The organism is Methylobacillus draconifructus, assembly GCF_045984355.1.
Classification (GTDB): Bacteria; Pseudomonadota; Gammaproteobacteria; order Burkholderiales; family Methylophilaceae; genus Methylobacillus; species Methylobacillus flagellatus_A.
This window is the reverse complement of sequence record NZ_JBJQII010000001.1, coordinates 112601-341847: the sequence shown is the minus strand read 5'-3', so window position 1 is coordinate 341847 and position 229247 is coordinate 112601. Positions and strand designations below refer to the sequence as shown.

Sequence of the window (229247 nt, the reverse complement as noted above, 5' to 3'; positions counted from 1 at the left end):
AGGACGCCAAGCTGGTCAGCGGCGTTGATCTGCGCCGCTACCTGTCGGTACGGATGTTGACCGAGCCGGAGTCCAGCGGCGATGTGCACCCGAGCAAGGTGACCGTCAGAGCCAACGAGACGGACCGCAACCTGCTCAATAATAGCGAAACCGAAACCACGACCGTCCGCAACGATATTCCCGTCAATAACCTGTCCGTTTCAGGCCGGGTATATGTAGATGTCAACGACGACGGCTTGCTGGGCGCGGGCGAGGTTGGGATCGGCGGCGTCACCATTACCCTCACGGGCACATCCTCTGATGGCACGCCTGTCAGCCGCACCATCCAGACAGCACCGGATGGAAGCTATACCTTCGCAGGCTTGCCGCCTTCGAATGACGCCGGGTACACGATTGTGCAAACGCAACCTGCCGGCTACACCGACGGCAAGGATCAGGTTGGCAGCCTGGGCACGCAGTCAGGTATCTCGCCAGGCATAGTTTTGCCCGCGGGCACTGACAGTTTCACGGTGGTACTGACCAACCAATCCGGTACTGGGTACAACTTTGGCGAAGTGCCTGCCGGCACGCTGGGCAGCATCAGCGGCCATGTTTGGCTGGATGGCAATCACGACCGCGTATTCAATAGTGTTAGCCCAGATGCCACTGACCGTCCGCAGGCCAACTGGGATGTGGAGCTATGGCGCGATGGCGTACGCGTTGCCACAGCCAGGACGGATACCAATGGAGCCTACAGCTTTACCAACCTGCCGCTGGGCTCCGGCTATCAGGTCCGCTTCCTGAATCCCAATGGGCAGCTGGCGGGTCATGCGCGTCCCAACGAGCAAGGATTGTCGTATGTCAATGGACAGGTCAGCCCGGCGAATCCGGCTGGCGCCAGTAACCTGGATGGCGGGTTGAGCAACATTACCCTGACTGCCGGTACCCCTAATATCACCCAGCACAGTTTGCCTATCGATCCTGCCGGGGTGGTATACGATGCCGTCACTCGCCTGCCAGTGGCTGGCGCCGTTGTCACGATCCGCGGCCCTGCAGGATTTACGCCTGCCAGCGATCTGGTCGGAGGCAATGTCTCTCAGACAACAGGCGTGGATGGTATTTACCAGTTCCTGCTCAATGCCAGTGCGCCTGCCGGTGTATATACCCTGGAAATCACCAGCTATCCTGCGAATTACATACCGCAGCCATCCAGCATGATCCCGGTATGCAATGCGACGCTCAATGTTGCTAGTGTGTTGGCTGGTGGTGCCGACCCCGCCATGATGCAACAGAACGATGCTGCCCCTGCAGTCGGGGTCGGGCCTCATGACCCTGCAGCTTGTTCTACCAGTTCGAGTGATGGTTCGTTTAACAATGGCAGCGGGGCGCTGGCTGCTGCGATGACCCGTTACTATTTCAACTTCACTATCGGGCCTGAATCGGCCGATGTGATCAATAACCATATCCCGCTGGACCCTGTCATGGGCGGCATCATCCGCATCGTCAAGACGACACCTCTGGTGAATGTCGTACGCGGTGACCTGGTGCCCTACACCGTGACGGCGACCAGCTCGGTGGCGATCAACAACATTACCATTACCGACCGCTTGCCGCCCGGCTTCAAGTACCGCACCGGTTCCGCATCAGTGAACGGTGTGCGTATCGAACCAGAGGTGAATGGCCGCGATCTGGCTTGGGCGAACCAAACATTCAGTGCCGGCGAAACCAAAACCTTCAAGTTGATCCTGGTTGTGGGTACTGGTGTGGGAGAAGGGGAATATACCAACCAGGCCTGGGCGGAGAACGCCTTGGTCAGCACGCTGGTTTCCAACATCGGCTCCGCCACGGTCAAGGTCACGCCAGACCCTACCTTCGATTGCTCCGACATCATCGGCAAGGTCTTCGACGACAAGAACGCCAACGGCTACCAGGACCAGGGCGAGCCGGGCATCCCCAATGCGCGTGTGGTCACTGCGCGTGGCCTGCTGGTCACGACTGATGCCGAGGGCCGCTTCCACGTTACCTGCGCGGACATTCCCAACATGGACCGCGGCGCCAACTTCGTCATGAAGCTGGACGAGCGCACCCTGCCTTCCGGCTACCGCGTGACAACCGAGAATCCGCGCGATGTGCGTGTCACGCGAGGCAAGATGGTGAAGCTGAACTTCGGTGCGACCGTGCACCGCGTGGTTCGCCTCGACCTGAATGACCAGGCGTTCGTGCCCGATGGCATCGACCTGCAACCGCAATGGCAGGAGGCATTTGCCGACATGGTTAAGCAACTGGACGGCCGGCCTTCGGTATTGAGGGTTGCCTACGATCCGGGCGGCGGAGGGGAGAAGCTCGCCAAGAAACGCCTGGATGGCGTTGCCAAGGCTGCGCGCAAGCTCTGGAAAGAGACGCATACCAACAATAAGGATGAGGCAGCCTTCCCGCTGATCATCGAGACAGCAGTGGAGGTGCAGCCATGATGAAGAAGCGAGCGATTGCTATCGCCATCAGCGTGATGATGAGCGGGGCCAATGCGGAATCATTGCTGATCAGCGACCGGGGCTATGCGGCAGCTATGTTGCCGACGCGCGATATGCCCGTGCCTGATTTCGGGCAGGAAACCGGCAAGCGCATCGACCATGGCCGCGTGGATTTCCATGGCATGCCTTCCCCTGCGGAGCGGCAGGGTCCGACCAGCTATCCGCTGCCTTCCGGCATCAACAGCAGTGCGCTGGAGCGCATGCGGGCCGCAGCGGCCAATGTGCCGCAGGCTGAGCCGCAAGTGCTGACAAGGCTGGTGGAAAACAGCGGCGCGGCGCAGTTCGAGTCCGGCAAGGCCGATTTGACCGCCAGCTCGGTTGCCGAACTGGAGGAGCTGGCTGCTCAATTGCAGGGTAAGAAGAATGTGCGCATCGACATTGCCGGACATACCGACAACCAACGCCTGTCGCCCAACGCCAAGAAGATTTTCCGCGACAATCAGGGCTTGTCCGAGGCACGCTCGCTTTCCGTGGCGGCATTCCTCAAACAGAAGCTCGGGTTGGATGACGGCCAGTTCAGCATCAGCGGCTATGGCGAGAGCCAGCCTGTCGCGAGCAACGACACGCCTGAAGGTATGGCGCAGAACCGCCGCGTGATCATCCGCGTCTGGTTCGACGAGCAGGAGATCATCCCGGCGGAACCGGTGGCCGTGGCGCCGCCTGTGCGCAGCGCTTGCGAAGCCACGTCCGTGGCGAGGGCGGGAGCGCCTTTCCGTATCAGCATCGACGGCGAACCGGTCAATCTGGATGACGGCCCGCTGGAAGCGGATAGGCAGCGCTGCACCGACGTGGCGCTGGAAAAGGCCGATATCCAGGTGCGCTACGATAATCTTTCCACCCTGCCGCAGATGAACGTCTGGCAGACAACCAATGGCGTGGTGCGCGGCGAAGAGGCCGAGTTCCGCGCCTGGGCCAACTACCTGCCGTGGATCAAGAAGGCGGAGATCCGCCTGTTCAAGCCCGGCCAGCAGCCGCAAGAGAACCCATTGGCCGTGCTGCCGGTGGATTGGAACGGCGTGACCAAGTGGCAGGCCAAGGTCGATGACGCCGACCAGGTGATGTTCCTGCTGCGCGTGTACGACGAACAAGGGCGCTTCGATGAAACCGTGATGAAGCCGCTGGAGATACTCTCGCATGCCACGCCACGTCTAGTGAACGACCTGCAGCCGGGCAAGGAGGAATTGATCGGCTACGGCGAGAACAGCCTGAGCCTGCGCAATATCCCGGTCAAGGGCGGCACAGTGACCGTCAATGGCCGTTATATCCAGCCGGGCCAGCGTATCGAGACCCTGGGGCTCAACGTGCCCGTGGATGCCAATGGCCGCTTTGCCATCAAGCAGATCATGCCGCCCGGGCCGAACAGCGTGGAGGTCAAGCTGGTGGAGCCGGATGGCGAGTTCACCAGCTTCCGCCGCAACCTCAATATTGCCGACGACGACTGGTTCTATATCGCGATCGGCGACATCACCGCGGGCAAGAACAATGTCCGCGGCCCGGCGCAATTGGTGACCGGCGATAACCAGCATTACGACGGTTCCAGCCATATCGACGGTCGCGGCGCCTTCTACGTCAAGGGCAAGGTGAAGGGTGAGTATTTGCTGACTGCCTCCGCGGATACGCGCGAACAGCCGTTGGAGCACCTGTTCTCCAATTTTTCTTCCAAGGACCCGCGTTACCTGCTGCGCAACATCAACCCCGACCTGTATTACCCGGTCTATGGCGACGACAGCACGACGGTGGACGATGCGCCTACCCAGGGCAAGTTCTACGTCAAGCTGGCGCGCGGCGACTCCCATGTGATGTGGGGCAACTTCAAGACCAGCTGGAGCGGCACCGAGCTGCTGCAATATTCGCGCGGCCTGTATGGCGCGAACGCCAAGTACCGTTCCGAGAGCACCACCAAGTACGGCGAGAAGGCGACGACGGTAGACGCGTTTGCGGCCGACCCGGGCACCCTGGGCGCGCGCGACGAGTTCCGCGGCACCGGCGGTTCGCTGTACTACCTGCGGCATCAGGCCCTCACCATGGGTTCAGAGCGCATCTGGGTGGAAGTGCGCGACCGCGATTCCGGCCTGGTGATCGAGCGCAAGCTGCTGGCGCCTGCGCAGGATTATGAAATCAACTACCTGCAAGGGCGGGTGGTGCTGCGCGAGGCGCTGACCTCGACCGGCGCCGCCTCGACCCTGATCAGCACCGCCTCGATCAACGGCAACGAAATCTATCTGGTGGCTAACTACGAGTATGTGCCGGGCCTGACCAGGGTGGATAATTTCTCCACCGGCGGGCGCGTCTCGCATTGGGTGAACGACTACCTGCAGATCGGCATCACCGGCTTCAAGCAAGGCCAGGGAATGCTGGAGCAGAAGCTCAACGGCCTGGACGCCACCATCCGCTATACGCCTGGCACCTTCATCAAGCTGGAGGCTGCCCATTCCGAAGGCGCGGGCGATGGCGCGCAGACCTCCCTGGACGGCGGTTTCGCATTCAACAGCCTCACGACCAGCGGCGAGCCGGCCAAGGCCTACCGTATCGAAGGCTCAGTCGACCTGGCGGACGTGACCGACAAGGCCAGGGGTAAAGTGACCGCTTACGTGCAGAACCGCGAACGCGGCTTCTCGGGCCCGGGCCAGATCACCACTACCGGCGAAGCGGTCGACCAGCACGGCTTCAAGGCCAATGTGCAGGTGGCCGACAACACCTTCGTCGATGCCAAGGGCGATATCAGGCGCGCGGACACCATAGACACCCAGGCGGTGGAAGTCGGCGTGCGGCAGAGGCTGGACTCCGAATGGCAGGCCGGCGTGGCCGTGCGGCAGGACGACAGGAACGTGCATGTCACCAACGCCAGCAGCCTGCTGTCGCGCAACGGCAACCGTACCGACGTGCAGGTGCGCATGGATTACACGCCAGACGACCATGAAGCCGAGGTGCAGGAAGGCGAGCCTCTGCCCAAGAAGGACTGGAGCGCTTATGGCTACCTCCAGGGCACGGTGGCGCGCGACGGCGAGCGCGAGGACAACAACCGCGCCGGCATGGGGATGAGCTGGCGCGTGAACGACCGCCTCAAGCTCATCGCGGAAGGCTCGCAAGGCAACCTGGGCCCCGGCGTGAAGATCGGTGCGGATTACCGCCTGTCTGACCGCAGCAACGCCTATACCAACTACCTGGTCGAGAACGAGCGCCCGGACAACGCTTGGCGTGGCCGCCAGGGCAGCTGGGTAACGGGAACGTCATACCGCGTCACCGACGAGATGCGCGTGTTCGGCGAGACGCGCACTGTGGACGGTTCCGGGGTGCAAAGCCTGGTCAACGCCTTCGGCCTGGATTATGCCGCCAACGATTTCTGGAACTATGGCGTCAAGGGCGAAGTGGGCAAGGTGTCGCATCCGTTGTCCGGCGACCTCAAGCGCAAGGCGGTGAGCTTCTCCATCGCCTACAAGCGCGACAACACCAAATACAGCGGCAATATCGAATACCGCGACGAGAGCAGCAACACCACGGGCGACCGCGACACCTGGCTGATCCGCAATACCTTCGGCCACCAGGCCACGCCGGAGTGGCGCCTGCTCGGCAAGCTCAACTGGTCGGTCTCCAACAACAGCCAGGGCGCATTCTACGATGGCGACTACCATGAGATCGTGACGGGGGCTGCTTACAGGCCGATCGACAACGACCGCTGGAACACCTTGTTCAAGTACACCAACTTCTACAACCTGCCGTCGCCCGGCCAGTTGTCGCCTTCCGGCTTCACTGCGGATTACGCGCAGCGCAGCCAGGTGCTGTCCATCGACACCATCTACGACGTCAAGCCGTGGCTGTCGCTGGGCGCCAAGTACGCTTTCCGCATCGGCGAGCTGAAGGACAGCAAGGTGGACGGCCAATGGTTCTCCAGCCGGGCCGACCTGATGATCGTGCGCGCCGACTGGCACTTCGTGAAGGAATGGGATGCGGTGCTCGAGCTGCGCAACCTGCGTGCAACCGAGGCCAAGGACTCGCGCGCCGGCGCATTGGTCGCGATCTACCGGCATATGGCGGAAGGCGTCAAGGCAGGCGTAGGCTACAACTTCACCAACTACTCGGACGACCTGACCAACCTCTCGTACCGCAGCCGCGGCTTCTTCATCAACGTCATCGGCACGATGTAAGGGCTGACCAGGGCGGCAGGTGAGGTTGGAGCTAGAGTATCTGGAGCAGCTGCATGCCAGCCGCGCGACATTGTCCGGCGCCATGCGGCTGCTCGAATACCAGGAGATGGTGCAGGCTGTTCTGGCCGAGATGTCCGCACGCAGGACGACCGGCATTGTGCTCGACCTGCGCGAGGTGGCGTTCAGCCTGAGCTTTGCGGAAACTTCCGGCTTGCCGGACCTCAACCTGAAGCTCGGTGTGCCCCTGCATTACCGCGTGGCCCTGGTTTACCTGGATTACTCCGCCAAGGCGGCGGGTGTCCGGCTGTACGAGGTCATCGCCGGCAACCGCGGGTTCTATGCCCAGAAGCTGTTCACCCGATATGCCGCCGCCATGCAATGGCTGGCGCCGTCCCTGGAAAGGGATGTGCGCTCAGGCACGCTGGATGGCGATCTGGCTGTGCATGGTCCTGCCCGCCAACATCCTGTCGTGGGTGACGAGGAGAATTGCCGTTTCATTGGTGGCTGCCATCTCCAGCAATAAATCCATGGTCTCCTGCTGGCTGATGGGGTCCAGGCGTGAAGTCGGTTCGTCGGCAAAGATCAGCGCGGGCGAGAGCAACAATATGCGCGCCAACGCCAGCCGCTGCAGCTCCCCACCGGAAACCTGGCTCGGCAGGCGGCGCAGCAGTGCTTCATCCAGCTTGAGCCTTGCCAGTAATCGAGGAAGCGTGGCCGGGTCGAGTTTGTGCAGGCGGATGATGTCGTCAAATGCCTGCTTGAGCGTCAAGCGCGGCGCGAATGCCGAAACCGGGTCCTGGTAAAGTTTTTGCAGCTTGAGTTTATTGAGCTCTGGTGCAATCGTGATGCTGCCCTGGTCCGGCGACACCAGGCCCAACAGCATATTGCCCAGCGTGGTCTTGCCCGCGCCGCTCGGGCCGCTGATGGCGATGCGTTCGCCCGCGTGGATTTCCAGGTCAACGCCGCTGAATAACGTATGTGCGCCGTAGCGCTTGCCCAGTCCGCGGGCTTGCAGAATGGTCTTGCCTGTTCCTTGGCCTGGGGTTGCTGGGGGCCAGTGTTCGGGGTCGGCGGCGAGCAGGGCGCGGGTGTATTCATGCTGCGGGTTTTCCAGTACCTGCTGTGCAGGGCCTTGTTCCAGCACATTGCTGTCGCGCATCACCATGATGTCGCCGCCGAGCACCTGGGCCACGTGCATGTCATGCGTGATGGTGAGCACGCTGCCGCCTTGCATCAATACGGTTTGCAATACGGTGAGCAGGTTGTCGCGCGCATCGGCGTCCAGGCCCTTGGTGGGCTCGTCCACGATCACCACCTGCGCGCCGCCTGCGCGCGTGGCGGCAAATGCGACGCGTTGCGCCATGCCGCCGGAGAGCATGAAGGGATATTTCCCGTCCGCGGCGGCGACGCCAAGCTGGTCCAGGTCTGCGCTGGCTTGCGTTTTAGCTTGCGCCATGCCCATATGTGCGTGGCTGACGTAGCGGTAAGACTCGGCCACCTGCTTGCCCGCGCGCATGCTGGGGTTGAGCGCCAGCCAAGGCTCCTGCGGCAGCATCGCCAGGGTGTGGCCCCACCACGGGCGGCGGCCTGCAGCGTCTTCCGCACTTGAAACCGCATTGCCCAGGCGGATTTCCCCGCTAGCCCTGAGGCCGGGAGCCAGCGAGCCCATGATGGCCTGCACCAGCAGCGATTTGCCCGAACCGCTGCCGCCGATGATGGACAAGGCGATGCCGGGCTTCAAGGTGAAGCTGCACGGCTGCACCAGCCAGTTGCCTTTGCTGTCCTTGACGGCCAGGTCCTGGACTTTCAATTCCGGCGCGCTCATGGCATCTCCTTGCGCCCGCTCAGCAATGCCAGCGCGAGCATGATCAGGCCCAGCGTGACGACCGGGCTGGCGATCAGCCAGGGGGCTTCTTCGTAGTAAGGGAACAGTTCTATCATCATGACCCCAAGTTCCGGCGTGGGCGGGCGCAGGCCGACGCCGACAAAGCCCAGCGCGGCGAGCGCGAGAATCGCGGTGGAAATGCCGAACAGCATCAGCGTGCCGACGACGGGCGCGAGTTCTGGCAGCAAATGCCGCCGCAACAGGTAGAGCTTGCCGAAGCCCAGCATGCGCGCGGATTCGACCGGCGCGCTGACCAGCGTGGCCTTGATGCTGGCGCGGCTGACGCGGAAATATTCCACCCACAACGCAAACGACAAGCCGATGTAAAGCGACCAGAACTCGCCCTGGGCGAAGGCGGAAAACAGCAGCACGACCAGCAGCACCGGCAGGGTCATGACCGCATCGGCAATGCTGGTGAGCACGGCTTCGAGTGCGCCGCCGCGCCAGGCGGCAAGCAAGCCCAGGCTGATGCCGATGGCGGCGGCGGAAAGCACGGAAAGCAAGGCAAGGCTGAACGAGAGCTGCAAGGCGTGCACCAGGCGGGCCAGCATGCTGCGGCCGAGGTGGTCGGTGCCCAGCGGCTGTTCCAGGCTGGGGGAGCGCAACACCCGGTCAAGGTCCTGCGAAACTGGGTCTGTGGCCAAGGCAGGGCCGAACAGCGCGGCCAATACGATCAGCGCCAGCAGGATCGCGCCGCTGCGGCGGGCGAACGTCAAGCTTTGCCACCAGCCGCTCATGCGTCAGCCCTCCTGGTGACCAGGTAACGCTGGCGCGGGTCGGCCACCAGGCAGGCGATGTCCACCAGCGTATTGCACAGCACGAACAACAGGCCCATGACGATCGCCGTGCCCTGGATCATGGGGATGTCGCGGCCGAATACCGCGTGGGCGAGCGCATGGCCGATGCCGGGCCAGGCGAACAGGCTCTCGATGATGATCACGCCTTCCATGAGGAACACCAGTTGCACGCCCAGATAGGCGATCACCGGCACTGCGGCATTGCGCACGCCGTGGCGCAGCAGCGCCAGCAAGTCGCTCAGGCCCTTGGTGCGCGCGAAATTGAAATAGGCCGATCTACGCACTTCCACCATCGCATCGCGCGCCACGCGCGATGAAACGGCGGCAAGGCCCAGAGCTAGAGTAAGCGCGGGCAGCAGCAATCCGCCGTGCTCGTGGCTGGCGTTGGCTGCGTTGGTAATGCCAAGCTTGCTCGATAGCAACAGGATCAGCAGGATGCCGAGCAGGAATGGCGGAAAGGCGCGCAGGATGATGGAGAGCGCGAGAGATACCCGGTCCAGCCAGCCGTGTGGGTTGAGCCCTGCGACCAGGCCGACGGGCAATGCAATCGCGATGGATAGAGCGAGCGCGCTGAGGGCGAGCTGCAGGGTATGGCCGAATTGCTCGCGGATTTCATCGATGACGGGCGCGCTGGTGAGGTAGGAGTCGCCGAGGTCGAATTGCAGCAGTTGCTGCCACCAGAGCAGCAGGCCTTGCAGCAACGGCCGGTCCAGTTCCAGCTCGGCCCGCACTGCGTCGGCCGCGGCGGCGGTGACCATATCGTAGCCGTAGCGCCCTGCGGCTATGCGAAACGCCAGGTCGCCCGAGAGGCTGTGCATGAGGAAGAAAGATACGGTGCTGACCAGCAGCGCGACGATCACGGCTTGCAGGCAGCGGCGGAACAACAGACGGCTGATGATGTTGAGCATGATTTATTGGGCTGACCAGACCATATCGCTGATGTAATAGGATTGCTCCAGGGGGTCGACCTTGACTCCCTGCAGTTGCGGGTGCACTGCCACAGGCAGGCGGTACCAGGTGACGGGAATCACCGGCAGTTCCTGTTGCAGCGCCAGCATGATGTCGTGGCGGTAGCGCGCCTGGGCGGCCGGTTCTGTCTCGCTGGCGATTTTCTCGAGCAGGGCGGGCACTTCGCCGTTCTGCCAGTTCATGGCGCCCCAGTCCCCGCCGCCGTGCTTGAAATCCTGGTTCAAGGTGACGAACGGGTCCGGCACCAGAGCAAAGTTGCGCGGTACCAGTCCCATCTCCAGCTTGCCGGTGCGATGCCCGAGCGGGATTTCGCTGGAGTTCGTGACAATAACCTTGACCTCGATGCCGAGTTTGCGGAACTGATCTTGCAGCGCGGTGGCGATGATGGGCAACTCAGGCCGGTCCGGGAGCGTGGTCAGCGCCAGGGAGAAGCGCTCCCCGTTCCGGTGCAGGATGCCGTCCGTGCCGGGTCGCCAGCCCTGGGCTGCAAGCAGTTTTTTTGCCTGCGCCAGGTCGGAATGCAGCCGGGGGAATTCTGGCCCGGCCTGGTGCCATTGCGTAATGCTGGGCGGCAGGAGCTGGTCCGCCGCGAGTTCGGGCGTGCGCAGGATGCCCTTGGCAATGCCGGCGCGGTTGATGGCCAGGCTCAATGCCTGGCGCGTTTCCACGTTGTTGAGGAAGCGGTGGCCGCTATTGAGCTTGAGCGTGACGGTGCGGGCGAGGTCGGCCTCTTTCATCACCACCTTGGGATTGTGGCGCAAGCGTTGCGTACTGGCCGGGTCGAAGCCGAACACCAGGTCCGCCTGGTGCGATTCCGCAATCAGGGCGCGCGTTTCGGGGCGGCTGACCGACAGGTAATGGATGTGCCGGATGGCGGGCTGCCTGCCTCGCCAGTGGGGAGACAATGCAAGCTCGAACTGCTGCGGCAGGGTCTGCCTCACGAGCTGGTAAGGACCGCTGCCCAGCATGCGGCGCACCTGGCCTTTTTCGTTATAGGCGGCCGGGGCGAGGATGATGGCGCTGCTGTGCGCCAGCAGCATGGGCAGCATGGCATAAGGCTGGGAAAGCGCAATATTGACCTCCCTCGGCGCAGCCGCGCTGATGCTGGCGATGGGCGCCATGGCGAGCACGCCGGGCTGGCCGAGCGCGCGTTGCAGGTTCATGGCGACGCTTTCGGCCGTGACCGGGCTGCCGTCGTGGAAACGCGCGTCGGGCCGCAGGAAGAAGCGCCACTGCAAGCCGTCTGGCGAAACCTCCCAGCGCTCGGCGAGGCCAGGCGCTGCCTTGCCTTCGAGGTCGGTGCCCACCAGGGCCTCCGCCACTTGCATGCGCAGGAAAAGATAGCCCGAGCGCGAAGGCTCAAGCGTGCTGACTTCCCACGGGCCGACGATACTGAGGCTGCTCTTTGCCGTATTGCTGGCGGCTATTGTGGGTGTTCCCACCAGTAGGGATAGGCTTAACATCGCTGCGAAGGACAGCAATTGCCTGTGTATTGAATACAAGGGCATCTGTATGTTTTTATTTAAATCTGGTTTTCAGCGTCTAAAATCCAGCGTCCAGGCTCTAGAATCTGGCTTGAAGTCCTAATGTCACCATACGCGGCGTGCCTGGCATGACCCAGGTGCTGTTATAGGAGCTGGCGTAATATTCGCGGTCAAACAGGTTGGCGACGTCAAATGAGAGTCGCAGCTTTTCGTCGATCTGCCAATACGTCATTAAGCGTACCGTGACATAGGAAGGCAGTTCAAAAACGTCTTCAGCCCCGTCAGCACGCTTGCCGACGTAGCTGAATCCCCCGCCGAGGCCGAGCTTGCCGCCATTGGCCAGAGGCTGTTCATGCATCAGCAAGGCGTTTGCCGAGTGCTTGGGAATGTTGGAAAGCCGCGCCCCGGCCTTGATGACGCCGTCCGGCAAAATGACGGCAATCGGCGTGGTTTCCAAATCTTTGCCCAGGTAGGCATCCACATACGCATAACTGGCAATCAGACGCATGCGGGAGGTAATTTGCCCGCTCAGGTCCAGTTCCAGGCCGCGGCTGCGTACCTCGCCTGCCGCGATGCTGAATGACGGGTCTGCCGGGTTGGCAGTCAATACATTCTGTTTCGTGATATCAAACAGCGCAATGTTGCCTCCTACGCGCTGTTCCGGGGATTGGTACTTCAGGCCGACTTCAACAGCGCGGCTGCGCTCAGGGTCGAATCCTTTGCCTGCCGCGTCTATCCCGAATTGCCCGCCGCCAGCAGGGCCGGCATTGGGCCTGAATGAACGGCTGAACGAGGTGTAGAGGGAAATTTCCGGGCTGGCAACGTAAGTGAGGCCGATGCGCGGGGACGCTACAAAATGATCTTGTTTCGTTTGCGTGCCGTTAAGCAGGTTGTCGAATTGCTGGCGGTAAGAGTCAAATCGCAATCCTCCCATGAGCTTCCATTTTGCCGTGAGGCTGAGTTGGTCTTGTAGAAACAGCGCAATGTCGGTTTGTTTTTCCTTGAAATCGGAAACCGGATTGGCGGCAGGGAGCGCTTGCCCGTAAACAGGATGATAGATGTTGATCGGGCTGGCTCCGTTGTTGCCAACCTGGGTCTGGTGGTCATGGAAGCTGTAAGCCTCGATGCCGACCAGAAAGTCATGACCGATGCCGCCGGTATGGAACTTGCCATTCAGCTCTGCCTGCAGCATCAGGTCATCAGAGTCGAAACTGCGATCCCGCAGGCGACGGTTGATACTGCCGTTAGGATTAACGAAATTAATGCCCGCGCGAGGCTCTACTGTTTCACCGCCGGACTTGTTTTGCTTATAAGCCAGGCCTATCCTGCCACGCCATTGGTCGGAAAACTCATGTTCGAGAGAGAGCTGGTGCGTATAGGCCTCCATGGTCATGTCCCCGGTATCGGGCTCACCCAGAAAGCGGCTGTGCTTGACGTTGTGAAGGCGGTTGCCGTCCCGGTCGCGCAAGGCGATGCCGCGGTCCAGCGGAGTGCGGTGCTTGAGGTATTCCAGTTCGTAGTTGAGGGTGGTCGCCGGGCCGACCAGCCAGGTGAAGGACGGCGCGACCAGCAAGCGCTCGCTATCGACGTAATCCCTGAAGCTGCCTTTATCCTCGGCGGCCACGATCATGCGGTAGGCAAGGTTTTCGGCCACCGGGCCGGTGGAGTCGATCGAGGTACGGTAAGTGTCGTAGCTGCCTGCATAGAATTCCGCCGTGTTGCTGGCTTTGAACTGCGGTTTCTTGGTGACCACGTTGAGCGTGCCGCCTGGTTCGCTGTTGCCGTAAAGCGCGGCGGCCGGTCCCTTGAGGAACTCTACGCGCTCGGTATTGGCGGTATCGCGCGGCGGGTTGAAGCCGCGGTTGCCGGAGAAGCCGTTGCGCAGCATTGCGGGGCCGGTGTTTTCATGGCCGGCGAAACCGCGGATGGCGAAGTTGTCCCATAGCCCGCCAAAATTGTTCTGGCGGCTGACGCCGCTCACGAGATCGAAGGTATCGTCCAGCCTGGTCGCATGCATGTCGTCCAGCGCCTGGCGCGAGATGATCTTCACGGATTGCGAGGTTTCCTGCAGCGGCGTATCGGTACGGGTGGAGCCGCCGGCATCTTTCTGGTAATACTCGTTGGCCTTGTTCCTGGTGCTGGCTGCTTTGACCGTGATTTCCTCCAGCTGGGCAGGGCTTTCCGCGGTGTCGGCGTAGCTGTTGCAGGCAATGGCAAGCAAGGCAGGCAGCAGGTGCCTGGCGTGGATTTGATTCGTCATGGTCTCAGGGTCTGGGTTGCAGGATTGCAATCCGTGAGGAAAGCACAATGTGCGCCATTATAATTGGGTGCAACATGGTTGCGCAACGATGTTGCAGTATTGTGAAAGTGTCATGAATGAAAGAGGCTGCCTAAGACGTGTTAAGGGCGGGCTGTTATCTGAATTTCCCGGTAATGTATCTGACTTACCGTGAATGCATTGAAAGAGCGATGTAAAGCCCCATATCTTAGCCAACTCGCATTCGGGTATAATTTCATTTTTACGGGGATTGTTGCGATGCCTATTTACGATTATCAATGCACCAGTTGCGGCCACAAGGCCGAACTCATGCGCAAGGTCAGCGAAGCCGGCACTACGGCATGTCCGGCATGCGCAAAGGAAACCTTCGAAAAACAGGTATCCGCGCCGAGTTTCCAGCTGAGCGGCACGGGATGGTATGCGACCGATTTCAAGGGCAGCAGCCCTGCGAAAAAATCCGAAGAGCCAGCGCCCGCCGCCTGTGGCGCAGGCTGTGCCTGCCATTGACGCAAAATAGTTTGCGTTTACATTAGAGCTGCCATGAAAAGTTACTTTATTACCGGCCTGCTAGTGCTGGTGCCGCTGTGCATTACCATCTGGGTGCTGAGCACCTTGATCGGCCTGATGGACCAGAGCCTGCTGTTGCTGCCGGAGTCCTGGCGTCCCGAGGCGCAATTCGGCCGTGCCATCCCCGGCATCGGCGCCATTCTTACCCTGCTGATCGTGTTCGTCACCGGCCTGATCGCCACCAATTTCTTCGGCCGCCGCATCATCCAGTTCTGGGAAGCCTTGCTGGCCCGTGTGCCGGTGGTCAAGTCCATCTACTACAGCGTCAAGCAGGTGTCCGACACCCTGTTTTCCGATTCGGGCCAGGCGTTCCGCAAGGCATTGCTGGTGCAATACCCGCGCCAGGGAAGCTGGACTATCGGCTTTCTCACCGGGCAGCCCGGCGGCGACGTGGCGAACTACCTGCAAGGCGAGTATGTGAGCGTTTACGTGCCGACGACGCCCAACCCGACTTCCGGCTTCTTCCTCATGATGCCCAGGGCGGACGTGGTGGAGCTCGACATGAGCGTGGACGAAGCGCTGAAATACATTATTTCCATGGGGGTGGTGGCGCCAGCCGGCAAAGCCAAGCCTTGACTTTCAACCTTTAAGTTATAGCCTACAAGAAAACCGTTATGCGTACTCATTACTGCGGTCACCTGAACCGTGAACACATTGGCCAGACCGTCACCCTCTGTGGCTGGGCACACCGCCGCCGCGACCATGGCGGCGTGATCTTCATCGATTTGCGCGACCGCGAAGGCATGGCGCAAATCGTCATTGATCCGGATACGCCGGAGGCTTTCAAGCTGGCTGAGAGCGTGCGTAATGAGTTCGTGCTCAAGGTGGTGTGCAAGGTGCGTGCCCGTCCCGAAGGCACCGTCAACCTCAATATCCCGACCGGCGAAGTCGAGATGCTGGCGAGCGAGATCGAGATTCTCAATCCGTCGCTGACGCCGCCGTTCATGCTCGACGACGACAACCTGTCCGAGATGGTGCGCCTGGAGCATCGATACATCGACCTGCGCCGCCCCGCGATGCAGAAGAACCTGATGCTGCGCTACCGCGTCGCCAAGGTGCTGCGCGACCAGCTCGACAGCCAGGGCTTCATCGAGGTCGAGACGCCGATGCTGACCCGCTCCACGCCGGAAGGCGCGCGCGACTACCTCGTGCCTTCGCGCGTGCACCACGGCCAGTTCTTTGCCTTACCGCAATCGCCGCAACTGTTCAAGCAATTGCTCATGGTGTCCGGCTTCGACCGCTACTTCCAGATCACCAAGTGCTTCCGCGACGAAGATTTGCGTGCAGACCGCCAGCCGGAATTCACCCAGGTGGATATCGAGACCTCCTTCCTCAATGAAGAAGAGATCATGTCCATCGTCGAAGGCATGATCCGCACCATGTTCAAACAGGTGCAGGATATCGACCTGCCCAACCCGTTCCCGCGCATGCCGTTCTCCGAAGCGATGAACCGCTACGGCTCCGACAAGCCGGACATGCGCGTGACGCTGGAAATCACCGAGCTGACCGACGTCATGAAGGACGTCGACTTCAAGGTGTTCGCCGGCGCGGCCAATTCCACAGGCGGCCGCGTGGCGGCCATCCGCGTGCCTAACGGTGCCGCATTGTCCCGCAGCGAGATCGACGCCTACACCGAATTCGTCAAGATATACGGCGCCAAGGGCCTGGCTTACATCAAGATCAACGACGCGAGCAAGCTGAACGAGGAAGGCCTGCAAAGCCCCATCGTCAAGAACATCCACGAAACCGCGCTCAAGGCCATCATCGAGCGCACCGGCGCGCAAAGCGGCGACATCGTCTTCTTCGGCGCAGACAAGGCCAAGATCGTCAACGAGGCGCTGGGCGCGTTGCGCACCAAAGTCGGCCACGAAAAAGGCCACGTCGACGGCCGCGCCTGGGCGCCGTTGTGGGTGGTGGATTTCCCCATGTTCGAGCACGACGAGGAAAACGACCGCTGGGTCGCGTTGCACCATCCGTTCACCAGCCCCAAGGACGGCCACGAGGACCTGCTGACCAGCAACCCCGGTGCGGCCTTGTCCAAGGCTTACGACATGGTGCTGAACGGCTGGGAAGTCGGCGGCGGTTCAGTGCGTATCCACAAGCAGGAAGTGCAGTCCAAGGTGTTCGACGCGCTCAAGATCAGCAAGGAAGAAGCCCAGGAGAAATTCGGCTTCCTGCTCGACGCGTTGCAATACGGCGCGCCACCGCACGGCGGCCTTGCCTTCGGCCTCGACCGCCTGGTGACCTTGATGGCGGGCGCGGAATCCATCCGCGACGTGATCGCCTTCCCCAAGACCCAGCGCGCGCAGTGCCTGATGACCAAGGCGCCGAACGAGGTGGATGAAAAACAACTGCGCGAGCTGCATATTCGCGTGCGCCAGCAGAACCCTGCTGCTTAAAATGAAATCGCTTGTGCTGGCGGCGTTGCGCTTTCTTGCCGTACTTAACGTACTGTCTGCGAAAGCGCGCCTTGCCAGCCCGGCGCGAGTTTCATTTTCAGGGGATAGCTTGAATGAATAGATGTTTTGTCATGCAACCTTTTGATGGAGGTATCTTTGATAAAAGATATGAAGATACTTTTTCGAAGGCCATTATTGATGCTGGATTAGAACCCTATCGGGTTGATCAGGATCCTAAGGTTAGTATTCCGATTCAAGATATTGAGAATGGAATAAGAGACTCTAAAATATGCTTTGCTGAGATAACCCAAGATAATCCAAATGTTTGGTTTGAATTAGGGTATGCAATTTCAGCCGGAAAAGAGGTGGTAATGGTTTGTTCTGCTGAAAGGAAAATAAAATTTCCTTTCGATGTTCAACATCGTTCTATTATTAAATATGATACCGACTCAGCGAGTGATTATGAGAAATTAAAAGAGCGAATCACATCAAGGCTAAAAGCGCTTATTCAGAAAGATAAGACTCTCCCTCAAATATCAGAATTGACAAATTTAAATACCATTGAAGGCTTGGAGCAACATGAGATTGTGTTTCTAGCGGCAATGGCAGAGAACTTAGATCACCCTGAAGATCATGTCACTGCATATCAAATAAAAAATGATATGGAGAAGAGTGGTTTTACAAAAATAGCTGCAAATTTGGCCTTAAAAAGCTTAATGAAGAAAAACTTGGTTTCTAGTAATAATTACCAAGAATGGAATAGTGAGCCGTATATCGGATTCTCTTTTACGGAAGATGGCTGGAATTGGGTGATAAGTAATCAAAGTCAATTTTTGTTAAAAAAACCGATTACTAAGCCAGATTTTTCTGACTTTGAAGACGATATTCCATTCTAAATAGGGATTATGTCTATTAAATCCCTGATCCGTACCATCCCCGACTCTCCCAAGCCTGGCGTCCAGTTCCGCGACATCACCACGCTGCTCAAGGATGCCGACGGCTTGCGGCAGGTGGTGGATGCATTGGTTGAACGCTATGCGGGTGCCAAGGTCGATAAGGTGGTGGGCATCGAGTCGCGCGGCTTCATTGTCGGCGCGGCGGTGGCATACGAGCTCGGTGTCGGCTTTGTGCCGGTGCGTAAGAAGGGCAAGCTGCCGGGCGACGTGCTAGGCCATGATTATGCCTTGGAGTACGGCACCGACCGCGTGGAAATCCACAGCGATGCCATCGGGCCGAATGAAAATGTATTATTGCTGGATGACCTGATTGCCACCGGCGGCACTGCTGAAGCGGCGGCGGTGCTGATCGAGAAGCTCGGCGGCCATGTGCTGGAATGTGCGTTCATCATCGGCCTGCCCGACCTAGGCGGCGAACGGAAATTGCGCGCATTGGGTTACAAGACATTTAGCTTGTGCGAGTTCGAGGGCGGTTAGTGAATAGCCAGCCACCGGTATACAAGACGCCGGTTTCAGCCCTGGTGCTGGTGCATACCAGGGATTTGCAGGTGCTCATCATGGAGCGTGCGGACAAGGCCGGGTTCTGGCAATCCGTGACCGGCAGCCTGGAAAGGCTGCCGAACGGCGAGCTGGAGCGGCCGGTCGATGCCGCAGTCCGCGAGGTGAGGGAAGAGACCGGCCTCGATGCGGCGAATTACAAGCTGCTGGACTGGCACTGCGCCCACGTGTACGAAATCTACCCGCACTGGCGCTTCCGCTATGCGCCCGGCGTGACGGAAAATACCGAACATATATTCGGGTTGGAATTACCTGAGCCTGTCGCTGTCCAACTCGCTCCCCGCGAACATGTGGCTTACGAGTGGGTGGACTGGCGCGAGGCGGCAAAACGTGTATTCTCATGGACAAATGTCGAGGCCTTGCGCAAGCTGGGTGAACGTAACAACTTAACATTGTGAATTAGCAGCCATGCAAGCAACTCTAGAGACAACAGAAAGACCAGCGGTGATCGCCGAGCCGATCAAGTTCGAGCGTTTCCAGGCGACGCAGGAGGCCGAGCTGCAGGCGCGCATCATCGCCGCCAAGAAAAAGCTCGGCAACCGGTTGGTGATTCTCGGGCACCACTACCAGCAGGAAAGCGTCTACCGCCATGCGGATTACACCGGCGATTCGCTCAAGCTGTCGCGCTTCGCTGGCGAGACGGACGCCGAGTACATCGTGTTCCTCGGCGTGCACTTCATGGCCGAAGTAGCGGACATCCTGTCGCGCCCCGAGCAGATTTCCATATTGCCCGACCTTTCCGCCGGCTGCTCCATGGCGGATATGGCCAACCTGGCCAAGGTCGAGCGTTCGCGCCGCGAGCTGTCCAAGGTGCTGGATTTCGACGCCGCCATCACGCCGATCACCTATATCAATTCCGCGGCCGACCTCAAGGCGTTCTGCGGCGAGCACGGCGGCATCGTCTGCACCTCGACCAACGCCACCAAGATCATCGAGTGGGGCTTCAGGCAGCGCGAGAAAGTATTGTTCTTCCCCGACCAGAACCTGGGCCGCTGGTCCGGCTACAAGATGGGCATCCCGCTGGAGCAGATGCCGGTGTGGGACCCAGACCTGCCCATGGGCGGCCTGACGGAAGAGCAGATCAAGAACGCCAAGATCCTGCTGTGGAAGGGCCATTGCGCCGTGCACCAAATGTTCCGCGAGCAGAACATCACGCGCTTTCGCGCCGAGCATCCCGACGGCATCGTGATCTCGCACCCGGAATCGCCGTTCGAGGTGTGCCTCAATTCCGATTACGTCGGCTCCACCGAGTACATCCTGAAAACCGTCAGCGAAGCGCCTGCCGGCACGCGCTGGCTGGTGGGCACCGAGCTCAACCTGGTGAACCGCCTGGCCGAGCAGATGAAGCCGCAGGGCAAGATCGTGCAGTTCATGTCGCACGTGATCTGCGAGTGCTCCACCATGGCGCGCATCGACCCGCAACACCTGGCGTGGACGCTGGAAAACCTCGCGGAAGGCAACGTGGTCAACCGCATCAAGGTGCCGGAGCACGAGGCCGAGCTGGCCCGCCTGACCCTGCAACGCATGCTGGACGCATCCTGATGAAAGGTTGAGGTTGCAGAGCATTATCCGGATTGCCACCTTCAACATCCACAAGGGCGTGACCAGTTTCAACGCCCGTTTTGCGCTGCACGAGCAACGCGAACTGATCCGCAAGCTGCAGGCGGACATCGTCTTCCTGCAGGAAGTGCGCGACCAGCATATCAAGCACAGCCGCCGCTTCAGCGCCTGGCCGCTGGACGGGCAGGTGGAGTTTTTGGCCGATGCGGTCTGGAGCGACTACGCCTACGGCAAGAACTCGGTCTATCCCGCCGGGCATCACGGCAACGCCCTGCTGTCGAAATACCCCATCGTCAAGTACGAGAATACCGATATCTCCGCGCACCACAGCGAGCAGCGCGGCTTGCTGCATTGCGAGATCGCGGTGCCGGGCTGGCATCAGCCGCTGCACTGCATCTGCGTGCATCTGGGCCTGTTCGCGGGTTGGCGCCGCAAGCAGATTGGCATCCTGCGCGACCGCATTGCCGAAATGGTGCCGGAAGACGCGCCGCTGGTGATTGCCGGCGATTTCAACGACTGGAGCATGAGCGCGGGCCGCGAGCTGGTGCACGGCCTGCACCTGCATGAAGTGTTCGAGCATCACGGCGGCGGCAAGCCCGCGCGCAGCTTCCCGTCCTTCCTGCCCTTGTTCAGGCTGGACCGCATCTATGTGCGCGGCTTCCATGTGCGGCACGTCGAGGTCCATGCCGGGCCGCAGTTCGTGAAGGTGTCCGACCATGCGGCGCTGACGGCCGTGCTGTCGAGGATATGATGCGCTGGGAGTCCGGCAACCGCATCGCCTTGCTCAGGAACGGCACCGAGTTCTTCCCCGCACTGGCGGCTTCCATCGAGGCCGCGCAGCACGAAATCTACATCCAGACCTATATCTACGAGCTGGACGCCACCGGCGCCATGATCGGTGAAAAGCTCAAGGCGGCCGCTGCGCGCGGCGTGGTGGTCAACCTCTTGCTGGACGGCTTCGGCTGCCGCAAGCTGCCGCCGGAATATGTGCTCGAGATGGAAGCCTTCGGCATCAAGGTCATGTTCTACCGCCCGAAGATTTCGGCCTGGTCGTTCAAGCGTAGCCGCTTGCGGCGCCTGCACCGCAAGGTGTCGGTGTTCGACGGCCAGCACGCCTACGTCGGCGGCATCAACATCATCGACGACATGAACGTGCCGAGCAATCTCGACGCGCCACGCGTCGATTACGCCGTCCGCGTCGAGGGGCCATTGGTGCTAGGCATCCATGCCAGCGTGCGCAAGCTCTGGCGGCGCCTGGCCTGGATGCACTTGCGGGAAGTCGCGGCCTATCCCAGCCTGCCGGCGCCGGCGTTCATCACCAACGGCATGCGTGCGGCCTTCGTCGTGCGAGACAACGTTTTGCACCGTCGCGACATCGAGCGGGCCTATCTCAAGGCCATCGGCAAGGCGCGAGTGGACGTCATCATCGCCAGCGCCTATTTCGTTCCGGGCAAGAAATTCCGCCAGGCGCTGATCGAGGCCGCCAGGCGCGGCGTGCGCGTGCGCTTGCTGTTGCAGGGGCGCATGGAATACTGGCTCATGTTCGCCACGCACGAGGTCTACGGCTTGCTGCTGCGCCATGGCATCGAGATCTACGAATACCGCGCGAGCTTCATGCACAGCAAAGTGGCAGTGATTGACAGCCGCTGGGCTACCGTGGGCTCATCCAATCTTGACCCGTTCAGCCTGATGCTTGCACGCGAGGCCAATATCATGGTGCAGGACAAAAGCTTCAATGCCGAACTCAAGGCCGACCTGGAAAAGGCGATTGCGGAAAAGTCCGTCAAGGTACGCCCTGAAGACTGGTCGCGACGGCACGTGTTCAAGCGCATGTTCTCATGGTGGGTGTATATCGTCGTGCGGCTCATGATCGGTTTGGTTGGCCCGAAGGAGAAACATTGATGTTGCCGGTGCCTGACGTACTGAACGTCGCCAGCGTCGCCAACGTGATCCAGCTGGCGGTGGCGCCCGCTTTCCTGCTCACCGGGAGCGGCGCCATGCTTGGCGTGATGGCGGGACGCCTGGCCCGCGTGGTGGACCGCTTCCGTGAGTTGCACGAATCCGGCGGCTGGAGCCATGAGCAGAAATCGCTGGAAATGAACATGCTGCTCAAGCGCTCGCGCTGGATACACCGCGCCATTATCCTGACCTCCCTGGCGGCATTGCTCGTCTGCGTGGTGATCGCCACCTTGTTCGCCGCGGTGGAAGTGGGCTGGAACCCCTCGCGCATCGTTTCCCTGCTGTTCATCTGCGCCATGGGCTCGTTGGTGGCGGGTCTGCTCTGCTTCTTGCGCGAGATCGCGCTTTCCACCGACATCATAGAAGAGTTCCGCGGCTAGCCGGGGTCATGACGCCGGATTTTGCGAGGCGGTTTTTAACTCGCCGCAAGTTTGCGATAAAATGCGCAATGGCGCCGGTGTAGCTCAGTCGGTAGAGCAGCTCATTCGTAATGAGAAGGTCGGGGGTTCGATTCCTCTCACCGGCACCAAAACTTCCCCAATATGCTGATTTTATTAATTAAGTCAGCATGCAGCTCCCCTTTTATACTTACATTAAGCGTTTTTAGCCATCTCCTATTTTAAAGAGTCTCCTCATTTAAGAGGGCTAAAGCTGAGAAGAGCCTGACCGATATAAATTGATGAGTATCAGTCAATTTTTCCATCAGACTCAATAATCAGGATAAGAACATGAGGCCAAGAACACGAATTCTAGCGATAACATTTGCGGCGAGCTTCCCATTTACCGTATTTGCTGACGAACCTGGCTTTTTTGCTGGTCTTGATGTGAGTGGAGGAACCGCCCATGGGCGCTCAAGCACCAAAGACGGCGGAGGTAATCCCTTTACCAATACGCCCGGGGCTGGAGGAAAGGTTGATCATGTGAAGTTCAAGGACACCACCGGAATTGGTGGGCATATAGGCTATCGGTTTACCGACTCGCCGTTATCTGCTTTTATCAGCTACCAGCATATACGTGGCAAGCTCGGTTGGGATGCCAGTTACTCATTGTTTCCCGGTGCGGTGTCCAGCTTTGATGCGACAGCGACTAGCAATATTCTGCTGGGTAACATTGCATACGACTGGCGACTCACCGAGCTTACTTCGGTCAGAGCTTCAGTGGGACTGGGCGTAGCTTATAACGCTTTGTCCAACATTACAGAAACCGATAAGCAAACAGGACAATTTGGCAGCAAAGTATCCAACCATAGAGAGGCCAACCCAGCAGCCCAGTTTACAGCCGGACTTAGACACAAGGTATCCCCTAACATCGTTCTGGGAGTAGATGCATTGGTTTCCTATACTGGTGGATTCGAAACAGGCGATACCCGTAGCGGCAATTTAGGTGTTACAAGGATTAATGCTTACAAGATAGATGATGTCTGGCGAGCCAATGTCGGAGCATCGCTTACATTCAGCTTCTAAGCCGCCAAGAACAAAGACTCGTTCTCAGCTCTGGGCCATGACAATTGGAAGTTGTCCATCCAGTTCCCAGCTTCATCCTCTCGGCCGCATCACATTAATTTAAAGGGCTCCTTGGAGAAGCCTTTTTATGACGAGCTTAATATCAATCAACCACTTTGCCTATGCGGGGATGCGGCCCACTTTTTCTTCCCTTGCCCATACGCGATGGGCAAGCAAGGCATCCGCGAAACGGTCCTGTATTGCACTGAAGTCCTTGGCCTGCAACAGGCCTTCGTCCTCGTCCAGATTGAGCGCTTCCGTCAAGCTGGCACCATTCCCTGTCAGCACTATCGGCTTCAAGTGCTTGAATGCCTCGAGGATGTAGTGCATCGCTTCGCCGTTGTTCAACAATGCCGAGCTGTCTCGAATATCCGGCACCACTACCGCGTCATATAGGATCGAAGGCTCTCCCTTGATCGACCCATCCACCTCGATGTATTTGCCGTCGCTGGTTTTGATTGGCGCAGAAGATGGTCCGAGAAATTGCAGCGTGATGTTGTGCTTTTTCGTCCAGTCGGCGATTGGCTGGACCGCTTTGCCCGAAACGCCGTCGAATACCAGGGCGGCGATTTTCTTGCCTTGCAGGTCGTCGGGCGTCCGTTTCGATTGGCTCAGCGCCGGGGATTGCTTCAATTTAAACTCAGGCACTTTAATGCTCGGCCCTTTAGGCGGAGGAATGCCCAGCTTCTGGGCAACGGTGCCTGCCAGGTCCAGGTCGATATTGGACAGGATCTCGTTGATGACTCTCTCCCGGATATATTTCCTCTTCACCTTGCCGAGCTCGAAGCTGTAAGCCTCTGCAACGTGCTGTTGCTCGGGGGCGCTCAAGCTCTTGTAAAAAAGCCTGGGTTGGGAGAAATGGTCTTTGAACGACTCCGACCTTTCCCTGACCTTATGCGCATCCACGCGCTCGTAATAGCTTTCGAAACCTCCATCCTTCGCCGCCGGCGGCGTCTCTTGCGGCCATCCTCCGTCGATCGAGTTTGGCTCGTAGGAGGCCTGGCCCTTGTGGATGGTCGTCCTGTGCAATGCGTCGCGCTGGTTGTTGTGGAAAGGGCATACCGGCTTGTTGATGGGGATTTCATGGAAGTTGGGACCGCCCAGCCTGCTCAGTTGCGTATCGGTATAAGAGAAAACCCGGCCTTGCAGCAGCGGATCGTTGCTGAAATCCAAGCCCGGAACGATATGGGCGGGACAAAAGGCCACTTGCTCTGTTTCAGCGAAGAAGTTATCCGGATTGCGGTTCAATACCAGCTTGCCCAATGGCGTAATCGGCACCAGCTCCTCGGGGATGATCTTGGTGGGGTCGAGGATGTCGAAGTCGAAGCTGTGCTCGTCTTTCTCATCGACGATCTGCACGCCGAATTCCCACTCAGGGTAATTGCCGAGCTCGATGGCTTCGTTCAAGTCGCGACGATGGAAGTCCGGGTCCTTGCCCGAAATCTTTTGCGCTTCGTCCCATACCAGCGACAGCACGCCTTGCTTCGGGGTCCAGATGAACTTGACGAACTTTGAGACTCCTTCAGCATTGATGAGCCTGAAGGTATGAACGCCGAACCCCTGTATGGTGCGAAAGCTTTTAGGGATGCCACGGTCCGACATTGCCCAGATCACCGCATGCGCCGATTCCGGCTGCAATGAGACGAAATCCCAGAAGGTGTCGTGGGCGGTGGCGCCGGTCGGGATTTCATTATGCGGTTCGGGTTTGACCGCATGGACGAAGTCGGGAAACTTGATGGCATCCTGGATGAAGAAGACCGGAATATTGTTTCCCACCAGGTCGAAGTTGCCTTCGTCGGTATAAAACTTCAGGGCGAAGCCGCGTACGTCCCGCACCGTGTCGGCAGAGCCCCTGGGACCCTGAACCGTGGAAAACCGCACGAAAACGGGGGTCTGCTTGCCCTTTTCGCTCAGGAATCCCGCCTTGGTCAGTGCGGAGTGGTCGGCATAGGATTCGAAATACCCATGGGCGCCGACCCCGCGCGCATGGACGATTCTTTCGGGGATGCGCTCATGGTCGAAATGGGTGATCTTTTCCCTGAGGATGAAGTCCTCGAGCAATGAAGGCCCGCGTGCGCCGGCCTTCAGGGAATTCTTGTTGTCCGCGATCTTGACGCCCTGGTTTGTCCTCAAGGCCTCGCCGCTCGCATCCGACTTGTATTGCTCAAGATCGCGCGTCTTGGCATTGGTGTTTTTCTTGTCTGGCGCTGTCGCGCCCGCTAGCTGGCTTTTCTCTTTCTCCGCAGTCTTCATGACTATACCCTTGTTTTGTGTAGTGGCATTACCTGCACTGTAGGGTCATATATCCAGGAGCGATGTAGGGAGATGGGAAAATGTTGTGTAGGAAAATGTAAGGAGAAGCTTGAGCAGCGATGGCAATGTGCCGTGGTTCAAGGACATCGTCCTTGTATGCAAACTTGCATGAAAAACAGGATTTCCTGCCGGTGTTTAGCCGCGTCCTTCAGGGTATCGAGCCGAGGGTGCAGCGGTGGCGCTACTGCTGGTTAAGTTGCTCCACCTGCTCTGCATATTCCTCGGTGGGCATGGGGTAGCCATATAGATACCCTTGCGCGGTCATGCAGCCTTCCGCGCGGACGAGGTCGAGCTGTTCGGTGGTTTCAACGCCTTCCGCCACCGTGACCACGTTCAGCCGCTTGCCCAGGTCGGCGATGGCCTTGACCACCGCGGCACAGTCGGAGCGGGTGACGGCGTCTCTCACAAACGAGCCGTCGATCTTGATCTTGTCGAAGGGAAAAACCCGCAGGTGGGCGAGGGACGAGTAGCCGGTGCCGAAATCGTCCAGGGCGATCCGCACGTCCGTGCTGCGCAATTGGCGCAGCTCCTCTATGCCTGTCTCGGCATGGTTGAGCAGCGCGGTTTCGGTGATCTCGAGTTCGAGGCGGCTGGGAGACAGGCCGGATGCGGCCAGGGCTGATTGCACCATGTCTGCCAGGATGCCCTTGCCGATCAGGTTGGCTGAAATATTGACGGCAACGCCGACCTGTTCTTCCCAGCGGGACTCATCATTGCATGCACGATGGATCACGAAATGGCTCAGCCGGCCGATCAGGCCGATCTGCTCTGCGACCGGGATGAACTCTTCCGGCGGAATCCAGCCACGCTGCGGGTGATACCAGCGCACCAGGGCTTCGCGGGTGGTGACCTGCCCGGTCTCGATGTCGATGATGGGCTGGTAGAACACGAACAGGTTCTCGTCATGTTCCAGCGCCATGCGCAGGCTCAACTCCAGGTAGTTATGTTCCTGGATGCGCTGTTCCATGTCCACGGAAAACATCTTGAACGTGCATTTGCCGGCTGCCTTGGCGGCGTAGAGCGCGATGTCCGCCCGCGCCAGCAACAGTTCCGCCGTGGCGCCGTGCTGTGGCGCCAGGGCAATGCCGATGGAGGCGCCGATGTTGACGTTGATATCTTCCCCGAGGTGGAACGGGGCCGTGATGATGTCGATGAGGGAAGCCGCCAGCGCCTCGGCCTGCCGGGGGGCGTTGTGCTCCATCAGCACGGCGAACTCGTCGCCGCCGAGCCGGCCGATGGTCTTGCAGCCGCCATGGCTGGCGGTGTACCTGCGGAACCGGTCGGCTACCTGCTTGAGCAGGGTGTCGCCGACAAGGTGCCCCCTGGAGTCATTGACCAGCTTGAATCCGTCCAGGTCGATGAACAATATGCCCACGCGGCTGTCCGGCGCCTGCAGGCTGTCCATCAGCTGTTCATAAAACCTGCCGCGGTTGGAAAACTTGGTGAGGGGGTCGTAATGGGCCAGTTGCAGGATCTGCTTCTCGGCCTCGACCTCCTTGGTGATGATCGCCCATGTCACCATGGGGGCGACATAGCGGCCCTCGTTGTCACGTACGGCGGATATGTGCACTTCCACGATTTCCGGGCCCAGCCGGATGCGGGAGGTATGCGGCAGGTTGGCAGGGTCGGCAAGCAGGCGCCGCCGGTATTGCGGAAACTTGTGGAAGGCTTCGATCGGGGCGCCGAGCAGGTTTTCCGCCTTGACCGGCAGCAGGTGCTCGATGCCCTTGATCAGGTCGATGGAAGTGGCGTTGGCGTAATCGATCCTGAAGGTATCGAGATCGATGGTCATGGCGGCGACTGGCATGTCGTCCAGCATGTGCAATAGTTTTTCCTGCTCGCGCAATTGCCGGCGCAGCTCGGCCTTGGCTGTGGTCATGCGGGCGAAGTCGCGGCTCTGGATCAGGATGATGATGACCGCGGCCACCAGCACGAGCAAAATATTGACCGCCATGGCCTTGAGCGCCAGCACATTGATGACGGCGAGGAAGCTGGTAAAGAAAACCGTCATGATGCCCGCCACGATCAACACGGCCGATGGCAGGTGGATCAGGCAGAATATGGTGCTGATCAGGGAAATGGCGAGGAAGAAGATCACCTGGCTTTGCGAGTAGGTGTCGCCATGGGTAAACAGGATCATGGCCCATGTCAGGAAGGCGAGGGTCATGATGGCAGCCACCCGGTTGGTGCGCCTAATTTCACGCAGGGTCTTTTCATGCGTGAGCGCCAGGTTGCGGTTGCGCCACCAGACCATGGTCCTGGCGATGCAAATGGCGCTGAGGAAGGCTGCAATGTAAAGCGTCATGCCGGTCGGGGCCGCGCCGATGAAGCTGATGGCGAGCACCCAGCTGTTGGCAACCAGGATTGAATAGGGCAAGGGAATGAAGTGCGATAGCTCCGTGTATTTGGCGTAAAGCAGTTCTGGGTTGTCTTCCGGGATGGCAATGAGCTGTTTTATGCGCGCAAGGGCATTTTTTACCATGGATGTTCTCCCTGGATTTGACAATTGTCTTGGGGGCGGGGCCGTTCTGGGTTTTTATGAGTCACAAGACTTTATCGTTCCTATGTGAGTGGCGCCTGATGCGTGCTCCATGCTGGTTCCATGATTGAATCCCGCGGCTGTTTCGCTGGCGCCCGAGTGCGCGTTCAAATGAAACGGACTACGCTTGCAGCGGTTATGGTGCTGCGCTGTCGCTGACCGGTATAGGAAGATCGTTTATTGATCGGCTAATCATCTTTATTTTTGCAAGGAAGGTTTGCATGCCGTTGCGTGCAAATGCGCAATGAACTGCCTGGGCGTCCTGCCCGATGCCGCTGGAATGTGGGCCGTTTGGCGGCCATGGCGGCGCAGGGATGATGCGTACCGGGGATTGCGTTGCTTGTGTCTTTCGCGCAAATGACGGGACAATATGCCACTGAGCGGCTAGCAAGCTAGGCGGACGATTGTTTATACTTAGGGTTTGAGCGCAATCGGCGCATAAACTGGATCTAGGGTTTTCATTATGTCAGTTCGTCTCGCCGGGGTTCCCGGAAAGTTTTCCCTGCTGCTGTTGCTTGGCAGCCTGTTGTCCGCGTGCGGCGGGTTCAGCGTCTGGCCGTTTGGCGGCGACGATGCCGATGTGCGCTCGCGCGGCCCTGCCGGCTCGACGGAATACCTCTGCGACAAGGGGCGCAAGTTCTACGTCAAGCTTGAGAACGCGGGCAAGGCGGCATGGCTGGTATTGCCTGACCGCGAAGTCCTGCTCAACAAGACCGAGGCCGGGCTTTACAGCAACGGCATCACCACGCTGGCGCTGGAGGGCGAGGCTGCCAAGCTCGATGACGGCTACAAGCACGAGTACAATAATTGCCAGGCCAATCTGCCTGCCAAGAAGTAGCGATGCACGACCGTGCAAGCCGCTCCTGGAGCGGCTTTTTTATTTTGCCTCTTTCAAATCGCAGCATTGCGCATCAATGCCCCCATTCGCAACCGGGGCATAATGGCAAAATTAAGCAACAATGTGGCAGTTTTGATTAAGCACAGCCTTAAATATCTCTGGAATAATTGTTGACTAAATCAGTCTGTCAAATGGATTCGTTATGGTAGTCGCGGCATGTTAGGCATAGTGAAAGTTGCGCTTAGGCGCCCTTATACCTTTGTGGTGATGGCGATCTTGATCCTGATCGCCGGCATTTTGTCGGCATTGCGCATGCCGACGGATATCTTCCCGGAAATCCGCATTCCAGTGATTGCGGTCGCCTGGCAGTATGCCGGCATATCGCCGGACCAGATGACCGGGCGCATCCTGACGACATTCCAGCGTTCGCTGACGACGACGGTCAACGACATCGAGCATATCGAGGCCAATTCCTATGCGGGCCTGGGCATCGTCAAGATTTTCTTCCACCCGGGCGTCAATATCGCCACCGCCAACGCGCAGGTGACGGCGATTTCGCAGACCATGCTGCGCCAGCTGCCGCCGGGCACCACGCCGCCGCTGATCCTCAACTACAACGCTTCCACCGTGCCCATCCTGCAGCTGGCGCTGGCCGGGCAGGGCCTGACCGAGCAGAACCTCGGCGACCTCGGCATGAACGCGGTGCGCACGCGCCTGGTCTCGGTGCCGGGCGCGGCGATTCCCTATCCTTTCGGAGGCAAAACCCGCCAGGTGCAGATCGACCTGGACCCGGACGCCATGCAGGCGCGCGGGCTTTCCGGGCAGGACGTTGCCAACGCGCTGGCCGCGCAGAACCTGATCCTGCCTGCCGGTACGCAGAAAATCGGCAGTTTCGAGTACACGATCCAGCTCAATAACGCGCCTTCCGAACTGGAGGAGCTGGGCAACCTGCCGATCAAGGTGGTCAACGGCGCGACGGTGTATATCCGCGACGTGGCGCAGGTGCGCGACGGCAACCCGCCGCAGACCAACCTAGTGCATGTGGACGGGGCGCGTTCCGTACTGATGTCGGTATTGAAGAATGGCGCCACCTCCACGCTGGCGATCGTGGACGGCATCAAGAGCAAGCTGGAGGAAATCAAGCCTACCCTGCCGGATGAGCTGGTAGTGCGCCCGATCAACGACCAGTCGATTTTCGTCAGCGCCGCGATCAAGGGCGTGGTGCTGGAAGGCTGCATCGCCGCCGCCCTGACCAGCATCATGATCCTGCTGTTCCTCGGCAGCTGGCGCTCCACGGTCATCATCGCCATTTCCATCCCCTTGTCCATCCTGGGCGCGATCGCCAGCCTGGCATTGATAGGGGAAACGCTCAATATCATGACGCTGGGTGGCCTGGCGCTCGCGGTCGGCATCCTGGTGGACGACGCCACGGTGACGATCGAGAACATCAACTGGCACCTGGAGCAGGGCAAGCCGGTCGAGCCGGCGATCCTGGACGGCGCGCGGCAGATCGTGACGCCGGCGTTCGTGTCGTTGCTGTGTATCTGCATCGTATTCGTGCCGATGTTCTTCCTCGAGGGCGTGTCGCGCTTCCTGTTCGTGCCGATGGCGGAAGCCGTGATGTTCGCGATGATCAGCTCCTTCATCCTGTCGCGCACGCTGGTGCCGACCATGGCCAAGTACTTGCTCAAGCCGCATGCGCCGCATACCGACCTGCACGGCAGCGATCATGCCTTGCCGCCGTCGCGCAACCCGCTGGTACGCTTCCAGCGCGGGTTCGAGGCGCGCTTCGAGCGCTTCCGCGAGGGGTATCGCGGCGTGCTGCTGTTGATGCTGGCAAACCGCAAGAAGTTTATTGTCGGCTTCATGGCCTTCGTCATGTTGAGCTTTGCCTTGGTCCCGTTCCTCGGGCGCAATTTCTTCCCCGAGGTGGACGGCGGGCAGATCCTCATGCACGTGCGGGCGCCGGTCGGCACCAGGCTGGAGGACACGGCGGCCAAGTTTGCCAATATCCAGTCCGAGATCCGCAAAATCATCCCTGCGCATGAGATTGAAACCATCGTCGACAATATCGGCCTGCCGATCAGTTCCATCAACCTGACCTACAACAATACCGGTTTGATGGGCGTGCAGGACGGCGACATCCAGATCGCGCTGACCAGGGAGCATCAGCCTACAGCCATGTACGTCAAGCGCTTGCGCGAGGAGCTGCCGCGCCTGTTCCCGGACGCGACCTTCACCTTCCCGCCCGCGGACATCGTGAGCCAGATCCTCAACTTCGGCTCCCCGGCGCCGATCGACCTGCAGATCCGCGGTAGCAACCTGCAGGCCAATTTCGATTACGCCAACCAGCTGGTCGCGGAAATCCGCAAAGTGCCTGGCATTGCCGACGTGCGCGTGCAGCAGTCGCGCCGCAACCCGGTATTGAATGTCGATATCGACCGTTCGCGGGCGCAGGAAGTGGGCCTGACCACACGCGACGTGACGAACAATATGGTCGTCACCTTGGCCGGCAGCAGCCAGGTAGCGCCCACCTACTGGCTCAACCCGGCCAACGGCGTGTCCTACCCGATCGTGATGCAGACGCCGCAATACCGCATGGATAGCTTCTCGGCATTGGAAAACCTGCCGATCAACGGCAGTGCGCCCACTACGACGCCGCAAATCCTCGGCGGCCTGGCCAGCTTCTCGCGCAGCAATTCCAACGCCCTGGTCAGCCAGTACGACATCCAGCTCATGGTGCAGATCAACGCCACCACCCAGGGACGCGACCTGGGCGCGGTGGCAAAGGATATCCGCCGCATTATCGACGCGCATGCCGACAGCGTGCCCAAGGGCTCCAGCGTCGCCCTGCTCGGCCAGGTCGAGACCATGGAGCATGCGTTCTCGGGCCTGTTGTTCGGGCTGGTGGGCGCGATAGTGCTGATCTACCTGCTGATCGTGGTGAATTTCCAGTCCTGGAGTGACTCCTTCGTGATCGTCAGCGCCTTGCCTGCCGCGATTGCGGGGATTGTCTGGATGCTGTTCGCGAGCTTCACGCCGCTATCGGTGCCGGCCCTCACGGGCGCCATCATGTGCATGGGCGTGGCGACGGCGAACAGTGTGCTGGTGATCAGCTTTGCGCGTGAGCGCCTTGCCGAGCTAGGCAACGCCACCCAGGCTGCGATCGAGGCAGGTTTCGTGCGTTTCCGCCCGGTATTGATGACGGCGCTGGCGATGATGATCGGCATGGCGCCGATGGCGCTGGGCCTGGGCGAGGGTGGCGAGCAGAATGCGCCGCTGGGCCGCGCCGTGATCGGCGGCTTGTTGTTCGCCACCGTCACCACCCTGATTTTCGTGCCGGTGGTGTTCAGCGTGGTGCATCGCAACTACCGCAAGCCTGTCGTAGAGAATTCGAGTTATGGAGAAGTCAATGTCATCTGATCTTAGGTCTACTGACCTTAGTGCGCCGCGTCGTACCGTACGCCGAGGCGGCCTGATCGTGGCCCTGGTGGCTGCTGGAATCGTGGTGTACGGTTTGTCGATTCGCGCCAAGGAAAGCGAGGCGCTCAAGGAGTGGACGGACGACCAGGCGGTCCCGTCGGTGACCCTGGTCAGCCCCCAGCAGGACAGCAGCGCACGCACGCTGGAGCTGCCCGCGCGGCTGGAAGCGTTTGCGCGCGCGCCCATCTATGCGCGCGCCAGCGGCTACCTCAAGCAATGGCATGCCGACATCGGCAGCGAGGTCAAGGCGGGACAGGTGCTGGGCGAAATTGAAACCCCGGACCTCGACCAGCAGTTGCTGCAGGCCAAGGCCGACGTCGCGACAGCCAAGGTGAATGCCGAACTGGCCGGCACGACGGCCAAGCGCTGGCAATCCATGCTGAACACCGATGCCGTCTCCAAGCAGGAAGTCGACGAGCGGATCGGCGATTACGCTGCCAAGCAGGCTATCCTGCAGGCCGCGCAGGCGAATCTTGACCGCATACAGGCCACCAAGGGCTTCACCAAGCTGGTGGCGCCGTTCGCAGGCGTCGTCACCGCGCGCTCCACCGATATCGGCGCCCTCATCAACGCAGGCGAGTCCGGCCAGCCGCTCTTCGTCGTGTCGGATACGCGCAAGCTGCGCCTGTATGTCAACGTGCCGCAGAGCTACGTGCCTGCAATCGGCAAGGGCGCCACGGCGAAAGTGACCATTCCCGGCCGGCCTGGCGTGGAGTACTCCGCCAAGCTGGTGGCGTCGGCGCAGGCCGTGGATGCGGCCTCCGGCACCACCTTGTTCCAGTTCCTGGTGCCGAATGAAGACGGCGAATTACTGCCTGGCGGCTTTGCACGCGCCAGTATCGAGCTGCCTGCCAGCGCCGCGACCTTGAGCATCCCTGCCAGCGCATTGATCGTGCGCCAGGACGGCGTGCGCGTCGCCACGCTGGACGAGCATGACAAGGTCGTGCTCAAGACGGTGACGATTGCGCGCGACCTTGGGAAAACCCTGGAAATCGGTTCAGGGATAGAGGCAGGCGACAGGCTGGTGGATAGCCCGCCTGACGATATCGCCGACGGCCTGCAGGTGCGGGCGCCTGCCGACGCCGGGGCAGGGGCCGCCAAGTCATGAGCATCAGGCAACACGTTCTGGCCTACGGCGTGATGGCAGCGCTGGCTGGGTGCTCTTTCGCGCCCGAGCTCAAGCTGCCGGAAGTGCCGGTGGCCCAGTCTTACAAGGAAGTGCAGCCCTGGGTGCCGGCGCAGCCTGCCGACCAATTGCCGCGCGGCGCCTGGTGGAAGCTCTATGGCGATGCCGAGCTCGATGCGCTGCAGGAAAAGCTGGTCGCGCACAGCCCGGACCTGTCGGCCGCATTGGCGCGCTACCAGCAGGCGCTGGCATATAGCGAGCAAGCCCGCGCCGGCTTGTTCCCCAGCCTCTCGGCCAACGGCCAGGCCGGGCGCAACCGCGTTTCCGAGCACCGCCCGCTGGTGCCGCCGAACGCCGTGATCCCGCCGACCTACTCGAATTACAGCATAGGCTTGCAGGCCAATTACGAGCTGGATCTGTGGGGCCGCGTGCGCGACACGGTCAAGGCCGGGGTTGCCGAGGCTGCCGCGATGGAGGCCGACCTGGAGTCGGTACGCTTGAGCCTGCAGGCGCAGCTTGCCGAGAATTTCATCGTGCTGCGCGGCCTGGACCAGCAACTGCATATCCTGGAAGAAACCGTGCAGGCCAACGACAAGGCCTTATCCATCACCAGGACGCGGCACGATGCCGGCATAGTGCCCGGGCTTGACGTGAGCCGCGCCCAGACCCAGCTGGAAACGACGCGCTCGCAGCTCGAGCAGGTCAAGGCGCAGCGCGCGGTGGTGGAGCACGCGATTGCCGCCTTGGTCGGCGAGTCGCCTTCCAGCTTCGCGATTGCCAGCAGGCAGGACGCCATCGCCTTGCCGCACATCCCGCTCGGCATGCCGTCCACCTTGCTGCAGCGCAGGCCCGACATTGCGGCGGCGCAAAGGCGCGTGGCCGCGGCCAATGCCAGCATCGGCGTGGCGAAGACCGCCTACTTCCCCGCATTGAGCCTGAGCGCGGCTTTCGGCTATCAAAGCGTGTCTACGGGCAATTGGCTCACTGCGCCCAGCAACTTCTGGTCCATCGGGCCGGGCATGCTGTTCCAGCTATTCGACGGCGGACGCCGCAAGGCCCAGGTGGCCCAGGCCGAAGCGGTGCTGGATGAATCCGGGGCACGCTACCGCGGCGTAGTGCTGGAGGCGTTCCAGCAGGTGGAGGACAACCTGGCGCGCCTCAACCATTTCCAGACTGCGGCAGATGCGGAACGGGCCGCCGCCGAGGCGGCGCAGAAATCCATGGAATTTGCGATGAACCGCTATCGCGAAGGCGCCGCCAATTACCTGGAAGTGACTGCGGCCCAGACCCAGGCGCTGGACACCCAGCGCGCCCTGCTGACGCTCAACGTCAGCCAGTTGCGCGCCAGCGTGGACTTGATCCGGGCCTTGGGCGGGGGCTGGCAACAGCCGCCTGATGTGGCGGATGCAGGCACGGCAAGCGTGAACTGATCCCTTATTTTGACGCGGGATTTTCCTGCGACCAGCGCGTCAGGTAGTTGCTGGGCGACTCTCCCATCGAGCGCGAGAACATGCTGGTAAAGCCGGCAGTGCTTTCGTAGCCCAGGGCCAGGGCGATGTTGGTGACGCTGGCCCCTTCGATCAGCATTTCGACGGCGCGTATCAGGCAAAGCTGCTGCCGCCAGGCGGAAAATGTCATGCCGGTTTCCTTTTGGAACAGGCGGGCGAGCGTCCGCGTGCTGGCGCCCGCAACCTGGGCCCACTCTTCGATATTGCGGTCGTCGCCCGGGTTCTGGTGTAGCCGTTCCGTCACGCGTCGCAGGCGGGGGTCTCGCCCCTCGGGCAGGAATAGCGGCGCCTGCTGGGCGGTGCTGATCTGGTCGACCAGGACTTGCATCAGCCTGTGCTCGCTTCCGTGCAGCGTATATTGGTTGTTGATCGCCACCGCCTGGGAGACCAGTTCGCGCAACAGTGGCGTCAGTTTAATCACGCAGCAGCGCCTGGGCAGTTCCTCCAGCAGTTCCGGCGCAATCAATACCGTCTGCATTTCCGATGCCTGGGTATAGGTGACGCTGTGTATGGCCGCGCTGGGTATCCAGCAGGCGCGGCCCGGCGGCGTGATCCAGGAGCCGTCGCGCGTCTCCACGCGCATGCTGCCCGACGTGACGAACATCAATTGCCCGCGCCGGTGCGCGTGGGCTTCCACCCGCCAGCTCTTGGAATAGCTGCCCACCCTGGCGACGACGGGAAGCGGCGAGAGGTCGGGGTCCGGGCCAGTGCCGTTGAGGTCGGTAAAGACCGGATAAACTTTGATCTCTGTCATTTGACACGTATGCGGCTAGGTGCTGCCAAGGCGGTCACTGCGATGTGGCGGCTTGGCACTCGGGCGCGGATTGGCTGGTTGTTCCGGCCCAGTCCGCGGCCTGCTGCAGCGCTTCGGTGCTGGCAAGGTTCAGCGCCGCCACGCCGCCGCGCGCATCCGCGCTTTGCGCTGCATGCTGGGCAGAAACCAGCGTGGAAGCCAGCAGCTTGCGCGAGCGCCTATCCACCAGCCCAAGCTGCAGTTGCACTACGCCCTGGCTGCTGTCTGCAGCATCGAATACCTGGTCGAAGCCCACGATCTGCAGCTTCAGGCTGCATGCCGTATTGGCCGGCGAGGCATTGGCGACTTTCTGGCGCAAGAGGTCTATCGGCAGGGTGGACCAGCGGCTTTCCGCATAGGCGAAAACCTGGGATGGATTCTTGTAGTTGAGGCGGTAGCGGATGTTGCCGTGCTGGATGGCGTCGCTGGCGCTGAGCTGCTCCAGCGACAGGCTGAAATTCACCCGGTTGTCCGCGGTTTGCAGGCCGAAATCGTAAAAGTCCAGCTGCTTGGTTTCAGGCTTGATCGAACTGACGCAGGCACTCAGGCTGAACGTTGCCAGGAACAGCATCACAAGGGACGGGATGGTTTGCATGGGATACCTCATTGTGCAGGTTTGAAGCCGGATTCACCAGGGCCCGGGCGAATTTCCGGTTTGCCGAAAATCAGGCTTTGCGGGTTTTCTTCCAGCATATCCAACAGGCGGCTGATACGGCGCGCGTCGTCGTTGGCGTTGGCTGTCAGTTCATTGAGCCGCGGCAGGGTTTCGTTATTGAGCGTGTCGCCGATCAGGCCCGCGCTGTTGCGGATGTCGCCTGTCATGCCGCGCACGTCCTGGACCGTGGCGGTCAGCTCGTTGAGCAATGGCGTGGTGGCCTGCGTGGCTTTCTGCAGGTTGTTCAGGGTTTGCGTGAGCTGCTGCTGGTTTTGCTCGGACATGAACTTGCTGGCCTTGCCGAACGCCTCGTTGGCGGTGGTCAGCGTCGGCCCCAGCTTGGATGAAGCCTCTTCCAGGTTGGACAGCGTCTGATTCAGGCTCTGCACGTCTATGCTCTGCATCACCGCGTTCGCATGTTCTATGGTGGCGACGCCGTGGTTGACGAAGGATTCCACCTTGTCCACCAGCCGAGGTACGCGTTCGGAAATGCGGTCTATCAGTGAAGGGCGCATGGTGATCAGCGAACCGGGGGCCAGCTGGTCACCATTGTCGTTCGGGTCGTTGAGGTCGATGTAGGCGAGGCCGGTCACGCCCTGGGCGCGCAGCTCGGCGTAGGCGTCCTTGGTGAGGTGCAGCTTTTCATCGACGCGGATGGTGATCTCGATCGAGGATTGCGAGTCCGGGTCCAGCGCAATGTTGGATACCTTGCCCACGTTGACGCCGCGGAATTTGACCGAGGCCTCCTGGCTGAGGCCGGTAACGGGCTGTTTCGAGATAATCTTGTATTCGGTAAGCGCCTGGCGCGTGCCACTCATCCACCAGAAGGCGAATGCGAGGATAGCGACCAGGATCAGGGTGACAATGCCAACAGCAAGGGCGTGAGCGCGGTTTTCCATAAATTATCCAATTCTTTCCAATCGGACACGAACGCCCTGGAAAAAGTTTTGCACAAAGGGATGGTCGATATTGCCAAGTTCGCGCAGGCCGCAATTGGCGACGATGCGCTTGTCGGCGAGGACGGCGACCTTGTCGGTCAGCGATACCAGGGTGTCCAGGTCGTGGGTGACGAAAATGACGGTCAGGCCCAGGGCGTGCTTGATGCTCTTGATCAGTTCCACGAATTTCTCGCTGCGGTCCGGGTCCAGCCCTGCGGTCGGTTCGTCCAGCAGCAACAGTTCCGGTTCCAATGCCAGCGCGCGCGCCAAGGCCACGCGCTTGATCATGCCGCCGGAGAGCTGGGATGGCAGCCTGGAGCCCGTGTCCGGTTCCATTTCCACCAGCGAAAGCTTGTGCAATACGAGCTGGTGGATGGTGGCTTCGTCGAACTGCTTGAGCTCGCGCAATGGAAAGGCGATGTTGTCGAACACGCTCAAGGCGGAAAACAGGGCACCCTGCTGGAACAGCATGCCCAGGCGGTTCATCAGGCGCTGCTGCGGCACGCGGTCCATTTCGTGCAGGTTCTTGCCAAAGAGCAGCACCTCGCCCTTGGTCGGGCGCGTCAGGCCCACGATGTGCCGGAGCAGGGTGGTCTTGCCGCTGCCTGAGCCGCCCACCAGGGAGACGATTTCGCCTGCGTTGATGGTCAGGTCGAGGTCCTGGTGCACGACATTGCTGCCGAATACGGTCCAGACCTTCTTGATTTCGCAGATCGGGCGTGTCTTTTTTTGTTCTGCCATGGATGCTTATACCCCGATACCGCTGGTCAGGATGGCAAACGCGGCATCGATGAGGATGACGCAGGTGATCGCGGTGACGACCGAGCTTGTGGTACTGCGGCTGAGGCTTTCGGTATTCGGCTTGATGCGCAGGCCGAAGTGGCAGGCCATCACGGCTACAATGAAGCCGAACATGACGCCCTTGACCAGGCTCAGGGTGATGTTGACCGGCTGCACCACGGCGGCTAGGTAGTCGAAAAAGAAGCGGAACCCGAGGCCTAGCTCCATGTTGGCGGAGAGCGCGCCGCCAAACAGCGCCCAGCATGAAGTCCATATCACCAGGAACGGCGCGATGACAGTGAGCCCTAACACTTTGGGCAGCACCACGCGCAGGATGCGCGAAATGCCCATGGTGGCAAGCGCGTCGATTTCCTCCGTAACGCGCATGACGCCGATCTGCGCCGCCATGGCGGAACCCGAGCGCCCCGCGATCAATACCGCCATGAGGATGGGGCCGAGCTCGCGGATGACGGCCAGCCCAAGGATATTGACGATGAAGATATCTGCGCCGAAGGTGCGCAGCTGGGTCGCCATGAGATAGCTCATGGCAATCCCGATCATGAAGCCCAGCAGCGCGGTGACGGGCAAGGCGGTGACACCACTCTTGTAGATGTTGGCGCTGAACTCGCGCCAGGGGAAATCCTGCGGGCGGCGCAACAGGTAGCCCAGCTCGAGTACCAGCAGTCCGATGAGCTTGACGAAGTCGACGACATGGCTGGTGATGAAAATGGTCAGCTTGCCGAAGCCGGCGACCAGTTTCAGCCAGTCGAAGCGCGGCGGTTTTTCAACGGCTTTGGCCTCGATGGAAGCCAGCGTGTCGAACAGCGCGGCTTGCTCGTCAGTGAGCGCTACCTTATCTTCCAGCTTGCCGTGCCAGCCGTTCCACAGCACGGCCGCGCCGGCGGTATCCAGTTGCTCCACCTGGGTCAGGTCCCATTGCGCCTTGGCGTCGGAAAAATACGGTTTGAGCGCTCGGCGTAACTGGGCGAAATCATTCTCCAGGGCGCGCAAGGACCATTGTCCATTGAGGACAATGCGCTTTTCGCCTTGGGCATCCTGCTCTACCTGAAAACTTGCTGCCGCCATGAGCTTCCTTCGGTGATAGGGCGCCAGTCATGCCCGGCTGGCGCCGCAGGACTGGCATTGCACCGGCAGCCGAAACTGCCGATGCGCTCTTTATAACATGGGAGATGGCAGATTAGAGATTAGACCCTGCCATTTATATTTTGCCGTCCAGGCCCATCTGGAAATACTTGTGCACGATCTTCTCCTGGTTCTCCAGCAGCCAGTCGATATCCGGCTTGTTGCTCATCGCCTTGTGGATGGCGTTGGCGGTCGCCTTGCGGTGGATGTCGAACAGGATCTTGTGGTCCAGGTTGTCTTGTTCGACCACGATCGGATTGAGCCAGACAGAGACGATGATGCCGAGGTCGTTGGCCTTTTCCTTGGGGATGTCGCCGTTGCGCACGGCATCCAGCACGCCGTTGGCGATCGCGGCCTGCACGGTGCCCATGAGGATGTTGGTATAGCGCTCGTTCTTGACGGTGACCTTGCTCACCATGATGGTGGCGGGGCGCACCATGATGTCGGTATTGAGGATGGCTAGCACGCGCGAGTGGCCCTTGACCTGGTCGCCGAGCAGCGTGCCGAAGGCCGTGCCCATGGGGCCGTCCATTTCCCCGATGATCACTTCAGGCTCGGCTGCCGTGCCCGGAGGGCCTCCCGCTACCAGGGCTTCGCCGACGCGCATGAAAATCTTGTCACTCATTGTTTCTCCTTGCTGATGGATTGGATAACGAAAATAATGGATGAGCTACTTTTAACCGAAATCCGGCGTAATTGCAAAAATGCCGGCCGACCACTCAATGACAACAGCGGCAGGCTATAATTTCCCGGCTTACCATTTTTAAAGGCAAAACTCATGAAAAGTTATCGTAAAGAGCTATGGTTCAATGCGCCTTCGCGCGTGGCGTTCATCAACATCACGCACGAAGTGGAAGCCTGTTTGCGCGAAAGCGGCGTAAGGGAGGGGCTGGTGTTGGTCAACGCCATGCACATCACGGCCAGCGTCTTTATCAACGATGACGAGTCCGGCCTGCACCATGACTACCGCGAATGGCTCGAGCGCCTGGCGCCGCATGAGCCCATCCGCAACTACCGCCACAACGATACCGGCGAGGACAATGCCGACGCGCACATGAAGCGCCAGGTGATGGGGCGCGAGGTAGTTGTCGCAGTGACCGACGGGCAATTGGATTTCGGGCCTTGGGAGCAGATTTTCTACGGCGAGTTCGATGGCCGCCGCAACAAGCGCGTGCTGGTGAAAGTCATTGGCGAATAGGCGGTGAAGCAACGCGTACTGCTGATTGTGGCCCACCCCATGCTGGAGGGCTCGCGGGTGAACCGGGCCTTGCTGGATGCCGCCCAGGGCTGCGAGGGAGTGCAGGTGCATGACCTCTACGCCCGCTACCCGGAGCAGATGATCGATGTGCCGCACGAGCAGGCATTGGTCGATGCGCACGACATCCTGGTGTTCCAGCACCCCATGCACTGGTATTCGTGCCCGGCCTTGCTCAAGAACTGGTTCGACTCCGTGCTGAGTTACGGTTGGGCGTATGGCGACAATGCCACCAAGCTGACAGGAAAGGCCTGGGTGCAGGCGGTTTCCACCGGCGGCTCGGAAAGCGTCTACCAGCGGCGCGGCTACAATTGCTTTTCCGTCGCCGAGCTGTTGCGGCCGTTCGAGCAGACGGCGAGGTTATGCAACATGCGCTACCTGCAGCCTTTCCTCACCCAGGCTGCAGACACCTTGAGCGACGAAGCCCTGCGTGAGCAGGCAGCTAGTTATGCGGCATGGCTGGACCAACTGGCCGAGGGCAAATGGCCGCCGCAGGTCGACAGCCTGCAGGCGGAGGAGGCGCAATATCTGGCGCCCGCCAGCACGGAAGAGGCATCCTGATGGCGGAAGCGCATATCCCTTCCCTATTGCTGGAAAGCGCCATCTACCTTGGCGCCGCCGTGCTGGCCGTGCCAATTTTCCGGCGGATCGGGCTTGGCTCGGTGCTGGGCTATCTGTTTGCCGGCATCGTCATCGGGCCGTGGGGGCTGGGCCTGGTGGCGGATACCGACACCGTCATGCATTTCTCCGAGTTCGGCGTGGTCATGATGCTGTTCCTGATCGGGCTGGAGATCGAGCCCGACAAACTGATGTCGTTGCGGCTGCCCATCTTCGGCATGGGCGGCTTGCAGGTGGCGCTGACCGCGGCGCTGGTCTATGGCGTCGGCGTTGCCGTCGGCCTGGATTGGCGCTTGTCGCTGGTGGTCGGCATGGGCGTGGCGATGTCCTCGACGGCGATCGCCATGCAGATACTGGCGGAGCAGGGCGCGTTGAACCGCCCGTCGGGCCGTTCTGCGTTCTCGGTGCTGCTGTTCCAGGACCTGGCGGTGATCCCCATCATGATCCTGCTGCTGGTGATTGCGCCGGGAGCGCATACCGCCCACGGCGTGCACATGGACTGGCTGGCCATCCTCAAGGCGGTGTCGCTGGTGGTGTTGCTCGTGCTCGGCGGGCAATACCTGTTGCGGCCGGTATTGCGCTACATCGCCAACACCGGCCTGCGCGAGATATTCATTGCGTTCGCGCTGTTCCTTATCATCGGCGTCTCCATCCTCATGACCTTGGTCGGCCTGTCCATGGCGCTGGGCGCTTTCATCGCGGGCGTGCTGCTCGCGGATTCCGAATACCGGCAGGAGCTCGAGCTCGACATCGAGCCGTTCAAGGGCTTGCTGCTGGGGCTGTTCTTTATTTCGGTGGGGATGTCGGTCAACCTCGACCTGGTATTGCAGCAGCCGGGATTGATCGTCGGGCTGGCGCTGGCGTTCGTCCTGTTCAAGCTGGTGTTCCTGTTCGGCCTTGCAAAGGCTTTCCGCCTCGATAACGCCGGCGGGCTCATGTTTGCGGTGACTTTGTCGCAGGTGGGCGAGTTTGCGTTTGTCATTTTCAGCGCCGCGCTCGATGCCAAGGTGATCAGCTACGAGCATAGCGCGCTGCTCAATTCGGTCGTCGCATTGTCGATGGTGACCACGCCCCTGCTGTTGCTGGGCTTTCACGGCGTTTACCGCCGCAGGCTGCGGCAGCGACGCAAGAGCGGGCGGCACGACGAGTTCGAGGAGGCGCGCCCCGTGATCGTGGCCGGCTTCGGGCGCGTGGGGCAGATCATCACCCGCCTGCTGACGAGCGTGGGCGTCGTGCCTACCGTGATCGAGCATGACCCCAACCAGATCGAGCTCATGCGCAGCTTCGGCTACCATGCCTATTACGGCGACATCACGCGGCCGGATGTGCTGCGCGCGGCGGGCATTGCGCGTGCCAGGCTATTGATCCTGGCGATAGACGACGCTGAGGAGGCATTGGAGACGGCGCGCTACGTGCGCGAGCATTATCCGGATGTGAAAATTCTTGCACGGGCTCGCAACCGCACCTATGTGTTCGACTACATGGATATGGGCATAGACTGCGTGCGCGAGACATTCCTCAGCGCGGTGCATCTGGGAGAGAAGGCGCTGCGTGAAATGGGCTACTCCCCGTTCCATGCCTACAGCACCGCGTGGAAGTTCAGGCAGAACGACGAGAAAATGATGCATGACCTGCATCCCATCCATACCGATATGCAGAAAGTGGTGTCATACAGCGTGCGCACGCGGCAGGATTTGCAGCGCACCCTGTCGCGCGAGATGGAGGAAACGGTTGCCGGCCTCAATCACAATGCCTGGGAAGGGCGTCCCGAGACTGAGACGCCCAAGAGTCAGGAATAAGGTTTTTCCAGCCAGTCAAAGGCGCTGGCAGCCTAGCTCTGGATATAGCTTTCCAGTTGTTTGATCAGGAATTCCTGGTAGGCGATGGTTTCCTTCACCAGGTCGCCGATCGAGAGCAGACCGACCAGCTTGTCGTCCTCCAATACCGGCAGGTGGCGGATGCGCTTTCCCGACATCAGGTTCATGCAGTGCTCCACCGTGTCTTCAGGGCTGACGGTGATCAATTGCACCGACATGATGTCGCCTACGGTGGTGGTCTTGGAGGTCTTGCCCTTGATGACCACTTCGCGCGCGTAGTCGCGCTCGGAAAAGATACCCACCATTTTGTCGCGCTGCAACACCACCAAGGCGCCGATATGGTGCTCGGCCATGAGCAGCAAGGCGTCATAGACCAGGCTCTCCGGCGCGACGGAATAGATGGTGCTGCCTTTGGTTTCCAGAACTTGCCTCACGGTTTTCATGTTGGCTCCTCCTTCGTTTTCTTATTGGCGTAAGCTCAATATACACCTTAATGGCAATAAGGTTAAACGCCCGCACAACCGCCTATCTGTAAGGCAATAATCCTATCGTCATGCCAAATCTAGAAAGGGCATGAATAGGGTGGTTGACATAATTAGCTAGCTAATTATAATTCGACTAACTATGTTGCAGCTCAGAGATCTTCCAAGCAAGGCAGTCCTAGACAAGTTTTCCGCACGCTATCCGGAAGCGGATGTCAGCGCGGTCTCGTCCTTCCTGCACTTGCTGCGCGTCGCAAGCGATCTTTCGCTTGCGCTGGATGCATGCCTGAGCCAACATGGCCTGCTGCAGGGGCGCTGGTGGGTGCTGATCCTGCTCATGCGGGAGGAGCACGGCATTTCATTGCCTTCCGTGCTGGCGGAGAAGGCCGGCGTCAGCCGCGCCACGATGACGGGCCTGATCGACGGCCTAGAGCGCGATGGCCTCGTGGAGCGCATATTTGACAAGGATGACCGCAGGCGGGTGTCGATCCGCCTGACTGCCGCGGGGCAGGAAAAGCTCGACCAGGTAATGCCGGACTATTACACGCGCTTGCGTCAGTGCATGGCAGGGGTGAGCGAAGAGGAGCGGGATTTATTTAACGGCATCCTGGTCAAGCTCAATGCAGGCATCACGGCTTTTGATGCATCCGGCAACCGCCACCCGAGCACATGACGGCAATCGTTGAAGCAAAGTCTATATTCAATATCAATTAACAAGAGGAGCAATATCATGAAGATCAGCAAGGTCGTTGTCGCTATCGTGTTACTGGCTTTGGTGGCTGTCGCCGCTGTCGCCGTCTACAAATGCAATGCCAAGCCGAACGAGGACGAGGCCAAGGCCATCGTCAGCAAGCTCAACAGCGCATGGGATGCCGCGTTTGCCGAGGCTTCCGCCGGTACGCTCGCATCCTATTACGATGCTAATGGCAGCTTGCTGCCTGCCGGTGGCGAGCAAGTGACCGGCAGCAAGGCGATTGCTGATTTCTGGTCCGGGCTGTTTGCTAAGGGTTTTGCCGATCACCAGATCACCACCGTGGAAACCGGCATCGTCGGCAACACCATCTACCAGCGCGGCAAGTGGAGCGCAGTGCTTAAGAGCGCGGACAGCGAACCGCAGCAATTCAGCGGCAACCTGCATATTCTCTACAAGAAGCAGGATGACGGCAGCTGGAAGATCCTGACCCATACCTGGAATTAATTTCTCACCACTACAAGGAACCAAGATGTCGAATTCAGATTTCAAGGCCACCGCCCAGCAACTCAACCAGGCCTGGGATGCCGCCTTCAATGCCAAGGACCACGCACTGGTCGCCTCTTTCTACGACGATGCCGCCACGGTCCTGCCCGCCGGCGCATCCCAGATCAGCGGCAAGGAAGCGCTGCTGGGCTTCTGGAAGACCTCGATCGCGCAAGGCATCATTGACCACAAGCTGGAGTTGATCGATGCGCAATCCGACGGCAACCTTGCCTTCCAGCGCGGCCATTGGAGCGCTGCTGCGATTGACGCGCAAGGCAATCGCCAGAGCTTCAACGGCAATGTGCACCTGTTGTACAAGAAGCAGGCCGACGGCAACTGGAAGCTGTTGAGCCATATCTGGAATTAGAGCCGCTAACGAAACTCTTCTGGCGTTTTGGTCCTGCCTTGCCGTAGCACACGTATTGCCTGCGGCAGGGCGGCTGGCCAGTAACGCTTCGCTGAGTTTTGTCAGCTGCTCTTCCAATCTGTTAACTAAGGCCCTGGGCCAGGAATCGACATGAAAGCGGGAACTTCGACCACGTTGCGCGCCTTTGCAGCCTTGCTGCTGCTGGCGATGCTCTGGGGTTACAACTGGGTGGTGATGAAGCATGCGCTGGATTATGCTGGCGCGTTCCAGTTCGGCGCGATGCGGACGTTTTACGGCGCTGTCTGCCTGTTTGCGTTGCTGGTGCTGATGCGCAAGCCGCTCAAGCCGCGCGAAGTGCCGACGTTGATCTGGCTCGGCGTGCTGCAGACCTGCGGCTTTACCGGCCTCATCATCTGGGCCCTGGTCGAGGGCGGCGCTGGCAAGACCGCTGTGCTGACCTATACCATGCCGTTCTGGGTGATGGTGCTGGCCTGGCCGCTGCTGGGCGAGAAAATCCGCGGCATCCAATGGCTGGCGGCATTGTTCTCCGTGATGGGCCTCTTGTTCATCCTTGATCCGCTGCACCTGGGCTCTGACCTGTTCAGCATGTCGCTGGCGATATTGGGCGGCGTGTTCTGGGCGGTTTCCGTGATCGTCGCCAAGAAGCTGCACCAGCGCGTTCCCGATCTCGACCTCATGTCGCTGACCGCATGGCAAATGCTGTTCGGCTCGCTGCCGCTGGTGGCCGTCGCCTTCATCGTGCCCGCGCCGCCAATAGACTGGAGCGTCAATTTCATCGGCGCCGTCTTGTTCAACGCCGTGTTATGCAACGCATTGGCCTGGCTGCTCTGGCTCTATGCCCTGCAGCACCTGCCCGCAGGCATCGCCAGCATGACCTCACTGCTCGCCCCCGTAATCGGTGTGCTTGCGGCATGGCTGCAGCTTGGCGAACAGCCGAGCCAGGGGGAAGTCATCGGCATGGCGCTGATCGGGGTTTCCTTGCTGATCATTTCATTGCACAGCATGAAGCGGCATGAAGAAGTCGACCCGGCAATGGGTCAGGACTGACCGGCATATCAAGCGGACAGCACGGATGTCATTTCGACGGGATGCATCCGTTTTGATGCCGATCCAACATAGCAATCGCTATTCACGCACGCATATTTTCGCTTAGCCCTATATGGTAAAATTCGCGAGGTTTTTTGCACAATTCGCAATCAAAGGATTTTACAAATGGCAGGGCATTCCAAATGGGCCAACATCCAGCACCGCAAAGGTCGCCAGGATGCCAAACGTGGCAAGATATTCACCAAGCTGATCAAGGAAATCACCGTCTCTGCCCGCATGGGCGGTGGCGATATCAATTTCAATCCGCGCCTGCGCGCCGCCGTGGCGGAAGCCAAGGAGCAGAACATGCCCGCGGACAATATCACCCGCGCGATCAAGCGCGGTACGGGCGAGCTTGAGGGCGTCAATTACGAGGAAATCCGCTACGAAGGCTACGGCATCAACGGCGCCGCCATCATCATCGACTGCCTGACCGACAACAAGCAGCGCGCCGTGGCCGATGTGCGTCATGCGCTGAGCAAGAACGGCGGCAACCTGGGGACGGACGGTTCCGTTTCCTTCATGTTCAAGCACTGCGGCGTACTGGTGTTCGAACCGGGCACCAGCGAAGATCAAGTCATGGAAGCGGCACTGGAAGCCGGCGCGGAAGATGTCATTACCGACGAGGACGGCAGTATCGAAGTGATCACCGCGCCGGGCGATTTCACTGCGGTGAAGGAAGCGCTGGAGGCGGCGGGCCTGAAGCCGGTATTGGCGGAAGTGACCATGAAACCGGACAACGAAACCGTGTTCAGCGGCGACGAGGGAGCCAAGATGCAGAAACTGCTGGACGCGCTGGAAGACCTCGATGACGTGCAGGAAGTCTATACCACCGCAGTGATCGAGGAGTAATGACCGTACGCATCCTCGGCATCGATCCCGGCCTGCGCTTGACAGGCTTCGGCGTGATCGAGAAGGCGGGCGAGAAGCTCGCCTACGTGGCGAGCGGCACCATCAAGACCACGACCGGCAAGGGCAGCGAAATCGAGGATTTACCGACGCGCCTCAAGATCATCCTGGACGGCCTGGCGGAAGTGATTGCGACCTACCAGCCGCAGCAATCGGCGATCGAAAAGGTATTCGTGAACGTCAACCCGCAATCCACCTTGTTGCTCGGGCAAGCCAGGGGTGCGGCAATCAGCGCCCTGGTGCTGAACCACCTCACGGTGGCGGAATACACCGCCTTGCAAGTCAAGCAGTCGGTAGTGGGGAACGGCCACGCGGCCAAGGACCAGGTGCAGGAAATGGTGAAGCGCCTGCTCAACCTGCCCGCGGTCCCGAGGCCGGATTCGGCAGATGCGCTGGCTTGCGCGATTTGCCACGCGCATGGCGGGCAGGGCTTGGGTAAACTGGCAACGGCAGGATTCAGGGTAAAGGGCGGCAGGTTGATATGATTGCAAGATTGAGCGGTATCCTCGTCGAGAAAACGCCACCCCAGGTGGTGATCGACTGCAACGGCGTGGGCTATGAGTGCGAAGTGCCCATGAGCACTTTCTACAACCTGCCTGCCACCGGCGAAAAGGTGGTGCTACTTACCCAGTTCATCGTGCGCGAAGACGCACAATTGCTGTACGGCTTCGGCAGCGACCAGGAGCGCGCCACCTTCCGCCAATTGCTGAAAGTGAACGGCATAGGCGCAAAGTCAGCGCTCGCTATCCTGAGCGGGCTGTCGGTGGACGACCTGGCCCAGGCAGTAGCCTTGCAGGAAACTGGTTTGCTGACCAAGGTGCCTGGCATAGGCAAGAAAACCGCCGAGCGCCTCCTGCTCGAACTCAAGGACAAGTTCTCCATCGACGGCGGCACGGCGTTGGCCGGCGGCAGCCAAGCCAAGTCGGCCAGCGGCGACGTGCTCAATGCCTTGCTGGCGCTGGGTTACAACGAGCGCGAGGCCCTGGCTGCGGTCAAGCAGCTTCCTGCCGACATTGCGGTCGCCGAAGGCATCAAGCTCTCGCTCAAGTCGCTCTCTAAAACATAAAGCTAAAATACCTCAGCAGCTTTTAGGGCGAGCGTAGCGAAGCCAAGTGCGGGTTTGACGTTGGATTCCCCGTCTGGCTGCGCCGAGTAGCGCAAATCTGTCTGGATCAAGAGCTTGCGTCTGTCTGAGCGTAGCGAGTTCAGCAAGCGCCCAGACAGATTGAGCAACGCAGGGGACCGGGAGCTTGCTCCCGGCGCAGACTCCGGGGTCGCCTTTTGTTTGGTTCCTTTATTTTGGCGAAGCAAAATAAAGGGACTCGCTGACAAGCGAAAGGCAACGGGCCAATGGTCTGCAACAGTGGTCAAGACCATTCTTCCTTCAACATCCCAATCCCATCAAGCTCAACGATTTTCCGTCTTCATCAATACTACGATTGGCGGGAGGATGGGTTTCGCCCCTGACGGGCGAGTCACTTTCCTTTGCTTCGCCAAAGGAAAGGCGACCCGATTGTCTGCGACCCGGAACGTTGTTCCGGGCAACCTGCGTTGCTCGCTTTTAATGGGGACTGGCTGAACTCGCTGCGCTCAGACAGACGCCAGTCCTGTTTTCATTAAAAGCTGCGCTACTCGGCGCAGCCAGACGGGGAATTCAAGGTCGACCCCACACTTGGCATCGCTGCGCTCGCCCTTGTTTGGTGAGTGTGAGTTTTGTGGTTTAGTAGGAAAAAATGCCTGGCGATAATTGCCAGGCATTCAAGTTGCTCATCGGGAGAAAGCCGTTGATTCGTTATCAGGCTTTGCTATACCTGTTTACTGGTTTCTCCAAACCTAGGTGCTCCCGCAAAGTACGTCCCTGGTATTGTGTACGGAAAATGCCACGCCGCTGCAGTTCTGGCACCACCAGTTCCGTGAAGTCGCGCAGTCCACCCGGCAGCCAGGGCGCCATGACGTTGAAGCCGTCAGCACCTCCTTGCTCGAACCATTCCTGGATATTGTCGGCGACCGTTTCCGGGGTGCCGACGACGGTCAGGTGGCCGCGCCCACCTGCAATGCGCAGGTAGAGCTGCCGGATGGTCAGGTTTTCTCCCTGGGCGAGTTCGGTGAGCAGTTTCTGTCGGCTTTGCTGGCCGTTGTCGGTCAGCGGCAATGCCGGAAGCGGGCCATCCACCGGGTAGCCGGACAGGTCGAAATTACCGATCATGCGTCCGAGTAATGCCAGGCCGGATTCGGGGTCCACTAGTTCCTGCAGTTTGTTGAACTTGGCTTCGGCTTCGGCCTGCGTCCTGCCCACGATACTGAAGATGCCAGGCATGATCTTGAGGCTGTCGGGCTGCCTGCCGTATTTTGCCATACGCCCTTTCAGGTCTTGATAGAAAGCCTGGGCCGAATCCAGCGTGGGGTGGGCCGTAAACACCACTTCCGCCGTTTCCGCCGCCAGCTCCCTTCCTGTCTCGGAGCCGCCCGCCTGCACGATGACAGGCCTGCCTTGGGGGCTGGGCGGCACATTCAACGGGCCGGCGACATCGAAGTGCGGGCCGTGATGGTCAAGGGCATGCAGCTTGCTGCGGTCGAACCAGACGCCTTTCTCCTTGTCGTTGAGGAACGCGTCCTCTTCCCAGCTATCCCAAAGCCCGGTGACCACCTCATAGAACTCCCGTGCCCTGGCGTAGCGCTCGGCATGGGAAACATGCTGCGGCAGGCCGAAGTTGGCCGACTCCGATGCATTGTCCGAGGTGACCAGGTTCCAGCCGCTGCGCCCGCGAGAAATCTGGTCGAGCGAGGCGAATTTCCTGGCGATATGGTAGGGCTCGTTATACGTCGTGGTGGCAGTGCCGATCAGGCCGATGCAGCTGGTCACCGCTGCCAGCGCGCTCAGCAATGTCAGCGGCTCCAGTCCTGCAGGGCCTGCCGCGGCGGTCACGGCATCGGCAAAGAACACCGCATCGAAATGCGCTGCCTCCGCCAGGAGTGCCGCTTCCTTGTAGACGGCAAACGGGTCGTCATCCAGCACATTGTCCGGGTAGCGCCATCCTGCGACATGGTGACCGTTGCGGATGAGGAACGCGCCCAGGCTGAGTTGACGGGGTTGGCTCATGATTAGAAGTCCTTTCTGACCTGGACGCCGAAATAGCGGGCATCGTCGCGGGGGACGTAGCGCAGCGTATAAGTGGAGTTGGCATTGCTGACCAGGTTGCTCGCATAGGAACGGTCCAGCAGGTTGCGGCCTACCAGCGCGAAGCGCCATCCGTCCTGGGTGGACAGGGCCACGCTGGCGTTCCAGATGCCGTAGGCTTCCTGGATCGTATCCTTGGTCTGGGTGAGGCTGTATTGCTGCTTGCTTTGCCAGGTATAGTCTGTGCCAATATCGATCACGTAGCCGCCATTCAACGGAATCGCATAGTTGGCACGGGCGACCGATTTGAACTCAGGGGAGAACGGCAACGGTTTTCCATTCACTGCGCAAGAGGCCGCGGCATTGGCAGGGCAATTGAATTGGTCGATTCTTGCATCGACGTAGGCCAGGGAGCCTGCAAGCGTCAGCCTGGAAGTCGGCTTGGCGGTAGCGTCGAACTCGATGCCGCGGGTGGAGACATCGCCGGCGTTGACCAGCCGCGTCACCACGGTGCCGCTGACGACGTCAAAGAAATTCGCCTGGTAGTTCTTGTATTTGGTGTAGAACGCCGCTACGTTGAAAATCAGGCGATTGTCCAGATAAGCTGATTTGAGACCCAGCTCAAAGGAGTTGGATGTCTCCGGGTCGAGCGGCAACGTATCGCCATTGGCCTGGTTCATGTTGAAGAATACGTTGTAGGCAGGCCCCTTGTATCCACGCGAATATGTGAAGTAGGTGGTGATATCGCTGCTCAGGTCGTACTGCAGTCCCAGGCGCCCTGAATATGCATTCTCCGAAGTGTCGCCTTTGCGTAGCGGCTGGCTGACTTGCACCCCGGGCCCTGTGACAGGAGAGTTGCGGACGTGGTCGAATGACAGCTCGTCGTGCGTCCAGCGCAGGCCGGCAATCCCGCGGAAATCCGAGGTGAAGTTCAGCGTGCTTTCGCCGAACAGGGCCACGCTGTCGCTGTCGATGCTGTAATCGGCGCGGCCGATGAAATTGGTGCCGGCGTTGTTAGTACCGCTACGCTGGTACGTTTCATCGGTCTCGCCCTTTAGGTAGTAAATACCTGCCACATATTCCAGGAAACGGTCCTTGGGGGAGGCGATGCGGATTTCCTGCGAGAACTGCTTTGAATCTACAGTGCCCCGGTCGCGAGTGGCAGGATAGTCCCCGGTAATCCTGAGCGGATCGTAGTTGTTACCGATTTGCGACGTGGACGTGTTTTGCGTGTTGTCCCAGGTCCGGAATGCGGTGATGGACGTCAATGTGTAATCGTTGAAGCGCCAGTCTACCTGTGCGGAAACCCCTTGGTTGGTATCGGTGACTTCGCTCTTGCCATCGGTATACACCCTGCGGTTGCCTTTGCTTACATTGACGGGGCTGATGCCTTGGTTGAATGCGGCGTTGCTGGAGCTGTAAGGCACGCCGCTGGCGCCTGGGACGCTGTTGGTGCCATGCGTGTAGTCGGCGATAAGGGTGATGTCGAGGTCCTCGTTCGGCGTCAGCAGGAACTTGGCGCGGGCGCCCTCGCGTTCATAGCCGTTGAGATTGCCGCCAATCACGTTTTTCACATTGCCGTCGTAGTCGGCCCATAGGCCGTTGATGGAGGCATAGAGCAGGTCAGGCACCAGCGTGCCGGAGAGTCCGAAGCGGATGCGCTTTTCCCCGCCTTCATAGTAGGAGGCATCGACATAGGCATGTGGGTCGGCGCTGGGTTCGCGCGTCACCACGTTGATCACGCCTGCCGAGGCGTTCTTGCCGAACAGCGTGCCCTGCGGGCCGCGCAAGACCTCGATACGCTCCACGTCCAGCAGGTCCAGCGTGGCCTGGCCCGGACGGGCATAGACCACGCCGTCGATCACGGTGGAGACGGTAGGCTCGATGCCGGGCGACGTGGAAATGGTGCCCACGCCGCGGATCAGGATGGAGGAGTCCTTGTTGCCGCCCTGCTGGCGGAAGGTCAGGCTGGGCACCTCGTTGGCGATGGTCTGGATGCTGTTGAGGTTGGATTGCTCCAGTTTGCGGCCGTCCAGCACGGATACGGCGACGGGAATGGATTGCAGGCTGGCTTCGCGCCGGGTAGCGGTAACGGTGACCGTGCCGAGCGCAGGCTGCGCCTCCTGATCGCCCGAGGTTTGCTTGCTTTCGGCTTCGGCGGTTTCTTCGGCGGCAAATGCCGCTGGGATGCCGCCGGACAGCAGTGCGGAAGCGAGCGCCAGGCTGATGCCCCGGCGCCGGAACTGTTGCAATTGAGTGTGGTGTGGTTTCATGCAGATTCCCCTAATTTAGTCGTAAAAATGATGTAGTCAGCCTGATACCCGTTGTCGGGAAACCAGGGGAATGGAAAGAAATGCCTCATCCCTTGATGCCTCCTGTGGTGAGCCCGCTGATGACGCGTTCCTGGAACAGGATGATGAGGATGGCGAGCGGCACGATGGCGACCACCAGTGCGGCTGAGATCACCGGCCATGGAAAGGTGAACTCCCCTTGGTAGAGCAGGATGCCGACCGGCAGGGTGCGGCTGCCCGGCGCGGCATTCAGCGCCAGCGCCAGCAGGAACTCGTCCCAGGCATTGACGAAAGCCAGGATGCCGGCCGTGAACACGCCGGGGGCGGACAATGGCAGCACGATGCGGTAGAGCGCCTGCAGCCTGGTGCAACCGTCCAGCATCGCCGCGTTCTCGATGTCCTTGGGCACCTGCTGGAAAAAGCTCGCGAGCACGAGCGTGCATACCGGCAGGCTTTGCACGGCGTAAGGCAGCACCAGTGCGCCGTAGGTGTTGATCAAGCCCAGCCCGCGCATGATCTCGAACAGGGGCACCAGCAATGTCGCCGGCGGGAACATGGCGATCGCGACCAGTACCGTGAGGATCAGGCCGCGGCGGCGCAGGCGCAGCCGGGTGAGCGCGTAGGCGGCCCCGGTGGCCGCGAACAAGGTCAGCAGGGTGGAAAGCAAGGCCACCGCGAAGCTGTTGCCCAGGAACAGCAGCAAGGGCTGGTCGCTGAACGCATGCACGTAATTGCCCAGGGTGGGGTGCTGCGGCCACCAGGTGATCGGGGTTTGCGCCAGCTCGGCATCGCGCTTGAACGAGGTCAGCAATATCCACAGGGCGGGGAAGAAACCGTTTGCCAATAGCACGGCGGCAGCGATCCAGCGCAAGGGGAGCTTCAGCATTACAGCGCCCCCTTGTAGAGCTTGCGCAGATAGACCGAGCTGACGGCCATGGACAACAGGAACAGCAGCACCGCGAGGGCGGATCCGTAGCCGACATCCATGTATTCGATGGCCGTGGTATTAATCAGGATGGACAAGGTCTCCGTATAGCGCGCCGGGCCGCCCTGCGTCATCGCATAGGGAATGTCGAAGGATTGCAAGGCGCTGATGGTGCGGAAGATCAGTGCGACCATCATGGCCGGCATCAGCAGCGGCAGGGTGACGTGACGGAACGACTGCCAACGGCTGGCGCCTTCCATCGCCGCGGCTTCGTACAGGCTGCGCGGGATGGTCTGCAGGCCTGCGAGCAGAATCAGCGCGACGAAGGAAGAGGTTTTCCAGATGGTGGCGACGCAGATCGCAAGAAAGCCCCATTGCGGTATCAGCAGGAAGGAGACCGGGGCCAGGCCTGCACGTCGCAACAGGTCGTTGACCACGCCGTATTCCGTATTGAAGAACCACGCGAAAATCATGCCGGAAAATGCAAGCGGCAAGGCCCAAGGCAGCAGCAATGCCAGGCGCACGGGCCAGCGCCATTTCCATTCGCGGTTGGCGAGCAGCGCCAGCCCGAGCCCGACGAGCAGCGCGCCGGGAACAGTGACCACGCACAAGGCAATCGTAAAGCGCACGGCGCGCCAGACATCCGGGTCGCGCAAAGCGTCGACATAATTGGCGATGCCCACGAAAACCGGGCCGCTCTCGCTGAACAGGCTGATGGAATAGAGGCTGTCGTGGATGACTTTCGCTACCGGGTAGACCACGATCAGGGCGAGCAGTAGCGCCGCAGGCAGCAACAGCCAGAATGCTAGCGATGACTCACTGACGTCTCTAGGCTGGTCTCGCCGCTGGTTGAAAAATGCGCGCAGGCTCAACGTAATATCCTTTCCAGGCGGCGGCTGATGTCTTCCAGGCCTTCCTCGGCCGTCAATGATCCGGCCAATACGGCCGAGGTCGAGATGCGCAGCACGTCCGACACCTGCGCATAGCGCGCGGTCAATGGGCGAGGCTTGGCACCCAGCAACGCCGGCTTGGCATCCTTGAGCCAGGGGATCACGGCCTGGACCTCCGCATCGTCGTAGAGCGAAAGGTAAGGCGGCAGCAATGCGCCTTGCAGGGTAATGAAGCGCACGCTTTCGGGCGACGCCAGGAAGCGCAGGAAGTCGGCCGTCTGCGCCTTGTTGCGCGAATAATTGGAGAGCGCCCACTGCCATCCCCCCAGGCAGGTTGCATGCTCGCCGCCTTGCACCGCCGGCATGCGGATGATGCCGACCCTGCCTTTGACGCGCGAGTCAGCATCGTTCTGGAACACGCCCCAGGCAAAGCCCCAATTGATGGCGAAGATCGCATTGCCGGCCTTGAACGTGTTCACGGTGTCGCCGGTCTTGACCTCGGCCACGTGACGGCGGATCACGTTCTTGTCGATCAGGCCTTGCCATAATCGCAGGCTGCGCAATGCCGCGGGTTTGTCCAATGCCAGTTTGCCGTTGCTGTCGAGAATGTCCTTGCCCTGGCTCCAGTAAGGCAGCAGGAAGCTGCATACCGTGCCTTCGATCGGCGCTCCCTGGATGGAAAGCCCTTGCAGCGCAGGATTGTTCTCTTGCTTCAGGATGGTCTGCGCGGCTTTTTCTAACTCCTGCCAGGTTTGCGGTGGCGCAATGCCGTATTGCGCCAGCAGATCCTTGCGGTAATACATGAACATGGCGTCGGTCACTGCGGGCAGGGTGTAGAGCCTGCCCTTGATCAGGTTAGTCTGGCGGTAGATGGGCAAGCCGTCGGTGAGCAGCGTTTGCTTTTCCTTGCCGAAATACGGGTCTAGCGGGGCGATCCAGCCAGCGGTGGCGAATTGGTATGGATTGACGATATCCAGCATCAAGGCGTCAAAGCTGGGGTCGTGCGCATTGAGCAGGACGGAAAGGTATTTGCGCTGCAGCTCCGAGGTGGCCGCGCCGCTGCCGATTTCGATGCGGATGCCAGGATGGCTAGCTTCATAACGGTCGGCAAGCGTACGGAACAGGTCTGGGCGTTGCGCCGCGCCGCCGATGAAGACGCGCAGCACCGTTTCCGCCTGCGCAGAAGCGGAGAAGGATACGAGCAGGATGAAGGCAATGAGCCGAAGTGTGCGCGGGAGGCTCATGCCGCTGGCTCCATGTTGCCGGTTTGGCGAGTGGCAATGCGCGTGCCTTGTTCGCCGTCGAACCAGTGCAGGTTGGCATGCGCTACATGGATTTGCAGTTGCTGTGCGGGGGATACCGTCTGGTGGCCGGGCAGGCGCGCCTGCACCGTGTATTGCCCGAGGTTCGCGGTTAATTGTTCCAGCCGCAGCGTCGCAATGGTCTCCGCGCCCAGCGGCTCGATCAATTCAACGGCGGCGTTGAGGCGCAGCGCCGCCTGGCCGTTGAGGGCGGCATCATCGATATGGAGGTGCTCAGGGCGGATGCCCAGGGTGATCTGCTGTTCCGGCTCGATCTCCAGGTGATTGACGGGCACCGATTGCCCGGCAATAAAGGCGGATCGATAATCGGCAGACCATTGTAGCGGCAGGTCTAGCAGGTTCATTGGCGGGGAGCCCATGAAGCCGGCCACGAAGGTGGTGGCGGGAGACTGGTAGATTTCTGCCGGCGTACCCAATTGCTCGATGCGGCCGTGATTGATCACCGCGATGCGGTCGGCCAGCGTCATGGCTTCCACCTGGTCATGCGTGACGTAGATCATGGTCTTGCCGATGCGCTGGTGCAGGCGCTTGATCTCCATGCGCATTTCCGTGCGCAGTTTGGCATCCAGGTTGGAGAGCGGCTCGTCGAACAGGAACAGCTGGGCGTCGCGTACGAGCGCGCGGCCGATCGCCACGCGTTGGCGCTGGCCGCCTGAAAGCGCGGCGGGCTTGCGCTGCAACAGGGGAGTCAGCTGCAAAAGATCCGCTGCGGCGTGCACTTTCTGCTGGATTTCCTGCTTGGGAGTGCCTCGGATGATGAGGCCAAACGCCAGGTTGTCGTAAACTGTCTTGTGCGGATAGAGCGCATAGTCCTGGAACACCAGCGCCATGTTGCGTTCACGCGGCGGCAGGCGGTTGATGCTGCGGCCATCCAGGATCACTTGCCCTTCGTCGGCTTCTTCCAAGCCTGCCAGGATGCGCAGCAATGTCGACTTGCCGCAACCGGAAGGGCCGACCAGCACAATGAATTCCCCTGAGGCGATGTCCAGGTCGATCTCCTGGAGGATGCGCGTATGGGCGAACTGCTTGCCCAGGCGTTGCAGGCTAAGCTTTGCCATGGATACTTGCCTGCATGAAAGCCGACTTCGATATATCCAGGCGAGGCTTTTCCTGAATAAAATACAAATGTTTTGAAAATTTTGAAAACACTGATAATCTCAATGATGTTACCGGTAACATTCGAATGTTCGGGCAAGTGTTTGTATGTTGTCAAAGAATTAAAATGAAAATCAATATTTATAAAAGTTATAAATGGGCGGTTGCCGATGTCGGGTAAGCGCAAGGGACTGGGCAGGGCCACCGTGCATGACGTGGCGAAACTGGCTGGCGTTTCATCGATTACCGTGTCGCGGTATTTCAAGCAGCCGGAAATCGTGTCCGAAGTGTTGCGGGGCCGCATCGCCAAGGCGGTGGCGGCGTTGGACTACCTGCCCAACCATGCCGCGGGCGGCCTGGCCTCGACCCGGGGCCGCATTGTGGCCATGGTGATTCCCAATATTTCGGGGCCCATCTTTGCCAACACCATCCAGAGCTTCAGCGATGAGTTGAACCGGCATGGATACCAGCTGTTGCTGGCGTCGAGCTATTTCTCCATGGAAAAGGAGGAAAGCGCGGTGCGTGCCTTCCTCGGTTGGTCGCCGGCGGCGCTGGTGCTGACCAGCCAGTATCATTCCGAGGGAACCGAGAGGCTGATCGCCAAGGCCGCCATGCCGGTGGTGGAAACCTGGGACTACGTGCCGGAGCGCAAGCCGGTGCAGGTGGGGTTTTCGCATGTGGAGGTTGGCCGGCAATCGGTGGAGTATTTGCATGGCAAGGGGTACAAGCGCATTGCCTATGTGCAGAACAGCCTGATAGGCGACTTGAGCGCGCTTGACCGCCGTGATGGCTACATTGCGCGCATGAACGCATATGGCCTGGAGCCCTGGGTGTTCGTTCCCACCCAGGCCGACCCGTTCGAGGCGGGCCGGCAGGCGGTCAATTCCCTGCTATTGCGCCAGCAGCCTGCCGAAGCCATTGTGTTCGCCAACGACAACCTGGCTGCGGGCGGCATGTTGGCTGGCCTGCGGGCCGGCAAGCGCTTTCCCGAGGATTGCGCCATTTTCGGCTTCGGCAATTATGCTTTTTCCGAAATGCTGCTGCCCAGCCTGACCACCATACGCCCGCCCGCGAGGGAGATCGGCGAGGTTGCCGCCTTGCGCGTATTGCAGGCATTGGGAGAAACGCCGGCGGATGGCCCGGTGCAGCACCTCAACCTGCTGGACTGTGAATTGATTGCGCGCGAGAGCGCTTAACAATGAGTTGTGAATTGAAGGAGCAGTGAATGACTTACCAAGCCGATGAACATCGTTATGAGCAGATGCAGTACCGCCGTTGCGGCAAGAGCGGGCTCAAGCTGCCGTTGCTGTCGCTGGGCTTGTGGCACAACTTCGGCGATAACACCAATATTGCCGTGCAGCGCGACATGCTGCGCACCGCGTTCGACCTCGGCATCACCCATTTCGACCTCGCCAATAACTACGGCCCGCCGTACGGCAGCGCGGAAGCCAATTTCGGCCAGTTGTTCCGGCAGGATTTCCGGCCTTACCGCGACGAGCTGATCATTTCCACCAAGGCGGGATGGGATATGTGGCCGGGTCCCTACGGGCAGGGCGGCGGTTCGCGCAAATATCTGCTTGCGAGCCTGGACCAGAGCCTGCAGCGCATGGGGCTGGACTATGTGGATATCTTCTATTCGCACCGCTTCGACGCGGAAACGCCGCTGGAGGAGACCATGGGCGCCCTCGCCAGCGCCGTGCAGCAGGGCAAGGCCCTCTATGTCGGCATTTCCTCCTACTCTCCCGCAAAGACGCTGGAAGCTTCCAGGCTGTTGCGCGAGTGGAATATCCCCTGCCTGATCCACCAACCCTCCTACAATCTGCTCAACCGCTGGATAGAACGCGGCCTGCTCGACACCTTGCAGCAGGAGGGCATGGGTTGCATCACCTTTACCGCGCTGGCCCAGGGGCTGCTCTCGGACAAATACCTCAACGGCATTCCGCAGGAGGCGCGCATCAACCGCCCGGGCGGCAACTCCATCCCTCCTAGCCACTTGAGCGAGGAAAACCTCAAGCGCATTCACGGCCTCAACCGGATTGCATTGCAGCGCGGACAAACGCTCGCGCAAATGGCGTTGGCCTGGGTGCTGCGCGACGAGCGCGTGACCTCCACCTTGATCGGGGCGAGCAACAGCCAGCAGATCCGCGAGAACGTCGCCGCCTTACAGAACCTTGCCTTCACTCCGGAAGAGCTGGCTGCGATAGACGTCCTCGCCCAGGAGGGAGGCATCGACCTCTGGGCAGGTTCGTCTAGCGACTGGAAATAGCTAGTCGCGGAAGGTTTTTACGTTTTTTGACTGGCAAGGTAGAGAACAATCACAGGCTTTTCTGTATCATGCGCATATGCCGCTGCGCGCAGAAGCTGCGCAGCGTAGCCAAGCAGAATCCGACCTGATGATAGAAACCGACCGTTTAATCGCCCCATCCACCCAAGGCACGCAGGAAGAAGCGCTGGAGCGTGCCCTGCGTCCCAAGGCATTGGATGAATACGTAGGCCAGGAAAAGGCGCGCGGCCAGCTGGAAATCTTCATCAACGCCGCGCGCGGGCGTTCCGAGGCGCTGGACCACGTGCTGTTGTTTGGGCCGCCGGGCCTGGGCAAGACCACGCTGGCGCACATCATCGCCAAGGAGATGGGCGTCAACCTGCGCCAGACTTCGGGTCCGGTGCTGGAGCGCGCGGGCGACCTTGCGGCGCTGCTCACCAATCTCGAACCCAACGATGTCCTGTTCATCGACGAAATCCACCGGCTTTCCCCGGTCGTGGAGGAAATACTCTATCCGGCCATGGAGGATTACCGGCTGGACATCATGATCGGCGAAGGGCCTGCCGCGCGTTCGGTGCGCCTCGACCTGCCGCCTTTCACCCTGGTGGGGGCGACCACCAGGGCCGGCATGCTGACCAACCCTTTGCGCGACCGCTTCGGCATCGTCTCGCGCCTGGAGTTCTACACTGCGGAGGAGCTGGCCCGCATCGTCCACCGTTCCGCCGGATTGCTGGAGGTTTCCATGCAGCAGGAAGGCGCGCTGGAAATCGCTCGCCGCTCGCGCGGCACGCCGCGTATCGCCAACCGCCTGTTGCGCCGGGTGCGCGACTATGCCCAGGTGAGGTCCGACGGCGTCGTCAGCGCCGATATTGCCGATGCCGCCCTGAAAATGCTCGACGTGGACAAGCTCGGCTTCGATGTCATGGACCGCAAGCTGCTGCTGGCCGTGCTGGAGAAATTCGACGGCGGCCCGGTCGGGCTGGATAACCTCGCAGCCGCGATCGGCGAGGAGCGCGACACCATCGAGGACGTGCTCGAGCCTTACCTGATCCAGCAAGGCTACCTCATGCGCACCCCGCGCGGCCGCATCGCCACGCAGCAGGCTTACCAGCATTTCGGGCTCGCCACGCCCGGCAAGATCGGCACCGGAGAACTCTGGCAGCAATGAGCGCAAGTACGGAGTTCCGCTGGCCGGTAAGGGTTTACTACGAAGATACCGATAGCGGCGGCGTGGTTTATCACGCCAATTACCTCAAGTTCATGGAGCGTGCGCGCACCGAGTTCCTGCGCAGCCTGGGTTTCGGCCAGTCGGAACTAAGGGATGATCTCGGGGTCTTGTTCGTGGTGCGCAGCCTTGCGCTACAATACCGCCGTCCCGCGCGCTTTGATGACGCGCTGGAAGTGGTGACGCGGCTCGAGGAGCTTGGGCGCAGCCTCATGAAATTCGAGCAGAAGATATACCGCGGCGAGCAATTGCTGACAGAGGCCACCGTGGATATCGTCTGCATCGATGCGGAACAGTTCAGGCCGGCCATCATCCCGCCTGCCGTGCGAAACCTGGTCAACCCTATATGATCAACCTTATGTGATCAACCCAATGGAGCTTGAATGAATCCTACTGAAGACATGTCGTTTATATCGCTGATCAGCGGCGCCAGCGTGCCGGTGCAGATCGTGATGGCATTGCTGCTGCTCACATCGCTGATCTCCTGGTGGTATATCTTCATCAAATTTTTCTCCATCCGCAGCGCAGACAACGAAGCCGAGGAGTTCGAGCGCGTATTCTGGAAGGGCGGCGATCTCAACCAGCTTTATGAAAGCGTGACGTCGGGGCGCCGCAACACGCAAGGCCTTGCCAGCATTTTCGAGGCCGGCTTCAAGGAATATGCGCGCCTTAAGCGCCAGCCCAGCCTGGACGTCGGCGACGTGACCGAAGGCGCGCGCCGCGCCATGCGCGCCGCCTACAACCGCGAGATGGACGAGCTGGATTCCCACCTGCCTTTCCTCGCCTCGGTCGGCTCGGTGAGTCCTTACATCGGCTTGTTCGGCACCGTGTGGGGCATCATGAACGCATTCCGCGGCCTGGCCAACATGGCCCAGGCCACCCTTTCCCACGTCGCGCCCGGGATTGCCGAAGCGTTGGTCGCTACCGCGATCGGCCTGTTTGCCGCGATTCCCGCCGTGATCGCCTACAACCGCTTTACCGCCTCGGTCGACAGGCTGGCCGTGCGTTACGAAAGCTTTATCGAAGAATTCACCAATATCCTGCAACGCAAAGCATAAGGAGGCCGTGATGAGCCGTCGCAAATCCCGCCGCCTGATGAACCAGATCAACGTCGTGCCCTACATCGACGTTACGCTGGTGCTGCTGGTGATCTTCATGGTCACGGCGCCCATGACCAACCCCGGCATCGTCGAATTGCCGCAGGTCGGGCAGGCGCTCAAGCAGGCGGCCGCGCCTATCGTCATCACCGTCAAGGCGGATGGCCGCGCCGAGATCGAAAGCAAGGTCATGGAACGCGACCAGTTGCTGTTCGAGGTCAAGACCCAGGTCGAGAAGACGCCGGACCGCGCCATCGTGATTGCCGCCGACAAGAACGTGCAATACGACAAGGTGGTGACGCTGATGGACAGCCTCAAGCAGTACAAGGTCGGCCTTTTGCTTAAACCAGCCAATTGATGCATGAGAAAACGTCGAGCCAATCCTTATAAAGCGCGTGCCGCGGCACTTTCGCTGTTCGTGCATTTGCTGTTGCTGGCGCTGCTGCTGGTGTCGTTCGAGTGGAAGACGCAGCAGCCGGTGATGGTGGCCCAGGTCGAGCTCTGGGAGAACCTGCCCGCCGACAAGCCGGTGGCGAAACCGCCGCAGCCGCAGCCTGTTCCCGAGCCGCCAAAACCCGAGCCTAAGCCGGAACCGCAGCCCGAACCCAAGCCAGAGCCAAAACCGGAACCCGCGCCTGAGCCGGAACCGCAGGCAGACATCCAGGTGAAGAAGGAGCCGGAAAAGCCCAAGCCGCCGAAGCCGGAAAAAAAGCCCGAGCCGAAGAAGCCCGAAAAGAAACCTGAACCCAAGAAGCCCGAGCCTAAAAAACCGGAGCCCAAGAAAGAGGACAAGGTCAAGCTGGATGAATTGAAGAAGCTGCAGCAGGAACTGCTGGAAGAAAGCTCGCAGCCCGCGCCGGCGCAAAAACAAGGGCCGACGCAATCGGGCGCCAATGTGGCCAACCAGGGCGAAATCGACAAGTACCTGGGCCAGATCCGCGACAAGATCAGGCGCAACGTGAATCGCCAGCTATGCGGCACAGGCAAGCCGGAGCTCGAGGTCGGTATCAGCCTGATGCCCACCGGCGAGGTGATAGGCGTGCCGCGCATATTGAAGAGCAGCGGCCTGCCTGCGTGCGACGAAGCGATCGAAAGAGCGATCCTGCAGGCGCAACCTTTGCCGGTGCCGGCGCAACCCGACCTGTTTTCGCGCTTCCGCGACCTCAGGCTCAAGTTCCGCCCCAACGAGGATTATTAGCAGCTGATTATCGGTTTGATCGGTAGGCAACAAGCCCCATAGCAAGTCTGTGGGCGAATTTGGTAGAATGTCCGCTGATCAATCGGGGAACTTTGCATTATTTTACTGCCCTAAACCCACATGAATAAATTACGCTTATTTCTCAGCCTCTTAGTTTCCTTCCTGCCATTCGGTGTGACGTCCGGTGCGCATGCCGCCCTGACCGTCGAAATTGTCGGTGGCGCCGCCCAGCAAATCCCGATTGCGGTCGTACCCTTCGCCCAGCAGGGAACGATCCCCGGCCAGCAGGACACGATAGCTAACGTGATCGGCGCCGATTTGCGCCGCAGCGGCCTGTTCCGGGTGCTGGAAACCCGCGGCGTTGCCAACCAGCCCAGCGAACTCAGCCAGGTCAATTACCAGGATTGGGCTTCTATCCAGGCGCAGGCATTGACCATAGGCAATATCGAGACGCTGCCCGGCAACCGCCTTAAAGTGTCTTTCCGCCTGCTGGACGTATACAAGCAGAACCAGCTGGTGGGCATGGAATACAACATCACCCCGGCCCAGTTGCGCCTGACTGCGCACAAGATCGCCGACGTGATCTACCAGAAGCTGACGGGCGAGCAGGGCGTCTTCGCCACCCGCATCGCTTATGTCAGCAAGTCCGGCGGCCGCTATGCATTGCAAGTGGCGGATTCCGACGGATACAACCCGCAGACCGTCGTTTCTTCCGCAGAGCCGATCATTTCGCCCGTCTGGTCTCCTGACGGTACCAAGCTGGCGTATGTATCGTTTGAAAAGAAGAAGCCCATCGTCTATGTGCAATCCTTGGTTTCCGGTCAGCGCACCGTATTGGCGAATTTCAAGGGCAATAACAGTGCGCCTTCATGGTCGCCTGACGGCAAACGGTTGGCGATCGTGCTGACGCATGCAGCTAATTCCCAGATCTACTCCATCAATGCCGATGGCACCGGTTTGCAACAGTTGACGCGCACTACCGCGATCGATACCGAGCCGACATGGTCGCCGGATGGCCGCTATATCTATTTCACCTCCGATCGCGGCGGTAGCCCGCAAATCTACCGCATGGCCTCCAGCGGGGGCGATGCCAGCCGCATGACGTTCGAGGGCGGCTATGTGGTGAGTCCGCGCCTGTCGGCAGATGGCAAGTCTCTTGCTTACATCCGCCGTGACGGCGGCCAGTTCAAGGTCGCCTTGCAGGATCTGCAGAGCGGACAAGTGCAAGTATTGAGCGACGGGCCCAAGGATGAATCGCCCAGCTTCGCGCCGAATGGCCGTATGCTGCTGCACGCCACACGTATCGGCGGTCGCGGCGCGTTGGCGGCCGTGTCCGCCGATGGCCGGGTCAAGCAGCGCCTGAGCGAGAGCGGCGGCGATGTGCGCGAGCCCGCCTGGGGCCCGATCATCAGCCAGTAGGGAATTGAAATAACAAGCAAGTTATTGTAAAAACGGCCGTTATGCTTAGTTGGCGCCGGGTGTTTTTGTAACAACAGGCAAGTTTGTAGTGTGGTAACAGTTGATGGTGTGTCTTACATAATTTAAAGGAGAGAACAAAGTGAACAAGAATATCGTGATCAGTGTATTGCTTGCAGCCATGTTGGCAGCTTGCTCGAGCAAGGCAGTGAAAGAAACTCCACAGGCGGCCGTCGAGGACAAGAGCCCAGTCGCCACTCAAAGCAGCAGTGGCACCACTAGCGATTCTGCTACGAGTGGCGTATCCGACTCCTCCTTGGCAAGCAACCCGCTGAAGGACCCTAACAACATCCTGTCCAAGCGCAACGTGTACTTCGATTTCGACAGCGATGCGATCAAGGCAGAGTTCCGCCCATTGATCGAGGCGCATGCGCAATACCTGAGCTCGCACGGTGATGCCAAGGTGTTCCTGCAAGGCAACACCGATGATCGCGGCACGCGCGAATACAACTTGTCCCTGGGTCAGCGCCGTGCCGTCGCTGTCAAGAAGGTGTTGAACCTGCTTGGCGTGCAAGACGCGCAGATCGAGACAGTAAGCTTCGGCAAGGAAAAGGCGAATGCCGGTTGCGCGGATGAAACTTGCTGGCAGCAAGACCGCCGTGTAGAGCTTCTGTATCAAGGCGAGTAATTCATGATGCAGCGTTTACTGGTTCTGGTTGTAGTCGGTTTTCTCTCGCTGCCTCACTTGGTGCAGGCTGCGCTTTTCGGCGATGATGAGGCAAGGAAAAAGATCGCTGATCTGCAACAGCAGGTTCAGGCCCAGAACCAGGAAACGCAAGCCGCGTTAGCGGAGTTGAAAAAGAGCCAGCAGGCCCTGGAAACCAAAAGCCAGGGCATGTTGGACCTGATGGGCCAGATAGACAGGCTCAACCAGGAAATCAGCCGCCTCAAGGGCGAGCTCGAAGTCGTCAACCACAATATTGAAAATACACAGCAGCGTCAGCGCGATTTGTACGCTGACACTGACGGCCGCTTGCGCAAACTGGAAGAAGGCGGCGTCCCTGCCACCGCTCAGAACGGCGGTGACGAGGGCAACGCACAAGCCGCTGCCAATGGCGATAGCCCCGAAGCGCGCGACCTGGAGGCAGCCAAGGCTTTCGCAGCCTCGGGCAAGTTCAAGGAAGCCTTCGATGCTTATGGCAAGTTCCTGCAAAGCTACCCAGGCTCCCCTTTGACTCCCGACGCATTGCTCGGCTTGGGCAGCGCGCAGTTCTCGCTGAAGAACTACAAGGCCTCCATCAATACCCAGCAAAAGCTGATTTCCCAGCACGCGAACAGCGACAAGGTGCCGGATGCGATGTTCAGCATTGCCAATAGCCAAATCCAGCTCTCGGACGTGGAAGGCGCCAAGAAGACACTGCGTGGATTGCTGGAGAAATTCCCTAACCACGAGCTGGCCCCGAGCGCCAAGCGCCGCCTCAACGTGCTGGACTCGATCAAGTCCAGATAGTTTTCCGTGTTGCGCATCCATGAGATATTCCACTCCCTGCAAGGGGAGTCGTCGCGCGTAGGCCTGCCTACCGTTTTCGTGCGCCTGACGGGCTGCCCGATGCGCTGCGTCTATTGCGATACCGAGTATGCGTTCAAGGGCGGCAGCAATATGTCGCTTGACGAGATCGTGGCGCAGGTCGGCAGTTATGGTGCCAAGTATGTCTGCGTTACAGGCGGCGAGCCGCTCGCGCAAAAGAAGGAGTGTCTCAAGCTGCTCGAGCGCTTGTGCGACGACGGCTACGAGGTTTCGCTGGAGACTGGCGGCGCCATTGCCACCGATGGCGTGGACGAACGCGTCGCCGTGATCCTGGATATCAAGACGCCCGGGTCGGGCGAACTGGCCAAGAACAAATGGGAAAACCTGCAGCGGCTCAAGCCGAATGACGAGATCAAGTTCGTGCTCTGCAGCCGCGAGGATTATGACTGGGCCAAGCAGTTGCTCGCAGAGCACGCCCTCAATGAAAAATGCCAGGTGATATTCTCGCCTGTGTTCAGCCAGGTTACGCCTACCGATCTGGCCGACTGGGTGCTTGCCGACAAGTTGCCTGTGCGCATGCAGGTGCAGCTGCACAAGATCCTCTGGGGCGAGACGCCCGGCAAATAGGCATTCATGGCCGCATCCATGCGGCTGTCATCAAGGAATCAATATATGAGCAAGAGAGCCGTAGTGCTGTTGTCGGGCGGTCTGGATTCCGCCACGGTGCTCGCCATCGCACGCAGCCAGGGCTATGAGGCCTATTGTCTGAGCCTGGACTATCAGCAGCGACATCGCGCGGAGCTGGATGCCGCCGACCACGTCACCGAGGCGCTAGGCGCTGCCTTGCACCGCACCGTGAAGCTGGATTTGTCTGTATTTGGCGGTTCTGCGCTCACGGACGCCTCGATCGCTGTGCCGGAAGCGCCGAGCGAAGGCATTCCCGTGACCTATGTGCCGGCACGCAATACCATCATGCTGTCCTTGGCGCTGGCATGGGCCGAGGTGCTGGACGCGCGCGATATCTTCATCGGCGTGAACGCCCTGGATTATTCCGGTTATCCCGACTGCCGCGGCGAATATGTCCATGCCTTCCAGTCCATGGCCAACCTCGCGACCAAGAGCGCCGTCGAGGGGAGGACGATCACCATCCACGCGCCCTTGATCGATATGACCAAGGCCGAGATCGTCACTCAGGGCGCCGCGCTCGGCGTCGACTACAGCTTGACCGTTTCCTGCTACCAGGCGGATGCCGAAGGCAGAGCCTGCGGCGTATGCGATTCCTGCCGGTTACGGCGCCAGGGCTTTGTCGCAGCGGGCCTGGCCGATCCCACCCGTTATGCGCCGACAGCAAATACTGCATGATTGACTTGCCAAGACTATAAAAAATAACGTAAAATCCGCGCCTTTCAGTCTAATCCAAAGAGAACAAGATTATGGTGATTATTCGTCTCGCCCGCGGTGGCGCGAAGAAAGCTCCTTTTTACAGCGTCGTTGTCGCTGATTCCCGTAACCGTCGTGATGGCCGCTTCATCGAGCGCGTTGGTTTCTACAACCCGCTCGCCAAGGAAGGCCAAGAAGGCCTGCGCCTGAACAGCGAGCGTATCGCTCACTGGCGTAGCAACGGTGCTCAGTTGTCTGACAGCGTCGCTCGCCTGGTTAAGCAAGCTCAAAAGTCTGCTTAATTTGAAGGGCCGCTGTGAAAGCGGTTGCTGCAAGTTGTGAGTGAATTAGTCATTATGGGGCGCATCGTCGCCCCTTATGGCGTTTATGGTTGGGTGAAAGTCCAGCCGGATACCGAGTACATCGACAGCCTGTTTGATTATGACCGCTGGATGCTGGGGCGCGGCGATCCGAAGTACCCCGAACAGTGGCGGCCGTATGAGGTCGAAAAGGCAAAAGTGCATAGCGACCTGCTGCTGGTCAAGCTGAAAGGCGTAGACGACCGCGACCAGGCGTTCGCCTGCAAGGGCATGCATGTCGCGGTGCGCCGGGACGAATTGCCTGAGCCCGAAGAGGACGAGTATTACTGGTCCGACCTGATCGGCCTGCAAGTACGCAACCAGCAAGGCATAGACTTCGGCCAGGTGGCGGATGTATTTGCCACGGGAGCCAACGATGTGCTGGTGGTGAAAGGCGACCGTGAGCGTTTGTTGCCTTTTATCGGCCAGGTCGTACTTGAAGTGGATATCGACGCCAAGACTATCTTGGTGGATTGGGATGCGGAATTTTGAGCGAGGTCGGCCATACGCAGGAAAGGCGCGCCACGCAGTTTGACGTGGTGACCCTGTTCCCGGAAATGTTCGATGCCTTGACCAGGTTCGGCATCAGCTCCCGGGCCCAGGAACGCGGTATTTATGAACTGGCATTGTGGAACCCTAGGGATTTCACGACCGACAATTACCGCACCATAGACGATAGGCCATACGGCGGCGGTCCAGGCATGGTGATGCTGGCCGAGCCGTTGGAAAAGGCGATTGCGGCAGCGAAAATCCGCCAGCAATCGCGCGGTGTGGAGAATCCCAAGGTGATTCACCTGTCGCCGCAGGGCGTACCGCTCAAGCATGAGCACGTGATGCAGTTGAAGGATGCGCCAGGCCTGATATTGCTGGCGAGCCGCTATGAAGGTGTGGACGAGCGTTTGCTGTCCACGCTGGTGGATGAAGAATATTCGATCGGCGACTATGTGTTGTCTGGCGGTGAAATCCCCGCCATGGCGATACTGGACGCGATCATCAGGCAGTTGCCCGGTAGCCTGGGCGACGCCGGTTCGGCAGAGGAAGATTCCTTTGCCGATGGGTTGCTGGATTGCCCGCATTACACCCGCCCAGAGGAGTATGCGGGGCAGAAGGTGCCGGAAGTGCTGTTGTCCGGCAACCATGCCAAGATCAAGCGCTGGCGGCTGAAGCAATCGCTGGCGCGAACCCGGGCAAGACGCCCGGATTTATTGGCCGCAAGGCCGTTGACGAAAGAGGAATCTCGGCTGCTCATGGAAATAGAGCAGGAACAAGATTCCCATAACTAAAAGGAAGCAAAAAATGGCTGATATCATCAAGCAACTGGAACAGGAAGAAATTGCCCGCCTTGGCAAGACCATTCCTTCTTTCGCGCCAGGCGACACCGTTGTCGTTGGTGTTAACGTGGTTGAAGGTACACGTAAGCGTGTACAGGCATACGAAGGCGTCGTGATCGCAATCCGCAACCGCGGCCTGAACTCCTCCTTCATCGTGCGCAAGATTTCCTCCGGTGAAGGCGTGGAACGTACTTTCCAAACCTACTCCCCGCTGATCGCCAGCATCGAAGTCAAGCGCCGTGGCGACGTACGCCGCAGCAAGCTGTACTACTTGCGCGAGCGCTCCGGCAAGTCCGCACGTATCAAGGAAAAGCTGCAACTGCGCGCTCCCAAGGAAACAACCAGCGCAGAATAAGCGTTTGCTTGTTGGCAGTGCAAGAAAGCCCCGGCCTCCGGGGCTTTTTCATTTTTTACTGATCCTGTTTTTGCTGATCTTGCTGCATCGCGTTTTTTTATCGCGCTGTTTTCCTCTATCATCGCCATATGGAACCGAACCAAACGCCTTCCTTCGATGCCGTTGTCACAGCGCCGTTCGGCGCGATAGGGATCAATGTCTCGAACGACTACGTGACGGGCATGCGCCTGCTCTCCAAGCAGTTGCCGGCGTTTTGCAGCGCCAATCCTTTTGTCCAGCATGTCGCGCGGCAAGTCGGGCAATACCTGCAAGATGCTGCCGCGCCGCTCGATTTCCCTTATGTGCTCCAGGGCACCTTGTTCCAGAAGCGGATATGGCAGGTCATGTCCGCGATCCCGCTCGGCGAGGTATGGACGTATGGCGAGCTGGCGGAGCGGGTGAGGTCCGGCCCGCGGGCAGTTGCCAATGTCTGCGGCGCCAATCACCTGACCTTGGTGATTCCCTGCCACCGCATCGTCGCCAAGGGCGGCCTGGGCGGGTTCATGCAGGGCGATGCCAAGGGTCTGGAAATCAAGCGCTGGTTGTTGCAGCACGAGCGGGCCGATGGATACCGTTGACGCGCTGCTAGACAATTTTATCGACCATTTGTGGCTAGAGGACGGCCTGGCAAATAATACCTTGTCCAGCTACCGCCAGGACCTGGCCGCATTTGCCGCCTGGCTGCAACAGGCCAGGCACAGGACCATGCTGGAAGCCGGCCCCGAGGATATCCAGGGATTCATTGCGTTCCGCTTTCCGCAAAGCAAGCCGCGCAGTATTAGCCGCCTGGTCGCCAGCCTGCGCCGCTTCTACCGTTTTGCCTTGCGCGAGTCCCATATCGATGTTGATCCCAGCATCCACATCGAGTCGCCGAAACTGCCGCGCTCGTTGCCCAAGAGCTTGAGCGAGGACGACGTGGAGCGGTTGATCGATGCGCCTGACCACAATACCAACCTCGGGTTGCGCGACCGCGCCATGCTGGAAACGCTTTATGCGACAGGGCTGCGGGTTTCCGAGCTCGTCGGTATGCACGTCACCGAGCTGAGCCTGACGGATGGCGTGGTGCGCATCACCGGCAAGGGCAGCAAAACGCGGTTGGTGCCGCTGGGCGAACAAGCAGTGGAGTGGCTGGCGCGCTACCTGCAGCAAAGTCGGCCGTCTATCCTGCAGCAACGCCTGAGCGACCACCTGTTCGTGACCCAGCGTGGCGAAGGCATGACGCGCCAGGCCTTCTGGTACATTATCAAGCGTTACGCCTCAATCGCTGGCATCCAGGTTGCTCTGTCGCCGCACGTACTGCGCCATGCCTTCGCCACCCATCTCCTCAACCACGGCGCAGACCTGCGCGTGGTGCAGATGCTGCTCGGCCATGCCGACATTTCTACTACGCAAATCTATACTCATGTCGCGCGCGAGCGCTTGAAGCAGCTGCACCAGACGCATCATCCGCGCGGCTGAGACGTGGTGGTCAGGCGATCATCTCGAAGCGCTCGATTGCTCGGAACACAAAGCTAGGCTGCACGCCAAAACTTTGATGGAAACAGTTGCTGAAATGCGCCGAGTCGGTGAACCCGTTATTGAGCGCCACGTGGGTCATATTGTCCGCCTGATGGAACTGCCCGGCCGCTGTCAGCAATCTTTTCCAGCGCCTGAAGCGCCTGTAAGGATTGCCGGTTTCCGCCTTGAATAAATGCAGGAACCTGGACGGAGAGAGATCGACCGCGGCGGCAAGGTATTCATTGGGAAAATTCCGGTCGGGCTCATTGCGCATGATCTCGATCGCGGCCTGTATGCGCGGGTCGATTGCGTGTCTGCTGGATGCTTCACCTAATAAGTGGTTCAGCCGGGCGTCCACTTCGCCCTTGGTTGGATCGTCCTCGTAGATGCTGCGGAAGCAATCGACCAGCCCTGCGTCGTGGAAAGTGGTGGCGGAATGCGTGCGATAGGGAAAGCGTTGCCGCAGCAACTGAAATTCCGGGCTGTCCATCTCCACGAACATTTTGCCGTGTATGCCGTTGCCGAAATCAATCTCATGGTTGACGCCGGGAGGAATGATGGCACAACTGCATGCTAAGGGGTCTTCGCGATTGATCCTGATCTGGAACGGCTTGTAGATGCCGACATGGATCGCGGCAGCGCCATACAGGTGCTGGCCGAGCGGAGGGGACGGGCCGAAATACAGCACTTTTCCTGGCCAGAGAAATATTCTCAGGTGGGTCGGGTAGGCAGTCAACATAGCTGATTTTTACAAGAACCGATAGGTTGGAATCCCTAGAATATCAAGTTCATAAGCAATAGTTCAATGATCGTTAATACCAGGACGAGGTGGGGCAATGAATTCAGGAGAATTTAAACGCGGTTTCGAGTCGATTTTGCAACAATCTCCAGCAGGTGTGGTGCAGGATTTCCATTTTCTTGATTTGTCGTCCCGGGATGTGCCTTGGATCGACAGCGGAATCGACGTGCAGCCAGGCGAGCGTTTCAGTAGTTTTGCCATTGGCAGGACAACGTTGAGCGGAACCCCGATATGGATCGGCCCGCATTACCAACTATGGTTCCGGATAGGTGAGGATGGCAAAGTCTTTCGCGGTACGCGCGACACGCATTCCTGGCAGGCTACGCATGCAGGCAGGCTTTATCTAGCAAGCTATTTTCCCGGTGAATGGGCGGACGCAAGCGGTAAGCTGGCCACGCCGAAGGAAGCCTATGGCCTGGTAGAGGGAGGCTTCAGTCTGTTGTTGCTGCGCTGGCAGGCGGAACCTCGGCAGGGCTTGGAGCATCTGTTGCAACTGGGGGATGTCAACGGGTTGTTGCAGCAGGAAGCAGACCGTCTTGCCAATGGAGTGGATATCCCCGAAGGATGGCAATATCTTTGGTTCATCGGGCCGGCGGAGATATATCGCAAGCATGCACATGAGCATGGCGAAAGCATGTGCTGCAATACGCATAATGACGTCGGCCTGCTGCAACAGGATGTGGATGTGCCGCTAGTGCCCGATGCTGAGTTGAAATGGTCCTGGAAAGTTGACCTTTTGCCGTCCAGCGTCGCCGAAGATACATTGCCTACACACGATTACATGAGCATCGCTGTCGAGTTTGATAACGGGCAGGACATCACTTACTACTGGAGCGCCGGCCTGCCGGTCGGCACTGGCTATCGCTGCCCAATACCAAGCTGGACGGCGCGCGAGACCCATGTCGTGGTCCGCTCGGGAGAGCAGGACCTGGGCAAGTGGCTGAATGAACAGCGCAACCTGTACGAGGATTATGCCAGGTACATAGGCGGCGCAATGCCGGGGCGGATTGTGCGCGTATGGCTGATTGCCTTGAGTTTATTCCAGCACCGGGAAGGAAAGTGTGAGTACAAGGATATTGAACTGCTGGCCGAAGGCAGCGTTGTTGCGGTCAAGTAATGTTATTGGGCACGGCTCCGTTCTATCACCACTCCCAACGCTTTCAGCCCCGGCAATATGCCCGGTTTGGCGACGCGTAGCTTGACCCAGGGCGCGCCGAATTCCTGCATGATGAGCTGGCAGATATGTTCCGCCAGGGCCTCGACCAGTTTGAACGAGCGTTCTGCCAGTGTTTCGCGGATGCGCGAGACGACCACGCCGTAATCGATGGTATCGCCGATGTTGTCGGTCTGGCAGGAGCTGCTGTCGGGCATGGCGATTTCAATGTCGAGGATGATGGTTTGCGCCGTGAGGCGTTCCCAATCGGGCACGCCGAGATGGGTTTGCACCTTGACTTCGCTGAGAAAAATGATGTCCATATGAGCGGGATCCTGCGTTAGGGCTTGTGGGCTGATAGAATACGGCAACTCAATTTTAATCCAATCCTCATGAATAACGCAGTTTTCGTCATCGCCGCCTATCTTCTCGGCTCAATTTCTTTCGGCATCCTCGTCAGCAAGGCCTTTGGCCTGCCTGATCCGCGTACCGTCGGTTCCGGTAATCCCGGCGCGACCAACGTGTTGCGCAGCGGCAAGAAGCTGGCTGCATTACTGACATTGCTGGGGGATGCGGCCAAGGGCTGGCTGCCGGTTTGGCTGGCGCAATACTATGCGCTGCCGGTAGAAGTGGTGTGCTGGATTGCGGTGGCGGTATTCCTGGGCCACTTGTACCCGGTGTTCTACCGCTTCAAGGGCGGCAAGGGCGTGGCGACCGCATTGGGTGTATTGCTGGCATTCTCCCCCTTGTTGGCAGGGCTGGCCTTACTGAGCTGGATCGCGGTGTTCGCGCTGACGCGTTTTTCATCATTGGCCGCATTGACTGCCGCAGCCTTGGCGCCTGGTTTCGCCTGGCTGCTGCTGCCTCATGTCGGCTACATCATTGTCGTGTTTGTGCTGTCGTTATTGCTGATCTGGCGCCACCGCAGCAATATCCGCAAATTGCTGGACGGCAGTGAAGCCGGGTTCGGCAAGAAGCCCTGACCGCGCTTTGAGCGTTTTCTACGGCCTGGTCAGTTCCGCCAGGTCCCAGCGCGGCCTCACGGTGAAGCCGTGGTTGCCTTGCTTGGCGTGCCGCATGCGCATGGCGCCGGCAAATGCGATCATGGCGCCATTGTCGGTGCAGAACTCCAGCCTAGGGTAATGCACTTGATATTGCCTGCGTTTCGCCGCCATATTGAGGCGCTCGCGCAGCCGGGCGTTCGCGCCAACCCCGCCAGAGACAATCAATTGATTCAACCCGGTTTTGCGCAAGGCTGCCATACATTTCTTGGTGAGCACTTCCGTGACGGCTTCCTGAAACTCGTGGGCAATATTGGCGCGAGCTGTCTCGTCCAATGCGTCGCCGTATTGGTTGACCAGCGTGAGCACGGCGGTCTTGAGGCCGCTGAAGCTGAAATTAAGGTCTCCGCTGTTCAGCATCGGGCGCGGTAATTGACAGGCGCCGGGCTGCCCCTGGCTTGCCAGCCTTGAAACCGCCGGGCCGCCGGGGTAGCTAAGGCCGAGCAGCTTGGCGGTTTTGTCGAACGCTTCCCCTGCGGCATCGTCCAGGGTGTCGCCCAGCAGCTCATAGTCGCCGATCGCGGAAACGCGCATGAGCTGGGTATGCCCGCCCGATACCAGCAAGGCGATGAACGGGAATGCCGGCGGGTCGGGCTCGAGCAACGGGGCGAGCAAATGGCCTTCGAGGTGGTGGACGCCGATGGTCGGAAGGTCGAGACTGAACGCGAGAGATTCGGCAATGCTGGTGCCGACCAGCAGTGCGCCCGAGAGCCCTGGGCCCTGGGTGTAGGCGATGCCGTCCAGGTCGCCCAGTGATTTTTCTGCTTGATCCAATACATGCTGGGTCAAGGGCAATGCCCGGCGGATATGATCGCGAGAGGCTAATTCCGGCACCACGCCGCCGTATGCGGCATGCATGTCGATCTGGGAATGCAATGCATGGGCGAGCAGGCCTTGTTCCGTGTCGTACAGGGCCAGGCCGGTTTCATCGCAGGAAGATTCAATGCCGAGAATTAACATAAGTTTGCGGATAATGTTGATAAAACAATAATGAGGCGCTAGAATAGCAAACTTTTTCACCCTTTCTCAAAGGTAAAGTGATTTAAATGTCTAGCGTACGTGTAAAAGAGAACGAGCCGTTTGACGTGGCTCTGCGCCGTTTCAAGCGCATGATTGAAAAGACTGGCCTTCTGACCGACTTGCGCGCTCGCGAGTACTACGAAAAGCCAACATGGGAGCGTAAGCGTAAGGCTGCTGCTGCTGTTAAGCGTCACTACCGCCGTATCCGCAGCCAGACTCTGCCTACCAAGCTGTACTAAGCTCAGGGTAGTATTGCTGTGACAATCAAGGCGCAACTCGCCGAAGATATGAAAGCCGCGATGCGTGCAAAGGATAGCGCACGTCTCGGGGCTATTCGCCTTTTGCAGGCGGCGATCAAGCAGCGCGAGGTGGATGAGCGCATTGAGCTGGACGACAGCCAGGTGATCGAGGCGATCGAGAAGATGCTGAAGCAGCGCCGCGATTCGATCACCCAGTACGAAGCCGCCAACCGGAATGACCTGGCGGACGTGGAAAAGTTTGAAGTGACTGTGCTGAAAACCTATCTGCCTGCCGCATTGTCCGAAGATGAAGTGAATGCCATCCTCGACAGCGTGATTGCGGAAACCGGCGCGGCCAGTATCAAGGATATGAGCAAGGTGATGGCTGCCATCAAGCCCAAGGTGGTCGGTCGTGCCGACATGGGCAAAATTTCAGGATTGATTAAGTCCAAGCTTGCTGCATGAACCTGACTGCTCGGTAATGTTGGAAAAGGAGCTTCGGGCTCCTTTTTTGTTTTTGGTTTCAGTTTGGGGTTCGGCTATTATTTTCACTCATGATTCCTGATTCCTTCATTCAAGACTTGCTCAATCGCGTCGACATCGTCGATGTGATCGACCGCAGCGTTCCCTTGAAGAAGGCCGGGGCCAATTACTCCGCCTGTTGCCCATTTCATAACGAAAAATCCCCATCTTTTACCGTCAGCCCGACCAAGCAGTTCTATCACTGTTTTGGTTGTGGCGCGCATGGCTCCGCCATCGGCTTTGTCATGGAGTACCAAGGGATCAGCTTTGTCGAGGCGGTGCATGAGCTGGCCAAATCGGTCGGCATGATCGTGCCGCAGGAGTCGCGGCCTGAGGATGCCGTGAGGGCGAAGGTGATCCCGGGCTTGCAGGAGGTGATGCAGCAAGCAGCGGATTACTACAAGGCGGAACTGAAGAAATCGCCGCGTGCCATCGAGTATCTCAAGGGGCGCGGCTTGAGCGGCCAGGTGGCTGCCCGCTTCCAAATCGGTTACGCGCCAGCCGGGTGGCAGAACCTGGAGGCCGTGTTTGCGGACTATCGGCATGAGGTGCTGCAAACCGCTGGGCTGGTGATTGAAAACGAGCAGGGCCGCCGCTATGATCGGTTCCGCGACCGCATCATGTTCCCGATCCATGACCAGAAAGGCCAGGTCATCGGTTTTGGCGGCCGGGTGCTGGAAAGTGCGGATGCCGGGGCGAAATACTTGAATTCGCCGGAAACGCCCTTATTTCAGAAGGGTCAGGAGCTTTATGGCCTTTTCCTCGCACGCCGGGCTATCCGCGAAGCGGGCAGGGCATTGGTGGTGGAAGGCTACATGGATGTCGTGGCGCTGGCGCAATACGGAATCGATTATGCAGTGGCTGCGCTGGGTACGGCCACGACGCCTACGCATATCATCAAGCTCATGCGCCAGACGGATGACATCGTGTTTTGCTTTGATGGAGATAACGCGGGCCGGAGCGCGGCCTGGCGTGCGGCAATGAATGCATTGCCCGCGCTCAAGGACGGATTGCGGCTCAGTTTTCTATTCTTGCCTGCCGAGCATGACCCGGATAGCTATGTGCGGGAATTTGGCAAAGAGGCGTTTGAGGCGCTGATGACGCAGGCCTTGCCGTTGTCGCAGTACCTGGTTCAGGAGCTGAGCGCAAATAACCGCTTGCAGTCGCAGGAGGATAAAGTGCAGTTCCTCAACGAGGCGGAGCCTATCCTGAAGCAGATCCAGGCGCCGAGGCTGGCATTGCTGTTGCGCAAGCGTATAGCGGAGTTGGCGGATATTTCCGGCGATGAAATGCGCCGCATGATCAAGCTGCCGGAAACTAATCGCCCGCAGGCACGGTCTGCTCCCAAACAGGCCCGGGTGACGATGTCTTTGCAGCGCAGGTTCGCATTGATGGCCATCATGCAGCCGCATTTGGTGCAGGAACAGGATTTGGCCTGGCTGATAGGTACTGCCGGTGAAGACGACATGGTGCGCCAGGTCATCAAGCTGGCACTGGCAAATCCCGCTGCTAAACCGGCGGCGATGCTGCATGGGCTTGAGCCGTTGATTGACGCACGCTTGCTGCCTGATTTGCAGCGCGAGCTGCATTTGCTCGACGAGAGCGTGGACTTGGCGTTGGAATTTGACGGCGTGCGCAGGCAATTGAAGGAAATATGCCTGCAGCGCCAGACAAGCTCTGCAGTGGATAGGCTCAAGGAAAAAAGCCTGAGCCAGCTTACAGAAGAGGAACGCGAGCTGTTGAAATCCATCGGCACTCGCTGAATTGGCAGCGGCAGGCTGTATAAAACTGCTAAAAATTGTAGGTGCTTTTAAGGTATAATCTAGGGTTTTTCGTACTCAACCGCAGTTCGATGGGGTCAAGCATGGCTAAAGAGCAACAGAACGACAATCTAAACGACAAGGCTGATATCACGCTGAATGACGCGGATATACGTCGCACGCGGTTGAAGTCTCTTATCGTCTTGGGTAAGGAGCGTGGGTACCTGACTTACGCTGAAATTAACGACCACCTGCCTGACGACGTCCAGGATTCCGAGCAGATCGACGGCATCATCGGCATGATCAACGACATGGGCATCCAGGTATACGAAGAGGCGCCTGATGCCGAAGCGCTGCTGATGTCCGATGCTCCCGCGCCGGTGGCTGACGAAGACGCGGTTGAGGAGGCGGAGCAAGCCCTTTCCACTGTGGATTCCGAATTCGGCCGCACCACTGACCCAGTGCGTATGTACATGCGTGAAATGGGCACGGTCGACCTGTTGACCCGTGAGGGCGAAATTGAGATTGCCAAGCGCATTGAAGACGGCCTCAAGCACATGGTGCAGGCTATTGCCGCCTGTCCCAGCACCATTACCGAACTATTGGCCATGGTGGACCAGGTCGAGAAGGGCGAACTCGGGGTCGACGATCTCGTTGACGGCTTGATCGACGCCGACGATGGCCTTGGTGCGGAGATCGCGGCGGAGGAAGCTGCTGACACTGAGGAAGTGGCTGAAGAGGATAGTGACGAGGATGAAGAAGATGATGACGGCGCCAAGGCTGCTGCCATTTCGGCCGAAGCCCTTGCCAAATTGCGCGAGGAAGTGCTGGCGCGTTTTGCCGTTATCCGTGGCGCTCACGAAAAAATGACAGTTATCCTGGCGGGCAAAGGTTCCCAGGACAAAGAATATCTCAAGCTGCAAGCCACGATTATTGAAGAATTGATGGCATTCCGTTTCTCTGCCAAGCAGGTGGAAGCATTATGCGACCGTGTGCGCGGCATGGTGGATGAAATCCGCGGGCACGAACGCAAAATCATGGACTTCTGTGTTGAAAAGGCCGGTATGCCAAGGCCGCATTTCATCAAGAGCTTTCCCGGCAATGAGGGTAACCTCGAATGGTTGAGCGCAGAGCTTGCAGTCAACAAGCCTTATGTAGAACGTTTAGAACGCTTCAGGCACTCGATCGATGACCAGCAGCAGCAATTGCTGGATATTCAGGACCGCGTTGGCATCCCGATCAAAGAGCTCAAGGAAATCAACAAGCAGATGTCCACGGGCGAGGCTCGTGCGCGCCGCGCCAAGCGTGAAATGATCGAGGCTAACCTGCGTCTCGTGATCTCCATCGCCAAGAAATACACCAATCGCGGCCTGCAATTCCTCGACCTTATCCAGGAAGGCAACATCGGCCTGATGAAGGCGGTGGACAAATTCGAATACCGTCGCGGCTATAAGTTCTCGACTTACGCCACATGGTGGATCCGCCAGGCGATCACACGTTCGATCGCGGACCAGGCGCGCACCATCCGTATCCCTGTGCACATGATCGAAACCATCAACAAGATGAACCGTATCAGCCGCCAAATCCTGCAAGAAACCGGATTGGAGCCAGATCCAGCGACACTTGCGGAAAAGATGGAGATGCCGGAAGACAAAATCCGTAAAATCCTCAAGATTTCCAAGGAGCCTATCTCCATGGAAACCCCGATCGGCGACGACGACGATTCCCATTTGGGTGACTTCATCGAGGATGTAGCGACGCTTGCTCCCGTGGACGCTGCTGTATACGCAAGCTTGCGCGATGCTACCAAGGAAGTGCTAGAATCGCTGACTGCAAGGGAAGCCAAGGTGCTGCGCATGCGCTTTGGTATCGAAATGAATACCGACCACACGCTGGAAGAAGTCGGTAAGCAATTCGATGTCACGCGTGAGCGTATCCGTCAAATCGAGGCCAAGGCGCTACGCAAACTGCGCCACCCAACCCGCTCCGAACGTCTGCGCAGTTTCCTCGAAACTGGCAACGACTAAGCGGCTACAGTTTCAGGGCCTCTAGCTCATGCATGGTTAGAGCAGCGGACTCATAATCCGTTGGTGCCCGGTTCGACTCCGGGGAGGCCCACCATAGAATCAAGGGGTTACGTTAATTCGTAACCCCTTTTCTGTTTCTAGTGTCAACACTATGTCAACTCCGCCAGAGGGTTGAAGGTTTTGGCTTCCTGCAGGTGTTCCGGTGCGAGGTGTGCATACTTCATGGTCATGGTGATCGAGCTATGGCCGAGGATGCGTTGCAAGGTGAGGATGTTGCCGCCGTTCATCATGAAGTGGCTGGCGAAGGTGTGGCGTAGGACATGGGTGAGTTGGCCTTGTGGTAGCTCGATGTCCAGGGATGCAATACAGCGCCGGAAGTCTTCATAGCAATCCTTGAATAGGCGCATGCCGAAGCCTTTGATAATACGGTTTGCGATTTCATCGGCTAGGTTTTGTGTGATGGGTATGGTTCGGTTTTTACCGGACTTTGTTTTTGTGAAGTGGATTTGGTTATTCTTGACCTGACCGGTACGCAGTTGTTCGGCTTCGCTCCAACGGGCGCCAGTGCTTAAACAGATTTTGGCGACTAGGTAGGTGTTGGTTTGCCTGGACTGGAGAGCGCCCAGGAGGATTTTGATTTGCTCGTGGTTGAGATAGGAGAGTTCACGCTCTTCAAGCTTGAATTGCCGGAGGTCCCGCAACGGGTTCTCTTTTGTCCATTCGCCTACGCGGCGTAATTCGTTGAATACTGCTCGCAGGTAGGCATGTTCCCGGTTCATGTTGTTTGCTGTCAGGCCGCTTTCAATGCGCTTGGTGCGGTAGCTGGCAAACATGGCTGCATTGAATGTGTCAGCCGTCGGGTTGTGCATGGCTTTTGCCATGGCTAATAGGCGTTGATGGGTGTCTTTGCCTGATCTTAGCTGGCTGCCGTGATGTTTGTACCAAAGGTCCACTAAGTCGGTCAGGCGGCGATTATCCCGCTTTTGTGGTTGCCATGCTGGCGTTTGAATGACCTGGGTTTTGACCCAGGCTTCCCAGGCCAAAGCTTCAGCTTTGGTGGACAAGGTCTTGCGGAAGCGCTTCGCGCCCCGGCCGCCGGGCTGGATGTCGACGAGCCAGCCGGAAGGGGTTTTCTTGATGGTCATGATTGCGGCATTCCCGAAGATCGCGAGAACCACATGAGGAAATAAGCATCAAGGCCGCTCCTTAAACGGCTTCCTTCCCACTGCGTGGGCCCCTTCCATTTACCGCGCCGCTTCGCGGTTTCAGCCTTGACCCTTATTTCCCCATGTGTTGCTGGTCGGCCATGCCGTATGGCACGGGCAAGTGTGCCAAAAACGGGCACACCAACCCATACCAACGGCAGACCTAAACGCGAAAGGATGAAATGATGAGTTATCACAGACTTGGACATAATGCAGCGGAAAACATTGAAATTATTAAAGCATTCATTGAAGCCATGAAGGACGTGAAAATGGATGGAGCACAACGGAAAATGATGCGGGAAGCTCAATTTGCAATCAGATACCTGGAAAGCTATACCGCGAAAGATGAGGTACAGCACAAATTTCATGAAGAAGGAGTTCAAGGCCAACGTCAAGACAAGCAAGCCGGTGCAGTTTGAGTTAGTCTTGCTGCAACGGATTGCTGCCTCGGGTGATTTTTTGACAGGTAATTTAAACAAGGTAAGATAGCCTCATGGAATACAGGTTAAGCGACCATGCGTTGAAGCGGATGGTGAAGCGCGGCGTGAAGGAGGAGTGGGTTAGGGAGACGTTGGCTAACCCTGATACGACGCGAAATGATGCAGATGACATTACGTTGGTTCATGCGGTCAAGGCTATTGCTGATCGAGGATTTAAGCAGTTGCGTGTCATCTATAACGAAACCACTGAGCCAGTGACGGTTGTCACGGTATTTTTTGAATAGGTGATGAATATGAAAATTGAGTTTGATCCGATTGCAGATGCTTTGTATATCGCGCTGAGCGAGAACGATGTGGATCGCACCGAGGAAATCCGCCCCGGCGTGATCCTCGACTATGACGCCCTGGGCAACATCGTCGGTTTTGAGATGTTGTCGGTCAGCAAGCAAAGCGGGAAGCTGAAACACGCTGCCTGATGACGAAGCCCCGCAAGGGGCTTTTTTATTGCCTATGTATTGGGAAAGGCCCATTGGCTTTCCTGCATGCGCTGGCGTTGAATCACGCTAGGCTGGATCGGCTCTTGTTCAGCCGGTTGCGATTGCACAGCCTGCACCGGCTGTTGCGCCTGCCTATCCTGTTCTGACGCCTCACGATCCAGCATGCGCTGCCTGGCTTCTTCACTACGCTGGCGCTCTGCCGTGATGCGATCCCGTTCCGCCTGCTGGCTCAACTCATTGGCTGACTGCCCTGGGTTGAAGTCGACGAACATGCCGCCCTGGATGATCTGCTTGCACAAGTATTCCGGGGTAGCGACGGGCGTTCCCTGTTGGCTATAGCACTTGCACTGACCGCGGAAATCGACGCAGGCAGCCGGCACCGGCACGGTGATTGGTTCGGTGAGCTTGTCATAGACAGGCGCGGTATACGGCAATCCTGGCACCCGTTCCTGCCGTGCCTCTAGCCAAGTCGGTTCCTCTTTGACGTATTGCGGCCTGGCTGGCGCATAGGGCTGGGCTGCCGGGTTGATGACCTTCTCCGTCTGTTGCTCCAGGTTTTCCGGCGTATGGTGATCGGTGAAGCCGTTGATGGTCTTGATGGCATACCAGGCCACACCGATGAACAGGATCGGCATCAAGACCACCAGTACCAGCCGGGCCGGGATGCGTTTCTTTACGGTATGCAGGTCGGCCGACTTGTACCAGCCGAACACCTCTTTGGGGTAAACGAAGTGTTTTTCGATGGAGCCTTTCAGGCTCTTGACGTTCTCACGGACGGATTGAAACTCATGGATGGTGGATTTCTGGAAACCGTAGAAGCGCACGACATGGAAGTGACGGCCAACAAGCCTGCGCACGTTGCCGTCCAGCAGCATGGGGTGCTGGGTAATCAAGAACAGGTCATGGCCGGAATGCCGGTGCACTTCAAGTTGGCTGACGTATTTAGGCACCGCAGCGCCATTGGCCCGTGGCCTGAATGTCGTTTGGCATTCGTCAATCACGATGATCGCGCCCTGGGGACACTCCGTCCAATCCTCGCCTTTCTCCATCTTTTGCCAGTCGAGGGTGAGTTCAGGAATGCCGTTGTAAAACACCGGCCGCATTTCCTTGTCGGCCAGTTCCTTGACGGTCTTGAGCGTGAACAGGCTTTTGCCCGAGCCTGGCAGGCCAGTAATGAGCGTAATCATTTGGTAATCCCGAACTTGGTCATGAGGCCGCTAGTCACGCCCTGGATCACCAGGCGCGCACTATAGGCGCTGGCGAGTACGTTGAGCGCCTTGTCGATCTTGAGCGTGCCGAGCATGCCCATCATTTCCGGGGACACCGCGCTAAAGCTGGTATAGGTGTGCTGCATGATGTAATTGATCAGCACGTCCACCCCTTGATAAGTGATGAAGCCAAAGCCAAGCGCAATGAGCAGTTTGACCAGGCCGTGCATGATGGATTGGCCGAAGCCGCCAATTAGTGCAGCGACGATCCAGGAAGCGATACCAAGGAGAGCAGGCATATCAGATTAACCCCACGATACGAAGTGCAGCGAGATAGGCCGCTGCCAACAGGAAATAGCCGATCATTTCAAGATAAGGACAGATCTTGCTGAACGGCACCGAGACCGAATGACCACCAATGGAGAACTGGACATCCGAGATACACGAAGCCCCGAAGGAATACGGGCCGGAGTCCGACACCAGGGAGCCGACATTGATAGTGCGATTGCCGTCGCCCTCACGGTTCAGGTAAGCCGTGACGTCTTCGTCAGATTCACCATGCAGCAGGCGCTGGCCTTGCGTGGCGGCATTTTCGAATTGCTGCATGCCCTCGATGTCATCGCAACGATCCTGGTGAATCTTGCGGGCCATGGCGCAATTGGCCGCGTCGCCGTCACACTCCCAGGAGCCGCAGCCGCCGCTCCAGGAGCCTTTTTCATTTTCTTTGTCGGCTTCCTTGCAGAGCTGGGCATTCGGGTTTTTCTGGCAATAGGATTCTTGCGGCTCACTCGTGCTTGTGGTGCTGCCATCCGGGTTGGTGGTGGTTTCCGTTACAGTCGGCTGCGAACCTGCCCCGCTGCCGGGAGTGATGGTGATCACTGGGCTGGGGGTGACGGTCGTCGTCGGTTCAGGATTGGGGTTGTCCGGTGTTGGCGCTGGCGTTTCGGTCTTGACGGTAGGCTTGGGCGCAACATCGACGGGCTTGCCGCCTGGGGTGCCGGGCTTGAGGCACATGACGGTGGTGGTGCCGTTGGTGGTATAGCTGCCCCAGGTCATGCCTTTCTTGGCGCATTCGCATTCCGGGCATGGGTCTGGCGTTTCGGCAGGGTCTGGTGCATCTTCGGCGCCGTCCGGCTGTTCGTCCTCGGGCGCATCACAAGGGACGCCGGTATTGTCTTCTACGTCCGTCCACCAGGTCTTTTTCCCGTTGCTGATGACGATGCCCCAGGCATCGCCCAGGCCGTAATAGCAGCCATTAAAGCAAGCCAAGGTGCCGCGATTGGTTAAGGCTTGTTCAGTGCCGCATACGCCGTTGCAGCCTGGGGTGCATTTGGGAGGCTCAGCACATGAGCCGTCCGGCCGTCTGACTTGCGGAGGCGTACAGGCCTCTACAGTACAAAAATGCTGATTTAGTGTAGCTTCAAAAAACTGGCCATTGGCTGGGCAGGAGTAATACCTTGTCGTCGCATAGGTTGTGGTGAAATTTTGGGAATTTCTGTAAGCACATAATGCCCGGTTCGGCTCCTGATTTTGAAGGCCGATATAGGCATAGTCCTTTTGGGACACATTAGGGTTGGCATTCAATTGGGGTATAACTAAAGGCGAAAGGGCTTCACATGCCAAAGCCGCAGAGTTATACCAATCGCTGGTATGACCCGGAGCTGAAAAGCGCCATTTATAGGTAGCTTCGATTTGCTCGGTAGCAGCATGGGCCAATACAGACCCCAGCAACAACATAGCCAATATCAAGCGTTGAACAATATCCATAGCGCCCCCAAGATTCCCAACATCACCAGCCAGCCTTCCATTGCCGCCCCCTTAAACGAAAAAGGCCATGAGGGCTTTACGCTCATGGCCGATTGGTTACATCGCTTTAGTTACCGCGAATACTGTTGTAAGCCTTCTTGGTGCCCCATACCAACAGCATGGCGACACCAACCGCAGCTACCGCAGTGACGGCATCGGCAAACAAGGTGGTGATTTCCGATACGTCGATGGCAGCGGAAGCACCTTGCGAGGCCAGGGCCAATGGGCTGGCGACAATGGCACCCTTCACAACACGAGTGCCGTACTTGCGAGTTTGATTAATCAGTTTCATTTGATTCCCTTTCTTTCAACATATGAATGACCGCACGGAATGCGGCCGCTGTCGCCCAAAGCAGCCCAATGGATAGGCTGATCTGAACACCTTCTGCAGCGGTGAGATGCATCACACCGTTCTGCAATTCGGTAGGACTCACCACGAGCTGCATGCAGGTGGTGTAGTCGCTTGGTTGGGGTTCCAGCACTTGGTATTGGCCGGAACCGATGTCAATGAGGCATTTCATGCAAAGCCCAATACGAGCATGCCGCCCAGGCAGAGGCCGATCGCTAGTGCGGCCAAGTTGAGCATCAGGCGTTTCATTGGGCTGCCTCCTGTTCTGTTTCAGCGACGATTTCCCAGGCAGAAAACACTGCATAGTCGTCGTCCAGGTTGAGACGTGCCGTATCCACCGCTTCATGCGGGCAATAGAGTCGCCCGGCTTTCTCGGCAAGGTTGGTGTAGCCCAATTCCTCGGTGAGAAAAGCACCAGTGCTACGGCACTGAATAACGTAGAAGCGGCGGAACTCGGTCATGATGGTTAAGCCGCTGTCTTGAGTTCGGATTTGCCCACCAGTTTGAAGCCCTGGCAGACGATGCCCTTGGTAGTCATTTCCAGGTCGAGTTCAGCCTCGACTGGGTAGGGAAGCTGCTTCAATTTCTCGAAATTGGTGGAGGTACCGAACGTGATAGTTTGTGCGTTGAAGCCGACCTCAGAGCCTGCCGAGGTGGAGACGGGCATCACAACGTGGATTTTTGTGAAATCGTGCTTGGTGCCTTCCACCACGTCATTGAAGAAACGAGCGCCCAGAACTGTGACTTTGCTTTTAAATTGCATGGTTAATTCCCTTCATAAACGACAGACATAACGAGGGGCATATGATCCAGCGGGGAGTGGTGCAGGCTGGAATCGACATGCCGGAAAGATGGAGGGAGTACGCCCCTGGGGAGCTTGCCCTCTCGTTTGATTAACTCAAGGACACGTTCAGCCGTCCCCTCGACGTTAAGCATCAGGTTGATAGCGGCACCGCACTGGCGTTTCAGCCATTTCTTGGTGCGCTCATAGGAGATTTCGACGGTTTTTTTTACAGTCAGGATTCGTTCCGCAACGTCAGAGAAACTGGCGAATACGGGATAAGCCGCTGCAAAGTACTCGTGTGGGAATTTAAGCACGTCAAACGGTATAACTCGGTCGACAGATTTGAATTCGACTTCAAGCCGCATCCATGGCGAATCTGCATCACCAAGCTGTTTGCCCTTCTCATAGCCTCGGAAAAACTTCCCATTCGAGCGGTTGCCAACGTAGACGGTGCGCCCCTTACCATTAGGACGTTTCCAGTTGCCACGCATCTCGATATCAGGATTACGCCCTCCACAGTTGAATTCTCCATTGTCGTATCTCTCTACCAGGGAATCAGGCGTAAAGAGCTTTCCCGCAATGTCGTCATAGGCAAGGTCGATACGCGTGATCTTTGGGTTGGTTGCAGACTTGAGGAAGTCGAATGTGCGTCTTTCCCACGCACCCCGAGCCGCTGCACAGCCTTCACCAGAGAGCGAGATCAGCACGGTATTGCGTTGCCCGCCATAGCACACCAGGCCGTAGTTCTCGCCCAGGACATAGGAGGTATGGTAGAAATTGGCTCCCTTGTCCCGCTTGGCGGTAATGCCGAATCCAAACAGGGATTCACAGACCATGGAAACGGACATGATGACTTCCTGATCTGTCACAGCACCTTCAAGCACCTGGAAGGTGTCTTCATGTACCGTGAAATTCAGCCAGTCGATAAAACATACCTTCGAGGAATAGTGTTTCCGGGGTAACACTTCCTTGATTTTTCCACCCTCAAGAACGAGATTTATAGACTTTCCCCCCGTATTACCTAGGGGGGAGGCCAGCACGGCTGCGCCGCCGTCGGCTCCGCTCGCCGGGAACGCAGCCGCGATGGCCGCATCCATGGCATTCACACTGTCTTTCAAGCCGGCATTGATTCTCTTGAAGTCGTCCGGCGTCAGGCGTGCACGTGCAAGCACATGCGCATCAGCGTGGAGGATTGGACGTTTCTTGATCGAGGCCATTAACGGATGAGCTCCAGTAAGGGGTTGAAACTGCAATGAAATTTCCCTTTGTAGGAAAATGCGAGTATGGTGGGAAGTTCTCCAGCTATTGACTCATAGCACTCAGGGGTAACTTCTTGTTCGCGTTTAATCGCGTGTCCATCAACTATCCGAGCCAATCTCTTTGGAATTTCCATCCCCCCCAGGAAAGGAATAGTTATGCGCGCAGCTTTTGTCCTTATGATCAACGGCAAATACGTAGGCTCAAATGGAAGGGGCGGGCTTGAGCTGGTCGATTCCATTGATGAGGCCGAAAGACTCACTTCATATGCCGAGGCATTCATCGTGGCGAGCCATTGGTTTCTAGACGATTGGCAGATCATTGAAGTCGCTCCCAAGCATCCGCCTGATTCCGGTTCTGGATTCGGCCCTTCTGGACTTGCTTCATAGCGAAAACTCTTGCTCCAGCGCGTGTTTGTTCAGCAGCGCTAGGTTCACAAGGCGGTATTTGCCAATCTCGACAACAGGCAGATAACCGCGATTAATCCAGCCTGTGACGGTGTCTTCTGTCACGCCTACCAGCTCGGCAAATTTCTTGCGGGACATCACCGGCACGGATGGCATTTGACTTGTATCTACTGGACTGTCCATAATCCCCTATATCTTTCATTGCATGGCATTGAATGTTTCTATAAGACTATATTCGTATAAGAATATAGTGGTTGATCGAACTATATTCGTGTAAAGATACAGATGTCAATATCTCAGGGTAAGAAAATTCGGCTAATCAGAGAAAGCCTGGATATGGGGAGAGCTGAGTTTTCAGATGTCACAGGCATTCCGAAGCAGACTTTGATCGGCTACGAAATGGAAAGAACAAAGCCTGGTGGTGAAGCTTTGGCAGCAGTAGCTAAAGTTTGGCCTGAATATGCCGCTTATCTACTAACAGACGAAACAAACGTAAAACAGAAAAATCCAGAGCTAGAAGCTTTGGCCCGGGAATTGGAAGATCAGAAAAAGGCGAGTTAATCGCTCGAGAAGTAAAAACAAAATGGTTTAGTAAGTGATGTAACTAGGGAGGAGCATCATGAAGTTAGATCAGGAAGACAAAGAATTCTTCCAGCGTAGAACACGCAAAGAAACCCCGCATGGCCTTTTGGCGTTCATCCTTGCCTCGATAGTCGTATCAGGCAGCTTGTACGTGCTGTATCAAAACAAGCACAGCAAGCCAACAGTGCAAGAAGAATCCCCAATATCCCAGGCCGATCAGTCAAGCAGCGCCTGGGAGCAACCGCCGCAGCCAACATATAAAGAGCAACTAGCTTATCAAGCTAAGCCAGAGCCTGCATATGTGCCTCATCCTACCAAGCCGACCGTGTACAAGTGTAAACATCCAGACGGCAGCATCATGTACAGCGAATCATCTTGCAGCGATGGAGCCACGACACAAATCGTAAGCGTTCAAGAAAACGTCATCGACTCTAGCGCATTGCGTAACAAGGCCAACCAAATGCGAGCCATAGCCGTGCGAGGTGATACAGAAGTACTGAGAGTTAGCGATATTCGCTACATGTCCGAAGTGGATGTCTGGAAAAGAATTAAAGAACTAGAAATGGACCTGCAATCCATCACGGCCAGCCCAGAAAAAATGAGTGCAGCCCGCACAGAAATCAATGTCCTCAAAAACAGAAAAGTGCGAGAACTCAGCTACGACGATGAAAATGAACGTAGCGGATTAAGACGCTTGCTGAATAGTCAAGATAGTACTACCCGGCACGAAGCATTGAACAAGTTGAATTATTTGTTTAGAAACTATTGATAGTTAATCAAGAAAAAAGGTTGAGAGGAAAATGGGACAAGCAAAAAGAAGAGAAAAAGAAATCTTAATTTTGAAGCAGAGAAATACAGTTTGGTTAGACTCATTAAAAGATGAGGAAAGAAAAATTACTGAAGTAGTCTTGAATGCGCACAAAAAGATTATTGAAGGTATGGGAATGGTAGGTGGATGTTATTACATGACAGGATTTTTATATCTATACTTAAAAAGAGAACTTGGAATATATACAAACCCTGTAGTGGGATATGTTAACGATGGAGAATCAGAATTAATGATTTCTCATGCATGGCTAGAGTATGAAGGGAAAATTATTGATATCACCATTACAAGAACTGAAGTGCCAGAGATACAAATAGAAGGTAGCTTGTTGATATTGGATCATGAATGGAAAAAAGGTAAAGGAAAATACTCATACCATTACGATAAAACAGACTTTGCAAAACAAGCGGACAGTGACTTGGCACAAAGTGAATTTGGTAGGAAAGCTTTGAGAGTTAAAGAGGATGAGCATTTAAGAATGCATGAAATGATGTCTAATGATGACGAGATTGAGAAGTATTTGAATAGTGCGCCACACCCACAAAGTTATATTTCATTTTCTAAGGTGCTGAGTTGATAAAGTGCTAGTTTTCTCTAATAAAGATAATAACGCATATAAAAATATATTAATGAATTGTTAAGAAAAGAACTAAAGGGGAAGTGTAATGGTTAAAGAAAGTAATGGGAGGTGGTGGGAGTTTTACGCGGTTAGATATGCAATGGGGTCAGTGATAGGTGCCTTTATTGTTTATCTTCTTTGTTTGTCTAATCAAACTGCATTGGGATCGATATTATTTGGTTTGGAAAATAAAATTGATGCAGAAAAATTAATTCTTCTAGGAATTTATGGTTTGGCATTTTGTTATATTGCTAGTGCACCAATATTAGTTTTTCATGCTACAAGACTTTTTATTTTTGATCGTAGAAGTAAAAAAAAATGTAGAGAGCGTTTGTTGATATTTGCTATTTCATTAATATTTCCCAGTTGGATATTATGTTCGAATTATGCTAACGGTATGATTCTAGGTAATAGTGGCTATTATGCACTTATAGGATTTATTATCTCCTGGATAATTGTGTGGCAGATTTTTTTGATAAGTAAAGCAGTTGTGAACCGAAAGAGAGTTTTTGAATTTTATAAAGCACTGGCGATTAAAAGAGCTCAAGAAAATACAGACATAATAGATTCTTATAAGCACCTTAGAGAACATGGGAATGCATTTGGTATTGTTGTATTTGAAATCGCATTAGGACTGATTTTATACATATACGCAGATGCATCCATAAGTAAGGTTGGCGTGGAAGAGGAAGTATATAAACTGGAAAGCATTGTAAGATATATAACCGTTATTCTTGTATGGATTGCTCCCGCTTCACTTGTATGGGCACTTGCAACCTCTATTGAAAGAATATTTTCTGGTTTTGAATTAAGAAAATGAAAGAAATAGATATGTATCTTTTATTAAGATACATGCTGTTAACTTAAATTTAGTACTGTAAATAACTCTCTTCGAATTTCAGATCTCCCAATTCCTGATGCTTGATACCTATTATCTTTCTTTGCAATTGTAGAACAAGGGGAAAGAAATTTTACTAGGGATTCAATATTGTAATTATCCGCATTTATTGGCAATGTAGCCGTAATCTTTTTTAATAAATCAAAAGCAGCTTGAATGCCTACCGTTTTTAGTAAGTATGAATCTGAATGAGCTTTATCTAAAACGACAATCCTATAAGCTGTGAAGAAATTAAAAATAACATCGTATATTGCCCTATCATTGTTTTGTATGAAGTAACTTCTTAAAGGAAGATCTTGTATTTCTTGTAATGAAGAGCGATCAGATTTTGTATGTTCAATTGATTTGATTTTGTATCTATCTTCTTTGGGTTTCTTAGAAATTAAACTAAGAATTCCATCTATCACAGTTGCCATGGAAACTTTTATTGGGCTTGAGCTTCCATCGGACGGGAATAAATCCGTAGAGTGAGCTGCCAGAGAAATGCATTTATATAATGGAGAACTCGGTTCAGTATTCAAAATGCGAGCAAAATATACAGCTAAGGTTTCGGGTGGCCAATAGTTTGACTCTTTTGGGTTGGCTGAGAATCCAAAAAGCTCATAAGCCAAACTTCTATCAACTTTCTTTTGGTTGAAATTAATTGTTGCAAAGACATAAGCTTGGAATGGTGGAGGGAGCTCAAGAAAGACCACACATAAGAGCTCCATTTCTCTCCTTGGTGAATCTTCTGCTAATTTTGTAAATGCATGCAGTCGATGCTGCCCATCGATGATTGAAGCTGTACGTCCATGAAGTGGAATTATAATTTCAGGTCCGCATGGAGTATCTTCATACATCCATAATCTAGCATCTGGAGGGGTGTTATTTTCTCTTGTTATGATATTGCCATCTTCATCATAATTTGCAGCAAGAATTATAGAGTTAGGAAAAGTTGCATCAGTAGCTAAAATGAATTGTGCTAACTCCTCTAGGCGAGATGAACTTTCTTTTCTCTGTGAGCCTGTAATGTCATAACCTTTATCTGAATCGGAGTTTTCATTAGATAGTTTGGCTTTGACCTCGCTGCGCTGGGAGTATGTTATGCGATTTAAAGTTTCGGCATCTAATGAAAAAACAAAAAAACTGCCCAAAGGTTGATTGATTCTTAATGCAGGTCTACGAATATGATTTTTAGTATTCATTTAACTAAGTCCCCCTCCAGCTATCAAGTTCGATGAGGAGGTTAGCCCTTGACCCGCAATATTAGATTGATCTAAATTTTCTTCATCTCCTCCTGTGCTATCTCGTATGCTCATAGAAAAATCCACAAACTTTTCTTTATGCATAATATCAACAACCCACACCAATAACGCTAAAAATAATGCATAAAAACTTAAAAGCCAAGATAAAGCATCGTTGTTACATATCATTGGAACAAATGCAAAAGCATAAGCAATAGCACAAAAAAACAAAATGCAACTTCTTAATGGGTTCGTGAACTTGTCTTCAATTATTTTTTGATTAGATTCTTGATTGCGGCTTTTACCCGCTTTAGGCCTTAATACTATATCTGCAATAATAGGGGCGAGTACCGCAAAGACATAAGTAGATAAAGCATCAGTATTTAATTCTGATGAAGATGACGCCATGGGAATCCAAATGCCAGCACCACCTCCAACAAACATCACTGTTAAGAAATAAAATGTTGAAGTGGGATCTTTAATCATCAATGAGATTGATCTCATAAATGACTTATCCAGCTCATCCCAGGCGTTTTGAGGTTTATTCACTTTCATCATCACCCCTATCAAAAAGATTTTATTTTTACTGCTTTATTTTCTTTTAGTGTCATGCACACTCCAGCAGGAAGTGTGGAAAAACTGACCTTTCCCCTGAACATGTTTTGCAGTACTTGAGTGCTTGAAGCATTGGTCTTGAAGCAGATCGGTAGGCCAATGTTTTCTAGGTAGTCATCACCTGCACCGTCGTAGTCATCTGGGCTTTGTGAGGCAAGTGTTACCACTAGACCTTTTGATCTGTGCAACCTGATGTTGTCGGAGAGAGCCAAGTGCCTGGATGCGAGGATGTGACGTGCTTCATCAATTGCCAGTACCATTCTTAGCGCTCTGTGATTTTGTGCGTCTACTGGTGCTTCAGGTAGGCGCTTCATGTAGGTGTTGAGTGCGTCTAGTAGCAGATATACGGCTAGATTTTTGGTTGTCTCATGCGCGTGTGCAAAGGTGATGATCCAGCTTTGTGAGAAGAATTGCTGTGGTGAATATTCTGGTTCAAAGATTGAGCGTTCTGTTAGGTCGTTAATCGTTGAGATGACGCTATCAGTGCGAATGTCGTTTTCTTCGTAATAGTCTTTGAGAGCATCTTTAACATCAAATAATGTAATTTCTTTTTGACGAGAGAATAGTGGCTTGAGCGCCTCACGTATGGCATCAAGTTGCTTTGCTCCTGCCTTGCTTTGCATTGCTTTTGCAAATGAATCTCTGAATCCCATAACTTGATCAGATGCTCTGGTTTCTGATTCATCAGATCCGAAGAACATATCTAACGGAATAGGCTGTTCAGGTACTCTAAGCACGCGAGCATTTAATGCATTGATCAGTTCTGGTTTGTCAGCAAGATCACCTTTGCCCAGGTCAAGAAGGATGACAGGGGCGCCAGCTTGGTGATGAATTTGTTTTAGCGATTCAAGCATGGTGCGAGTTTTGCCGGAGCCTGCTTGTCCCATGATGGCAATGTGAGGGGAGTACCCAGAACCGTTGACTGTCCAGCGGAAGGTTTCACCAGAGTCTAGCTCGGGGCCTAGTTCAATATGGATAGGCTTGGGATTCAGATTTTCTGCATCCCAGGTTGTTGGCTCGTTAAAGTTATCAAGCGTGCTGGATGCGGTGTCTGGAAGATTGGCTCTTCTTTTCACAAGGATCTCCATGAATTTCATGTAGTCCTCATCAGCCTCTTGCCAGTCATTGATGAGCAGCATCATGCCACGGTGCCAGTGCCGTTTCACGATATTTTGTAAGGCAGCAAGGGTAAATTCTTCTTTTGGATTGGCTTTTTTGGCATGGGACAGTAATAGACCAACCCATAGAGGTAATTCCTCTATACCAAATAATAGTTCACCTTTGATGGTCTTGCCTTGGGAGTCAATGTTCTCATTTGGGTAGCTTGGGTCTGATAGTGATCGCCCTAGTGCCAAGCGAGCAACACGATACCGCGCGGAGAGTCCTAAGCTTGATCTGAGTTGTTCTGTAAATTTATCTGCTTGTCCTGAGGTTTGGAAGTTGGCAAGCAATACCGATTCAAGTGAAATATTACTCATTCGGCAATCCCTTGAAATACTGACCTTCAATAGCTGTCGTTTTACTTACGCCATTTCCAATGTCTTGATGTTGTAATAGATATGTTTTTGAAACGGCACTCTTGATGGTATTGTAAGTTTCAAGATCAATTTCTTTGTCCTGGGAAAGCAGGATAACTTGTCTGGATCTGTCAGAAACCCAATAGCTCAGAATGTTAGTGCGGTGTGTGCTGTCAAGACGCCCTAATGGAGTATCTACGATTAATGGTGCATCTAAGCCAGAGATTTTTGCGAGGCCAGCTAATAGTGCCGTGGCAAATACCTGGTTTTCACCCGCAGATTTGTCGAAAGAGATTTCATCGCCTTCAATGCTGAGGATTTTGGCTGCTCCGGTTTCATCAATCTCAATTTTTGATACCTGGGATTTATGAGCCAGTTTTTTATATACCTCAGTCATCGCTTCTGCGAGATGCTTGATCTTCAATGTATATAGTTGCGGAATGAGATCTCGCATAAGATCTATCACTCTTTGAGCTTTGGCGACACCCGATTTGACTGGGTTAGCTTGCACAAATTTTTCGTGCTCGCGTTGATATACTGCACGGTCATTGTTAATGGTGGCAGATAGGCCAGAGAGCTGACGTTCAAGATCACCTAATGATTTTTGCTTCAGATCCAGGCTCGCATTGACTGATGCTAGTTCAGTATTGAGTTTTGTAAGCGAACCATCGCGATCTAAGCCTTCAATTCTGGTGTATCGATTTCTAATGTCTCGAATTTTTTTGGTCAGCTCTTCACGTCTCAGCATTAACCCCAAAATCTCTTGAGAGCCAAGGTGTATTTTTTGCAGGCTATGCAATGTATTTTGCTTGCGCTCACTGCTCATATAATCATGCACCATTGTTTCGGCACAATCAGCTGGAGGAGGGTAGAACAAGCTTTCCCAAGCGGTTTCTAGTCTTAAGCGAATTGCCGTCTCTTGTTCCGTTGTAAGCTCAGGGGAAAATTCAGGTTTTTCAGATTTGAAGAAGTTGGCAGTAAACTTTTCTTTCTCTGGCTCAAGGCTAGATTTTCTGGAATTCCATTGCTGGAGGTTGATTTCTGATCGGAGAGTTTCAGAAAATCCTTTTATCAGGTCTTGATCTACAAAGTGGAATGGCAATTTAGTCGCAAGTATTTTCTCAAGCTGCTCAAATACTTCTTTGAGCTCTTGTTCATGCACGGCCTGCTGAGACACTAAATCACGTGCATTCGCAATGTCACCACCACCACCGCCAATAGAAACGACTCTATTCATTAAGTCGGCACGGTTAATCTTGAGATCTTCAACCTCAATGTCTAATGCATTTTTGCGTGATTCTAGTTCAACAAATTCTTCTTCATGTTTTGTTAATGTCTCAAGTAGTTCGCGATGCTTTTGCTCATCAACTGCGCTAACACCTTGTGAGCGGTTGGCTTGATATTGTTGAAGCCTCTTTTCGAGTTTTCTTAATAGCACTACACCTAGCAGACCTTCGATACCTTGCTTGATTTGTTCAACGCGGTTTTGATCTGCAAGCTTCTTAACTTCTTCACCATCAAAGAAAAAGAAAGGGGCAATATGGGCAGGAATAAATTGTTGATCTAATAGTTCTTCAATTCGGTCAGAGCTAACGACTTTATCTTTAATGCCGTTTCTGATGCTATAAATCAAGATCTCTTCATCAGTCCAATCGCCTGAGCGAGAGAAATACCAGCGACGGGTGATCTGGAAGCCTTCGTTCTCGGAGATATTGATTTGGATTGTGACTGTCATGCTGTCACGTTGAGCACGAATAGCATGTCCATGCAGAGCGCGCTCGAGGAAGCTTCGATAGCCTACATCGTCTTTTAGGCCAGCACGACCAAGGTGGCTAATGGCATCTTTTCCATATAAGCCAAGATAGACGGCTTCTAAGATAGATGTTTTGCCATAACCATTCATGCCACCGATTAGGACAATGTTTTGCCCGTTAGCGGGAAGGGGAAATTCAAAAACCTGGTGTTGGTAGCTTTTGAAGTTAATGAGTTCTAGTTTGGAAATCCACATAGTCAATCAATTCTGCCGAGCACTTCAGTAATGGAGTCATATACACCCCATGCTTTTTCTTGGTTTTGTCGTTCTCGTTGAATCGCGACTAGTTCTGCAAATACCTCACTAGGCACTTCGTATTGAATACATAATTTTTCGAGTAAGGCTTTAGCTTCCTCATCTGCCCAAAGTGGCAGGTCTCCCAAGTAGGTCTCGGTCATTTGTTCCCCCCAGTTTTCGATTCAGGTCTTCAGCCCAGATGGTTTGGATTAAATCTATTTCATCTTGGCGGATTAAGAGATCTCCGTATTGTTCTTGCGTACGAAGTAGCTCTTCCAAAATCATTCTTCTTGCTTGTATGGTAAATGGTCCTGGCACATGTTGTATCTGATTGCCGCGTGTGTCAAAACGAATTTCACCGTTTCTTCTTTCAAGAGATCTATATTCTGGCTTATTTCTAATTTCCCTTAACCAGTCTCTGAATTGGATTAGGCATTCATACTGGGATTTTCCAGCATCAACAAAACCTTGAAGGCTTTTATCTTTTTCAACAACGGTGCATGTCCAGCATCCAAAGCGACTTGATGCGGTGCCACATCCAGGAGCTTCTTCTTTGCTTAGAACAACAGGGCATTCTCCACCTTCAGCATCTCTATATAGTTGAATGAGTCCTTGGTGTGTACCACCCCAGGGTGGGTCGAAGCGCCCTAAAACCTCCCATACATCATCTATCGTCATATCAACGATAGGGCGATAGATGTAGGCCCCAGACAATTCTTGGTGAGGGGTGAGGTTAGAGTTTTCTTCGTTTTTAAACTTGTTGATGGAGTTTCTGCGACTGTTGCTTTCATCAAGTCTGACTCCCAAGATCACAACGGCAGCGCCATGTTGGGAGACATTGTCTAGAATATATTTGCTTGTTGGCTGGATTTTGAGCCGATCTGTACACCAACGCATTGTTTGATTAGGGCTGGGATAGCCTTTGCCAATCAAAAGAACCCAAAACGACTTGTCAATCTCTGGTTGAGTGGTTGCTACAGTCATTGGAAGGCCGAAGTTGATCGCAGCTTCGTTGATTTCCTTTTGAACTTTAGCGAGATGGGCAAGGACGAGAGGACTTTCTACCAGCGTATCGTTAGACACTATGTGAACGTGCCTAGTGCGCTTAGAGGGTGCTATTGAAAGAAGTGCTTCAAATACCGCCTGGGCAACCAAGGTGGAATCTTTGCCACCTGAGAATCCAATGATCCATGGGTAGCTTTGTGCATCTGAAAGGTATTCCTCTCGGACGTTCTGAACAATATCACCCCATAAGGCGGAGGTGGGGTCGGAGATGGATAGCGACTCGTACATGGCTCTATTCTACAAGATGCATACCATGCTGGGTAGGATAAGCTGCCGCGGGGCTATAGATGGTCGACATGCTGTCAACCGCAATAGCTTAGCATGGATGAGTAAAGAGCTGCGTAGCTGGAAAGACTTAATAAAATGATGGGCTTATGTGTCTAATGGGGACTGAATGTAAAAACTCATAATCCGTTGGTGCCCGGCAAGATGGCTGATTGGCGAGTGCAGCAGCTCACTTCCTAAGTTTGATAATTTGATTGATATCTATCTTTATAGTTAGCACACTGAATACAAAAGGAAGTGTATTCAGTGTGCTTTTATTTTGTTGGAGGTTTTATTTGGCCCCAATGGCTGCCAAGCCTGCGGCGGCCGCTTGCTCATCTTGTTGAGAGGTGGCGCCGCTTACTCCGATGGCGCCTACGATTTTCCCATCAAGGATAATTGGCAAGCCGCCTTGTAGCGGCAAAACATTTGGCAGGTTGAGCAGGGCGACCCGGCCACCGGCTACTACGTCGTCCAGCGCTTTGGTAGGACGTTTGAAATTGTTAGCAGTACGGGCTTTGCCGATGGCGGTTTCCACACTGGAAATCTGGGTGCCATCGATCTTTTCCAGATAAGACAAGCTGCCGCTGCTATCTACCACTGCGACTACTACTGCTAAGTTATTTTTCTTTGCATCTGCAATCGCCGCTGTAGCGGCTTTTTTGGCCTGATCACTCGTGATGGGAGCGCCGTAACCGATGATATCAGCCGCCAAGCCGAAGCTAGAATAGGAAGCAAAGATTGCAGCAACGATAGTCGAATGGAAAATATGAGTCATTATTGAGGTCCTTTTTATGAAAAACACCTAGACCTGCAATTGATATGCCAAGTGGAGAGAGTGTTTTAATTGGCTGTTTTTAAAGTTTTTTTATATGGAAGCGTTTGAGTAGATGTTCAGTAAGAATCACTTATTAATGGGAAACCAACAGAATGTTAGTTTTAAAACATTATCTTGGGGTGCTGTTTCTGCGTAGATTTTAAGTCTTATTAAACAAAAATAATTTATCCGCCGATTCGTTTACTGCTACCACGGCAGGGTGAGTTGCCCGCTTGGGGACGGAGATTGCATAGAAATGCTGGGTAAATTCGTCGGTGTCGGCAATTTTGATGACGTCATACTCCTGTTCAATTTCATGCGCGATGACGGATGAGACGGTAAAGAAACCCGCTCCAGCAGTGCCGAAGGCTTTCATCAGTGCACTATCATCAAACTCCCCGACAATGTTGGGGGTAATATGTTGCTCGTTCAGCCAACGCATGATTTGCCCTTGTAATAGGCTATCCTCTCCCATGACCAGCATGGGCGCGCGATGCAGGCGTTCCGGGAACTGGCCTGGATATTTCATGGCAAGTTCTGCGGTGGCAAAAAAAGAGGTGCCGCTTTCCCCGAGCTTACGGCTAATGCCGGTGATGTTGACTTCGCTCGGCATGGGACGGTCTGCCAGCACGATGTCCAGTTTATGAATCGCCAGTTGTGCGAGAAGCGTTTCGAAGTTGTCCTCCCGACACACGATGCGAATCGGGTCTTCTAATTCCATGGCCGCCGAAAGTAGGTGATAGGCAATGGATTTGGGGACGAATTCTGCAATACCTACGTTGAAAACCCTAGGACGTTTTTTGGGTTGATGATGCAGGGTTTCTTCCAGCATGCTGCCTATTTCGAAAATGCGTTCGGCGTAAGGCAGTGCAAGACGTCCTGCATCCGTGAGTTCCAGGCCGCGCCCGGCCCGCTTGAACAATGTGACGTTCAGGTCGGCTTCAAGTAGCGAAATTTGCCCACTGAGGGTTTGTGGAGTCACACCTAATTGCTCACTGGCCTTGACCAGGCTGCCAGCTTTGGCGACAGCCCAGAAATAACTGAGTTGCTTATAGTTCATGATGTCTCCTTGGTGGCAAACCTCGACACTTCGAAATTCCCGAACAATTAATTAGGGAATAGTATGTTTTTCTTGTGATCTTCGTCTAGTAGGATGTGCACCATGGCAAGACAAAATATTAATTCACTATTTGGAGACGATGATGAATAAGACTGTTGTGATAGCGAGTGTGGCGCTTGCGGCTTCCTGGGCTTCTTTTGCCCAGGCAGAGGAACATAATGCAGCGCTGTTCGATCAGCAGGTGTTGGCCGCGGCAACGATTAATCCCAGCCGCCTGGCTACTGATGCGCGTGTGGCGGAGTCCGAAGCGGTGATTACGCATAAGGAGGTGGTGCAGTCGCGTAATAATCGTCCTCACTTCAGGCATCACTTCAATCTGAACCGTATCGATACGAGCGGGGTGAGTGCAGATCGCAATGCCGGGAAGAAGTTTGTCTATGTGACGCATCCTAAGCATCACTTCAAGGTTAAGCGGTATGTCGGTGTGAACTAAGCCTTACATTACGCAACATCGCACCCTTCCCAGGCATTTGCAGATGCCTGGGAATTACCCCTAGAGCTAGGCTTCCGGGGGTGTTTTTGTAATTTTTGATTGTTTGTGAATGGCCGAGTATTTGCGCGCATTGTCGCCTATGTGTTCTTCACCGCGCTGGCGCGCAATTTCAATCTGCCTTTGTCTCTCTTCAATGCTGGCGCGTTTCTCAGCTGACAGTTTGTCATAGCAACGAGGGCAGGAAATGCCTTTCACATATTTCGGCGATGCCATATCTGCGGCAGAGATGGGATGGCGACATGCAAAGCATTGGTCATAATCTCCTACCTCTAAGCCGTGTCTCACTGCCACCCGCTGGTCAAATACAAAGCATTCCCCTTCCCACAGGCTTTGTTCCTTTGGAACAGTTTCCAGGTACTTCAGAATGCCGCCTTGCAAGTGGTAGACCTCTTCAAATCCCTGTTCCAACATATATGAACTGGCTTTCTCGCAGCGAATGCCCCCAGTGCAGAACATGGCGACTTTCTTGTTTTTTGCCGGATCAAGGTTGTTGCGGACATAATCGGGAAACTGGCGGAAAGTCGTGGTAGCCGGGTCGATAGCGCCTTTGAACGTGCCAATTTCGTATTCATAATCATTGCGCGTGTCGACCACAATGACATCCGGGTCGGAAATCAGAGCATTCCAGTCCTCCGGTTTGACGTAAGTTCCTACTTTCTTGTTGGGGTCGATGCCCGGCACCCCCAAGGTCACTATTTCCTTTTTCAACCGCACTTTCATGCGATAGAACGGCATTTCGTCAGTGAAGGACTCTTTATGGTCGATATCCGCGAATCGCGGATCCTGGCGCAGGTAAGCCAGTAGGACGTCAATGGCTTCACGGCTGCCAGCCACTGTGCCGTTAATGCCTTCTTCCGCCAACAGCAAGGTACCCTTGATGCCCTGGGCGTTACACAAGGCCAGCAGGCCCGGTTGAATCTCCTGATAGTCAGGCAAGCTGACAAACTTATATAAAGCAGCAACGACAATATGATGCACGACAAATTTCTCACGAAAATACAACAAAACAATGGGTTAAAAGGCATCCTGCAGTTGAGCATAAATGCACTAACACGCGCTATTTTAATTAAATTTCCATAGATTTCATACGGTTATTATGTTGCGAATTCACAACATAATACAAATTTTACTTGAATTGAGAATGTTTATTATTTATATTCCATCTCTGTGAATTTATGTAAAACGTTGTAAAGGGAAAATTGTGCAATATAAAAAATATGATCCGGCATTCAAACCAATTTTTGCTGCCATGGCGCTGACCTTCACTGGTTCGGCGGGTGCAGCTGAAGAGGGAGGGGCTCTGCCCGAGTTGAGCGTTTCAGCGAAGAAACAAGCTACATATAAGGCAGATCGCGCTTCTTCTCCAAAATTTACGGAACCTCTGCTTGATACGCCAAAATCTGTCACGGTGATTAATGAGGAGTTGATCCAGGCGCGAGGGTTGATGTCATTGACTGAAGTATTGCGTACCACTCCTGGTGTAAGTCTTGGGGCCGGGGAGGGCGGAACACCTGTGGGTGACCGTCCCTTTATCCGTGGTTATGAAGCAAGTACTGATATGCAGGTTGATGGTATTCGCCAAGTGGGTCGTTTTTCGCATGAGATTTTCAATCTTGAGTCCGTCGAAATCATCAAAGGGCCGGGCTCAATGCAGAATGGACGGGGCTCTACGGGTGGCGTCGTCAACATGGTTACCAAAAAGCCAAAAGCAGAAAACTTTACCAGCGCAGGGGGCACCTGGGGTACTGATCAGACCAAGCGTTTGACGGTTGACACCAACTGGGTGCTGGGTGATGAAGCTGCTTTGCGCATTAATTTAATGCACCATGATGCCAATGTGGCTGGGCGCCAATCGGTAGAGCTGGAGCGTAAAGGGATCGCTGCGGCCCTGGCGCTCGGACTGAATACGGCGACACGCGCCAATGTCAGCTTTTATCATTTTGAATCTGATGACACGCCTGACCTTGGTATTCCATTCAGTGCTGGTGGCGCCTTGAGAACACCTCCTCGTGTTGATCGTGATAATTTCTACGGTTTGAAGAATCGAGATTTCAGAGAGCAAAATGCCGATCAGATCACCTTGAGGCTAGAGCATGATTTTGATCACGGTTTTACTTTGCGTAATACTTCAATGTACACCCGGACCACCAATCAATATGTCATGACGCGTCCATCATTTGCCAATGCTACGGCCCTGGCTGCAGGGACTGTGACACAGCAGGTACGTAATAGCCGCAGGCTGTCGGAAGGCATGCTTAATCAAACCGATTATTTCGGCAGCCTTGAGCTTTGGGGAATGAAGCATAATGTGGCGACAGGTATTGAAATCAGTAAGGAAGAGCTATCCAACGGAAGCTATGCCGCGACCGGAAGCAGCAACTCTACCACTGATTTATACGATCCCAATCCCTATGCGCCGGCAGCAGGCGCTCCTTTTACGAGAGTAGCGTATGGCGATCCCGTTAAATTCAACACGCGGGCATGGTATGCGACGGATACCGTTCATATCAATGACCAATGGCAGGCATCTGCCGGCATTCGCTTGGACCACTACCGTGTTGTGGATACTGCTGATACAACACAAGAGCGCTCTGACCGCATATTCAACTATCAATTAGGCTTGGTCTACAAGCCAGCACCTAATGGCAGTGTCTATGTATCGTTCGGCACTTCATCCAATCCTGCTGGCGAAACGGCTAATCAGAGTGGTGGCGCAGATGGTGCAGCGGGCGGCGGTATTCGCAATTTGGCGCCCGAAAAGACCCGGGCGCTGGAAGTGGGCACCAAATGGGATATCTTTGATGAGAAGCTTTCCCTCACGGCAGCAATCTTCAAAACCAAAAAAACCGATGCTCGCAGTACTGACCCGACCACTGGGGAGGTCGCTTTGGTTGGTGATAATAGTGTTAAGGGTATTGATTTGGGCGCTGCTGGCAACATTACTGATAAATGGTCTGTATGGGGCGGCGTAGTGTTCATGGATCCAACATTAGATAAATATTGGAACGGCGCTACTGATTACTCAGGGAATCAATCCAAATTCATCGCCAAGCGTTCTGGTTCATTGTGGACTATGTACAAAGTGACACCAAAGTTTTCAGTCGGTGGTGGTGCCATCTATACCGGCAAGCGTTATGTGGATGATGCGAATACCATGCACTTTAATTCCACATGGCGTTGGGATGCTTCAGCAACTTACGAGGTTAGCCAGAAACTGTCCTTGCGCTTAAATGTGCTGAACCTGACGGATGAGCGTATTTACGATGCATCGCATGTTGGCCTCTTTGCCGTTATGGCTCCTGGGCGTTCTGCATTGTTGAATGCAACCTATACTTTTTAATTGCCAATAAGTGTTAATAAAATCTCTGCCAGAATGTTTGGCAGAGATTTTTTTATTTTTCGGGCAATGTAAAGAAAACTGGAGTGTGCAATATCCATTCTGGCATTGTGTTGAATTGGTAATGTCTATCATTTATATTCCGTTTCCCAAATATTTTTCAGGGAAATGGAAGGGTAATCGTGCAAGACAACATATTAAAAACAAATGGATTGAGCCTTGATCGTGTTGCCGTGGCGGTCGGGCTGGTATTCGCGGGGTCGGCGGTCGCTGCAGAGGACGTGAGTACTTTGCCTGAAGTAAACGTGGCGGCGCCAAAAGAGAAAACAACCTCCTATAAGGCCGAGCGTACATCTTCTTCTAAATTTACGGCCCCTTTGCTGGATACGCCGAAATCCGTGACGGTGATTTCCGAAAGCGTGATCAAGGATACGGGATCGGTGTCTCTGGAAGAGGTGCTGCGTACGGTGCCAGGGATTACCCTGGGTACTGGTGAGGGCGGGGGGGCGGTCGGCGACAGGCCATTCATCCGTGGCTTTGATGCTCAAGCTTCTATTTACGTGGACGGTGTTCGCAGTATCGGGGCGCAATCGCGGGAAATCTTCGCGCTGGAATCGGTGGAAGTGATCAAGGGGCCTAGTGGCGCCTTTGATGGCCGCGGGTCGGCAGGGGGCAGCATCAACTTGGTCACCAAGCAGCCCAAGGCCGAGAATTTCATTGGAGGCAGTGTGGGCCTGGGTACGGATAAATACCGCCGCGTGACTGTGGACGGCAACTATGCGGTCAACGAAGACATTGCCGTGCGCCTGGCATTGCTGAGCCATACGGCAGACACCCCTGGACGGGACGACGTGGATGTCAAGAAATTCGGCATAGCGCCCTCCATTACGTTTGGCATGAATTCGCCTACTTCGTTGAATCTGAGCTATTACCACCTGAATACGGACGATACGCCGGATTACGGTATTCCCTACACGCTGGCCGGGCGCAGCGAGGCCAATCCAAGCAGGCCTGCAAGTGTCAGCAAGGACAATTTCTACGGATACGCCCACCGTGATTTCCGCAAGACGGAAATTGACTCTGGCACGGCTACCCTCAAGCATGCGTTCAGCGATGACGTGATCCTGAAGAATGTGACGCGCTATGATGTTTCAACCAACGACTATATCGTGACTGTGCCGGACGATTCCGCCGGGAACGTTGTCAATGGGCGCGTGTTCCGCTCTGCAAAAAGCCGCAATGCCACCACCAGGACCGTGGCCAACGTGACGGATTTGAGCGTTGCTTTCGATACGTGGAATGTGGGGCATAAGCTCAATACCGGTGTTGAATATAGTCATGAGGAAACCAAGAACCGCCCGTATAGCATAGTGAATAATGGCGCAGGAAGAGATTGCTCTACCGCTTTGGGGGCTACGACAAATTGTACGAGTCTATACGACCCCAACCCCAGCGATCCATACACCGGCACTGTGACTGATAGCCCGACACAGACGACGACGCGCGCCATTACGCGGGCCGCCTATGTGTTCGATAGCGTGAAGTTCAATGAGCAATGGCTTGCCAATGTAGGTGTTCGCTACGACGATTATTCTACCGATAGTTATCAGTTCAATAGGAATACAAACGCATTCGCCAATGAGCTGAAGAATGGCGCGCATTTCTGGAACTATCAGGCAGGGCTGGTATACAAGCCGCAGTCGAATATGAGTGTTTATGCTTCGTATGGCACATCGTCAACCCCGACAGGCCTGACGCTGGGCACGGGGAATGACAATATCAGCGCAGCCAATCAGAACCTTGAGCCCGAGCGCAGCCGCAGTGCCGAACTCGGCGTGAAATGGGATGTGCTGGAAGACCTTGCATTGACCGCTGCTGTTTTCCGCACGGAAAAAACCAACGCACGCGTCACTTTGTCCGATGGAACAACCGATACTGCGGGCGATATGAAGATCAAGGGTGTGGAGTTGGGCCTGGCAGGCAAGCTGACGTCCAACTGGCAGGCTTTTGCAGGATATACCTATCTTGACAGCGAAGTCGTGGACGGCGGCACAAATGCAACTGGCCTTGCAGCGAAGGGAAACGACTTTGCCAACACGCCGAAAAACAGCGCCAGCCTCTGGACAACTTACGCTATCCTGCCAAAATTGACAGTCGGTGGAGGGGCGTTCTATGTGGACAAGCAGTTCGGCAATGTGGCCAATACGGTTGAGATTCCGTCCTATACGCGGTTTGATTTCATGTCGCGCTACGACATAGACAAGAACCTGAGCTTGCAGTTGAATGTGCAGAACCTGACGGACAAGCGTTATTTCAACGCGGCTTATTCAACGCATTATGCTGTGGTTGCGCCGGGCCGTTTGGCTTTCCTGAGCCTGAACTTTAATTATTAACGTTTTGTAGTAGAGTTTAGCGTGCCAGCCCTATAGAGAGGTAAACTCTCTATAGGGTTTTTGCTTGTTGGTTTGATGGGTAAATAAAATGCTGATTGAAATTCCAGGAGTGTTGAGCAAGGAACAGGTGGCGCAGTGCCGGCAATTGATGGATGCCGCAGAATGGGTGGATGGCAATGTCACTTCAGGCAGCCAATCCGCTTTGGCCAAGAATAATATGCAGCTGCCGGAAGGTTCGCCTGTGGCGCGCCAAGTCGGGGATTTGATCCAGGATGCATTGGGCATGAGCCCTTTGTTCATCTCGGCAGCTTTGCCTCTGAAAGTGTTTCCGCCCCTGTTCAACCGATATGAGGGCGGGCAAGCGTTTGGCACGCATGTGGATAATGCGATCCGCCAATTGCGCGGCACCAATTTCCGCATCCGCAGCGACCTTTCCGCCACTTTATTTTTCTCTGAGCCTGAGGATTATGACGGTGGGGTGCTGACGATTGAAGATACGTTCGGCACCCAGGAGGTGAAGCTGCCAGCAGGACATATGGTGCTTTACCCTTCCAGCAGTTTGCATCACGTGACGCCTGTCACGCGCGGAGCCCGGGTTTCATCGTTTTTCTGGATGCAGAGCATGATCCGCGACGATGCGCAGCGTACTTTGCTGTTCCAGCTGGACAGCAGCATCCAGGCGATTGGGGCCGAGCGCGGCGGCAAGGACCCCGAGGTGATCCGCCTGACCGGCGTCTATCACAATCTATTGCGGATGTGGGCGGATAGCTAGGGCGGCTTAAGCCGAGCCGTTTATATGGCTGTGCTGCAGTCGCGTCGCTATCTGGCGCAGGAAGTTCATGGCGATTTGCGGCTCGCCTTGCAGCAGCGTTTCGATATTCTCTGCGTTGACGACGACGACCCCGGCTTCCTTGGAAATCACGATAGCGTCTGCAACCCTGGGGGTTTGGGTGAGGAAGGCCATTTCGCCAAAATAATCGCCGCTGTCGAGTTCGCGCAGCAATTTCTCTCCCAGCATGAGCTTGATCTGGCCTGAGACAAGGTAATAAAGGTCATGGCAGTTATCATTGACTCTAAAAATATAGTCGCCGCGCTGGAATGTCTTGCCATAACGCTCCATCAATTCGTCCAAGTAAGCTGTCTTGTCCTCCGGCATCTGATCGAACAGCCCTCGCAGCAATAGCACATCTTTTTTGCGCAGCGTGGAGATCAGCGTGGTGCCGAGCATGAATACCACAAAAGTGTAGTAAAGCCAGGCAATCGAGATGAAGAGGTTCTTCATGCCGCCAAATACTGCGCCATAAGCAGGGTTCACAGACAAGAACAAGCTGAAGGCCGGACGCATGGCAAGCCACAGCAGGGCGGTCACAACGGCGCCGATCATGATATGAGATAGACGCAGCCGTACTGGGAAATAAACGCGGTAGAAGATCGCGGTCAATAATGTGGTGAGTGCGATGGAGGTGGCCGAGTTGATGTATTTGGAGTAGGCGGTATGCGGTTCCAGGATGTTGATCACTTTTTCTATCCCCAGCCCCAGGATGGTAAACAGGAAGAACATCAACAATATGCCAAGCACGCCCAGGATATCCTTGATCTGGCGCCGCAGGAACGAAGGCTTTTCCTGGATGCTGGCGATGGTGTAGAAGGCCGAGCGCAAGGCGCCTGCCAATGGCACGGCCAGCCAGAACATGGCGATGAAACCGAAAACGCCCCAGGCGGCCTTATGCTGTGAGGCGTTATAGACTTCCACCATGATGCGGTTGCTGAGGTTGGGCACCAGGTTGCTGACGATGATCGCCAGTTTGACGGTGGCATAGTTGGACGACACCACCAAATGGCTCAACAGGAAAAACATGAGCACGATTAGCGGAATCAAGGCAAACATGGCGTAAAACGACAGCGACGCAGAAATGCCAAACCCGTTGTGAACCTGGAAGCTGATCAGCGTTTCACGCAACACGAAGAACGGCGTGCTGTAACGCTGGCGTGCGTAAGCGCGGCGCGACTTATGCAATGCCGGATGGCTGCCCAGGTGTTTGACCTTGGAAATGTTGAGTGCCAAAAAACCGCTCCTGTTGCCCTGCTTAGTGTAGAGCTTGCTTGAATTTCTCTGTGGCGGCAATCAGGGCGCTCCTGGTGCCGGCTTCCATGCCTGAGTGGCCCGCGTCGGGAATCATGTGAAGTTCCGCATGCGGCATGGCGTTGTGGAGCTCGTGCGCGGTCAATGGCGGGCATACCATGTCGTAGCGACCTTGCACGATGACGGTCGGGATCTGTTGCAGCTTTGCGGCGGCCTCTGCCAATAAATTACGTTCTCCCACAAAGCACTGGTTCTTGATGTAGTGGATTTGCACCCGGGCGCGCGCCAGCTCGATTTTGCCGTTGATGCCTTGCTCACTAGTGGTGGCGCTCGGCAATAAGGTCATGATGCTGGCTTCGAAAGCGTTCCAATGAATGGCGGCTGGCTCACTGATGGATGGCTCATCTGAAAACACGCGCTTCGCGAATGCGCTCAAGGGATCATGCTGCTCAGCTGCTGGCAAGTAGGATAGCAATTGCTGCCAGGCTTCCGGGAAGAAGTGCTGTACGTCGTGCAGGAACCAATCCAATTCGCTTGGGCGACTGAGGAAAATGCCGCGGAGAATGAGCCCGGCGACATGTTGCGGATATGCCAAGGCGTAGTTCAGCGCCAGGGTGCTGCCCCATGAGCCGCCGAATACCAGCCAGCGGTCAATGGCCAGGTGCCGGCGCAGCGCGTCCAGGTCGGCCACTAGGTGGTCGATCGTATTCTCCTCAACTTCTCCTTGCGGGGTGCTGCGCCCGCAACCGCGTTGATCCAACAGGATGATGCGGTAATGGGCCGGGTCGAAATAACGGCGCTGTCCTGGGTTGCACCCGCTGCCGGGGCCGCCGTGCAGGAACACCACGGGCTGGCCGGCTGGATTCCCCGATTGCTCGTAATAAATGGAATGCAGGCCTGAGACGGCCAGCATGCCTTGCTGATAAGGTTGAATGTCCGGGAAAAGCGCGTGAGTCATGAATGGAGGTCTCGTCTGTGAAGGAGATTATTTTTCTATATATGGGAAATTGTCTCACCAAGTTTAGGAATTATTTAATTGTAAGTAAAATGTAAATGAAGTATTGCAAAACATTTTTTCCTGCACTAAGATGCAGTCTACTCGCTTTAAAGTGAGTAAAAGGCAAAGTCTCAAAGATGCTGCAACAACCCGTAATTATAAATGGGAGGTGGTATATGTGGGGCTGGGTCTTGTTAAACCCTTAGTAGTATCACTATGGAGATTTATAAAAATGGAGATGAGCAAAATCAAGCTGGCGCTTGGTGTGGCATTTGGCATGGCTATGGCTTTGCCTATGGTTGCATCTGCAGCTGCTGACCAAGAAGCCGCAATGAAGGATCCTAACAACTGGGCACATCCACGCGGTCAACATAATAATCAGGGTTACAGCACCCTGAACCAAATCAACAAGAGCAACGTCAAGAACGTTAAGGCAGCTTGGCAATTCGCAACCGGTGTAAACCGTGGTCACGAAGGCTCTCCTGTTGTTGTAGGCAACATGATGTATGTGCATACAGCATTCCCTAACAACGTTTACGCACTTGATCTGAACGACAATCAAAAGATTGTCTGGGCTTACTTCCCTAAGCAAGATCCTTCCGTGCAAGCTGTTCTCTGCTGCGATAACGTAAGCCGCGGTCTGGGTTACGGCGACGGCAAGATCTTCCTGCAACAGAACGACGGCGTGTTGGTTGCTCTGGATGCGAAGACTGGTGCAAAGGTTTGGGACGTTAAGGTAAACGATCCTAAGGTTGGCGCTACCAACACCAACGCTCCTCACGTCATCAAGGACAAGGTCCTGACTGGTTGTTCCGGTGCTGAGTTCGGTGTTCGCTGCTTCCTGGCTGCTTACAGCCTGAAGGATGGCGCGCTGGTATGGAAGGCATACAGCACCGGTCCTGACAGCGAAGTGCTGATCGGCAAGGATTTCAACAAGGACAATCCTCACTACAGCTCACTGTCCGTATATGAAGACGTAAACGGCGGTAACAAGGAAGGCGGCTCTTTCAAGGCTCTGCCTAAGGAAAAGCTGAAATTCCCTGAAAAGGACCTGGGTGTTAAGACCTGGCTGAAACCGCAAGCTGTTAAGGATGGTTGGCAGCACGGTGGTGGTTCCACATGGGGCTGGTGGCCATATGACCACAGAACCAACCTGGTTTACTACGGTACTGGTAACCCATCCGTTTGGAACCCAGACGTACGTCCTGGTGACAACAAGTGGTCCATGACTATTTTCGCTCGCGATGTAGATACTGGTATCGCTAAGTGGGGTTATCAAATGACTCCTCACGATGAGTGGGATTATGACGGCATCAATGAAGTGATCCTGTTCGACAAGGGCGGCAAGACTTACGCTTGGCACCATGACCGCAACGGTTTCGCTTATACCTTTGATGCACATACCGGCAGCATCATTGCAGCTGAAAAAGTACACCCATTCGTTAACTGGGCTACTGGTGTTGATCTGAAGAGCGGTGTTCCTCAGAAGGATGGTAAGTACTCTACTCACCAAGACTACAACGCTAAGGGTATCTGCCCTGCTGCGCTGGGTACCAAGGATCAGCAGCCTGCTGCTTACTCCCCACGTACTGGCCTGGTCTACTCTCCACTGAACCACGTTTGTATGACATACGAGCCAGTTGAGTCCAAGTACATCGCCGGTCAACCATGGGTTGGTGCTACTTTGACCATGTTTGCTGGTCCTGACGGCGTAATGGGCGGCTTTGCTGCTTATGACCCAATGACCAACAAGAGCAAGTGGTACAACAAGGAGAAGTTCTCTGCTTGGGGTGGCGCACTGACAACTGCTTCCGACCTGGTGTTCTACGGCACTCTGGACCGTTGGTTCAAGGCTGTTGACGCACAATCCGGTAAGGAACTCTGGAAGTTCCAAGTTGGTTCCGGTGTGATCGGTAACGCTTTCACATACACCCACAAGGGTAAGCAATACGTTGGCGTACTGTCCGGTATCGGCGGTTGGGCTGGCGTTGCGATGAACCTTGGCCTTGACAACGACACCGATGCGCTGGGCGCTGCTGGTGGCTACAAAGAACTGACCAAGTACAACGCTGCTCCTGGCGGCGGTGCACTGAACGTGTTCAGCCTGTAATCGTCTGATTAATGCAGAAGATTCAAAGCTGACATTAGGTTAGTTGCTCCCAAGCACCCTGTCTTAGGACGGGGTGCTTTTTATCTTTGATAGGCAATTAGTTAGCAGGCTTATCAACGCAGAAGGAAGTAAGTAATGTTAAAAACGCTGAAGAAGGTTTCATTAGTACTCGTGTTGTCCGGCGTGAGCCAGGTTGCGATGGCAGGCGGTGCTGGCAATGCATTGGAAGTCGACACCGAGGTGGGGCGCGGAGGCCTCCCGGTACGTGAAGACAATCCAAATGAATTGAAGGTCTGCGCGGACTATGACAACTTACCCTACTCAAACGGCAAGCAGGAAGGCTTTGAGAACAAAATTGCCGAATTGATTGCCAAGGATCTTGGCAAGACCCTGACCTACCAATTCTGGTATGACCGTATGGGGTTCATCCGTAATACATTGAATGCACGTCGGTGTGATGTGATTATCGGCACGGTCGCCGGTAATGACATGATGGCGACATCCAAGCCTTATTACCGTTCAGGCTACGTATTCGTTTACCGCAAGGATAGCGGGTATGACATCAAGGACTGGGATTCCCCGGACCTGCATAAAGGCATTATCGGCGTGGTAGGGCAGACGCCGCCCTCCCGGCCGCTTAACGACAAGGGCTTGCTCGGCAACTCCCGTCCATACCGTATCCAGCGCGACCTCAATTTGCCGCCCAGTTTTGTGATTGACGACCTGGTCAAGGGTGAAATTGATGTCGCTATCCTTTGGGGCCCCATCGCCGGCTATTACGCCAAAAAGGCCCCTATTCCCTTGGTTGTGGTTCCTGCCCCGGAATATGAACAAGAGAATATCCATGGCAAGGAATATTGGAATATTTCGCTAGGCGTGCGTAAGCGCGACAAGGAGCGCCTGGCGATGCTGCAGGAAGTGCTGGACCGCCGTCATGACGACATCATCAAGATCCTTGATGAGTACGGCATTCCTCACGTGCCAGTGGTCGAGGGCGACGACATCGAGAAAAAATCTAAAAACAAGGGTGATGTAATTCCCAAATTTGAATAGTATTTTTCATGAACTGGGTCAACTATTCATAGTCTGACACGTTAATTGAAGTGCAGACTCGTTAGTTCTTAATAAGTAGTCGAAGTTTAATGTTCAAAAAGCAAGGAGAAAGTATGTTGAATCATGGAGTGATCAAAGCAACCTTGGCAGCCTCTGTGCTGGCGCTGGCAGGATTGGCGATGCCAATGCAGGCGAGTGCTGCCTGCAACCTGGTGTCCACCAAGGACAATAGCCCTCTGAATATCAAGGTGGCTGATGATGATACCCCAGAAGCCAAGCAGTTCCTGGAAACTTGTGTCAATCCGTACACTAAGGTTTATGCAGCCGATCCAGAGAAGGCCAAGCAAGGTAAGAAGAAGTTCGGTCTTTATTCCTGCACGACTTGCCATGGTCCAAATGGCGACGGCCAGGTAGCAGTTTCGATTACCGACGACCGTTGGCAATACTCCAAGCATATTACCGACAAGGGTTTGTTTGAAACCATTGCAGGTGGTACCAATGGTGGTATGGCAACTTGGCACAAGCAAGTATCTGGCAACCCAGACCTGGTTTCAACTGACGAAATCTTGAAGATCGTCGCTTTCCTGCGCAGCCAATACAAGGGCGGCGGCGACAAGCCATGGTTGAACGAAAAGCCACAATAATGAAGTAGTATGGGGTGGCGCGGGTGCGATCCAGCACTCGCTGATCCTCCTCTATAAAGAAAAGACGGTCGTTGTTTATTCAATGGCCGTTTTTTTATGCGCGAAGCCCGGCCTTTAGAGGTAAAATCAAAGCATTCCTTTTTGTGCAAGCCAGCTACCATGGTCATTGAGGGGTGGTTGTGATATAGCAACGCTATGCTTGCCGTGAGATGTACGGATTTATATTGATTAGTCCTGGAAAGTGAAGTTATGCAATTGGAAACGCAAACAAATTCAGATTTGCACCGTGTCGTGATCGTCGGTGGTGGGGCAGGTGGACTGGAGCTAGCTACGCGCCTGGGCAGAAGTCTGGGACGCAAGAAAAAAGCGCATATCACCCTGATCGATTGCACCCGCACCCATGTCTGGAAGCCATTGCTGCATGAAATCGCCGCAGGCAGCATGAATCCGGACAAGCATGAGCTTGAGTACATTGCCCAGGCGCACTGGCATCACTTTCACTTCCGGCTTGGGCGCATGGACGGCTTGGATCGAACCAAGAAAGAGGTATATGTCGCCCCTTATTTTGATGAAGGTGTGGAAGTCATCCCCCGGCGTACTTTCAAGTACGATACCTTAATCATTGCGGTTGGCAGTACGACCAATGACTTCGGTATTTCCGGCGCACGTGAGCATTCTATTGCGCTGGATACGCAAAACCAGGCTGAACGTTTCCATAAGCAATTAACCAATGCTTTGATTCGTGCACAAACCCAGGCCGAACCAGTACAGGCTGGGCAACTGGAAGTGGTTATTGTCGGGGCTGGCGCCACAGGGGTCGAGCTTGCTGCGGAACTGCACAATACCACCCGTGAAGTGGCTGCATTTGGCCTGGATAGGATTGACCCCGATCGCGATATCAAGATTTCCATTATTGAAGCGAGCGACCGCGTATTGCCGGCGCTGCCGCCCAAGCTGTCAATGGCGGTGGACGTTGAGCTGCGCAAGCTGCGTGTGCACGTTTACGCAGGGGAGCGGGTTACCGAAGTGACGGATAAAGGGGTATATACCCATAGCGGCCGTTTCATTCCTTCAGCGCTGGTAGTGTGGGCGGCAGGCATTAAGGCGCCCGACTTCCTCCGTGAACTGGATGGCCTCGAAGTGAACCGCATCAATCAACTGGTGGTCAAGCGCACGCTGCAAACCACGCTGGATGAGAATGTCTTTGCTTTCGGCGATTGCGCGGCTTGCCCATGGCCCGGACATGACGAGAACGTGCCCCCGCGGGCCCAGTCTGCTCACCAGCAGGCCTCCATGCTGGTGAAGACAGTGAAAGCCCGTGTGGCAGGCAAAGACAACCTGCCTGAGTACACCTACCGGGATTACGGTTCATTGGTCAATCTTGGGCGCTACTCTACAGTAGGCAGCCTGATGGGTGCGATTGCGGGCGGCAGCATGTATATCGAAGGTTTGTTTGCACGCCTGATGTATCAGTCTTTATATCAAATGCACTTAATGGCGCTGCATGGGTTCTTCGCCGTGGTGCTCCAGATACTGGCGCGCCTGATTACGCGCAGGACAGAGGCCCGGGTTAAGCTGCATTAATGCCTCTCTAGCGATATCTAATCAATAAAAAGCCCGGATACTTGTCCGGGCTTTTTATTGATTGAGGCGACATGGTTGCGGGAGGGCTATTCCGATTTGTGCTGCACCGCGTTCTGCGCTTGAAATAGCTTGTATATTCCACCCATGCTCAGGCTGACAAATAGGCCAAAGACCACAATAATGAAATTGATGTGGATGTCTGCCTTGATCATCAAGGTATAAAGGCTGATCAAGGCGGCAATGCCGAGGTTTTCATTGAAGTTCTGCACCGCAATGGAATGGCCTGCACCGATTAATAAATGGCCGCGATGCTGCAGCAATGCATTCAATGGCACGACGAGGTAGCCGCTCAAGGCGCCGATCATGAGCAGCAGGATGCAGGCAACGATCCAGTTGCTTACAAATGCCATCCCAATGACCAGCAGCCCTACCGCAATACCCACGGGGAGCACGCGGGCTGAATGTTCAAGCTTGATCATGCGTGCAGCAGCGATGGAGCCAAATGCAATGCCGATAGCGACGACCACCATGAGATAGGTGGATTGCTCCTGGGTGAAATTCAAGGCAAAGCCGGCCCAAGCCAGGACGACGAAACGCAACGTGGCTGCGACCCCCCAGAACAAGGTGGTGACCGCCAAGGAGACCTGGCCTTGCGCATCCTTCCATAACGTCTTGGTCGCGTGCCAGAAATCCTTGATGAGAAAGGTAGGCGTTTTCTTGGGGGGCTTGTGGTCCACCGGCACCTTGGGGATGTAGATATTGAAGATGGCTGCCGAGAGATAAAGCACCGTGATCACGATCATGGCAACCTGGATATTGATACTGGGCAGGATGGCGCCGACCACGGTTCCCAACACAATGGCCATGACGGTGGAACCCTCCATCCAGCCATTGGCTTTCACCAGCATGGATGGCGGCAGGTATTCCGTCAGAATGCCGTACTTGGCGGGCGAGTAGGCGGCTGCCCCTATGCCGACTATGCCATAGGCGTACAAGGGCGGCATGCCAAGCACCATGGCCATGCTGCCGATAAACTTGATGGCATTGGAGACGAACATCACCCGGCCCTTGGGAAAAGCGTCGGCAAACGCGCCGACGAAAGGGGCGAGGATGATGTAGGAGATGACAAAGAACCATTGCAGCAATGGGTCGTGCCAGCTAGGGGCCTCCATGTCTCTCAGGAGCGCAATTGCGGTGAACAGCAATGCATTGTCAGCCAGCGCGGATAAGAACTGCGCCAGCAGTATGATATAAAAACCCCAGTTCATCGCTGCTTTATTACACCCTGATAAGAAGGTGCATTTATCCTGTCATTGTGACTGGCTATGCCAGATTGAGTCATAGTAGTGGCCGATTATTACAATATATCTGCTGCAAAATCTGCCAACCTGGATCGCTCGCCGCGAACCAGGGTAACGTGCCCGTTATGCTCCCAGCCCTTGAAGCGATCGACTACGTAGGTCAGGCCGGAGCTGCCTTCAGTGAGATAAGGCGTGTCAATTTGCGCAATATTACCTAAACAAACGACTTTAGTCCCGGGTCCTGCACGCGTAATGAGGGTTTTCATCTGTTTTGGAGTCAGATTCTGGGCTTCATCGATGATCAGGAACTTATGTAGGAAAGTGCGTCCTCGCATGAAGTTCAATGATTTTACCTTGATGCGGGTGCGGATCAGGTCCTGGGTGGCCGCGCGGCCCCATTCCCCCGCATCCTCGTCGGACTTGTTGAGTACGTCGAGATTGTCTTCCAACGCCCCCATCCACGGGGCCATTTTTTCCTCTTCCGTGCCGGGCAGGAAACCGATGTCCTCGCCGACGGGAACGGTGACGCGGGTCATGATGATTTCGCTGTAAATTTTTTTGTCCAGTGTCTGGGTTAGCGCAGAGGCCAGCGTCAGCAGGGTTTTGCCAGTGCCGGCCTGGCCCAGCAGCGTGACGAAGTCCACTTCCGGGTCCATCAGCAGGTTGAGTGCGAAGTTCTGCTCGCGGTTGCGGGCCGTGATGCCCCAGATGTTGTGTTTGGACTGGGTATAGTCCTTGACCACTTCCAATACGGCAGTATTGCCTTCAATCGAACGTACGATCGCGTGAAAGGGCTTCTCGAATTCGTAATAGACGAATTCATTGATGAGAAAGCTCTTGCAGAGCGGCCCGGTGATGCGATAGAACATCCTGCCGGCATCCTGCCAGGATTCCATGGCCTTGCTGTGCTTGTCCCAGAAGTCTGCCGGAAGCTCCTTCATGCCGGTGTAGAGCAGGTCGGTGTCTTCCAGCACCTTGTCATTGAAATAATCTTCAGCAGCCACGCCAATCGCGCGTGCCTTGATGCGGATATTGATATCCTTGCTGACGAGCACCACTTCCCGGCTCGGCTGCGATGTCTGCAGGCTGAGCACTACGCTCAGTATCTGGTTGTCCGCCTTGCTGCCGGCCAGCATGGGCAGTTCCGTTGTCACTGCCTCGGTTTGCAGGAACAGCTTGCCGCTGACGTGCTTATTGCCATGAATGGAGAGCGGACAGCCTTTTTCCAGGTCCGCCAGGTTGGTTCCCACAATCTCTTCCAGGTTACGGCTTGCCTGGCGCGCATTGCGTGCAACCTCTGTCATCCCCTTCTTGTTGTTATCCAGCTCTTCCAGCGTGACCATGGGAAGGTAAATATCATGTTCCTCGAAGCGGAACAGGCTTGACGGGTCGTGCATGAGCACATTGGTGTCAAGTACAAACAGTTTGGTGCTTGCTGTGCGCTTTCTGATCATCTGGCGGCCTTTTAAAGGGATTGAATGAATTCGAGCACTTGCTGTGCGTGGCCGTCTACTTTCACTTTCCGCCATTCATGGATCAGGATGCCCTGTTCATCGATGACGAAAGTGCTGCGTTCTATGCCACGTACTTCTTTACCATAAAGTTTCTTCATCTTGATTACGTCGAACAACGTACAGGCTTTTTCTTCCGCATCTGATAGCAGTTCAAACGGAAAGTTGAACTTAGCCTTGAAGTTCTCGTGAGACTTGAGGCCGTCCCGCGAAATGCCGACGATTTCCGTATTGCTAGCCTGGAATGCCTCGTAGAGGTCGCGTAGGTCCTTGCCTTGGTTGGTACAGCCGGGGGTATTGTCCTTGGGATAGAAGTAAACGATCAGTTTTTTGCCGATATAGTCGGAAAGCTTGAAAATTTTTCCGCTGGTGGAAGGTAATTCAAAGTCGGGAATTGCTTGATTCAACATAGTGGACAGTAAGCTCTAGACGCTCTCATTGTTGATAAAAACTGAGGATATGGCAAGCAAGTTATGGGGTGATATTCATATTAGTTTCATTCAGATTGATAGTCGCGCGGCAAGATGATTTCAGTCGTTGTGCCGCCCTTGACCCTGTGGTTGAAGTGGATGTGCCCGGATAATGCTTCCATGACCTTGAATGCAAAAGGGATCCCGAGTCCGGTGCCAAAGCGCTTGGTTGTAGGGCCTGGGCTGGCCGCATGTGGATCCGGGGTAAACGGCATGCCCGGCCCCTGGTCGCTGATCGTAATATGCAGGCTATCCTCGGCGATATCGCAGTCAATGGCGATTTCGCTGGATTGAGGGGACGCTTCCACGGCATTCAGGAGAAGGTTGTAGAGTGCCTGCTCCAGCAGGTTCTCATCGGTGAGCATGCGGTCGTTCATGTCCTGCCAATCCGGCAGTCGTACCGATATCTGCTTCTCCTGGATTTTCTGCTGTAATGGGGCGAGTGCGCCTTGCAGTATCTGGCGCAGCGTGGTGGCGCTGGCATGCGGCTTCAGTGGGTGCAGGTAGGCTAACAATGCGCGGGTCCAGCGGTCCAGGCGGTCAACGGTACTGATGATGGCAGTGAGCGAGTCGCGGGTTTCCTGGTCGAGGTGGGTGTTGTCCGCCACTTGCGCCGTGGCACGGATGCTGGCCAATGGATTGCGGATGTTGTGAGCGAGCATGGGCACCAGCAGGCCAAGGGCGGCTTGTTTTTCCGAGCGTACCAAGGCTTCCTGACTGTGGGTCAATTCATGTGCCATGCTGTTGATGGCGGATGACAATGCAGCCAGCTCGGCAACCCCCTCTTCAGGTGCCTTGTGATCGAGGTTGCCTGCGCTGATCTCGCTGGTGGCGTGCAACACGTTGCGGATGGGGCGCACAATCGCCCGTTTGAGGAAAATATGGGAGAACAGCAGTAGCAACAACGCCAGCCCGATCGGGATGATCAACAGGGTGAATGCCGTGTGCTTGACATCCTCCAGCCGGGCAGAGAGCTCGCTATGCTTCAAAAGCAGCAAGCGTTCTGCCCGGGCGGAAATAATTTCGTAATGGTGGAAGATGCTGGATTCCAAATGGGTGTTTAGCACCTTCTCCAGCTCAGCATTGTTGTAGTCTTCCACCAGGGCGAAGATATGTTGGGTTTCTTGGATCAAATCTTGATAACTGGCATTCAATTCCATGATGGCCGATTTTTCCTGGCTATCGGCGGTGAGCTTCAGTAATTTGCGGAAATGCGTGTCAATCGAAAGGGTGTAGACGTTATATTCCTCTTGCGCTTGCGGATCCTTCAAGAAGTGCAGGTCAAACAACTCCTTCATCTGCCTGTATAAGTCGCCGCGTGTTTGCTGGATTTCCTGCACCATGAGATGGATGCGTTGCGACTCCTGCGAGGACTGGTCCCAGATGCGCATGCCGATTACGCCGGCCGTTCCCGCGAGGATGACCAGCAGGAAAAACGTCAATTCATGGATCAGCAAGACATCCCGGAGCGATTTTGCCTGCGGCTGGTTGCTCATGACGCTTCCAGTGTGAAGGGAACGGGAACCAGAATGACCAGGTGCTTGCTGTTGCGCAATATTTCGGGCGGTTGCGGCAATGGGGACGCTTTCTTCACCATGGTGATGGCTTGTTCATCCAATACGTTATGGCCGCTGGATTTCTTCACTTGCGTCGAAAGCACGTGGCCGGTCTCGTCGCAATGCACCTCCAGCAGTACTTCGCCTTCCCATCCCCGCATTTGGGCAATCCGCGGATATTGCTTGTACTTGGCGATAGCGCGTGAAAGCAGGCTGCCGTACAAGCTGCGTGCGGCATCTATATCCTGCTGGCTTGGCCCGGCCGGTTGCGGCGGCGGGGCGGGTTCTGGCGCAGGAGGCGCTACGGGAGCGACCGGGGCCGGCGTCGGGGTTTCCCTGGGCGGAGCTGTCATGACATCGGGAACGGCGGCTGGCAGGGGAGTTTCCACGGCTTCATGCTGGGAAGGCTTATCCGCCATGCTGGGCGGTTCCGGCGGCTTGGGCGCAGGTTTTGGCGGCGGGGGCACAGGTTTTGGCGTTGGCTTGGGAACAATGGGTACAGGTTCGGGCTCCGGCTGTTTGACTGGCTCCGCTGGCGCAATGGTTTCAGGCTCCGGCAACGCAGCGGATTGGGCAGGGTTGGGTTGCGGTGTCAGCTCAACCTGCAGGGGCGGCGGCACGGGCGTTTCTGGAGAGGTAAAATCCAGGACAGGCAGTTGCATCAACAGCATGACATGAAGCGCCAACGACGCCAGAACGGCCCAGCCGATGCTGTGCTGGCCGGCTGGTGTGGGGATTGAATGGGCGATCGCAACCAAGGTGTAAGGTGAATTACTGTACGTTGTCAAAGAAAGGCATCGCTGATTATAGACTGACCATGGCTGTCTTTTTGGAATTATTCCCATTCAAGCACGGGATAAATCAGATTGACGTTGCGCCGGTTGACCGCATTGAATAATTGCCAGCGAGCAGCTTCGCTGCTCGCAGCGCTATCCATCGCCTGTTCCATGCTGCGGCCTTGCTTGATGGCTTCGCGTACGTCATGCAGCAAGAGCTTGAGGTAGCGGGACTGGTTGTCCAAGGCGCCCTGAAAATCCTGCGTGACTGGGCCGTGCCCGGGGACTGCATGATGGATGCCTTGGAGTTGCTGTAGCTTTGCAATCGCTGACAGCCACCCCTTGATATCGCCGTCAATGGAAGGGGCGCGCTCGATGAAAAGCAGGTCGCCTGTCCATAAGGTGCCGGTTTGTTCATCCAGTACCGTAAGGTCGGTATTGGTATGGGCATTGGGGTATGCCGTCAACAGCAGCCTTCTCTCGCCAATATCCAGTTCCTGGGTGGATTCCACCAATTGGGTCGGTTGGACGATTTCGCTGCCCGAGAACTGTGCTCCAAGAAGCTTATGGCCTTGGCGCAAATAGGCATCGCTGCGCAAGGCCATGGCATTGGCGAGTTTGGCATGGCCGATAAAGACTGGATATTCCTGCTTGAAGGCTGCATTGCCAAAAATATGATCGGGATGGATATGGGTGTTGATCACATACAAAATGGGCAAGTTAGTGACCTTGCGAATTGAGGCGAGCAGGGCTTCCCCTACTCGCTTGCTGCCGCCAGTGTCAATGACGGCTACCCCTTTTGTGCCGATGACGAAGCCGATATTGCTGATATCCCCTTGGTATCCTTCATCCAGGTCAAGGTGGGCGCCTTGGTGCATATAGACCCCCAAGGCTACTTGCTGCATGGGCAGTGCCGCCGGCGCGCTGTCGGCAGGGAGCATCCAGAGGGCGCTGGCGATGCATAACAGGAGCGTAAAATAATGGATGAGTCGGCGAGCCATAATGAGGAAACTGCAAAATTGCATGTTAAATGGGTATATACAATTCTGTAAACACCCTAATTGAACTTGAGAAGTATCGCGGCGTCTGAAACAATGCGTGTAAACGACAAAAACAATATTTTAAATACTATTGGAGAATGTATTATGCAATGCAAATTTGAGATAAAGCTCATGACGGCTGCGGCTGCGCTGGCGTTCTCGAGCTCCTTGCTCGCGGCGCCTTTTGCCTATTCCACCAATGAGAAATCGGGGACGATTTCAGTGATCGATACCCAGACCGACAAGGTCGTGGATACCTTCGATGCGGGCAAGAAGCCCCGCGGTGCCGCCATCACCAAGGACGGCAAATACATTTTCGTGAGCGACCAGAAGCAAAACGCCCTGCTGGTCATTGATCTTAAGACCAAGAAAGTGACTGACAAGATCAAGCTCGAAGAGTCGCCGGAAGGCGTGGGCATCTCACACGACGGCAAATGGATTTCGGCAGCCAACGAAGAAGACAACAGCGTGGCCGTGATCGATACCAGCACCCATAAGGTAAGCTACATCGTGCAGATGCAGGGCAAAAACCCTGAACATGCCGAATTCAGCCCCGATGGCAAATGGATGTACGTCAGCGCTGAAGAAGCCAAGTATGTCGATATCGTCGATGTTGCGAAGCGTGCTTCCATCAAGTTAGTGGAAGTTGGCGAACGTCCGCGCGGTATCGGCTTCCTGCCGGACAGCTCGCGCGCTTATGTCGCCAATGAGGCGGCAGGCAACGTATCCGTTTTCGATACCAGCAAACACGAAGTCATTGCGACGATTCCAGTAGGTCAACGCTCCAATGGCGTCCAAGTGCTCCCTAACGGCAAGAAAGTGTATATCTCGAATGGCGGGGACGGCAGCCTGTCCGTGATCGATACCGCCACCAATAAAGTGACAGCTACCATCCCGGTCGGCAAGCGTCCATGGAACATGGCCCTGACCCCGGACGGCAAGAAGCTGTATGTCGCCAATGGTAAGTCCAACTCGGTGACGGTCGTCGACACCTCCACGGACAAGGCCCTGAAGGAAATCCCGGTTGGTGATACGCCATGGGGCGTGTTCGTCCATTAGCCATTGTTGATTGACCCTGGCCCCGGCATCTGCCACTACTTGGCAAGTGCCGGGGCTGTTTAGGTTGGAATGACCATGAATAACCCCAACAGGTATACCAAGGTGGCAATCACGCTACATTGGCTGATTGCGATCGCCATACTCTTCCTGTTTGCGCTTGGTTGGTATATGAACGAGCTTCCCCGCGGCGGAGACAAAATCACAAGCATTGATCTCTTCGACTTGGGAGCTTATACCTGGCAACTTGCCGAGGCGGCCACCCCCCGCACCTTTTATTTCAATTTGCACAAATCAATCGGTTTCACCGTGCTTCTGCTGGTCGGCCTCAGGCTGTATTGGCGGCTGATGCACCGGCCGCCAGCCTTGCCCGACTCGATGAAGCGTTGGGAGAAAGCAGTGGCCCACGGCACCCATCATCTGCTGTATCTCATGATGGTATTGATGCCCGCGAGCGGGCTGTTGACTACGCTATATAGCAAATACGGCCTGCATTGGTTTTCCGTCCCGGTATTGCCAGGCTTGGACAACGCCGGACTGCGGGATTTCTTTGTGGCGGCGCATGAGTTCTCTGCCGCAATACTGGTTACCTTGATCGGCCTGCATATTGCAGCCGCGCTCAAGCATCAATTTATCGACAAGGACAATATCCTGAAGCGGATGTCATTATTTAACTAAAGCTTATTGATCATCTTGTTGTTACATCCTGCGTAACAGCGTGCCGATATGAAAATACCCTCAGGACTATTATCCTGAGGGTGTTTTTTCATGGTGGCCAGAATGAACTGGACTACCTGTTTGCAGATACCGGCGTACTTACTTTATCCCGCCTACATACCGCTTGACCTTGAAGTGATGCTTAGGATGCGTCACATACACAAACTTCTTCCCGGCATTGCGGTTTGCACTCACTCCGCTCGTATCGATACGGTTCACATTAAAGTGATGCCTGAAGTGAGGACGATTGTTGCGGGACTGCACCACATCTTTATGTGTAATCACCGCTTCGGACTCTGCCACACGTGCATCGGTAGCCAGGCGGCTGGGATTAATCGTCGCCGCAGCCAACACCTGCTGATCGAACAGGGCCGCGTTATGCTCCTCTGCCTGGGCAAAAGAAGCCCAGGAAGCCGCAAGCGCCACACTCGCTATTACAACAGTCTTATTCATCATCGTCTCCAAATAGTGAATTAATATTTTGTCTTGCCATGGTGCCCATCCTACTAGACGAAGATCGCAAGAAAAACATATTATTCACTGATAAATACTTCGGATTTTTCGAAGGGTTTGGTTCGGGATCAAAGTGATTGCGCATGAAAAACAAAAGGGATGCTGCAGTCGCAGCATCTCTTTTATTTGAAGATGACGTCAGTAAAGCTTAGAAGATATAGGTCGCGTTAAGCCCTAACAACCAGTTGCGGCCTGCAGCAGGTTCGTAGAAACGACCATTGTTATCATTAACCCGAATGGAGCTGATATATTCTTTGTCGAAGATATTTTCTACTCGTAAATATTCACTGAAGCGCCAGTTCTCCAGTTTCTGTTGGAAGCCGGCACGAATATTAAAGATGGTGTAAGAGGTGGCAGACTCTGTATTCTGATCATCAGTGTAAACTTTGCTATTGTGTCGAGCTTCAAAAGCTGTATTGAATCCTGTAACTTGATGTTTCCATGCAATTTCCCCATAAATTTGACTGCGATAAGTTCCGGGAATGTAATTACCCGACGCTACAGTTCGAGGTGTTCCGTTAAAAACATAGGTATAGTCATCATCAAACTTTGCACGTAACAACGTGTAAGAACCGAACAGTGAAATATTATTGGCAAGCTTAGAGTCAATAGATAGCTCAATACCATTACGCTTGGTTTTGCTAGCGTTCATGTAGGTGACGTTATTGTTCAGGTTTTGCTGCACAACAATTTCATCATCAGTACGTACATTGAACAAAGTCAAATTGGCAACAGTATTACTGCCGATAAATGCCTTTGTGCCGACTTCGAAGTTGCGGCTTTCGCTAGGTTTTAAGCCTAAGTTAGGGCCAGTAACTGCAGGGGTAACGGTGGCATAAGCTGCTTCAGCAAAAGTGGGAGTTTCGAAGCCTTTGCCATAGTTAGTATAGATATTCCAAGTTGGAGAAACTTTCCAAACTGCACCAGCGACAGGTGTGGTTTTCTCATAGGTGACGCTACCGTCGTTGGTGCCACGATGATCATCGACTTCCAACTTGACCTTGGTTCGGCGGGCACCAAAATGCAGATCCAAACTATCTAAGACCGACCATTGTGCCTGGATATACTTATCGGAATTGGTGGCGATATTTTCTTCATCTCGATTCAATCGATTTGCATCGGTACGCTTTATGCCATTGTAAGTATTAATATCTAGACGATCATCACTCATCTTGCCATATGTCAGGCCTAGGCTTATTGTGTATGGACGGCTGAATAGTTCACCTTTGTTGTTCCAACGCAAGTCGGTTCCCCAGAATTCACGGTCAATAGAGCTGGCCCGCCCTTCCCATCTTCCACTTATTAATCCTCTAGTGGAAAGGTATTGTTCGTTTTTACGATTCCCTACATAAGAAATAAGATTGATAGAGTTATTTTCGTTAATTGTGTGTTCCAGATTGAAACCAACTTGGGTTTGGCTGCGAGACACGCGAGTATCTGCACCATATGCGGAGGCAATAGCTTGTTTGCGATCTGATCTAACATCAACACGACTTAATCCCAACGGATCATCTGCTTCCTGATCAAACCAATTAATCAGTGTGGTGAGCTTAGTCTCCTCATTCAAGTTGAAGCGGAATTTGGCGGTGCCTTGTTCTTTTTTGTTACGGCTATGGTCGCGGTAGCCGTCGGAGGAGTAATTGCTGTAGTTGATCAGATACTCCAAGCCGTCTGCAGTGCCTGCAGCACGTACATTTTCGCGGCGGGTATCGTAGCTGCCGAATAATACGCCAGCAGATAACTCATGGCCTGCCGGTGCATTTTCCGTTAGCAACTGCACAACGCCGCCGGAAGAGTTGCCATACAGTGCGGAGAACGGGCCGCGCATGACTTCAATGCCTTGCATGGCGCCAAGGTCAACGCTGCCCGGTTGACCGCTGCCATCGGGGTAGGTCAATGGAATGCCATCGACATATACGCGTACGCCACGTACGCCAAACGCAGAGCGGGCACCGAAACCACGGGTTGAAATTTGAGGGTCCTGAGACATCTGCGTACGGTTCTGCGCAGTGATGCCCGGAACGCGGATCAGGCTTTCGGACAAGGTCATTTGCGGCAGGCCGTCCTGGATGTTTTCCTTGCCGACCACGTCAATTGCCACTGGCAGGTCGAAGCTACGCTGTGCTGCGCGGGTGGCCGTCACGACAACCGGGGAGATGACTTGAAGGTCATCCTTGTTTTCTTCCGTGGTGTCTTCTGCCAGGGCGGTGCTACTGCAGCATACGCTTAGTACGGCGAGTGGAATGAGTTTGAGGTGAAACCTGGAATGATGCATGCTGACTCCCCGACGATGCTTTTAAACTGTTTTACGAGCAGGCGAGCATAGGCGAAAGCGATCGGTTTGACCATCAAGATAATCATGAATTTGCACCGGAACCTTGCCCGGCCAGGAAGTCCTGCAAAGCGCTTGCGGTGGGCAGGTGGGGCAGAAGGCCGCGTTGACGGACCGTCAGGCTGGCACTGGCGCAGCCATGTTGCAAGGCGGTGGTGATGATGTTGCCTTGAAGCAGGCTAGCAATAAAGGCGCTGGCAAACGCATCGCCTGCGCCGATAGTGTCGATGGCTTCAGCGCGAAATCCTGCTTGCTCGTATGTGCTGCCGTCTTCAAGGATGGCGACTGCTCCCTGGCAGCCTAAAGTGATGATGATCGACTTGCCAGGAAAGCGTTGGTTGAAGCGAATGGCATGCAGCCATGCGAGTGCGGCCGCACAGGAGTTGAAATTTCCTGGTGCGCCATTCAGCCATGCCTGCGCCTCGGTCTGGTTCATGATCAGTACGTCGGTAAGCGCGAGCAGTTCGGAGCTGATGGCATGGTAAGGGGATGGATTGAGCACTGTCATGCTGCCAACGCTATGTGCGATCTTGAAGGCTGCCAAGATGGCGTTATCAGGCAGTTCGAAGGGGGCGTAGATGAGGTCGGCCTGCTGGATGGACGCTGCTTGCTGTTGGACATGCGTTTCATCAAGGAGGGCATTGGCTCCGGGATGAACGATGATTTGATTCTGTCCTTGCGCATCGATCAATGCGACGCCGTGGCCATTGTACTTGGCCGTCACGGCGGAAGCGATATGGCGGAGTTGCCACTGCGACAATATATCTTGGCATTGCTGTTGTGATGATGGATGCGAACCGCAAGGCAGGATGCCGTCGACGGGTATTTGGAGTTTGCGCAGGCCGACCAGGACATTCAGGCCCTTGCCGCCGGTTTCGCAGTAAAAATCATCTGCCTGCCATGATTCGCCGGGCGCTGGAAAGCGGCGTACGAAATAGATATGCGCGATCATGAGGCTAGCAAGCACGTAAGCGTTGGAGGCTGTAGGTTTGAAGCTTGCCAGCATGGAGTTTTATCCTTTCATCTTGACCCGGTAGGCATAAGCGTCGCCGCGGAATGTGCCCTCCACATATTCCAACAGGATGCCGTCATGTGAATAGCTGCGGCGCTTGATCAGCAGGCAGGGCTGGGGGAAGCTGAAGCCGAAGGCCTGGTTTTCGATGTCGTTGGAAAGGACGGCTTCGACCGTCTGCTCGCACCAGTCCAGATGATGCTGACATTGCTGGTTGATCGCTTGGTAGATGGAGCCATGCAAGTCGGCAGAGGCGAGTTCCGGCAGGTGGTGCAGGTTATACCAGGCGATTTCGTGCGAGAGCGGCTTTTCGTCCCCGTAGCGGATACGCTCCAGTTTGAGGAGTGGGGTGTTGGAATTGAGGCCAAACATGGAAGCCATGCCACGGTCATTGATGATGGATTTATCCAGAATGCGGGTGGAAGGTGTCATGCCCAGTTCGCGCATTTCATCGGTGAAACCACGTAGCTTGAACATGTGGGTGTCGAGCCGTCCGGGGGTGAGCACGGTGGTGCCGCCCTTGCGGTTGCTGGTAATCAGCTTGCGGTTGCGCAATTCCATGTAGCTACGCTTGATGGTGATCTTGCTGACGCCGAGTGCTTCCGAGAATGCGGTTTCGGTAGGCAATTGTGTGCCCGGCTTGAGTTCCTGCTGCAATATCAGGGATTCAAGCTGCTGATAAAGCTGTGCGTAGAGCGGGTCGCTCGCGTTCTTATCCAATGTAATCAAGTTGGTGATGGAAGCTACGTTAGCTTTGGTGTTCTTCAATGGGGGCACGCATTTGTCCTACAAAACAATCAATGGCATATTAACTTCCACTTTGACGAAAACTCAACAGGAATATACAAACATAGTGCCATATATAAATATATCCATATTTATAAAATTATAATAACATTGGCCTTCCTTTAATCTTCACCCCCGGGAGGTTTGATATGGCAAAAATCACACTGGACTTTAACGAGCTGGGAAGCAGGTTGGGCGGATGGCGCTATAAAAGTCGCACTGCCGCTGAATACAAGGCTGCCGGTAGCAACTACCGTACCTATAAGCCAATGGTATCGACGCCGATAGGCGGGGGCCTGCAGTTATTCACTAAACTTGATCATATCCGCGGCGGGGCAAAAGATGACCATTGTCAGCTTGATATGCAATTTGATCACCAAGGTACGTTGGTAAATTGGCGTACCAGGATCCAGATCCAGGGCAACCCCCAGTTTGATACTGGCCTGGTGACCGAAGCCGCCAGCATATTCGGTCAAGAGTATGGCGCGATTGCTAATGTTGCCAGCAGAATCTTGAATAGTATTTCCAATTTCATCGGGCAATTAGGTGAACATGGTGGACGTGCCGCATTTCCATCGGTGATCCAGATGAATTTCAATCACATCATCGAAAGCGTCCGACGCGAGTTCGAAGTCGGCGGAGCGATCGGCGCAAAATATGCTGCATTGGGCGGGGCGGATGGTTTCCTCGGCAGGGCGCTGACTGACGAGCGCGGCACTCCGGACGGGATAGGGCGCTATAACCACTTTGAAGGCGGATCTATCTATTGGACCTCCAAGACTGGAGCATGGTCGGTACGGGGCGCGATCCGCAATCAGTGGGCCACCTTGGGGTGGGAGCGCGGTAAATTGGGGTACCCGATTTCTGATGAGGAGCCGCGCAAGGGAGGCGGCCGGCAGAGCAGGTTCCAGGGAGGCGTGATCAACTGGACGCAGGCAAAAGGTGCCTGGGTGCAATATAACCTGATCTTGCAGATGTCGGAAAAAGTGAAGCTGGAAAAAGGGACGAAAGTCGACTTGAGCAAATACCTTGAAAGGCTAAGCTAAGCTGCTATAGGCTCGCGCGCTATCCTTTCATGGGGTGGCGCGCTTACAAAATCCCTTCCATTACTTGAACTTGGACTTCTGCGCCGGCTGGCAGGTTGCCTACATGGTCATCCAGCACGATAAAGCAATTGGCTTCTGACATGGAGCGCAGGATGCCCGACCCCTGGTTGCCGGTAGGGCGCACTTGCCATACTCCTGCCGGATCGGCAAACAGGATGCCGCGCTGGAACTCTGTGCGGCCTGCCAGCTTGCGGATCGGCTCGGTGCAGGTGGCCTTCAGCAATGGCAGCGCTGGCACCGGGGTTTGTCCCATCAAGCATAGCAAGGCATCGCGCACGAACTGGTAAAAGGTGACCATGACCGAGACGGGGTTGCCCGGCAGCCCGAAATAGTGCGCCTCTCCTACTTTTCCGTAGGCTAACGGACGGCCGGGTTTCATGGCGATTTTCCAGAATACGACCTGCCCGAGTTTTTCCAACAGCTGTTTCATGAAGTCGGCCTCGCCAACGGAAACGCCTCCGCTGGTCAGGATGACATCCGCTTGAGCGGATGCTTGTACCAGCGTTTGTTCCAAGGCTTGCGGGTCGTCGGGGACGACTCCCATGTCGGTGACCTCCACACCAAGGCTTTCCAGCATGCTATGCAGGGTATAGCGATTACTGTCGTATATTTGCCCCTCGCCCAACGGCTTGCCAATGCTCACCAGTTCGTCTCCTGTCGAGAAGAAGGCGACTTTGAGCTTGCGGTAGACCAAGACTTCCCCAATGCCGAGAGATGCGATCAGGCCGATATCCGCAGGGCGCAGCCTGCGTCCTTTTTCCAGTACGGCATGGCCGGCCTTGAGATCTTCGCCGGCATAGCGTACGTTCGCCTGTGGGGCGGGCGGCTCGAGCATGGTCATGATCTCACCGGAAACCTGGGTGCGTTCCTGCATGATGACGGTGTCCGTACCTTCCGGGACGAGCGCCCCCGTCATGATGCGGATGCATTCGCCGGCCTTCACTGTTCCCGGAAATGGCTTGCCTGCATACGCGGTGCCGACGATCTTCAAGGAGGCGGTATTGAGGTCGCGGCTGTGAAGGGCGAACCCGTCCATGGCCGAGTTGTCGTGACCGGGAACATTTAGCGGCGAGACGATACTGGCGGCGAGTACGCGTCCGCGAGCGGCTTTCAACGGCAATGTTTCTGTTGCGCTGACCGGGTTGAGAAAATTGCGGATGAATTTCCGTGCCTGCTCGACCGGCATGGAGTTGGGGTCGTAATCATCCTGGCAGCTGATGAGCTGGTTCAATGAGGGCTGCATGCTCATGGTGTCAAATCCTTCATCCAGTGCGCGATGAAGTCGGCAATCGCTTCCGGGTTATTTAAATCCAATGTTGGCACTGCCGCTGCACTGAGCGGAGCGTCCGCCGCCACAGCGATGATGCTGTCGTCCCCTGGTGCCAGCAGCGGGTAGCCCAGGCTGGGGCGGTGGATCTCGATCTTGTCTATTTCTGCCTGTTTGAAGCCTTCGACCAGCACGAGGTCGATGACGCTGTCATCAAGCTGGGGAAGCAGCTCTGAGAGCTCTATAGTGGTGCTTTGCCGCTCGGGAATGCGCTGGCGTTCCGTCATCAACGCCCAGCGGATATCCGAGCCTACCAATGTCTGGACCGCGCCTGCTTCACGCAAGCGGTAGCTATCCTTGCCTGGCTTGTCGACATCGAATTTGTGGTGCGCATGCTTGACGACTGACAAGCGCAAGCCGCGCGCTGTCAGCACCGGAATTAGGCGGGTGAGCAATGTCGTTTTGCCCGACCCGCTGCCGTAGGCGCAAAAGCCCAATACTGGGCGGGTGAATGCGGCGGTGCTCACGCTGCCTGTTCCAGCCCGCGCAGCTCTTCAGGAGTATTGATGTTGGTGAAGGCGAGCGCCTGGTCCGTGAAAGAGACTTCGATACTGTCGAGCTCGGCGATCCAGTCTGCCATTTTGCGCTCGCCGCGTTCAAGAAACTGTCCCAAGCTGGGGAGCAGTGCGCGGCGGCACAGGCTGAAGACGGGGTGGGCTTGTTTGCCGGTTTTTGCAACGGCGATATCCGCATCACGTTCTATCAAGGCATTCATCAAGCGCTTTGCCAGGCTGGGCGGCAACAAGGGGGAATCGCACGGCACTGTGAGGATGTAAGGGTGTTGCGCGTGCTGCATGCCCGCATGCAAGCCGGCCAATGGGCCGGCAAAGCCGCTGATTTCATCCTCGATGACGCGGTAGCCCAATTGGTTGTAACGCTCGATCTCTCTATTGGCATTGACCAGTACTTCGTCCACTTGCGGGGCAAGACGCCGTAATACATGCGCGACCATGGGCTGGCCGTTGAATTCCACCAAGCCCTTGTCTGCGCCTCCCATGCGCTTGCCTTTGCCGCCTGCAAGTACGATACCTGTAATACTCATATGCTTTGGCCCGATATTGGAGTGCCGTGAAGCGATGCCAATAAATCCGGTTGATTTGAAATGTAAAATTTTACTTTATTTTCCGTCGCTGCTACAGCGGGACAATGCCGTAAGGGCGTCAGCATGGTCAACCGCCCGTCTGTGACATGAAGCGGATGACGGAGGGTGCCTGGCGACGCAGGTCAAAGTCATGTCCCTTTGGTTTGACCTGCATGGAGGCAAGAATGGCTTCTCTCAAAGGCTGGTCATCATCGGGATATTCACGCAGCAAGGGCATGAGGTCCACCTTGTTTTCCTGCCCCAGGCAGAGGTAAAGCTCGCCCTTGCAGGTAATGCGCACGCGATTGCATGCTTCGCAGAAATTATGGCTGTGCGGCGAGATGAAGCCGACGCGGGTGTTGGTATGGGCAACCCGCCAATACCGCGCTGGACCGCCTGTGGTTTCCGTACTGCTGACCAGCGGGAAGTGGGTCCGCAGCAGCTTGAGGGTGGCTTGATTGCTGATATAGGTGTCGCCACGGCTGTGGTCGACCTCGCCCAATGGCATTTCCTCGATGAAGGCGACATCCAGGCCTTGTTGGATTGCGAACTCCAACAGCGGGACGGCTTCCGTATCGTTGAAGCCGCGCATGAGGACGGTATTGAGCTTGATATTGGCGAAACCCGCATCCTTGGCTGCCTGGATGCCGCGCAGCACCTTGTTGAGATCCCCGACCCGCGTGATCTTGCGGAAGCGCTCGGGATCGAGGCTATCCATGCTGATGTTGATGCGGTCCAGCCCGGCTTTCTTCAGGTCGTGGGCGTAATGCTCCAGCTGCGAGCCGTTGGTGGTCATGGTCAGTTCGCGCAACCCGGGAAGGCGGCCGATTTCCTCGAAAAGGGAAAGCGCATTTTTACGCACCAGCGGTTCGCCGCCGGTAACGCGCACTTTGCTCACACCCAGGGAGACGAAGGTTTTGACCAGGCGAGCGCATTCCTCTAAGGTCAGTACCTCTTCACGTGGCAGGAAGTTCATGTCTTCGCCCATGCAATAGACGCAACGGAAGTCGCAGCGGTCTGTGATCGACAGGCGTATATAGTCCACATGACGGCCGAACTGGTCGATCAACTGGGGAGTGTGGGCGATGGCAGACATTGAGCAGCTATTCAGGCCTGGCATGGATGCGATAAGATGCGTGGATTGTAAGTCCTTCAGTCAATACAAACAATAATATTTGAAGACTGTGATATGACCCCGGTGAGAGGTGAAAATTCCATATGAGTGCAATCAGTATCAAGATTCGCCTGCCATATCAACACTTGGTCGCCATTGGGCCCGGCAAGGCCGATTTGCTGGAGGCGATAGACAAAAGCGGCTCGATATCAGCAGGCGCCCGGGCTATGGGGATGTCTTATAAACGCGCCTGGGATCTGGTCGATGCCATGAATAAAAGCTTTCGCGAGCCGCTGGTGGCAACGGCGACGGGCGGAAGCCATGGCGGTGGCGCGAAGGTGACGCCGTTCGGCCAGGATGTGCTGGCACGCTATCGCGCGATGGAAGCCAAGGCCAGCCACAGCATCGCCCAGGACGCACAGGCGCTGGCTTCCTTGTTGCTGCCGCGTTAAGGTTGCTTGGTACTTTCATCCTCTTCCACTGATACGCTGGCGTGACGCGTAAACAGCCGGAAGCTCTCGCGCCTGTCCAATGCGCGGTTGCCGGACCATGCCAATTGCCAGCCCTCGCCTGGCGTCAGGTTGGGGTGGCTGTCCTCCTGTACCAGATAAAGGTCACAGGCTGGATTGTGGCTTTGCGGCGCGCTCTGTGGCTGTATGGCCAGGCCGGTATAGTAGTCAAGCAGCGCAGTTTGCGCGGCTCCTATGCCGTAACTGTTGATGCAGGCGTATTGCGCGGGCATGGCTGCATTGAGTTCCTTGAAGACATTCTTATAGCTGCGCGCGTTGTCTATCCATGGCAGCCATAGCGTCATCAGGAGCCCCCATGCCATGGTCATGCCGACCGCCCAGTTGGTCAGTGCGCCGCGGTTCGAGCGTTTGCTGTTCGAAATCACGAATAACCAGATGACCGTAACAGTCAAGGCTGCAGCCAATGCCAGGATATTCAGGTGCGCTTCCTGGGTGGCGGCAAGAAATTGCATGCGTTCGGCGATCTTGGCCGGCTTGCCTGTCAACATGGCAAACCAGCCCAGCCAGACCAGCGAGCCTAGCAGGCCGAACAGCAGCAAGCCAAACCAGTCCAATGCGCCGGCCGCTCCGCGCTTCAATGTCTCGACACTGCCGCCAGCCAATGCAGCCAGCGGTAGCAACAGCGGCAGGATATGGATTTCGCGGCGTTCGAACCCGATGCCGATGATCAAGAAACTGGCTGCAAAAAACACCAGCAGCAACTGCATTTTGGGTTTAGTGAGCAGTACAGCCCGGTAACGCCACGCGCCCCATGCCGCAATTGGCAGTGCCGGCCAGGAATACCAGAGCAGGGTACGCAGGATATAAGGATAATTGACAGGGCTGGAACCGTTAATGCTGTTCTGCCACCAGATACTGAATTGAGCAGGCTCCGCATCGAATAGCAGCCATGGCCAGATGAAGAGCCATGGACTGGCCGCCAGCAGGCTTAATGCAGACACAATGGCAAAGCTCTTGCTGCGCCATTGGTTGAACAGGATGGGCAAGAGCAGCATGGTCGACAGGACAATGAGGGCGCTGGCCGGGCCCGTGGCAAGAAAACTGATTCCTATGCCTGATCCCAGTAACGCTGACGCCCTTAGCGGGCGGCGCTTGGCAAGCGCCAGGGCATACAGCGCCATGGACAATCCGGCCAGCGAGGCGACCTGCGGCATCAACAGGTGGGAGGATGCAATCAGGCCGATGGAGGCAATGAAGATGAAGGTGATCTGGCGACCGATACCGACGCCCCACAGCTCTCGTCCCAGCATGCCAATCATGAGCAAGGTGATGGTCATCCAGATGCTGTTGATCAACCTGGCGGCGTCATGCAAGGGCAGGATGGATGAAAGCAGTTTGCCGCTACCCGCAGCGCTCCAGTAATACAGCGGCGGATATTCTATGGTTTGCTGCCCTGCGGCAACCGGGGCGAGCAGCCCCTTGCCTTGCGTCATGTTTTTGACGATGCTGATGGCTTGCGCTTCGTCTGGCTTCCAGGGTTCATGTCCAACCAATCCCAGGAATATCCATGCAATGCAAAGCAAAATCAGCAGATGTGTCTTGGCACGCTCCCCCACATGCGCGCGAGGGGTTGCCAGGTGTGCTTGCCAATCATGCTCAAGCTCGAATGCCATGAATATCCTTTAGTCTTGTTCGGGAATACCTATACATTTTAATCGCCAGGCAATTGTATGGAAAACAAAAAAGGCAGCCCAGGCTGCCTTTTTGCCACAACATACAATCCCGTTGGATTACATGCCGTATTTCTGGCGGAACTTCTCAACACGGCCAGCAGTATCGAGAATCTTCTGCTTGCCAGTATAGAATGGGTGGGATTGGGAAGAAACTTCAATCTTGACCAGTGGATATTCCTTGCCGTCTGTCCACTTGATGGTTTCTTTCGCAGCGATAGTGGAGCGTGTCAAGAAGCTGAAATCAGCACCGATGTCCTGAAATACAACTTCGCGATATTCTGGGTGAATGCCAGGTTTCATAATGTTTTACCTCTATATTGCCGGTTTGTGCGGCGGGCCAGTGTAGGTTCCTGCCTAGCAGGAAAGTCGGCCATTATATTAAGCTTGTCAAGAAATTGCAAATTTCTCCAAGCCGTCTTTCCTTAGCTGCCGTTGGCGTTAGCCCCTGCGCATGGAGTCGAAGAAGTCGGCGTTGTTCTTGGTGGCCTTGAGTTTGTCCAGCAGGAATTCTATCGCTTCCAGGTCATCCATTGGATAGAGCAGTTTGCGCAATACCCATATCTTTTGCAGCACATCCTTCTCGATCAGCAGTTCTTCGCGGCGGGTGCCGGATTTGTTGACGTTGATGGCGGGGTAAATGCGTTTCTCTGCCATGCGGCGGTCGAGGTGAAGTTCGGAATTGCCGGTGCCCTTGAATTCTTCGTAGATCACATCGTCCATGCGGGAGCCGGTATCCACCAGGGCCGTGCCGATGATGGTCAGGGAGCCGCCTTCTTCAATGTTGCGTGCGGCGCCGAAGAAGCGTTTGGGGCGTTGCAATGCATTGGCGTCCACCCCCCCGGTCAGTACCTTGCCGGAAGCAGGGACTACCGTGTTGTAGGCGCGCGCCAGGCGGGTAATGGAGTCGAGCAGGATCACGACATCCTTCTTGTGCTCGACCAGGCGCTTGGCTTTTTCCAGCACCATTTCGGCGACCTGCACGTGGCGGGTCGCAGGTTCGTCGAAGGTGGAGGCAACGACCTCGCCCTTTACCGAGCGGGTCATTTCCGTGACTTCTTCCGGGCGTTCGTCGATCATGAGCACGATCAGGACGACGTCTGGATGGTTGGCGGTGATGGCGTGGGCAATATGCTGCATCATCACTGTCTTGCCTGATTTGGGCGGCGCCACGAGAAGCGCGCGCTGGCCCTTGCCTATCGGGGCGATCATGTCGATGACGCGCCCTGTGATGTTTTCTTCGCCACGGATGTCGCGTTCCAACACCAGCGGCTTGGTGGGGAACAAGGGCGTCAGGTTCTCGAACAGGATCTTGTGCTTGCTGTTCTCCGGCGCTTCGCCATTGACGCTGTCCACCTTGACCAGCGCAAAGTAGCGTTCACCATCTTTCGGGGTGCGAATCTCGCCCTGGATTGTATCGCCGGTATGCAGGTTGAAGCGGCGGATCTGCGAAGGGGAGACATAAATGTCGTCAGGCCCGGCAAGATAAGAGGTATCGGGCGAGCGCAGGAAACCGAAACCGTCTTGCAGGACTTCCAGGGTGCCATCGCCAAAGATGCTGTCGCCTTTCTTGGCCTTGTTCTTCAATATCGCAAAGATCAAGTCCTGTTTGCGCATGCGGCTTGCGCCTTCAATCTCGTTGGCGATCGCCATTTCGACTAGTTCGGTGACAGGGAGGTGCTTCAGGTCTGATAAATGCATATGGGAAGGCTCGTTGAAGATCGGATGTGCTGCAAAAACGGGGATTGTTTGAAGGATGACCGCCAGGTTCCTGTGGCGTATGACGCTCTTTAAGCGTGTTGTTTTAGACGGAACCTGGCGCCAGGGTAGCGCTATTAAATATTGCTGTCAATAAATGCCGTCAGTTGGGATTTGGAAAGGGCGCCTACTTTGGTCGCTTCCACATTGCCGTTCTTGAACAGCATGAGGGTCGGAATGCCGCGGATGCCGTACTTGGGTGGCGTATTCTGGTTTTCATCGATGTTGAGCTTGGCGATTTTCAGGCGGTCGGCGTACTCTTTGGAAATTTCGTCCAGAATCGGAGCGATCATTTTGCAGGGGCCACACCATTCCGCCCAGTAGTCTACCAGAACAGGAACCTGGGACTGCAAGACTTCCTGGTCGAAAGTATCGTCGCTGATATGGGTAATATGTTCGCTCATTTGAACCTCTAGTGATGGTTTGGTTATGCTGGGTGATGTGTCCGCACCAGCTTGATAGTGGCATAGCGTGCCAAGCAATTCCGCTATCCTAGCGAAAAAAATCCTGCAAGTGAAGTATTGAATGCAGGCATGGATATTGCTGCGCTGCATGGATTTTTGTTATCTGCGCTGTGAACCGCTTCAATGATATATGACAGGGCTTCATCAATGACCGAAAACACGACTGGGAAGTTCCAGTTCCTGGACGAGCCTGGAGAGCATGGCAAAGTGTTTGCCGCTTACGAGCATGTAAAGCTGTATAGCGCGTTCCAGCCGATTTATAGCTTGTCGCATTGCCGGGTTGTCGGCTACGAAGGATTGCTGCGCGCGATTGATGGGCGCCGGCAGGTGTCGCCCTACCAGATATTTTCGCTGGCCCGGGACGAGGCCAGCATCGTGCATTTGGACCGTTTGTCGCGCGCCCTGCATTTGCGCAATTTCTGCAGCATGGGACGTGAAAGCGTGGAGTGGCTGTTCCTGAACGTGGACCCGCGTGTGATCGTCCAGGGCAAGCAGTATGGCGCTTTTTTCAGGCAGTTGCTCGAGGAGAACGACATGCCGCCGGAACGGGTCGTCGTCGAGATCATGGAAGGTGCGATCGACGATGAGCTGCAACTGTCCGAATCCGTCGGCTTCTACAAGGATCTGGGCTGCCTGGTGGCAATCGACGATTTTGGCGCAGGGCAATCCAATTTCGAGCGAATATGGCGGCTATCCCCCGACATCGTCAAGCTTGACCGCTCCATGATCGTGCAGGCCATGCAAAAGCCGATGGCGCGGCGCTTGTTGCCGGGGATCGTGTCCTTGATCCACGAGGCAGGCAGCCTGGTGCTGATTGAGGGCGTAGAAACCCTGGAAGAGGCCATGGTGGCGATGGAAACCGATGTGGACCTTGTCCAAGGGCATTATTTCGGCATGCCGGCCCATACGCTCAATGAAGCGCATAGTGAAGACAAGATATTTTCATTGTTTGAACGTTACCAGGCTTCATCCGCCCTGGATTCTAGCCAGAAATGCCTGGCCTACTACCGCGGCGCCTTCATGCTGGCCGTGTCCCAGCTGCAGGCCGGGGTTGCCCCGGAGCAGGCTTTCCAAAAATTATTGCTGCTGAACGGGGCCGATCGCTGTTATATGCTGGACCAGCAAGGGGTGCAGCTTGGCGCCAGCTGCCTGGCGGATAGTGCAAAAATGGTCACGGATAGGCGCTACCGGCCTTTGGCCGACGGGAGCGGCGCCGTCTGGCTGCGCCGTCCTTATTTGCGCCGGGCATTGCAGAACCCCGGTTCGTTACAGATGACCCGGCCTTATCTCTCGATTGCGACGGGCAAGCTCTGCGTCACGCTGTCCATGGCGATGGCGTTGCATGGGCAGGTCAGCGTATTGTGCTTCGATTTCAACTGGGTGGACGAGGTATTCGGCGCAAAGTAGTGCGCCAGGCCTATTGTGGTGCACTGATCTGGTGCTTATAAAGTGCTAAACTGGAAGTGATCGAATTGATTGGTCCTTTCAATCAGCCGGGTGATCATGATGCGTTTGCTGCTGTCGTCCTCAAGCGTCAAGTCGATGATTTTCGCCGGGCTGTAGCTGCCCGGAGCGCCGATCAGGGAAGGCGATTGCTTGAGGGTGGGGATTTCGGGCAACAATAGCAGCGGCACGGCATGCTCATCGGCGGATTGCATACTGACGGGTTTCGCTTCTGGCGCCAGCAGCTGGATGCCAATGTCCAGGTGGCGATTTTCCGTATGGCTAGCCCAGCGCAGCACGCCGATCGCCCAATGGGTGGTATGGCTTATTCGGACGCCTACCAGGTCGCCGATGTGCAGATGGGCTTCTGTCGCCGGCAGTTTGCGCAGGGCCATGCCGCCAGCACTGATATTGAGCGCTTGCCAGCGCGAATTGCGCGGCAGTTTTCCGAGCGCATTGTCCGCCTCGGTCAATATCTTGCCGTACAGCGTGGTGTGCAATGCTGGCAAGCCTATGATCAGTTCGATGCCGTCATTCTTCGGTGTGCGGTTGTAAATGCGCTTCGGGGAAGCGCCCCAGTGACGGAGCAGATAGGTCAGCAGGTCCTGATAGCGGGGCTGGTTCGCATTTTCCGGCAGGCCGGCTTCCGGCGGAAAAGAGCCCTGCTGGCACTGCTTGATATGCTGGTGGACCTGGCGTGCCAGATCCATGGTAAGCAGAAAGAAGTCGTGCTCTTCGTCTACTTTCCGTAAGCGCTTGCCCAGTGGCACGGGCGGCTTGTCACGGTTGCCCGAGATCAGGAAAATGGCTGCCGGGTTTTCCATCGGCTCAGGGCGCTGCAATTGGGCAAGGCCGGCGAAGCGCGTGATGTAATCGGAAGTGAGCTTGATGTCTTTCTGCGAAAGGTGTTGCGGATCGGCCAGGCTGATCAGTAGCGCCTGTTTGTAGACATGGCTGATGGGCAGCGCTTGGTTGCGTACCAAGTCGTCGATTGCCGTTGCTTCCAGCCCGCGCTTCACGCTCAGGGCGTAAAGCTGGTGCAGCTCGCTCCAGAGCGAAGGAGGCTGCGCCCGGTAGGTTTCATAATAAATCTCGATCTGCATGCGCAAGGCATCTAGCGTGCGATGCAGGCACAGGTTCAGGAGCTTTGCGCCGCCAATCTTGAATAGCCTGGCTTCAAGGTCCAGCAGGGCGAGTTTGTAGCCATAGGCCAATTCGGTCCACAGGGTGTTGGCCAACGTGGCATATTGCTTGTCCTGCTCGGGCAGGGGAAGCGGGGCATTGCAGTAATGGGCCGCGAGTGATTCTGTGACTGAAGCAATGGCAGGCCGGTAGGTTTCCAGCGCCTTGACCCGGGTGTCCGGCGCGACTTTCTGCCGGTTGAGGATTTCCAGCTCTTCCTGCAGCGCCTGGGATGTCTCTAGGATGTTAGTGACGGGGAGTGCGTTCAGAAACTTGGTGATTTTTGCCGGTTTGGTTTCTGCAACAATCAGTGGATGCTCCACCAATGCCGGCACGTTCAAATTCAACAGCATTCCCTGACTCCCCCTTTAAAGTGAGGATGGTAAATAGTCTTGGCTGTTTTGTCACTGCCTGGATAAAGCCCGAAGGAGCTTTAGCAATGGTGCGGTACTGATGAGCCGGTTAGATTGCGGAGGCTTGGGAGGCGTCGATACTGTTGCCTTCGGCATCCAGTATGTTGAGCTGGTTTTCGTCAGCAAAATACATGAGCTGATTGAAGCCTTCCGGATTGGTGTCTCTGAGTTTCAGGTCCACCGCCAGGCAGCGTACTCCTTCTATGACGCGCGGCTTGAGGTAGGGCGAGTAACGGAGCTTGCGGTCAGCGCCAAAGCTGGCGTAGGTACTGCACATCCTGTCCACCCAGTCGCTGGGGCGGAACGGCTTGCCTGCGCGGGTCAGACCCTGAATGATGATTTCCTTGATGCCTGATTTTTCTGTCGTGCTCATGCCTTAACCATTAACCCAATCTGAGAGTACATTCTAGCACCCAATCAGCCGATGCAGCGCGATTGGGTGCACGCTTGCACGCTGTTAATCAATGTACTCGAATACCTTGACTACCTTGCCCACGCCGCTGGTGCTGCGGGCGATGTCGACGGCGTCCTCAGCCTCCTGCCTGGTCACGAGGCCGAGCAGGAACACGGTGGTGGCTTCCGTCACTACCTTGACATAGTTTGCGGGGAAGCGGTTTTCCTTCACCAGGCGCGCCTTTACCTTGGAGGTGATGTAGGTGTCGTTGTTGCGTTCGCTAAAAGTGCTCTTGGTGTCGATCACGATTTCATTGGTGACATTGCGGACGTTGTCCACATTGCGTACCGCTTTCTCGGCTGCTTCCTTGCTGGCGGCATCGACCGCTTCGCCGGTGAGCAGCACGTTGCGGTTGTAGCTGGTGACATTGATGTGGTTCTTTTCGCCGAGCTCCTGCTTGATGGCATTGGAGGCTTTGAGCTCAATGTTCTGGTCTTCAATGTAAATGCCCGAGGTCCTGCGGTCAGCCGCCATGGCGCCGCCGGCGGCGGCTCCGCCGATGACGGCAGGTACGCAGGCTGCGAGCTGGGTGGAGAGTGCCACGGCCAGAATCAATGGAGCCAGAGGGGAAAGGGTACGTGCGCGCATAATTAATTCACTCCTAACAAAAGACAATCAATTGCATCGCAGATGCAATGCAGGCTCAACATATAAACTTCCTGGATTCTGGCGGGGTGCTCGTGCGGCACCCCGATATGGATATCTTCTTCGGTCAGAAGTTCCACAAGCTCGCCGCCATCCCCGCCGCTGAAGGCGATCACGTGCATGCCTGCATCCTTGGCTGCGGAGATCGCACGCAGGATATTCTTGGAATTGCCGCTGGTGCTGAGCGCCAGCAGCACGTCGCCCTGGTGGCCGAGGGCCGTGATCTGGCGCGAGAACACCTGCTCAAAGTGATTGTCGTTGGCAATCGATGTGAGGGTCGCAATATCAGCAGGCAGGGCGACGGCAGCCAGCCCCGGGCGTTCCTGGTCGTAGCGGTTCAGCATGCGCGACGCGAAATATTGTGCGTTGGATGCCGAGCCGCCATTGCCGCAAGTCAGGATCTTTTTCTCATTGAGCAGGGCCTGCACGATGAGGTCGGCAGAGTCGGCGATCGGTGCGGCCAATAGTTCCGCAAGTTCCAGCTTGAGGCGTCCGCTCTCTTCAAAATGTGCAGCGATGCGGTGGTGCAGGTCAGTCATGTCGTAATGTCAGTATTGTTTGAAGGGCGTCAGGCGCCAAACGCATCCTGAATCCATTCAATTTTGTTCGTATCCAGTTTGTTCAACAGGACGGCATCGAAGCGGCAAGGGGCGCTGCCATGTTGTTGCAGGAAGTATTCGGCCGTGCGGATGAGCTTTTGCTGCTTGGCAGCATTGATGCTGGCTGCTGCGCCGCCAAATGCGGAATGGCTGCGCATGCGGACTTCAATGAATACAACGGTGTCGCCTTGTTTCATCACCAGGTCTATTTCGCCAAAACGGCAGCGATAGTTGCGGCTGACCAGCACCAACCCCTGTGTTGCCAGGTAGCGCTCAGCAATTGCCTCTGCATCATCCCCGAGCTGTTTCAAGGCGTGGTTTCCGGCACGACACCTTGTGCGCTGAAACGTCCGCTGGCAAGCTCGCGGCTGATATTGCCCTCGGAGGAAATGCTGATTTTTCCGGTCAGGCCCTGCAGGGTGTGCGCTTGTTGCGGATGTTTGCTCACATGGTCGAGGATGCGGTAGGCGTCCACCCCCAAGGCGAACCAGCGTTGCATTTCGCCGGGCGGCAAGTCGGAAGCGGCAGGCCGCAGGTTTGCAAATGCAGCGGATTCGGGCTTGAGCAGCCAGGGCATATCGACGAAACGCACAGCATTGAGTGGCTCGTTTTCCGGATCCTGCGGAATGCCTGCATAGATATGCGAGGTCGCGAATGTTGGGGTCGCGGTGTCGAGGTAAGGACGGATGACTCTCGCCTCTTCATAATTCGCCGCCAGGAAAATCAGGTCGGATGGGTTGGATGTGATTTTGGCCTGCAGTTCAGTCAGGTTGCTGTCCTCGGCAAACGTCAGTTGTTGAGTGATGCGGCCGCCCGCGTCGTTCCAGGCATTGCCGAACGCTTGCGCCATGCGTTCAGCCAGGTGGTTGCTGCCGGCTGCTATAGTTGCGGTTTGCATGCCCAGGCGTTGCGCCAGCCTGACAAGCTGGGCAATCTCCACTTCAAGGGATAGGCCGAAGATATATAGGTTGGGCGTCTTGCCTGGAGTGGAGTCGGGCTGGTTGAGCGCCAGGGTCGGGATGCCGAGGTCCTGCTGGCCCAGGCGCGTGACTTCATCGCGCGTCAATGGCCCTAACGCCACCTGCACGCCTTCATCGACTGCGCGCTGGTATGTTGCGGCAATATTGGCGGGATTGCCGTCGGTGGCGTACAGCGTGAGTTCGCGTTGGTCTTGCGCCTGGGCTTGGGCGGCGGCAAACCCCTGCTCTATTGCATCTGCCGCGGGATAATAGGCTTCTACCGCAAACGGCAGGATAACCCCTATTTTGCCGCCAGGAGCGACAGGTGCAACAGCTTCGCTAGGGACCGGAGCCTCGGGGCGCTGGGAGAGTAACGTCTGGCTGAACCCTTTGCTTGCAGGGTGGCCTGGATAGAAGTCAGGCCAGTTCTTCAACGCATTGTCATCTTGTTCCTGGGCTGCCAGCGCCAGGTCGATCCAGCCCTGGATGTCCGTGTCCGGGCTTTCGCCGCGTATATTGACCAGGTCTTCGCGGCTCAGCTTGCCCAGGCTGCTCCAGATTTTCTTGTGGTTCTCGGCACGGCTTTGCTCATCATCAAGGAAGCCTTCCGCTGCAACGCGTTGTTCCAACGCTCGCAAGGGGTCGGGCTCTTGCTCATAGGCGAGCGCGAGGCTTGCGTGTAAACTTGCGGCTGCCTCGTTGTTGAGGGAAGTATTGGCCTTCAAAGGCAACAGCAGGCGGAAAACGGAGTCAAAATCCTGTTGTGCGGCGGCAATGTTGCCAGCCAGGAGCTTGGCATAGACCGATTGGCTGGGAATCCGGTTGAGTGCCAGGGTGGCGCAGTCGATATCCTGGGCCTGCAGGCAGGTGATGCCTTCATGAAAACGTGTTTCCGGCGGTACGGCATTCGGGCTGGCTGCTGCTGCCATTGCCTGGGCCGGCAGCAATATCCATGTGAAATACAGAAGGGCGAGCAGTCGTTGAATCATAGTGGGACATTATATGTGGTAGCCACGCCAATTGGAAACCTGCAAGACATCAGCTTGCGGGCGTTGGAAGTGCTCAAGGCGGTTGATGTCGTGGCGGCAGAAGATACCCGGCACACTTCCGGCCTGCTGTCGCATTTCGCCATCCAGAAAAAGTTGCTGGCCGTGCATGAGCACAATGAGCGCAAGGCGGGCGAGCAGTTGATCCAGCGTTTGCAGGCTGGCGAATCTGTCGCTCTGGTAAGCGATGCGGGCACGCCCGGCATCAGCGACCCAGGCGCTGTGGCGATTGCGATGGCGCATGAGGCCGGAATCAAGGTGGTACCGATACCGGGTGCATCTGCAGTGGTGGCTGCGCTTTCCGCGGCGGGGATCGCGACGCCCGGGTTCCAGTTTCATGGGTTCCTCCCGGCCAGCGGCAGCCAACGCCGTTCGGCCCTGCAGTCACTTGCGGAGGTGACGGTGACCCTGGCGTTTTACGAGGCTCCGCACCGGGTGCTCGATAGTGTCGCAGACATGGCTGGCGTGCTCGGTCCGGAACGTACGCTCACGATTGCGCGCGAGCTGACCAAGACCTTTGAAACCATACACCGTTTGCCATTGGCGGAAGCCCGGGCTTGGTTGGAGGAGGATGCCAACCGCCAGCGCGGCGAATTCGTGCTATTGGTGGAGCCTGCACCGGCGAAGGAGGTTGCTCCCGTCGATGCCGAGGCGCAACGCGTATTGACGTTGCTGCTGGATGAACTGCCCCTGAAGCAGGCGGTCAAGCTGGCGACCGAGATTACCGGAGCCAAGAAGAATGCGCTGTATGAGCTGGCGCTCAGTCTCAAGCAATCCTGAACCATATTGTTAGATATTAAATATAGAGAGTTTCATGACGACTACCATCACCATCACACGCCCTGATGATTGGCACCTGCATTTGCGCGATGGCGCGGCCTTGTCTGCGGTGTTGCCGGATGCCGCAAGGCGCTTCGGGCGGGCGATTGTCATGCCCAACCTGCGTCCGCCGGTGACGACTACGGCATTGGCGCGCGCTTATCGTGAACGTATCGTACGGGCATTGCCTGCCGGTTCAAGTTTTGAGCCGTTGATGACTTTGTACCTGACGGATAACACCAGTGCCGATGAAATTGTCCTGGCCAAGGACAGCGGCATCGTGCATGGCGTGAAGCTTTACCCTGCCGGAGCTACCACCAATTCCGACTCAGGGGTGACCAACCTCGGGCATTGCGTCAAGGCGCTGGAGGCCATGGAGAAGCACGGGGTTCCCTTGCTGGTGCATGCCGAAGTGACCGATGCCAATGTGGATGTGTTCGACCGCGAGCGGGTGTTCATCGAGCGCAATATGATTCCGTTGCTGGAGCGTTTCCAGGGATTGCGGGTGGTATTTGAGCACATTACGACCAGGGATGCGGCCGAGTTCGTCGCCGGGGCGTCGGAGAACGTCGCTGCCACCATCACGGCGCACCACCTGCTCATGAACCGCAATGCCATGTTCAACGGAGGCATTCGTCCGCATCATTATTGCCTGCCGGTACTCAAGCGCGAGGAGCATCGCCTGGCCTTGGTCGCGGCGGCGACTTCCGGCGATCCCAAATTCTTCCTGGGCACCGATAGCGCGCCGCATCCGAAATCCGCAAAAGAGGCGGCTTGTGGCTGCGCCGGCATGTATACCGCGCATGCCGGGATCGAGCTTTATGCCGAAGTGTTTGATGAGGCTGGCGCGTTGGACGGGCTGGAAGCATTTGCAAGCTTCCATGGGCCTGATTTTTACCGCTTGCCGCGCAATGCGGACAAGATCACCCTGGAAAAGAACGCATGGGAAGTTCCAGCAAGCCTGCCGTTTGCTGACGAAGAGCTGGTACCCTTGCGGGCAAGCAGCACAATTGCCTGGCGCCTGAAATAGCTATCTGCTTCGGCGCGGTGTTGCCTTGGTCTTATGGCGCATCAGGCTGGAAGGTGCGTGTGGTACACTAGCGCCGAAGCTGGCCAGGCAGCCGCCGCTCGCGCAAGCGAGGGGAGGAAAGTCCGGGCTCCATAGAGCAGGATGACGGCTAACGGCCGTACGCCGTGAGGCGAGGAATAGGGCCACAGAGACGAGTAAGCCGCAAGGTGGACGTGAAACGCGGTAACCTCCATCCGGAGCAAGACCAAATAGGGTAGCAATGGCGTGGCTCGCGCTGCTACCGGGTAGGTTGCTTGAGCCTAGCGGCAACGCTAGGCCTAGATGAATGGCTGCCACCCGCACTGCGGGGACAGAACCCGGCTTACCGGCCAGCTTCAATCTTGTTCCAAGATAGTCGAATATAGATTCTTTCCCTGCCAATACTTCCCCATACCAAGATTCAGCCACCTCGCAACTGTTTCTCATAAAGCACTTTCACTAAATTGCCTATCTCCTTATTTTTTAAGGATAAAAATTTTCTCATAAAAATCATCTAAGTCATTGTCCCGTAAAGGAAAAATCCTAAAAAAGCCCTTGCATTGCCATTTTTTTTTATCTATAGTGGGTGTTAGTGGAGAAAAGTGGAGTTTTGTGGGTAATTGTTGATCAAAGTTGATTGCTCATCTCCGGATGGTTGGCAATTACCCATCTCCCGATCTGACAAAATTTAATGCCGATGCCAGCGCGCTAAACGCTGGTATCGGCCAAGGGACCTCATGTTTCGCGGTGCGACGTCATTAAATATGGATGCCAAAGGCAGGCTGGCTGTGCCAGCCAAGCACCGTGACGCCCTGCACGCTCAAAGCGAGGGCAGCCTTGTCCTGACTGCCCATCCACATCGTTGCCTGCTCCTGTATCCCCAGCCTGCCTGGGAGCCAATCCAATCCAAGGTGATGGCGCTTTCCAGTTTCGATCGCCAGTCCAGTGCCTTGCAGCGCTTGCTGGTGGGTTTTGCCGAAGACGTCGAGCTGGACAGCGCCGGCCGCTTGCTGGTTTCCCCGGTATTGAGGGAGTTTGCCGGGTTGGAGAAGCAGGTGATGCTGGTGGGGCAGGGCAGCCACTTCGAGCTTTGGGGCATGGAGGCCTGGCGGGCCCAGTTGCAGCAGGTGATGTCGTCCGAGAATATGGAGTTGCCTGCCGAGTTGGAGGGTTTTTCGCTGTGAGTGCTGGCGTTCGCCATGTACCCGCTCCCCAGGTTTCTCAGCATGTAACGGTTTTGTTGGACGAAGCGGTGGAGGCACTGGCGATCAAGCCTGACGGCATTTATGTCGACGGCACGTTCGGCCGGGGCGGGCATAGCCGCAAGATACTGGAAAAACTCGGACCGCAAGGGCGCCTGGTGGCGCTGGACCGCGACCTAGCCGCCGTTGAGGCCGCACGGGGTATCCAGGATGCGCGCTTTACGATCGTCCACAGTCATTTTGCCGCCATGGCGGAAGTCCTGGCGGATCTGAATATTCAAAAAGTAGATGGTGTGTTGCTGGATCTGGGAATTTCATCTCCACAGATCGACGAGGGCGAGCGCGGCTTCAGCTTCAGGTTTGACGGCCCGCTCGATATGCGCATGGACCAAAGCCGTGGACAGACAGCGGCTGAGTTCGTCGCGGCTGCAACGGAGCAGGAACTGACGGGGGTAATAAAGGAATATGGTGAAGAACGGTTTGCTAAACAGATTGCAAGGGCGATTGTTGCGCAGCGCACAGGAGGGGTGGTCATCTCCACTACCGGACAACTTGCCAAGATCGTGGCAGGGGCGGTCCCAAAAGTCGAGCCTGGCCAAGATCCGGCGACGCGCACCTTTCAGGCTTTACGGATTTTCATCAATCAGGAGCTTGAGGAATTGTCGCTGACCCTTCCTCAGTGCCTGCCGCTATTGGCAGCGCAAGGGCGTTTGGCGGTGATCAGCTTCCACTCGCTGGAAGACCGCATTGTGAAACGCTTTATCCGTGCCGAGCAGGACAGGGATGACTTGCCTGCGAATTTCCCCGTGCGTGCGAAGGATCTGCCGCAGCCCCGCCTGGTGGCGGTCGGGCGTGCGGTGCGCCCGGGCGATGCCGAGGTCAGGCGCAATCCGCGTTCACGCAGCGCCGTATTGCGCGTTGCGGAAAGGACCGCGGTGCAATAATGGCCAAGCTTAACCTGATCCTCTTCCTTGTGGTGATAGTGGCGGCGCTGGGCGTCATTACGTCACAGCACAAGGCGCGCAAGCTCTATATCGAGCTGCAGCAGCAAGAGGATGCGGCCAAGCAATACGAGATAGAGTGGGGCCAGCTGCAATTGGAGCAAAGCACCTGGGCCATGCATTCCCGCATCGAGCAGATTGCCGAGCGGCGCCTGAACATGCAGGTGCCTGATCCAAGCCGCATACAGGTGGTCGCGCCATGATGGGGGCGATGCGCATGCGCGTGGGGTCGAAGCCGCGGGTCGTGGTCAGGCTGCCGGTCTGGCGCCGCCGCCTCCTGCTGGTGCTGGTGCTGTGCGGTTTTGCCGTGCTGCTGGGGCGCAGCGTCTATTTGCAGAGCGTGCATAAATCCTTTCTGCAGCAAAAGGGCGATGCGCGCTATAGCCGCCTGTTGAGCCTGCCCGCGCACCGCGGCAAGATCACCGACCGTTACGGCGAGCCGCTGGCGATCAGCACGCCTGTGGAGTCCATCTGGGCCAGCCCGCCAGACGTGAAGGCGACGCATGAACAATTGGCGAAACTGGCGAGCATCCTCAAGCTCAAGCCGGAAGCGATCAAATCCAAGTTCGATAACACGCAGCGTGAATTCGTTTATCTCAAGCGCCGCCTGCCGCCTGAGCTTGCCGCGCAGGTGATGAGCATCGGCATTCCTGGCGTCTTCATGCAGCGCGAATACCGCCGCTATTATCCTGCTGGGGAAGTGACTGCTCACCTTGTCGGCTTTACCGGCATTGACGATAACGGTCAGGAAGGCTTCGAGCTGCATTCCCAGAAATGGTTGTCCGGCAAGCCGGGCAGCCGCCGCGTGATCAAGGACAGGCAAGGGCGTATCGTCGAAGACCTCGAGGCAGTCAAGGTTCCGCAGGATGGCCGCGACCTGGCGCTTTCCATAGACCGCAAGCTTCAATACCTGGCTTATCGCGAACTGGCGGCGGCGGTGGAAGAGCACAAGGCCAAGGCAGGTTCTGCGGTCGTGCTGGATGCCAAGACCGGCGAGGTGCTGGCGATGGCAAACGTGCCCAGCTACAACCCGAACAATCCGGTCAATCTGACCGGGGGCCGTTCACGCAACCGGGCGATCGTCGACACTTTCGAGCCCGGATCGACGCTGAAGCCGTTTACTGCCGCGGCAGCCCTCGATAGCGGACAGTACAAGCCTAGCACGCTCATCGATACATCGTCCGGCGCAATGCGCATCGGCAAGGCCACGATCCGTGATGCGCACCCGCAAGGCGTGCTCACGGTCGCGCAGGTCATTCAGAAGTCTTCCAATATCGGTTCGGCCAAGATGGCGCTGAGCCTGGAGCCGCATTACATGTGGAGCATCTATAACCAGGTCGGGTTCGGCTCCGTGACGCGCATCGGTTTCCCTGGCGAAGCTTCCGGAAGGCTACGCAATTACAAGACCTGGCGCCCGATCGAGCAGGCCACCATGTCTTACGGCCATGGCCTCAGCCTGACCTTGCTGCAGCTGGCGCGTGCCTACACCGTATTCACCAATGATGGCGCCTTGCTGCCGGTCTCCCTGCTCAAGCTCAAGGAGCCTCCTGTTGGCCATCAGGTTTATACCCCCGAAACTGCGCATCACCTGCGCGACATGATGGAGACGGTGATCCAGCCTGGCGGCACTGCCCCAAGGGCACAAGTGCTGGGCTACCGCGTCGCAGGCAAAACCGGGACGGCGCACAAGCCCGGCGTGGGCGGCTACCAGGCAAACCACTATGTATCCTCGTTTGTCGGTTTTGCGCCTGCATCCAACCCGCGCTTGATCATTGCGGTGATGATCGACGACCCAAGTGGCGGCAAATATTACGGCGGTACGGTGGCCGCCCCGGTATTCAGCAAGGTGATGTCGGGCGCGCTACGCATGCTGGCGATCCCGCAGGATGCGCCGAACAACAATGTCGTGATCCCTGTCGACGACCTGCCCGAGATCAAGGAGGTGGTATGAGCCTGCCCAGCCTTGACCGCCATCATTTCACCGGCATGACTTCGGATAGCCGCCGTGCTTCTGCCGGCAGCCTGTTCCTTGCCTATCCGGGCGAGCAGGCCGATGGGCGCCGTTTCATCGAGCAGGCCATCGCCAACGGGGCGGCCGGCGTGGTATGGGAGCAGGAGGGATTCGACTGGAGTCCTTCATGGGCCGTTGCCAACCAGCCTGTAACAGGTTTGCGTCGCAAGGCAAGCGCCATCGCCGGAGAATTCTACGGCCACCCGTCCCGCCAACTCTGGATGATAGGCGTGACCGGCACCAATGGAAAAACCTCCTGCAGCCATTGGCTGGCGCAGGCGTTCAACGCCCTTCGACGCAAGGCGGTGGTGATCGGCACCCTGGGCAACGGCTTTCCGGATGCCTTGTCCGCTGCGGCGAACACTACGCCTGACCCTATCCTGCTGCAATCCATGCTTGCCGACTACCTGCAAGCGGGCGCCGAAGTGGCGGCGATGGAGGTTTCCTCGCACGGGCTGGACCAAGGGCGGGTGAACGGCATCGATTTCAAGGTCGCCGTGCTGACCAATCTGACACGCGACCACCTGGATTATCACGGCGATATGGCGAGTTACGCCGACGCCAAGCGCAAGTTGTTCCGTTTTGACGGCATGCAGACCGCCATCCTCAACCAGGACGATGCCTTTGGCCGGGAGTTGCTGAGCGAGCTTAAGGCCAAGGGCAAGCATGTGCTGAGCTATGGATTGAGCGGCGGGGACGTGCGCGGCCATGATCTGTACTTCGACGCCGAGGGCCTGCATATGCACGTGCATACCCCGCATGGTGAAGCCGCGGTGCATGCCAAGCTGGTGGGGCGCTTTAATGCCAGCAACCTGCTCGCCGTATTGGCGACATTGCTTGCCTCGGAAGTCGTACTGGAAGACGCGGTGCGCGTCCTGGCTGAAATCCGGCCTGCACCCGGGCGCATGCAGCAACTTGGCGGCGGCGGCCAGCCATTGGTCGTGGTGGATTATGCGCATAGCCCCGATGCGCTGGAAAAGGCATTGCTTGCCTTGCGCGAGCAGGCAAAGGCCAGCCTCATTTGCGTATTCGGTTGCGGCGGCGACCGGGATAAAGGTAAGCGCCCGCTGATGGCGGAAGTCGCTTCAAGACTGGCAGACAAGGTGATCGTGACTTCGGACAATCCGCGCGGTGAGGACCCCGAGGCGATCATTGCCGAGGTGGTGGCTGGCTTGCATGGTCCGGCCCAGGTGGAGCCCGATCGGGAAAAAGCCATTATCCAGGCAATTAGGTCGGCGCAGGCGGGCGACGTCGTGCTGATCGCGGGCAAGGGGCACGAGGATTACCAGGAAATATCAGGCGTACGGCATCCATTCAATGATGCTGCTGTGGCGGCCAACATCTTAGGGGTCGCCACATGATGTATCTATCCGAAATCGCCAAGGCAACGGGTGGCACTCTGATCGGCGCCGACGTGCTGGTCCAGTCCGTAGGCACGGACAGCCGCAAGCTGGAGCCGGCGCAGTTGTTTGTGGCGCTCAAGGGTGAGCGATTCGACGGCCATGATTACGCCCAGGACGTATTGAACCAAGGCGCTGCTGCCTTGTTGCTATCTCGTGCTGTCGGGGCAGGGCCCGCCGTATTGGTCGAGGATACCCGTCTTGCATTGGGTCAATTGGCCGCCTACTGGCGCCGGAAATTCAATATTCCCGTGGCGGCGATTACCGGCAGCAACGGCAAGACCAGCGTCAAGGAAATGCTGGCAGCAATCCTGCGGGTCGCGGCAGGCGCGGATGATGCTGTGCTTGCGACTCAGGGCAACCTGAACAACGACATCGGCCTGCCGCTTACGCTGCTGCGCTTGCGTGAGCGCCACCGCTATGCCGCGGTGGAAATGGGCATGAACCATTTCGGCGAGATCAGCTACCTCACCCGGATTGGCCGTCCTGACGTGGCATTGATCAACAATGCGACTTCCGCGCACCTGGGCGGCCTGGGTTCCGTCGAGGGCGTGGCGAAAGCCAAGGGCGAGATTTTCGAGGGATTGGCGGATGACGGCGTGGCGGTGATCAACGCCGACGATGCGTTTGCCGGCCTATGGCAGTCCCTGGCAGGCCGGCACCGCATCGTGCGTTTCGGCCTCAACGCCGGCGGAGACGTCACGGCGGATTATGCGCTGCATTCAGAAGGCAGCGACCTGCAATTGAGCACGCCTGCCGGCGAATGCGCATTGCGCTTGCCCGTGCCTGGTCTGCACAACATCAGGAACGCGCTGGCCGCCACAGCCGCCGCCTTGTCCATGGGCGTGCCGCTGGATGCGGTTGCCGGGGGCCTTGCCGGTTTTTCCGGCGTCAAGGGCAGGCTGCAGCGCAAGTCCGGCAGGCGCGGCGCATTGCTGATCGATGATACCTACAACGCCAATCCTGCTTCAATGAGAGCCGCGATCGACGTGCTTGCCAGCCAGTCTGGAAAACGGTTGCTTGTCGTGGGCGACATGGGCGAGCTGGGCGAGAACGAAGCGGCCTTGCATGCCGAATTGGGCGCTTATGCCAAAGCGGCAGGCGTGGATGCCCTGCATGCGCTGGGCGTCTTGTCTGCCAAGGCCGTGGAGGCATACGGCAGTGGCGCGAGCCATCACGAGACGGTGGAAAGCCTGGCGGCATTCCTGCTACCGGCATTGGATGCCGATACCGTTGTGCTGGTCAAGGGGTCGCGCTTCATGTGCATGGAGCGTGTCGTCGACTTGCTGCAAGAACAAAAGGAGAAACCATAATGCTGCTCGAACTCGCCCGTTGGCTGGCCCAGGATATTCGCGGCTTTAATGTGTTCAATTACATCACGCTGCGCGCCGTCCTCGCGACATTGACGGCATTGACGATTTCCTTCCTGGTGGGGCCTAAGCTGATCCGCAAGCTCACCGAATACAAGGTGGGGCAATCCGTACGCGATGACGGCCCGCAAACCCACCTGGTGAAGGCGGGCACCCCGACCATGGGCGGCGCGTTGATCCTCATCGCGATTGCAGTCTCGACCTTGCTCTGGGCCGATCTTTCCAACCGTTTCGTCTGGGTGGTGCTGATCACGACCCTGGGTTTCGGCGTGATCGGCTGGGTCGATGACTGGCGCAAGGTAGTCTACCGCAATCCCAAGGGATTGTCGGCCAAGGCGAAATATTTCTGGCAGTCATTGATAGGCGCGGGCGTTGCGGCCTATTTGTTCTATACCGCGACGGTGCCGGCGGAGACCGAGCTGATCGTGCCGTTCTTCAAGCATCTGGTGCTGCCGATGGGCGTGGTGAGCTTCATCGTGCTGACCTATTTCGTGATTGTCGGCACCAGCAACGCGGTCAACCTGACCGACGGGCTGGACGGCCTCGCGATCATGCCCACCGTGATGGTGGCGAGCGCCCTGGCGGTGTTTGCCTATGTGGCGGGCCATCTTTATTTCTCCAAGTACCTCGGCGTGCCCTATGTGCCTGGGGCAGGTGAACTCACTGTGTTCTGTGCGGCGATCGGCGGCGCGGGCCTGGGCTTCCTCTGGTTCAACGCCTATCCCGCAGAAGTATTCATGGGCGACGTCGGCGCGCTGGCGCTGGGAGCCGCGCTGGGCACCGTGGCCGTGATCGTGCGCCAGGAAATCGTGCTGTTCATCATGGGCGGCGTGTTCGTGATGGAAACCATTTCGGTGATGCTGCAGGTGGGGTCGTTCAAGCTTACGGGCAAGCGGATTTTCCGCATGGCGCCCTTGCATCACCACTACGAGCTCAAGGGCTGGAAAGAGACGCAAGTCGTGGTCAGGTTCTGGATCATCACCATGATGCTGGTGCTGGTCGGCCTCTCCACGTTGAAGCTGAGATAAGGAAACAGGTTAAAGGATCTATGCTGCAACTCAAGGACAAACAGGTGTTGGTGCTGGGGCTGGGAGATACCGGCCTTTCGGCATTGCGCTGGCTCGCTCGCCAGGGCGCACGCCTGTCCGTTGCCGACAGCCGTGAGCTGCCGCCGGGCCTTGATGCAGTCAAGCAGGAGTTTCCCGGTATTGCGGTACATCTGGGGCCTTTCGCCGAGGATGCATTCCAGGGTGCGGAACTGATCGTGGCCAGTCCAGGCGTGCCATTGGCCGAGCCGCAAATCCAGGCTGCCATCAAACGCGGCGTGCAGGTGGTGGGCGATGTCGAGCTGTTTGCCCAGGCAAAGCCGGCGCATGCCAAGGTCATTGCGATTACAGGCGCGAACGGTAAGAGCACGGTGACCACGCTGGTGGGCGAGATTTGCAAGGCCGCGGGCCTGAGGACAGTCGTGGCCGGCAATATCGGCCTGCCGGTGCTGGATGCGATCGACGAGGCAGCGGATGTCTACGTGCTTGAGCTTTCCAGCTTCCAGCTGGAAACCACGCACAGCCTGGCGGCGGACGCTGCCACGGTGCTAAATATCAGCGAAGACCACATGGACCGTTATGCCGACATGCAGGCGTATGCCGACACCAAGGCGCGCATTTTCGCCCACGCCGGGCTGCAGGTGCTCAATGCTGACGACGCATGGAGCCGGGAAATGGCGCTTGGCGGCATCGCCCAGCGCATGTTCGGCCTGGGCGCGCCGGGCAGTGAGCAGGAGTTCGGCCTGCTGCATGATGCCGGCGAAGCCTGGCTTGCCCGCGGGCAGCGCAAGCTGATGCCGGTGTCCGACCTGAAAATTACCGGCCTGCATAATGCAGCCAACGCCCTGGCGGCGCTGGCATTGTGCACCGTGCTCGACATCGACGAGACTGTCGCGTTGCGGGCATTGCGTGATTTCAAGGGTTTGCCGCACCGTGTGCAATGGGTGGCCGATATCGACGGCGTATCCTTTTATGATGATTCCAAGGGCACCAATGTCGGCGCTACCGTCGCGGCGCTCAATGGCTTGAGCCGCAAGCTGGTGCTGATTGCGGGCGGCGACGGCAAGGGACAGGATTTTGCGCCCTTGCAAACGCCTGTGGCCGGACATGCGCGCGCCGTGGTGCTGATCGGGCGCGACGCCGGTTTGATTGCCGACGCATTGCAGAATACAGGCGTGCCGCTGGAGCATGTGGCCAGTCTCGAGGAGGCCGTGGTGAAGGCGTTCGATCTGGCTGGCATCGGTGATGCCGTGTTGCTCTCGCCCGCTTGCGCGAGCCTGGATATGTTCCGCAATTACGTGCACCGCGCGGAGATCTTCGTGAAGGCGGTCAATGGCCTGCAGAAAAGAGAGGCGCGGGCATGAACAACATGATGTACATGCTGAGCGGGCGCGACCGACTGACCTCCTCATCGTCGACTTATGACCAGGGCCTGGTCTGGGTAACGCTGATCCTGCTCGGCATCGGCCTGGTCATGGTGTATTCCGCCTCGATTGCGTTGGCGGAGGCCGACAAGATGACCGGGCACCAGCCGACCTATTTCCTGGTGCGCCACTCCATTTTCCTGGTGATCAGCCTGACGGCGGCCTTGCTCGCATTCCAGGTGCCGACCCGGTTCTGGCAGAAGATGGCGCCGTATCTGTTCCTGCTGGGCCTGTTCCTGCTGGTGCTGGTACTGATTCCCGGCGTCGGCCGCAACGTCAACGGCAGCCAGCGCTGGCTGTCGCTGTTCGTCATCAATCTGCAGCCTTCGGAATTCATGAAGCTGTTTGCCGCGATCTATGTCGCGGACTACACCATCCGCAAGGCGGAAGTGATGGACAGCATCAAGCGCGGCTTCCTGCCCATGGTGGCGGTGATGGTGGTGGTCGGCTGGCTGCTGCTGCGCGAGCCCGACTTCGGCGCGTTCAGCGTGATCGTGTCGATTTCCATGGCGATTCTCTGGCTCGGCGGCATCAACGCCCGTATTTTCGTCGGCCTGATGGCTTTGCTGCCGGTGGCGGTCGTGGGGCTGATCTGGAGTTCGCCTTACCGCCTGCAGCGCGTGATCGGATTCATGGACCCCTGGGCCGACCCGTTCGGCAAGGGCTACCAGCTTTCCCACGCCCTGATCGCATTCGGACGCGGCGAATGGCTGGGCGTCGGCCTGGGCGCCAGCGTGGAAAAACTACTCTACCTGCCCGAAGCGCATACAGACTTTCTCATGGCGGTGATTGCCGAGGAGCTCGGCTTCATTGGCGTCATGGTGGTGGTCGGCCTGTTCGCTTGGCTGGTGATCCGCGCCTTCCGCATCGGCAAGGAAGCCGTCGCCAACGAGCGTTATTTCTCCGCCTTGCTTGCGCAGGGCATAGGCGTCTGGATCGGCGTGCAGAGCATCATCAATATCGGCGTGAACATGGGCGTGCTGCCGACCAAGGGCCTGACCCTGCCATTGCTGTCTTTCGGCGGCAGCGGCATTCTGGCGAACTGCATTGCCTTGGCGATCCTACTTAGGGTCGATTGGGAAAACAGGCGCCTTCAAAAGGGATTGCCGGCATGATGGATAACACGATATTCAAAGGGATTTGCCAACATTGCCAGGCGCCTGTTTTCCCATGGGTCAAAGGTGGTTTGCATGAGTAAGACCTTACTCATCATGGCGGCAGGCACCGGCGGGCACGTCATGCCAGGCTTGGCGATCGCCAAGGCCATGCAGGCGCGCGGCTGGAACGTGCATTGGCTGGGCACGACCCACGGGATGGAAAACCGCCTGGTGCCACCCAGCGGATTGCCGATGACGCAGCTCAAGTTCTCCGGCCTGCGCGGCAAGGGATGGAAACATACGTTGCAGGGGATGTTCCGCCTGCTGGGATCCACCTGGACGGCATGGCGCCTGATGCGTGAATTGAAGCCGCAGGCGGTGCTCGGTATGGGCGGCTATGTCACCGTGCCGGGCGGCTGGGCGGCCAGGGCTGCGAGCGTGCCGCTGGCAGTGGTGAATGCGGATGCCGCCTTGCTGATGTCGAACCGGGCGCTGGTCAAGCATGCCAAGCGCGTGTTGTTCGGTTTCGATGGCGGCGCCGCGACGTTGGGCGGCATGGCGTTCAAGGCGCGCGTGACCGGCAACCCGGTGCGTGCCGAGATTGTTGATATCGCTTCGCCGGAGCAGCGCTTTGCCGGCCGTCAAGGCCCGCTGCACGTGCTGGTGGTGGGCGGCAGCCTGGGGGCGCAAGTGCTGAATGCGACTTTGCCCAAGGCGTTGGCTTTGCTGTCTGCGGGACAGCGTCCGGTAGTGACCCATCAGTCCGGCGCGCAACATATCGACGCCTTGCGCGAGGCTTATGCCGCCGCTGGCGTGGAAGCCAGGGTGGTGCCCTTTATCGACGACATGGCGGGCGCCTATGCCGAGGCCGATGTGCTGGTATGCCGGGCCGGGGCGATCACGGTGAGCGAGCTGGCGGTGGCCGGCGTCGCCAGCATCCTGGTGCCGCTGGTGGTGTCGACCACCTCGCACCAGCGCGACAACGCCCGCTGGATGGCCGAGCACGGCGCAGCCATCCATTTGCCGCAGCAGGAACTGACGCCGCAGAGACTGGCCGCGCTGCTGCAGAAGCTGACTCGCACCCGCCTGCTGGCGATGGCGCATGCCGCGCGCGAGCTGGGCAGGCCTAAGGCGACAGAGACGATTGCAAACGAATTAGAAAGTATTGCCCTGCCGTCGCAGGGAGGGAAACGCCCATGAAACATAAAGTGAAACACGTGCATTTTGTCGGTATAGGCGGTTCCGGCATGAGCGGCATTGCCGAAGTCCTGCTCAACCTGGGCTTCAGCGTCAGCGGCTCGGATCTCGCCGACAATGCGACCACGCGAAGGCTGGCCGGGTTCGGCGCCAGGCTGCACCAGGGCCATGCCGCGGAAAACCTTGGAGAGGCCGACGTGGTGGTGATTTCCAGCGCGGTCAAGGATGACAACCCCGAAGTGGTGGCGGCGCGCGAGCGCAGCGTTCCCATCATTCCGCGCGCGCTGATGCTGGCCGAGCTCATGCGTTTCCGCCAGGGGATCGCGATCGCCGGCACGCACGGCAAGACCACGACCACCAGCCTCATTGCCAGCATCCTGGCGGAAGCCGGGATGGATCCTACCTTCGTGATCGGCGGACGGCTGGAAGCCTCGGGCAGCAATGCGCGCCTGGGGTCGGGAGAGTTCATTGTCGCGGAAGCCGATGAGTCGGATGCCTCCTTCCTGCACCTTACTCCCATCATTTCCGTGGTCACCAATATCGATGCAGACCACATGGATACCTATGGCCATGATTTCGAGCGGCTCAAAGGGGCATTCGTCGAATTCCTGCAGCGCCTGCCGTTCTACGGCATGGCCGTGGTATGCATCGACGACCCGAATATCCGCGCCATCCTGCCGCAGATTTCCAAGCAGGTCATGCCGTACGGCTTCTCGGAAGAGGCCCGTATCCGCGCCAGCAACGTGCGTGCGGAAAATGGGCGCATGCACTTTACCGTGAGCCGCATCAACGGCGTGACGACGACATTCGATGTCACGCTCAACCTGCCTGGCAGGCATTACGTGCTGAATGCGCTGGCCGCGATTGCAGTGGCGAGCGAGTTGAACGTGCCCGACAGCGCCATCATTAAGGCGCTGGCCGAGTTCAAGGGTGTGGGACGCCGTTTCGAGCGGTATGGCGAAATGCCGGCGAAAAACGGCGGGTACTTCACATTGATCGATGATTACGGGCACCACCCGGTCGAGATGAATGCCGTGATTGCAGCAGCTCGCGATGCCTTTCCCGGGCGCAGGCTGGTGCTGGCTTTCCAGCCGCACCGCTATACCCGCACCCGTGATTGCTTCGAGGATTTCGTCAAAGTGCTTTCCGGCGCCGACGTGGTGGTGCTGACCGAAGTGTATTCCGCCGGAGAAGCGCCAATCGTGGCAGCTGACGGCCGCTCGCTGGTACGCGCGATTCGTGTCGCTGGCAAGGTGGAACCGCTATTCGTGGAAACGCCGCAGGAATTGCCGCAGGCGATCGTGGATATGGCGCGGGATGGCGATGTGGTGATCGTGATGGGCGCAGGCTCCATCGGCCAGGTCGCCGCTAAAACCAGGGAGCTGGCGGCCGCTGCAGAGAGCGTACCCATGGAGGCCGTGCAGTGACGGCTACGGTCGCGACAGGCAACTTGCTGTATGACGAGTCCCTGGCCCGTTATACCAGCTGGCGTGCGGGCGGGGCGGCCGAGCGGCTGTATGTGCCCGCCAGCCTGGACGACCTGCAGCAATTCCTTGCCGGATTGCCTGCCGACGAGCCGCTGTATTTTATCGGCCTGGGTTCCAACTTGCTGGTGCGTGACGGTGGCGTCAGGGGCACTGTGGTCCTTATGCATGGTGCGTTGACTACATTGCAGACGGATAAAGAGTTTGTCTACGCCGAGGCGGGCGTAACCTGCGCCAAGCTTGCCAAGTTTGCCGCGCGCCAGCATCGGCATGGCGCGGAGTTCATGGCGGGCATTCCCGGGACCGTGGGCGGTGCGCTGGCGATGAATGCCGGCTGCCATGGCGGCGAGACTTGGGAAATTGTCGACCGCGTGCTGACCATAGACCGCGAAGGCAAGCTGCACGAGCGCAACCACCAGGCGTTCGCCACCGCCTACCGCCATGTGGAGATGCCGGTGGCGGACGAGTGGTTCGTCGCGGCCTGGTTCAGGCTGGCCGATGGCGATGCGATGGAAGCCGAGGCCAGGATCAAGCAGCTGTTGGCCAGGCGTCTCGCGACACAGCCGTTGAACCTGCCGAATGCCGGGTCGGTGTTCCGCAACCCGCCGGGCGACCATGCGGCGCGCCTGATCGAGGCCAGCGGCCTCAAAGGCTACAGCATCGGCGGGGCGCAAGTGTCGGAGAAGCACGCCAACTTCATCGTCAACCAGGGCGGGGCGACGGCAAAGGATATAGAGCAATTGATCCTGCATGTGCAGGCGGTGGTGAAGCAACAGCAGGGCGTGGACCTGCAACCGGAAGTGAGAGTGATTGGAGAGGATGGGCATGAGTAGGGATTTCGGCAGGGTGGCCGTGCTGCTGGGCGGCAAGTCGGGCGAGCGCGAGGTGTCGCTGAAGAGCGGCGCCGCGGTGCTGGCTGCCTTGCGCCGCGGCGGAGTCGATGCCCATGCCTTCGACCCGGCAGAGCGCGAGTTGAGCGAGCTGGCCGGATTCGACCGCGTGTTCATTGCGTTGCATGGCCGCTATGGCGAGGACGGCACCATCCAGGGCGCGCTGGAGCTCATGGGCATTCCCTATACCGGCAGCGGCGTGATGGCGTCCAGCGTGGGCATGGACAAATGGCGCACCAAGCTGCTCTGGCGCGCGGCTGGCGTGGCGACGCCCGAGTTCGAGCTGGTTGATGCCGACGGCGACTTTGCCGCGATCGAGCAGCGCCTTGGCCTGCCCTTGTTCGTGAAGCCTGCCAACGAGGGCTCCAGCATCGGCATCAGCAAGGTAAAGACGGCAGGCGGCCTCAAGGCTGCCTATGAGTTGGCGGCCAAGTCCGACCCGTTGGTGATCGCGGAGCAATTCGTCGGCGGCGGCGAGTACACGGTGGGCATTCTCGGCGACGAAGCCTTGCCCGTGATCCGCATCGTGCCTGCCAACGAGTTCTACGACTACGAGGCCAAGTACCTGCGCGACGATACGCAATACCTCTGCCCGTGCGGGCTGGATGCCGCGCTGGAGGAAAAAATCAAGGCCGAGGCTTTGCAGGCGTTCCGCGTCGTCGGCGGGCAGGGCTGGGGAAGGGTGGACTTCCTCATGGACGAAGCCGGACGGCATTACTTGCTTGAAGTGAATACCTCGCCCGGCATGACCGACCACAGCCTGGTGCCCATGGGGGCCAAGGCGGTCGGGCTCAGTTTCGACGAGCTGGTGCTGAGGATATTGGAGCTTGCGCATGTGGGATAAGCCGCGCGCCCTTAACTGGATCGCGAACCTGCTCAATGCGCTGGCGGCCGTGATGTTTTTGTATGGGCTGGTGTATGTGGTGGTGCACCTGCCGATTTTCCCGCTCAAGGAAGTGCGGGTGGAAGGCACGCTGGAACACGTGACGCGCGAGCAGATCAAGCTGATCGCGGACCGGCATTTGCAGGGCAATTTCTTCACGGTGGACGTGGTGAAGGCGCGCGACGCTTTCCAGAAGCTGCCGTGGGCGCGCAAGGTCAGCGTGCGCAAGCGCTGGCCCGACCGTTTGGAGGTGGTGATCGAGGAACAGAGGGAGCTGGCACGCTGGGGCAATATCGCGCTGGTGAATACGTACGGCGAGCTGTTCCATGCGGCGTCGGACAGCGACCTGCCGGTGTTCTACGGTCCGGGGGACGGCGTGGCGGAGGTGGCGAAGCAATACGGCGTATATAGCCAGATCCTGGGTACGGGTACCGGCATGCATATCGCGCAACTGGCTTTGACCCCGCGCCGCGCCTGGCAGATCAAGACCAGCAATGGCATGGTGATCGAGCTGGGGCGGGAAGAGATGGAAACGCGCTTGCAGAAATTCGCCAGCGTATACGGACAGACATTGGGCGGGTTGAAAGTGGCGATCAACTACGCCGATTTGCGCTATCCCAACGGGTTTGCCGTACGCAAGCCCGAGGGGTCGACGCCAAAACGCAAGACAGGAGCAGCCTGAGTAACATGGAAAATTGGAGAAATAAATGAGCAGGGTCCGGGAAGATAAGAATCTGATTGTCGGGCTGGATATAGGCACCTCGAAGATCGTGGCGATCGTGGCCGAGTTGCAGCTGGACGGCAGCCTCAAGGTCATCGGCCTGGGTCAGAACACCTCGCGCGGGCTGAAGAAGGGCGTGGTGGTGAATATCGATTCCACGGTGCAGGCCATCCAGCGCGCGCTGGAAGAGGCCGAGCTCATGGCGGATTGCAAGATCAGCACCGTGTTCACCGGCATTGCGGGCTCGCATATCAAGAGCCTCAATTCGCACGGCATGGTGAAGATCAAGGATGCCGAGGTGACGCAGATGGACGTGGACCGCGTGATCGAGACCGCGCGCGCGATTGCCTTGCCGTCCGACCAGCAGATCCTGCACATCCTCACGCAGGAATTCATCATCGACGGCCAGGAGGACGTGCGCGAGCCCCTGGGCATGAGCGGCATGAAGCTCGAGGTCAAGGTGCATATCGTCACCGGCGCCGTCTCCGCTGCGCAGAACATCGTCAAGTGCATCAAGCGCTGCGGCCTGGAGGTGAGCGACCTCATCCTGCAGCCGCTGGCTTCCAGCCTGGCGGTATTGACCGAGGACGAGAAGGAGCTCGGCGTCTGCCTGGTGGATATCGGCGGCGGCACAACCGACATCGCCGTGTTCAAGCAGGGCGCAATCCGCCATACCGCCGTGGTGCCGATCGCAGGCGACCAGATCACCAACGACGTGGCGGTGGCGTTCCGCACGCCGACCCAGTCGGCCGAAGAGATCAAGATCAAGCACGGCTGCGCCTTGCGCCAGCTGGCCGACTCGCGCGAAGTGGTGGAAGTGCCCGGCGTCGATGGCCGCGACCCGCGCCAGTTGTCGGTGCAGACGCTGGCCGAGGTGATCGAGCCGCGCGTGGTCGAGCTGTATGAATTCGTGCTCGGCGAGCTGCGCCGCAGCGGCATGGAGGAAATGATTGCCTCCGGCATCGTGATTACAGGCGGTTCCTCCCTCATGAAGGGGATGGTGGAACTGGGTGAAGAGATTTTCCACATGCCGGTGCGCCTTGGCATGCCGCGCAATGTGGGAGGTTTGTCCGAGGTGGTAGGCAATCCGCGGTATGCCACCGGGGTGGGACTGGTGTTGATGGGCCAGCAACAAGTGGAACGTCAGCTCCAGGGACAGATGGAGTCCAATTCTTTCAGCCAGGTGTTGAGCCGGATGAAGAGTTGGTTCCAGGGTAATTTCTAGTAGTTGAGTGGATCGGTTTGTAAGCGATTGTGTGTAAGCAATAGTGCTTTTTTCGAGTTTAGGCAGACGTAACTTTGGAGGAATTTAACATGTTTGAGATTATGGACAGGGACTCACAAGAGGCCGTGATCAAAGTGATAGGCGTGGGCGGTTGCGGCGGTAACGCAGTGGCGCACATGATTGCCAAGGAAGTCGGCGGCGTGGAATTCATTTGCGCCAATACCGACATGCAGGCGCTGAAGAAGAGCCAGGCCAAGACTGTGCTGCAGATCGGCACCGACATCACCAAGGGCCTTGGTGCGGGCGCACGTCCCGAGATTGGCCGCGAGGCAGCCTTGGAAGACCGCGACCGTATTGCCGAGATCATCGACGGCGCTGATATGCTGTTCATCACAGCAGGCATGGGCGGCGGCACCGGCACCGGCGCCGCGCCCATCATCGCGGAAGTCGCTAAGGAAATGGGTATCCTGACCGTGGCCGTGGTCACCAAGCCTTTCGCATTCGAAGGCAAGCGTACCAAGGTCGCGCAGGAAGGCCTGGAAGAACTTTCCAAGCATGTCGACTCTCTTATCATTATCCCGAACGAGAAGCTCATGCAGGTGTTGGGCGAGGACGTGCCGTTCCTGGAAGCGTTCCAGGCGGCCAATGACGTGTTGCACAACGCGGTTTCCGGCATTGCCGAAATCATCAATTGCCCTGGCATGGTGAACGTCGACTTTGCCGACGTGCGTACCGTGATGTCCGAAATGGGCATGGCGATGATGGGGTCGGCGACGGCTACCGGCAGCGAGCGTGCACGTATCGCGGCTGAACAGGCAGTGGCAAGCCCCCTGCTGGAAGACGTGAACCTGGCCAATGCGCGCGGCGTGCTGGTCAACATCACCGCAAGCACCTCCTTCAAGATGAAGGAATACTACGACGTGATGAACACCATCAAGGAGTTCACTGCGGATGATGCGACCGTGATCGTTGGCAATGTCTTCGACGAGTCCATCGGCGACGGCCTACGCGTCACCATGGTGGCAACCGGCTTGAATGGCGCAGTAGCACGCCGCCAGCAAAAGCCCGAGCTGCGCGTGATGACCCAGGTGCGCGACGGTACGACCAACCAGCCTGTCTACATGGGCGGCATGGATGACGAAGGCCCGGCTGTATTCAGCTCCAATGGCCGACGCGCCCAGGTGGAAGCCATGAAGATGTCAGGCGTGGAGGAATACGATATTCCTGCATTCCTGCGCAAGCAGGCTGATTAAGGCATTGCCTGGGCCCGCAAGGGCCGGTGGGGATGCCCGTCTGCTCCGGGCGGGGTAGCGCCACGTGCTATAATATGGCAATTATATGAATGAGGACTCTCGCGAGAGGGACAGCAGTGCTTAAACAAAGAACGCTGAAAAAAGAAATAAGCGCCACCGGTGTTGGCTTGCATTCCGGCGACAAGGTTACCCTGACCTTGCGGCCGGCAGCGCCAGATACCGGTATCGTATTCCGCAGGGTCGATCTGCCCGAAACTGCGGAATTCAAGGTGCAGCCTCATCTCGTTACCGATACCAAGTTGTGTTCCGCGCTGGAGTGCAACGGTGCGCGGGTTGCCACGATCGAGCACCTGATGTCCGCCCTGGCCGGGTTGGGCATAGACAACATCCATATCGAGCTCAATGCGGGCGAAGTGCCTATCATGGACGGCAGCGCCGGACCTTTTGTCTTCCTTCTGCAAGAAGCCGGCATTGTCGAACAGGACGCGATGAAGAAATTCATCCGTATCAAAAAAACCGTCGAGTACCACGAAGGCGACAAATGGGTGCGTTTCGATCCTTATTTCGGCTTCAAGCTCGACTTCACCATTGATTTCGACCATCCTGCCGTGGAGCATACCGGGCAGAAAATCAGCATAGACTTTGCCGACAACTCCTATATCAAGGAAATCAGCCGCGCGCGCACTTTCGGCTTCATGCATGAGGTGGAAGCCTTGCGCTCCATGGGATTGGCCCGGGGCGGCAGCCTGGACAATGCCATCGTGCTGGATGATTATCGCGTATTGAACAGCGACGGATTGCGTTATGACGACGAATTCGTCAAGCACAAGATGCTGGACGCCATCGGCGACCTGTACGTATTGGGGCACCCCTTGATCGGCGCGTTCAGCGCCTACAAGGCGGGCCATTACATGAACAACCAACTGTTGCGGACATTGCTGGCCGACGGCGATGCCTGGGAGTACGCTACTTTCGACAAGTTCGAGGAAGCGCCCGGCGCTTTCCAGAATCCCATCGGCCTGCCGCCCGCGTTGCAATACGTTTAAGAACCTGTTCACAGGCTTTTTATGAGATACGTTGACCTGTCAAGGCAGTCGAAGCAAGGCGCACACCGCAGCCGTGCTTATTGTACGGCGAGAATTTGCAACGCGGCAGCGGCTGCCTTGACAGGCCAACCCGAAGGGCATGGCCCGGCCCAACACGCGCCCGCTCCGCGTTGCAGATCTTGGCAAGGCAATGAGCATTACCTGCGGACTGCGCCTTGACCGGACGCGACCTGGAGCCATGCGTACTTATAAAAAGTCTTTGAACAGGTTCTAACCTATGCTGGTATTGCGCATCCTGCTGGTGCTGGGCTTGATCTCGGTTGCCGTGTCGCTGGGTGTCTACTTTATTTCAGGCGACAAGCGCTATCTCAAGTTCACTTGGCAGTTGACCAAGTTCACCTTGGTCATGCTCATGGTGGTGGCTCTGGTGATCTCCATGGGCCGCATCATTCTTTACTAGATTCCTCAATTGCAGCGGCCATCTCAGGGGATGGCTATGCTATGCTTGGTCAAGCGTCATGGTTTGGGTATAACACAATGCAGTTAAGTCAGATGGGCGTCGCGCAGGCAGGCAGTCTGCGGCGTGCAGGCAAAGCCAAATGGTTGGGCAATTGCAGGATGGCTTTGGCTTCAATCCTGCTGGCTGGCGCGTTGGTGCTGGGTAATCAGCCTGTGCATGCCGCCGGCCCCGACGACCTCTTCCTGAGCGCGCGTGCCGCCTATAACGCGCGCAACCTCAATGCGCTCGCCACCGCTTCGCAAAGCCTGCATGCGCAGCATTATATTCTCGCTCCCTATATCGATTATTGGCGCTTGTTGCTCGACTTGAACCAGGCAAGCAGCCAGTCCGTGCAAAACTTTCTTGAGCAATACAAGGACGCGCCATTTGCCGATCGCTTGCGCGGCGAGTGGCTGAAGGTGCTGGCAAAGCGCCAGGACTGGAACGCGTTTTTTGAAGAGTATCCCAAGTTTCAGCGTGAGGATATGGCAGTCAGCTGCTATGCGGCCGACGGCGGCATCCAGCAAGGGCTGGAGTCCGCCGTCAAGGATGGAAAGGCGCTCTGGATGACGGGCAGCGAGCTGCCTGCCAACTGCGGCGCCGTGTTCGAGCGCTTGCAGAAAGGCGGGGTGTTGCGCGAGGAGGATATCTGGGCGCGGACCCGTTTGCTGCTGCAAGGCTCGAAGATCACCGTCGCCAAAACCGTGTTGCAACGCCTGCCCGACATCGATAAGAACAACCTCAAGCTTTTGGACCGGGTTTACCAAAACCCGCAGCAAGTGCTGGAAAAGCGCCAGATCAGCTTCAAGAGCCGATTGGGCAGGGAGCTCAACCTCTATGCGCTGGAGCGGCTGAGCCGCAGCCAGCCCGCATTGGCATTGGATTTGTGGGAAAAGCTGCATGGCAATTTCGATGTGGCCGACCGCGACTATTTCTGGGGGCGTTTTGCCCTGCATGCTGCACGCAAGCACGACCCCGCCGCGTTGACCTATTTCCAGCGCGCCGGCAGCACCGTATTGGACAAGGACCAGCAGGAATGGAAAGCCAGAGCTGCCATGCGCGCCGGCGACTGGAAGGCATTGCAGGCGGCTATTGCCGCCATGCCGGAATCGCAGCAAGAGGAACAGGTGTGGCAGTACTGGAAGGCCCGTGCCCTCAAGGAGCAGAAGCAGATCGTCGCGGCCAACCTGATACTGGTCAAGCTTGCCAAGGAAAACACCTATTACGGCCTGTTGGCGGAAGAGGAAATGGGGGATGCCCTGGGCGCTACGCCCGATCCTTACAAGGCGAGTGCGGACGAAGTGCGGGCGGTATTGGACCAAGCAGGCGTACAGCGCGCCCTGGCGCTGCGCAGGCTGGAGATGCGTTGGGAGTCGCGCGAGGAGTGGCGGTTTGCCAGCCGCGACTTCGATGACAAGCAGCTGATCGCCGCTGCCGAAGTGGCGTTCCGCGAAGGCTGGTACGATATTGCCATCAGCACGGCCGACCGCACCAAGCTGCTGCATGATTTCGCCCTGCGCTACCCCACGCCCTATCGCGACCTCATGCAGGGATATGCCGCGGATAACGCCTTGGACGAGGCCTGGGTATACGGCCTGATCCGCCAGGAAAGCCGCTTTGTCAGCTGGGCCAAGTCCGTGGTCGGCGCATCCGGCCTGATGCAGGTAATGCCCGAAACCGCCAAGTGGATCGCCAAGCGCATGGGCATGGGGGACTACAAGCCTGCCATGATCAACCAGCTCGACACCAATCTGAAGTTCGGGACCCATTACTTGCGCTATACCATGGACAAGATGGACCAGCAGCCGTTGATGGCGACCGCAGCTTATAATGCAGGACCGGGAAGGCCCAAGCGCTGGGCGTCGGACAAGCCGCTGGAAGGCGCGGTGTATGCGGAAACCATTCCTTTCAGCGAAACGCGGGATTACGTCAAGAAAGTGCTGGGCAACTCCATCTATTACTCGCAGCAGCTGGGCACCAAGCCCCAGACGCTGAAACAGCGGCTGGGGACTGTGCCGGGGATAGGCGAGCCCGTCAACCCGGAACAAGATTAGCAAAGCACTCAACATAGGCAAGCAAAGGGACATGAAGTAATGCAACGTATCAGGCAAGTATGTGTGATTGGTGGCTCTGGTTTCGTGGGCAGTGCGCTCGTGCACAAGCTCAGCGTCGCCGGGTATGACGTCAAGGTATTGACCCGCAGACGCGAAAGCAGCAAGCATCTCATCCTGTTGCCCAACGTGCAGGTCGTCGAATGCGATATCTTCAATGACACGGCGCTCTCCGGGCACTTGCACGCGCAGGATGCCGTAATCAACCTGGTCGGCATCCTGCATGAATCCTCGCAAGCCGGGTTCGACAAGCTGCATGCCGAGTTGCCGGCACGCATCGTCGACATCTGTTGCAAACAGGGCGTGAAACGCCTATTGCACATGAGCGCGCTCCAGGCCGACGCCAATGCCAAGAGCGCCTATCTGCGCTCGAAGGCGGCTGGCGAGGCCGCTGTGCTGGCGCGAGCCCGCGAGGTCGATGTGACGGTATTCCGCCCCTCCGTCATCTTCGGCCGCGGCGACCAGTTCCTCAACCTGTTCGCCAACGTGGTCAAGATATTGCCGGTGGTAGCCGTCGCCAAGCCCAACGCACGCTTCCAGCCGATCTGGGTGGAAGACGTGGCCCATGTCTTCGTCGCCGCCCTGGATAATGTAAGCACCTATGGCCGCAGCATCGACCTAGGCGGCCCCCAAGTCTACACCTTGCAGCAGTTGATCGAGTTCGTGGCGTTCCTGCTCGGCAAGAAACGCCGGATTGTCCCGCTCAACGACAAGCTCTCCTATTACCAGGCCTATGTCATGGAAAAGCTGCCGGTGAAGCTCATGACGCGCGACAACCTGTTCAGTATGGAAGTGGATAGCGTGTGCGCAGCGCCGGTGAGAGAACTGTTTGGCGTCCCGACCACGGCACTGGAGGCGGTGGCGCCGGAATACCTCGTCGGCGATACCCCGCGCAGCGCCTATGACCGCTTCCGCAGCCTGGCCGGGCGAACGTTCAGCAAGCGCTAAACCCATGCGCACCTATACGGTTGGCGGCGCTGTTCGGGACAGGCTTCTGGGCCTGCCGGTCAAGGACCGCGACTACGTCGTGGTAGGCAGCACGCCAGAAGCCATGGAGCGACTGGGCTACAGGCCGGTAGGCAAGGATTTCCCGGTGTTCCTGCATCCCGAGACGCATGAGGAATATGCCCTGGCACGCACCGAGCGCAAGACCGGCAAGGGCTACAAGGGGTTCCAGGTGTATGCCGACTCGGAAGTCACGCTGGAGCAGGACCTGGCGCGACGCGACCTCACCATCAACGCGATTGCCGAGGACGAGCATGGGCAATTGATCGATCCCTACCATGGCGTGGCCGACCTCGATGCCAAGTTATTGCGCCATGTCAGCCCGGCCTTCAGCGAAGACCCGGTGCGTATCCTGCGCGCCGCGCGCTTTGCGGCGAGATTCACCGAATTCACCGTGGCGGACGAAACCATGGCGCTGATGCGCAATATGGTGGAGGGCGGCGAAGTCGATGCCCTGGTGCCGGAGCGCGTATGGCAGGAATTGGCCAAGGGACTCATGGAACAGCAGCCCAGCCGCATGTTCGAGGTGCTGCGGGCCTGCGGCGCCCTCAAACGGCTGCTGCCCGAGGTGGACAGGCTGTTCGGCGTGCCGCAGACGGCCAAATACCATCCCGAAGTCGATACCGGCGTCCATGTCATGCTGGTGATCGACTACGCCGCCCGTGCGGGCTTCAGCCTGCCGGTGCGTTTTGCGGCATTGACGCACGATCTCGGCAAGGGCACGACGCCTGCCGATATCCTGCCCCGGCACATCGGCCACGAAGAGCGTAGCGTGGGATTGTTGCAGTCTTTGGTAAAACGCCTGCGCGTACCGAACGACTGCAAGGAACTGGCGCTGGTGGTGGCGAAATTCCACGGCAAGGTGCACCAGGTCGGCGAGATGAAAGCTGCTACTGTATTGCGTTTTTTGCAGGAAACGGATGCTCTGCGCCAGCCTGGTCGTTTCAGGGATTTTTTGCGTGCCTGCGAGGCCGATGCCCGGGGGCGCACGGGTTTCGAAGATCAGCCTCTGCCGCAGTTTCAGCTATTGCTGGATATCCTGGATATGGTCATTGCCGTGGATGTGGGCGAGGTGGCCAAGCAGCAGGTCAATCCTGCTGCCATCAAGGATGCGGTGTTTAATGCCCGCGTCGCGGCCATGGAGGCGGCATTCAATTTTCCATTGGCTTGGGCATCATGATTAGAATGGATGCAAAGAAAAAGCCTCGCAACTGCGAGGCTTTTTCTTTGGTGTAAATGACTGTAATTACTCTTCCAGCCCGTATAGCAATGTCAGTTGCTGCTGCACGTATTCCATCGGCTTGCGTTTGAAGCCGCTCTTGGCGAACTGGTGCCAGCGGCCGATCACGAAGCACAGCAGTAGGTTGGCCTGGGACTCGGGATCGAACTTGCGGCCGGTCTGGGTTTCGGCAATGCGCAGGCTTTGCTTCAGGGTGGACTCGATGCGGTCGAATAGCTGGTTGATGCGGGTCTGCAGGCTGGCGTCTTCATTCACCAGCGCGTCGCCGATCAGTACGCGGGTCATGCCGTGGTTCTTTTCCGCGAACAGCAGCAGGATGGTGACGATGCGCCGCGCCTGGCGCAGGCCTTCCTCTTCTTCCGAGGTGATCTTGTTGATGAGGCCGAACAGCGTTTGCTCGATGAACTCGATCAGGCCGTCGAACATCCGAGCCTTGCTGGGGAAGTGGCGGTAGAGCGCTGCTTCGCTGACTTCCAGCTTGGCCGCGAGGGAAGCCGTAGTGATCTTTTCGCGTTTGGGCGATTCCAGCATCTTCGCCAGGGTTTCCAGGATTTGCTGCTTGCGTTCTCCGGGTTTCAAAGCCATTTCTTTACCTCTTGATCCAGGCAGAAAGCCAGGCCGGAGCCTTATGTCCCCGGCTGCTGGCGATGTTCTGCATTGTTGTATGTTTTATAAATCCAAGTGTGCGGAAGCTCCAGCACGCTGGAAATCCTGGCATCGACATAACTGGCGCGCCTAGGCCTGGCAGAAACATGGATAGTCTTCATGCCCAGGCGCTTTGCCGTCATCAATGCCGGTAGGCTATCCTCCAGCAGGATGCAGTTGCCCGCGCTGACCTTGAGCGCCTGCAACAAGTGCCGGAAGCCGCGCATCGCGGGTTTAGGGTGGAAGCCAGAGGATTCCACGCTGAACACCTGATCGAACAAGCCGTCGATAGCGAGTAATTTTAACACTCTTTCGGCATAACTCATCGGCGCGTTAGTGAATACTACCTTACGGCCGGAGAGTTGCTGCAAGGTGTGCCGCAACCTTTTGACCGAGCGGACCATCTTGGGCAGGTCGTCAAGCTGGTGGGTGGTCTGGAGGAAATGATGCGGGTGCACACGATGATGGCGCATCAGGCCTTTGAGGGTGGCGCCGTAGATGCGCCAGTAATGCTGGCGCAACAGGCAGGCAGCCTCCTCTTCCAAATTGAGCTCGCTCATGATGTAGCGCGTCATCTCGATGTGCAGATGCGGAAAGATTTCCGCATCTGCATCATGCAAGGTGTTGTCGAGGTCGAAGATCCAGACCTTGTGCGGCATGGGTTCGGGCTGGAGTATACGCTTACTTGGCGGTGATGAGGGTGCCCACGCCGGCGTCGGTCAGGACTTCCAGCAGCAAGGCATGCTCGACGCGGCCGTCGATGATATGCACGGACTTGACTCCGCTGCGCGCAGCGTCCAGCGCCGAGCTGATCTTGGGCAGCATGCCGCCTGACAGCGTGCCATCGGCGACCAGGTCGTCGATCTGCTTCGGCGTCAGGCCGGTGAGCAGGTTGCCCGTCTTGTCGAGTACGCCCGGGGTATTGGTGAGCAGAATCAATTTCTCGGCACCGAGGATTTCCGCCAGCTTGCCTGCCACCACGTCGGCGTTGATATTGTAGGTCTGTCCATCTTCGCCTACGCCGATAGGCGCGATGACGGGAATGAAGTCGCCGCTGTCCAGGAACTGGATCAGGCTGGGGTCGATGCCGCTGATCTCGCCCACCTGGCCGATGTCGATCATGTTGGCCGGATTTTGAAGGTCCTGCACCAGCAGCTTGCGGGCATGAATGAAATTGCCGTCCTGGCCGGTCAGGCCGACCGCCTTGCCGCCGTTGCGGTTGATCAGGTTGACGATTTCCTTGTTGACCTGGCCGCCCAGCACCATTTCCACGATGTCCATGGTTTCTTCGTCGGTGACTCGCATGCCCTGAATGAATTCGCCCTTCTTGCCCAGCTTGTCCAGCAATTCGTTAATCTGCGGGCCGCCGCCGTGCACTACCACCGGGTTCATGCCGACCAGTTTGAGCAGTACGACATCGCTGGCGAAGCATTCTTTGAGGTGGGGGTCGGTCATGGCGTTGCCGCCGTACTTGATGACGATGGTCTTGTCGAAAAAGCGCTTGATATAGGGCAAGGCTTCGGCGAGGGTTTGGGCTTTCTGGGCGGCGGTGGTTTGGTTGAGCATCGACTCTCTCTGAAAATGCGAGTGAATGAATATGCGGCTATTTTAACTGGTTTAACATGAAAATCACGCGACAGCTCGCTAAAACTCCTGAGAGCCTGTTCACGATCTTTTCATAGGACGCGTTGTCCCGGCAGGGTAGGCGATGCAAGGCGCAAACCGAAGCCGTGCTGATTGCCCGGCGAGGATTTGCAACGCGGCAGTGGCTGCGCTGCCGGGGCAACCCGGAGGGCACGGCCCCAACACCCGCCCGCTCCCCGTTGCAGTCCTTGGCAAGGCAATGAGCATTACCTGCGGACTGCGCCTTGACCGGACGCGTGTTGGAACCATGCGCGTCCGATGAAAAGATCGTGAACAGGCTCTTACAAACCATGGACGGCAGAGGTAAACTGAGTTCGAGAGCAATACCATCCTGGCATCCGTCAACAATCAGAACAGGGAAATGCATGCCAAGCGATATTGAAATTGCCCAGCAGGCAAAACTCCGGAAGATCAGCGAGATTGCCGCCGGGCTCGGCCTGAGCGAAGACTCCATCACGCTTTATGGACAATACAAGGCCAAGATAGACCTCAATGCAAATCCGCAACTGCAAGCGCGGCCGGATGGCAAGCTGATCCTGGTGACGGCCATCAGCCCGAGTCCGGCGGGAGAGGGCAAGACCACGACCACGGTCGGCCTCGGCGACGCCTTGCAGCGTCTGGGCAAGCGCGCCGTCATCTGCCTGCGTGAACCTTCCATGGGGCCGGTATTCGGCATGAAGGGCGGCGCTGCCGGCGGCGGCTATGCACAGGTCGTGCCGATGGAGGATATCAACCTGCACTTCACCGGCGATTTTGCCGCCATCGCGTTAGCGCACAACCTGCTTGCCGCCATGATCGACAACCACATCCATCACGGCAACGCCTTGCAGATCGACCCGCGCCAGGTCACGTGGAAACGGGTCGTCGATATGAACGACCGGGCCTTGCGCCAGGTCGTGGTCGGGCTGGGCGGCAAGGTCAACGGCCAGCCGCGCGAGGACGGTTTCGATATCGTCGTGGCTTCGGAAGTGATGGCCGTGTTTTGCCTGGCGGGTTCCCTCAAGGACCTGCGCACCCGCCTGGGCAATATCGTGGTCGGATATACATTCGCAGGCAAGCCGGTAACGGCGCAGGATCTCAAGGTGCATGGGGCGATGGCGGCGCTGCTCAAGGATGCGATCAAGCCCAACCTGGTGCAGACCTTGGAGCATACGCCTGCGCTAGTGCACGGAGGGCCGTTTGCCAATATCGCCCATGGCTGCAATTCAGTCCTCGCCACGAGGACGGCGCTCAAACTTGGTGAAATCGTCGTGACCGAGGCCGGGTTCGGCGCCGACCTGGGTGCCGAGAAGTTCGTCGATATCAAATGCCGCAAGGCCGGCTTGAAGCCAGACGCCTGCGTCATCGTGGCAACCGTCAGGGCGCTCAAGTACCACGGCGGCGTGGATGTTCCTGAGTTGGCAAAGGAGGATCTTGGCGCGCTGGAGCGCGGCATTGCCAACCTGGAAAAACATGTGGAAAACGTCACGCAGCATTACGGCCTGCCTTCCGTGGTGGCGGTAAACCGTTTCGACCATGATACTGCGGCGGAGCTGGACCTGTTGGTCGGGCGCATGGCCAGGCTGGGTTTCAAGGTGGTGCTGGCTGAGCATTGGGCAAAAGGCGGTGCCGGGGCGGCGGCGCTCGCGAGCGCGGTGGTTGAGCTGCTGGATGGCAGCGATGCGCCGGGCATGCATTACGTCTACCAGGATGAGGACAGGCTCTGGGACAAGCTGGGCAAGGTGGCGCGCAATATCTACGGCGCTGTCGAGGTGCATGCGCCCCGCCGCGTGCGTGCCATGATCGACAAGTTGCAAGACGAGGGCTACGGGCATTACCCGATCTGTATTGCCAAGACCCAGTATTCGTTTTCCACCGACGCTTCCCAACGCGGCCTGCCGCACGAGCATATCTTGACGGTGCGGGCTGTACGGCTGTGTGCCGGGGCAGAGTTTGTCGTGATGATTTGCGATGACATCATGACCATGCCTGGCCTGCCCGCGGTGCCCAGTGCAACGCGCATTGATATCGACGATGACGGGCGGGTGATCGGCCTGGATTGATGGGGCCGGTATGCCGCCGGAAAAGAAAAACGGCAACCTCCCTTAACTACAGAGAGGTTGCCGCACCGGGGTGGACGGTGGGATGGCCTCTAGTGAATCAGGCCTTCTTGCGGCGGGCTGCGAAGCCGACCAATACCAAGCCACCGAGCATCAAGGCATAAGCAGAAGGCTCGGGTACCGCGGCAGCAATCTGGTCTACCTGGAATGCCACAACGCTGCTGTGCAGGTGGACCAGGAATGAAATTTCATAAGAGGTGATTGGAGCGCTGATGCTGCTGAAGTCCCAGGTGAAGTAGCCTACTGCGCCTTCAGCGACTGGGTTTTCAGGATCCCAAAAAGGAGAGTTCTCATCGACTGGTGCATCGGACAGGGTGAAACTGCTTGCTGCCAGCAATTGATTGCCGCCATTGTAGTTCAGGTATACATCGGAAATCGCTGCGGCAAGGCCGCTTTGGCCGCCGAGAGATTGATTGCCGCCTGGGAATACTTCGCTCTGGAATACAATGGAGCCGATGTCGGAAATCAGCGTGTTATCGGTGATGCTGAACAGGGAATAGTCTGTGCCAGTCCATTGGTACAAACCAAGGGAGGCGGGATATGCATTACCGTATGTACGTGTTAATACAGCATCGCCGGCTGGCGCGTTGCTTACAACGCCATCAACAAGCGCTTGTTGTCCAGCTGTACCGCTGCCCAGGCGGGAAGCGATAAGTTGGTTGAAGCCATCAGTCGCCAGTGAGTCTTCAACATCGGAAAAGTATTGGCTGGTAGAAGTTGCTGCCTGAGCGAAGGATGCGGCTGCAAGCAAGCTTAAAGCAAGGATACTTTGAGTGTAAGCAATTTTCATTTATTTCCCCTTGAATCTGTTTATGGGCCTGAGCACTATGAGCGTGACCGGCACTAAATTATCAATTAATGGGAATCAGTATTATTTCCATAATCGATAATTAATAGTAATTATTCTCATTTGAAAGGTCAATACTTTATTTTCCATTCCGGGAAAATGATTGGCTCAAATATGCTTGATGAACACCTTGGAGCGGCGTTGCAGGTTGTACAGCTTCTGCTTTTCGCCCGGTAATTGCTCTACGCCGATTTCGATAAAGCCCCGTTCGAGGAACCAGTGCTCGGTGCGCGTGGTGAGGACGAAGATGGATTGCAGGCGGAGCTCGCGGGCCTGTTCTTCGCAATAGCTGAGCAGGCGGTCGCCGCGTCCGCCGCGGCGGAACGAGGAGTGGATGGCCATGCAGGCGAGCTCAGCGGTTTTGGTGCCGGGAAACGGATAGAGCGCTGCGCAGCCGATGATCTTGCCGTCGTGCTCCATGACGTGGAAGTGGCTGATCTCCATTTCCAGGCGTTCCCGCCCGCGCCTGACCAGGATTCCTTCGTTCTCCAGCGGCTCGATCAGTTGCAAGATGCCGCCCACGTCGCCAATGTCCGCGGGGCGCATGGCTTCCAGCGGGTCTTCCGTGACCATGGTGCCTATGCCGTCATGCGTGAAGAGTTCCTGCAGGATCGCCCCGTCCACATGGCGGCTGATCAGGTGCGTGCGTGCCACGCCTTGTCCGCAGGCACGGACCGCGGCCGGGAGGTAATAGAATTCATCTTCGGTGATCTGCTGGGCAACGTTGTCGCCGATATGGCGCAACAGGTTCCTGGCCTTATCGGTAGTCATTTCCCGCAGCAATTCCCCGCGGATGTTGTGCACCCCGCTGGAATCCATGAGGAAAATCAGCTTGTCGGCATCCAACGCAATGGCGGCGCTGGTGGCGACATCCTCAAGCGTCAGGTTGAACACCTCTCCCGTAGGCGAATAGCCCAGGGGTGAAAGCAGCACCAGCTCTCCGTCGTCCAGGCGCTTCTGGATGCCGATCGCATCGACCTTGCGGACCTCGCCGGTATGCTGCAGGTCTATGCCTTCGCGCACCCCCAACGGCTTGGCGGTGACGAAGTTGCCGCTCGCGACCCGGATGTCAGCGCCTGCCATCGGAGAGTTGATCAAGCCCATGGACAGCAGGGACTCGATCTCGACGCGGACTGCGCCATTGGCTTCCTTCACCGCCTCCATGGCCTCGTCATCCGTGACGCGCAGGCCGTTGACCAGCTTGGTCTGCAGCTTGGCGCGCCGGAGGCGGCTCTCGATTTGCGGGCGCGCGCCGTGCACCAGCACCAGCCGCACTTCCAGGCTGGCAAGCAGGTTGAGGTCGTGCGAGAGGGCGACGAACTGGCCGTCGTCCACGACCTCGCCGCCGAAAGCGATGACGAAAGTGCGCCCGCCGAAAGCGTGGATATAAGGGGCGGCGGCGCGGAACCAGCGCACGAACTCCTGTGGCTGGTGCAGCGTCAGGCGGGACGTGTTGGTGCTGTTGCCGCTTTCCGCGTCGCTTTGCGCATAAAGGTGGGCGGCGGTGCAATCCAGCGCGGTGCAGAGCTTGCGCAGCATGGCCTCGGAGACGCCCTGCGCCCCGCGTTCGATGCGCGAAAGGTTGCCGCTATTGGCGTTGACCTTGCGCGCAAGCTCCTGCAGCGTCATGTTGAGTGCCTTGCGGCGTTTGCGGATTGCGCTGCCTAAAGCCATTGGAATCAGTCCTGATTTTGCGTTTGAGGCATATTTTTATAGCAAAAGGCCTTTTAATGCAATTTTGATCTGCATCATCGGGTGAAATCTCCCCACAGCGCCTGCATGCTGGCAATGGCGGCCAATGCGGCGGTTTCCGTGCGCAGAATGCGCGGCCCCATGCGCACAAGGGCGAAGCCATGCTGGGCGGCGAGCCCGATTTCGTGCTCGGTCAGGCCGCCTTCGGGGCCGATCAGCAGGCAAATGTTGGTTCCGGGCGGGCTGGTTTGCGCGAGCGCGGCCGGGGCATCTGGAGCCAGGGTGATATATGCGTCTGCCTCCGGCTTTTGCGCCAGCCATTCGGGCAGGCCGATGGGGGAGGCCACGCTGGGTATGTAGGCACGCCCTGATTGCTCGCAGGCGGAGACCGCCACATTCTGCCAATGCTCGCGGCGCTTCTCGGCGCGATCGCCTACGAGCTTGACGATGCTGCGCTGGCTGGCGATCGGCTGGATGAATGACACGCCCATTTCCACCGCTTTCTGTATCGTGAAATCCATGCGGTCTCCGGAAGAGATCGCCTGCGCAAGCGTGATCTTCAAGGGGGACTCCGTCTGGCATGGCTGCGCTTCTAATATATCGACCCGCACCTCCTGCTTGCGGATGGAGGTTATCTTGCCCAGGTAGTTCTGCCCATCGCCATTGAACAGGACAGCATGGTCTCCCGCTTGCATACGCAGGGCCTTGCTGGCATGGATTGCCGCGTTGTCTGGCAATGCCGTCTCGCTGCCGGGGGTAAGCGCTCCAGGGTGGTAAAAGCGAGGAATTATCATGACGTAATGGTAGTATTGAAGGTGAATAATTTTAATTGAAGGAGTAGGCATTATGGCAAGTCTGAACCCGCCAGTGTGTGATTTTGGCTGGAAAGCGCCAGATTTTAATTTGCCTGGCGTGGATGGCAGGCATTGGTCGTTGGCCGAGGCCAAGGGGGTCAACGGCACGCTGGTGATGTTCATCTGCAATCATTGCCCGTATGTGCAGGCTATCAGGGAACGGCTGGTGGCGGACGCACGCGCGTTGCGCGAGCTGGGCGTCAATACCGTCGCGATTTCCTCCAATGACGCAGAGGCTTATCCTGAGGACTCTTTCGAGAAAATGGCGGAGGTCGCCCGCGAATTCCATTTTCCTTTCCCCTACCTCTTCGATGAAAGTCAGGAAGTCGCCAAGGCGTACGGCGCGGTGTGCACGCCGGACTTCTTCGGCTTCAATGCGCATCTTGAGCTGCAATACCGCGGGCGCTTTGACAACCAGGGGCGCGTGATGGCGCCGGTAGAGAACCCGACCCGTGATCTTTTCAACGCCATGCGGCATGTTGCCGAGACAGGGCGCGGCCCGGCTGAGCAAGTGCCTTCGATCGGATGCTCCATCAAGTGGCGGGAGTCTGTCTAATTGGTCTGCTAGGGAAATGAGGCGTTACTTCAGATATCAGCATTGGCATCAACATTCATCGTTGGTATTGCTGAAACCGCTCATCTAAGGAATAATTATGGGCTAAATACCTCTTCGGAACTGTGGCTTGCAACAGTTTCCGCATTCCGACGATTCAAAGGGGTTTCAAGAATTTGAGTGAGGCTTCCTCCAGCCTTTCCTGTGCTGGTGAAGCCTTTTTCTCTTCAACCGTAGGGAGATATGTATGGCAGCAACTCGTCAAGAATTGGCAAATGCCATCCGCGTGTTATCCATGGACGCAGTTCAGAAGGCAAATTCTGGACACCCTGGTGCACCGATGGGCATGGCAGACATCGCAGAGGTTCTCTGGAACCACCATCTGCGCCACAACCCAACCAACCCTAACTGGGCTGACCGTGACCGTTTCATTCTGTCCAACGGCCATGGTTCCATGTTGATCTACTCCCTGTTGCACCTGACAGGCTACGATCTGGGTATCGAAGACATCAAGACTTTCCGTCAACTGCATTCCCGTTGCGCCGGCCACCCAGAATACGGCTACGCACCTGGCATTGAAACCACCACTGGCCCTCTGGGCCAAGGCATCACCAATGCAGTTGGTTTTGCGATGGCTGAAAAGCTGCTGGCAGACCAGTTCAACAAGCCAGGCCACGAGATCGTTGATCATTACACCTACTGTTTCCTTGGTGATGGTTGCATGATGGAAGGCGTTTCCCACGAAGCCGCCGCATTGGCTGGTACATGGGGGCTGGGTAAGCTGATCGCTTTCTGGGATGACAATGGCATCTCCATCGACGGACATATCGAAGGCTGGTACACCGACGACACAGCAAAGCGTTTTGAAGCCTACGGCTGGCACGTTGTTCCTAACGTCGACGGTCACGACTTCGAGGCAGTGAACGCTGCCATCGAATCTGCGAAGAAGGTAACTGACAAGCCAACCTTGATCTGCTGCAAGACCATCATCGGCAAGGGTTCCCCGAACAAGTGCGGTTCCCACGACTGCCACGGTTCCGCACTGGGCCTGGAAGAAGTCGCTGCAACCCGTGAAGCATTGGGCTGGACACACGAGCCATTCGTTATCCCTGAAGAAGTTTACGCAGGCTGGGATGGCAAGGAAAAGGGTTCCAAGCTTGAGAACGACTGGAACGCCAAGTTCGAAGCTTACGCCAAGATCTACCCGGCGGAAGCTGCCGAGTTCAAGCGCCGTTTTGCAGGCGAACTGCCAGCAAATTGGAAGGAAGTGACTGACGCTTTCATCAAGGCAACCAACGAGAAGGCTGAAGGCGTTGCAACCCGCAAGGCTTCCCAGAACGCAATTGCTGCCCTGGCTCCAGTATTGCCAGAGTTCATCGGCGGTTCCGCCGACTTGACTGGCTCCAACCTGACCAGCTACTCCGGCTTCAAGCACGTGAGCGGCAAGGAGCCTGGCAACTACATCTCCTACGGTGTACGTGAATTCGGTATGTACGCGATCATGAACGGTATGGCGCTGCACGGTGGCTTGCTGCCATTCGGCGGTACTTTCCACATGTTCTCCGACTACGCGAAGAACGCATTGCGTATGGCTGCATTGATGAAGCAACGCACTATCGCCGTGTTGACTCACGACTCTATCGGCCAGGGCGAAGACGGTCCTACTCACCAGCCAATCGAGAATACTGCCGGCCTGCGTTACATTCCTCGTATGGATGTATGGCGTCCTGCTGATTCCGTTGAAACTGCAATCTCCTGGGTTGCTGCCATTGAGCGCAAGGACGGCCCATCCAGCCTGGTGCTGAGCCGTCAGAACGTGCCTGGCATCAAACACGACGAGAAGCACTTCGAACTGATCCGCAAGGGCGGTTATGTATTCTCCGACGTGGAAGGCAAGGCAGACGTTATCCTGATCGCTACCGGTTCCGAGCTGGACCTGGCAATCAAGGCTGCTGCAGAGCTGAATGCTGCCGGCACCAAGGTGCGCGTGGTTTCCATGCCATCCACCAACGTGTTCGACCGTCAAGACCAAGCCTACAAGGACAGCGTATTGACCCCAGGCGTGAAGCGCGTGGCTGTTGAAGCCGGCGTGACCGACTTCTGGCGCAAGTATGTTGGCCTCGAAGGTGCTGTGGTCGGTATCGACACCTTCGGCGAATCCGCTCCAGGCGGCGTGCTGTTCAAGCACTTCGGCTTCACTGTTGAAAACGTAGTGAACACCGTCAAGTCCGTGCTGTAATGGCGTGAACTGACTAAAAAAAGGGGGCCAGTGTTACTGGCTCCCTTTTTGTTTTTCATAGAGAGGAAAACCCTATGACAATCAAGGTTGGCATCAACGGCTTTGGCCGTATCGGCCGCATGGCGTTCCGCGCGGCAATCAAGGATTTTACTGATATCGAAGTCGTGGCGATCAACGACCTGCTTGAGCCCGACTACCTGGCGTACATGCTCAAGCACGATTCCGTGCACGGTCGCTTCGATGGCGACGTTGCCGTCAGCGGCAACAACTTGGTCGTGAACGGCAAGACTATCCGCCTGACTGCCGAGCGTGACCCTGCAAACCTCAAATGGGGCGAAGTCGGCGTGGACGTCGTGGTCGAGTGTACCGGCTTCTTCCTGACCGAAGAAACCTGCCAGAAGCATATTGACGCGGGTGCCAAGAAAGTCGTGCAGTCCGCACCATCCAAGGACGACACCCCCATGTTCGTTTATGGCGTGAACCATGACACCTACAAGGGCCAAGCCATCGTTTCCGCAGCGTCTTGCACCACCAACGGCTTGGCGCCGGTCGCCAAGGTATTGCAGGACAGTTTCGGCATCAAGCGCGGCCTGATGACTACCGTGCATGCGGCCACTGCCACGCAGAAGACCGTGGACGGCCCATCCAACAAGGATTGGCGCGGCGGCCGAGGCATCCTGGAAAACATCATTCCCTCCTCCACCGGCGCAGCCAAGGCCGTGGGCAAGGTGATTCCGGAACTGAACAAGAAGCTGACCGGCATGGCATTCCGCATCCCGACCAGCGACGTATCCGTGGTGGACCTGACCGTGGAACTGAACAAGGAAACAACCTACGAGCAGATCGTCGCTGCGATGAAGGCAGCTTCCGAAAGCGGTCCGCTCAAGGGCGTACTCGGCTTTACCGACGAGAAAGTGGTTTCCACCGATTTCCGCGGGAATGCCTATCCGTCGATTTTCGATGCCGATGCCGGTATCCAGCTCGACCCGACCTTCGTCAAGATCGTGGCCTGGTACGACAATGAATACGGCTACACCTGCAACATGATGCGCCTGGTGCGTCACATTGCCAGCTAGGCCGGGGAGCAAGCGATGACCGTAATCAACATGACGGACCTCGACCTCGCGGGCAAGCGCGTCTTCATCCGCGCCGACCTCAACGTGCCGGTCAGCGACGGCAAAGTCACTTCCGACGCGCGTATCACCGCTTCCATTCCCACCATACGCCACGCCCTGGATGCCAAGGCGCGCGTCATGGTGACTTCCCACCTCGGCCGTCCGGAAGAAGGCGTATATTCCGAGGAAAACTCCTTGCAGCCCGTGGCTGACGTATTGGCTGCAAAGCTCGGCCAGCCGGTGCGGCTGATCAAGGACTGGGTGGATGGCGGCTTTGAAGTGGCCGAGGGCGAAGTGGTCTTGCTGGAGAACTGCCGCTTCAACAAGGGCGAGAAAAAGAACCTCGAAGAAACCGCGCGCAAATATGCCGCGCTCTGCGACGTGTTCGTGATGGACGCTTTCGGCACGGCCCACCGTGCAGAAGCCTCCACCTACGGTGTGGCGCAATATGCGCCTGTCGCCGCGGCAGGACTGCTGTTGGTAGGCGAGCTGGATGCGCTGGGCCAGGCCCTGTGCGAACCCGCCCGCCCCATGGTCGCGATTGTCGGCGGCTCTAAGGTTTCTACCAAGCTCACCGTGCTGGAAAGCCTGGCTGAAAAGGTGGACCAGCTCGTGGTCGGCGGCGGTATCGCCAACACCTTCCTCAAGGCGGCCGGTAAACCGATCGGCCGTTCGCTGAACGAGGACGACCTGGTGCCTACTGCGCAATGCCTGATGGAAAAAATGGCAAAACGCGGCGCGGCCGTGCCGATCGCGGTGGACGTGGTCTGCGGCAAGCAGTTCGATGCCAATGAGCGTGCCGTGCTCAAGTCGGCGGATGACGTGGCCGACGACGACATGATCTTCGACATCGGCCCCGAGTCCGCCAAGCAACTGGCCGAGATTATCCTCAATGCAGGCACCGTGGTCTGGAACGGCCCGGTCGGCGTATTCGAGTTCGACCAATTCGGAGAAGGCACCAAGACAATCGCCGCCGCCATCGCCAAGACCAAGGCCTTCACCCTGGCCGGCGGCGGCGACACCATCGCTGCGATCCAGAAATACGATATCTATGATAAGGTGTCTTATATCTCGACAGCAGGCGGGGCATTCCTGGAGTTCCTCGAAGGCAAGAAATTGCCGGCGGTGGAGATTTTGGAACAGCGTGCCAAGAATTGATTGCCGAAATCAGCCTATAAATAAAGGAGCCTATGGGCTCCTTTATTTTTTGACATATGAAAAACGAGTTTCCGCTAATAGTGTGATTGGTGAGAGCATTGTTATAAAGTTTCTAAAAATAAAGTATGCCAAAATATGAATTGTGCACCAAACATTCGATATTAATACTATTTCTATGCACGGACATTATATTGCTCTTTTTGATATTCTCGGTTTTGAACAGAGGTTAGCGTATTTTGGCCTAAATGAAATGCTTGCTCGTTATGAAGCCTTAATTGAGGTTGTGAAATACCGAGAAAAACAAATAAAGAGAGTTTTTGGTGATTTTAATTTCAAAGAATCTCCATACTGGTTGGCTGATGGAGATATCTTTATGTTTACAAAAACTCATGGAGCTTATGCAAGTGATTCTATTTTGATTTGGGCAAATCGCACATGGCCTGATATCCGAGATATGAGTTTAGATGAATTATCGGATTCTCTTCCCTCACCTGCAGATGAGTGGAAATACCATCCAATCCCATGTGATAACTTTTTGGATGTTTGTAATGATTTAATGTGTTGTGCTTTGGAGGTTGGTCTCCCTTTGCGTGGAGCAATTGCTGTAGGGGATGCAATTCTCGATTTAGACCAACATATCTTTTTAGGTCAGCCAGTTATTGATGCGGCTCGTCTTGAAAATCAGCAGGATATGATTAGTACCAGTTTTTGTAGATCAGCTGTGAATCAAATAATTCCCCAAAGGTTTACATTGCAATTTGATCGTTATATGAAGAGAGACTCTAAAGAATTATGGGGAGGTGTAGTACTAGACTGGCCACGACATTGGCGTAACACTAGAAAAAATGATCTGAAAGATACGCTCCAAGCCTTGGATAACAATCCTGATTTTTCTCACGTATATAATAGAAACACGCTTGAGCTTGTTGATTATTCAGAACAGTTTGCTGACAAATTCGAAAGCATTGACGAAACATCGCTTCGTTCTGTGTATGGTCAATTTCATTGGTCGAATGCCTCTCTTGCTCTTCCTGCTCGTGCTGTACGCCGTGTTCCCATTACTACAATTTCTACTTCCACTTCATTCTTTTGCTCAAGTAATAAATACTTTTGATCTGCACGTGTCATTCCCATGGCACAAAATATGCACCATTCTCCCCAAGCGCTGTCAGCATTAAGATGAATTCCTGAGCAATCGCAAGGAAAGGATGTCATGGCATTACGTAAAACCAAGATTGTGGCGACGCTGGGGCCGGCTTCCAGCGATGAGGCGGTGATCGAGCGGCTAGTGGATGCCGGGATGGATGTGGTACGGCTCAATTTCTCGCATGGGTCTGCGCAAGACCATATTGCCCGCGCCGAGTTGGTGCGCGATATCTGCCGGCGTAGCGGAAGGCCGGTGGGGGTGTTGTGCGACCTGCAGGGGCCGAAGATCCGCATCGGCAAGTTCGAGAACGACCGCATCCTGCTCAAGGTGGGCGACAAATTCATCCTCGATGCGGCATGCAAGCTGGGCAACCAGGATCGGGTGGGATTGGATTACAAGACCCTGCCATCCGAGGTGGAGGCTGGCGCGGTGTTGCTGCTCGATGATGGGCGCATCGTGCTCAACGTCGAAGCGGTGAACGGCGGCGAGGTGCATTGCACGGTGGCGGCCGGCGGGGTGCTGTCGAACAACAAGGGCATCAACCGCCAGGGCGGGGGCCTTTCTGCGCCCGCGCTGACATTGAAGGACCAGGAGGATATCCTGACGGCTGTAGCATTGGAGGCGGATTATATCGCCGTCTCGTTCCCGCGCAGTGGTGCGGATATCGAGTTGGCGCGCCAACTGGTGGAGGAGGCGGGCGGCCATGCGGCGATTGTCGCCAAGATCGAACGCGCGGAGGCGATTGACGCGCTGGAGGAGATTATCGATGCCGCCGATGTGATCATGGTGGCGCGCGGCGACCTCGGCGTCGAGGTGGGCGATGCGGCGGTGCCCGGCTTGCAGAAGCGCATGATCCGCACGGCGCGCATGCGCAACAAGCTGGTGATCACGGCGACGCAGATGCTGGAATCCATGATCAGCAGCCCGATCCCGACTCGGGCCGAGGTATCCGATGTGGCCAACGCGGTGCTGGACGGCACCGACGCGGTGATGCTCTCGGGCGAGACGGCGGTGGGGCATTATCCGGTCGAGTCCATCCAGGCCATGCACCGGGTCTGCCTGGAGGCGGAAAAGGAATACGACAGCCACCATTTGCAGGCGCCGATCAACGACGAGTTCGAGTTCATCGATGAGGCGATCGCCATGGCATCGGTGTATGCGGCGGAGCATTTGAACGTGAAGGCGATCGCCGCTCTGACGCGGTCAGGCTCTTCTGTCACCTGGCTGTCACGCTCGAATACTAATGTGCCGATTTACGCCTTGACGACGGAGCGCAACACGCGGCGCAAGCTGACCTTGTACCGCGGGGTCTATCCCTACCATATCGAGCTGCCCAGCCAGGAGCTAAGCAAGATACTCTATGACGCGGAAGAGACATTGCTGCGGCTGGGCGCGGTGCAGCGCGACGACCTCATGATGCTGACGTTCGGCGAGCCGATCGGCAATGCGGGCGGGACCAATACCCTGCAGATCGTCAAGGTGGGCGAGCACAGGCGCGAGCGACATTTAACCGCCAGCAATACTAGCCGTGAACAACCCTAGGATGGATAACGATGGCACTGATCAGTCTACGCCAATTGCTGGATCACGCTGCCGAGCATGACTACGGCGTGCCAGCCTTCAACATCAACAACCTGGAGCAGGTGCAGGCCATCATGCGCGCGGCGGATGCGTGCAATAGCCCGGTGATCCTGCAGGCGTCCGCAGGCGCGCGCAAGTATGCGGGCGAGGCCTTCCTGCTCAAACTGGTGGAGGCGGCCATCGCCAGTTATCCGCACATCCCCATCGTGCTGCACCAGGACCACGGCGCCAGCCCGGCGGTATGCCTGCATTCCATCAAGACCGGCTTCAGCAGCGTGATGATGGACGGTTCCCTGCTGGAGGACGCCAAGACCCCGGCCAGTTATGCTTACAATGTAGAGGTGACGCGGCAGGTGGTGATGGCCGCGCATGCGGCGGGCGTGTCGGTGGAGGGCGAGCTGGGCGTGCTCGGCTCGCTGGAGACAGGCCTGGCGGGCGAGGAGGACGGCGTCGGGGCGGAAGGCCTACTAGACCACAGCCAGTTGCTCACCAGCCCGGACGAGGCGGTGGATTTCGTTGCGCAGACAGGCGTGGATGCATTGGCGATCGCGATCGGCACTTCGCACGGCGCCTACAAGTTCAAGCGCCCGCCCACCGGGGAAACGCTTTCCATCAGCCGCCTGCGCGAAATCCATGCGCGGTTGCCGAACACGCATCTGGTGATGCATGGCTCTTCCTCCGTGCCGCAGGAATGGCTGCGGGTGATCAACGAATACGGCGGCGAAATTCCCGAGACCTACGGCGTGCCGGTGGAGGAAATCGTCAAGGGCATCCGAAGCGGGGTGCGCAAGGTGAATATCGATACCGACCTGCGGCTGGCTTTTACCGGCGCGTTGCGCCGCTTTCTCGGGCAGCCGGAACACAAGGCGGAATTCGACCCGCGCAAGATCCTGGCGGCCGCGACCGGCGGCATGCAGGCCTTGTGCCGGGAGCGTTTCGAGGCATTCGGCTCTGCCGGGCATGCGGCGCAAATCCAGCCTCTCCCACTCGATAAAATGGCGCAGCGATACGCTGCTTCCTAAGAGCCTGTTCGCCATCTTTTCATGGGGTACGCATGGCATCAAAACGCGTCCGATCAAGGCGTTATTGCTTTGCCAAGGACTGCAATGCAGTCCAGGCGCGTTTTGATGCCATGCCCTCCGGGTTGAACTGGCAGAGCAGCCGCTGCTGCGTTGCAAATCCTCGCCGGGCAATAAGCCCGGTTACAATGCGCATGCTTGTGGTTTGTGCCTTGCTTTGACTATCCTGCCGGGACAACGTGCCCTATGAAAAGATGGTGAACAGGCTCTAATACATCGCTTCACGGCGGCGGATATTTACAGCGTATAATGCCGGGATCATTTGCCCGGACCAGCGCCGCTATGCAACCCAATAAATACAGTAAATTAGGCCAGCGAGGCATCGGCCTCGTCGAGCAGGCATTGCTGGTGTTCATCGCCTTGGCGACGATAGTGGCAACCGGGCAGGCCGCGCTGCATATCTGGGATATGAGGGCCGTGACTGTGGCGGATTTGCTGCTGCTGTTCCTCTATCTCGAAATCCTCACCATGCTGAACCACTACTTGAGCTCGGGCACGCTGCCGGTGCGGTACCCCTTGTATATCGGCATTATTGCGCTGGCGCGCTACCTAGTGCTGGACATCAAGGAGCTGGAAGCCTGGCGCATTTTTGCCGTGGCGGCTTCCATCCTGCTGATCGCCGTCGCCATCCTGGTGGTGCGCTACGGGCATGTGAAGTTTCCTTATTCCGATGGCCCCGAGCAGGACCATCACAAATAGTTTTTGATAAAGGTACGCGTTTTGACTACTCCCCTCATGCAGTCCAGCATCAAGAGCCTGAAACTCATCAATCAGGGCAAGGTGCGGGATATTTATGATCTCGACGACCAACACATGCTGCTGGTGGCGAGCGACCGCCTCTCCGCATTCGACGTCATTTTGCCGACGCCGATCAAGGACAAGGGCGCGATCCTGACCCAGATCGCCAATTTCTGGTTCGAGAAACTCAAGCATGTCGTGCCCAACCACCTGACCGGCATCGACCCCAATACCGTGGTGAGCGACCCTGCGGAGCAGGCGCAATTGGGGCCGCGCGCGCTGGTGGTGAAGAAGCTCAAGCCGTTGCCGATCGAGGCGATCGTGCGCGGCTACCTCGCGGGCTCCGGCTGGAAGGAATACAAGGCCAGCCAGAGCGTGTGCGGCATCCCGTTGCCGGCTGGCCTGCAGGAAGCGGCCCAGTTGCCCGAGCCCTTGTTCACGCCATCGAGCAAGGCGGAAGTGGGCGACCACGACGAGAACATCACCTTGGAAAAATGCGCCCAACTATTGGGTAAAGAGCTGGCCGACAAGGTGGCGCGCATCAGCGTGCAGCTTTACAAGGAAGCGGCGGCCTATGCCCTGAGCCGCGGCATCATCATCGCCGACACCAAGTTCGAGTTCGGGTTGGACGAGGCGGGCGAGCTGTACCTGATCGATGAAGTACTGACGCCGGATTCATCCCGCTTCTGGCCGCAGGATCAATACCAGGTCGGCAGCAATCCGCCGAGCTTCGACAAGCAATACGTGCGCGACTGGCTGGAATCCACCGGCTGGAACAAGACAGCGCCCGGCCCGGTATTGCCGGACGATGTGGCAGCCAGGACGGCAGACAAATACCGCGAGGCGTTCGAGCGCCTGACCGGAAAGCCTTTCTAGCCAGGAGACGCTCTGAAAGAAAAGCTGAAAAAGCTGGCGCGGCAGCTCAAGACCGAACTGGAAGTCTATAAGTTGGTGCTGCGCCATCCGCAAACGCCCTGGCTGGCCAGGGTGTTGCTGGGGCTGGCGGTGGGCTATCTGCTGCTGCCATTCGACCTGATACCGGATTTCATCCCCATCCTCGGCCAGCTGGACGACCTGGTTATCGTGCCGGGTCTGTTCTACCTGGGCATCAAGTGCGTGCCTGCGGCGGTGGTTGCCGAATGCAGGCAGCAGGTCGCCGACCGCAACGCTGCCCAAAGATGATTTTTGCCCTAGATTTACGCTAAAATCCCGCGTTATCTTCATATTATTCAAACCAAAACCTATTTAAGGATCAATCCATGTCCCTCTGTAATGTGCCGGCAGGCAAAGACATCCCTAACGACTTCAACGTCATTATCGAAATCTCCATGCGTGGCGAGCCCATCAAGTTCGAAGTGGACAAGGACTCCGGCGCCGTATTCGTGGACCGTTTCATGGGCACTTCCATGCATTATCCGTGCAACTACGGCTACATTCCGCAGACGCTGTCTGAAGACGGCGACCCCGTCGACGTGTTGGTGATTACCCCGATTCCATTGCAGCCGGGCGTGGTGATCCGCTGCCGCGCGATCGGCGTACTGACCATGGAAGATGACGGCGGCGTGGACGCCAAAGTGCTGGCCGTGCCGGTGGACAAGATCTGCCCGCAATACAAGGACATCAAGTCCTACCAGGATATCCCCGAGTTCCAGCTCGCGCCTATCGCCCACTTCTTCGAGCATTACAAGGACCTGGAAAAAGGCAAGTGGGTCAAGGTCGGCGAGTGGAAGGATGTTGAAGACGCCAAGGCGGAAATCGTCGCTGGCGTCGAGAGGTTCGGTAAGTAATCCAGTCCCGCAATAGAGCCGGTCAGGATCAGAAAGAGGAGCAATGCTCCTCTTTTTTATGCCATAGCATGCACAAAAGGATGTTTGAGGCCGTTGCTAATTCCGGCAAATAAATAGGTAATTGTCTTACTTCGGCGTGGCATTCATGTCATTATGATGACAGGCGCGTGAAGCTGATCATTGGCTCAAGTGTTTGCGATTAAGCGGCCTTGTGCCGGGAATATTATGGGACGGATGACAATTGCGGCTGAATAGATGATTAGTCAACTGAAGCTTGAAAGCTACCAGCTCGAGGCTTTGCTGGAGTCGCTGCCTATTCCTATTTCCTGTGCCAGCCTGCAAGGCGGCAAGATTCTATTCATGAACGGCAAGTTCCGCGAGACCTACGGTTACCGCAGCAGCGATTTTGCCTCGGTGGAAGATTGGATCGTGCGCGTTTATCCCTTGGCAAGCCAGCAGGTAAGCGCTCGCGAAAGGTGGTCGGCATATTTTGAGGGCGGCGGCAAACAGGTCTACGAGGTTCCCGCGCTGGAGGTGAATGTCCAATGTGCCGACGGCAGCATCAAGACGGCGCTTCACGGCGGGGTGATCCTGCCCGAGGCTGGCTTGGCCCTGGCGACATTTGTCGATATCACCGAGCGCAAGCGGGACGAAGCCACGCTCAAGGCGCTGGCGGAAAAGGATGCCTTGACCGGCTTGCTCAACCGTAGGGCGTTTGACTTCTATCTCGAGCACCTGACGCAGAAAGCGGCCGACGAAAATCAGATGCTGCTGCTGATCCTGCTGGACCTCGACCGCTTCAAGGCGATTAACGACACCTACGGCCACCAGACCGGTGACCTGGTCTTGAAGCATGTGGCCTCGGTGCTGTCGGCCTGCGTCCGCTCCAGCGACCACCTGGCGCGGTTCGGCGGCGACGAGTTCGGCATCCTAGCGCCCAACATCACCACCAAGAAAACCGCGGAGCGCCTGTGCAGCAAGATCATAGACATGCTGCACGAACCTTTCGACATTGGCGCCGACAATCCTTACCGGATCAACACCAGCATCGGGTTCGCCATTTATCCGCTGGCCGCGACTTCCTGCCAGCAGCTGTTCAAGAAGGCCGACGAGGCGCTCTACATATCCAAGAGCAACGGCCGGGGAATGTGGACGGCCGCCAAAGAAGAGGGCTGATCATTCGCCCACCTGCAACAGCAGCCCCTTGCGCCTTGCGATTTGGAAGTAGCCGAGGAATACGGCGACACCGACGGCCAGGTAGACGATATTCAGCCCTATTGCCCAGGCCATGTGGCTTGCATTGAAGCTGTGTTCTAGCAGCAATGCGCGCATCCCTTCGAACACATGGCTTGCCGGCAACGCCAGGGCGACAGGCTGCAGCCAGCCGGGCAGGATGGCGACCGGGTAATAGATGGCGCAGAGCGGCTGGATGGCGAACACGCTGACCCAGGCGATGCTTTCCGCGCCCATGCCGTAGCGCAGCACGATGCCGGATACGATCAGGCCGATCGCCCAGCCCATGACGATGAGGTTGAGGAAGAAGGCGATCAGCGGCAGGCCCATATCGTAGATGTTGTAGCCGAACAGCGGGATGGCGATGAGGGTGGCGCCGCCAATGCCGATCAGGGTGCGGATCAGGCTCATGAGCAGCAGCGATGCCACCATTTCATAGGGCCGCAACGGGCTGACGAACAAATGTCCCAGATTGCGCGACCACATTTCCTCCATGAACACCAATGCAATGCCGAGCTGCCCGCGGAACAGAACGTCCCAAAGCAGCACCCCGGAAAGCAGGATGCCGCTGGCCTGGGCGATCAGGCTGCTGTTGCCTTGCAAGTACAAGGTGATGAAGCCCCACAATATCATCTGCACCGTAGGCCAGTAGACCATTTCCAGCACGCGCGGCCAGGAAGAGCGCATCAGGTAGAGGTGACGCAAGGCGACTGCACCGATGCGGCGCGGAGAGAAGTGGATATCCTGCATCAGGCAGGCTCCTTGTGGCGCGCGATGTCGATGAAGACTTCCTCCAGGTTGTTGCGACCGTACTTGGCAAGCAGGCCGGACGGAGTGCCGGTGTCCACCACCTGGCCTTTGCGCATCATGATCACGTCAGTTGCCATGCGCTCGACCTCGGCCATGTTGTGCGATGCCAGCAGGATGCTGGCGCCGGTGTCGCGTTGATATTGTTCCAGGTAGCTGCGGATGGAGTCCGCGGTATCAGGGTCCAACGATGCGGTAGGCTCGTCCATCAGCAGCAGCTCGGGTTCGTTTAGCAGCGATTTGGCAAGGGAAACACGGGTTTTCTGGCCGGCCGAGAGCTGCCCGTAGCGTTTGTCCAACAGCGTATCCAGGCGAAGCGCCCCGGCCAGTTCCTCTATGCGAGACTTCAGCCCGGGCAGGCGGTACAGGTGCCCGTAGACCGTGAGGTTCTCGCGTATCGTCAGCCGCTGCGGCAGGTCGACGTAGGGCGAGGAGAAATTCATGCGATGCAGCAGGCGATAGCGATGCTGCAGCATGTCCTCGCCGAGGATGCGGATCCGTCCCCGGCTAGGGGTCAATAACCCCAGCAGCATGGCAATCGTCGTGGTTTTCCCCGCGCCGTTGCCGCCCAGCAAAGCCGTGGTGACGCCGCGCTTGGCCTGGAAGCACAGGTTGTCGACGGCGCAGAACTGGTCGAAATACTTGTACAAGCCGTCGACTTCGATGACGAATGCCTGGCTCATACCAGACTCCAGAGCATCTTGATGCCCACCACGTAGAGCAGCAGCGCAAACAGCTTTTTCAGTACCGGGACCGGCAGCCTATGGGCCAGGTAAGCGCCAAACGGCGCGGTGAGCATGCTGGCGAGCGCAATGCCGGCGAATGCCGGCAGGTAGACATAGCCCAGGCTGTATGCGGGCAGATTGCCCTCCGCCAGGCCTGTGACGACGAAGCCGAGCGTACCGGCGACGGCGATCGGCAGCCCGATCGCAGAGGAGGTGCCGATCGCGTAGCGCGCATTGAAGTTGCAATAGATCAGGAGCGGCACCGATAGCGATCCGCCGCCAATGCCAACCAGGCTGGAAAGCACGCCGATGACGCCTCCCATACCCAAGGTGCCGGCCTTGCCTGGCAATTGCCTATGGGCCGCCGGCGTGAAGTTGAGCACCATCTGGGTGGCGATCAGCAATACGAACACGGCGAAAATCACCTTGAGTATCACGGTATCCAGCTGGCCGGCCAGTACGGCGCCGAGCAATGTGCCGATAACGATGCCGGGCGCGATCAGCTTGACGGCGGACCAATGCACGTTCTGTTTTTTATGGTGGGCGCGCGCCGAGGAAATCGAGGTGACGATGATCGTCGCCAGCGAGGTGCCGAGCGCGATATGCATGATGTGCTGCGGCGGGAACGCCAGCGAGGTGAAGATGACGACGAGGATGGGCACGATCACGGTGCCGCCGCCTACGCCAAGCAGCCCAGACAAAACCCCTGCCCCGGCCCCGGCAATAAAATAAAGTAAAAATTCCATATTGATCCGACAAAATCCTGGTGAATGTCAGGGACAGGCGAAGATGCTGCTAGCGGCGGCTGGACAGCCGGGCAATGGCATCGCCCAGCGGCGAACCCTGCAGTTCCCTTGCCAGCTTTTCAAGGCTGGCTGCTGCGGCCGGGCTGAGCGTGCGCACTTTCTTGGCAGGCTTGCCCGCGGCAGATTGCACTTGCACTTCCACCCGAATTGAAGTAACTTCAAGCCCTTGTTTTTTCAGCCCAAGCATCAGGCTGGGCAGCATCAGTTTGATTTTTGCGGCGACTGCGCCATTGGTGGCATAGACCGTCAGGCGCTTGTGGCTGAGACCCCCTGCCTGCGTATAAGGTTTCAGCGCGGCGGGTACTACGGCGTTCCATTTCTGCTGCGAAAGCGTCAGTTGTTCCGCTTGTTGCGAAAGAGCCGCCAATTCGGCATTTTCAGTAAACAATGCACTTACACGCAGCATGCCGGGCTCTCCCAAGGGGAAGTAATGAACATCATTTTAGTATCGAATAGTATGGCAAGGACGCGCAGCATCCCGCTGCCACTGGGCTTGCTCGTCATTGGCCTGCTGAGCGCGCTGCCAGCCTTGCTGCTTTGGGTGCTTATTGTGCCACAGGGCACCCACCAGCACAAAGGCGCCCCGGCTTCCATGCATTTCGCGAGCGCAGGCGAGCAGGCGCATATCGATGCGTTGGCGCAGCAGCTTGGCGAGATAGAGGCCAAGGTGTTGCGTCTGGATGCATTGGGCGCGCGGCTCTCCAGCCTGGCAGGCGTCAAGGCCAGCGACGCCGATGCCTTGCCGCCGGGGCGGGGCGGCCCCATGGTGGATGCGCGTACCATGTCCGAGGATGAGTTGAAGCAGCGCATCCAGGCATTGACGCAATCGATAGACCTCAACAGCGACAAGCTGAGCGTGCTTGAAGCCTCCCTGTTGCAGCAGCGCCTGAAGGCGAGTACATTGCCGAGCACCATGCCGACCGATGTGGCGTATAACTCCTCCAGCTACGGCTGGCGCGTCGACCCGTTTTCCGGCAAGGTCGCTTTCCATGAGGGCCTGGATTTCGTCGCGGACAGCGGGACGCCTGTGTATGCTTCTGCCGCAGGAGTTGTAACGGCTGCGGAGCAGACTCCCGACTATGGTAGAATTGTCAAGATTAACCATGGGTCCGGGCTGGAAACTCGATATGCCCATGCATCCCAGTTGCTGGTGAAGGCTGGGGAGCGCGTTGAGCGAGGCCAGTTGATCGCCCGCGTCGGCAGTACCGGGCGTTCCACCGGGGCCCACCTGCATTTCGAGGTGCGCTTGAACGGGGCAGCGCTGGATCCGCGCAAGTATTTGCAAAGCGCGAATTAGATATTGATTTTATTAACTAAACTTATTTAAAGCTAACCTAGAGGTTTCCGTCCATACGGAAAAGTGGTGCCACTTCATGTTATCCGCGTTGTTTAAGAAAATCTTCGGTAGCCGCAACGAGCGGCTGGTCAAGCAATATGCACAGAACGTCAAGGCCATCAATGCGCTGGAACCCAGCATGCAGGCGTTGACGGACGAGCAGCTCAAAGCCAAGACGGAGGAGTTCAAGCAACGCTACCAGCAGGGCGAATCGCTGGAGAAACTGTTGCCGGAAGCGTTTGCCGTGGTGCGCGAAGGCGGCCGCCGCGTGCTCAACATGCGCCACTTCGATGTACAGTTGATTGGCGGCATGGTGCTCAATGCCGGCAAGATTGCCGAAATGCGCACCGGCGAGGGCAAGACCCTGGTGGCTACCCTGCCTGCCTACCTCAATGCCCTGACCGGCAAGGGCGTGCATGTGGTCACGGTGAATGACTACCTAGCGCGGCGCGATGCCGAATGGATGTCCCGCCTGTACAACTTCCTGGGCCTGAGCGTGGGCATCAACCTCTCTCAAATGCCGCATGATGAAAAGCAGAAAGCCTATGCGGCAGACATCACTTACGGCACCAACAACGAATTCGGTTTCGACTACCTGCGCGACAACATGGTGTTCACGGCGGAAGAGCGCGTGCAGCGCAGCCTCAACTACGCGCTGGTGGACGAGGTCGACTCCATCCTGATCGACGAAGCGCGCACCCCGCTGATTATTTCCGGCCAGGCCGACGACAGCGTGGACCTGTACCTGCAGATGAACAGCATCGCCGCCAAGCTGGTGCGCCAGGAAAAGGAAGACGGCGAAGGCGATTTCTGGGTGGATGAGAAATCGCACCAGGTATTGCTCTCGGAGCAAGGACATGAGCATGCGGAGGCCCTGCTGGCAGAGGCAGGCTTGCTGGCCGAGGGCAGCAGCCTCTACGACGCCGCCAACATCAGCCTGGTGCACCACATGTATGCCGCCCTGCGTGCGCAGTCGCTCTACCACCGCGACCAGCACTATGTCGTGCGCGATGGCGAAATCGTGATCGTCGATGAGTTTACCGGCCGCATGATGGCGGGCCGCCGCTGGTCTGACGGCCTGCACCAGGCGGTGGAAGCCAAGGAAGGCGTGACCATCCAGAAGGAAAACCAGACTCTGGCTTCCATCACCTTCCAGAATTACTTCCGCATGTACGGCAAGCTGTCCGGCATGACCGGTACCGCCGATACCGAAGCCTATGAATTCAACCAGATCTACGGCCTGGAAACCGTGGTGATCCCTACGCACCGCCCATTGCAGCGCAAGGACCACATGGACAAGGTGTATCGCACCGCCAAGGAAAAATACCAGGCGGTGATCGACGATATCAAGGAATGCCAGAAGCGCGGCCAGCCGGTACTGGTGGGCACCACCTCGATCGAGAATTCGGAGCTGATTTCCAGGGTATTGTCCGAAGCCAAGCTCGAGCACCAGGTGCTCAATGCCAAGCAGCACGAGCGTGAGGCCCACATCATCGCCCAGGCCGGCCGTGCCGGCATGATTACCATTGCCACCAACATGGCGGGCCGCGGTACCGATATCGTGCTGGGAGGCAATCCGGAAGACGAAATCGCCGCCGTGGAAGCGGACGAGAGCTTGTCCGAATCAGACAAGGTGGCGCAGGTTGCCAAGATCAAGGCCGACTGGCAGGTGAAGCATGACGCCGTGCTGGCAGCAGGCGGCCTGCATATCATAGGCACCGAGCGCCATGAGTCCCGCCGCGTGGACAACCAGCTGCGCGGCCGTGCCGGCCGCCAGGGCGACCCTGGTTCCAGCCGATTCTACCTGTCGCTGGAAGACCAGCTGCTGCGTATTTTCGCCTCCGACCGTGTCGCCGCCATCATGGAGCGCCTGAAGATGCCGGAAGGCGAGGCCATCGAGCATCCATGGGTCACGCGTGCGATCGAGAACGCCCAGCGCAAGGTCGAGGGCCGCAACTTCGATATCCGCAAGCAACTGCTGGAATATGACGACGTGTCCAACGACCAGCGCAAGGTGATCTACCAGCAGCGCAACGAATTGCTCGAAGCCGCGGACGTGGGTGAGACCATTGCCGCGATGCGCGTGGACGTGATCCACGACTTGATTGCGACGTATATCCCGCCTGAAAGTCTGGAAGAGCAGTGGGATATCCCCGGCCTGGAAAAAGCCCTGCAGGCTGACTTGGGCCTCGAGATCCCGTTGCAGAAGATGCTGGAAGAAAACCCCAACCTGCATGAAGAAACCCTGCGCGAACATATCGTCGAGACGGCCAATGCCGCCTACCAGGCGAAGGAAGATCAGGCCTCGGCTTCGGTATTGCGCCAGTTCGAGCGCGCCGTAATGCTGCAAAGCCTGGACAACCACTGGCGTGAGCACCTGGCCGCGCTGGATCATTTGCGCCAGGGCATCCACCTGCGTTCCTATGCCCAGAAGAACCCCAAGCAGGAATACAAGCGCGAGGCTTTTGCCCTGTTCTCCAGCCTGCTGGATACCGTCAAGCGCGAAGTGACTCAGGTGACCATGCTGGTCAAGGTGCAGAGCGAGGCTGATGTGGAAGCCGTCGAGAAGCCTGCCGAGCTCGAGAACGTGCAATATCAGCATGCGGACTATGACGAGGCGCTCGGCAATGCGGATGAGTCCGACGAGGCCGGCGGACAGCCAGTGACGACATTCGAGCGCGTCGGCGCCAAGGTGGGCCGTAACGATCCTTGTCCTTGCGGTTCCGGCAAGAAGTACAAGCAGTGCCACGGCAAACTGAACTGATACCTCAGGGTTGAACGGATGCAGGTGCAAGCCCCGCAACTGGCCTCTCCCTGTATAAGGGTATGCGCGCTGGATAGCCGGCGGGAGTATTGTACGGGCTGCTTGCGGACGATTGCCGAAATACGCGCCTGGCGCACCATGGATGAGGCCGAGCGTCTGCAGGTAATGCGAGCGCTTGAAGCAAGGCGTCTCAGCCAGGCTTGAGACTAGAAGCGGCTAACAAAACTAAGCGAAGCGATCCTGGCTAGGCGCTCTGCGCAGACCGTACAAGTGGTACGACAAGCAGAAGCAACAACGTTATGAGAGTTTTATTAGCTGCTCTAAGCCGGGAAATCCCGGCTTTTTTATTGCCTGCATTCATGGTGCTGCCGGGCAAGCGGCACCTGATTATGGTAAAATCAGCCTTTTGCGTTCCTGAGAAAAGCCATCATGCCAGTCAATCTCGTCGCGCCCGAAGCGCATTCCCTGTTGCCGGTCCCAGGCGTAGAGCTTGGTATTGCCAAAGCCCATATCCGCAAACCGGACCGCAAGGACATGCTGGTCATCAGGCTCGCCGACGGTACGCGCGTGGCCGGCGTATTCACCAAGAACCGTTTCTGTGCGGCGCCGGTGACTGTCTGCAAGGAGCATTTGTCGAAGACTGGCGGGAGTATCCGTGCGCTGGTGGTCAATACCGGCAATGCCAACGCGGGAACCGGCGAATCCGGCCTGGAAAACGCCCGCGCTACATGTGTCGAGCTGGCGAAGCTGTTGCAGCTCAAGCCTGAGCAGGTGTTGCCTTTCTCCACCGGCGTCATCCTGGAGCCGTTGCCCATGGATCGTCTGCTGGCCGGCCTGCCTCAATGCGTAGCTGGCCTGGGTGAGCAACGCTGGTTCGATGCGGCTGAGGCCATCATGACGACCGACATTGTATCCAAGGGCGCTTCGCGCCAAATCGCCCTGGGCGGCAAGGCCGTGACGGTGACTGGGGTTTCCAAGGGTTCCGGCATGATTCATCCGAACATGGCGACCATGCTCGGCTATGTGGCGACGGATGCCGCGATCAGCCAGGCCGCGCTGGAAGCCTTGATCGATCATGCGGTGAATCGCTCGTTCAACTGCATCACGGTCGATGGCGATACCTCGACCAACGATTCCTTCATCGTCATGGCGACCGGCAAGGCAGACAATGCCGAGATCGTTGATGTCGCCAGTGCGGAATTCCAGCAATTGCAGGATGCCATCACCGAAGTGGCGGTCGAGCTGGCCCAGGCGATCGTGCGCGACGGCGAGGGCGCCACCAAGTTCATGACGATCCAGGTCGAGTCCGGCAAGGACGTGGAGGAGTGCCGCCAGGTCGCCTACGCGATTGCGCACTCGCCATTGATCAAGACCGCTTTCTTTGCTTCCGACCCCAACCTCGGACGGATTCTCGCCGCGATCGGCTATGCAGGCGTGGACGACCTCGACGTGAATGCCATGCAGCTCTACCTGGGCGATGTGCTGGTGGCCGAGCATGGCGGACGCGCGGCAAGCTATGTGGAGGAACAAGGTGCTGCCGTGATGAAGGAAGCCGAAATCACAGTGCGCGTCGTGCTAAACCGCGGGCAAGCCAATGCCACGGTCTGGACCTGCGACTTTTCCTATGACTATGTCCGCATCAATGCGGACTATCGAAGCTAGGAGGACTCATGGCCGATTTCGAGCAATTGATCACCCGCGCCGAAGCTGTGCTGGCAAGGCTGGAAAGCTTCTTGCCGCCGCCGGCACCCGAACCGGATTGGAACGCCATTGCCTGGCGCTGGCAGACATTGAATGGCCGCGGCCACCTGGTGGCCGTGGAGCATCCGCACCATATCAGCCTGGACGACATTCGCAACGTCGATGAGCAAAAGGCTGAAATCGTGCGCAACACGGAGCAGTTCGTGCATGGCCATCCAGCCAATAACGTGCTGTTGACCGGCGCGCGCGGCACCGGCAAGTCCTCGCTCGTGAAAGCGGTGCTGAGCGCGTTTGCGAACCAGGGTTTGCGCCTGGTTGAGGTGGACAAACAGGACCTGGTGGCATTGCCGGAAATCGTTGCCTTGCTGCGTGAGCGCAAGGAGCGCTTTATCGTTTTCTGCGACGACCTTTCCTTCGAGTCCAGCGATCCGGGCTACAAGGCGCTCAAGGTGGTGCTGGACGGTTCGATCGCGGCGACATCGGACAATGTCGTGGTGTATGCCACTTCCAACCGCCGTCACCTGATGCCTGAATACATGTCGGAAAACCTGGAAGTGACGCGGCATGGCGACGAGGTCAGGCCGGGAGATACCACCGAGGAAAAAGTATCGTTGTCTGAGCGATTCGGCCTCTGGCTGTCGTTCTATCCGTTCAGCCAGGATGAATATCTGGCCGTCGTTGCGCAATGGCTCAAGCATTACGGTATCGAACAAGTGGACGAGGAAACCCGCAGCGCCGCCTTGCTGTTTTCGCATACCCGAGGCGCACGCAGCGGCCGGGTGGCGTACCAGTTTGCCCGCGACTATGTCGGCCGCCAGGCCTTGGCAGCAGCCAGACATCCATGAGCGTAGTGCGTGCCGCCGTAGCCATATTGCAACGCCCTGACGGCCTGGTGCTGCTAGCCGAGCGTCCTGCCGGCAAGCCCTGGGAAGGCTGGTGGGAATTTCCCGGAGGCAAGATAGAGGCCGGCGAGACTCCGCGCCACGCCTTGGTGCGGGAATTGCGCGAGGAACTTGGGGTCGATGTGGAAAGTGCCTACCCCTGGCTGTTGCGCCGTTTCGAGTATCCTGACCGCAAGGTGGAACTGCATTTTTTTATCGTGCGCGAATGGCAGCACGAGCCGCACGGCTGCGAAGGTCAGCGATTGAGCTGGCAACATCCTGCCGCGTTGACCGTAGGCCCGATGCTGCCTGCCAATGAGCCTATCCTGGCAGCCCTGAGCTTGCCGTCTATTTATGCGATCAGCAATACGGGCGAGCTGGGCGAGCAGCGCTTCCTGGAGTGCTTGCAGCATGCCCTGGACCAAGGGCTGCGCTTGCTGCAGTTGAGGGAAAAGCATTTGCCTGCGGAGAGCCTGCAGCGTTTGGCGGAGCAAGTGCTCAAGCTGGCGCAGCCCTACCAGGCCAGGGTGCTGCTCAACGGCGAGATCGAGGCTGCACGGGCATTGGGCATGGCCGGGGTGCATTTGTCTTCCGAGCGCCTGATGGCGCTTTCGGAGCGTCCGGATGGCATGCTGTGCGCTGCCTCTTGCCATAATGCGCAGCAGCTCGCGCATGCCCAATCCCTAGCGCTGGATTTTGCCGTGCTGTCGCCAGTACTGCCTACATTAAGCCATCCTCAAGCCCAGGTATTGGGCTGGGAAGGCTTTGCCACCTTGGTGCAGGACAGCAGTCTGCCAGTCTACGCATTGGGCGGCTTGCAGCAGGCGTATATGGAACAGGCATGGCAGCACGGCGCTCACGGTATCGCTATGATGCGCGGAGCATGGGGCTGATCATGTCGCGCAAGCTATTGGCGCGGCTGGCGGTTGTACTGGTGCCCGCGTTGGTGCTGGGGGCTTATTTATGGCTGAAGCCTGGCGGAGCCACGGTCGAGCCGTTAGCGATCGCCTGCGAGGATATTGTGCGCGGATGCCGCCATGACGACCTGACAATCCAGGCGATGACAACACCCAAGGTCATGCAGGCGTTCGAGATGCGAGTAACGCTGCCCGAGGCGGAGTCGGTGCAAGCCAGCTTTGATATGCAGGATATGAAGATGGGAATCAACCGCTACCGCCTCCAGCAGCAGCCTGATGGCAGCTGGCGCGCCATGGTCACCCTGCCGGTATGCGTGAGCGGAAGCAGCGACTGGGTAATGACGCTCGATATCAAGCGTCCGTCCCAGCCATTAAAGACTCAATATACACTCGAATTCAGCACCCAGCCTTAACCCACTATTCGTGCGTTAGTATTCGTCGTCGTCAGGCTTGGGGTTGGTGTCCGGGATGCGATAGCTCTCGCTGGCCCATTGCCCCAGGTCGATCAGGCGGCAGCGTTCCGAGCAAAACGGACGATATGGGTTTGCACTGGAGTATTCCGACAACTCCCCGCATTGCGGGCAGGGAACCAGTTTCTTGCCTACAGGTTGCACAGTGTCAATGAGAAGTCGATGTTGGAGTCGCAGGGACGTGGCCGTTGGGCGTTGTCCAGGCTGTTGAAGCGGATATTGATCGCATACTTGTTGGCGCTCACTTCGGGAAAGCAGGGCGTATCGTCGCTGATCTCCACACGTAGCATCTGGGCTGGCTTGGCGCCTCCCAGCATTTGTTGGTAAGCCCCGTTGACGGCGGTCATGCTGGAAGTCGCTCCGCTGCCGCGCAGGATGTGCAGGATGATGCGGATGGCGTCGTACAGCGGCATCAAGGGGCTCATCCAGACGCTGAGGTCATGCTTGCGCCGCTCGCTGCTCAGTCCCAGCCAGTAGTGGTAGGACGGCAGGTCGAACTCACAGACGCCGCCAGGGATGACGGAGCGCTGCTTGATGCTCATCAGCCATTCGTTGTCGCGCAGGGTTTGCCCAAGCTTGCCGGGCGTATTGCGTAGCGGCCGCGCTGCATTTTCGATATCGGTCACCAGGTCGTTCAGCACCTTTTCCTCGATCGAGGGGTTGCCGCGCAGGTTGTTCATGACCATTTTCTGCCGGTCCAGCTCTTGCAGCAGGTCCATCTTGAGCTCGGCCCGCTCGATGATGTCCAGTATCTGAAAAATGGAAAGCAGGACGCTGTGGTGGACAAACTCGTGCTCACCCTCAATGTTATGCAAAACCTTGGTGAACAGGTCTTCCAGACGCAACAGGGTACGGATGCGTTCGTTAAAAGGATAGTCGTAACTAGGCACGGGCTTCTCGAGGCTGATCCGTTTGTTTATAAAAGCTATCGTGAATTATCAGATTTATTCGCTAACTATGCAAGTCTTAATGAATTTTTCATGCATCAGGCGGATTTTCTCTTCCAGTTCTTCAATACTGCCGTTGTTGTCGATGATGTCGTTGGCGAGCGCGCGGCGAAAACTGCGCGATGCCTGGGCGGCAATGATGGAACGCACCATTTTCTCGGTGAATCCGTTGCGGTTGACCACGCGGCTGATCTGCTTGTCCTCGTCGCAGTCGATCAACAGGGTGCGGTTGACGATGCCTTCGTAGCGGTTTGACTCAAAAAACAGCGGGATGGCGAGTATCTGGTACGGGGCCTGGTTGTAGTTTTCCAGTTCGCGCAGGGCCTCGCTGTGGATGGCGGGATGCAGGATGGACTCGAGCAGCCTGCGGTCGGCATCGTTGGCAAAGATGCGGTCGCGTATTTTGCCTCTGTCCATGGCGCCATCCGCGGTGACATATTCTGCGCCGAATGCTTCCGCTATTTTCGCTACCAAGGGCTGGCCGGCGCAGGTCAGGCGGCGTGAAATGACATCGACGTCGACGACAGGCACGCCCAGCCCGCTAAATATTCTTGCCGCTTCGCTTTTGCCGGCACCAATGCCGCCGGTGAGTCCAACCACGTACATCTATCAGCCTCCTAGGTATAGTTGAGAGAGTTGTTTGCCGAAAAACAGGGCTGCAATCCCGCCCAAAGCCAGGTATGGGCCGAACGGAATCGGGGTCTCGCGCCCATGCTTGGTCAACACGATCAAGCCGATGCCGATGATGGAACCAGCGACTGATGATAATAAAATGACAGCCGGGAGCAACTGCCAGCCAAACCAGGCTCCCAGCGCTGCGAGGAGCTTGAAGTCGCCATAGCCCATCCCCTCCTTGCCCGTGGCCAGCTTGAATAGCCAGTATACAGACCAGAGGACGAGATATCCCGCAGCGGCCCCGGCCACGGCAGACGTGATATCCGTAAAGCCGTGGTTGATATTGAACAGCAAGCCCGCCCAAAGCAACGGCAGTGTGATGTCGTCCGGCAGCAGGTGCGTGTCGAGGTCGATAAAGGTCAAGGCGATCAGGGCGAAGATAATGAGCCAGCTTGCCACGGCCAGGCTCGAGTAGCCGAAATGCCAGCTGGCGAGGCCGGTCAGCGTTGCCGTGAGGATTTCCACCAATGGGTAGCGCGGGCTGATGGGCGCCTTGCATTGCCTGCATTTGCCGCCCAGGAACAAGTAGCTGACGACCGGGATGTTCTCGATAGCCGTAATGGCATGCTGGCAATGCGGGCAGCGGGAGCGCGGAGTGACAAGGTTGTACCGGATTTGTTCCGGCTGCGGCTTGCCTTCCGCTTCCAGGCGCTCGGCCTGCCAGGCCAGTTCCATCATGCGCGGCAGGCGGTGGATCACGACATTGAGGAAGCTGCCCACCATGAGTCCCAGCAGGACGGAGCAGGTGATGAAGAGCGCGGGGCTGTCCCTCAAGACATCCAGCAAAACAAAATCAGGCATAAATTGGGTTGTCGGTAAACTTTCCGCATCATCGCACCGTTATATCAGTATGGCAACCGCAGTTGTGGCGTTCTGGATGGACTTGAAATCAGGAAAATTATCGCCACGTAATAGTTGTCAATATTTCTCATCACTAACCTGAAAGGAATGCACATGATGAATACTGCAGCTCAAACCGCATGGGAGACCCCTGTCGTTTGCCGCGTCGAAGTGGATTTATCGGGTTGGTTGGAACAGTTGACAGGTAACGGCGACTGGGAAGTCTATGACGAGTCCGAGGATGAAAACTACATGAGCTTTGCCATGCGTCACGGACGGCAACAGGCGGAAGTTACCCTCTACCACAATGGCTACGCCACGGTCGACGTGGATGGCGAATCCCTGTTTGACGGTTCGCTGACCACCAGGACCAGCCATTGCGCCCACCTCAGCTACTATCACGCTGAGAATGGGGAGTTGATAACATTGAATTGATCGCTGGAGTTAAGCGGTATGATAAAGAGCCCTGTTCGCAGGGCTCTTTTTGTTTTACGGGGTTTGTTTTTCCGGAACTAAGTCCAGATGGCAATGTCGTTTTGCTGGGTTAGAGTGAACAATGAAGAATGAACAACGATACCTTACATAAAATACCGCCCCGGCAAAGATTGATCGACCTGCTGAGCCTGGAACGCAAAGACATCCTGCTGATCATCATCCTGATGGGCGGGGTGGGCTTCATCAACCTGGCGATTCCGATTTCGGTACAGGCTCTCATCAATACGGTCACCATGGGCAGCCTGATGAAGCCGTTGCTCATCATTTCCTTCATGCTGTTCATCTTCCTGCTGCTTGCAGGTTTGTTCTACGTGCTGGAGATTTTTATCGTCGAGCTCATCCAGCGCCGTATTTTCTGCCGGATTGCCACTGACGCCGCCAACAAGACGCAAGGCGCGAAATATGATGCGGCGGATGCGGAAGATTTGCAGGAGCTGGTCAACCGCTTCTTCGAGGTGACGTCGGTGCAGAAGTCAGTCGCGACATTGCTGACGATAGGCGTGGCGACTATCCTGCAAGGGGTGGTCGGCAGCATCATCCTGGTTTTCTATAGCATGTATTTCGCCGTGGTGGTGGCGTTGGTCGTGCTCATCATCCTGGTGATTGTCTACGTCATCGGCCGCAAGGCGCCATTGACGGCGATTGCGGAGTCCCATGCCAAGTTCGAATTGGCCGCCTGGCTCGAAACGATTGCCCGCAACCTCAATACCTTCAAATTCTCCTCGGGGGTAAGCCTGGCGCAAGAACGCACCAGCCAATTGGCGTCCGAATACCTGGAAAAGCGGAGCGCGCATTTCCGCATTCTCATCAAGCAGTACCTGGGGGGCGTCCTCATCTATGCCTTGGGTGGCACCGCCATGCTGGCGCTGGGGGGCACGCTGGTGATCAAGGGGCAGATCAACCTGGGGCAATTCGTCGCGGCGGAATTGATCATTTTCGCAGTGCTGGCTTCCTTCCTGCGGTTTATCGGCCAGCTTGAATATTATTACGACCTGCTCGCCAGCCTGGACAAAATTGGCTATATCCAGGACTTGCCCCAAGAAAAGGCGCCTTTACGCCAAGTAGAGGTAAAGCGACCGATCAAGTTGAGCGCCGTAAATCTTAGCTATCACTACCTGCGGCATACTGCCTTGCAATCTGGCATCAGCTTTACCGTACAGCCTGGTCGCAGCCTTGCTGTGCTGGGGGCTGCTGGCAGCGGAAAATCCTCATTGGCGGCATTGCTTACTGGCTTGAAGCAGCCAGAAAGTGGGCGTGTGGAGTTCAATGATATCGCTATTGATCAATTCAATCTGAACGAGTTGCGCCAACATATTGGTTGTGTCGGAAAGCTAGAGATCATTGAAGGCAGTATTATTGAGAATATCCTGATCGGACGGAATGATATTCCGATCGGAGAGGTGACTGAGCTGCTGGGCAGGCTGGGGCTGATGTCCAGCATCAACCAGTTGCAGGATGGCTTTAATACTCAGCTTTCAGTCAATGGTGCGCCGCTCTCCACTACACAGATCAATCTCTTGATGCTGGCCAGGGCGATTATTGGCCAGGCAGGATTGCTGATTGTGGATGGCTTGCTCGACTACCTGGATGAGGCTGACCTGCAGCGCGCCCTGCCCTTGCTGCTGGAATTGCCAGCGTGCAGCCTTGTCATCATGACGCGTCGTGCATCGATCGCACAGCATTGCGACGAAACCCTTGTGCTGGAGTTGCCCGATCATGATGCCTGACATTATTGACAACCAGCAGTTCTCGCAATATACGGTCACGCCTAGGCTGGTAAAGCGCATCCTGTTCTGGGTCGTGGTGTCGTGTTTTATCGTACCGGCCTTGATATTGTTCCTCCCCTGGCAACAGAATGTGCAGGCCATGGGTGCCGTGACCGCATTTGCTCCACTGGAAAGGCGTCAAAGCGTGGATGCCCCGGTAGGCGGCGTAATCAGGCAATGGTTCGTGCGGGAGGGGTCGCGTGTCAATGCAGGGGATCCTTTGCTTGAAATCAGCGATGTCGATCCGAGATTCAAGGAAAGGCTAGCGGCACAACGCCAGACCGTCGCCGCCAAGCTCAAGGCCAAGCAGGATGAATTGCAGGCTTATGAAGTGCAGTTGCAAAACTTGCTGGCTGTGCGTCAAGCCAGGATAGCGGCCGTGGATTATGGCCTGAATGTTGCTCAGCAGAAAGTCGTAGCTGCGGCTGAAAGCGTTGCATCCGCCCAGGCTATGCTGGATGCGGCCGATTTCCAGGTTGGCAGAATGCAGCGCCTAGTACAGGAAGGGTTGGTTTCCAGACGCGATGTAGAATTGGCCGAGCGGGACAGGGCGGTGGCGCTTCGAAACGTGAATAGCGCCAAGGCCGCGCTGGACTCGGCACGAGCCGAAGAAAAAGCCGCAGTGGCTAGCCAGGCGCAGGTCAGAGCCGAGACCCAGGCCAATATTGATACCAGTCGCGCCCTGATCAGCAAGATCAGTTCGGAGGTGGCCGATACCCAGAATGAATTGACCAGTCTCGAGATTAGCCTTGCTCGCCAGGAGTCGCAATTGGTGCGGGCGCCCCGCGCAGGCACCGTGTTCAGGTTGCCGGTGAATTCCCAGTCACAGGTGATCAATCAAGGGCAGCCATTGCTGGTGATTATTCCCGACACGGAGCAGCGGGCGGTGGAGTTGATGGTGAAGGGCCTGGATGCTGCGCTGATACTTCCAGGCAGCCGCGTCAGATTGGAATTCGACGGCTGGCCGGCGTTGCAGATATCCGGGTGGCCCAATGTCGCGATCGGCACATTTGGCGGTAAAGTAGCCTTTGTCGATGCTAGCGATGACGGCACCGGGCGTTTCCGGGTCATGGTGGTGCCCGATGAGAGTGTGCAGAAATGGCCTTCCGAGCGCTTTCTGAGGCAAGGAAGTTCCGCTCGGGGCTGGATACTGCTAGAAGAAGTTTCGATTGGTTATGAAGTCTGGCGCGTGCTGAATGGTTTCCCTCCACGTGTGCCGCAGCCTGCCGCCAATGCTTTCCAGGGGGCTTGATGATGCAACATAGGCCGCCAAGCTTGGTCATGCTTTGTTGTCAGGCACTGGCCTGGTTAAGCCTGTCAGGCCTGTCTCCAGGCTTGGGCTGGGCAGCGTCCGGCACGGATGCAGCACTGGAGCATTCCATGCCCGATCACCTGCCAAATGGCGTTGATTTGAATGCCATGAGCCGGAATAAGGCAACGACTCTGGAAGAGGACTTCGCAAATGCGCGGCGGCAGTATGGATTGTCTGTTCCCGAGCGGTTCCGTCTGAACCTGGATGAGGCATTGGCGCAAGGCCGCGAACAGGAAATGTTCTTGCCGAAAGGGGTTGAACATGGATTGACGATTGCAGATGTCAGGGCTCGGGCCTTGCAGAACAATCTTTCGTTGAAGGTAGTGCAATTCGATCAGCAAATCGCGCAAAGCGTATTGGGCGCAGAGCGCGCAAAGTTTGACAATATTATCTATGCCAGCTTGCAACGCAGGCGCGAGAATCGACCGTTGACCAGTGGCGACATAGTGCAGATCAAATCCGAGGACCCCCTCTTGGATGGGCAGCTGGCCAAGTTGGACAAGGCAGAGCAGCAGATTGACTATCTGGACGGCGAGGCTGGGGTTGCCATTCCGCTCAGGACAGGGGGAGTGGTGAGGGTGAGCACTCCCTTCGAGCGTAAACTGACGGAAGGCGTACTAGGCTCAGACCAGTACCGTCGCGCAACACGTTTTTCGATCAGCCAGCCTTTGTTGCGCAACGCTGGGGTCAAGGTCAATGAAGCTAGCATCCGCATTGCCGATCTGGACCGGCAGGCGGTGGATGCCAAGACGCGGCTGCAGTCCATTCGCGTGCTATCGTTGATCGACAAGGCGTACTGGGAGCTCTATGCGGCCTGGGCTGAGTTGGATGTCCGGCGCCAGCAATATGAGCTGGCGGCGCGTAATCTCGATATGGTGCGCCGCAAGGTGGAGGAGGGGCTGGTCGCGGGCATTGAGGCCAGTCGCGCCGAAATTGGCGTTTCGGACCGAATTGAGGCGTTGATCCTTGCCAAAACCCGATTGCAGCTAACCCAGCGACAATTGCTATTCCTGCTCAATGATCCCCAATATGCCATAGACAGCAATGCATTAATCCGTCCCCAGTCCGAACCTGTTCTCATGCATTACGAATTCGACAAGAATCGGCTGATCTCATCTGCCATGCAGGGCCGGCTCGAATTGTTGGAACTGGAGTTGAGGCTCGCCGCAGACCTCGACAAGGTGGAGTACCTGCAAAACCAGACTTTGCCGTTGTTTACCCTAGATTACAGTTATGGTGCCTTGTCGTCTGGCGAGAGCAGCCTGTCGAGGGCGTACGACAGTCCATTCGACAACCGCTTCAGTGATTGGTCCGTAGGCTTGCGTTTTGAGCTGCCTATGACGAACGAGGCACGGCGTAATCAACTGCAGCAAGCAGTACAGCAGCGTATGCAGCGCTTGGCGACCAAAGAGTTGCAGATATTGACGGTCAAAAGAGAAATCCACGATGCGGTGGATCGGGCTGAGCAGCATTGGCAGCGCATCATTGCCGCGCGGCAGCAGGTGATGCTGGCTGGCGTTAATTACGATGGCGAGCTCAAGCAGTTCAATGAAGGGCTGCGGAATATGACCGAGGTGCTGGAAATGCTGAGCCGGCTGGGAGAGTCGCAGATCAAGGAAATACGGGCCATGGTGGATTACCAGGCCGCGTTGATTGATATCGCCTATACCACGGGCACCCTATTGGGGTACGGCCAAGTGGAACTGGGTTCCTGATTTAATAGCTTCGCGAGACGGCAAAGTCGGCAAGTTGCAGCAAGGCCTGCTTGTATGCGGAGTCGGGCAAGCGGGTAATGGCCTTGCAGCCGGCGGCGGCTTCGGCCTTGGCGACTTCAAGCACGTGTTCCAGGGCGCCTGTCGCTTTCACCGCCTCGATTACTGCCGGCAATTCATCCAGCCCGCCTTGCTCGATTGAATTGCGGATGATGGCACGCTGGGTTTCCGTGCCGTGGCGCATGGCATATAGCAACGGCAGCGTGGGTTTGCCTTCGGCAAGATCGTCCCCCAGATTCTTGCCGATCTCGGTGCTGTCGCCGCTCAGGTCGAGCACGTCGTCCACCAGCTGGAACGCCGTACCCAGGCGCATGCCGTATTCCGCCATGGCGGCTTCATCGTGCGCATTGGCGCCGCAGATGATGGCGCCAAGCCGCGTCGCCGCCTCGAACAGCTTTGCCGTCTTGTAATGGATGACCTTCAAGTAGGCTTCGTCGGTGATGTCGGCGTCGTGCACGTTGAGCAGTTGCAGCACCTCGCCCTCGGCAATCGTGTTGGTGGCCTCTGACAGGACCTCCATCACCCGCATGCTCTGGATGCTGACCATCATCTGGAAAGTGCGGGAGTAAATGAAATCGCCGACCAGCACGCTGGCTGCGTTGCCGAACAAGGTGTTGGCGGTCGCCTTGCCGCGGCGCAGCGAGGATTCGTCGACCACGTCGTCATGGAGCAGGGTCGAGGTATGGATCAGTTCGATGATGGCTGCGAGTTCATGATGCTTTGCTTCAATATGGCCGAATGCGCCTGCAGAGAGCAACACCAAGGCGGGCCGCAGGCGCTTGCCGCCGCTGTTGACGATATAATCGGCGACCTGGTTGATCAGGACGACATCGGAATGCAGGGATTTGCGAATCACCGCATCGACCTGTTGCATGTCATCTGCGATGCACGATTGAATAAAAGCTAGGGACACGTCTGGCTGCCAAAAATAAGTCTCGGGATTCTAGCATATGCCAGGCCGGATGCAGTGTCTGCATGACAGGGGTCCAGCCTGGAAATTGCAATTTTGCCGCAAGGGAAGCATTAGCGATAATAGCATTTGCTTTCCATGCGATTTTCCGTATAATGCCCGATTCATTTGAATGCGTAGCAAACGAGGCATAACCATGTATGCAGTTATCAAAACTGGTGGCAAACAATATCGCGTAGCCGCTGGTGACAAGCTTAAGGTAGAAAAGTTGGCGGGCGAAGTCGGCAGCGAAATCACCCTCGACAAGGTATTGTTGGTTTCCGATGGTGACAATACCACCATTGGTTCCCCTCTGGTTCAAGGTGCGAGCGTACAAGCCAAGGTTGTGGCTCACGGTCGTGGCGACAAGGTGTTGATCTTCAAAATGCGTCGCCGCAAGCACTATCGCAAGACTCAAGGCCACCGCCAGAGTTTCACCGAAATCCAGATCGAAAAGATTGCTGCTAAGTAAGGAGTAGTTAGAAATGGCACACAAAAAAGCAGGCGGTAGTTCCCGTAACGGTCGCGACTCGAACGCGCAGCGACTGGGCGTAAAGGCTTTTGGCGACCAGTTTGTTTCCGCTGGCAGCATCATCGTCCGCCAGCGCGGCACCAAGATGCACCCGGGCGAGAATGTTGGTATCGGCAAGGATCACACCTTGTTTGCCAAGATTGACGGCAAGGTGGCTTTCTCCGTGAAAGGCGCGCTGGGCCGCAAGTTGGTCAGCATCATCCCAGCTTAATTCTGGCGTGATTCGGAAAAAGCCCTATCCAACGATAGGGCTTTTTTATTTTAAGCAGTATTTTAGGCGGTATGATGACTGCCTTAACGAATTGAACCTGTGAAACAGCGACCATGAAGTTTATAGACGAAGCCACGATCAAGGTCTACGCCGGCGACGGCGGCAACGGCGTCGCCACATTTCGCCGCGAGAAATACGAAGCCATGGGCGGTCCCAATGGCGGGGACGGCGGTCGTGGCGGCTCGATCTACATGATCGCCGACCGCAATATCAATACCTTGGTCGATTACCGCTATACGCGCGTCTTCCGCGCGCAGCGCGGGGAAAACGGCCGCGGCTCGGACCAGTACGGTGCGGGCGGCGAAGACATGGTGCTGCGGGTGCCGGTGGGAACCGTGATCAGCGACAAGGCGACCGGCCAGGTGCTGACGGACCTTGCCGAGCATGGCCAGAAGGTGATGGTGGCCAAGGGCGGCAATGGCGGCCTTGGCAACATCCACTTCAAGTCCAGTACTAACCGTGCGCCGCGCCAATGCACCAAGGGCGATACTGGCGAGGAGTTCGAGCTTTACCTTGAACTAAAGGTATTGGCCGACGTCGGCTTGCTGGGGATGCCCAACGCGGGCAAGTCCACTTTCATCCGGTCGGTATCTGCCGCCAAGCCCAAGGTGGCCGACTATCCGTTTACCACCTTGCATCCCAACCTGGGCGTGGTGCGCGTCGATGCCAACCGCAGCTTCGTGATTGCGGATGTTCCCGGGCTGATCGAGGGCGCAGCCGAGGGCGCAGGTTTGGGCCACCAGTTCCTGCGCCACCTTTCCCGTACCCGTCTCTTGCTGCACTTGGTGGACCTGGCGCCGTTTGATGAGGCCGTCGACCCGGTGCGCGAAGCCCTGGCCATCACGGAAGAATTGCGCAAATACGACGAAGAACTCTACAACAAGCCGCGCTGGCTGGTGCTCAACAAGGTAGACATGCTGCAAGACAGCGAGGAAAAGGTAGCCGAATTTGTCCAGAGACTGGGCTGGAAGGGCCGTTATTTCGCCATTTCCGCATTGGCCGGCATAGGCTGCCGCGAATTGACCTATGCCATCATGGAGCATGTGGAAGAAACCAGCCGGGCTGACCATGAGGCGGCTGAGAGCGTCGGCACGGCCCCGGTAGCTGGAGACTAGGCAGGACCGGCAGAAATGACGTCATTGCTATTGAATGTGAAGTGCCTGGTCGTCAAGGTCGGCTCCAGCCTGGTGACCAACAATGGGGCAGGCCTGGACAGGGATGCCATTGCGGCCTGGGCCGACCAGATCGCCAGGCTGGTCAAGTCCGGCAAGCAGGTGGTGCTGGTGTCGAGCGGCGCTGTGGCCGAGGGCATGCAGCGCCTGGGCTGGAAGAAGCGGCCGGTCGCGATCAATGAATTGCAGGCGGCTGCTGCCGTCGGGCAGATGGGCCTGGTGCAGATGTACGAAACCTGTTTTGCCTCGCACGGCCTGCATACCGCCCAGATTTTGTTGACGCATGCCGACCTGGCGGACAGGAAGCGCTACCTGAACGCACGTACGACCTTGCGTACCTTGCTGGATTTGGGCGTGATCCCCGTGATCAACGAAAACGACACCGTGGTGACCGATGAGATCCGCTTCGGCGACAACGACACCCTGGGGTCGCTGGTCGCCAACTTGATCGAGGCCGATGCGCTGGTGATCCTCACCGACCAGCCCGGCTTGTATTCCGCCGATCCGCGCAAGCATCCCGACGCGGAATTCATCCAGCATGAAACTGCCGGCAACCCGGCCCTGGAGAAAATGGCCGGCGGCGCTGGCACCTTGATCGGCAGCGGCGGCATGCTGACCAAGATACTCGCTGCCAAGCGTGCGGCGCGCAGCGGGGCGCATACCGTCATAGCCTCGGGCCGCGAGCCCGATGTGCTGGTGAGGCTGGCGCAGGGCGACGTGGTGGGCACCCATCTCAAGGCGGGCCAGGTCAAGACGCTGGCGCGTAAGCAATGGCTTGCCGACCACTTGCGTTTGGCGGGCAAGGTCGTATTGGACGAAGGCGCCGCCAAGGCCTTGCTTGAAGGCGGGCGCAGCCTGTTGCCGATCGGCGTGATTGCGGTGGAAGGCAGTTTCGAGCGCGGCGAGGTGGTGTCGTGCGCGAATGCCGCGGGGCAGGAAATCGCACGCGGCCTGGTGAATTACAGCGCGCTGGAAACCGCACGCATCCTGCGCAAGCCGAGCCACGAAATTGAACATATCCTGGGTTATGTCGATGAGCCTGAATTGATTCATCGCGATAACCTGATTCTGGTGTAAGGGGAAATCATGTCCAAACCATTGGTTGGTATCATCATGGGCTCAGATAGCGACTGGCCCGTCATGCGCGCAGCGGCCCAGGTGCTGGCTGACTTCGGCATCGCCTATGAGGCGCGCGTGGTGTCTGCGCATCGTACGCCGGACCTTATGTTCGAATTTGCCGAACAGGCTGCCGAGCGCGGTTTGCGCGTCATTATTGCCGGTGCTGGCGGTGCGGCGCACCTGCCGGGCATGGTGGCCGCCAAGACGACATTGCCGGTGCTTGGCGTGCCGGTGCCATCCCGTCACTTGCAAGGGCAGGATTCCCTGCTATCCATCGTGCAGATGCCCAAGGGCATTCCCGTGGCGACATTTGCGATTGGCGAGGCGGGCGCAGCCAATGCCGGTCTGTTTGCCGCTGCCATCCTGGCGACGACGGATGCCGGGCTCGCGCAGCAATTGGCTGATTTCCGGGCTGCACAGTCCGCACGGGTGCTGGACATGACATTGCAAGACCAGCCTTGATAAGTCTTAATGATAATGCTGAATATCGAGTTTTGAGGAGTTTGCGTGAGTAGTGCAAAAACTATATTGCCTCCAGCGATGCTGGGGATGCTGGGCGGCGGCCAGTTGGGCCGCTTCTTCGTGATTGCGGCTCATGAGATGGGCTACAAGGTGGCGGTGCTGGATCCGGACCGCAACAGCCCTGCAGGCAAGATTGCCGATGCGCACCTCTGCGCGGCCTACGACGATGAGGCTGCCCTGCGGTCGCTGGCTGAGCAATGTGAAGCCATCACTACCGAGTTCGAGAACGTGCCGGCATCCACGCTGGAATACCTCGCGCAGCATCGCACCGTGCGTCCTGCGGCAGCTTCGGTGGCGATTGCGCAGAACCGCGTCGCGGAAAAGAACTTTTTCCGCGATTCCGGCTTGCCGGTGGCGCCTTATGCCGTGATCCGGCAGGCGGCTGACATTCCCGGCGCCGATAGCGGGCTTTATCCCGCCATTCTCAAGGTGGCGCGATTCGGCTATGACGGCAAGGGCCAGGCCCGGGTGGCGACGCCTGAGGAAGCCGGCGCCGCTTTCGAGAAGTTCGGCACGGAGGTCTGTGTGCTCGAGCGCATGCTGAAGCTGGATTATGAAGTGTCCGTGGTATTGGCGCGCGACGCGGAAGGCAATGTAGAGACCTTTCCCGTGGCGGAAAACAGCCACCTGAACGGCATCCTCGACGTCAGCGTTGCCCCGGCTCGAGGCGATGCTGCGATTCGTGAGCAAGCCCGCCAGCTGGCGGTGGATGTGGCGCAAAAGCTTAATTACGCCGGCGTGCTGGGCGTCGAGTTCTTCGTCAGCGAAGGCCGTTTGCTGGTCAATGAAATGGCGCCGCGTCCGCATAATTCCGGTCACTACACCATAGATGCATGCGTGACCAACCAGTTCGAGCAGCAGGTGCGCGTGTTGGCCGGCCTGCCTCTGGGCGATGCGCGCCAGCACAGCCCGGCGGTGATGGTGAATTTGCTTGGCGATATCTGGGGCGAAGGCGAGCCGTCATGGGGAGATGTCTATGCCGAGCCAGGGTTGAAAATGCACCTTTACGGCAAGCATGAGGCCAGGCCGGGCCGCAAGATGGGCCACTTTACCGTGGTTGGGGAAAGGATCGATCAAACCCTGCAGGGTGCATTGAAAGTGCGCCATGCCTTGGGAATCGAGGATTGAGGAAATTGGTTTGAATGGAAAAAGCCAGGCGGTCTGCCTGGCTTTTTCGTTTCCGCTGCTGCTTGCGGGATGGTCTTGTCTCAGCTTGCTAACTTGCTTTGCTGCCCATTAGTAATGCATTGTTGTGGATATCCAACACTATATTGCTGCTGGATTGATTGCCGCAAGGGAATCCAATGTCGCTACAGGTCTGCAATCAACCTAGGCATTAGAAGAGGTGTTGCAAATACGGAGCAATAAAAAAGCCGGGATATGTCCCGGCTTTTTTACGCAAGAATACGAGTCGGATCAGGCAAGAGCCTTGATCGCTGCGCTCAGGCGGCTCTTGTGGCGAGCGGCCTTGTTCTTGTGGATGATTTTCTTGTCTGCAATGCGGTCGATCACGCTGACATTTTCGTTGAACACGCTTTGAGCTGCAGTCTTGTCGCCGGCTTCAACCGCTTTGATGATCTTTTTGACCGCGGTACGCAGAGCCGAGCGCAAACTTGCATTGTGGGCGCGTTGCTTGATTGCCTGACGTGCACGCTTTCTCGCCTGTGCGCTATTAGCCATGGATGATAATTCCTGTTAATTGAATTCGAAGCCCGGAATATTAACCAATTTTCCTCGTGAATGCAATCCCTATGTTGACCTTTCAGTGAGTTGCCGGACTAGCCGTGATAAAATCCCCGCTTTGGTCTATCCCTTGGGCTCGATTACTCGTGATGCGTGTGCAATGAATCTGTTAAAAGCGTTAGCTGCTGTCGGGAGCATGACCTTTGTTTCCCGGGTATTAGGGTTCGTCAGGGATACGTTAATTGCACGGGTGTTCGGTGCAGGGATCTACACGGACGCTTTCTTTGTCGCCTTCAAGATTCCCAACCTGTTGCGCCGCCTGTTTGCTGAGGGCGCTTTTTCCCAGGCTTTTGTGCCGGTCCTGGCCGAATACAAGAACCGCCGCGGCCACGACGAAACCTATGACCTGATCAGCAAGGTGGCGACCCTGCTCGGCCTGGTGCTGATGGGAGTGACCCTGATAGGCATGCTGGCAGCACCCGTGGTTGCCTATGTCAGTGCGCCAGGCTGGGCGCATAGCGAGCCTGAAACCTTCGCGCTGACTATCGACATGCTGCGCATCATTTTCCCCTATATCCTGCTTATCTCCCTGGTTTCCCTGGCTGGCGGCGTGCTCAATACCTATGGCAGGTTTTCCGTGCCGGCGTTTACGCCGGTCTGGCTCAACATCGCATTTATCATCGCCGCATTGTTCTTTGCCCCTTATTTCGACCCGCCTATCATGGTGCTGGCCTGGGCAGTGTTCGCAGGCGGCGTGCTGCAACTGGCCTTCCAATTGCCCTTCCTGCGCAAGATCGGCATGCTGCCGAGATTGCGGTTCGATTTCAGGGATGAGGGCGTCTGGCGCATCTTGCGCTTGATGGGGCCGGCAGTGTTCGGCGTCTCGATTGCCCAGCTGTCATTGCTCATCAACACGATTTTTGCCTCTTTCCTCGAAAGCGGCAGCGTGTCCTGGCTTTATTATGCCGACCGCCTTATGGAGTTTCCTACCGGCTTGCTGGGCGTCGCGCTGGGGACCATCCTGCTGCCCAGCTTGTCGAAAAGCGTCGCGGACAAGGCGGAACACGAGTATTCGGCGTTGCTGGACTGGGGATTGCGCCTGACATTGATCCTGGCCTTGCCGGCGGCGGTGGCGCTCGCGGTGTTGTCTGTGCCGCTGGTGACGTCCTTGTTCCACTACGGGGCCTTCACCGAGCACGACGTGTGGATGACGCGCCAGGCGCTGATTGCCTACAGCCTGGGATTGCTGGGCCTGATCCTGGTCAAAGTGCTCGCGCCCGGCTTTTATGCGCGCCAGAACGTCAAGACGCCGGTCAAGATCGCGGTGGTGACCTTGTTCGCCACGCAACTGATGAACCTGGCTTTTGTCGGCATTTTTCGCCATGCAGGCCTGGCGCTGGCGATCGGCCTGGGCGCTTGCATCAACGCCGGCCTGCTCTATTACAACTTGCGCAAGAGCGGCATTTACCAGCCTCAGCCCGGCTGGCTGGGCTTCATTGCACGCGTCGTCGTGGCCTTGCTGGCGATGGGGGCCGCGCTCTGGCTAGGGGCGGGCGATAGCGGATACTGGCTACACGCCAGCTTGTGGAACAAGCTGATGTATTTGCTGGGGCTAGTGGGTCTCGGTGCGGCGGTTTATTTTGCCGCCTTGTGGCTGATGGGCTTGCGTATCCGCGACTTCATCAAGCGTAGTGTGAGCTGAGGAACGGGACGATATGCAGATATTCCGTCATTTCCACCAGGCAGCTCACCATCCGCTTGCGGTTGCGATCGGCAATTTCGACGGCGTGCACCTGGGCCACCAGGCCTTGCTGCGGCGCTTGATCGAGGTGGCTGCCGAACAAGGGCTGCAGTCGGCGGTAATGACCTTCGAACCGCACCCCAGGGAATTTTTTGCCCCTGACAAGGCGCCGACGCGGCTGACTTCCTTGCGCGAGAAGCTGGAGCTGTTTGCAGAGGCCAGCGTGGATTATGTCTATGTTTGCCACTTCAATCGCCGTTTCGCCGCCATTACCGTCGAAGCCTTCATGCAGGATATCCTGCGCAACGCCTTGGATGCGCGGGCCATTCTTGTCGGCGAGGATTTCCGCTTTGGCGCCGGGCGCCAGGGCAGCATGCAAGACTTTGCCCGCGGCGGCTTCAACCTGCAAAGCCAGCCGCAGGTCAACCTGGACGGCAAGCGCGTTTCCAGCACGGCAATACGCGAGGCGCTGGCGCAAGGCCAGCTGATTGAAGCTTCACGACTGCTGGGGCGCCCTTACAGCATCAGCGGCAAGGTGGTGCATGGCGACAAGCTCGCGCGCGAGCTTGGCTATCCCACGGCGAATATTCACATGCTGCACGATAGGCCGCCGCTTTTCGGCATCTATGCGGTAAAATTAGAGGGTTTGGCCGAGGGCGGCGATTGGCCCGGCGTAGCCAGCCTCGGCGTGCGCCCTACGGTGAAGCAGGATGGCAAGCCGACGCTGGAGGCGCACCTGTTCGATTTCAACGGCGATATCTATGGCCGGCATGTGCGCGTGAAATTCATGCACAAGATACGCGACGAAATGAAATTCGACAGCCTGGATACCTTGAAATACTGGATTGCCAAGGATGCCGAGATGGCGCGCGAGTATTTCCGCGCCAACCCGTGAGCGACGAAGCCTGATTTTTGAAGATTGATTGAAACTAGACTGATGAGCGAAAACACCAAATACAAGTTGAACCTGCCCGAAACCAGTTTCCCCATGCGCGGAGACCTGGCGAAGCGTGAACCCGCATGGCTGAAAAGCTGGCAGGAAAAACAGGTGTACCAGCGCATACGCAATGCGCGCAAGGGCGCGAAGAAATTCATCCTGCACGACGGCCCGCCGTATGCCAACGGCGCGATCCATCTCGGGCATGCGGTCAACAAGATATTGAAGGACATCATCGTCAAGTCCAAAACTCTGTCCGGTTTCGATGCGCCTTACGTGCCGGGCTGGGATTGCCACGGCCTGCCGATCGAGCTGGCGGTCGAGAAGCAGCACGGCAAGGATATCCCGCCGGCCAAGTTCCGCGAGCTGTGCCGCGCCTATGCCGCCGAGCAGGTGGCGCGGCAGAAGCAGGACTTCATCCGCCTGGGCGTGCTGGGCGACTGGGACCATCCCTACCTCACCATGGATTTCCAGACCGAGGCCGACATCATCCGTGCGCTTGGCGACATCTACGAGAACGGCTACCTCTACCAGGGCTCCAAGCCCGTGCACTGGTGCGTGGACTGCGGTTCGGCATTGGCCGAAGCCGAAGTCGAGTACGAGGACGTCAACTCGCCCGCGATCGACGTCGGCTTCAGGTTCGTCGATAACGCTGCGCTCGGCGCGGCGTTCAATACCGCCGTCAATGGCGATGCCTACGCGGTGATCTGGACCACCACGCCCTGGACCTTGCCTGCCAACCAAGCGGTAAGCGTGCATCCCGAACTCAATTACGACCTGCTGCAGACCTCGCGCGGCTTGCTGGTGCTGGCGCGCGACCTGGCCGAAGCGACGCTTAAGCGCTATGGCGAGGAAGAGGCGCAAGTGCTCGGCTCTGCCAAGGGTGCGGCGCTCAAGGGATTGCTGTTGCAGCATCCTTTCGACCAACGCACCGTTCCCGTGATCACTGGCGATCATGTCACGACCGATGCCGGTACCGGCCTGGTGCATACCGCTGCCGCCCACGGCAACGACGACTGGCTGGTGATGCGCGCGCATTATCCCGAGGAAAAGCCGCGCGTGCTGATCGGCGGCGACGGCAAGTTCTTCAACAGCGAGTTGGTCGAACTGGCGGCGATCCGCGGCTTGGACCGGCAAGAGGCCAACAAGGTGATCCTCACCGTGTTGCAGGAGAAAGGCGCATTGTTCGCCAGCGCACGCCTCAACCATAGCTTTCCGCATTGCTGGCGCCACAAGACGCCATTGATGCAGCTGGCGACCCACCAATGGTTCATCGGCATGAACCAGGTCGGCAGCAATGGCAAATCGTTGCGCGAACTGGCGAACCAGGCGGTGGACGATACGGCGTTCTATCCTGCCTGGGGCCGCGCGCGCCTTGAGGCGATGATCAAGAACCGTCCCGACTGGTGCGTCTCGCGCCAGCGCAACTGGGGCGTGCCGATGCCGTTCTTCGTGCACAAGGAAACCGGAGAACCGCATCCGCAAACTGCGAAGCTGCTCGAGACCGTCGCCTTGCAGGTGGAACAGCAAGGCATCGAAGCCTGGTTCTCGCTCGACGGCGCGGCGTTCCTGGCCCAGCATGCGCCGGATAACGCAGATCAGTATAAAAAAGTGACGGACACTCTTGATGTCTGGTTCGATTCCGGCGCCACGCATGCGGCAGTATTGAAGCGCCGTCCTGAACTGCAAAGCCCAGCCGACTTGTACCTGGAAGGTTCGGACCAGCACCGCGGCTGGTTCCAGTCCTCCTTGCTCACCGGCTGCGCCATCGACGGCCGCGCGCCTTACGACGCCTTGCTCACCCACGGCTTCACCGTGGACGAGAAGGGCTACAAGATGTCGAAATCGCGCGGCAACGGCATCGAGCCGCAGGATATCTGCAACCGCCTCGGCGCAGACATGCTGCGCCTGTGGATTGCGTCCACGGACTATTCCGGCGAAATGTCGCTGTCCGAGGAAATCCTCAAGCGCGTGACCGACAGCTACCGCCGCATCCGCAACACCCTGCGCTTCCTGCTCGCCAACCTGGCCGATTTCGATACGCGGCAGGATTCGCTGCCGGTCGGGCAGTGGCTGGAGCTGGACCGCTTCGGTCTTGCCCTGACGCAGAAATTGCAGGAGCAGGTGATTGCCGATTTCGACCGCTATGAGTTTCACCTTGCGGTGCAAAAACTGGTGGGTTTCTGCTCCGAGGAGTTGGGCGGCTTCTACCTGGATATCCTCAAGGACAGGCTCTACACTTCTGGTGACAAGTCGCACGCGCGCCGTTCCGCGCAGAGCGCGCTGCACCACATCACCCATGCCCTGATGCGCCTGATGGCGCCTATCCTCAGCTTCACTGCGGATGAAATCTGGAACACCCTGGGCCTGGATGCCCAGGCTACCGTGTTCGAGGAAACCTGGTATGCCTTGCCGGAGCACGGCCTGGATCAGGCGGCATTGCAGGCATGGGGTACGGTGTTGGAGGTGCGCAACGTCTCCAACAAGGCGATCGAGAACGAGCGTGCGCAAGGCAAGATAGGCGCTTCCCTGCAGGCCGAGCTGGATATCTATGCCAGCGGCGATATTCATGCCGCATTGGCGCGTCTGCAAGACGACCTGCGCTTCGTGCTCATGGCGTCGCGCGCCACCCTGCATGCGCGCAAGGGCGAGCTGGAGGTGAAGGTAAGCGCCAGTTCGCATGCCAAGTGCGAGCGCTGCTGGCACTACCGCGCCGATGTTGGCAGCGATGCCGCGCATCCCACTATCTGCGGGCGTTGCGTCAGCAACCTGTTCGGCCAGGGCGAGTCGCGCCATTATGCTTAGATGGCTGGGCCTTAGTGGCATCGTCATTGCGCTGGACCTTTACACCAAGCACCTGGTGCTCAAGGCGTTCGAATATGGCGAGCATGTGCAGCTGACTTCCTTTTTTGACCTGGTGCGCTATCATAACGAGGGCGCGGCATTCAGCTTCCTCGCTGGTGCGGGCGGCTGGCAGCGCATCTTTTTCAGCGCGATTGCCGTGGTGGCTTCCGTCATCATCATCCGCCTGTTGCGCAAACATCCGCAGCAGCGCCTGTTCTGCCTTGGGTTGGCCCTGGTGCTGGGCGGCGCGCTAGGCAACCTCTATGACCGCGTGACCTTGGGCTATGTGGTGGACTTTCTGTTTTTCCATTACAAGGAATACTACTGGCCGGCGTTCAACGTGGCGGATTCGGCGATTTGCGTTGGAGTGGCGTTGCTAATATTGGATAGCTTCAGGAAAAAAGCCTGAATTGCTGAAGACATGAAGAAATAAAAAAGCACACCTTGGTGTGCTTTTTTATTCATGGGATATTGGCTTAGGCAGCTTGTTTCAGGCTAGCGATATCAATCACGAAGCGGTATTTCACGTCGCTCTTCAGCATGCGCTCGAACGCATTGTTGATTTCCTGGATCGGGATCAGTTCGATGTCGGAGATGATATTGTGCTGGGCGCAGAAATCCAGCATTTCCTGGGTTTCCTTGATGCCACCAATCAAGGAGCCGGCCAGCTTGCGGCGCTTGAAGATCAGGTTGGCGACGCTGGGCGAAGGATGCGGGCTGTCGGGCACGCCGACCAGGCACATGGAGCCGTCGCGCTTGAGCAGTGCCATGAACTGGTCAAGGTCGTGCGGCGCGGCGACGGTATTGAGGATGAAGTCGAAGCTTTGCAGGTGCTGCTGCATTTGCCCAGGGTCCTTGGAGATGATGACTTCATCGGCGCCCAGGCGTTTTGCATCCTCGACTTTGCTCGGAGAGGTGGTGAACAGCACCGTGTGTGCGCCAAACGCCTTGGCGAATTTGACGCCCATATGGCCGAGGCCGCCCAGGCCGACGATGCCCACTTTCTGGCCGGGGCCGACATTCCAGTGACGAAGCGGGGAGTAGGTGGTGATGCCGGCGCAGAGCAACGGCGCTGTCGCTGCCAGGTCGAGCTTGTCGGAAATCTTCAGCGTGAAGCGCTCATCTACCACGATCAGGTTGGAATAGCCGCCGTAGGTTGCCTGGCCGGGCATATTCTTGTCCGGGCTGTTGTAGGTGAATACGGAATGGTTGCAGTATTGTTCCAGGCCTTCCGCGCAATCGGGGCAAGTGCCGCACGAATCTACCATGCAGCCTACGCCTGCCAAATCGCCGATCTTGAACTTTTTGACATTGTTACCGACCCGGGTCACGCGTCCTACTATTTCATGGCCGGGCACCAGCGGAAATGTGGAGTTGCCCCATTCATCACGTGCCTGGTGCAGGTCCGAGTGGCAAACGCCACAGTATAGGATTTCGATTTCCACATCATTCGTACCTACATTGCGTCGCTCGAAAGAGAAGGGCGATAAAGGCTGTTTGGGATCATGCGCGGCATAACTGATGGCTTTAGTCATGGAAAGCTCCTGATTGGGAATGGTTGATTCTAGCTTGAGAAGTTGTTCAGATATTATGCCGTGTCAAATAAGGCCGAGGAATGAAGATATAGAAACTTCACAATTCCATATTCAGGAATTATTCAGCTGCTTGGATATAAACTAACAACCAAGATAGCACTTGGGAATAGTCTGTTTTTTTTATCTGAGAAGGAGCTAAGCGATTAATTTCTTATCATTTCTTAACAATTCTGAGGGGAGTGAAATAAACTTGTAACATGAATCATTCCCATTATAATTCGCCCCGTTCTTTACATTACTTAACACCTTAATTGGTTAAGTTGGCATTCACTTTAAAGGGGCATTCACTTATGGCAACAGCCATTCAACCTTCATCGTTTCTTATTAAACCCACAGTTTCGGTCCTTGCGATTGCATTTTCTGCGACTGGGAGCGTCCATGCTGCAGATCAGACAACAGGTGCACAAGCGCAGGAATCCAATACCTTGCCGGAAGTCAAAGTCACTACTGCGAAGGATGGGAACAATACTGACGGTTACAAGGTTGACCGTGCATCTTCGACCAAATTTACCGCACCATTGCTGGATACGCCAAAATCAGTCACGGTCTTGACCGAGGCGCTGATCCGAGACCAGGGTGCCACCACTTTCGAACAGGCGCTGCGCACCGTACCTGGCATCACATTCGGTGCCGGTGAAGGCGGCACGCCGATGAACGACAGGCCATTCATCCGTGGTTACGACTCCAGCTCTTCCACGTTTGTCGACGGCTTGCGTGACCTGGGTTCGCAATCCCGCGAAATCTTCAATATCGAAACCATTGAAGTGCTCAAAGGGCCAAGCGGTGCGTTCGATGGCCGCGGTTCCGGCGGCGGCAGCATCAACATCGTGAGCAAGACCCCCAAGGCCGAGAATTTCGTCCGCGGCAGCGTCGGGCTGGGTACTGACCAATACAAGCGCGGCACCCTGGATGTCAATTACCTGTTGAGCGAGGATATTGCAGTCCGCGTCAATGCCATGGCGCATGATGCCGATGTCCCAGGCCGTGACGACGTGGATATGAAGCGCTGGGGCTTTGCGCCTTCCATCACCTTCGGCCTGAACTCGCCTACATCCATGACCTTGAGCTACTACAAGCTGAAGACGGATGATATGCCGGATTACGGCCTGCCGTTGACATCGGCCAGTCAAGGAACAATTCGTAAACCTGTCAGTGGCATCAGCAAAGATAACTTCTATGGTCTGAAAGACCGTGATTTCCGCAAGACGGAAATCGATGCCGGTACGGCAACCATCAAGCATGCGTTCAATGATGATGTCAGTTTCCGCAACGTGACCCGCTATGCGGTTTCCAGGAATGACTACATTGTGACCAATCCGGATGACTCCGCTGGCAACATTCCAAGAGGCTATGTATGGCGTTCATCTAAGAGCCGTAACTCCAAGACTGAGTCTTTTGGCAATTTGAGTGAATTCAATGTCAAGTTTGATACTGCCGAAATCAAGCACAACCTGAGTGCTGGATTTGAATACAGTTACGAAGATACTACTAATAGGCCTTATAGCGTTGTTGACGGCTATGTAAGAGCAACGGGTTGTACCGCAGTCACTTCGGTTTGTGCAGACCTGTATGATCCGAATCCGTCCGCTCCATGGCTAGGCACTATCACCAAGGGTGCGACGACTACAGAAACCAGGACACAGACTAAGTCTTTCTATGTGTTTGATAGTGCCGAGATTGCTAAGGACTGGATTCTGAACTTGGGTCTGCGCCGTGATATCTATTCGACAGATTCAGATGCGTTGAACCGTTCAACCAATGTACGCACCAAGCTGGATAATGACTCTGCGTTCTGGAATTATCAGGCTGGCCTGGTCTACAAAATTCAGCCCAATGCTAGCGTATACGTTTCATATGGTACTTCTTCAACTGCGAGTGGCACCTCTAATGGCGACGGTACCGAAAACCTAAGCGTAGCTACTCAGAATTTGAAGCCTGAGCGTACCAAGAACTACGAAATCGGTGTCAAGTGGGATGTGCTGACCAACCTGTCTTTAACTTCTGCGATTTTCCACACTGAGAAGGACAATGCCCGTGTGACGTTGACTGATGGCACCACAATGTCCCTGGATGGTGAGCAGAAAGTCAAAGGGTTTGAAATCGGTTTCGCTGGTTCACTGACTCCATCTTGGCAAGTATTTGGCGGTTACACCTATCTTGACAGCGAGTTGGTTAACAATGGTCCGCGTGCTACTGATGCTGTCAATAATGGCAATGAGTTCCCAGGCATTGCCAAGAATAGCGCCAATATTTGGACTACTTACAATGTGACAGAGAAGTGGACAGTGGGCGGCGGTGCAAATTATATGGATCGTGTATATGCCAACACTGCCAATACCATTATCTTGCCTTCATGGACCAGATTCGATGCCATGACCAGCTACAAGATCGACAAGAACCTGACCTTGCAGCTCAATGTATTGAACCTGACCGACAAGAGATACTTTGACAAGACATTCACTACACACTTCGCCAATGTGGCTGCTGGCAGGTCTGCAATGTTGTCTCTGATATTCAATTATTGATTGTATGATCCAGGTCGGTTTTCATCCTTCACCTAATCAAGGATGAAAACGATGGAGTAACAAAAAGCCCCGCAAATTCTGGATTTGCGGGGCTTTGTTTTTCATGGCTGTTTAGCGGCCGGGCTTGTCCACGGATAGCCCTAAGGTGCCGGTACTAGCCAGCAACAGGAAGCCGCCCGCAATGGCCAGATCCTTGAGGAACAGGATGGATTGCAGCGAGTCCTTCAGGTCGAAATGGAAAAGGAAGGCTGCCGCGATGCAGAAAATGGCGAGCAGCCAGGAAACTAGGCGTGTCTGGAAACCGATTACAATCGCGATTCCGCCCAGGAGTTCAAGCGCTATCGTGGGCCATAGCAGTATGCCCGGCACCCCGGCAGACTCCATGTAGGCTACCGTGCCGGTCTGGTCCGCAATCTTTCCTGCGCCCGCAACGATGAAAATGATGGCGATCAGGATACGACCAACTAGGTGTGCATATTGATTCATTCATATCTCCTCTGCGTTTAGTATTGGAATAATTGGCAGGCAGCGATTAAAACTCATTCGCTGCCAAGCTCCACCATAAAGCAAAATGGATGAGGATGCCATGCCGGCATATTGATCCAGTCCGGGCACCGCCTCGTATCCATTGCTCATGGCCAATATCAGGCAAGTCATGCCTGGGATGTGTGCTTGACCAGTTGCTGGAATCGGCGGCAATAAAAAAGGGGCTTGAAAGCCCCTTGTGCGATGATAGCGCGAATATTTAGTGGTTCGAATTCACGCGAATTTTCTGCAGGATGATGGTGGACAGTTCTTCAATCGAACGGCTTGTGGAGTCAATCCAACTGATGCCTTCACGCTGCATCAGGTCCTCCGCCAGGCGGATTTCATGGCGGCAATTATCCAAGGACGCATAGTGGCTGTCGGGGCGGCGTTCGCTGCGTACGCTATGCAGGCGTTCGGGATTGATCGACAGGCCGTAGAGCTTTTCCGGGTGCTTCTTCAATGCCTCAGGCAGGGTGCCGCGCTCGAGGTCTTCCGGAATCAGCGGGTAGTTGGCGGCCTTGATGCCGAACTGCATCGCCAGATACAGGCTGGTCGGCGTCTTGCCGCAACGGGATACCCCGACCAGGATCACTTGCGCTTCGCTGAGGCCGAAATCGGTCATGCCGTCGTCGTGGTTGAGCGTGAAGTTGATCGCATCGATGCGTTCATAGTAGCTGTTGCCCAGTACGCTATGGGCGATACCCGAGGTGCGCGAGGGCTGTTCCTGCAACTCCTCGGCCAGCGGGTCGACGAACGAACCGAACACATCCAGATGCACGGCGTTGCTTTGCTTGAGCATGTCGCGCAGGTCGGTGTTGACCAAGGTCATGACGACGATAGGGCGGGCTCCGTCTGCTTTTTCCGTGTCGGCGATCCTGACCAGCGCTTCTTCCACCTTCTGCTCCGAATTGGTGAAAGGCAGGCGGATGTGCTTGAAGCTCACCGTGGGAAAGTGCGCCAGCAGATGCCCGACGGACTCGGCGGTAATCCCGGTGCCGTCGGAAATGAAGAATACACTGCGTTTCTGCATGGCGCGCTATCCCTTGGCCTAAGTGAGTTACTTGCTCTTGCTGATGCGTTGCCAGGTGTTGATCACGGTATCAGGGTTGAGGGACACGGACTTGATGCCCTTTTCCACCAGCCATTCCGCGAAATCGGGATGGTCGGAAGGCCCCTGGCCGCAGATGCCGACGTACTTGCCTAGGCGGTTCGCGGTGCTGATCGCCATTTCCAGCAACACCTTGACCGCAGGGTCGCGCTCGTCGAAGCCGGCAGCCACCAGGCCTGAGTCGCGGTCCATGCCCAGGGAAAGCTGGGTCAGGTCGTTGGAGCCGATGGAGAAGCCGTCGAAATATTCCAGGAACTGTTCGGCCAGCAAGGCGTTGGATGGAATCTCGCACATCATGATCAGGCGCAGGCCGTTCTCGCCGCGCTTGAGGCCGTGCTTGGCAAGAATCTCGACCACTTTGCGCGCCTCGTCCAGGGTACGCACGAACGGGATCATGAGTTCGACGTTGGTAAGGCCGAGCTGCTCGCGTACCTTGCGCATCGCAATGCACTCGAGCTCGAAGCAGTCCTCGAAATCGGGCGAGATGTAGCGCGTTGCGCCGCGGAAGCCCAGCATCGGGTTTTCTTCTTCCGGCTCGTAGATTTCGCCGCCAATCAGCTTGCGGTATTCGTTGGACTTGAAGTCGGACATGCGCGCAATGACAGGCTTGGGCCAGAATGCCGCACCGATAGTGGCCACACCCTCGGCCAGCTTGTCGATGTAGAACTGGCGGGGGCTTTCGTAACCCTTGGCGCGGCGCTTGATTTCCTCTTGCAGGTCGGCAGGCACGCTGTCGAGGTTGAGGATGGCCTTGGGGTGGATGCCGATCATGTTGTTGATCACGAATTCCAGGCGGGCCAGGCCGACGCCGTCGTTCGGGATTTGCGCGAAGCTGAACGCCATGTCGGGGTTGCCGACGTTCATCATGACCTTGACAGGCGCCGGCGGCAGCTTGGCTTCTTCTTCCTGGGTGACGGTGAAAGGCACTGCGCCGGCATAGACGTAGCCGGTTTCGCCTTCGGCACAGGAGACGGTGACGACCTTGCCGTCTTCCAGCAGGTCGGTGGCGTTGACGCTGCCGACGATCGCAGGGATGCCCAGCTCACGCGCAATGATGGCAGCATGGCAGGTACGGCCGCCGCGGTTGGTCACCAGCGCGGATGCGCGCTTCATGACGGGCTCCCAGTTCGGGTCAGTCATGTCGGCCACCAGGACGTCGCCAGGTTGCACGGTGTTCATTTCAGAGGCGTGTTTGACCACGCGGACGGGGCCGGAGCCGACTTTCTGCGTTACGGCGCGGCCGGTGATGATCGCGGTGTTGCCGCTGCTGTTGATCTGGAATTTCTCGACCACGTTGCCGCTCTGGGACTTTACGGTTTCCGGGCGGGCTTGCAGGATATACAGCTTGCCGTCCACGCCGTCGCGGCCCCATTCGACGTCCATCGGGCACTTGTAATGTTCCTCGATCAGGACGGCAAAACGGGCAAGCTCGAGGATTTCCTCGTCGGCGATGGAGTAGCGCGCGCTTTCTTCCTTGCTGTTCTCCACGGTATGGGTGCTCTTGCCGGCGACGTTGCTGTCGCTGAACACCATCTTGATCAGCTTGGAGCCCAGCGTGCGGCGCACGATGGCAGGGAAGCCCTTGGCCAGCAATGGCTTGTGGACATAGAACTCATCCGGGTTCACCGCGCCTTGCACCACGGTCTCGCCGAGGCCGTAGGAGGAGGTGATGAAGACTACGTCGCGGAAACCGGATTCGGTATCCATGGTGAACATGACGCCGGAGCTGCCGAGGTTGCTGCGCACCATGCGCTGCACGCCGGCAGACAGGGCGACGTCAGCGTGGATGAAGCCCTTGTGCACGCGATAGGAGATGGCGCGGTCATTGTAGAGGGATGCGAACACTTCCTTGATGGCGTGCAGGATATTGTCCAGGCCATGGATGTTGAGGAAGCTTTCCTGCTGGCCTGCAAAAGAGGCGTCAGGCAAGTCTTCGGCCGTCGCGGATGAGCGCACGGCAAATGTCATATCGTCGCCGGAATCGGCGGTCAGTGCCTTGTAATGCTCGGCGATGGCGTCTTGCAGCTCCTTGGGGAAGGAGGTGTCGACAATCCATTGGCGGATCTTTTCGCCGGTGGCGGCCAATGCATCGACATCGTCGACATCGAGCTTGTCGAGTTCCGCATTGATGCGCTTGTCCAAGCCGTCTTGTGCCAGGAATTGGCGGTAGGCGTGAGCTGTCGTGGCAAAACCACCTGGCACTCGTACGCCCTTGGCAGTGAGTTGGCTGATCATTTCGCCCAAAGAGGCATTCTTGCCGCCAACTGCAGGCACATCAGAGATGCGCAGCTTGTCAAAGGCGATTACGTAATCCAACATGTTTACTCTCCATCAATTACATGGCGCTGGGCGCACGTAAGTTTTTGTTTCAGTATGGCTTTCCATTAAGCAGTGAGCTATCGGGGAGCGTAATACTAAAAAGCTAAAGATTTTAAGGGGATGTAGATAAGAAAACCAATATTTTGCCTTATTCTGGGCTTTGGTGTCACGCGTCACCGCATGCGGACAGCAAAAAATCCCCTTGCAAACGCAATAATCCGGGTAATTGTAAACGCTGTGCAAGAGCTTGGGGATAGGGACTAGTCCAAACGGGCTAGGAGTTCTTAAGTTATTTTCTGGCCGGATGCTTGTTCAGCTTGCGCTGCAGGGTGCGCCTGTGCATATTGAGGCTGCGGGCAGTGGCGGAGATGTTGCCGTCGTTTTCCTGCAGTACGCGTTGGATGTGCTCCCATTCCATGCGGTTGACGGAAAGCGCATTGTTGGGGACGGGGGCGTTGATATCGCCCTCCGTTCGCTCGAATGCGGCAAGCACCTGGTCCGCGTCCGCAGGCTTGGCAAGGTAGTGCGTTGCGCCCAGCTTGACCGCCTCCACGGCGGTGGCGATGCTGGCATAGCCCGTGAGCACCACGATGCGGGTCTGGTTGTCCAGCTGGTGCAAGTGCCTGACCAACGCCAGCCCGGAATCTCCGGGCATGCGCAGGTCGATGACGGCATATTCCGGGCTTTCGTCCACATACATGGACATGGCGTCGGCCACATTGTGGGCGACCTGCACCAGGAATCCCCGTTTTTGCATGGCTTTTTCCAGGACTTGCGTGAATATCTCGTCATCGTCTACCAGCAGCATTGTCGGTTGGTCTTGAAGCGGTTCTTGTGTCATGGCGTGTGTTTCAGCGTGGACTGTAATTGGAGGTTTTTCAACGGAATGCGCACCCGGGTTAACGTACCTTGGGGTTCCCTGGGCGTGAACGCGACTTCGCCATCGAATTTTTCCAACACCGACTTGGCCAGGAATATGCCCAGGCCCAAGCCGCCGGCGTCCTGCTTGGTGCTATGGAATGGCCTGCCCATCAACGCGAGCCGGTCCGCGCTGGGAAAGCTACCTTGGTCATGGATGTCGACGACCAGGATATCCTGATCCACCTGGGCAGCCAGGCTAATGCCGTCGGGCGAGGCGTCGGCAGCGTTGTTGATCAGGTTGGTGAGGGCCTGGCCCAAGGCAAGGTCGGCCACAATCACCGGGCTCAGTTGCGGCAGATGGATGTCCAGCTTGATCGGCGTGACCGGGCGCATCTCCTTCCAGCGCTCCGCCACTTGCCTGATAAAGGCATCCGCAGGCATGGAGGAAGCGGCTTCGGAGCGCATCATACCGGCCGAGGCGGTGATGGAGGAGAGGATTTCCTTGCAACGGTCGATTTGCCTGCGCAGCAGGGTGAGCGAACCGGACAGCTCAGGGTCGTGCCGATGCTCCTGCAGCAGCTCCTGGGCAATGACCGCCATGGTGGAGAGCGGGGTGCCGAGCTCGTGCGCCGCGCCTGTCGCCAGAGTGCCGATTGCCAGCATGCGTTCGCTCGCGAGCACTTTTTCCCGCGATTCGGCCAGCAGCTTGTCATATTCGCGCAGGTTGCGTCCCATGCGCTCCACGAAAAATGCAATGACGACCGCGCTGACGACGAAACCGCCCCACATGCCGAGCAAATGCAGGCTGAAGCCTTCGTCATGCTCGTGGTAGGAAGCGCCGTGATGCACTGCGCTATGAATGGTCAACGGCTCGTACCAGAACATCAGCAGGCTGTAGGCGGCAATGACCAGCGCCGCGATCAGCCATGTGTAGCGCCAGGGCAGCGCGACGGCGGCCACCGATAGCGGCAGCAGATACATCCAGACGAAAGGGTTGCTGTAGCCTCCGGTGACATAGAACAGCCAGGTGAGCAGGGCAATGTCGAGCAATAGCTGTGTCAGCAGCTCGAGTTCATGGATGCGTGCCTGACGCCACAGGCGCAGCCAGCTGAGGAGGTTGACGGCCAGCATGAGGCCGATGGCGCTGGCGACCTCGAAGGTGGGCAGCGCGATGCCGAATGCCCGGGTGGCCACTACGCTGGCCAATGCCAGGGCGGCCATCATGACGACGCGCAGCCACAGCAGGCGGCGCAGGTTGGTGGCAAAGGCAAGTGAGGACATGGGGCGATTCTACCCTAGGCAGGGCTTGGCAATGCATGCGGCAGAATGCCGCATCCGCGCAAATGCGCCTTGCTTGGCGTGCGAGAGGCTGCGACAACATGTCGCATTCCCAGGCACCGGCGCTGCATTTAATATTCCCTTATCCAATTGAGGATACCTCGTCTAAAGGCCG

General features: G+C 57.1%; 221 protein-coding genes, 2 tRNA genes and 1 other RNA gene (1 of these 224 cut by a window edge). 134 read left to right on the top strand and 90 right to left on the bottom strand.

Annotated elements, in window-relative coordinates; translation table 11 throughout:
• The 3 genes in view from ACJSDX_RS01675 to ACJSDX_RS01665 are tightly spaced (at most 19 nt apart) and all read left to right on the top strand, a layout consistent with a single transcriptional unit that may run on beyond the window.
• Positions 1-2450, top strand: partial view of an SdrD B-like domain-containing protein gene (locus ACJSDX_RS01675; RefSeq protein WP_407993207.1) — the end only. The gene continues 2974 nt to the left of window position 1, outside the view; 2450 of the gene's 5424 nt are visible here — the last part of the coding sequence; its start codon lies beyond the left edge, outside the window; it ends in the stop codon at positions 2448-2450.
• The gene (locus ACJSDX_RS01670; protein ID WP_407993206.1) at positions 2447-6655 is read left to right on the top strand and encodes an OmpA family protein; all 4209 of its coding nucleotides are present in this window, start codon (positions 2447-2449) and stop codon (positions 6653-6655) included. Before ACJSDX_RS01675 ends, ACJSDX_RS01670 begins: the two co-directional genes overlap by 4 nt.
• Positions 6656-6674: 19 nt before the next feature.
• Positions 6675-7178, top strand: coding sequence for a hypothetical protein (locus tag ACJSDX_RS01665; RefSeq protein WP_407993205.1), 504 nt, complete (start codon positions 6675-6677; stop codon positions 7176-7178).
• On the opposite strand, the gene ACJSDX_RS01660 is transcribed toward ACJSDX_RS01665, so the two are convergent.
• The 5 genes from ACJSDX_RS01660 to ACJSDX_RS01640 all read right to left on the bottom strand — a co-directional run bounded on the left by ACJSDX_RS01660 (position 7068) and on the right by ACJSDX_RS01640 (position 14050).
• Positions 7068-8480 carry an ABC transporter ATP-binding protein gene (locus tag ACJSDX_RS01660; RefSeq protein ID WP_407993204.1) on the bottom strand — a complete coding sequence of 471 codons (1413 nt, stop codon included), beginning with the start codon at positions 8478-8480 and terminating at the stop codon, positions 7068-7070. The genes ACJSDX_RS01665 and ACJSDX_RS01660 overlap by 111 nt on opposite strands.
• A complete protein-coding gene (locus ACJSDX_RS01655) occupies positions 8477-9277 on the bottom strand; it encodes an ABC transporter permease (protein WP_407993203.1) in 801 nt (266 codons plus the stop codon). Before ACJSDX_RS01655 ends, ACJSDX_RS01660 begins: the two co-directional genes overlap by 4 nt.
• Complete coding sequence (locus tag ACJSDX_RS01650) at positions 9274-10245, bottom strand: ABC transporter permease (protein ID WP_407993202.1); 972 nt, start codon at positions 10243-10245, stop codon at positions 9274-9276. Before ACJSDX_RS01650 ends, ACJSDX_RS01655 begins: the two co-directional genes overlap by 4 nt.
• 3 nt (positions 10246-10248) lie before the next feature.
• Complete coding sequence (locus ACJSDX_RS01645; RefSeq protein WP_407993201.1) at positions 10249-11748, bottom strand: ABC transporter substrate-binding protein; 1500 nt, start codon at positions 11746-11748, stop codon at positions 10249-10251.
• Between the two features lie 121 nt (positions 11749-11869).
• A complete protein-coding gene (locus ACJSDX_RS01640; RefSeq protein ID WP_407993200.1) occupies positions 11870-14050 on the bottom strand; it encodes a TonB-dependent siderophore receptor in 2181 nt (726 codons plus the stop codon).
• A 276-nt stretch (positions 14051-14326) separates the two neighbouring features.
• Here ACJSDX_RS01640 and ACJSDX_RS01635 point away from each other — a divergent pair, with 276 nt between their 5' ends.
• The 12 genes from ACJSDX_RS01635 (at position 14327) to ACJSDX_RS01580 (ending at position 23530) form a co-directional block, all read left to right on the top strand.
• A complete protein-coding gene (locus ACJSDX_RS01635) occupies positions 14327-14575 on the top strand; it encodes an FmdB family zinc ribbon protein (RefSeq protein WP_407993199.1) in 249 nt (82 codons plus the stop codon).
• 33 nt (positions 14576-14608) lie between these two features.
• Positions 14609-15211 carry a DUF502 domain-containing protein gene (locus ACJSDX_RS01630; protein ID WP_309566076.1) on the top strand — a complete coding sequence of 201 codons (603 nt, stop codon included), beginning with the start codon at positions 14609-14611 and terminating at the stop codon, positions 15209-15211.
• A 38-nt stretch (positions 15212-15249) separates the two neighbouring features.
• Positions 15250-17034: an aspartate--tRNA ligase gene (aspS, locus tag ACJSDX_RS01625; protein WP_407993198.1), complete on the top strand. Its 1785-nt coding sequence runs from the start codon at positions 15250-15252 to the stop codon at positions 17032-17034.
• Between the two features lie 131 nt (positions 17035-17165).
• Positions 17166-17930, top strand: a complete 765-nt coding sequence (locus ACJSDX_RS01620; protein ID WP_407993197.1) for a hypothetical protein — start codon at positions 17166-17168, stop codon at positions 17928-17930.
• 9 nt (positions 17931-17939) lie between these two features.
• A complete protein-coding gene (locus ACJSDX_RS01615) occupies positions 17940-18467 on the top strand; it encodes an adenine phosphoribosyltransferase (protein ID WP_407993196.1) in 528 nt (175 codons plus the stop codon).
• Entirely contained in the window at positions 18467-18946 is a 480-nt protein-coding gene (nudB, locus tag ACJSDX_RS01610; protein WP_334108121.1) for a dihydroneopterin triphosphate diphosphatase, read from the top strand. The genes ACJSDX_RS01615 and nudB overlap by 1 nt, the downstream gene beginning before the upstream one ends.
• Before the next feature lie 10 nt (positions 18947-18956).
• Positions 18957-20090, top strand: a complete 1134-nt coding sequence (gene nadA, locus ACJSDX_RS01605) for a quinolinate synthase NadA (protein ID WP_407993195.1) — start codon at positions 18957-18959, stop codon at positions 20088-20090.
• A gap of 13 nt (positions 20091-20103) precedes the next feature.
• Entirely contained in the window at positions 20104-20859 is a 756-nt protein-coding gene (locus tag ACJSDX_RS01600) for an endonuclease/exonuclease/phosphatase family protein (RefSeq protein ID WP_309566087.1), read from the top strand.
• Positions 20859-22010: a cardiolipin synthase ClsB gene (gene clsB, locus ACJSDX_RS01595; protein ID WP_407993550.1), complete on the top strand. Its 1152-nt coding sequence runs from the start codon at positions 20859-20861 to the stop codon at positions 22008-22010. The genes ACJSDX_RS01600 and clsB overlap by 1 nt, the downstream gene beginning before the upstream one ends.
• Complete coding sequence (locus ACJSDX_RS01590) at positions 22010-22447, top strand: DUF2721 domain-containing protein (protein ID WP_407993194.1); 438 nt, start codon at positions 22010-22012, stop codon at positions 22445-22447. The genes clsB and ACJSDX_RS01590 overlap by 1 nt, the downstream gene beginning before the upstream one ends.
• 73 nt (positions 22448-22520) lie before the next feature.
• A tRNA-Thr gene (locus ACJSDX_RS01585) sits at positions 22521-22596 on the top strand.
• 199 nt (positions 22597-22795) lie between these two features.
• Positions 22796-23530, top strand: coding sequence for a hypothetical protein (locus ACJSDX_RS01580; RefSeq protein WP_407993193.1), 735 nt, complete (start codon positions 22796-22798; stop codon positions 23528-23530).
• Positions 23531-23689: 159 nt separating this feature from the next.
• Here ACJSDX_RS01580 and katE read toward each other — a convergent pair whose 3' ends face one another.
• Both katE and ACJSDX_RS01570 read right to left on the bottom strand, forming a co-directional pair.
• The gene (katE, locus tag ACJSDX_RS01575; protein ID WP_407993192.1) at positions 23690-25822 is read right to left on the bottom strand and encodes a catalase HPII; all 2133 of its coding nucleotides are present in this window, start codon (positions 25820-25822) and stop codon (positions 23690-23692) included.
• Positions 25823-26063: 241 nt separating this feature from the next.
• Positions 26064-28364, bottom strand: coding sequence for a putative bifunctional diguanylate cyclase/phosphodiesterase (locus tag ACJSDX_RS01570; RefSeq protein WP_407993191.1), 2301 nt, complete (start codon positions 28362-28364; stop codon positions 26064-26066).
• Between the two features lie 520 nt (positions 28365-28884).
• Here ACJSDX_RS01570 and ACJSDX_RS01565 point away from each other — a divergent pair.
• The 4 genes from ACJSDX_RS01565 (at position 28885) to ACJSDX_RS01550 (ending at position 35298) form a co-directional block, all read left to right on the top strand.
• Complete coding sequence (locus ACJSDX_RS01565) at positions 28885-29259, top strand: hypothetical protein (protein ID WP_407993190.1); 375 nt, start codon at positions 28885-28887, stop codon at positions 29257-29259.
• Between the two features lie 216 nt (positions 29260-29475).
• On the top strand, positions 29476-32682 hold the full coding sequence (locus ACJSDX_RS01560; protein ID WP_407993189.1) for an efflux RND transporter permease subunit: 3207 nt from the start codon (positions 29476-29478) through the stop codon (positions 32680-32682).
• The gene (locus tag ACJSDX_RS01555; RefSeq protein WP_407993188.1) at positions 32672-33850 is read left to right on the top strand and encodes an efflux RND transporter periplasmic adaptor subunit; all 1179 of its coding nucleotides are present in this window, start codon (positions 32672-32674) and stop codon (positions 33848-33850) included. The genes ACJSDX_RS01560 and ACJSDX_RS01555 overlap by 11 nt, the downstream gene beginning before the upstream one ends.
• Positions 33847-35298 (top strand): efflux transporter outer membrane subunit, encoded by a 1452-nt coding sequence (locus tag ACJSDX_RS01550; RefSeq protein ID WP_407993187.1) that lies wholly within the window; start codon positions 33847-33849, stop codon positions 35296-35298. Before ACJSDX_RS01555 ends, ACJSDX_RS01550 begins: the two co-directional genes overlap by 4 nt.
• Positions 35299-35302: 4 nt before the next feature.
• On the opposite strand, the gene ACJSDX_RS01545 is transcribed toward ACJSDX_RS01550, so the two are convergent.
• The 6 genes from ACJSDX_RS01545 to fae all read right to left on the bottom strand — a co-directional run bounded on the left by ACJSDX_RS01545 (position 35303) and on the right by fae (position 40310).
• Positions 35303-36130 carry an AraC family transcriptional regulator gene (locus ACJSDX_RS01545; RefSeq protein ID WP_407993186.1) on the bottom strand — a complete coding sequence of 276 codons (828 nt, stop codon included), beginning with the start codon at positions 36128-36130 and terminating at the stop codon, positions 35303-35305.
• 34 nt (positions 36131-36164) lie between these two features.
• Entirely contained in the window at positions 36165-36764 is a 600-nt protein-coding gene (locus ACJSDX_RS01540; protein WP_407993185.1) for an ABC-type transport auxiliary lipoprotein family protein, read from the bottom strand.
• An 8-nt stretch (positions 36765-36772) separates the two neighbouring features.
• Positions 36773-37723 carry an MlaD family protein gene (locus ACJSDX_RS01535; protein WP_407993184.1) on the bottom strand — a complete coding sequence of 317 codons (951 nt, stop codon included), beginning with the start codon at positions 37721-37723 and terminating at the stop codon, positions 36773-36775.
• 3 nt (positions 37724-37726) lie between these two features.
• Entirely contained in the window at positions 37727-38503 is a 777-nt protein-coding gene (locus tag ACJSDX_RS01530; RefSeq protein ID WP_407993183.1) for an ABC transporter ATP-binding protein, read from the bottom strand.
• 6 nt (positions 38504-38509) lie between these two features.
• Complete coding sequence (locus tag ACJSDX_RS01525; protein ID WP_407993182.1) at positions 38510-39628, bottom strand: ABC transporter permease; 1119 nt, start codon at positions 39626-39628, stop codon at positions 38510-38512.
• Between the two features lie 133 nt (positions 39629-39761).
• Entirely contained in the window at positions 39762-40310 is a 549-nt protein-coding gene (gene fae, locus ACJSDX_RS01520; RefSeq protein WP_230348727.1) for a formaldehyde-activating enzyme, read from the bottom strand.
• A 153-nt stretch (positions 40311-40463) separates the two neighbouring features.
• Here fae and ACJSDX_RS01515 point away from each other — a divergent pair, with 153 nt between their 5' ends.
• The 3 genes from ACJSDX_RS01515 to ACJSDX_RS01505 are packed head-to-tail and all read left to right on the top strand — an operon-like array spanning position 40464 to position 43357.
• Entirely contained in the window at positions 40464-40883 is a 420-nt protein-coding gene (locus ACJSDX_RS01515) for a secondary thiamine-phosphate synthase enzyme YjbQ (protein ID WP_309566105.1), read from the top strand.
• A gap of 3 nt (positions 40884-40886) precedes the next feature.
• On the top strand, positions 40887-41501 hold the full coding sequence (locus ACJSDX_RS01510) for an NAD(P)H-dependent oxidoreductase (RefSeq protein ID WP_407993181.1): 615 nt from the start codon (positions 40887-40889) through the stop codon (positions 41499-41501).
• Positions 41501-43357, top strand: coding sequence for a monovalent cation:proton antiporter-2 (CPA2) family protein (locus ACJSDX_RS01505; protein ID WP_407993180.1), 1857 nt, complete (start codon positions 41501-41503; stop codon positions 43355-43357). The genes ACJSDX_RS01510 and ACJSDX_RS01505 overlap by 1 nt, the downstream gene beginning before the upstream one ends.
• Before the next feature lie 32 nt (positions 43358-43389).
• Here ACJSDX_RS01505 and ACJSDX_RS01500 read toward each other — a convergent pair whose 3' ends face one another.
• Positions 43390-43818, bottom strand: coding sequence for a CBS domain-containing protein (locus ACJSDX_RS01500; protein ID WP_407993179.1), 429 nt, complete (start codon positions 43816-43818; stop codon positions 43390-43392).
• Positions 43819-43999: 181 nt separating this feature from the next.
• Here ACJSDX_RS01500 and ACJSDX_RS01495 point away from each other — a divergent pair, with 181 nt between their 5' ends.
• The 7 genes from ACJSDX_RS01495 to ruvA all read left to right on the top strand — a co-directional run bounded on the left by ACJSDX_RS01495 (position 44000) and on the right by ruvA (position 48543).
• Positions 44000-44530: a MarR family winged helix-turn-helix transcriptional regulator gene (locus ACJSDX_RS01495; RefSeq protein ID WP_407993178.1), complete on the top strand. Its 531-nt coding sequence runs from the start codon at positions 44000-44002 to the stop codon at positions 44528-44530.
• Positions 44531-44587: 57 nt separating this feature from the next.
• Entirely contained in the window at positions 44588-45055 is a 468-nt protein-coding gene (locus ACJSDX_RS01490; protein WP_407993177.1) for a YybH family protein, read from the top strand.
• 25 nt (positions 45056-45080) lie between these two features.
• Positions 45081-45461: a YybH family protein gene (locus ACJSDX_RS01485; RefSeq protein ID WP_309566112.1), complete on the top strand. Its 381-nt coding sequence runs from the start codon at positions 45081-45083 to the stop codon at positions 45459-45461.
• 150 nt (positions 45462-45611) lie between these two features.
• Entirely contained in the window at positions 45612-46529 is a 918-nt protein-coding gene (locus ACJSDX_RS01480; RefSeq protein WP_309566113.1) for a DMT family transporter, read from the top strand.
• A gap of 165 nt (positions 46530-46694) precedes the next feature.
• On the top strand, positions 46695-47420 hold the full coding sequence (locus tag ACJSDX_RS01475) for a YebC/PmpR family DNA-binding transcriptional regulator (RefSeq protein WP_407993176.1): 726 nt from the start codon (positions 46695-46697) through the stop codon (positions 47418-47420).
• Positions 47420-47962 carry a crossover junction endodeoxyribonuclease RuvC gene (gene ruvC, locus ACJSDX_RS01470; RefSeq protein WP_407993175.1) on the top strand — a complete coding sequence of 181 codons (543 nt, stop codon included), beginning with the start codon at positions 47420-47422 and terminating at the stop codon, positions 47960-47962. The genes ACJSDX_RS01475 and ruvC overlap by 1 nt, the downstream gene beginning before the upstream one ends.
• Positions 47959-48543, top strand: coding sequence for a Holliday junction branch migration protein RuvA (gene ruvA, locus ACJSDX_RS01465; protein WP_407993174.1), 585 nt, complete (start codon positions 47959-47961; stop codon positions 48541-48543). The genes ruvC and ruvA overlap by 4 nt, the downstream gene beginning before the upstream one ends.
• A 729-nt stretch (positions 48544-49272) precedes the next feature.
• On the opposite strand, the gene ACJSDX_RS01460 is transcribed toward ruvA, so the two are convergent.
• The 6 genes from ACJSDX_RS01460 to ACJSDX_RS01435 all read right to left on the bottom strand — a co-directional run bounded on the left by ACJSDX_RS01460 (position 49273) and on the right by ACJSDX_RS01435 (position 57081).
• Positions 49273-50577: an LLM class flavin-dependent oxidoreductase gene (locus ACJSDX_RS01460; RefSeq protein ID WP_407993173.1), complete on the bottom strand. Its 1305-nt coding sequence runs from the start codon at positions 50575-50577 to the stop codon at positions 49273-49275.
• 2 nt (positions 50578-50579) lie between these two features.
• The gene (locus ACJSDX_RS01455) at positions 50580-52868 is read right to left on the bottom strand and encodes a TonB-dependent receptor (RefSeq protein ID WP_407993172.1); all 2289 of its coding nucleotides are present in this window, start codon (positions 52866-52868) and stop codon (positions 50580-50582) included.
• A gap of 85 nt (positions 52869-52953) precedes the next feature.
• Positions 52954-53772, bottom strand: coding sequence for a carbohydrate ABC transporter permease (locus tag ACJSDX_RS01450; protein ID WP_309566119.1), 819 nt, complete (start codon positions 53770-53772; stop codon positions 52954-52956).
• Complete coding sequence (locus tag ACJSDX_RS01445) at positions 53772-54683, bottom strand: carbohydrate ABC transporter permease (RefSeq protein ID WP_407993171.1); 912 nt, start codon at positions 54681-54683, stop codon at positions 53772-53774. Before ACJSDX_RS01445 ends, ACJSDX_RS01450 begins: the two co-directional genes overlap by 1 nt.
• Positions 54680-55945 carry an ABC transporter substrate-binding protein gene (locus tag ACJSDX_RS01440; protein ID WP_407993170.1) on the bottom strand — a complete coding sequence of 422 codons (1266 nt, stop codon included), beginning with the start codon at positions 55943-55945 and terminating at the stop codon, positions 54680-54682. Before ACJSDX_RS01440 ends, ACJSDX_RS01445 begins: the two co-directional genes overlap by 4 nt.
• Complete coding sequence (locus tag ACJSDX_RS01435; protein WP_407993169.1) at positions 55942-57081, bottom strand: ABC transporter ATP-binding protein; 1140 nt, start codon at positions 57079-57081, stop codon at positions 55942-55944. The genes ACJSDX_RS01440 and ACJSDX_RS01435 overlap by 4 nt, the downstream gene beginning before the upstream one ends.
• Positions 57082-57288: 207 nt before the next feature.
• On the opposite strand from ACJSDX_RS01435, the gene ACJSDX_RS01430 reads away from it, so the two are divergent.
• The 18 genes from ACJSDX_RS01430 (at position 57289) to xerD (ending at position 70767) form a co-directional block, all read left to right on the top strand.
• Positions 57289-58314 carry a LacI family DNA-binding transcriptional regulator gene (locus ACJSDX_RS01430; RefSeq protein ID WP_407993168.1) on the top strand — a complete coding sequence of 342 codons (1026 nt, stop codon included), beginning with the start codon at positions 57289-57291 and terminating at the stop codon, positions 58312-58314.
• Between the two features lie 29 nt (positions 58315-58343).
• Complete coding sequence (gene mgrA, locus ACJSDX_RS01425; protein ID WP_407993167.1) at positions 58344-59384, top strand: L-glyceraldehyde 3-phosphate reductase; 1041 nt, start codon at positions 58344-58346, stop codon at positions 59382-59384.
• 127 nt (positions 59385-59511) lie between these two features.
• A complete protein-coding gene (ruvB, locus tag ACJSDX_RS01420; protein WP_407993549.1) occupies positions 59512-60549 on the top strand; it encodes a Holliday junction branch migration DNA helicase RuvB in 1038 nt (345 codons plus the stop codon).
• Positions 60546-60956, top strand: a complete 411-nt coding sequence (gene ybgC, locus ACJSDX_RS01415) for a tol-pal system-associated acyl-CoA thioesterase (RefSeq protein ID WP_407993166.1) — start codon at positions 60546-60548, stop codon at positions 60954-60956. Before ruvB ends, ybgC begins: the two co-directional genes overlap by 4 nt.
• A 33-nt stretch (positions 60957-60989) precedes the next feature.
• The gene (gene tolQ / locus ACJSDX_RS01410) at positions 60990-61664 is read left to right on the top strand and encodes a protein TolQ (protein WP_309566126.1); all 675 of its coding nucleotides are present in this window, start codon (positions 60990-60992) and stop codon (positions 61662-61664) included.
• Between the two features lie 10 nt (positions 61665-61674).
• Positions 61675-62061 (top strand): biopolymer transporter ExbD, encoded by a 387-nt coding sequence (locus ACJSDX_RS01405; RefSeq protein WP_407993165.1) that lies wholly within the window; start codon positions 61675-61677, stop codon positions 62059-62061.
• A 3-nt stretch (positions 62062-62064) separates the two neighbouring features.
• Positions 62065-62901, top strand: coding sequence for a cell envelope integrity protein TolA (tolA, locus tag ACJSDX_RS01400; RefSeq protein WP_407993164.1), 837 nt, complete (start codon positions 62065-62067; stop codon positions 62899-62901).
• A 120-nt stretch (positions 62902-63021) separates the two neighbouring features.
• The gene (gene tolB, locus ACJSDX_RS01395) at positions 63022-64320 is read left to right on the top strand and encodes a Tol-Pal system beta propeller repeat protein TolB (protein WP_309566129.1); all 1299 of its coding nucleotides are present in this window, start codon (positions 63022-63024) and stop codon (positions 64318-64320) included.
• Between the two features lie 139 nt (positions 64321-64459).
• Positions 64460-65005, top strand: a complete 546-nt coding sequence (gene pal / locus ACJSDX_RS01390; protein WP_407993163.1) for a peptidoglycan-associated lipoprotein Pal — start codon at positions 64460-64462, stop codon at positions 65003-65005.
• A 3-nt stretch (positions 65006-65008) separates the two neighbouring features.
• Entirely contained in the window at positions 65009-65827 is an 819-nt protein-coding gene (locus ACJSDX_RS01385; RefSeq protein ID WP_407993162.1) for a YbgF trimerization domain-containing protein, read from the top strand.
• 6 nt (positions 65828-65833) lie between these two features.
• Positions 65834-66472, top strand: a complete 639-nt coding sequence (gene queE, locus ACJSDX_RS01380) for a 7-carboxy-7-deazaguanine synthase QueE (RefSeq protein ID WP_407993161.1) — start codon at positions 65834-65836, stop codon at positions 66470-66472.
• A gap of 45 nt (positions 66473-66517) precedes the next feature.
• Positions 66518-67207: a 7-cyano-7-deazaguanine synthase QueC gene (gene queC, locus ACJSDX_RS01375; protein WP_407993160.1), complete on the top strand. Its 690-nt coding sequence runs from the start codon at positions 66518-66520 to the stop codon at positions 67205-67207.
• A 71-nt stretch (positions 67208-67278) separates the two neighbouring features.
• Positions 67279-67527 (top strand): 30S ribosomal protein S16, encoded by a 249-nt coding sequence (rpsP, locus tag ACJSDX_RS01370; protein WP_309566134.1) that lies wholly within the window; start codon positions 67279-67281, stop codon positions 67525-67527.
• Positions 67528-67581: 54 nt separating this feature from the next.
• Positions 67582-68076, top strand: a complete 495-nt coding sequence (gene rimM, locus ACJSDX_RS01365) for a ribosome maturation factor RimM (RefSeq protein ID WP_407993548.1) — start codon at positions 67582-67584, stop codon at positions 68074-68076.
• Positions 68073-68867 (top strand): tRNA (guanosine(37)-N1)-methyltransferase TrmD, encoded by a 795-nt coding sequence (trmD, locus tag ACJSDX_RS01360; protein WP_309566136.1) that lies wholly within the window; start codon positions 68073-68075, stop codon positions 68865-68867. The genes rimM and trmD overlap by 4 nt, the downstream gene beginning before the upstream one ends.
• A gap of 13 nt (positions 68868-68880) precedes the next feature.
• Complete coding sequence (gene rplS / locus ACJSDX_RS01355) at positions 68881-69270, top strand: 50S ribosomal protein L19 (protein WP_309566138.1); 390 nt, start codon at positions 68881-68883, stop codon at positions 69268-69270.
• Between the two features lie 128 nt (positions 69271-69398).
• On the top strand, positions 69399-69887 hold the full coding sequence (locus ACJSDX_RS01350) for a methylated-DNA--[protein]-cysteine S-methyltransferase (protein ID WP_407993159.1): 489 nt from the start codon (positions 69399-69401) through the stop codon (positions 69885-69887).
• On the top strand, positions 69874-70767 hold the full coding sequence (gene xerD, locus ACJSDX_RS01345) for a site-specific tyrosine recombinase XerD (RefSeq protein ID WP_407993158.1): 894 nt from the start codon (positions 69874-69876) through the stop codon (positions 70765-70767). Before ACJSDX_RS01350 ends, xerD begins: the two co-directional genes overlap by 14 nt.
• Positions 70768-70777: 10 nt before the next feature.
• Here the strand turns inward: xerD and ACJSDX_RS01340 are convergent, their stop codons facing one another.
• On the bottom strand, positions 70778-71545 hold the full coding sequence (locus tag ACJSDX_RS01340; protein WP_407993157.1) for an AraC family transcriptional regulator: 768 nt from the start codon (positions 71543-71545) through the stop codon (positions 70778-70780).
• Positions 71546-71642: 97 nt separating this feature from the next.
• On the opposite strand from ACJSDX_RS01340, the gene ACJSDX_RS01335 reads away from it, so the two are divergent.
• Positions 71643-72722 (top strand): DUF3047 domain-containing protein, encoded by a 1080-nt coding sequence (locus ACJSDX_RS01335; protein WP_407993156.1) that lies wholly within the window; start codon positions 71643-71645, stop codon positions 72720-72722.
• Positions 72723-72724: 2 nt separating this feature from the next.
• Here ACJSDX_RS01335 and folB read toward each other — a convergent pair whose 3' ends face one another.
• Positions 72725-73081 (bottom strand): dihydroneopterin aldolase, encoded by a 357-nt coding sequence (gene folB / locus ACJSDX_RS01330; protein ID WP_407993155.1) that lies wholly within the window; start codon positions 73079-73081, stop codon positions 72725-72727.
• A 69-nt stretch (positions 73082-73150) separates the two neighbouring features.
• Here folB and plsY point away from each other — a divergent pair, with 69 nt between their 5' ends.
• Positions 73151-73741, top strand: a complete 591-nt coding sequence (plsY, locus tag ACJSDX_RS01325) for a glycerol-3-phosphate 1-O-acyltransferase PlsY (protein ID WP_407993154.1) — start codon at positions 73151-73153, stop codon at positions 73739-73741.
• Positions 73742-73759: 18 nt separating this feature from the next.
• Here plsY and tsaD read toward each other — a convergent pair whose 3' ends face one another.
• Complete coding sequence (gene tsaD, locus ACJSDX_RS01320) at positions 73760-74779, bottom strand: tRNA (adenosine(37)-N6)-threonylcarbamoyltransferase complex transferase subunit TsaD (protein WP_407993153.1); 1020 nt, start codon at positions 74777-74779, stop codon at positions 73760-73762.
• 86 nt (positions 74780-74865) lie between these two features.
• Here tsaD and rpsU point away from each other — a divergent pair, with 86 nt between their 5' ends.
• From rpsU to ACJSDX_RS01295, 5 genes are all read left to right on the top strand, one after another.
• Positions 74866-75078, top strand: a complete 213-nt coding sequence (gene rpsU / locus ACJSDX_RS01315; RefSeq protein ID WP_011480545.1) for a 30S ribosomal protein S21 — start codon at positions 74866-74868, stop codon at positions 75076-75078.
• An 18-nt stretch (positions 75079-75096) separates the two neighbouring features.
• Positions 75097-75543, top strand: coding sequence for a GatB/YqeY domain-containing protein (locus ACJSDX_RS01310; RefSeq protein ID WP_407993152.1), 447 nt, complete (start codon positions 75097-75099; stop codon positions 75541-75543).
• A gap of 89 nt (positions 75544-75632) precedes the next feature.
• Positions 75633-77363: a DNA primase gene (gene dnaG / locus ACJSDX_RS01305; RefSeq protein WP_407993151.1), complete on the top strand. Its 1731-nt coding sequence runs from the start codon at positions 75633-75635 to the stop codon at positions 77361-77363.
• Positions 77364-77464: 101 nt separating this feature from the next.
• Positions 77465-79387, top strand: coding sequence for an RNA polymerase sigma factor RpoD (gene rpoD / locus ACJSDX_RS01300; protein ID WP_309566151.1), 1923 nt, complete (start codon positions 77465-77467; stop codon positions 79385-79387).
• A 15-nt stretch (positions 79388-79402) separates the two neighbouring features.
• Positions 79403-79481: transfer RNA gene (locus ACJSDX_RS01295), tRNA-Ile, on the top strand.
• 55 nt (positions 79482-79536) lie between these two features.
• On the opposite strand, the gene ACJSDX_RS01290 is transcribed toward ACJSDX_RS01295, so the two are convergent.
• The gene (locus ACJSDX_RS01290) at positions 79537-80532 is read right to left on the bottom strand and encodes a phage integrase (protein WP_407993150.1); all 996 of its coding nucleotides are present in this window, start codon (positions 80530-80532) and stop codon (positions 79537-79539) included.
• Between the two features lie 242 nt (positions 80533-80774).
• Here ACJSDX_RS01290 and ACJSDX_RS01285 point away from each other — a divergent pair, with 242 nt between their 5' ends.
• The 3 genes from ACJSDX_RS01285 to ACJSDX_RS01275 all read left to right on the top strand — a co-directional run bounded on the left by ACJSDX_RS01285 (position 80775) and on the right by ACJSDX_RS01275 (position 81508).
• Positions 80775-81011, top strand: a complete 237-nt coding sequence (locus tag ACJSDX_RS01285) for a hypothetical protein (RefSeq protein ID WP_407993149.1) — start codon at positions 80775-80777, stop codon at positions 81009-81011.
• A gap of 74 nt (positions 81012-81085) precedes the next feature.
• Positions 81086-81316, top strand: a complete 231-nt coding sequence (locus tag ACJSDX_RS01280; protein ID WP_407993148.1) for a DUF4258 domain-containing protein — start codon at positions 81086-81088, stop codon at positions 81314-81316.
• 9 nt (positions 81317-81325) lie between these two features.
• Complete coding sequence (locus ACJSDX_RS01275) at positions 81326-81508, top strand: DUF2283 domain-containing protein (protein ID WP_309566158.1); 183 nt, start codon at positions 81326-81328, stop codon at positions 81506-81508.
• A gap of 32 nt (positions 81509-81540) precedes the next feature.
• On the opposite strand, the gene ACJSDX_RS01270 is transcribed toward ACJSDX_RS01275, so the two are convergent.
• The 8 genes from ACJSDX_RS01270 to ACJSDX_RS01235 form a co-directional block, all read right to left on the bottom strand.
• The gene (locus tag ACJSDX_RS01270; protein ID WP_407993147.1) at positions 81541-82716 is read right to left on the bottom strand and encodes a zonular occludens toxin domain-containing protein; all 1176 of its coding nucleotides are present in this window, start codon (positions 82714-82716) and stop codon (positions 81541-81543) included.
• Positions 82713-83036 (bottom strand): DUF2523 domain-containing protein, encoded by a 324-nt coding sequence (locus ACJSDX_RS01265; protein ID WP_407993146.1) that lies wholly within the window; start codon positions 83034-83036, stop codon positions 82713-82715. Before ACJSDX_RS01265 ends, ACJSDX_RS01270 begins: the two co-directional genes overlap by 4 nt.
• A 1-nt stretch (position 83037) precedes the next feature.
• Positions 83038-84006 carry a virulence factor TspB C-terminal domain-related protein gene (locus ACJSDX_RS01260; protein WP_407993145.1) on the bottom strand — a complete coding sequence of 323 codons (969 nt, stop codon included), beginning with the start codon at positions 84004-84006 and terminating at the stop codon, positions 83038-83040.
• A 604-nt stretch (positions 84007-84610) separates the two neighbouring features.
• Positions 84611-84835, bottom strand: coding sequence for a major capsid protein (locus tag ACJSDX_RS01255; protein ID WP_407993144.1), 225 nt, complete (start codon positions 84833-84835; stop codon positions 84611-84613).
• Complete coding sequence (locus ACJSDX_RS01250; protein ID WP_407993143.1) at positions 84822-85064, bottom strand: hypothetical protein; 243 nt, start codon at positions 85062-85064, stop codon at positions 84822-84824. Before ACJSDX_RS01250 ends, ACJSDX_RS01255 begins: the two co-directional genes overlap by 14 nt.
• Positions 85065-85137: 73 nt before the next feature.
• Positions 85138-85353, bottom strand: coding sequence for a hypothetical protein (locus ACJSDX_RS01245; protein ID WP_407993142.1), 216 nt, complete (start codon positions 85351-85353; stop codon positions 85138-85140).
• 5 nt (positions 85354-85358) lie between these two features.
• The gene (locus ACJSDX_RS01240; protein ID WP_407993141.1) at positions 85359-85655 is read right to left on the bottom strand and encodes a hypothetical protein; all 297 of its coding nucleotides are present in this window, start codon (positions 85653-85655) and stop codon (positions 85359-85361) included.
• A gap of 2 nt (positions 85656-85657) precedes the next feature.
• Entirely contained in the window at positions 85658-86893 is a 1236-nt protein-coding gene (locus ACJSDX_RS01235) for a replication initiation factor domain-containing protein (protein WP_407993140.1), read from the bottom strand.
• Positions 86894-87091: 198 nt separating this feature from the next.
• On the opposite strand from ACJSDX_RS01235, the gene ACJSDX_RS01230 reads away from it, so the two are divergent.
• A complete protein-coding gene (locus ACJSDX_RS01230) occupies positions 87092-87322 on the top strand; it encodes a hypothetical protein (RefSeq protein ID WP_407993139.1) in 231 nt (76 codons plus the stop codon).
• On the opposite strand, the gene ACJSDX_RS01225 is transcribed toward ACJSDX_RS01230, so the two are convergent.
• Positions 87317-87523, bottom strand: coding sequence for a hypothetical protein (locus ACJSDX_RS01225; RefSeq protein WP_407993138.1), 207 nt, complete (start codon positions 87521-87523; stop codon positions 87317-87319). The genes ACJSDX_RS01230 and ACJSDX_RS01225 overlap by 6 nt on opposite strands.
• A gap of 102 nt (positions 87524-87625) precedes the next feature.
• On the opposite strand from ACJSDX_RS01225, the gene ACJSDX_RS01220 reads away from it, so the two are divergent.
• The 4 genes from ACJSDX_RS01220 to ACJSDX_RS01205 all read left to right on the top strand — a co-directional run bounded on the left by ACJSDX_RS01220 (position 87626) and on the right by ACJSDX_RS01205 (position 90187).
• Positions 87626-87901, top strand: a complete 276-nt coding sequence (locus tag ACJSDX_RS01220) for a helix-turn-helix transcriptional regulator (RefSeq protein ID WP_407993137.1) — start codon at positions 87626-87628, stop codon at positions 87899-87901.
• Between the two features lie 58 nt (positions 87902-87959).
• Positions 87960-88691, top strand: coding sequence for a hypothetical protein (locus tag ACJSDX_RS01215; RefSeq protein ID WP_407993136.1), 732 nt, complete (start codon positions 87960-87962; stop codon positions 88689-88691).
• Between the two features lie 31 nt (positions 88692-88722).
• Positions 88723-89325, top strand: coding sequence for a hypothetical protein (locus ACJSDX_RS01210; RefSeq protein ID WP_407993135.1), 603 nt, complete (start codon positions 88723-88725; stop codon positions 89323-89325).
• A gap of 88 nt (positions 89326-89413) precedes the next feature.
• The gene (locus tag ACJSDX_RS01205) at positions 89414-90187 is read left to right on the top strand and encodes a hypothetical protein (RefSeq protein WP_407993134.1); all 774 of its coding nucleotides are present in this window, start codon (positions 89414-89416) and stop codon (positions 90185-90187) included.
• A gap of 38 nt (positions 90188-90225) precedes the next feature.
• Here ACJSDX_RS01205 and ACJSDX_RS01200 read toward each other — a convergent pair whose 3' ends face one another.
• From ACJSDX_RS01200 to nhaR, 8 genes are all read right to left on the bottom strand, one after another.
• A complete protein-coding gene (locus ACJSDX_RS01200) occupies positions 90226-91449 on the bottom strand; it encodes a DGQHR domain-containing protein (RefSeq protein WP_407993133.1) in 1224 nt (407 codons plus the stop codon).
• Positions 91450-92046, bottom strand: coding sequence for a hypothetical protein (locus ACJSDX_RS01195; protein WP_407993132.1), 597 nt, complete (start codon positions 92044-92046; stop codon positions 91450-91452).
• Between the two features lie 8 nt (positions 92047-92054).
• On the bottom strand, positions 92055-93581 hold the full coding sequence (locus ACJSDX_RS01190; RefSeq protein ID WP_407993131.1) for a DndE family protein: 1527 nt from the start codon (positions 93579-93581) through the stop codon (positions 92055-92057).
• The gene (gene dndD, locus ACJSDX_RS01185) at positions 93574-95628 is read right to left on the bottom strand and encodes a DNA sulfur modification protein DndD (protein WP_407993130.1); all 2055 of its coding nucleotides are present in this window, start codon (positions 95626-95628) and stop codon (positions 93574-93576) included. The genes ACJSDX_RS01190 and dndD overlap by 8 nt, the downstream gene beginning before the upstream one ends.
• Before the next feature lie 2 nt (positions 95629-95630).
• Entirely contained in the window at positions 95631-95831 is a 201-nt protein-coding gene (locus tag ACJSDX_RS01180; protein WP_407993129.1) for a DNA modification system-associated small protein, read from the bottom strand.
• The gene (gene dndC / locus ACJSDX_RS01175; RefSeq protein ID WP_407993128.1) at positions 95788-96963 is read right to left on the bottom strand and encodes a DNA phosphorothioation system sulfurtransferase DndC; all 1176 of its coding nucleotides are present in this window, start codon (positions 96961-96963) and stop codon (positions 95788-95790) included. Before dndC ends, ACJSDX_RS01180 begins: the two co-directional genes overlap by 44 nt.
• A gap of 328 nt (positions 96964-97291) precedes the next feature.
• Positions 97292-97777, bottom strand: a complete 486-nt coding sequence (locus ACJSDX_RS01170) for a GlcG/HbpS family heme-binding protein (RefSeq protein ID WP_407993127.1) — start codon at positions 97775-97777, stop codon at positions 97292-97294.
• Positions 97778-97976: 199 nt separating this feature from the next.
• Positions 97977-98876, bottom strand: coding sequence for a transcriptional activator NhaR (nhaR, locus tag ACJSDX_RS01165; RefSeq protein ID WP_309566180.1), 900 nt, complete (start codon positions 98874-98876; stop codon positions 97977-97979).
• A 139-nt stretch (positions 98877-99015) separates the two neighbouring features.
• Here nhaR and ACJSDX_RS01160 point away from each other — a divergent pair, with 139 nt between their 5' ends.
• Positions 99016-99369, top strand: a complete 354-nt coding sequence (locus ACJSDX_RS01160) for a hypothetical protein (protein WP_407993126.1) — start codon at positions 99016-99018, stop codon at positions 99367-99369.
• Positions 99370-99435: 66 nt separating this feature from the next.
• Here the strand turns inward: ACJSDX_RS01160 and trhO are convergent, their stop codons facing one another.
• A complete protein-coding gene (trhO, locus tag ACJSDX_RS01155; protein ID WP_407993125.1) occupies positions 99436-100407 on the bottom strand; it encodes an oxygen-dependent tRNA uridine(34) hydroxylase TrhO in 972 nt (323 codons plus the stop codon).
• A gap of 223 nt (positions 100408-100630) precedes the next feature.
• On the opposite strand from trhO, the gene ACJSDX_RS01150 reads away from it, so the two are divergent.
• The 3 genes from ACJSDX_RS01150 (at position 100631) to ACJSDX_RS01140 (ending at position 105931) form a co-directional block, all read left to right on the top strand.
• A complete protein-coding gene (locus tag ACJSDX_RS01150) occupies positions 100631-102769 on the top strand; it encodes a TonB-dependent receptor (protein ID WP_407993124.1) in 2139 nt (712 codons plus the stop codon).
• Between the two features lie 209 nt (positions 102770-102978).
• Positions 102979-105159 carry a TonB-dependent receptor gene (locus ACJSDX_RS01145; RefSeq protein WP_407993123.1) on the top strand — a complete coding sequence of 727 codons (2181 nt, stop codon included), beginning with the start codon at positions 102979-102981 and terminating at the stop codon, positions 105157-105159.
• Between the two features lie 88 nt (positions 105160-105247).
• A complete protein-coding gene (locus tag ACJSDX_RS01140; RefSeq protein WP_407993122.1) occupies positions 105248-105931 on the top strand; it encodes a Fe2+-dependent dioxygenase in 684 nt (227 codons plus the stop codon).
• Positions 105932-105937: 6 nt separating this feature from the next.
• Here the strand turns inward: ACJSDX_RS01140 and ACJSDX_RS01135 are convergent, their stop codons facing one another.
• Together ACJSDX_RS01135 and pip are read right to left on the bottom strand one after the other, a co-directional pair.
• Positions 105938-107224, bottom strand: a complete 1287-nt coding sequence (locus tag ACJSDX_RS01135; RefSeq protein ID WP_407993121.1) for a YhjD/YihY/BrkB family envelope integrity protein — start codon at positions 107222-107224, stop codon at positions 105938-105940.
• A 22-nt stretch (positions 107225-107246) separates the two neighbouring features.
• Entirely contained in the window at positions 107247-108200 is a 954-nt protein-coding gene (gene pip, locus ACJSDX_RS01130; protein ID WP_407993120.1) for a prolyl aminopeptidase, read from the bottom strand.
• Positions 108201-108471: 271 nt separating this feature from the next.
• On the opposite strand from pip, the gene ACJSDX_RS01125 reads away from it, so the two are divergent.
• The 4 genes from ACJSDX_RS01125 to ACJSDX_RS01110 all read left to right on the top strand — a co-directional run bounded on the left by ACJSDX_RS01125 (position 108472) and on the right by ACJSDX_RS01110 (position 113630).
• Positions 108472-110349 carry a methanol/ethanol family PQQ-dependent dehydrogenase gene (locus ACJSDX_RS01125; protein ID WP_309566436.1) on the top strand — a complete coding sequence of 626 codons (1878 nt, stop codon included), beginning with the start codon at positions 108472-108474 and terminating at the stop codon, positions 110347-110349.
• 135 nt (positions 110350-110484) lie between these two features.
• Positions 110485-111402, top strand: a complete 918-nt coding sequence (locus tag ACJSDX_RS01120) for a substrate-binding domain-containing protein (protein ID WP_309566190.1) — start codon at positions 110485-110487, stop codon at positions 111400-111402.
• 89 nt (positions 111403-111491) lie between these two features.
• Entirely contained in the window at positions 111492-112046 is a 555-nt protein-coding gene (locus ACJSDX_RS01115) for a c-type cytochrome (protein ID WP_309566191.1), read from the top strand.
• Positions 112047-112295: 249 nt separating this feature from the next.
• Positions 112296-113630: an NAD(P)/FAD-dependent oxidoreductase gene (locus ACJSDX_RS01110; protein WP_309566192.1), complete on the top strand. Its 1335-nt coding sequence runs from the start codon at positions 112296-112298 to the stop codon at positions 113628-113630.
• An 86-nt stretch (positions 113631-113716) separates the two neighbouring features.
• Here ACJSDX_RS01110 and lplT read toward each other — a convergent pair whose 3' ends face one another.
• From lplT to ACJSDX_RS01080, 6 genes are all read right to left on the bottom strand, one after another.
• Positions 113717-114898 (bottom strand): lysophospholipid transporter LplT, encoded by a 1182-nt coding sequence (gene lplT, locus ACJSDX_RS01105; protein WP_407993119.1) that lies wholly within the window; start codon positions 114896-114898, stop codon positions 113717-113719.
• A gap of 89 nt (positions 114899-114987) precedes the next feature.
• A complete protein-coding gene (locus ACJSDX_RS01100; RefSeq protein WP_407993118.1) occupies positions 114988-116385 on the bottom strand; it encodes a PhoH family protein in 1398 nt (465 codons plus the stop codon).
• An 11-nt stretch (positions 116386-116396) separates the two neighbouring features.
• Positions 116397-116852 carry a peroxiredoxin gene (locus ACJSDX_RS01095; RefSeq protein WP_309566195.1) on the bottom strand — a complete coding sequence of 152 codons (456 nt, stop codon included), beginning with the start codon at positions 116850-116852 and terminating at the stop codon, positions 116397-116399.
• An 86-nt stretch (positions 116853-116938) separates the two neighbouring features.
• Positions 116939-118408 (bottom strand): sensor histidine kinase, encoded by a 1470-nt coding sequence (locus ACJSDX_RS01090; protein WP_407993117.1) that lies wholly within the window; start codon positions 118406-118408, stop codon positions 116939-116941.
• Complete coding sequence (locus ACJSDX_RS01085; RefSeq protein ID WP_407993116.1) at positions 118405-119139, bottom strand: energy transducer TonB family protein; 735 nt, start codon at positions 119137-119139, stop codon at positions 118405-118407. Before ACJSDX_RS01085 ends, ACJSDX_RS01090 begins: the two co-directional genes overlap by 4 nt.
• 164 nt (positions 119140-119303) lie before the next feature.
• Positions 119304-120245, bottom strand: a complete 942-nt coding sequence (locus ACJSDX_RS01080) for a quinoprotein relay system zinc metallohydrolase 2 (protein ID WP_407993115.1) — start codon at positions 120243-120245, stop codon at positions 119304-119306.
• A 144-nt stretch (positions 120246-120389) separates the two neighbouring features.
• Here ACJSDX_RS01080 and ACJSDX_RS01075 point away from each other — a divergent pair, with 144 nt between their 5' ends.
• Together ACJSDX_RS01075 and ACJSDX_RS01070 are read left to right on the top strand one after the other, a co-directional pair.
• A complete protein-coding gene (locus ACJSDX_RS01075) occupies positions 120390-121343 on the top strand; it encodes a beta-propeller fold lactonase family protein (protein ID WP_309566199.1) in 954 nt (317 codons plus the stop codon).
• Between the two features lie 75 nt (positions 121344-121418).
• On the top strand, positions 121419-122018 hold the full coding sequence (locus tag ACJSDX_RS01070) for a cytochrome b (RefSeq protein WP_407993114.1): 600 nt from the start codon (positions 121419-121421) through the stop codon (positions 122016-122018).
• A 138-nt stretch (positions 122019-122156) separates the two neighbouring features.
• Here ACJSDX_RS01070 and ACJSDX_RS01065 read toward each other — a convergent pair whose 3' ends face one another.
• From ACJSDX_RS01065 to ACJSDX_RS01050, 4 genes are all read right to left on the bottom strand, one after another.
• The gene (locus ACJSDX_RS01065; protein ID WP_407993113.1) at positions 122157-122513 is read right to left on the bottom strand and encodes a hypothetical protein; all 357 of its coding nucleotides are present in this window, start codon (positions 122511-122513) and stop codon (positions 122157-122159) included.
• Between the two features lie 205 nt (positions 122514-122718).
• Positions 122719-124845 (bottom strand): TonB-dependent receptor family protein, encoded by a 2127-nt coding sequence (locus tag ACJSDX_RS01060; RefSeq protein ID WP_407993112.1) that lies wholly within the window; start codon positions 124843-124845, stop codon positions 122719-122721.
• 82 nt (positions 124846-124927) lie between these two features.
• Positions 124928-125908 carry a PfkB family carbohydrate kinase gene (locus tag ACJSDX_RS01055; RefSeq protein WP_407993111.1) on the bottom strand — a complete coding sequence of 327 codons (981 nt, stop codon included), beginning with the start codon at positions 125906-125908 and terminating at the stop codon, positions 124928-124930.
• 6 nt (positions 125909-125914) lie between these two features.
• A complete protein-coding gene (locus tag ACJSDX_RS01050) occupies positions 125915-126682 on the bottom strand; it encodes a GntR family transcriptional regulator (RefSeq protein WP_407993110.1) in 768 nt (255 codons plus the stop codon).
• 167 nt (positions 126683-126849) lie between these two features.
• Between ACJSDX_RS01050 and ACJSDX_RS01045 the strand changes: the two genes are divergently transcribed.
• The gene (locus ACJSDX_RS01045; RefSeq protein WP_407993109.1) at positions 126850-127746 is read left to right on the top strand and encodes an LGFP repeat-containing protein; all 897 of its coding nucleotides are present in this window, start codon (positions 126850-126852) and stop codon (positions 127744-127746) included.
• 43 nt (positions 127747-127789) lie between these two features.
• Here the strand turns inward: ACJSDX_RS01045 and moeA are convergent, their stop codons facing one another.
• The 4 genes from moeA to moaA all read right to left on the bottom strand — a co-directional run bounded on the left by moeA (position 127790) and on the right by moaA (position 131310).
• Positions 127790-129055: a molybdopterin molybdotransferase MoeA gene (gene moeA, locus ACJSDX_RS01040; protein ID WP_407993108.1), complete on the bottom strand. Its 1266-nt coding sequence runs from the start codon at positions 129053-129055 to the stop codon at positions 127790-127792.
• Positions 129052-129600 (bottom strand): molybdopterin-guanine dinucleotide biosynthesis protein B, encoded by a 549-nt coding sequence (mobB, locus tag ACJSDX_RS01035; RefSeq protein ID WP_407993107.1) that lies wholly within the window; start codon positions 129598-129600, stop codon positions 129052-129054. Before mobB ends, moeA begins: the two co-directional genes overlap by 4 nt.
• Positions 129597-130175: a molybdenum cofactor guanylyltransferase MobA gene (mobA, locus tag ACJSDX_RS01030; RefSeq protein WP_407993106.1), complete on the bottom strand. Its 579-nt coding sequence runs from the start codon at positions 130173-130175 to the stop codon at positions 129597-129599. The genes mobB and mobA overlap by 4 nt, the downstream gene beginning before the upstream one ends.
• A 127-nt stretch (positions 130176-130302) precedes the next feature.
• Positions 130303-131310, bottom strand: coding sequence for a GTP 3',8-cyclase MoaA (moaA, locus tag ACJSDX_RS01025; RefSeq protein ID WP_407993105.1), 1008 nt, complete (start codon positions 131308-131310; stop codon positions 130303-130305).
• A 122-nt stretch (positions 131311-131432) separates the two neighbouring features.
• Between moaA and ACJSDX_RS01020 the strand changes: the two genes are divergently transcribed.
• On the top strand, positions 131433-131780 hold the full coding sequence (locus tag ACJSDX_RS01020) for a winged helix-turn-helix domain-containing protein (RefSeq protein ID WP_309566209.1): 348 nt from the start codon (positions 131433-131435) through the stop codon (positions 131778-131780).
• On the opposite strand, the gene ACJSDX_RS01015 is transcribed toward ACJSDX_RS01020, so the two are convergent.
• From ACJSDX_RS01015 to trxA, 4 genes are all read right to left on the bottom strand, one after another.
• Positions 131777-133471 carry an ArnT family glycosyltransferase gene (locus ACJSDX_RS01015; RefSeq protein WP_407993104.1) on the bottom strand — a complete coding sequence of 565 codons (1695 nt, stop codon included), beginning with the start codon at positions 133469-133471 and terminating at the stop codon, positions 131777-131779. The two genes, ACJSDX_RS01020 and ACJSDX_RS01015, sit on opposite strands and share 4 nt — an antisense overlap.
• Positions 133472-133588: 117 nt before the next feature.
• Positions 133589-133831 carry a type B 50S ribosomal protein L31 gene (locus ACJSDX_RS01010; protein WP_011480512.1) on the bottom strand — a complete coding sequence of 81 codons (243 nt, stop codon included), beginning with the start codon at positions 133829-133831 and terminating at the stop codon, positions 133589-133591.
• A gap of 138 nt (positions 133832-133969) precedes the next feature.
• Entirely contained in the window at positions 133970-135229 is a 1260-nt protein-coding gene (rho, locus tag ACJSDX_RS01005) for a transcription termination factor Rho (protein ID WP_230348981.1), read from the bottom strand.
• Between the two features lie 134 nt (positions 135230-135363).
• Positions 135364-135690 carry a thioredoxin TrxA gene (gene trxA, locus ACJSDX_RS01000; protein ID WP_226757751.1) on the bottom strand — a complete coding sequence of 109 codons (327 nt, stop codon included), beginning with the start codon at positions 135688-135690 and terminating at the stop codon, positions 135364-135366.
• Positions 135691-135897: 207 nt separating this feature from the next.
• Between trxA and ACJSDX_RS00995 the strand changes: the two genes are divergently transcribed.
• Positions 135898-137157, top strand: a complete 1260-nt coding sequence (locus ACJSDX_RS00995; RefSeq protein ID WP_407993103.1) for a sensor domain-containing phosphodiesterase — start codon at positions 135898-135900, stop codon at positions 137155-137157.
• Positions 137158-137192: 35 nt separating this feature from the next.
• Here ACJSDX_RS00995 and ACJSDX_RS00990 read toward each other — a convergent pair whose 3' ends face one another.
• The 6 genes from ACJSDX_RS00990 to ACJSDX_RS00965 all read right to left on the bottom strand — a co-directional run bounded on the left by ACJSDX_RS00990 (position 137193) and on the right by ACJSDX_RS00965 (position 142434).
• Positions 137193-138728: a cyclic-di-GMP receptor FimW-related protein gene (locus ACJSDX_RS00990; RefSeq protein WP_407993102.1), complete on the bottom strand. Its 1536-nt coding sequence runs from the start codon at positions 138726-138728 to the stop codon at positions 137193-137195.
• A 109-nt stretch (positions 138729-138837) separates the two neighbouring features.
• The gene (locus ACJSDX_RS00985) at positions 138838-139161 is read right to left on the bottom strand and encodes a DUF3579 domain-containing protein (RefSeq protein ID WP_407993101.1); all 324 of its coding nucleotides are present in this window, start codon (positions 139159-139161) and stop codon (positions 138838-138840) included.
• An 84-nt stretch (positions 139162-139245) separates the two neighbouring features.
• Positions 139246-139830: a BON domain-containing protein gene (locus ACJSDX_RS00980; RefSeq protein ID WP_309566214.1), complete on the bottom strand. Its 585-nt coding sequence runs from the start codon at positions 139828-139830 to the stop codon at positions 139246-139248.
• A gap of 2 nt (positions 139831-139832) precedes the next feature.
• Entirely contained in the window at positions 139833-140426 is a 594-nt protein-coding gene (locus tag ACJSDX_RS00975) for an SIS domain-containing protein (protein ID WP_407993100.1), read from the bottom strand.
• A 29-nt stretch (positions 140427-140455) separates the two neighbouring features.
• On the bottom strand, positions 140456-140797 hold the full coding sequence (locus tag ACJSDX_RS00970; RefSeq protein ID WP_407993099.1) for a YraN family protein: 342 nt from the start codon (positions 140795-140797) through the stop codon (positions 140456-140458).
• Positions 140794-142434 (bottom strand): penicillin-binding protein activator, encoded by a 1641-nt coding sequence (locus ACJSDX_RS00965; RefSeq protein WP_407993098.1) that lies wholly within the window; start codon positions 142432-142434, stop codon positions 140794-140796. The genes ACJSDX_RS00970 and ACJSDX_RS00965 overlap by 4 nt, the downstream gene beginning before the upstream one ends.
• On the opposite strand from ACJSDX_RS00965, the gene rsmI reads away from it, so the two are divergent.
• The 24 genes from rsmI to ACJSDX_RS00845 all read left to right on the top strand — a co-directional run bounded on the left by rsmI (position 142426) and on the right by ACJSDX_RS00845 (position 168403).
• Positions 142426-143271 carry a 16S rRNA (cytidine(1402)-2'-O)-methyltransferase gene (gene rsmI, locus ACJSDX_RS00960; RefSeq protein ID WP_407993097.1) on the top strand — a complete coding sequence of 282 codons (846 nt, stop codon included), beginning with the start codon at positions 142426-142428 and terminating at the stop codon, positions 143269-143271. The two genes, ACJSDX_RS00965 and rsmI, sit on opposite strands and share 9 nt — an antisense overlap.
• Positions 143272-143305: 34 nt before the next feature.
• Positions 143306-144340: a dihydroorotase gene (gene pyrC, locus ACJSDX_RS00955; protein WP_309566219.1), complete on the top strand. Its 1035-nt coding sequence runs from the start codon at positions 143306-143308 to the stop codon at positions 144338-144340.
• A 75-nt stretch (positions 144341-144415) separates the two neighbouring features.
• Positions 144416-144720, top strand: an RNA gene (gene rnpB / locus ACJSDX_RS00950) — RNase P RNA component class A.
• A 375-nt stretch (positions 144721-145095) separates the two neighbouring features.
• On the top strand, positions 145096-145542 hold the full coding sequence (gene mraZ, locus ACJSDX_RS00945; RefSeq protein ID WP_407993096.1) for a division/cell wall cluster transcriptional repressor MraZ: 447 nt from the start codon (positions 145096-145098) through the stop codon (positions 145540-145542).
• Complete coding sequence (rsmH, locus tag ACJSDX_RS00940; protein WP_407993095.1) at positions 145539-146504, top strand: 16S rRNA (cytosine(1402)-N(4))-methyltransferase RsmH; 966 nt, start codon at positions 145539-145541, stop codon at positions 146502-146504. The genes mraZ and rsmH overlap by 4 nt, the downstream gene beginning before the upstream one ends.
• Positions 146504-146764 carry a cell division protein FtsL gene (gene ftsL, locus ACJSDX_RS00935; protein WP_407993094.1) on the top strand — a complete coding sequence of 87 codons (261 nt, stop codon included), beginning with the start codon at positions 146504-146506 and terminating at the stop codon, positions 146762-146764. Before rsmH ends, ftsL begins: the two co-directional genes overlap by 1 nt.
• Positions 146761-148512, top strand: coding sequence for a peptidoglycan D,D-transpeptidase FtsI family protein (locus tag ACJSDX_RS00930; RefSeq protein ID WP_407993093.1), 1752 nt, complete (start codon positions 146761-146763; stop codon positions 148510-148512). Before ftsL ends, ACJSDX_RS00930 begins: the two co-directional genes overlap by 4 nt.
• On the top strand, positions 148509-149933 hold the full coding sequence (locus tag ACJSDX_RS00925; RefSeq protein ID WP_407993092.1) for a UDP-N-acetylmuramoyl-L-alanyl-D-glutamate--2,6-diaminopimelate ligase: 1425 nt from the start codon (positions 148509-148511) through the stop codon (positions 149931-149933). Before ACJSDX_RS00930 ends, ACJSDX_RS00925 begins: the two co-directional genes overlap by 4 nt.
• The gene (locus tag ACJSDX_RS00920; RefSeq protein ID WP_407993091.1) at positions 149930-151285 is read left to right on the top strand and encodes a UDP-N-acetylmuramoyl-tripeptide--D-alanyl-D-alanine ligase; all 1356 of its coding nucleotides are present in this window, start codon (positions 149930-149932) and stop codon (positions 151283-151285) included. The genes ACJSDX_RS00925 and ACJSDX_RS00920 overlap by 4 nt, the downstream gene beginning before the upstream one ends.
• Complete coding sequence (mraY, locus tag ACJSDX_RS00915; RefSeq protein WP_309566226.1) at positions 151285-152370, top strand: phospho-N-acetylmuramoyl-pentapeptide-transferase; 1086 nt, start codon at positions 151285-151287, stop codon at positions 152368-152370. Before ACJSDX_RS00920 ends, mraY begins: the two co-directional genes overlap by 1 nt.
• A gap of 20 nt (positions 152371-152390) precedes the next feature.
• Positions 152391-153752 (top strand): UDP-N-acetylmuramoyl-L-alanine--D-glutamate ligase, encoded by a 1362-nt coding sequence (gene murD, locus ACJSDX_RS00910; RefSeq protein ID WP_407993090.1) that lies wholly within the window; start codon positions 152391-152393, stop codon positions 153750-153752.
• A complete protein-coding gene (gene ftsW, locus ACJSDX_RS00905; protein ID WP_407993089.1) occupies positions 153749-154927 on the top strand; it encodes a putative lipid II flippase FtsW in 1179 nt (392 codons plus the stop codon). Before murD ends, ftsW begins: the two co-directional genes overlap by 4 nt.
• 75 nt (positions 154928-155002) lie before the next feature.
• Positions 155003-156109, top strand: a complete 1107-nt coding sequence (murG, locus tag ACJSDX_RS00900) for an undecaprenyldiphospho-muramoylpentapeptide beta-N-acetylglucosaminyltransferase (protein WP_407993088.1) — start codon at positions 155003-155005, stop codon at positions 156107-156109.
• The gene (gene murC / locus ACJSDX_RS00895) at positions 156106-157533 is read left to right on the top strand and encodes a UDP-N-acetylmuramate--L-alanine ligase (protein WP_407993087.1); all 1428 of its coding nucleotides are present in this window, start codon (positions 156106-156108) and stop codon (positions 157531-157533) included. Before murG ends, murC begins: the two co-directional genes overlap by 4 nt.
• Complete coding sequence (gene murB / locus ACJSDX_RS00890; RefSeq protein WP_407993086.1) at positions 157530-158423, top strand: UDP-N-acetylmuramate dehydrogenase; 894 nt, start codon at positions 157530-157532, stop codon at positions 158421-158423. The genes murC and murB overlap by 4 nt, the downstream gene beginning before the upstream one ends.
• The gene (locus ACJSDX_RS00885) at positions 158416-159324 is read left to right on the top strand and encodes a D-alanine--D-alanine ligase (protein WP_407993085.1); all 909 of its coding nucleotides are present in this window, start codon (positions 158416-158418) and stop codon (positions 159322-159324) included. The genes murB and ACJSDX_RS00885 overlap by 8 nt, the downstream gene beginning before the upstream one ends.
• A complete protein-coding gene (locus ACJSDX_RS00880; protein ID WP_309566232.1) occupies positions 159314-160045 on the top strand; it encodes a cell division protein FtsQ/DivIB in 732 nt (243 codons plus the stop codon). Before ACJSDX_RS00885 ends, ACJSDX_RS00880 begins: the two co-directional genes overlap by 11 nt.
• Before the next feature lie 25 nt (positions 160046-160070).
• Positions 160071-161309, top strand: a complete 1239-nt coding sequence (gene ftsA / locus ACJSDX_RS00875) for a cell division protein FtsA (protein ID WP_309566233.1) — start codon at positions 160071-160073, stop codon at positions 161307-161309.
• An 89-nt stretch (positions 161310-161398) separates the two neighbouring features.
• Positions 161399-162562 carry a cell division protein FtsZ gene (ftsZ, locus tag ACJSDX_RS00870; RefSeq protein ID WP_407993084.1) on the top strand — a complete coding sequence of 388 codons (1164 nt, stop codon included), beginning with the start codon at positions 161399-161401 and terminating at the stop codon, positions 162560-162562.
• Positions 162563-162678: 116 nt separating this feature from the next.
• A complete protein-coding gene (gene lpxC, locus ACJSDX_RS00865) occupies positions 162679-163608 on the top strand; it encodes a UDP-3-O-acyl-N-acetylglucosamine deacetylase (protein ID WP_407993083.1) in 930 nt (309 codons plus the stop codon).
• 277 nt (positions 163609-163885) lie between these two features.
• Positions 163886-164068: a hypothetical protein gene (locus tag ACJSDX_RS00860; RefSeq protein ID WP_407993082.1), complete on the top strand. Its 183-nt coding sequence runs from the start codon at positions 163886-163888 to the stop codon at positions 164066-164068.
• A gap of 158 nt (positions 164069-164226) precedes the next feature.
• A complete protein-coding gene (locus ACJSDX_RS00855) occupies positions 164227-166161 on the top strand; it encodes a transglycosylase SLT domain-containing protein (RefSeq protein ID WP_407993081.1) in 1935 nt (644 codons plus the stop codon).
• A 39-nt stretch (positions 166162-166200) separates the two neighbouring features.
• Positions 166201-167166: a complex I NDUFA9 subunit family protein gene (locus ACJSDX_RS00850; RefSeq protein WP_407993080.1), complete on the top strand. Its 966-nt coding sequence runs from the start codon at positions 166201-166203 to the stop codon at positions 167164-167166.
• A gap of 4 nt (positions 167167-167170) precedes the next feature.
• Entirely contained in the window at positions 167171-168403 is a 1233-nt protein-coding gene (locus ACJSDX_RS00845; protein ID WP_407993547.1) for a multifunctional CCA addition/repair protein, read from the top strand.
• 66 nt (positions 168404-168469) lie between these two features.
• Here ACJSDX_RS00845 and slmA read toward each other — a convergent pair whose 3' ends face one another.
• The 3 genes from slmA to argB are packed head-to-tail and all read right to left on the bottom strand — an operon-like array spanning position 168470 to position 170674.
• On the bottom strand, positions 168470-169048 hold the full coding sequence (slmA, locus tag ACJSDX_RS00840) for a nucleoid occlusion factor SlmA (protein ID WP_407993079.1): 579 nt from the start codon (positions 169046-169048) through the stop codon (positions 168470-168472).
• 41 nt (positions 169049-169089) lie between these two features.
• Positions 169090-169767 carry a pyrimidine 5'-nucleotidase gene (locus tag ACJSDX_RS00835; protein ID WP_407993078.1) on the bottom strand — a complete coding sequence of 226 codons (678 nt, stop codon included), beginning with the start codon at positions 169765-169767 and terminating at the stop codon, positions 169090-169092.
• Positions 169768-169789: 22 nt separating this feature from the next.
• Positions 169790-170674 carry an acetylglutamate kinase gene (gene argB, locus ACJSDX_RS00830; protein WP_407993077.1) on the bottom strand — a complete coding sequence of 295 codons (885 nt, stop codon included), beginning with the start codon at positions 170672-170674 and terminating at the stop codon, positions 169790-169792.
• A gap of 443 nt (positions 170675-171117) precedes the next feature.
• On the opposite strand from argB, the gene ACJSDX_RS00825 reads away from it, so the two are divergent.
• Positions 171118-172794: a formate--tetrahydrofolate ligase gene (locus ACJSDX_RS00825; protein WP_407993076.1), complete on the top strand. Its 1677-nt coding sequence runs from the start codon at positions 171118-171120 to the stop codon at positions 172792-172794.
• A gap of 97 nt (positions 172795-172891) precedes the next feature.
• Here the strand turns inward: ACJSDX_RS00825 and ACJSDX_RS00820 are convergent, their stop codons facing one another.
• The 3 genes from ACJSDX_RS00820 to ACJSDX_RS00810 all read right to left on the bottom strand — a co-directional run bounded on the left by ACJSDX_RS00820 (position 172892) and on the right by ACJSDX_RS00810 (position 176184).
• Positions 172892-173641: a PEP-CTERM sorting domain-containing protein gene (locus tag ACJSDX_RS00820; protein WP_407993075.1), complete on the bottom strand. Its 750-nt coding sequence runs from the start codon at positions 173639-173641 to the stop codon at positions 172892-172894.
• A 165-nt stretch (positions 173642-173806) separates the two neighbouring features.
• Positions 173807-175372 (bottom strand): amino-acid N-acetyltransferase, encoded by a 1566-nt coding sequence (gene argA, locus ACJSDX_RS00815; protein ID WP_309566247.1) that lies wholly within the window; start codon positions 175370-175372, stop codon positions 173807-173809.
• Positions 175373-175446: 74 nt separating this feature from the next.
• Positions 175447-176184: a 16S rRNA (uracil(1498)-N(3))-methyltransferase gene (locus tag ACJSDX_RS00810; RefSeq protein WP_407993074.1), complete on the bottom strand. Its 738-nt coding sequence runs from the start codon at positions 176182-176184 to the stop codon at positions 175447-175449.
• Between the two features lie 52 nt (positions 176185-176236).
• On the opposite strand from ACJSDX_RS00810, the gene ACJSDX_RS00805 reads away from it, so the two are divergent.
• From ACJSDX_RS00805 to ACJSDX_RS00750, 12 genes are all read left to right on the top strand, one after another.
• Entirely contained in the window at positions 176237-176800 is a 564-nt protein-coding gene (locus ACJSDX_RS00805) for a thioredoxin family protein (RefSeq protein ID WP_407993073.1), read from the top strand.
• A 244-nt stretch (positions 176801-177044) separates the two neighbouring features.
• Entirely contained in the window at positions 177045-179036 is a 1992-nt protein-coding gene (tkt, locus tag ACJSDX_RS00800; protein WP_407993072.1) for a transketolase, read from the top strand.
• Between the two features lie 74 nt (positions 179037-179110).
• Positions 179111-180112: a type I glyceraldehyde-3-phosphate dehydrogenase gene (gene gap, locus ACJSDX_RS00795; RefSeq protein WP_407993071.1), complete on the top strand. Its 1002-nt coding sequence runs from the start codon at positions 179111-179113 to the stop codon at positions 180110-180112.
• Positions 180113-180127: 15 nt separating this feature from the next.
• Entirely contained in the window at positions 180128-181309 is a 1182-nt protein-coding gene (locus ACJSDX_RS00790) for a phosphoglycerate kinase (RefSeq protein ID WP_407993070.1), read from the top strand.
• Positions 181310-181451: 142 nt separating this feature from the next.
• Positions 181452-182423: a hypothetical protein gene (locus ACJSDX_RS00785; protein WP_407993069.1), complete on the top strand. Its 972-nt coding sequence runs from the start codon at positions 181452-181454 to the stop codon at positions 182421-182423.
• Positions 182424-182522: 99 nt separating this feature from the next.
• Positions 182523-183998, top strand: coding sequence for a pyruvate kinase (gene pyk / locus ACJSDX_RS00780; protein WP_407993068.1), 1476 nt, complete (start codon positions 182523-182525; stop codon positions 183996-183998).
• Between the two features lie 11 nt (positions 183999-184009).
• On the top strand, positions 184010-185059 hold the full coding sequence (fba, locus tag ACJSDX_RS00775; RefSeq protein ID WP_407993067.1) for a class II fructose-bisphosphate aldolase: 1050 nt from the start codon (positions 184010-184012) through the stop codon (positions 185057-185059).
• Between the two features lie 339 nt (positions 185060-185398).
• Positions 185399-185815: a phosphate-starvation-inducible protein PsiE gene (locus tag ACJSDX_RS00770; protein ID WP_309566260.1), complete on the top strand. Its 417-nt coding sequence runs from the start codon at positions 185399-185401 to the stop codon at positions 185813-185815.
• A gap of 21 nt (positions 185816-185836) precedes the next feature.
• On the top strand, positions 185837-186730 hold the full coding sequence (locus tag ACJSDX_RS00765) for a phosphoribosylaminoimidazolesuccinocarboxamide synthase (RefSeq protein WP_407993066.1): 894 nt from the start codon (positions 185837-185839) through the stop codon (positions 186728-186730).
• A gap of 75 nt (positions 186731-186805) precedes the next feature.
• Positions 186806-187036 carry a YkvA family protein gene (locus ACJSDX_RS00760; RefSeq protein ID WP_407993546.1) on the top strand — a complete coding sequence of 77 codons (231 nt, stop codon included), beginning with the start codon at positions 186806-186808 and terminating at the stop codon, positions 187034-187036.
• Positions 187037-187113: 77 nt separating this feature from the next.
• Positions 187114-187641, top strand: coding sequence for an inorganic diphosphatase (ppa, locus tag ACJSDX_RS00755; protein WP_309566263.1), 528 nt, complete (start codon positions 187114-187116; stop codon positions 187639-187641).
• A gap of 255 nt (positions 187642-187896) precedes the next feature.
• Positions 187897-188817 (top strand): diguanylate cyclase domain-containing protein, encoded by a 921-nt coding sequence (locus tag ACJSDX_RS00750; protein WP_407993065.1) that lies wholly within the window; start codon positions 187897-187899, stop codon positions 188815-188817.
• Here the strand turns inward: ACJSDX_RS00750 and ACJSDX_RS00745 are convergent, their stop codons facing one another.
• From ACJSDX_RS00745 to ACJSDX_RS00730, 4 genes are read right to left on the bottom strand one after another with little or no spacing between them, the layout of a single operon-like run.
• A complete protein-coding gene (locus ACJSDX_RS00745; protein WP_407993064.1) occupies positions 188818-189624 on the bottom strand; it encodes an ABC transporter permease in 807 nt (268 codons plus the stop codon).
• Positions 189624-190364: an ABC transporter ATP-binding protein gene (locus ACJSDX_RS00740; protein WP_407993063.1), complete on the bottom strand. Its 741-nt coding sequence runs from the start codon at positions 190362-190364 to the stop codon at positions 189624-189626. Before ACJSDX_RS00740 ends, ACJSDX_RS00745 begins: the two co-directional genes overlap by 1 nt.
• Entirely contained in the window at positions 190361-191152 is a 792-nt protein-coding gene (locus ACJSDX_RS00735) for a sulfite exporter TauE/SafE family protein (protein WP_407993062.1), read from the bottom strand. The genes ACJSDX_RS00740 and ACJSDX_RS00735 overlap by 4 nt, the downstream gene beginning before the upstream one ends.
• Positions 191153-191201: 49 nt before the next feature.
• Positions 191202-191618 (bottom strand): DciA family protein, encoded by a 417-nt coding sequence (locus ACJSDX_RS00730; protein ID WP_309566268.1) that lies wholly within the window; start codon positions 191616-191618, stop codon positions 191202-191204.
• A gap of 24 nt (positions 191619-191642) precedes the next feature.
• Here ACJSDX_RS00730 and ACJSDX_RS00725 point away from each other — a divergent pair, with 24 nt between their 5' ends.
• From ACJSDX_RS00725 to ACJSDX_RS00695, 7 genes are all read left to right on the top strand, one after another.
• Positions 191643-192509 (top strand): M23 family metallopeptidase, encoded by an 867-nt coding sequence (locus tag ACJSDX_RS00725; RefSeq protein WP_407993061.1) that lies wholly within the window; start codon positions 191643-191645, stop codon positions 192507-192509.
• Positions 192510-192585: 76 nt separating this feature from the next.
• Entirely contained in the window at positions 192586-195312 is a 2727-nt protein-coding gene (secA, locus tag ACJSDX_RS00720; RefSeq protein ID WP_407993060.1) for a preprotein translocase subunit SecA, read from the top strand.
• 18 nt (positions 195313-195330) lie between these two features.
• Entirely contained in the window at positions 195331-195516 is a 186-nt protein-coding gene (locus ACJSDX_RS00715; protein WP_309566271.1) for a DUF1289 domain-containing protein, read from the top strand.
• Positions 195517-195741: 225 nt separating this feature from the next.
• Complete coding sequence (gene argJ, locus ACJSDX_RS00710) at positions 195742-196974, top strand: bifunctional glutamate N-acetyltransferase/amino-acid acetyltransferase ArgJ (RefSeq protein ID WP_407993059.1); 1233 nt, start codon at positions 195742-195744, stop codon at positions 196972-196974.
• 8 nt (positions 196975-196982) lie between these two features.
• Positions 196983-197858, top strand: a complete 876-nt coding sequence (locus ACJSDX_RS00705; protein WP_407993058.1) for an ATP-binding protein — start codon at positions 196983-196985, stop codon at positions 197856-197858.
• Positions 197855-198787 (top strand): Nudix family hydrolase, encoded by a 933-nt coding sequence (locus ACJSDX_RS00700; protein ID WP_407993057.1) that lies wholly within the window; start codon positions 197855-197857, stop codon positions 198785-198787. The genes ACJSDX_RS00705 and ACJSDX_RS00700 overlap by 4 nt, the downstream gene beginning before the upstream one ends.
• Positions 198736-199224 carry a hypothetical protein gene (locus ACJSDX_RS00695; protein ID WP_407993056.1) on the top strand — a complete coding sequence of 163 codons (489 nt, stop codon included), beginning with the start codon at positions 198736-198738 and terminating at the stop codon, positions 199222-199224. Before ACJSDX_RS00700 ends, ACJSDX_RS00695 begins: the two co-directional genes overlap by 52 nt.
• A gap of 15 nt (positions 199225-199239) precedes the next feature.
• On the opposite strand, the gene ACJSDX_RS00690 is transcribed toward ACJSDX_RS00695, so the two are convergent.
• Genes ACJSDX_RS00690 through ACJSDX_RS00675 form a run of 4 tightly spaced genes read right to left on the bottom strand, consistent with a single transcriptional unit; the run spans position 199240 to position 201704 of the window.
• On the bottom strand, positions 199240-199425 hold the full coding sequence (locus tag ACJSDX_RS00690) for a DNA gyrase inhibitor YacG (protein WP_309566278.1): 186 nt from the start codon (positions 199423-199425) through the stop codon (positions 199240-199242).
• Positions 199413-200171, bottom strand: a complete 759-nt coding sequence (gene zapD / locus ACJSDX_RS00685; RefSeq protein ID WP_309566279.1) for a cell division protein ZapD — start codon at positions 200169-200171, stop codon at positions 199413-199415. The genes ACJSDX_RS00690 and zapD overlap by 13 nt, the downstream gene beginning before the upstream one ends.
• Before the next feature lie 54 nt (positions 200172-200225).
• On the bottom strand, positions 200226-200834 hold the full coding sequence (gene coaE / locus ACJSDX_RS00680; protein WP_407993055.1) for a dephospho-CoA kinase: 609 nt from the start codon (positions 200832-200834) through the stop codon (positions 200226-200228).
• A 3-nt stretch (positions 200835-200837) separates the two neighbouring features.
• Positions 200838-201704 carry a prepilin peptidase gene (locus ACJSDX_RS00675; RefSeq protein ID WP_407993054.1) on the bottom strand — a complete coding sequence of 289 codons (867 nt, stop codon included), beginning with the start codon at positions 201702-201704 and terminating at the stop codon, positions 200838-200840.
• Positions 201705-201857: 153 nt separating this feature from the next.
• Here ACJSDX_RS00675 and ACJSDX_RS00670 point away from each other — a divergent pair, with 153 nt between their 5' ends.
• The 4 genes from ACJSDX_RS00670 to ACJSDX_RS00655 all read left to right on the top strand — a co-directional run bounded on the left by ACJSDX_RS00670 (position 201858) and on the right by ACJSDX_RS00655 (position 207031).
• Positions 201858-202178 carry a hypothetical protein gene (locus tag ACJSDX_RS00670; RefSeq protein ID WP_407993053.1) on the top strand — a complete coding sequence of 107 codons (321 nt, stop codon included), beginning with the start codon at positions 201858-201860 and terminating at the stop codon, positions 202176-202178.
• 128 nt (positions 202179-202306) lie between these two features.
• Complete coding sequence (locus ACJSDX_RS00665; RefSeq protein ID WP_407993052.1) at positions 202307-203965, top strand: ATP-binding cassette domain-containing protein; 1659 nt, start codon at positions 202307-202309, stop codon at positions 203963-203965.
• The gene (locus tag ACJSDX_RS00660) at positions 203955-205256 is read left to right on the top strand and encodes an HlyD family secretion protein (RefSeq protein WP_309566284.1); all 1302 of its coding nucleotides are present in this window, start codon (positions 203955-203957) and stop codon (positions 205254-205256) included. Before ACJSDX_RS00665 ends, ACJSDX_RS00660 begins: the two co-directional genes overlap by 11 nt.
• On the top strand, positions 205256-207031 hold the full coding sequence (locus ACJSDX_RS00655) for a TolC family protein (RefSeq protein WP_407993051.1): 1776 nt from the start codon (positions 205256-205258) through the stop codon (positions 207029-207031). Before ACJSDX_RS00660 ends, ACJSDX_RS00655 begins: the two co-directional genes overlap by 1 nt.
• A 1-nt stretch (position 207032) precedes the next feature.
• On the opposite strand, the gene ispB is transcribed toward ACJSDX_RS00655, so the two are convergent.
• Entirely contained in the window at positions 207033-208001 is a 969-nt protein-coding gene (gene ispB, locus ACJSDX_RS00650) for an octaprenyl diphosphate synthase (protein WP_309566286.1), read from the bottom strand.
• A 193-nt stretch (positions 208002-208194) separates the two neighbouring features.
• Between ispB and rplU the strand changes: the two genes are divergently transcribed.
• The 6 genes from rplU (at position 208195) to ACJSDX_RS00620 (ending at position 212781) form a co-directional block, all read left to right on the top strand.
• Positions 208195-208509, top strand: a complete 315-nt coding sequence (rplU, locus tag ACJSDX_RS00645; RefSeq protein WP_011480440.1) for a 50S ribosomal protein L21 — start codon at positions 208195-208197, stop codon at positions 208507-208509.
• Between the two features lie 13 nt (positions 208510-208522).
• Positions 208523-208780, top strand: coding sequence for a 50S ribosomal protein L27 (gene rpmA, locus ACJSDX_RS00640; protein ID WP_407993050.1), 258 nt, complete (start codon positions 208523-208525; stop codon positions 208778-208780).
• Positions 208781-208893: 113 nt separating this feature from the next.
• Entirely contained in the window at positions 208894-209955 is a 1062-nt protein-coding gene (cgtA, locus tag ACJSDX_RS00635; protein WP_407993049.1) for an Obg family GTPase CgtA, read from the top strand.
• A gap of 15 nt (positions 209956-209970) precedes the next feature.
• The gene (proB, locus tag ACJSDX_RS00630) at positions 209971-211089 is read left to right on the top strand and encodes a glutamate 5-kinase (RefSeq protein ID WP_407993048.1); all 1119 of its coding nucleotides are present in this window, start codon (positions 209971-209973) and stop codon (positions 211087-211089) included.
• Between the two features lie 9 nt (positions 211090-211098).
• Entirely contained in the window at positions 211099-211593 is a 495-nt protein-coding gene (gene purE, locus ACJSDX_RS00625; protein ID WP_407993047.1) for a 5-(carboxyamino)imidazole ribonucleotide mutase, read from the top strand.
• A 45-nt stretch (positions 211594-211638) separates the two neighbouring features.
• The gene (locus tag ACJSDX_RS00620; RefSeq protein ID WP_407993046.1) at positions 211639-212781 is read left to right on the top strand and encodes a 5-(carboxyamino)imidazole ribonucleotide synthase; all 1143 of its coding nucleotides are present in this window, start codon (positions 211639-211641) and stop codon (positions 212779-212781) included.
• 288 nt (positions 212782-213069) lie between these two features.
• On the opposite strand, the gene rpsT is transcribed toward ACJSDX_RS00620, so the two are convergent.
• Positions 213070-213333 (bottom strand): 30S ribosomal protein S20, encoded by a 264-nt coding sequence (gene rpsT, locus ACJSDX_RS00615; protein WP_230348911.1) that lies wholly within the window; start codon positions 213331-213333, stop codon positions 213070-213072.
• A 163-nt stretch (positions 213334-213496) separates the two neighbouring features.
• On the opposite strand from rpsT, the gene murJ reads away from it, so the two are divergent.
• Genes murJ through lspA form a run of 4 tightly spaced genes read left to right on the top strand, consistent with a single transcriptional unit; the run spans position 213497 to position 219267 of the window.
• Positions 213497-215038 (top strand): murein biosynthesis integral membrane protein MurJ, encoded by a 1542-nt coding sequence (gene murJ, locus ACJSDX_RS00610; RefSeq protein ID WP_407993045.1) that lies wholly within the window; start codon positions 213497-213499, stop codon positions 215036-215038.
• A gap of 13 nt (positions 215039-215051) precedes the next feature.
• Positions 215052-215972, top strand: coding sequence for a bifunctional riboflavin kinase/FAD synthetase (locus ACJSDX_RS00605; RefSeq protein WP_407993044.1), 921 nt, complete (start codon positions 215052-215054; stop codon positions 215970-215972).
• 42 nt (positions 215973-216014) lie between these two features.
• Positions 216015-218819 carry an isoleucine--tRNA ligase gene (gene ileS / locus ACJSDX_RS00600; protein WP_407993043.1) on the top strand — a complete coding sequence of 935 codons (2805 nt, stop codon included), beginning with the start codon at positions 216015-216017 and terminating at the stop codon, positions 218817-218819.
• On the top strand, positions 218812-219267 hold the full coding sequence (gene lspA, locus ACJSDX_RS00595; protein ID WP_407993042.1) for a signal peptidase II: 456 nt from the start codon (positions 218812-218814) through the stop codon (positions 219265-219267). Before ileS ends, lspA begins: the two co-directional genes overlap by 8 nt.
• Positions 219268-219334: 67 nt before the next feature.
• Here the strand turns inward: lspA and ACJSDX_RS00590 are convergent, their stop codons facing one another.
• Entirely contained in the window at positions 219335-220393 is a 1059-nt protein-coding gene (locus ACJSDX_RS00590; RefSeq protein ID WP_407993041.1) for an NAD(P)-dependent alcohol dehydrogenase, read from the bottom strand.
• 350 nt (positions 220394-220743) lie between these two features.
• On the opposite strand from ACJSDX_RS00590, the gene ACJSDX_RS00585 reads away from it, so the two are divergent.
• Positions 220744-222978, top strand: coding sequence for a TonB-dependent receptor (locus tag ACJSDX_RS00585; protein ID WP_407993040.1), 2235 nt, complete (start codon positions 220744-220746; stop codon positions 222976-222978).
• A gap of 111 nt (positions 222979-223089) precedes the next feature.
• Here the strand turns inward: ACJSDX_RS00585 and ACJSDX_RS00580 are convergent, their stop codons facing one another.
• The 5 genes from ACJSDX_RS00580 to ACJSDX_RS00560 form a co-directional block, all read right to left on the bottom strand.
• The gene (locus ACJSDX_RS00580; RefSeq protein ID WP_407993039.1) at positions 223090-223464 is read right to left on the bottom strand and encodes a DoxX family protein; all 375 of its coding nucleotides are present in this window, start codon (positions 223462-223464) and stop codon (positions 223090-223092) included.
• A 259-nt stretch (positions 223465-223723) separates the two neighbouring features.
• Entirely contained in the window at positions 223724-224536 is an 813-nt protein-coding gene (gene ppsR / locus ACJSDX_RS00575; protein ID WP_407993038.1) for a posphoenolpyruvate synthetase regulatory kinase/phosphorylase PpsR, read from the bottom strand.
• A 27-nt stretch (positions 224537-224563) separates the two neighbouring features.
• Positions 224564-226933 carry a phosphoenolpyruvate synthase gene (gene ppsA, locus ACJSDX_RS00570; RefSeq protein ID WP_309566301.1) on the bottom strand — a complete coding sequence of 790 codons (2370 nt, stop codon included), beginning with the start codon at positions 226931-226933 and terminating at the stop codon, positions 224564-224566.
• 289 nt (positions 226934-227222) lie between these two features.
• Complete coding sequence (locus tag ACJSDX_RS00565) at positions 227223-227741, bottom strand: response regulator transcription factor (RefSeq protein ID WP_407993037.1); 519 nt, start codon at positions 227739-227741, stop codon at positions 227223-227225.
• A gap of 29 nt (positions 227742-227770) precedes the next feature.
• Entirely contained in the window at positions 227771-229075 is a 1305-nt protein-coding gene (locus ACJSDX_RS00560; RefSeq protein ID WP_407993036.1) for an ATP-binding protein, read from the bottom strand.
• Positions 229076-229247: the final 172 nt, after the last annotated feature.

Coding starts and splice junctions, on each gene's coding strand:
- ACJSDX_RS01205 (WP_407993134.1), top strand. CDS start 89,414: ATGGTTAAAGAAAGTAATGGGAGGTGGTGGGAGTTTTACGCGGTTAGA.
- ACJSDX_RS00750 (WP_407993065.1), top strand. CDS start 187,897: ATGATTAGTCAACTGAAGCTTGAAAGCTACCAGCTCGAGGCTTTGCTG.
- argJ (WP_407993059.1), top strand. CDS start 195,742: ATGCCAGTCAATCTCGTCGCGCCCGAAGCGCATTCCCTGTTGCCGGTC.
- plsY (WP_407993154.1), top strand. CDS start 73,151: ATGAATAACGCAGTTTTCGTCATCGCCGCCTATCTTCTCGGCTCAATT.
- ACJSDX_RS00855 (WP_407993081.1), top strand. CDS start 164,227: ATGGCTTTGGCTTCAATCCTGCTGGCTGGCGCGTTGGTGCTGGGTAAT.
- moaA (WP_407993105.1), bottom strand. CDS start 131,310: ATGTCTGCCATCGCCCACACTCCCCAGTTGATCGACCAGTTCGGCCGT.
- purE (WP_407993047.1), top strand. CDS start 211,099: ATGTCCAAACCATTGGTTGGTATCATCATGGGCTCAGATAGCGACTGG.
- ACJSDX_RS01195 (WP_407993132.1), bottom strand. CDS start 92,046: ATGATGAAAGTGAATAAACCTCAAAACGCCTGGGATGAGCTGGATAAG.
- ACJSDX_RS00990 (WP_407993102.1), bottom strand. CDS start 138,728: ATGCTGTTGAATTTGAACGTGCCGGCATTGGTGGAGCATCCACTGATT.
- ACJSDX_RS00695 (WP_407993056.1), top strand. CDS start 198,736: ATGGCAGCACGGCGCTCACGGTATCGCTATGATGCGCGGAGCATGGGG.
- ACJSDX_RS00565 (WP_407993037.1), bottom strand. CDS start 227,741: ATGCTGCTGGTAGACGATGACGAGATATTCACGCAAGTCCTGGAAAAA.
- ACJSDX_RS00835 (WP_407993078.1), bottom strand. CDS start 169,767: ATGCCGCACAAGGTCTGGATCTTCGACCTCGACAACACCTTGCATGAT.
- murC (WP_407993087.1), top strand. CDS start 156,106: ATGAAACATAAAGTGAAACACGTGCATTTTGTCGGTATAGGCGGTTCC.
- rpsP (WP_309566134.1), top strand. CDS start 67,279: ATGGTGATTATTCGTCTCGCCCGCGGTGGCGCGAAGAAAGCTCCTTTT.
- lplT (WP_407993119.1), bottom strand. CDS start 114,898: ATGAACTGGGGTTTTTATATCATACTGCTGGCGCAGTTCTTATCCGCG.
- ACJSDX_RS01335 (WP_407993156.1), top strand. CDS start 71,643: ATGAATTCAGGAGAATTTAAACGCGGTTTCGAGTCGATTTTGCAACAA.
- ACJSDX_RS00705 (WP_407993058.1), top strand. CDS start 196,983: ATGGCCGATTTCGAGCAATTGATCACCCGCGCCGAAGCTGTGCTGGCA.
- dndD (WP_407993130.1), bottom strand. CDS start 95,628: ATGTGGATTTCCAAACTAGAACTCATTAACTTCAAAAGCTACCAACAC.
- ACJSDX_RS00805 (WP_407993073.1), top strand. CDS start 176,237: ATGGCAAGTCTGAACCCGCCAGTGTGTGATTTTGGCTGGAAAGCGCCA.
- ACJSDX_RS01620 (WP_407993197.1), top strand. CDS start 17,166: ATGCAACCTTTTGATGGAGGTATCTTTGATAAAAGATATGAAGATACT.
- gap (WP_407993071.1), top strand. CDS start 179,111: ATGACAATCAAGGTTGGCATCAACGGCTTTGGCCGTATCGGCCGCATG.
- ppa (WP_309566263.1), top strand. CDS start 187,114: ATGTCCCTCTGTAATGTGCCGGCAGGCAAAGACATCCCTAACGACTTC.
- ppsA (WP_309566301.1), bottom strand. CDS start 226,933: ATGTTGGATTACGTAATCGCCTTTGACAAGCTGCGCATCTCTGATGTG.
- argB (WP_407993077.1), bottom strand. CDS start 170,674: ATGCTCAACCAAACCACCGCCGCCCAGAAAGCCCAAACCCTCGCCGAA.
- ACJSDX_RS00995 (WP_407993103.1), top strand. CDS start 135,898: ATGACCGAAAACACGACTGGGAAGTTCCAGTTCCTGGACGAGCCTGGA.
- ACJSDX_RS01485 (WP_309566112.1), top strand. CDS start 45,081: ATGTCGAATTCAGATTTCAAGGCCACCGCCCAGCAACTCAACCAGGCC.
- ACJSDX_RS01015 (WP_407993104.1), bottom strand. CDS start 133,471: ATGGCATTCGAGCTTGAGCATGATTGGCAAGCACACCTGGCAACCCCT.
- katE (WP_407993192.1), bottom strand. CDS start 25,822: ATGAAGACTGCGGAGAAAGAGAAAAGCCAGCTAGCGGGCGCGACAGCG.
- ACJSDX_RS01180 (WP_407993129.1), bottom strand. CDS start 95,831: ATGACCGAGACCTACTTGGGAGACCTGCCACTTTGGGCAGATGAGGAA.
- ACJSDX_RS00660 (WP_309566284.1), top strand. CDS start 203,955: ATGATGCCTGACATTATTGACAACCAGCAGTTCTCGCAATATACGGTC.
- dndC (WP_407993128.1), bottom strand. CDS start 96,963: ATGTACGAGTCGCTATCCATCTCCGACCCCACCTCCGCCTTATGGGGT.
- tolB (WP_309566129.1), top strand. CDS start 63,022: ATGAATAAATTACGCTTATTTCTCAGCCTCTTAGTTTCCTTCCTGCCA.
- ACJSDX_RS01500 (WP_407993179.1), bottom strand. CDS start 43,818: ATGAAAACCGTGAGGCAAGTTCTGGAAACCAAAGGCAGCACCATCTAT.
- nhaR (WP_309566180.1), bottom strand. CDS start 98,876: ATGAACTATAAGCAACTCAGTTATTTCTGGGCTGTCGCCAAAGCTGGC.
- ftsL (WP_407993094.1), top strand. CDS start 146,504: ATGGCCAAGCTTAACCTGATCCTCTTCCTTGTGGTGATAGTGGCGGCG.
- ftsA (WP_309566233.1), top strand. CDS start 160,071: ATGAGCAGGGTCCGGGAAGATAAGAATCTGATTGTCGGGCTGGATATA.
- ACJSDX_RS01350 (WP_407993159.1), top strand. CDS start 69,399: ATGGAACCGAACCAAACGCCTTCCTTCGATGCCGTTGTCACAGCGCCG.
- secA (WP_407993060.1), top strand. CDS start 192,586: ATGTTATCCGCGTTGTTTAAGAAAATCTTCGGTAGCCGCAACGAGCGG.
- mraZ (WP_407993096.1), top strand. CDS start 145,096: ATGTTTCGCGGTGCGACGTCATTAAATATGGATGCCAAAGGCAGGCTG.
- ACJSDX_RS00560 (WP_407993036.1), bottom strand. CDS start 229,075: ATGTCCTCACTTGCCTTTGCCACCAACCTGCGCCGCCTGCTGTGGCTG.
- ftsW (WP_407993089.1), top strand. CDS start 153,749: ATGAACAACATGATGTACATGCTGAGCGGGCGCGACCGACTGACCTCC.
- ACJSDX_RS01020 (WP_309566209.1), top strand. CDS start 131,433: ATGAGTGCAATCAGTATCAAGATTCGCCTGCCATATCAACACTTGGTC.
- rho (WP_230348981.1), bottom strand. CDS start 135,229: ATGCATTTATCAGACCTGAAGCACCTCCCTGTCACCGAACTAGTCGAA.
- nadA (WP_407993195.1), top strand. CDS start 18,957: ATGCAAGCAACTCTAGAGACAACAGAAAGACCAGCGGTGATCGCCGAG.
- ACJSDX_RS01545 (WP_407993186.1), bottom strand. CDS start 36,130: ATGACAGAGATCAAAGTTTATCCGGTCTTTACCGACCTCAACGGCACT.
- ACJSDX_RS01550 (WP_407993187.1), top strand. CDS start 33,847: ATGAGCATCAGGCAACACGTTCTGGCCTACGGCGTGATGGCAGCGCTG.
- ACJSDX_RS01655 (WP_407993203.1), bottom strand. CDS start 9,277: ATGAGCGGCTGGTGGCAAAGCTTGACGTTCGCCCGCCGCAGCGGCGCG.
- ACJSDX_RS01115 (WP_309566191.1), top strand. CDS start 111,492: ATGTTCAAAAAGCAAGGAGAAAGTATGTTGAATCATGGAGTGATCAAA.
- ACJSDX_RS01530 (WP_407993183.1), bottom strand. CDS start 38,503: ATGGCAGAACAAAAAAAGACACGCCCGATCTGCGAAATCAAGAAGGTC.
- ybgC (WP_407993166.1), top strand. CDS start 60,546: ATGAGCGCAAGTACGGAGTTCCGCTGGCCGGTAAGGGTTTACTACGAA.
- mraY (WP_309566226.1), top strand. CDS start 151,285: ATGCTGCTCGAACTCGCCCGTTGGCTGGCCCAGGATATTCGCGGCTTT.
- ACJSDX_RS00880 (WP_309566232.1), top strand. CDS start 159,314: ATGTGGGATAAGCCGCGCGCCCTTAACTGGATCGCGAACCTGCTCAAT.
- rpsU (WP_011480545.1), top strand. CDS start 74,866: ATGTCTAGCGTACGTGTAAAAGAGAACGAGCCGTTTGACGTGGCTCTG.
- ACJSDX_RS01100 (WP_407993118.1), bottom strand. CDS start 116,385: ATGATCAGAAAGCGCACAGCAAGCACCAAACTGTTTGTACTTGACACC.
- ACJSDX_RS01080 (WP_407993115.1), bottom strand. CDS start 120,245: ATGGCTCGCCGACTCATCCATTATTTTACGCTCCTGTTATGCATCGCC.
- ACJSDX_RS00810 (WP_407993074.1), bottom strand. CDS start 176,184: ATGATAATTCCTCGCTTTTACCACCCTGGAGCGCTTACCCCCGGCAGC.
- fae (WP_230348727.1), bottom strand. CDS start 40,310: ATGAGTGACAAGATTTTCATGCGCGTCGGCGAAGCCCTGGTAGCGGGA.
- rpoD (WP_309566151.1), top strand. CDS start 77,465: ATGGCTAAAGAGCAACAGAACGACAATCTAAACGACAAGGCTGATATC.
- ACJSDX_RS01385 (WP_407993162.1), top strand. CDS start 65,009: ATGATGCAGCGTTTACTGGTTCTGGTTGTAGTCGGTTTTCTCTCGCTG.
- ACJSDX_RS00675 (WP_407993054.1), bottom strand. CDS start 201,704: ATGCCTGATTTTGTTTTGCTGGATGTCTTGAGGGACAGCCCCGCGCTC.
- ppsR (WP_407993038.1), bottom strand. CDS start 224,536: ATGCAGAAACGCAGTGTATTCTTCATTTCCGACGGCACCGGGATTACC.
- trxA (WP_226757751.1), bottom strand. CDS start 135,690: ATGAGCGAACATATTACCCATATCAGCGACGATACTTTCGACCAGGAA.
- ruvB (WP_407993549.1), top strand. CDS start 59,512: ATGATAGAAACCGACCGTTTAATCGCCCCATCCACCCAAGGCACGCAG.
- ACJSDX_RS00860 (WP_407993082.1), top strand. CDS start 163,886: ATGCTGGTATTGCGCATCCTGCTGGTGCTGGGCTTGATCTCGGTTGCC.
- pip (WP_407993120.1), bottom strand. CDS start 108,200: ATGACTCACGCGCTTTTCCCGGACATTCAACCTTATCAGCAAGGCATG.
- ACJSDX_RS01440 (WP_407993170.1), bottom strand. CDS start 55,945: ATGAGCCTCCCGCGCACACTTCGGCTCATTGCCTTCATCCTGCTCGTA.
- ACJSDX_RS00735 (WP_407993062.1), bottom strand. CDS start 191,152: ATGGAATTTTTACTTTATTTTATTGCCGGGGCCGGGGCAGGGGTTTTG.
- ACJSDX_RS01580 (WP_407993193.1), top strand. CDS start 22,796: ATGAGGCCAAGAACACGAATTCTAGCGATAACATTTGCGGCGAGCTTC.
- ACJSDX_RS00965 (WP_407993098.1), bottom strand. CDS start 142,434: ATGATTCAACGACTGCTCGCCCTTCTGTATTTCACATGGATATTGCTG.
- ACJSDX_RS01285 (WP_407993149.1), top strand. CDS start 80,775: ATGATGAGTTATCACAGACTTGGACATAATGCAGCGGAAAACATTGAA.
- ACJSDX_RS01045 (WP_407993109.1), top strand. CDS start 126,850: ATGGCAAAAATCACACTGGACTTTAACGAGCTGGGAAGCAGGTTGGGC.
- ACJSDX_RS00725 (WP_407993061.1), top strand. CDS start 191,643: ATGAACATCATTTTAGTATCGAATAGTATGGCAAGGACGCGCAGCATC.
- rpsT (WP_230348911.1), bottom strand. CDS start 213,333: ATGGCTAATAGCGCACAGGCGAGAAAGCGTGCACGTCAGGCAATCAAG.
- ACJSDX_RS00850 (WP_407993080.1), top strand. CDS start 166,201: ATGCAACGTATCAGGCAAGTATGTGTGATTGGTGGCTCTGGTTTCGTG.
- ACJSDX_RS01525 (WP_407993182.1), bottom strand. CDS start 39,628: ATGGCGGCAGCAAGTTTTCAGGTAGAGCAGGATGCCCAAGGCGAAAAG.
- ACJSDX_RS01160 (WP_407993126.1), top strand. CDS start 99,016: ATGATGAATAAGACTGTTGTGATAGCGAGTGTGGCGCTTGCGGCTTCC.
- ACJSDX_RS01270 (WP_407993147.1), bottom strand. CDS start 82,716: ATGATTACGCTCATTACTGGCCTGCCAGGCTCGGGCAAAAGCCTGTTC.
- ACJSDX_RS01065 (WP_407993113.1), bottom strand. CDS start 122,513: ATGATGAATAAGACTGTTGTAATAGCGAGTGTGGCGCTTGCGGCTTCC.
- ACJSDX_RS00790 (WP_407993070.1), top strand. CDS start 180,128: ATGACCGTAATCAACATGACGGACCTCGACCTCGCGGGCAAGCGCGTC.
- ACJSDX_RS01120 (WP_309566190.1), top strand. CDS start 110,485: ATGTTAAAAACGCTGAAGAAGGTTTCATTAGTACTCGTGTTGTCCGGC.
- ACJSDX_RS01200 (WP_407993133.1), bottom strand. CDS start 91,449: ATGAATACTAAAAATCATATTCGTAGACCTGCATTAAGAATCAATCAA.
- tolA (WP_407993164.1), top strand. CDS start 62,065: ATGAGAAAACGTCGAGCCAATCCTTATAAAGCGCGTGCCGCGGCACTT.
- ACJSDX_RS01515 (WP_309566105.1), top strand. CDS start 40,464: ATGAAAAGTTATCGTAAAGAGCTATGGTTCAATGCGCCTTCGCGCGTG.
- ACJSDX_RS01215 (WP_407993136.1), top strand. CDS start 87,960: ATGAAGTTAGATCAGGAAGACAAAGAATTCTTCCAGCGTAGAACACGC.
- ACJSDX_RS01250 (WP_407993143.1), bottom strand. CDS start 85,064: ATGAAATGCCTCATTGACATCGGTTCCGGCCAATACCAAGTGCTGGAA.
- ACJSDX_RS01085 (WP_407993116.1), bottom strand. CDS start 119,139: ATGCTGTTGATGCAACTGCCTGTCCTGGATTTTACCTCTCCAGAAACG.
- coaE (WP_407993055.1), bottom strand. CDS start 200,834: ATGTACGTGGTTGGACTCACCGGCGGCATTGGTGCCGGCAAAAGCGAA.
- murG (WP_407993088.1), top strand. CDS start 155,003: ATGAGTAAGACCTTACTCATCATGGCGGCAGGCACCGGCGGGCACGTC.
- ACJSDX_RS01210 (WP_407993135.1), top strand. CDS start 88,723: ATGGGACAAGCAAAAAGAAGAGAAAAAGAAATCTTAATTTTGAAGCAG.
- ACJSDX_RS01615 (WP_407993196.1), top strand. CDS start 17,940: ATGTCTATTAAATCCCTGATCCGTACCATCCCCGACTCTCCCAAGCCT.
- ACJSDX_RS01090 (WP_407993117.1), bottom strand. CDS start 118,408: ATGAGCAACCAGCCGCAGGCAAAATCGCTCCGGGATGTCTTGCTGATC.
- ACJSDX_RS01290 (WP_407993150.1), bottom strand. CDS start 80,532: ATGACCATCAAGAAAACCCCTTCCGGCTGGCTCGTCGACATCCAGCCC.
- ACJSDX_RS01570 (WP_407993191.1), bottom strand. CDS start 28,364: ATGGTAAAAAATGCCCTTGCGCGCATAAAACAGCTCATTGCCATCCCG.
- ACJSDX_RS00980 (WP_309566214.1), bottom strand. CDS start 139,830: ATGCGCGCACGTACCCTTTCCCCTCTGGCTCCATTGATTCTGGCCGTG.
- ACJSDX_RS01230 (WP_407993139.1), top strand. CDS start 87,092: ATGCGCGCAGCTTTTGTCCTTATGATCAACGGCAAATACGTAGGCTCA.
- ACJSDX_RS01650 (WP_407993202.1), bottom strand. CDS start 10,245: ATGCTCAACATCATCAGCCGTCTGTTGTTCCGCCGCTGCCTGCAAGCC.
- ACJSDX_RS01660 (WP_407993204.1), bottom strand. CDS start 8,480: ATGAGCGCGCCGGAATTGAAAGTCCAGGACCTGGCCGTCAAGGACAGC.
- ACJSDX_RS01435 (WP_407993169.1), bottom strand. CDS start 57,081: ATGGCAAAGCTTAGCCTGCAACGCCTGGGCAAGCAGTTCGCCCATACG.
- ACJSDX_RS01480 (WP_309566113.1), top strand. CDS start 45,612: ATGAAAGCGGGAACTTCGACCACGTTGCGCGCCTTTGCAGCCTTGCTG.
- ACJSDX_RS01190 (WP_407993131.1), bottom strand. CDS start 93,581: ATGAGTAATATTTCACTTGAATCGGTATTGCTTGCCAACTTCCAAACC.
- ACJSDX_RS01255 (WP_407993144.1), bottom strand. CDS start 84,835: ATGAAACTGATTAATCAAACTCGCAAGTACGGCACTCGTGTTGTGAAG.
- ACJSDX_RS00670 (WP_407993053.1), top strand. CDS start 201,858: ATGATGAATACTGCAGCTCAAACCGCATGGGAGACCCCTGTCGTTTGC.
- ftsZ (WP_407993084.1), top strand. CDS start 161,399: ATGTTTGAGATTATGGACAGGGACTCACAAGAGGCCGTGATCAAAGTG.
- ruvC (WP_407993175.1), top strand. CDS start 47,420: ATGACCGTACGCATCCTCGGCATCGATCCCGGCCTGCGCTTGACAGGC.
- ACJSDX_RS01075 (WP_309566199.1), top strand. CDS start 120,390: ATGCAATGCAAATTTGAGATAAAGCTCATGACGGCTGCGGCTGCGCTG.
- ileS (WP_407993043.1), top strand. CDS start 216,015: ATGAGCGAAAACACCAAATACAAGTTGAACCTGCCCGAAACCAGTTTC.
- ACJSDX_RS01430 (WP_407993168.1), top strand. CDS start 57,289: ATGTCGGGTAAGCGCAAGGGACTGGGCAGGGCCACCGTGCATGACGTG.
- dnaG (WP_407993151.1), top strand. CDS start 75,633: ATGATTCCTGATTCCTTCATTCAAGACTTGCTCAATCGCGTCGACATC.
- argA (WP_309566247.1), bottom strand. CDS start 175,372: ATGGCTTTAGGCAGCGCAATCCGCAAACGCCGCAAGGCACTCAACATG.
- murD (WP_407993090.1), top strand. CDS start 152,391: ATGCTGCAACTCAAGGACAAACAGGTGTTGGTGCTGGGGCTGGGAGAT.
- rpmA (WP_407993050.1), top strand. CDS start 208,523: ATGGCACACAAAAAAGCAGGCGGTAGTTCCCGTAACGGTCGCGACTCG.
- ACJSDX_RS01340 (WP_407993157.1), bottom strand. CDS start 71,545: ATGTTGACTGCCTACCCGACCCACCTGAGAATATTTCTCTGGCCAGGA.
- tolQ (WP_309566126.1), top strand. CDS start 60,990: ATGAATCCTACTGAAGACATGTCGTTTATATCGCTGATCAGCGGCGCC.
- ACJSDX_RS01590 (WP_407993194.1), top strand. CDS start 22,010: ATGTTGCCGGTGCCTGACGTACTGAACGTCGCCAGCGTCGCCAACGTG.
- ACJSDX_RS00770 (WP_309566260.1), top strand. CDS start 185,399: ATGCAACCCAATAAATACAGTAAATTAGGCCAGCGAGGCATCGGCCTC.
- ACJSDX_RS00740 (WP_407993063.1), bottom strand. CDS start 190,364: ATGAGCCAGGCATTCGTCATCGAAGTCGACGGCTTGTACAAGTATTTC.
- ACJSDX_RS01670 (WP_407993206.1), top strand. CDS start 2,447: ATGATGAAGAAGCGAGCGATTGCTATCGCCATCAGCGTGATGATGAGC.
- ACJSDX_RS00730 (WP_309566268.1), bottom strand. CDS start 191,618: ATGCTGCGTGTAAGTGCATTGTTTACTGAAAATGCCGAATTGGCGGCT.
- ACJSDX_RS01455 (WP_407993172.1), bottom strand. CDS start 52,868: ATGAAACCACACCACACTCAATTGCAACAGTTCCGGCGCCGGGGCATC.
- ACJSDX_RS01490 (WP_407993177.1), top strand. CDS start 44,588: ATGAAGATCAGCAAGGTCGTTGTCGCTATCGTGTTACTGGCTTTGGTG.
- clsB (WP_407993550.1), top strand. CDS start 20,859: ATGCGCTGGGAGTCCGGCAACCGCATCGCCTTGCTCAGGAACGGCACC.
- ACJSDX_RS01095 (WP_309566195.1), bottom strand. CDS start 116,852: ATGTTGAATCAAGCAATTCCCGACTTTGAATTACCTTCCACCAGCGGA.
- ACJSDX_RS01405 (WP_407993165.1), top strand. CDS start 61,675: ATGAGCCGTCGCAAATCCCGCCGCCTGATGAACCAGATCAACGTCGTG.
- ACJSDX_RS00975 (WP_407993100.1), bottom strand. CDS start 140,426: ATGACTGACCTGCACCACCGCATCGCTGCACATTTTGAAGAGAGCGGA.
- ACJSDX_RS01475 (WP_407993176.1), top strand. CDS start 46,695: ATGGCAGGGCATTCCAAATGGGCCAACATCCAGCACCGCAAAGGTCGC.
- ACJSDX_RS01070 (WP_407993114.1), top strand. CDS start 121,419: ATGAATAACCCCAACAGGTATACCAAGGTGGCAATCACGCTACATTGG.
- ACJSDX_RS00585 (WP_407993040.1), top strand. CDS start 220,744: ATGGCAACAGCCATTCAACCTTCATCGTTTCTTATTAAACCCACAGTT.
- ACJSDX_RS01640 (WP_407993200.1), bottom strand. CDS start 14,050: ATGACGAATCAAATCCACGCCAGGCACCTGCTGCCTGCCTTGCTTGCC.
- ACJSDX_RS00715 (WP_309566271.1), top strand. CDS start 195,331: ATGCAGGTGCAAGCCCCGCAACTGGCCTCTCCCTGTATAAGGGTATGC.
- ACJSDX_RS00930 (WP_407993093.1), top strand. CDS start 146,761: ATGATGGGGGCGATGCGCATGCGCGTGGGGTCGAAGCCGCGGGTCGTG.
- mobA (WP_407993106.1), bottom strand. CDS start 130,175: ATGAGTATTACAGGTATCGTACTTGCAGGCGGCAAAGGCAAGCGCATG.
- folB (WP_407993155.1), bottom strand. CDS start 73,081: ATGGACATCATTTTTCTCAGCGAAGTCAAGGTGCAAACCCATCTCGGC.
- ACJSDX_RS01240 (WP_407993141.1), bottom strand. CDS start 85,655: ATGCAATTTAAAAGCAAAGTCACAGTTCTGGGCGCTCGTTTCTTCAAT.
- ACJSDX_RS01630 (WP_309566076.1), top strand. CDS start 14,609: ATGAAAAGTTACTTTATTACCGGCCTGCTAGTGCTGGTGCCGCTGTGC.
- rplU (WP_011480440.1), top strand. CDS start 208,195: ATGTATGCAGTTATCAAAACTGGTGGCAAACAATATCGCGTAGCCGCT.
- ACJSDX_RS01450 (WP_309566119.1), bottom strand. CDS start 53,772: ATGCTGAAGCTCCCCTTGCGCTGGATCGCTGCCGCCGTGCTATTGGCA.
- ACJSDX_RS01540 (WP_407993185.1), bottom strand. CDS start 36,764: ATGCAAACCATCCCGTCCCTTGTGATGCTGTTCCTGGCAACGTTCAGC.
- mgrA (WP_407993167.1), top strand. CDS start 58,344: ATGACTTACCAAGCCGATGAACATCGTTATGAGCAGATGCAGTACCGC.
- pyrC (WP_309566219.1), top strand. CDS start 143,306: ATGACGACTACCATCACCATCACACGCCCTGATGATTGGCACCTGCAT.
- ruvA (WP_407993174.1), top strand. CDS start 47,959: ATGATTGCAAGATTGAGCGGTATCCTCGTCGAGAAAACGCCACCCCAG.
- ACJSDX_RS01140 (WP_407993122.1), top strand. CDS start 105,248: ATGCTGATTGAAATTCCAGGAGTGTTGAGCAAGGAACAGGTGGCGCAG.
- ACJSDX_RS01565 (WP_407993190.1), top strand. CDS start 28,885: ATGTCAGTTCGTCTCGCCGGGGTTCCCGGAAAGTTTTCCCTGCTGCTG.
- ACJSDX_RS01275 (WP_309566158.1), top strand. CDS start 81,326: ATGAAAATTGAGTTTGATCCGATTGCAGATGCTTTGTATATCGCGCTG.
- ACJSDX_RS01560 (WP_407993189.1), top strand. CDS start 29,476: ATGTTAGGCATAGTGAAAGTTGCGCTTAGGCGCCCTTATACCTTTGTG.
- ACJSDX_RS01060 (WP_407993112.1), bottom strand. CDS start 124,845: ATGCATCATTCCAGGTTTCACCTCAAACTCATTCCACTCGCCGTACTA.
- ACJSDX_RS00820 (WP_407993075.1), bottom strand. CDS start 173,641: ATGAAAATTGCTTACACTCAAAGTATCCTTGCTTTAAGCTTGCTTGCA.
- ACJSDX_RS01010 (WP_011480512.1), bottom strand. CDS start 133,831: ATGAAACCTGGCATTCACCCAGAATATCGCGAAGTTGTATTTCAGGAC.
- aspS (WP_407993198.1), top strand. CDS start 15,250: ATGCGTACTCATTACTGCGGTCACCTGAACCGTGAACACATTGGCCAG.
- ACJSDX_RS01265 (WP_407993146.1), bottom strand. CDS start 83,036: ATGCCTGCTCTCCTTGGTATCGCTTCCTGGATCGTCGCTGCACTAATT.
- ACJSDX_RS01170 (WP_407993127.1), bottom strand. CDS start 97,777: ATGACTCATATTTTCCATTCGACTATCGTTGCTGCAATCTTTGCTTCC.
- ACJSDX_RS01535 (WP_407993184.1), bottom strand. CDS start 37,723: ATGGAAAACCGCGCTCACGCCCTTGCTGTTGGCATTGTCACCCTGATC.
- tkt (WP_407993072.1), top strand. CDS start 177,045: ATGGCAGCAACTCGTCAAGAATTGGCAAATGCCATCCGCGTGTTATCC.
- ACJSDX_RS00590 (WP_407993041.1), bottom strand. CDS start 220,393: ATGACTAAAGCCATCAGTTATGCCGCGCATGATCCCAAACAGCCTTTA.
- ACJSDX_RS01245 (WP_407993142.1), bottom strand. CDS start 85,353: ATGACCGAGTTCCGCCGCTTCTACGTTATTCAGTGCCGTAGCACTGGT.
- pyk (WP_407993068.1), top strand. CDS start 182,523: ATGGCATTACGTAAAACCAAGATTGTGGCGACGCTGGGGCCGGCTTCC.
- ACJSDX_RS01280 (WP_407993148.1), top strand. CDS start 81,086: ATGGAATACAGGTTAAGCGACCATGCGTTGAAGCGGATGGTGAAGCGC.
- murJ (WP_407993045.1), top strand. CDS start 213,497: ATGAATCTGTTAAAAGCGTTAGCTGCTGTCGGGAGCATGACCTTTGTT.
- ACJSDX_RS01125 (WP_309566436.1), top strand. CDS start 108,472: ATGGAGATGAGCAAAATCAAGCTGGCGCTTGGTGTGGCATTTGGCATG.
- ACJSDX_RS01110 (WP_309566192.1), top strand. CDS start 112,296: ATGCAATTGGAAACGCAAACAAATTCAGATTTGCACCGTGTCGTGATC.
- rimM (WP_407993548.1), top strand. CDS start 67,582: ATGGGGCGCATCGTCGCCCCTTATGGCGTTTATGGTTGGGTGAAAGTC.
- ACJSDX_RS01555 (WP_407993188.1), top strand. CDS start 32,672: ATGTCATCTGATCTTAGGTCTACTGACCTTAGTGCGCCGCGTCGTACC.
- ACJSDX_RS00920 (WP_407993091.1), top strand. CDS start 149,930: ATGATGTATCTATCCGAAATCGCCAAGGCAACGGGTGGCACTCTGATC.
- ACJSDX_RS00700 (WP_407993057.1), top strand. CDS start 197,855: ATGAGCGTAGTGCGTGCCGCCGTAGCCATATTGCAACGCCCTGACGGC.
- ACJSDX_RS01220 (WP_407993137.1), top strand. CDS start 87,626: ATGTCAATATCTCAGGGTAAGAAAATTCGGCTAATCAGAGAAAGCCTG.
- ACJSDX_RS01235 (WP_407993140.1), bottom strand. CDS start 86,893: ATGGCCTCGATCAAGAAACGTCCAATCCTCCACGCTGATGCGCATGTG.
- ACJSDX_RS00925 (WP_407993092.1), top strand. CDS start 148,509: ATGAGCCTGCCCAGCCTTGACCGCCATCATTTCACCGGCATGACTTCG.
- moeA (WP_407993108.1), bottom strand. CDS start 129,055: ATGAGCATGCAGCCCTCATTGAACCAGCTCATCAGCTGCCAGGATGAT.
- lspA (WP_407993042.1), top strand. CDS start 218,812: ATGCTTAGATGGCTGGGCCTTAGTGGCATCGTCATTGCGCTGGACCTT.
- cgtA (WP_407993049.1), top strand. CDS start 208,894: ATGAAGTTTATAGACGAAGCCACGATCAAGGTCTACGCCGGCGACGGC.
- ACJSDX_RS01635 (WP_407993199.1), top strand. CDS start 14,327: ATGCCTATTTACGATTATCAATGCACCAGTTGCGGCCACAAGGCCGAA.
- xerD (WP_407993158.1), top strand. CDS start 69,874: ATGGATACCGTTGACGCGCTGCTAGACAATTTTATCGACCATTTGTGG.
- ACJSDX_RS01460 (WP_407993173.1), bottom strand. CDS start 50,577: ATGAGCCAACCCCGTCAACTCAGCCTGGGCGCGTTCCTCATCCGCAAC.
- proB (WP_407993048.1), top strand. CDS start 209,971: ATGACGTCATTGCTATTGAATGTGAAGTGCCTGGTCGTCAAGGTCGGC.
- ACJSDX_RS01055 (WP_407993111.1), bottom strand. CDS start 125,908: ATGCTGGCAAGCTTCAAACCTACAGCCTCCAACGCTTACGTGCTTGCT.
- slmA (WP_407993079.1), bottom strand. CDS start 169,048: ATGGCTTTGAAACCCGGAGAACGCAAGCAGCAAATCCTGGAAACCCTG.
- ACJSDX_RS00580 (WP_407993039.1), bottom strand. CDS start 223,464: ATGAATCAATATGCACACCTAGTTGGTCGTATCCTGATCGCCATCATT.
- fba (WP_407993067.1), top strand. CDS start 184,010: ATGGCACTGATCAGTCTACGCCAATTGCTGGATCACGCTGCCGAGCAT.
- queC (WP_407993160.1), top strand. CDS start 66,518: ATGAGCAAGAGAGCCGTAGTGCTGTTGTCGGGCGGTCTGGATTCCGCC.
- tsaD (WP_407993153.1), bottom strand. CDS start 74,779: ATGTTAATTCTCGGCATTGAATCTTCCTGCGATGAAACCGGCCTGGCC.
- ACJSDX_RS00825 (WP_407993076.1), top strand. CDS start 171,118: ATGCCAAGCGATATTGAAATTGCCCAGCAGGCAAAACTCCGGAAGATC.
- ACJSDX_RS00605 (WP_407993044.1), top strand. CDS start 215,052: ATGCAGATATTCCGTCATTTCCACCAGGCAGCTCACCATCCGCTTGCG.
- ACJSDX_RS00985 (WP_407993101.1), bottom strand. CDS start 139,161: ATGAGCACGACAGAAAAATCAGGCATCAAGGAAATCATCATTCAGGGT.
- ACJSDX_RS00845 (WP_407993547.1), top strand. CDS start 167,171: ATGCGCACCTATACGGTTGGCGGCGCTGTTCGGGACAGGCTTCTGGGC.
- ACJSDX_RS01225 (WP_407993138.1), bottom strand. CDS start 87,523: ATGGACAGTCCAGTAGATACAAGTCAAATGCCATCCGTGCCGGTGATG.
- ACJSDX_RS00745 (WP_407993064.1), bottom strand. CDS start 189,624: ATGCAGGATATCCACTTCTCTCCGCGCCGCATCGGTGCAGTCGCCTTG.
- ACJSDX_RS00885 (WP_407993085.1), top strand. CDS start 158,416: ATGAGTAGGGATTTCGGCAGGGTGGCCGTGCTGCTGGGCGGCAAGTCG.
- ACJSDX_RS00665 (WP_407993052.1), top strand. CDS start 202,307: ATGAACAACGATACCTTACATAAAATACCGCCCCGGCAAAGATTGATC.
- ACJSDX_RS00655 (WP_407993051.1), top strand. CDS start 205,256: ATGATGCAACATAGGCCGCCAAGCTTGGTCATGCTTTGTTGTCAGGCA.
- ACJSDX_RS01505 (WP_407993180.1), top strand. CDS start 41,501: ATGGCGGAAGCGCATATCCCTTCCCTATTGCTGGAAAGCGCCATCTAC.
- ACJSDX_RS01495 (WP_407993178.1), top strand. CDS start 44,000: ATGTTGCAGCTCAGAGATCTTCCAAGCAAGGCAGTCCTAGACAAGTTT.
- rplS (WP_309566138.1), top strand. CDS start 68,881: ATGGCTGATATCATCAAGCAACTGGAACAGGAAGAAATTGCCCGCCTT.